This is a genomic window from Eleftheria terrae (genome assembly GCF_030419005.1).
GTDB classification, from domain to species: Bacteria; Pseudomonadota; Gammaproteobacteria; order Burkholderiales; family Burkholderiaceae_C; genus Caldimonas; species Caldimonas terrae.
Genome location: NZ_CP106951.1, coordinates 3,236,368 through 3,461,074, shown reverse-complemented (window position 1 = coordinate 3,461,074; position 224,707 = coordinate 3,236,368). Strand labels below are relative to the sequence as shown.

198 protein-coding genes and 2 riboswitches (2 of these 200 running past the window's edge) are annotated in these 224,707 nt (G+C 69.2%); of the genes, 107 read left to right on the top strand and 91 right to left on the bottom strand.

Going from position 1 to position 224,707, the window contains the following annotated elements:
* The 7 genes from N7L95_RS15285 to N7L95_RS15255 all read left to right on the top strand — a co-directional run.
* Nucleotides 1-450, top strand: the 3' portion of a protein-coding gene (locus N7L95_RS15285; RefSeq protein WP_301256106.1) for a MaoC family dehydratase. Its footprint begins 33 nt before the window's first position; the window shows 450 of its 483 coding nt (coding positions 34-483); its start codon lies off the left edge, out of view; the stop codon is at nucleotides 448-450.
* Nucleotides 447-1,376, top strand: coding sequence for a helix-turn-helix domain-containing protein (locus N7L95_RS15280; RefSeq protein ID WP_301256105.1), 930 nt, complete (start codon nucleotides 447-449; stop codon nucleotides 1,374-1,376). Before N7L95_RS15285 ends, N7L95_RS15280 begins: the two co-directional genes overlap by 4 nt.
* 30 nt (nucleotides 1,377-1,406) lie before the next feature.
* The gene (locus N7L95_RS15275) at nucleotides 1,407-2,210 is read left to right on the top strand and encodes an HDOD domain-containing protein (protein ID WP_301256104.1); all 804 of its coding nucleotides are present in this window, start codon (nucleotides 1,407-1,409) and stop codon (nucleotides 2,208-2,210) included.
* A 129-nt stretch (nucleotides 2,211-2,339) separates the two neighbouring features.
* On the top strand, nucleotides 2,340-3,311 hold the full coding sequence (locus N7L95_RS15270; RefSeq protein WP_301260162.1) for a Bug family tripartite tricarboxylate transporter substrate binding protein: 972 nt from the start codon (nucleotides 2,340-2,342) through the stop codon (nucleotides 3,309-3,311).
* Nucleotides 3,312-3,566: 255 nt separating this feature from the next.
* On the top strand, nucleotides 3,567-5,234 hold the full coding sequence (locus tag N7L95_RS15265; protein ID WP_301256103.1) for an allophanate hydrolase-related protein: 1,668 nt from the start codon (nucleotides 3,567-3,569) through the stop codon (nucleotides 5,232-5,234).
* A gap of 164 nt (nucleotides 5,235-5,398) precedes the next feature.
* A complete protein-coding gene (locus N7L95_RS15260) occupies nucleotides 5,399-6,802 on the top strand; it encodes a YbaY family lipoprotein (protein ID WP_301256102.1) in 1,404 nt (467 codons plus the stop codon).
* 58 nt (nucleotides 6,803-6,860) lie between these two features.
* Entirely contained in the window at nucleotides 6,861-7,517 is a 657-nt protein-coding gene (locus N7L95_RS15255; protein ID WP_301256101.1) for a GNAT family N-acetyltransferase, read from the top strand.
* Between the two features lie 7 nt (nucleotides 7,518-7,524).
* Here N7L95_RS15255 and N7L95_RS15250 read toward each other — a convergent pair whose 3' ends face one another.
* Nucleotides 7,525-8,637, bottom strand: coding sequence for an alkene reductase (locus N7L95_RS15250; protein WP_301256100.1), 1,113 nt, complete (start codon nucleotides 8,635-8,637; stop codon nucleotides 7,525-7,527).
* A 257-nt stretch (nucleotides 8,638-8,894) separates the two neighbouring features.
* On the opposite strand from N7L95_RS15250, the gene N7L95_RS15245 reads away from it, so the two are divergent.
* Together N7L95_RS15245 and N7L95_RS15240 are read left to right on the top strand one after the other, a co-directional pair.
* Nucleotides 8,895-12,167: a PAS domain-containing hybrid sensor histidine kinase/response regulator gene (locus N7L95_RS15245; RefSeq protein WP_301256099.1), complete on the top strand. Its 3,273-nt coding sequence runs from the start codon at nucleotides 8,895-8,897 to the stop codon at nucleotides 12,165-12,167.
* Between the two features lie 183 nt (nucleotides 12,168-12,350).
* A complete protein-coding gene (locus N7L95_RS15240; protein WP_301256098.1) occupies nucleotides 12,351-13,208 on the top strand; it encodes a DUF817 domain-containing protein in 858 nt (285 codons plus the stop codon).
* 80 nt (nucleotides 13,209-13,288) lie between these two features.
* Here the strand turns inward: N7L95_RS15240 and N7L95_RS15235 are convergent, their stop codons facing one another.
* From N7L95_RS15235 to N7L95_RS15225, 3 genes are all read right to left on the bottom strand, one after another.
* On the bottom strand, nucleotides 13,289-14,557 hold the full coding sequence (locus N7L95_RS15235; protein ID WP_301256097.1) for a solute carrier family 23 protein: 1,269 nt from the start codon (nucleotides 14,555-14,557) through the stop codon (nucleotides 13,289-13,291).
* 894 nt (nucleotides 14,558-15,451) lie between these two features.
* Nucleotides 15,452-15,649, bottom strand: a complete 198-nt coding sequence (locus N7L95_RS15230; protein ID WP_301256096.1) for a hypothetical protein — start codon at nucleotides 15,647-15,649, stop codon at nucleotides 15,452-15,454.
* Nucleotides 15,646-15,912 carry a hypothetical protein gene (locus N7L95_RS15225; RefSeq protein ID WP_301256095.1) on the bottom strand — a complete coding sequence of 89 codons (267 nt, stop codon included), beginning with the start codon at nucleotides 15,910-15,912 and terminating at the stop codon, nucleotides 15,646-15,648. Before N7L95_RS15225 ends, N7L95_RS15230 begins: the two co-directional genes overlap by 4 nt.
* 298 nt (nucleotides 15,913-16,210) lie before the next feature.
* Between N7L95_RS15225 and N7L95_RS15220 the strand changes: the two genes are divergently transcribed.
* Complete coding sequence (locus N7L95_RS15220; RefSeq protein ID WP_301256094.1) at nucleotides 16,211-16,714, top strand: DUF456 domain-containing protein; 504 nt, start codon at nucleotides 16,211-16,213, stop codon at nucleotides 16,712-16,714.
* Nucleotides 16,715-16,733: 19 nt separating this feature from the next.
* Here the strand turns inward: N7L95_RS15220 and N7L95_RS15215 are convergent, their stop codons facing one another.
* The 6 genes from N7L95_RS15215 to N7L95_RS15190 all read right to left on the bottom strand — a co-directional run bounded on the left by N7L95_RS15215 (nucleotide 16,734) and on the right by N7L95_RS15190 (nucleotide 22,302).
* Nucleotides 16,734-17,642, bottom strand: a complete 909-nt coding sequence (locus N7L95_RS15215) for an alpha/beta fold hydrolase (RefSeq protein WP_301256093.1) — start codon at nucleotides 17,640-17,642, stop codon at nucleotides 16,734-16,736.
* Nucleotides 17,643-17,664: 22 nt separating this feature from the next.
* Nucleotides 17,665-17,787 (bottom strand): hypothetical protein, encoded by a 123-nt coding sequence (locus N7L95_RS15210; RefSeq protein WP_301256092.1) that lies wholly within the window; start codon nucleotides 17,785-17,787, stop codon nucleotides 17,665-17,667.
* A 91-nt stretch (nucleotides 17,788-17,878) separates the two neighbouring features.
* Entirely contained in the window at nucleotides 17,879-18,502 is a 624-nt protein-coding gene (locus N7L95_RS15205) for a TetR/AcrR family transcriptional regulator (RefSeq protein ID WP_301256091.1), read from the bottom strand.
* A gap of 49 nt (nucleotides 18,503-18,551) precedes the next feature.
* Nucleotides 18,552-20,294 (bottom strand): ABC transporter ATP-binding protein, encoded by a 1,743-nt coding sequence (locus N7L95_RS15200; RefSeq protein ID WP_301256090.1) that lies wholly within the window; start codon nucleotides 20,292-20,294, stop codon nucleotides 18,552-18,554.
* Nucleotides 20,291-21,367: an ABC transporter permease gene (locus N7L95_RS15195; RefSeq protein WP_301256089.1), complete on the bottom strand. Its 1,077-nt coding sequence runs from the start codon at nucleotides 21,365-21,367 to the stop codon at nucleotides 20,291-20,293. The genes N7L95_RS15200 and N7L95_RS15195 overlap by 4 nt, the downstream gene beginning before the upstream one ends.
* The gene (locus tag N7L95_RS15190) at nucleotides 21,364-22,302 is read right to left on the bottom strand and encodes an ABC transporter permease (protein ID WP_301256088.1); all 939 of its coding nucleotides are present in this window, start codon (nucleotides 22,300-22,302) and stop codon (nucleotides 21,364-21,366) included. Before N7L95_RS15190 ends, N7L95_RS15195 begins: the two co-directional genes overlap by 4 nt.
* A 192-nt stretch (nucleotides 22,303-22,494) precedes the next feature.
* Here N7L95_RS15190 and N7L95_RS15185 point away from each other — a divergent pair, with 192 nt between their 5' ends.
* From N7L95_RS15185 to N7L95_RS15165, 5 genes are all read left to right on the top strand, one after another.
* Nucleotides 22,495-24,354, top strand: coding sequence for an ABC transporter substrate-binding protein (locus N7L95_RS15185; protein WP_301256087.1), 1,860 nt, complete (start codon nucleotides 22,495-22,497; stop codon nucleotides 24,352-24,354).
* 81 nt (nucleotides 24,355-24,435) lie between these two features.
* Entirely contained in the window at nucleotides 24,436-24,945 is a 510-nt protein-coding gene (locus N7L95_RS15180; RefSeq protein ID WP_301256086.1) for a flavin reductase family protein, read from the top strand.
* Nucleotides 24,946-25,119: 174 nt separating this feature from the next.
* Nucleotides 25,120-25,316, top strand: a riboswitch (FMN riboswitch).
* Nucleotides 25,317-25,418: 102 nt separating this feature from the next.
* Nucleotides 25,419-26,099 (top strand): 3,4-dihydroxy-2-butanone-4-phosphate synthase, encoded by a 681-nt coding sequence (gene ribB / locus N7L95_RS15175; protein ID WP_301256085.1) that lies wholly within the window; start codon nucleotides 25,419-25,421, stop codon nucleotides 26,097-26,099.
* Nucleotides 26,100-26,156: 57 nt separating this feature from the next.
* A complete protein-coding gene (gene trxC, locus N7L95_RS15170; protein WP_301256084.1) occupies nucleotides 26,157-26,576 on the top strand; it encodes a thioredoxin TrxC in 420 nt (139 codons plus the stop codon).
* Nucleotides 26,577-26,625: 49 nt separating this feature from the next.
* Nucleotides 26,626-27,525, top strand: a complete 900-nt coding sequence (locus N7L95_RS15165) for a DMT family transporter (RefSeq protein WP_301256083.1) — start codon at nucleotides 26,626-26,628, stop codon at nucleotides 27,523-27,525.
* Nucleotides 27,526-27,540: 15 nt separating this feature from the next.
* On the opposite strand, the gene N7L95_RS15160 is transcribed toward N7L95_RS15165, so the two are convergent.
* Nucleotides 27,541-28,491, bottom strand: coding sequence for an acyltransferase family protein (locus N7L95_RS15160; protein ID WP_301256082.1), 951 nt, complete (start codon nucleotides 28,489-28,491; stop codon nucleotides 27,541-27,543).
* 138 nt (nucleotides 28,492-28,629) lie between these two features.
* Between N7L95_RS15160 and N7L95_RS15155 the strand changes: the two genes are divergently transcribed.
* Together N7L95_RS15155 and N7L95_RS15150 are read left to right on the top strand one after the other, a co-directional pair.
* Entirely contained in the window at nucleotides 28,630-30,297 is a 1,668-nt protein-coding gene (locus tag N7L95_RS15155; protein ID WP_301256081.1) for an MFS transporter, read from the top strand.
* A 21-nt stretch (nucleotides 30,298-30,318) separates the two neighbouring features.
* Entirely contained in the window at nucleotides 30,319-31,239 is a 921-nt protein-coding gene (locus N7L95_RS15150; protein ID WP_301256080.1) for a M48 family metallopeptidase, read from the top strand.
* Between the two features lie 199 nt (nucleotides 31,240-31,438).
* On the opposite strand, the gene N7L95_RS15145 is transcribed toward N7L95_RS15150, so the two are convergent.
* Nucleotides 31,439-32,077 carry an MBL fold metallo-hydrolase gene (locus N7L95_RS15145; RefSeq protein ID WP_301256079.1) on the bottom strand — a complete coding sequence of 213 codons (639 nt, stop codon included), beginning with the start codon at nucleotides 32,075-32,077 and terminating at the stop codon, nucleotides 31,439-31,441.
* A gap of 95 nt (nucleotides 32,078-32,172) precedes the next feature.
* Complete coding sequence (locus tag N7L95_RS15140) at nucleotides 32,173-32,643, bottom strand: SWIB/MDM2 domain-containing protein (RefSeq protein ID WP_301260161.1); 471 nt, start codon at nucleotides 32,641-32,643, stop codon at nucleotides 32,173-32,175.
* A 365-nt stretch (nucleotides 32,644-33,008) separates the two neighbouring features.
* Here N7L95_RS15140 and N7L95_RS15135 point away from each other — a divergent pair, with 365 nt between their 5' ends.
* The gene (locus N7L95_RS15135; RefSeq protein ID WP_301256078.1) at nucleotides 33,009-33,587 is read left to right on the top strand and encodes a DJ-1/PfpI family protein; all 579 of its coding nucleotides are present in this window, start codon (nucleotides 33,009-33,011) and stop codon (nucleotides 33,585-33,587) included.
* A 130-nt stretch (nucleotides 33,588-33,717) separates the two neighbouring features.
* Entirely contained in the window at nucleotides 33,718-34,092 is a 375-nt protein-coding gene (locus N7L95_RS15130) for a ribbon-helix-helix domain-containing protein (RefSeq protein ID WP_301256077.1), read from the top strand.
* A gap of 69 nt (nucleotides 34,093-34,161) precedes the next feature.
* On the opposite strand, the gene N7L95_RS15125 is transcribed toward N7L95_RS15130, so the two are convergent.
* Together N7L95_RS15125 and N7L95_RS15120 are read right to left on the bottom strand one after the other, a co-directional pair.
* On the bottom strand, nucleotides 34,162-34,848 hold the full coding sequence (locus N7L95_RS15125) for a Fe2+-dependent dioxygenase (RefSeq protein ID WP_301256076.1): 687 nt from the start codon (nucleotides 34,846-34,848) through the stop codon (nucleotides 34,162-34,164).
* Nucleotides 34,849-34,932: 84 nt separating this feature from the next.
* Nucleotides 34,933-37,188 carry a TonB-dependent receptor gene (locus tag N7L95_RS15120; protein ID WP_301256075.1) on the bottom strand — a complete coding sequence of 752 codons (2,256 nt, stop codon included), beginning with the start codon at nucleotides 37,186-37,188 and terminating at the stop codon, nucleotides 34,933-34,935.
* Between the two features lie 286 nt (nucleotides 37,189-37,474).
* Between N7L95_RS15120 and N7L95_RS15115 the strand changes: the two genes are divergently transcribed.
* Both N7L95_RS15115 and N7L95_RS15110 read left to right on the top strand, forming a co-directional pair.
* Nucleotides 37,475-38,650, top strand: coding sequence for a GGDEF domain-containing protein (locus N7L95_RS15115; RefSeq protein WP_301256074.1), 1,176 nt, complete (start codon nucleotides 37,475-37,477; stop codon nucleotides 38,648-38,650).
* Nucleotides 38,647-39,771: a GGDEF domain-containing protein gene (locus N7L95_RS15110; RefSeq protein WP_301256073.1), complete on the top strand. Its 1,125-nt coding sequence runs from the start codon at nucleotides 38,647-38,649 to the stop codon at nucleotides 39,769-39,771. Before N7L95_RS15115 ends, N7L95_RS15110 begins: the two co-directional genes overlap by 4 nt.
* Nucleotides 39,772-39,810: 39 nt before the next feature.
* Here N7L95_RS15110 and N7L95_RS15105 read toward each other — a convergent pair whose 3' ends face one another.
* Genes N7L95_RS15105 through N7L95_RS15095 form a run of 3 tightly spaced genes read right to left on the bottom strand, consistent with a single transcriptional unit; the run spans nucleotide 39,811 to nucleotide 43,389 of the window.
* The gene (locus N7L95_RS15105) at nucleotides 39,811-41,355 is read right to left on the bottom strand and encodes an ATP-binding protein (protein WP_301256072.1); all 1,545 of its coding nucleotides are present in this window, start codon (nucleotides 41,353-41,355) and stop codon (nucleotides 39,811-39,813) included.
* Nucleotides 41,345-42,061, bottom strand: a complete 717-nt coding sequence (locus N7L95_RS15100; RefSeq protein ID WP_301256071.1) for a response regulator — start codon at nucleotides 42,059-42,061, stop codon at nucleotides 41,345-41,347. The genes N7L95_RS15105 and N7L95_RS15100 overlap by 11 nt, the downstream gene beginning before the upstream one ends.
* Nucleotides 42,058-43,389 (bottom strand): ABC transporter substrate-binding protein, encoded by a 1,332-nt coding sequence (locus N7L95_RS15095; RefSeq protein WP_301256070.1) that lies wholly within the window; start codon nucleotides 43,387-43,389, stop codon nucleotides 42,058-42,060. The genes N7L95_RS15100 and N7L95_RS15095 overlap by 4 nt, the downstream gene beginning before the upstream one ends.
* Nucleotides 43,390-43,720: 331 nt before the next feature.
* On the opposite strand from N7L95_RS15095, the gene N7L95_RS15090 reads away from it, so the two are divergent.
* The 4 genes from N7L95_RS15090 (at nucleotide 43,721) to N7L95_RS15075 (ending at nucleotide 48,155) form a co-directional block, all read left to right on the top strand.
* Entirely contained in the window at nucleotides 43,721-44,980 is a 1,260-nt protein-coding gene (locus N7L95_RS15090) for an ABC transporter substrate-binding protein (protein WP_301256069.1), read from the top strand.
* Nucleotides 44,981-45,264: 284 nt separating this feature from the next.
* Complete coding sequence (locus N7L95_RS15085) at nucleotides 45,265-46,179, top strand: carbohydrate ABC transporter permease (RefSeq protein ID WP_301256068.1); 915 nt, start codon at nucleotides 45,265-45,267, stop codon at nucleotides 46,177-46,179.
* A gap of 13 nt (nucleotides 46,180-46,192) precedes the next feature.
* Nucleotides 46,193-47,032 carry a carbohydrate ABC transporter permease gene (locus tag N7L95_RS15080; protein WP_301256067.1) on the top strand — a complete coding sequence of 280 codons (840 nt, stop codon included), beginning with the start codon at nucleotides 46,193-46,195 and terminating at the stop codon, nucleotides 47,030-47,032.
* 16 nt (nucleotides 47,033-47,048) lie between these two features.
* Nucleotides 47,049-48,155, top strand: a complete 1,107-nt coding sequence (locus tag N7L95_RS15075) for an ABC transporter ATP-binding protein (RefSeq protein WP_301256066.1) — start codon at nucleotides 47,049-47,051, stop codon at nucleotides 48,153-48,155.
* A 36-nt stretch (nucleotides 48,156-48,191) separates the two neighbouring features.
* Here the strand turns inward: N7L95_RS15075 and N7L95_RS15070 are convergent, their stop codons facing one another.
* The gene (locus N7L95_RS15070) at nucleotides 48,192-49,151 is read right to left on the bottom strand and encodes a TerC family protein (protein WP_301256065.1); all 960 of its coding nucleotides are present in this window, start codon (nucleotides 49,149-49,151) and stop codon (nucleotides 48,192-48,194) included.
* A gap of 275 nt (nucleotides 49,152-49,426) precedes the next feature.
* On the opposite strand from N7L95_RS15070, the gene N7L95_RS15065 reads away from it, so the two are divergent.
* On the top strand, nucleotides 49,427-49,813 hold the full coding sequence (locus tag N7L95_RS15065) for a hypothetical protein (RefSeq protein ID WP_301256064.1): 387 nt from the start codon (nucleotides 49,427-49,429) through the stop codon (nucleotides 49,811-49,813).
* A 113-nt stretch (nucleotides 49,814-49,926) separates the two neighbouring features.
* Nucleotides 49,927-50,286, top strand: a complete 360-nt coding sequence (locus N7L95_RS15060) for a phage holin family protein (protein ID WP_301256063.1) — start codon at nucleotides 49,927-49,929, stop codon at nucleotides 50,284-50,286.
* Nucleotides 50,287-50,317: 31 nt separating this feature from the next.
* Here N7L95_RS15060 and N7L95_RS15055 read toward each other — a convergent pair whose 3' ends face one another.
* Nucleotides 50,318-51,886 carry a M48 family metallopeptidase gene (locus N7L95_RS15055; RefSeq protein ID WP_301256062.1) on the bottom strand — a complete coding sequence of 523 codons (1,569 nt, stop codon included), beginning with the start codon at nucleotides 51,884-51,886 and terminating at the stop codon, nucleotides 50,318-50,320.
* A gap of 90 nt (nucleotides 51,887-51,976) precedes the next feature.
* Between N7L95_RS15055 and moaC the strand changes: the two genes are divergently transcribed.
* Nucleotides 51,977-52,510 carry a cyclic pyranopterin monophosphate synthase MoaC gene (gene moaC / locus N7L95_RS15050; RefSeq protein WP_301256061.1) on the top strand — a complete coding sequence of 178 codons (534 nt, stop codon included), beginning with the start codon at nucleotides 51,977-51,979 and terminating at the stop codon, nucleotides 52,508-52,510.
* Here moaC and N7L95_RS15045 read toward each other — a convergent pair.
* The 16 genes from N7L95_RS15045 to recA all read right to left on the bottom strand — a co-directional run bounded on the left by N7L95_RS15045 (nucleotide 52,491) and on the right by recA (nucleotide 72,178).
* Entirely contained in the window at nucleotides 52,491-54,254 is a 1,764-nt protein-coding gene (locus N7L95_RS15045; protein WP_301256060.1) for a PglL family O-oligosaccharyltransferase, read from the bottom strand. The two genes, moaC and N7L95_RS15045, sit on opposite strands and share 20 nt — an antisense overlap.
* Before the next feature lie 58 nt (nucleotides 54,255-54,312).
* Nucleotides 54,313-55,812, bottom strand: coding sequence for a spermidine synthase (locus N7L95_RS15040; protein WP_301256059.1), 1,500 nt, complete (start codon nucleotides 55,810-55,812; stop codon nucleotides 54,313-54,315).
* Nucleotides 55,813-55,817: 5 nt separating this feature from the next.
* A complete protein-coding gene (locus N7L95_RS15035) occupies nucleotides 55,818-56,435 on the bottom strand; it encodes a spermidine synthase family protein (RefSeq protein ID WP_301256057.1) in 618 nt (205 codons plus the stop codon).
* On the bottom strand, nucleotides 56,390-58,132 hold the full coding sequence (locus N7L95_RS15030; protein WP_301256056.1) for a phosphoethanolamine transferase: 1,743 nt from the start codon (nucleotides 58,130-58,132) through the stop codon (nucleotides 56,390-56,392). The genes N7L95_RS15035 and N7L95_RS15030 overlap by 46 nt, the downstream gene beginning before the upstream one ends.
* A gap of 132 nt (nucleotides 58,133-58,264) precedes the next feature.
* Nucleotides 58,265-58,792: a pilin gene (locus tag N7L95_RS15025; protein WP_301256055.1), complete on the bottom strand. Its 528-nt coding sequence runs from the start codon at nucleotides 58,790-58,792 to the stop codon at nucleotides 58,265-58,267.
* A 180-nt stretch (nucleotides 58,793-58,972) separates the two neighbouring features.
* Complete coding sequence (locus N7L95_RS15020; RefSeq protein WP_301256054.1) at nucleotides 58,973-59,734, bottom strand: MBL fold metallo-hydrolase; 762 nt, start codon at nucleotides 59,732-59,734, stop codon at nucleotides 58,973-58,975.
* Nucleotides 59,735-59,769: 35 nt separating this feature from the next.
* Nucleotides 59,770-62,019 carry a CHASE2 domain-containing protein gene (locus N7L95_RS15015; RefSeq protein WP_301256053.1) on the bottom strand — a complete coding sequence of 750 codons (2,250 nt, stop codon included), beginning with the start codon at nucleotides 62,017-62,019 and terminating at the stop codon, nucleotides 59,770-59,772.
* A gap of 121 nt (nucleotides 62,020-62,140) precedes the next feature.
* Entirely contained in the window at nucleotides 62,141-62,818 is a 678-nt protein-coding gene (locus N7L95_RS15010; protein WP_301256052.1) for an FHA domain-containing protein, read from the bottom strand.
* Nucleotides 62,819-62,863: 45 nt separating this feature from the next.
* A complete protein-coding gene (locus N7L95_RS15005; protein WP_301260160.1) occupies nucleotides 62,864-63,646 on the bottom strand; it encodes a Stp1/IreP family PP2C-type Ser/Thr phosphatase in 783 nt (260 codons plus the stop codon).
* Between the two features lie 24 nt (nucleotides 63,647-63,670).
* Nucleotides 63,671-66,409: a CHASE2 domain-containing serine/threonine-protein kinase gene (locus N7L95_RS15000; RefSeq protein ID WP_301256051.1), complete on the bottom strand. Its 2,739-nt coding sequence runs from the start codon at nucleotides 66,407-66,409 to the stop codon at nucleotides 63,671-63,673.
* A gap of 168 nt (nucleotides 66,410-66,577) precedes the next feature.
* A complete protein-coding gene (locus tag N7L95_RS14995; protein ID WP_301256050.1) occupies nucleotides 66,578-67,300 on the bottom strand; it encodes a TerC family protein in 723 nt (240 codons plus the stop codon).
* A gap of 187 nt (nucleotides 67,301-67,487) precedes the next feature.
* Entirely contained in the window at nucleotides 67,488-68,381 is an 894-nt protein-coding gene (gene sucD / locus N7L95_RS14990) for a succinate--CoA ligase subunit alpha (protein ID WP_301256049.1), read from the bottom strand.
* Between the two features lie 18 nt (nucleotides 68,382-68,399).
* Entirely contained in the window at nucleotides 68,400-69,560 is a 1,161-nt protein-coding gene (gene sucC / locus N7L95_RS14985; RefSeq protein ID WP_301256048.1) for an ADP-forming succinate--CoA ligase subunit beta, read from the bottom strand.
* Between the two features lie 11 nt (nucleotides 69,561-69,571).
* A complete protein-coding gene (locus N7L95_RS14980; protein WP_301256047.1) occupies nucleotides 69,572-70,177 on the bottom strand; it encodes a DUF2889 domain-containing protein in 606 nt (201 codons plus the stop codon).
* A 401-nt stretch (nucleotides 70,178-70,578) separates the two neighbouring features.
* Nucleotides 70,579-71,028, bottom strand: coding sequence for a recombination regulator RecX (recX, locus tag N7L95_RS14975; RefSeq protein WP_301256046.1), 450 nt, complete (start codon nucleotides 71,026-71,028; stop codon nucleotides 70,579-70,581).
* A gap of 22 nt (nucleotides 71,029-71,050) precedes the next feature.
* Nucleotides 71,051-72,178 carry a recombinase RecA gene (gene recA, locus N7L95_RS14970; protein ID WP_301256045.1) on the bottom strand — a complete coding sequence of 376 codons (1,128 nt, stop codon included), beginning with the start codon at nucleotides 72,176-72,178 and terminating at the stop codon, nucleotides 71,051-71,053.
* A gap of 138 nt (nucleotides 72,179-72,316) precedes the next feature.
* On the opposite strand from recA, the gene N7L95_RS14965 reads away from it, so the two are divergent.
* The 4 genes from N7L95_RS14965 to N7L95_RS14950 all read left to right on the top strand — a co-directional run bounded on the left by N7L95_RS14965 (nucleotide 72,317) and on the right by N7L95_RS14950 (nucleotide 76,744).
* The gene (locus N7L95_RS14965; RefSeq protein ID WP_301256044.1) at nucleotides 72,317-72,988 is read left to right on the top strand and encodes a response regulator; all 672 of its coding nucleotides are present in this window, start codon (nucleotides 72,317-72,319) and stop codon (nucleotides 72,986-72,988) included.
* An 81-nt stretch (nucleotides 72,989-73,069) separates the two neighbouring features.
* Nucleotides 73,070-74,536: a sensor histidine kinase gene (locus N7L95_RS14960; RefSeq protein ID WP_301260159.1), complete on the top strand. Its 1,467-nt coding sequence runs from the start codon at nucleotides 73,070-73,072 to the stop codon at nucleotides 74,534-74,536.
* Between the two features lie 287 nt (nucleotides 74,537-74,823).
* On the top strand, nucleotides 74,824-75,780 hold the full coding sequence (locus N7L95_RS14955; protein ID WP_301256043.1) for an esterase/lipase family protein: 957 nt from the start codon (nucleotides 74,824-74,826) through the stop codon (nucleotides 75,778-75,780).
* Nucleotides 75,781-75,790: 10 nt separating this feature from the next.
* Complete coding sequence (locus tag N7L95_RS14950; protein WP_301256042.1) at nucleotides 75,791-76,744, top strand: lipase secretion chaperone; 954 nt, start codon at nucleotides 75,791-75,793, stop codon at nucleotides 76,742-76,744.
* 79 nt (nucleotides 76,745-76,823) lie between these two features.
* Here N7L95_RS14950 and N7L95_RS14945 read toward each other — a convergent pair whose 3' ends face one another.
* Both N7L95_RS14945 and N7L95_RS14940 read right to left on the bottom strand, forming a co-directional pair.
* Nucleotides 76,824-77,795, bottom strand: coding sequence for a TRAP transporter substrate-binding protein (locus N7L95_RS14945; protein WP_301256041.1), 972 nt, complete (start codon nucleotides 77,793-77,795; stop codon nucleotides 76,824-76,826).
* A 475-nt stretch (nucleotides 77,796-78,270) separates the two neighbouring features.
* On the bottom strand, nucleotides 78,271-78,684 hold the full coding sequence (locus N7L95_RS14940) for a hypothetical protein (RefSeq protein WP_301256040.1): 414 nt from the start codon (nucleotides 78,682-78,684) through the stop codon (nucleotides 78,271-78,273).
* Nucleotides 78,685-78,995: 311 nt separating this feature from the next.
* Between N7L95_RS14940 and N7L95_RS14935 the strand changes: the two genes are divergently transcribed.
* The gene (locus tag N7L95_RS14935) at nucleotides 78,996-79,706 is read left to right on the top strand and encodes an autoinducer binding domain-containing protein (RefSeq protein WP_301256039.1); all 711 of its coding nucleotides are present in this window, start codon (nucleotides 78,996-78,998) and stop codon (nucleotides 79,704-79,706) included.
* A 55-nt stretch (nucleotides 79,707-79,761) separates the two neighbouring features.
* Here the strand turns inward: N7L95_RS14935 and N7L95_RS14930 are convergent, their stop codons facing one another.
* Nucleotides 79,762-80,109, bottom strand: coding sequence for a DUF4902 domain-containing protein (locus N7L95_RS14930; RefSeq protein WP_301256038.1), 348 nt, complete (start codon nucleotides 80,107-80,109; stop codon nucleotides 79,762-79,764).
* 537 nt (nucleotides 80,110-80,646) lie between these two features.
* Between N7L95_RS14930 and N7L95_RS14925 the strand changes: the two genes are divergently transcribed.
* The 3 genes from N7L95_RS14925 (at nucleotide 80,647) to N7L95_RS14915 (ending at nucleotide 84,369) form a co-directional block, all read left to right on the top strand.
* Nucleotides 80,647-81,327, top strand: a complete 681-nt coding sequence (locus N7L95_RS14925; protein WP_301256037.1) for an acyl-homoserine-lactone synthase — start codon at nucleotides 80,647-80,649, stop codon at nucleotides 81,325-81,327.
* Between the two features lie 119 nt (nucleotides 81,328-81,446).
* Nucleotides 81,447-82,577, top strand: a complete 1,131-nt coding sequence (locus N7L95_RS14920) for a cytochrome P450 family protein (RefSeq protein WP_301256036.1) — start codon at nucleotides 81,447-81,449, stop codon at nucleotides 82,575-82,577.
* A 391-nt stretch (nucleotides 82,578-82,968) separates the two neighbouring features.
* Entirely contained in the window at nucleotides 82,969-84,369 is a 1,401-nt protein-coding gene (locus N7L95_RS14915) for an MATE family efflux transporter (RefSeq protein ID WP_301256035.1), read from the top strand.
* A 9-nt stretch (nucleotides 84,370-84,378) separates the two neighbouring features.
* Here the strand turns inward: N7L95_RS14915 and rodA are convergent, their stop codons facing one another.
* From rodA to N7L95_RS14890, 5 genes are all read right to left on the bottom strand, one after another.
* The gene (gene rodA / locus N7L95_RS14910) at nucleotides 84,379-85,536 is read right to left on the bottom strand and encodes a rod shape-determining protein RodA (RefSeq protein ID WP_301256034.1); all 1,158 of its coding nucleotides are present in this window, start codon (nucleotides 85,534-85,536) and stop codon (nucleotides 84,379-84,381) included.
* A complete protein-coding gene (gene mrdA, locus N7L95_RS14905) occupies nucleotides 85,533-87,839 on the bottom strand; it encodes a penicillin-binding protein 2 (RefSeq protein ID WP_301256033.1) in 2,307 nt (768 codons plus the stop codon). The genes rodA and mrdA overlap by 4 nt, the downstream gene beginning before the upstream one ends.
* Nucleotides 87,840-87,872: 33 nt before the next feature.
* Complete coding sequence (mreD, locus tag N7L95_RS14900) at nucleotides 87,873-88,388, bottom strand: rod shape-determining protein MreD (RefSeq protein WP_301256032.1); 516 nt, start codon at nucleotides 88,386-88,388, stop codon at nucleotides 87,873-87,875.
* Nucleotides 88,385-89,317 (bottom strand): rod shape-determining protein MreC, encoded by a 933-nt coding sequence (gene mreC / locus N7L95_RS14895; protein ID WP_301256031.1) that lies wholly within the window; start codon nucleotides 89,315-89,317, stop codon nucleotides 88,385-88,387. The genes mreD and mreC overlap by 4 nt, the downstream gene beginning before the upstream one ends.
* Before the next feature lie 171 nt (nucleotides 89,318-89,488).
* Nucleotides 89,489-90,532, bottom strand: coding sequence for a rod shape-determining protein (locus N7L95_RS14890; protein ID WP_251777342.1), 1,044 nt, complete (start codon nucleotides 90,530-90,532; stop codon nucleotides 89,489-89,491).
* Nucleotides 90,533-90,805: 273 nt separating this feature from the next.
* On the opposite strand from N7L95_RS14890, the gene gatC reads away from it, so the two are divergent.
* The 3 genes from gatC to gatB are packed head-to-tail and all read left to right on the top strand — an operon-like array spanning nucleotide 90,806 to nucleotide 94,060.
* The gene (gene gatC, locus N7L95_RS14885; RefSeq protein ID WP_301256030.1) at nucleotides 90,806-91,105 is read left to right on the top strand and encodes an Asp-tRNA(Asn)/Glu-tRNA(Gln) amidotransferase subunit GatC; all 300 of its coding nucleotides are present in this window, start codon (nucleotides 90,806-90,808) and stop codon (nucleotides 91,103-91,105) included.
* Between the two features lie 11 nt (nucleotides 91,106-91,116).
* Nucleotides 91,117-92,598, top strand: a complete 1,482-nt coding sequence (gene gatA, locus N7L95_RS14880) for an Asp-tRNA(Asn)/Glu-tRNA(Gln) amidotransferase subunit GatA (RefSeq protein WP_301256029.1) — start codon at nucleotides 91,117-91,119, stop codon at nucleotides 92,596-92,598.
* A 1-nt stretch (nucleotide 92,599) separates the two neighbouring features.
* On the top strand, nucleotides 92,600-94,060 hold the full coding sequence (gatB, locus tag N7L95_RS14875; RefSeq protein ID WP_301256028.1) for an Asp-tRNA(Asn)/Glu-tRNA(Gln) amidotransferase subunit GatB: 1,461 nt from the start codon (nucleotides 92,600-92,602) through the stop codon (nucleotides 94,058-94,060).
* Between the two features lie 111 nt (nucleotides 94,061-94,171).
* Here gatB and N7L95_RS14870 read toward each other — a convergent pair whose 3' ends face one another.
* Together N7L95_RS14870 and pyrE are read right to left on the bottom strand one after the other, a co-directional pair.
* Nucleotides 94,172-94,876: a DUF4124 domain-containing protein gene (locus N7L95_RS14870; RefSeq protein WP_301256027.1), complete on the bottom strand. Its 705-nt coding sequence runs from the start codon at nucleotides 94,874-94,876 to the stop codon at nucleotides 94,172-94,174.
* A gap of 139 nt (nucleotides 94,877-95,015) precedes the next feature.
* Complete coding sequence (pyrE, locus tag N7L95_RS14865; RefSeq protein WP_301256026.1) at nucleotides 95,016-95,684, bottom strand: orotate phosphoribosyltransferase; 669 nt, start codon at nucleotides 95,682-95,684, stop codon at nucleotides 95,016-95,018.
* 376 nt (nucleotides 95,685-96,060) lie between these two features.
* Here pyrE and N7L95_RS14860 point away from each other — a divergent pair, with 376 nt between their 5' ends.
* The 26 genes from N7L95_RS14860 to N7L95_RS14735 all read left to right on the top strand — a co-directional run bounded on the left by N7L95_RS14860 (nucleotide 96,061) and on the right by N7L95_RS14735 (nucleotide 125,573).
* The gene (locus N7L95_RS14860) at nucleotides 96,061-96,867 is read left to right on the top strand and encodes an ABC transporter permease (protein ID WP_301256025.1); all 807 of its coding nucleotides are present in this window, start codon (nucleotides 96,061-96,063) and stop codon (nucleotides 96,865-96,867) included.
* Between the two features lie 7 nt (nucleotides 96,868-96,874).
* A complete protein-coding gene (locus N7L95_RS14855) occupies nucleotides 96,875-97,570 on the top strand; it encodes an ABC transporter ATP-binding protein (protein WP_301256024.1) in 696 nt (231 codons plus the stop codon).
* Nucleotides 97,567-98,670, top strand: coding sequence for a KpsE/RkpR family capsule polysaccharide export protein (locus N7L95_RS14850; RefSeq protein WP_301256023.1), 1,104 nt, complete (start codon nucleotides 97,567-97,569; stop codon nucleotides 98,668-98,670). The genes N7L95_RS14855 and N7L95_RS14850 overlap by 4 nt, the downstream gene beginning before the upstream one ends.
* Before the next feature lie 74 nt (nucleotides 98,671-98,744).
* Nucleotides 98,745-100,499: a polysaccharide biosynthesis/export family protein gene (locus N7L95_RS14845; protein ID WP_301256022.1), complete on the top strand. Its 1,755-nt coding sequence runs from the start codon at nucleotides 98,745-98,747 to the stop codon at nucleotides 100,497-100,499.
* Between the two features lie 18 nt (nucleotides 100,500-100,517).
* On the top strand, nucleotides 100,518-101,819 hold the full coding sequence (locus N7L95_RS14840) for a nucleotide sugar dehydrogenase (RefSeq protein ID WP_301256021.1): 1,302 nt from the start codon (nucleotides 100,518-100,520) through the stop codon (nucleotides 101,817-101,819).
* A gap of 10 nt (nucleotides 101,820-101,829) precedes the next feature.
* Nucleotides 101,830-102,891: a Gfo/Idh/MocA family protein gene (locus N7L95_RS14835; protein ID WP_301256020.1), complete on the top strand. Its 1,062-nt coding sequence runs from the start codon at nucleotides 101,830-101,832 to the stop codon at nucleotides 102,889-102,891.
* 3 nt (nucleotides 102,892-102,894) lie between these two features.
* Complete coding sequence (locus N7L95_RS14830) at nucleotides 102,895-103,485, top strand: acyltransferase (protein ID WP_301256019.1); 591 nt, start codon at nucleotides 102,895-102,897, stop codon at nucleotides 103,483-103,485.
* A gap of 31 nt (nucleotides 103,486-103,516) precedes the next feature.
* Nucleotides 103,517-104,608 (top strand): DegT/DnrJ/EryC1/StrS family aminotransferase, encoded by a 1,092-nt coding sequence (locus N7L95_RS14825; protein ID WP_301260158.1) that lies wholly within the window; start codon nucleotides 103,517-103,519, stop codon nucleotides 104,606-104,608.
* Between the two features lie 7 nt (nucleotides 104,609-104,615).
* A complete protein-coding gene (wecB, locus tag N7L95_RS14820; protein WP_301256018.1) occupies nucleotides 104,616-105,710 on the top strand; it encodes a non-hydrolyzing UDP-N-acetylglucosamine 2-epimerase in 1,095 nt (364 codons plus the stop codon).
* A 55-nt stretch (nucleotides 105,711-105,765) separates the two neighbouring features.
* Nucleotides 105,766-107,109: a hypothetical protein gene (locus N7L95_RS14815; RefSeq protein ID WP_301256017.1), complete on the top strand. Its 1,344-nt coding sequence runs from the start codon at nucleotides 105,766-105,768 to the stop codon at nucleotides 107,107-107,109.
* A gap of 129 nt (nucleotides 107,110-107,238) precedes the next feature.
* The gene (locus tag N7L95_RS14810) at nucleotides 107,239-108,501 is read left to right on the top strand and encodes a D-glucuronyl C5-epimerase family protein (RefSeq protein WP_301256016.1); all 1,263 of its coding nucleotides are present in this window, start codon (nucleotides 107,239-107,241) and stop codon (nucleotides 108,499-108,501) included.
* Between the two features lie 54 nt (nucleotides 108,502-108,555).
* Nucleotides 108,556-110,172 carry a glycosyltransferase gene (locus N7L95_RS14805; protein ID WP_301256015.1) on the top strand — a complete coding sequence of 539 codons (1,617 nt, stop codon included), beginning with the start codon at nucleotides 108,556-108,558 and terminating at the stop codon, nucleotides 110,170-110,172.
* A complete protein-coding gene (locus N7L95_RS14800) occupies nucleotides 110,163-110,792 on the top strand; it encodes a pentapeptide repeat-containing protein (RefSeq protein WP_301256014.1) in 630 nt (209 codons plus the stop codon). Before N7L95_RS14805 ends, N7L95_RS14800 begins: the two co-directional genes overlap by 10 nt.
* A gap of 51 nt (nucleotides 110,793-110,843) precedes the next feature.
* Nucleotides 110,844-111,956: a hypothetical protein gene (locus N7L95_RS14795; RefSeq protein WP_301256013.1), complete on the top strand. Its 1,113-nt coding sequence runs from the start codon at nucleotides 110,844-110,846 to the stop codon at nucleotides 111,954-111,956.
* Nucleotides 111,953-113,710 carry a methyltransferase domain-containing protein gene (locus N7L95_RS14790; protein ID WP_301256012.1) on the top strand — a complete coding sequence of 586 codons (1,758 nt, stop codon included), beginning with the start codon at nucleotides 111,953-111,955 and terminating at the stop codon, nucleotides 113,708-113,710. Before N7L95_RS14795 ends, N7L95_RS14790 begins: the two co-directional genes overlap by 4 nt.
* A 5-nt stretch (nucleotides 113,711-113,715) precedes the next feature.
* A complete protein-coding gene (locus N7L95_RS14785; protein ID WP_301256011.1) occupies nucleotides 113,716-114,900 on the top strand; it encodes a glycosyltransferase in 1,185 nt (394 codons plus the stop codon).
* Nucleotides 114,901-114,932: 32 nt separating this feature from the next.
* The gene (locus tag N7L95_RS14780) at nucleotides 114,933-116,939 is read left to right on the top strand and encodes a capsule polysaccharide biogenesis protein (protein ID WP_301260157.1); all 2,007 of its coding nucleotides are present in this window, start codon (nucleotides 114,933-114,935) and stop codon (nucleotides 116,937-116,939) included.
* A 144-nt stretch (nucleotides 116,940-117,083) separates the two neighbouring features.
* Nucleotides 117,084-118,157 (top strand): dTDP-glucose 4,6-dehydratase, encoded by a 1,074-nt coding sequence (gene rfbB / locus N7L95_RS14775; protein WP_301256010.1) that lies wholly within the window; start codon nucleotides 117,084-117,086, stop codon nucleotides 118,155-118,157.
* A gap of 143 nt (nucleotides 118,158-118,300) precedes the next feature.
* Nucleotides 118,301-119,296, top strand: a complete 996-nt coding sequence (gene rfbD / locus N7L95_RS14770) for a dTDP-4-dehydrorhamnose reductase (RefSeq protein ID WP_301256009.1) — start codon at nucleotides 118,301-118,303, stop codon at nucleotides 119,294-119,296.
* A 61-nt stretch (nucleotides 119,297-119,357) separates the two neighbouring features.
* A complete protein-coding gene (gene rfbA / locus N7L95_RS14765) occupies nucleotides 119,358-120,239 on the top strand; it encodes a glucose-1-phosphate thymidylyltransferase RfbA (RefSeq protein WP_301256008.1) in 882 nt (293 codons plus the stop codon).
* Nucleotides 120,239-120,790: a dTDP-4-dehydrorhamnose 3,5-epimerase gene (rfbC, locus tag N7L95_RS14760; protein WP_301256007.1), complete on the top strand. Its 552-nt coding sequence runs from the start codon at nucleotides 120,239-120,241 to the stop codon at nucleotides 120,788-120,790. The genes rfbA and rfbC overlap by 1 nt, the downstream gene beginning before the upstream one ends.
* Nucleotides 120,791-121,034: 244 nt before the next feature.
* Nucleotides 121,035-122,459, top strand: coding sequence for a capsule polysaccharide biogenesis protein (locus N7L95_RS14755; protein ID WP_301256006.1), 1,425 nt, complete (start codon nucleotides 121,035-121,037; stop codon nucleotides 122,457-122,459).
* A 9-nt stretch (nucleotides 122,460-122,468) separates the two neighbouring features.
* On the top strand, nucleotides 122,469-123,251 hold the full coding sequence (locus N7L95_RS14750) for an exodeoxyribonuclease III (protein ID WP_301256005.1): 783 nt from the start codon (nucleotides 122,469-122,471) through the stop codon (nucleotides 123,249-123,251).
* A 126-nt stretch (nucleotides 123,252-123,377) separates the two neighbouring features.
* Nucleotides 123,378-124,037, top strand: a complete 660-nt coding sequence (locus tag N7L95_RS14745) for a hypothetical protein (RefSeq protein WP_301256004.1) — start codon at nucleotides 123,378-123,380, stop codon at nucleotides 124,035-124,037.
* A gap of 653 nt (nucleotides 124,038-124,690) precedes the next feature.
* On the top strand, nucleotides 124,691-125,251 hold the full coding sequence (locus N7L95_RS14740) for a hypothetical protein (protein ID WP_301256003.1): 561 nt from the start codon (nucleotides 124,691-124,693) through the stop codon (nucleotides 125,249-125,251).
* A gap of 121 nt (nucleotides 125,252-125,372) precedes the next feature.
* On the top strand, nucleotides 125,373-125,573 hold the full coding sequence (locus N7L95_RS14735; RefSeq protein WP_301256002.1) for a CsbD family protein: 201 nt from the start codon (nucleotides 125,373-125,375) through the stop codon (nucleotides 125,571-125,573).
* On the opposite strand, the gene N7L95_RS14730 is transcribed toward N7L95_RS14735, so the two are convergent.
* The 9 genes from N7L95_RS14730 to N7L95_RS14690 all read right to left on the bottom strand — a co-directional run bounded on the left by N7L95_RS14730 (nucleotide 125,545) and on the right by N7L95_RS14690 (nucleotide 138,497).
* Nucleotides 125,545-127,155 (bottom strand): sigma-54 interaction domain-containing protein, encoded by a 1,611-nt coding sequence (locus N7L95_RS14730; RefSeq protein ID WP_301256001.1) that lies wholly within the window; start codon nucleotides 127,153-127,155, stop codon nucleotides 125,545-125,547. The genes N7L95_RS14735 and N7L95_RS14730 overlap by 29 nt on opposite strands.
* A 29-nt stretch (nucleotides 127,156-127,184) precedes the next feature.
* Nucleotides 127,185-128,159 (bottom strand): branched-chain amino acid ABC transporter permease, encoded by a 975-nt coding sequence (locus N7L95_RS14725; RefSeq protein WP_301256000.1) that lies wholly within the window; start codon nucleotides 128,157-128,159, stop codon nucleotides 127,185-127,187.
* Between the two features lie 11 nt (nucleotides 128,160-128,170).
* Nucleotides 128,171-129,055, bottom strand: a complete 885-nt coding sequence (locus tag N7L95_RS14720) for a branched-chain amino acid ABC transporter permease (RefSeq protein ID WP_301255999.1) — start codon at nucleotides 129,053-129,055, stop codon at nucleotides 128,171-128,173.
* Between the two features lie 80 nt (nucleotides 129,056-129,135).
* Entirely contained in the window at nucleotides 129,136-130,338 is a 1,203-nt protein-coding gene (locus tag N7L95_RS14715; protein ID WP_301255998.1) for an ABC transporter substrate-binding protein, read from the bottom strand.
* Between the two features lie 63 nt (nucleotides 130,339-130,401).
* Entirely contained in the window at nucleotides 130,402-131,148 is a 747-nt protein-coding gene (locus tag N7L95_RS14710) for an ABC transporter ATP-binding protein (RefSeq protein WP_301255997.1), read from the bottom strand.
* Nucleotides 131,148-131,930, bottom strand: coding sequence for an ABC transporter ATP-binding protein (locus N7L95_RS14705; protein ID WP_301255996.1), 783 nt, complete (start codon nucleotides 131,928-131,930; stop codon nucleotides 131,148-131,150). Before N7L95_RS14705 ends, N7L95_RS14710 begins: the two co-directional genes overlap by 1 nt.
* Before the next feature lie 1,167 nt (nucleotides 131,931-133,097).
* Complete coding sequence (locus N7L95_RS14700; RefSeq protein WP_301255995.1) at nucleotides 133,098-133,721, bottom strand: 2-hydroxychromene-2-carboxylate isomerase; 624 nt, start codon at nucleotides 133,719-133,721, stop codon at nucleotides 133,098-133,100.
* Nucleotides 133,722-134,167: 446 nt separating this feature from the next.
* Nucleotides 134,168-137,176 (bottom strand): excinuclease ABC subunit UvrA, encoded by a 3,009-nt coding sequence (gene uvrA, locus N7L95_RS14695; RefSeq protein WP_301255994.1) that lies wholly within the window; start codon nucleotides 137,174-137,176, stop codon nucleotides 134,168-134,170.
* A 109-nt stretch (nucleotides 137,177-137,285) separates the two neighbouring features.
* Entirely contained in the window at nucleotides 137,286-138,497 is a 1,212-nt protein-coding gene (locus N7L95_RS14690; protein ID WP_301255993.1) for a DUF3466 family protein, read from the bottom strand.
* Between the two features lie 167 nt (nucleotides 138,498-138,664).
* On the opposite strand from N7L95_RS14690, the gene N7L95_RS14685 reads away from it, so the two are divergent.
* Nucleotides 138,665-139,081 carry a hypothetical protein gene (locus N7L95_RS14685; protein WP_301255992.1) on the top strand — a complete coding sequence of 139 codons (417 nt, stop codon included), beginning with the start codon at nucleotides 138,665-138,667 and terminating at the stop codon, nucleotides 139,079-139,081.
* Between the two features lie 134 nt (nucleotides 139,082-139,215).
* Here N7L95_RS14685 and N7L95_RS14680 read toward each other — a convergent pair whose 3' ends face one another.
* Nucleotides 139,216-139,563 (bottom strand): hypothetical protein, encoded by a 348-nt coding sequence (locus N7L95_RS14680; protein WP_301255991.1) that lies wholly within the window; start codon nucleotides 139,561-139,563, stop codon nucleotides 139,216-139,218.
* A 284-nt stretch (nucleotides 139,564-139,847) separates the two neighbouring features.
* Between N7L95_RS14680 and N7L95_RS14675 the strand changes: the two genes are divergently transcribed.
* The 7 genes from N7L95_RS14675 (at nucleotide 139,848) to N7L95_RS14645 (ending at nucleotide 147,215) form a co-directional block, all read left to right on the top strand.
* Nucleotides 139,848-141,155: an ABC transporter substrate-binding protein gene (locus tag N7L95_RS14675; protein WP_301255990.1), complete on the top strand. Its 1,308-nt coding sequence runs from the start codon at nucleotides 139,848-139,850 to the stop codon at nucleotides 141,153-141,155.
* A 134-nt stretch (nucleotides 141,156-141,289) separates the two neighbouring features.
* The gene (locus N7L95_RS14670; RefSeq protein WP_301260156.1) at nucleotides 141,290-142,090 is read left to right on the top strand and encodes a carbohydrate ABC transporter permease; all 801 of its coding nucleotides are present in this window, start codon (nucleotides 141,290-141,292) and stop codon (nucleotides 142,088-142,090) included.
* 4 nt (nucleotides 142,091-142,094) lie between these two features.
* Nucleotides 142,095-142,919, top strand: coding sequence for a carbohydrate ABC transporter permease (locus tag N7L95_RS14665; protein WP_301255989.1), 825 nt, complete (start codon nucleotides 142,095-142,097; stop codon nucleotides 142,917-142,919).
* Between the two features lie 22 nt (nucleotides 142,920-142,941).
* On the top strand, nucleotides 142,942-143,988 hold the full coding sequence (locus N7L95_RS14660) for an ABC transporter ATP-binding protein (RefSeq protein ID WP_301255988.1): 1,047 nt from the start codon (nucleotides 142,942-142,944) through the stop codon (nucleotides 143,986-143,988).
* A gap of 48 nt (nucleotides 143,989-144,036) precedes the next feature.
* The gene (gene dalD / locus N7L95_RS14655) at nucleotides 144,037-145,440 is read left to right on the top strand and encodes a D-arabinitol 4-dehydrogenase (RefSeq protein ID WP_301255987.1); all 1,404 of its coding nucleotides are present in this window, start codon (nucleotides 144,037-144,039) and stop codon (nucleotides 145,438-145,440) included.
* The gene (locus N7L95_RS14650) at nucleotides 145,433-146,230 is read left to right on the top strand and encodes an L-iditol 2-dehydrogenase (protein WP_301255986.1); all 798 of its coding nucleotides are present in this window, start codon (nucleotides 145,433-145,435) and stop codon (nucleotides 146,228-146,230) included. The genes dalD and N7L95_RS14650 overlap by 8 nt, the downstream gene beginning before the upstream one ends.
* Nucleotides 146,231-146,288: 58 nt before the next feature.
* Nucleotides 146,289-147,215, top strand: a complete 927-nt coding sequence (locus N7L95_RS14645; RefSeq protein ID WP_301255985.1) for an AraC family transcriptional regulator — start codon at nucleotides 146,289-146,291, stop codon at nucleotides 147,213-147,215.
* A gap of 11 nt (nucleotides 147,216-147,226) precedes the next feature.
* Here the strand turns inward: N7L95_RS14645 and recQ are convergent, their stop codons facing one another.
* Complete coding sequence (recQ, locus tag N7L95_RS14640) at nucleotides 147,227-149,128, bottom strand: DNA helicase RecQ (protein WP_301255984.1); 1,902 nt, start codon at nucleotides 149,126-149,128, stop codon at nucleotides 147,227-147,229.
* A 399-nt stretch (nucleotides 149,129-149,527) separates the two neighbouring features.
* On the opposite strand from recQ, the gene N7L95_RS14635 reads away from it, so the two are divergent.
* On the top strand, nucleotides 149,528-150,748 hold the full coding sequence (locus tag N7L95_RS14635) for an MFS transporter (RefSeq protein WP_301255983.1): 1,221 nt from the start codon (nucleotides 149,528-149,530) through the stop codon (nucleotides 150,746-150,748).
* A gap of 209 nt (nucleotides 150,749-150,957) precedes the next feature.
* Entirely contained in the window at nucleotides 150,958-151,482 is a 525-nt protein-coding gene (ssb, locus tag N7L95_RS14630) for a single-stranded DNA-binding protein (RefSeq protein ID WP_301255982.1), read from the top strand.
* 67 nt (nucleotides 151,483-151,549) lie between these two features.
* Here the strand turns inward: ssb and N7L95_RS14625 are convergent, their stop codons facing one another.
* Together N7L95_RS14625 and N7L95_RS14620 are read right to left on the bottom strand one after the other, a co-directional pair.
* On the bottom strand, nucleotides 151,550-153,616 hold the full coding sequence (locus tag N7L95_RS14625) for a UvrD-helicase domain-containing protein (protein WP_301255981.1): 2,067 nt from the start codon (nucleotides 153,614-153,616) through the stop codon (nucleotides 151,550-151,552).
* Between the two features lie 2 nt (nucleotides 153,617-153,618).
* Nucleotides 153,619-155,445, bottom strand: a complete 1,827-nt coding sequence (locus tag N7L95_RS14620; RefSeq protein WP_301255980.1) for a DEAD/DEAH box helicase — start codon at nucleotides 155,443-155,445, stop codon at nucleotides 153,619-153,621.
* 171 nt (nucleotides 155,446-155,616) lie between these two features.
* On the opposite strand from N7L95_RS14620, the gene N7L95_RS14615 reads away from it, so the two are divergent.
* The gene (locus N7L95_RS14615; protein WP_301255979.1) at nucleotides 155,617-156,612 is read left to right on the top strand and encodes a glucokinase; all 996 of its coding nucleotides are present in this window, start codon (nucleotides 155,617-155,619) and stop codon (nucleotides 156,610-156,612) included.
* 90 nt (nucleotides 156,613-156,702) lie between these two features.
* Nucleotides 156,703-157,446, top strand: a complete 744-nt coding sequence (locus N7L95_RS14610; protein WP_301255978.1) for a TerC family protein — start codon at nucleotides 156,703-156,705, stop codon at nucleotides 157,444-157,446.
* A 23-nt stretch (nucleotides 157,447-157,469) separates the two neighbouring features.
* Here the strand turns inward: N7L95_RS14610 and mnmA are convergent, their stop codons facing one another.
* Together mnmA and N7L95_RS14600 are read right to left on the bottom strand one after the other, a co-directional pair.
* Nucleotides 157,470-158,573 (bottom strand): tRNA 2-thiouridine(34) synthase MnmA, encoded by a 1,104-nt coding sequence (gene mnmA / locus N7L95_RS14605; protein WP_301255977.1) that lies wholly within the window; start codon nucleotides 158,571-158,573, stop codon nucleotides 157,470-157,472.
* On the bottom strand, nucleotides 158,570-159,064 hold the full coding sequence (locus tag N7L95_RS14600) for an NUDIX hydrolase (protein ID WP_301255976.1): 495 nt from the start codon (nucleotides 159,062-159,064) through the stop codon (nucleotides 158,570-158,572). The genes mnmA and N7L95_RS14600 overlap by 4 nt, the downstream gene beginning before the upstream one ends.
* A gap of 201 nt (nucleotides 159,065-159,265) precedes the next feature.
* Here N7L95_RS14600 and N7L95_RS14595 point away from each other — a divergent pair, with 201 nt between their 5' ends.
* From N7L95_RS14595 to N7L95_RS14580, 4 genes are all read left to right on the top strand, one after another.
* Nucleotides 159,266-160,381 carry a Re/Si-specific NAD(P)(+) transhydrogenase subunit alpha gene (locus N7L95_RS14595; protein WP_301255975.1) on the top strand — a complete coding sequence of 372 codons (1,116 nt, stop codon included), beginning with the start codon at nucleotides 159,266-159,268 and terminating at the stop codon, nucleotides 160,379-160,381.
* Nucleotides 160,378-160,740, top strand: a complete 363-nt coding sequence (panD, locus tag N7L95_RS14590) for an aspartate 1-decarboxylase (RefSeq protein WP_301255974.1) — start codon at nucleotides 160,378-160,380, stop codon at nucleotides 160,738-160,740. Before N7L95_RS14595 ends, panD begins: the two co-directional genes overlap by 4 nt.
* Nucleotides 160,741-160,819: 79 nt before the next feature.
* Nucleotides 160,820-161,134, top strand: coding sequence for an NAD(P) transhydrogenase subunit alpha part 2 (locus tag N7L95_RS14585; protein WP_301255973.1), 315 nt, complete (start codon nucleotides 160,820-160,822; stop codon nucleotides 161,132-161,134).
* A complete protein-coding gene (locus N7L95_RS14580; RefSeq protein ID WP_301255972.1) occupies nucleotides 161,131-162,570 on the top strand; it encodes an NAD(P)(+) transhydrogenase (Re/Si-specific) subunit beta in 1,440 nt (479 codons plus the stop codon). The genes N7L95_RS14585 and N7L95_RS14580 overlap by 4 nt, the downstream gene beginning before the upstream one ends.
* Nucleotides 162,571-162,754: 184 nt before the next feature.
* Here N7L95_RS14580 and N7L95_RS14575 read toward each other — a convergent pair whose 3' ends face one another.
* Both N7L95_RS14575 and N7L95_RS14570 read right to left on the bottom strand, forming a co-directional pair.
* Entirely contained in the window at nucleotides 162,755-163,570 is an 816-nt protein-coding gene (locus N7L95_RS14575; protein ID WP_301255971.1) for a hypothetical protein, read from the bottom strand.
* A 377-nt stretch (nucleotides 163,571-163,947) separates the two neighbouring features.
* Complete coding sequence (locus N7L95_RS14570; RefSeq protein ID WP_301255970.1) at nucleotides 163,948-164,409, bottom strand: hypothetical protein; 462 nt, start codon at nucleotides 164,407-164,409, stop codon at nucleotides 163,948-163,950.
* 466 nt (nucleotides 164,410-164,875) lie between these two features.
* Between N7L95_RS14570 and N7L95_RS14565 the strand changes: the two genes are divergently transcribed.
* A complete protein-coding gene (locus tag N7L95_RS14565; protein WP_301255969.1) occupies nucleotides 164,876-166,546 on the top strand; it encodes a long-chain-fatty-acid--CoA ligase in 1,671 nt (556 codons plus the stop codon).
* Between the two features lie 80 nt (nucleotides 166,547-166,626).
* Nucleotides 166,627-167,376: a 5'-methylthioadenosine/adenosylhomocysteine nucleosidase gene (locus N7L95_RS14560; RefSeq protein WP_301255968.1), complete on the top strand. Its 750-nt coding sequence runs from the start codon at nucleotides 166,627-166,629 to the stop codon at nucleotides 167,374-167,376.
* 19 nt (nucleotides 167,377-167,395) lie between these two features.
* Here N7L95_RS14560 and N7L95_RS14555 read toward each other — a convergent pair whose 3' ends face one another.
* The 7 genes from N7L95_RS14555 to argS form a co-directional block, all read right to left on the bottom strand.
* A complete protein-coding gene (locus tag N7L95_RS14555; protein ID WP_301255967.1) occupies nucleotides 167,396-168,637 on the bottom strand; it encodes a THUMP domain-containing class I SAM-dependent RNA methyltransferase in 1,242 nt (413 codons plus the stop codon).
* Entirely contained in the window at nucleotides 168,634-170,154 is a 1,521-nt protein-coding gene (locus N7L95_RS14550) for an RNA polymerase factor sigma-54 (RefSeq protein ID WP_301255966.1), read from the bottom strand. The genes N7L95_RS14555 and N7L95_RS14550 overlap by 4 nt, the downstream gene beginning before the upstream one ends.
* Complete coding sequence (gene lptB / locus N7L95_RS14545; RefSeq protein ID WP_301255965.1) at nucleotides 170,154-170,927, bottom strand: LPS export ABC transporter ATP-binding protein; 774 nt, start codon at nucleotides 170,925-170,927, stop codon at nucleotides 170,154-170,156. The genes N7L95_RS14550 and lptB overlap by 1 nt, the downstream gene beginning before the upstream one ends.
* Nucleotides 170,924-171,568: a lipopolysaccharide transport periplasmic protein LptA gene (gene lptA, locus N7L95_RS14540; RefSeq protein WP_301255964.1), complete on the bottom strand. Its 645-nt coding sequence runs from the start codon at nucleotides 171,566-171,568 to the stop codon at nucleotides 170,924-170,926. Before lptA ends, lptB begins: the two co-directional genes overlap by 4 nt.
* Before the next feature lie 154 nt (nucleotides 171,569-171,722).
* Nucleotides 171,723-172,391, bottom strand: coding sequence for a thiol:disulfide interchange protein DsbA/DsbL (locus N7L95_RS14535; protein ID WP_301255963.1), 669 nt, complete (start codon nucleotides 172,389-172,391; stop codon nucleotides 171,723-171,725).
* Nucleotides 172,392-172,477: 86 nt separating this feature from the next.
* Nucleotides 172,478-173,149 (bottom strand): SPOR domain-containing protein, encoded by a 672-nt coding sequence (locus N7L95_RS14530; RefSeq protein WP_301255962.1) that lies wholly within the window; start codon nucleotides 173,147-173,149, stop codon nucleotides 172,478-172,480.
* Nucleotides 173,150-173,189: 40 nt separating this feature from the next.
* The gene (gene argS, locus N7L95_RS14525) at nucleotides 173,190-174,875 is read right to left on the bottom strand and encodes an arginine--tRNA ligase (RefSeq protein WP_301255961.1); all 1,686 of its coding nucleotides are present in this window, start codon (nucleotides 174,873-174,875) and stop codon (nucleotides 173,190-173,192) included.
* 99 nt (nucleotides 174,876-174,974) lie between these two features.
* On the opposite strand from argS, the gene N7L95_RS14520 reads away from it, so the two are divergent.
* Nucleotides 174,975-176,315: a serine/threonine-protein kinase gene (locus N7L95_RS14520; protein WP_301255960.1), complete on the top strand. Its 1,341-nt coding sequence runs from the start codon at nucleotides 174,975-174,977 to the stop codon at nucleotides 176,313-176,315.
* Nucleotides 176,316-176,409: 94 nt separating this feature from the next.
* The gene (locus N7L95_RS14515; protein WP_301255959.1) at nucleotides 176,410-177,882 is read left to right on the top strand and encodes a putative bifunctional diguanylate cyclase/phosphodiesterase; all 1,473 of its coding nucleotides are present in this window, start codon (nucleotides 176,410-176,412) and stop codon (nucleotides 177,880-177,882) included.
* A gap of 12 nt (nucleotides 177,883-177,894) precedes the next feature.
* On the opposite strand, the gene N7L95_RS14510 is transcribed toward N7L95_RS14515, so the two are convergent.
* The 3 genes from N7L95_RS14510 to N7L95_RS14500 are packed head-to-tail and all read right to left on the bottom strand — an operon-like array spanning nucleotide 177,895 to nucleotide 179,919.
* Nucleotides 177,895-178,482: a DUF3617 domain-containing protein gene (locus tag N7L95_RS14510; protein ID WP_301255958.1), complete on the bottom strand. Its 588-nt coding sequence runs from the start codon at nucleotides 178,480-178,482 to the stop codon at nucleotides 177,895-177,897.
* A gap of 15 nt (nucleotides 178,483-178,497) precedes the next feature.
* Nucleotides 178,498-178,953 (bottom strand): DUF2214 family protein, encoded by a 456-nt coding sequence (locus N7L95_RS14505; protein WP_301255957.1) that lies wholly within the window; start codon nucleotides 178,951-178,953, stop codon nucleotides 178,498-178,500.
* A 27-nt stretch (nucleotides 178,954-178,980) separates the two neighbouring features.
* Nucleotides 178,981-179,919 carry a LysR family transcriptional regulator gene (locus N7L95_RS14500; RefSeq protein WP_301255956.1) on the bottom strand — a complete coding sequence of 313 codons (939 nt, stop codon included), beginning with the start codon at nucleotides 179,917-179,919 and terminating at the stop codon, nucleotides 178,981-178,983.
* A gap of 218 nt (nucleotides 179,920-180,137) precedes the next feature.
* On the opposite strand from N7L95_RS14500, the gene N7L95_RS14495 reads away from it, so the two are divergent.
* From N7L95_RS14495 to N7L95_RS14475, 5 genes are all read left to right on the top strand, one after another.
* Nucleotides 180,138-180,860, top strand: a complete 723-nt coding sequence (locus N7L95_RS14495; RefSeq protein WP_301255955.1) for a haloacid dehalogenase type II — start codon at nucleotides 180,138-180,140, stop codon at nucleotides 180,858-180,860.
* 77 nt (nucleotides 180,861-180,937) lie between these two features.
* Nucleotides 180,938-182,518 carry a malate synthase A gene (gene aceB / locus N7L95_RS14490; protein ID WP_301255954.1) on the top strand — a complete coding sequence of 527 codons (1,581 nt, stop codon included), beginning with the start codon at nucleotides 180,938-180,940 and terminating at the stop codon, nucleotides 182,516-182,518.
* 115 nt (nucleotides 182,519-182,633) lie between these two features.
* The gene (locus tag N7L95_RS14485) at nucleotides 182,634-183,785 is read left to right on the top strand and encodes an iron-containing alcohol dehydrogenase (protein ID WP_301255953.1); all 1,152 of its coding nucleotides are present in this window, start codon (nucleotides 182,634-182,636) and stop codon (nucleotides 183,783-183,785) included.
* A gap of 111 nt (nucleotides 183,786-183,896) precedes the next feature.
* Nucleotides 183,897-184,670, top strand: a complete 774-nt coding sequence (locus tag N7L95_RS14480) for a class II glutamine amidotransferase (protein ID WP_301255952.1) — start codon at nucleotides 183,897-183,899, stop codon at nucleotides 184,668-184,670.
* Between the two features lie 119 nt (nucleotides 184,671-184,789).
* On the top strand, nucleotides 184,790-186,145 hold the full coding sequence (locus tag N7L95_RS14475) for an HD-GYP domain-containing protein (protein WP_301255951.1): 1,356 nt from the start codon (nucleotides 184,790-184,792) through the stop codon (nucleotides 186,143-186,145).
* Nucleotides 186,146-186,206: 61 nt separating this feature from the next.
* Here the strand turns inward: N7L95_RS14475 and N7L95_RS14470 are convergent, their stop codons facing one another.
* Together N7L95_RS14470 and N7L95_RS14465 are read right to left on the bottom strand one after the other, a co-directional pair.
* Entirely contained in the window at nucleotides 186,207-188,123 is a 1,917-nt protein-coding gene (locus N7L95_RS14470) for a sensor histidine kinase (protein WP_301255950.1), read from the bottom strand.
* Nucleotides 188,089-188,742, bottom strand: coding sequence for a response regulator transcription factor (locus N7L95_RS14465; RefSeq protein ID WP_301255949.1), 654 nt, complete (start codon nucleotides 188,740-188,742; stop codon nucleotides 188,089-188,091). The genes N7L95_RS14470 and N7L95_RS14465 overlap by 35 nt, the downstream gene beginning before the upstream one ends.
* A 222-nt stretch (nucleotides 188,743-188,964) precedes the next feature.
* Here N7L95_RS14465 and N7L95_RS14460 point away from each other — a divergent pair, with 222 nt between their 5' ends.
* The gene (locus N7L95_RS14460) at nucleotides 188,965-189,465 is read left to right on the top strand and encodes a (2Fe-2S)-binding protein (protein WP_301255948.1); all 501 of its coding nucleotides are present in this window, start codon (nucleotides 188,965-188,967) and stop codon (nucleotides 189,463-189,465) included.
* A complete protein-coding gene (locus tag N7L95_RS14455; RefSeq protein WP_301255947.1) occupies nucleotides 189,462-191,759 on the top strand; it encodes a xanthine dehydrogenase family protein molybdopterin-binding subunit in 2,298 nt (765 codons plus the stop codon). Before N7L95_RS14460 ends, N7L95_RS14455 begins: the two co-directional genes overlap by 4 nt.
* A gap of 32 nt (nucleotides 191,760-191,791) precedes the next feature.
* Here the strand turns inward: N7L95_RS14455 and pyrF are convergent, their stop codons facing one another.
* Nucleotides 191,792-192,637, bottom strand: coding sequence for an orotidine-5'-phosphate decarboxylase (gene pyrF / locus N7L95_RS14450; RefSeq protein WP_301255946.1), 846 nt, complete (start codon nucleotides 192,635-192,637; stop codon nucleotides 191,792-191,794).
* Nucleotides 192,638-192,717: 80 nt separating this feature from the next.
* On the opposite strand from pyrF, the gene N7L95_RS14445 reads away from it, so the two are divergent.
* Entirely contained in the window at nucleotides 192,718-193,209 is a 492-nt protein-coding gene (locus N7L95_RS14445; RefSeq protein ID WP_301255945.1) for a FadR/GntR family transcriptional regulator, read from the top strand.
* 39 nt (nucleotides 193,210-193,248) lie between these two features.
* Here the strand turns inward: N7L95_RS14445 and purB are convergent, their stop codons facing one another.
* The 3 genes from purB to N7L95_RS14430 form a co-directional block, all read right to left on the bottom strand.
* The gene (purB, locus tag N7L95_RS14440) at nucleotides 193,249-194,622 is read right to left on the bottom strand and encodes an adenylosuccinate lyase (protein WP_301255944.1); all 1,374 of its coding nucleotides are present in this window, start codon (nucleotides 194,620-194,622) and stop codon (nucleotides 193,249-193,251) included.
* 84 nt (nucleotides 194,623-194,706) lie between these two features.
* Nucleotides 194,707-195,741: a M48 family metallopeptidase gene (locus N7L95_RS14435; protein ID WP_301255943.1), complete on the bottom strand. Its 1,035-nt coding sequence runs from the start codon at nucleotides 195,739-195,741 to the stop codon at nucleotides 194,707-194,709.
* A gap of 9 nt (nucleotides 195,742-195,750) precedes the next feature.
* On the bottom strand, nucleotides 195,751-197,067 hold the full coding sequence (locus N7L95_RS14430) for a YjgN family protein (protein WP_301255942.1): 1,317 nt from the start codon (nucleotides 197,065-197,067) through the stop codon (nucleotides 195,751-195,753).
* Nucleotides 197,068-197,224: 157 nt separating this feature from the next.
* Between N7L95_RS14430 and N7L95_RS14425 the strand changes: the two genes are divergently transcribed.
* Nucleotides 197,225-197,848, top strand: a complete 624-nt coding sequence (locus N7L95_RS14425; RefSeq protein ID WP_301255941.1) for a glutathione S-transferase N-terminal domain-containing protein — start codon at nucleotides 197,225-197,227, stop codon at nucleotides 197,846-197,848.
* 157 nt (nucleotides 197,849-198,005) lie between these two features.
* On the opposite strand, the gene N7L95_RS14420 is transcribed toward N7L95_RS14425, so the two are convergent.
* Nucleotides 198,006-199,901, bottom strand: coding sequence for a sensor histidine kinase (locus N7L95_RS14420; protein ID WP_301255940.1), 1,896 nt, complete (start codon nucleotides 199,899-199,901; stop codon nucleotides 198,006-198,008).
* A 1-nt stretch (nucleotide 199,902) separates the two neighbouring features.
* Complete coding sequence (locus N7L95_RS14415; RefSeq protein ID WP_301255939.1) at nucleotides 199,903-200,529, bottom strand: response regulator; 627 nt, start codon at nucleotides 200,527-200,529, stop codon at nucleotides 199,903-199,905.
* Nucleotides 200,530-200,723: 194 nt separating this feature from the next.
* Here N7L95_RS14415 and N7L95_RS14410 point away from each other — a divergent pair, with 194 nt between their 5' ends.
* The 3 genes from N7L95_RS14410 to metW all read left to right on the top strand — a co-directional run bounded on the left by N7L95_RS14410 (nucleotide 200,724) and on the right by metW (nucleotide 203,407).
* Nucleotides 200,724-201,470 (top strand): YecA/YgfB family protein, encoded by a 747-nt coding sequence (locus tag N7L95_RS14410; protein WP_301255938.1) that lies wholly within the window; start codon nucleotides 200,724-200,726, stop codon nucleotides 201,468-201,470.
* Between the two features lie 63 nt (nucleotides 201,471-201,533).
* Nucleotides 201,534-201,609, top strand: a riboswitch (SAM riboswitch).
* 45 nt (nucleotides 201,610-201,654) lie between these two features.
* Complete coding sequence (gene metX / locus N7L95_RS14405) at nucleotides 201,655-202,788, top strand: homoserine O-succinyltransferase MetX (protein WP_301255937.1); 1,134 nt, start codon at nucleotides 201,655-201,657, stop codon at nucleotides 202,786-202,788.
* Nucleotides 202,789-202,822: 34 nt separating this feature from the next.
* A complete protein-coding gene (gene metW / locus N7L95_RS14400; RefSeq protein ID WP_301255936.1) occupies nucleotides 202,823-203,407 on the top strand; it encodes a methionine biosynthesis protein MetW in 585 nt (194 codons plus the stop codon).
* A gap of 10 nt (nucleotides 203,408-203,417) precedes the next feature.
* On the opposite strand, the gene N7L95_RS14395 is transcribed toward metW, so the two are convergent.
* The gene (locus N7L95_RS14395) at nucleotides 203,418-204,023 is read right to left on the bottom strand and encodes a hypothetical protein (RefSeq protein WP_301255935.1); all 606 of its coding nucleotides are present in this window, start codon (nucleotides 204,021-204,023) and stop codon (nucleotides 203,418-203,420) included.
* 298 nt (nucleotides 204,024-204,321) lie between these two features.
* Nucleotides 204,322-205,941, bottom strand: coding sequence for an RNA repair transcriptional activator RtcR (gene rtcR, locus N7L95_RS14390; protein WP_301255934.1), 1,620 nt, complete (start codon nucleotides 205,939-205,941; stop codon nucleotides 204,322-204,324).
* 221 nt (nucleotides 205,942-206,162) lie between these two features.
* Between rtcR and N7L95_RS14385 the strand changes: the two genes are divergently transcribed.
* The 6 genes from N7L95_RS14385 (at nucleotide 206,163) to N7L95_RS14360 (ending at nucleotide 212,507) form a co-directional block, all read left to right on the top strand.
* Nucleotides 206,163-207,383, top strand: a complete 1,221-nt coding sequence (locus N7L95_RS14385; protein ID WP_301255933.1) for an RtcB family protein — start codon at nucleotides 206,163-206,165, stop codon at nucleotides 207,381-207,383.
* 58 nt (nucleotides 207,384-207,441) lie between these two features.
* On the top strand, nucleotides 207,442-207,858 hold the full coding sequence (locus tag N7L95_RS14380; protein WP_301255932.1) for a zinc-ribbon domain containing protein: 417 nt from the start codon (nucleotides 207,442-207,444) through the stop codon (nucleotides 207,856-207,858).
* Nucleotides 207,855-208,910 (top strand): RNA 3'-terminal phosphate cyclase, encoded by a 1,056-nt coding sequence (rtcA, locus tag N7L95_RS14375; protein ID WP_301255931.1) that lies wholly within the window; start codon nucleotides 207,855-207,857, stop codon nucleotides 208,908-208,910. The genes N7L95_RS14380 and rtcA overlap by 4 nt, the downstream gene beginning before the upstream one ends.
* 359 nt (nucleotides 208,911-209,269) lie before the next feature.
* Nucleotides 209,270-210,064 (top strand): 2-oxo-tetronate isomerase, encoded by a 795-nt coding sequence (gene otnI / locus N7L95_RS14370; RefSeq protein WP_301255930.1) that lies wholly within the window; start codon nucleotides 209,270-209,272, stop codon nucleotides 210,062-210,064.
* A gap of 43 nt (nucleotides 210,065-210,107) precedes the next feature.
* Nucleotides 210,108-210,965 (top strand): alpha/beta hydrolase, encoded by an 858-nt coding sequence (locus N7L95_RS14365; RefSeq protein WP_301255929.1) that lies wholly within the window; start codon nucleotides 210,108-210,110, stop codon nucleotides 210,963-210,965.
* 81 nt (nucleotides 210,966-211,046) lie between these two features.
* Complete coding sequence (locus tag N7L95_RS14360) at nucleotides 211,047-212,507, top strand: M20 family metallopeptidase (RefSeq protein WP_301255928.1); 1,461 nt, start codon at nucleotides 211,047-211,049, stop codon at nucleotides 212,505-212,507.
* A 19-nt stretch (nucleotides 212,508-212,526) separates the two neighbouring features.
* Here N7L95_RS14360 and pdxY read toward each other — a convergent pair whose 3' ends face one another.
* The 4 genes from pdxY to N7L95_RS14340 all read right to left on the bottom strand — a co-directional run bounded on the left by pdxY (nucleotide 212,527) and on the right by N7L95_RS14340 (nucleotide 215,861).
* On the bottom strand, nucleotides 212,527-213,423 hold the full coding sequence (pdxY, locus tag N7L95_RS14355) for a pyridoxal kinase PdxY (RefSeq protein ID WP_301255927.1): 897 nt from the start codon (nucleotides 213,421-213,423) through the stop codon (nucleotides 212,527-212,529).
* A gap of 49 nt (nucleotides 213,424-213,472) precedes the next feature.
* A complete protein-coding gene (locus N7L95_RS14350) occupies nucleotides 213,473-214,126 on the bottom strand; it encodes an amino acid ABC transporter permease (protein ID WP_301255926.1) in 654 nt (217 codons plus the stop codon).
* 128 nt (nucleotides 214,127-214,254) lie between these two features.
* Nucleotides 214,255-215,049: a transporter substrate-binding domain-containing protein gene (locus tag N7L95_RS14345; RefSeq protein WP_301255925.1), complete on the bottom strand. Its 795-nt coding sequence runs from the start codon at nucleotides 215,047-215,049 to the stop codon at nucleotides 214,255-214,257.
* A gap of 80 nt (nucleotides 215,050-215,129) precedes the next feature.
* Nucleotides 215,130-215,861 carry a 16S rRNA (uracil(1498)-N(3))-methyltransferase gene (locus N7L95_RS14340; RefSeq protein WP_301255924.1) on the bottom strand — a complete coding sequence of 244 codons (732 nt, stop codon included), beginning with the start codon at nucleotides 215,859-215,861 and terminating at the stop codon, nucleotides 215,130-215,132.
* Between the two features lie 109 nt (nucleotides 215,862-215,970).
* Between N7L95_RS14340 and N7L95_RS14335 the strand changes: the two genes are divergently transcribed.
* A complete protein-coding gene (locus N7L95_RS14335) occupies nucleotides 215,971-217,101 on the top strand; it encodes a DNA alkylation repair protein (protein ID WP_301255923.1) in 1,131 nt (376 codons plus the stop codon).
* A 7-nt stretch (nucleotides 217,102-217,108) separates the two neighbouring features.
* Here N7L95_RS14335 and malZ read toward each other — a convergent pair whose 3' ends face one another.
* Nucleotides 217,109-218,899: a maltodextrin glucosidase gene (gene malZ, locus N7L95_RS14330; RefSeq protein ID WP_301255922.1), complete on the bottom strand. Its 1,791-nt coding sequence runs from the start codon at nucleotides 218,897-218,899 to the stop codon at nucleotides 217,109-217,111.
* Nucleotides 218,900-219,023: 124 nt separating this feature from the next.
* Nucleotides 219,024-219,596 (bottom strand): TetR/AcrR family transcriptional regulator, encoded by a 573-nt coding sequence (locus N7L95_RS14325; RefSeq protein ID WP_301255921.1) that lies wholly within the window; start codon nucleotides 219,594-219,596, stop codon nucleotides 219,024-219,026.
* A 221-nt stretch (nucleotides 219,597-219,817) separates the two neighbouring features.
* Between N7L95_RS14325 and N7L95_RS14320 the strand changes: the two genes are divergently transcribed.
* Nucleotides 219,818-221,263, top strand: coding sequence for an AGE family epimerase/isomerase (locus N7L95_RS14320; protein ID WP_301255920.1), 1,446 nt, complete (start codon nucleotides 219,818-219,820; stop codon nucleotides 221,261-221,263).
* 46 nt (nucleotides 221,264-221,309) lie between these two features.
* Here N7L95_RS14320 and N7L95_RS14315 read toward each other — a convergent pair whose 3' ends face one another.
* The gene (locus N7L95_RS14315) at nucleotides 221,310-221,624 is read right to left on the bottom strand and encodes a DUF4148 domain-containing protein (protein ID WP_301255919.1); all 315 of its coding nucleotides are present in this window, start codon (nucleotides 221,622-221,624) and stop codon (nucleotides 221,310-221,312) included.
* Nucleotides 221,625-221,813: 189 nt separating this feature from the next.
* Between N7L95_RS14315 and N7L95_RS14310 the strand changes: the two genes are divergently transcribed.
* Nucleotides 221,814-222,818 carry a LysR family transcriptional regulator gene (locus N7L95_RS14310; RefSeq protein WP_301255918.1) on the top strand — a complete coding sequence of 335 codons (1,005 nt, stop codon included), beginning with the start codon at nucleotides 221,814-221,816 and terminating at the stop codon, nucleotides 222,816-222,818.
* 28 nt (nucleotides 222,819-222,846) lie between these two features.
* On the opposite strand, the gene N7L95_RS14305 is transcribed toward N7L95_RS14310, so the two are convergent.
* Nucleotides 222,847-223,896: an aminoglycoside phosphotransferase family protein gene (locus N7L95_RS14305; protein ID WP_301255917.1), complete on the bottom strand. Its 1,050-nt coding sequence runs from the start codon at nucleotides 223,894-223,896 to the stop codon at nucleotides 222,847-222,849.
* 279 nt (nucleotides 223,897-224,175) lie between these two features.
* Here N7L95_RS14305 and N7L95_RS14300 point away from each other — a divergent pair, with 279 nt between their 5' ends.
* Nucleotides 224,176-224,707: the start of an LPS-assembly protein LptD gene (locus tag N7L95_RS14300; RefSeq protein WP_301255916.1), read on the top strand. It continues 1,694 nt past the right edge of the window; the window shows 532 of its 2,226 coding nt (coding positions 1-532); it begins with the start codon at nucleotides 224,176-224,178; its stop codon lies beyond the right edge, outside the window.

Below are 224,707 nucleotides of genomic sequence, written 5' to 3'. Positions count from 1 at the left end.
TTCGCCGCCGGCTCCGTTCGCGAGTTCGGTGGCATCACGGTGAACAAGGACGACGTGATCCGCTTCGCCCGGGAGTTCGATCCCCAGCCTTTCCACCTCGACGAAGCCGCCGCGCGGGAGTCGCTGTTCGGCGGCCTGGCCGCCAGCGGCTGGCACACCTGCGCCATGGTGATGCGCATGATGTGCGACGCCTATTTGCTCGATTCCGCGAGCCTGGGCTCGCCCGGGCTGGACAAGCTGCAGTGGCTCAAGCCGGTGTTTCCCGGCGACGTGCTGCGGGTGCGCATGACCGTCCTGGAAGCCCGCCCGATGAACAGCAAGCCGCATGTCGGCCTGGTGCGCAGCCAGTGGGAGGCCATTGCCAAGCGCAGCGACGGCCGCGAGGAGGTGGTGCTGCAGATGGAAGGCTGGGGCATGTTCCGCCGCCGCGAGACGGACGGCGCCACGTGAGCGAGGCGGTGATCTCCGAGGCGCCGGTGGCGGCGGCCAGCGGTGCGGCGGCCCTGCTCGGCCCGCGCCTGAAGGCCTTGCGTCAGGCGCGCCGGCAGAGCCAGCAGGCGCTGGCCACGCGGGTCGGCGTGACGGCACGCCAGCTCAGCCTGTTCGAGTGTGGTCGCGCGCTGCCCGGCGCGCCGCTGCTGCGTGCCTTGCTGGAGGCGCTGGATGTGGCGCTGGCCCAGCGCAACGAGTTGCTGGTGTTGGCCGGCCACCCGGCCCACTACCCGGCCACGCCGCTGGAAGGCCACAACATGCAGATGCTGCGGGAGTCGCTGCTGCACCTGTTGACGGCCCACGAGCCGCGCCCGGCCATGGTGCTCGACGGCGCCTGGAACCTGATGCTGGCCAATCGTGGCATGACGGCCCTGTTGCGCCGCCTGACCGGCAGCGACGCGCTGCTTGAGCACTACGAGTCTGGCGGCGAGCTGAACCTGCTGGACGTGATGCTGGCCGCCGATGGCCTGCAGCAGCGCCTGATCAACCGCGACGAGGTGCTGGCCGGCCTGCACCAGCGCCTCAGCCGGGAGCTGCCGCAGGAGCCCGGGCTGCTGCCGCGCCTGCAAGCCCTGGAAGCCCTGCAGGCCCGCCTGCGCAAGCGCAAGCGCCGCCCGGTGGAGGCGGAGGCCGAAGCCGCGCCTGCACCGCTGCCGGCCGAGGTGCTGCCGGACGCCGGCGGCCTGCTGCCGCTGCCCGGCGCACCGGTGTTCGTCACCCGCTTCAAGCCGGCCGACAGCCGCGAGCGCCTGAGCTTCTTCGCGTCCAGCGCCCGCTTCGTGGCGCCGCAGGACATCACCGCCGCATCCCTGCAGATCGAGCAGTGGTTCCCGGCGGACGAGCGCACGCGCGCCATCGTGGCCGGCTGGCTGGACGGGCGCTAACATCGCTGCACCATCCCCCGCTGCCCCGCCATGCCCGTCGATCCGACCCTGCGTTCGCTCAACATCGATCTTCCCGCCCAGCCCCAGGTGCTGGTGCAGCTGTCGCTGCTGCTGGCCGACGAGGAGGTCGACTTCAAGGCCGTCGGCAGCCTGATCGAGGGCGACATGGCGCTGGCGGCGGCGGTGCTCAAGGCGCTCAACTCACCCATCTACGGGCTGCGCCAGCCGGTGCGCACGGTGCAGCAGGCAGTGCAGTTCCTGGGCACCAGCGAGGTGGCGGCCATCACCTACGAGATGGGCTTGCGCTCGGTCTTCCCCAGCTCGCCGGAGCTCGATGCGCTGTGGTTCCGCGCCAACCGCCGCGGCATGCTGATGGCCCTGATGGCACGCCGGCTGGGCATGCAGACCTTCGCAGCGCATTCGGCCGGCCTGTTCGAGGAATGCGGCAAGGCGGTGATGTTCAAGCATGCGCCCGACCGCTATGCCGCCATGATGAAAAACGCCCCCAGCGACGACCTGCTGGTGCTGCAGGAGATGCAGGCCTTCGGCGTCAGCCACGATGCCCTCGGTGCCGCGCTGTGCGAAACCTGGACGCTGGCGCCGGCCGCGGTCACCTGTGTGCGCTACCACGTGGTGGTGCAGTCCGGCGGCAGCTGGCCCGACAAACCGGGGGCGCGGCCGCTGTGTGCGCTGTCCGCCGTGGCGCACTACCTGCTGCGTGCGCCGGAGGCGGTGGACGCGGCGGTGCGGGCCGCCGCGGTGCTGGGCGAGCTGGACGAAGCCCGCTTCCTGGAAGCCGCATACGACGCGCATGCCGTGCTGCGTGCTGCCTGACGGAACAAACCCCCCGCCGCTGACGCGCGGGTGACAGGTCGTCAGGTGAAATCCGGGTGCCGCCGGCGGAGGGCGGCTGCCATCCTGAATGCCGGCTTCCACCACCGGACCCGAGGGTTCCACTCCATGATGCAACGTCGACAGATGCTGAAGGCGCTGGGCGCCAGTGCCGTCACCCTCGGGGTGCCGGGCGCGGCGCGCGCCCAGTCCTTCCCGAGCCAGCCGATCAAGCTGCTGATCGCCTTCCCGGCCGGCGGGCCGACCGACATCACGATGCGGGTGCTGGCCGAGAACGCAGGCAAGCTCCTGGGCCAGACCGTGGTGGTCGAAAACCGGCCCGGCGCCGGCGGCACGCTGCCGGCCACCGCGCTGCAGAACGCGCAACCCGACGGCTACACGCTGGGCCAGATCCCGCTCGGTGTGTTCCGCCTGCCCTACACCACCCGGATCACCTGGGACCCGGTGAAGGACATCACCTACCTGCTCTGCATCACTGGCTATTCCTTCGGCATCGTGGTGCCGAGCGGCTCGCCGCTGCAGTCCTGGACGCATTTCGTCGCCTGGGCCAAGGCCAACCCGGGCCGCCTGACCTACGGCTCCACCGGCCAGCTGACCAGCCCCCACCTGACGATGGAGGACATCGCGCGGCGCGCCGGCATCCAGCTCACCCACGTGCCCTACCGCGGCAGCTCGCACCTGATGCAGGCCATCCTCGGCGGGGAGATCATGGCGGCGGCGGATTCCACCGGCTTTGCCCCCCATGTCGCGGCCGGCAAGCTGAAGGTCCTCAATACCTGGGGCGCCCAGCGCCTGCCGACCTTCCCCGAGGTGCCCACGCTCAGGGAGCTGGGCATGGACATCGTGCAGACCTCGCCCTACGGCCTGGGCGCGCCACGTGGCATGGACCCCAAGTTGGTAAAGCTGCTGCACGACGCCTTCAAGAAGGCCATGGAGATGCCCAACCACAAGGAGGCCCTGGCCAAGTTCGACCAGGAGCTGATCTACATGGGCCCGGCCCAGTACGCCAAGTTTGCGGCCGACACCTTCCGCAAGGAAAAGGCGCTGATCGAGTCGCTGGGCCTCGCCAAGCCGGCCAGCTGAGGCGCGGCCCCGGCGCCAGGGCGCCACGGCACGAGCGGGGAAACGGGCCGGCGGGGCGCTTGATGGCCTGCCACTGGCCCGGTGCTTGCATGGCGAGCCGGATGCCGGCACCGCCGCGCCAGTACCGTGCCGGGCTGCGGCAGGCGCTGGGCGACCGCCTGGCACCCGCCTGCCGGCCTGTTGCGTCGGGGTGGGTGCGTTGGCCTGTGCGGGCATGCCCTGCCGCCCTTGTGTCCTCATGCCCCGGGAGCCCGCATGATCGCCCTGCCCCGCACCATCGATGAATGGCTGGCCGCCTACCGCAGCGGTGCGCTCCACCCCCGGGACGCGCTGCCAAGGCTGTGCCACCAGGCCGGCCAGGACGACCCGGGCTGGGCCGAGCGCTGCGATCCCCGGCACCTCGCTGCACAGCTGCAGGCGCTGCAGGCACGCGACGCCGCCGCCCTGCCGCTCTACGGCGTGCCGTTCGCGGTGCAGGACGGCGTCGAGGCACAGGCCGTCGCGGCCTCCGCCGTTGACCGGCCGGGCGCCAGCGTGGTGCGCCGCCTGGTCGACGCCGGGGCGGTGTTGCTGGGGCGCATTCGCCGTGGCACCGAAGATGGGCTACCCGACTGCCCGGACTGCGCGCCTGCCGCTGTCATCGAGGGCGCCAGCTGCGCCCTCGCCGTGGCACGCGGGCAGGTGGCGTTCGCGGTTGGCGCCGGGGCGCGCGGTGGCAGCGCCGTGGCCGCCGGCTTCTGCAACGTGGTCGGTTGCCAGCCCTCCGCGCCGCGGGGGGCGCTGCATGGCGCGCAGGACGGGGCTGCACAGGCAGGCATCGACCTCCATGGCCCATGCGTCTTCGCCCTCAGCGTGCGCGACACAGCGCGGGTGCTGCGGGTGATCGAGGCGCCGGCGGATGATCCGTGGCCCTTGCCATTGCGCGACACAGCGTGCGGCCTGCCGTCGCCACTGCGCGTGGGCGTGCCGAGCCCAGGCCAGGCCGGGCGCTGCGACGGTGCCTATGCCGCTGCCTTCGAGCGTGCCCTTGTCGACCTGCGCGACCTGGGCGCCGAAGTCGGCCTGCTCGACGTCCGGCAGCGCGAGGCGGCCCGGCACGGCGACGCCCCGCCAGGCACCGGTGCAGCCGCCGCCGCACCGACTCGCCGCCGCGGCCGCACGGCCACCGTGGCTGCCCTTGCGTTGCCGCCGGGTCGCGACCCGCTGTGGCCATCCTTCGACCTGGTGATGCTGCCCTGCACCGCCCACCTGCCCGCGTGGCCTGAGGGGCCCGACGCGGTGTGGCAGGAGCGCCCGGACGCGCTCGCCGGCCGCCCGATGCTCACCGTGCCTGCCGGCTTCGTGGCAGGGGGCCGGCCCTTCGGCGTGTGCTTCGTCGGCCCGGCCGGTAGCGACCTGGCGTTGGCCCAGCTGGGGTCGCGCTGGCAGGCGGCCCTGGGGCTGCCCCTGGGCGCCGGCCTCGGGCGGATCGAGCTGGACGCCCTGTGCCTGCCGCCAGCGCCGTGGCCCGAGCCGGTGCTGACCCTGGCCGTGGTGGGGCCCTACGGCAGCGGCATGCCGCTGCACCACCGCCTGGCCGAGCGGCGCTGCCGCCCGCTGCACATCGCACGCACGGCACCCTGCTACCGGCTCTATGCGCTGCACGGCGGCCAGCCGGCACATGCCGGCCTGGCCCGCGCGGCCGCAGGTGCCCCGATCGAGGTGGAGCTGTACGAGATGCCGCAGTCCGAAGTCGGCGCCTTCCTGGCCAGCATCGAGGCGCCACTCGGCCTCGGGCCGGTCGAGCTGGAAGATGGCCGTGCCGTGCAAGGCCTGCTGGTCGACCCCCCGGCTGCCGGCACGGCGGAGGACATCACCGCCTGGGGCGGCTGGCCGGCTTTCCTGCGACAGCGCCGCGTGCCCTCCAGGCGGCGAGTGGCTTGATGGCGAGACGCCCGGCGGGACCGCGTCATTCCGTCCGACTGGCGGCGCCGCCGGACGGCCGCGGCTTGCAGCGGCGCCGGTTTTGCACGAAAGTGCCCGCCGGTTCAATGTCCACCCCCGCTTGCCGGAACCCCGCACCGATGCCAGACCGGAGATCCCTCGTCGTGCGATGCCTCGTCGTGCTGCTGCCGACCCTCCTGGCGGCCGGCAGCAGCCTGGGCGCCACCATGGCCGATCACCTGCCGCCGTCATGGCGCATGGCCTATCGCTGCGACGACGGTGCCCGCCTGACCGTCAGCTTCGACCATGCCGGCCCCGACGCCCGGGCCTGGCTGGGCGAAGCCGGCCACAGCCGCGCGCTGCCGGCGTTGGCGCCGGGCGCTGGTCTGCGGTATGGCGACGGCCAGACCACCTTCACGGCCCAGGGCGCGGAGGCCCGGCTCGAAGACGGTGGCGCCGCGCCGCGCACCTGCCGTGGCGAAGGCGTGCCGCAGCGCCTGCTGATCGACCGCGACACCGGCCTGCGCCTGGCCCTGCCGGCCAGCTGGTTGCCGCAGCGCTATGCGGTGCAGGTGGTGCGGGGCCCCGAAGCCGCCCTGCTGCAGCGCGATGCCGAGGTCCTGCATGCGCTCGAATACCAGCCGCAGGACCCGCACCTGCCGCCCCGGCCCCTGCTGCTGCTGGCGGTGTTGCCGAAGGCGGCCTGGCAGGACCCCGGCCGCGGCCGGGCGCCGGGAAGGTGGCGTGTGCTCGCGATGCGCGACTCGCGGGTGTACCTGGCCGGCCTGCCGCAGGCGCGGCCCTACCCCGCCGGCTCGGCCGATGCCCAGACCTTCGAAGTGATGCGGGCCGGCCTGGCCGAGCCGGCAGCACGGCTGCAGCAGCTGTTCTCGCTGCTGGGCGATCCGGAAGGCGGTCTGTCGCTGCGCCTGCCGGTGGTGGTGAAGCCGGGGGTGGGCGCCCCGCTGCGCGCCGGCGACCGCCTGAGCCTGCAGCTGCTCGACCTGTCGACATCCGAAGCCGCGGCCCGACCCCTTGCACGCCAGGAGCAGGAGCTGGCGCGCGCGGGCGCCGCGCGCCTGGCCCTGAGCGTCGAGGCCGACCGCCTGCAAGCCGGGCAACACTACCTGCTGCAGGCCCGTGTGTGGCGCGGTCGCCGACTGGTGCACGCGGCCCAGGCCCCGCTGACCGCCGCGGCGCTGCAGGACGGCCGGCCGCTGGCCCTGCCGCTGCGGCCGGTGGAGGGCGAGGCGGCGCCGGCCGAGGCCGGGCTGGCCTGCCACGGCGAGTCGCCACACTGGTCGCTGCACCTCACCGACCTGGCGGGCGAGGCCCGCTGGCCCGGCCGCGCGCCGCGCCAACTGTGGGGCGTGTGGCGGCATGCCAGCCCGGGGCAGCCGCCGGCCTCGGTGTGGCGCGCGGCCGCCGGCCCGGGCACAGCGGCGGTGGTGGCCGTGCTCACCCCGGTGAGCTGCGAACTGCCGGCCGACGATGTGGCCGGGCCGGGCACCCATCGGGCGCTGGTCTCGCTGCCCGGCGGCCAGGTGCTGGAGGGTTGCTGCCGGTGAAGCCGCTGGTCTTGCCGTTGCTGCGCTTGCGTTCGTTCCCGCTGCCTGCCGCCGCCCGATGAGCCCTGCCCAACTGCGCCCCTACCGTCCCGAGGACCTGGACGCGCTCTACGACATCTGCCTGCGCACCGGCCACCATGGTGGCGACGCCACCGGCCTCTATCGCGATCGCCGGCTGCTGGGCCATGTGTACGCGGCACCGTATGCCGCCCTGGAGCCGGCGCTCGCCTTCGTGGCCGAAGACCGGGAAGGGGTGTGTGGCTACATCCTCGGCACCGCCGACACCGAGGACTTCCATCGCCGCTGCGAAACCGCCTGGTGGCCGCCGCTGCGCCGCCAGTACCCGCTGCCCGACCCGGCCGACGAGAGCGACACCGCCCACCTGCTGCGCCGGCTGCATGCCGGCGCCCCGGTGGAGCTGCCCTTTCTCGGCAGCCATCCGGCCCACTTGCACATCGACCTGCTGCCGCGCGCCCAGGGCCTGGGCCTGGGGCGCGGGTTGATGCAGTGTTTCGTCGCGGCACTGCGTGAGCGCGGGGTGCCCGGGGTGCACCTTGGCGTGTCGGCCCTCAACCCGCGGGCCATCGCTTTCTACGAGCGCTGCGGCTTCGCCACACTGCAGCAGCGGGTGTGGGGCCGCTGGATGGGGCTGGCCCTCGGTGCCGGCGCGGCCCCACCGGACGCGGGCCCGCTGGCCGGCCCGCCCGCGCGGTGACGCGGCGTCAGGCGCCGGTCGCTTCCTCCAGCGCCGGGTAGTCGGTGTAGCCTTCGGCGCCACCGCCGTACAGCGTCTTGCTGTCCAGCACATTGAGCGGGGCGTCCTCGCGCAGCCGGCGCCCCAGGTCGGGGTTGCTGATGAAGGGCCGGCCGATGGCGACCAGGTCGGCCTGGCCGCTGGCCACCGCCTCCAGCGCCATGCGGCGGTCGTAGCCGTTGTTGACCATCCATGGGCCGCCGAAGCGTTGCCGCATCTGCGCATAGTCGAAGCTCGCGCCCTGCTCGCTCAGGTCGCGCGGGCCGCCGGTGTGGCCTTCCACCACATGCAGGTAGGCCAGGCCGAGCGGTGCCAGCCGTTCGGCCACGTGATTGAACAGCGCCTGCGGCTGGCTGTCGCGGGCGTCATTCGACGGCGTCACCGGGGACAGGCGCAGCCCGGTGCGGCTTTGGCCGATTTCCTGGGTGACCGCCTCCATCACTTCCAGCAGCAGCCGCGCGCGGTGCTCGACCGGGCCGCCATAGGCGTCGTCGCGGTGGTTGCTGCCGTCGCGCAGGAACTGGTCCAGCAGGTAGCCGTTGGCGCCATGCACCTCCACGCCGTCGAAGCCCGCCTCCATCGCCAGCCGGGCGGCACGCCGGTAGTCGTCCACGATGCCCGGCAGCTCCTCGAGGGCCAGGGCGCGCGGCTGCGACACCGGCTCGAAGCCGTTGCGGGTGAAGGTCTTGCCTTCGGCGCGGATGGCCGACGGCGCCACCGGTGCTTGCCCCTCGGGCAGCAGCGACACGTGGGAGATGCGCCCCACATGCCACAGCTGCACCACCACCTTGCCGCCTTCGGCGTGCACGGCGTCGGTGACGCGGCGCCAGCCGGCCACCTGCTCGGGGCTGTGGATGCCCGGGGTGTCCAGATAGCCCTGGCCCATCGGCGAGATCTGGGTGGCCTCGGTGATGATGAGGCCGGCGCCGGTGGCGGGGTTGGCGCGCTGCCGGTAGTACTCGACCATCAAGGGGGTGGGCGTCTGGCCGGCACCGGCACGGTTGCGCGTCAGCGGTGCCATCACCAGGCGGTTGGCGAGCTGGATGTCGCCGAGGCGGATGGGGTCGAACAAGGTGGGCATGGCAAAGAGTCCTGGGACGTGGAACGGGAAACAACGCAGCCGCCGGGCCGCTCGCCCCGGCCAGCTGCTCGGAGGGAATCGATGCTAGGCAGGACGGGCGCGGCCTGCCTTGCCGGCGCGCAACGTCCTGACACCCGATCAGGCCGCAGTTGCGCCCGCTGCACGGTTGACGCCAGTGTGCTATTGCACACGAACGATCGTTCGCAGCTAGGGAAGACGCGGGGCCGGCCGGCGACCTGCCTTCCTAGAATCGCCGCTTGTCCTGCAGCAGGAAGGCCGGCTCGGCCTTCCTTCATCCCGTGAGCAGCCAGCGCCGGTTCGAATCGCTACCGTCCACCGCGGTCGATGCGGAGGTGGCCCGTTACTTCTTCGCCACCGGCTGCCTGCTCTGCGTGTTCGCCACCACGGTGGTCGCGCTCTTCTACGAGGGGATGGGGCCGGTGCAACGGCAGGCGACGGTGATCGCCGGCCTGGGCGGCTCGGTGGTGTTTGCGCTGGCCGGCGTGCTGGCGCGCGGGCGGCTGCTGCCATGGTGCATGGCGGCGGCGCTGCTGGCCGCCATGGGCGTGCTGATGGCGGCCGCCATCACCACCGGCCAGGGCGTGCACACGCCCTCGCTCGGGATGATGGGCCTGTTTGTGGTCCTGGCCGGGCTGCTGCTGGGCCTGCGGGTGGCCACCGGCCTGGCCGGGGTGGGCCTGGTGGCCATCCTGGTGCTCGCGCAGCTCGAACGCAGCGGCGTGCTGCCGGGCCTGGCCTCGAGCGTCGCCCATTCATGGCGCAACCGGGTCATCACCCAGAGCGTGGTGCTGTGCTGCGGGCTGGGCTTCGCCTGGGCGCTGCAGGCCGTGGCGCGCCGCACGCTGCGCCAGGCCACCGAGCAGCAGGGCCGCTTCCGCGCGTTGCTCGGCCTGGCCGCCGACGGCTACTGGGAACAGGACGAGCAGTGCCGCTTCACGTTCCTGTCGGACGCCTTCGCGCGGCTGGGCGGCCTGTCGCCTCACGGTTTCCTGGGGCGGCGTTGCTGGGAGGTGGCCGGCCTGGCGGTCGACGACGCGGCCGTGTGGGTGGACCACCAGGCCGACCTGGCGGCCCGCCGGCCGTTCCGCGAGCTGGTCATCAGCGCCCGCGCGCCGGGCGGCCGCGTGCTGTGGCTGTCGCTCAGCGGCGAGCCGGTGTTCGAGGAGCGTGGTGTCTTCCGCGGGTATTGGGGCGTGCTGCAGGACATCACGGCCCAGCGCGAGGCGGCCCGCGCACTTGCCGCCAGCGAAAGCCGCTACCGCAACCTGTTTGCCCGTTCGCCGCTGGCCCTGCTGATCCACCGCCAGGGCCGCATCGTGACGGTCAACGATGCCGCGGCCCGCCTGTTTGGCTTCGCCAGCCCGGCGGAGATGGCGGACCTGGCCCTGTTCTCGCTTTATCACCCGGACTCGCTGGAGCTCGCCCGCGAGCGCCTGGCGCTGCTCGACAGCCTGCCGCCCGGCGAGAGCCTGCCGCTGGCCGACCTGGTGGTCATGCGGCGCGACGGCCGGCCGGTGGACGTGGCCGCCACCGCGTCTCGGGTGGACGGGCCGGACGGCCCGGCGGTGGAGTCGATCTTCCTGGACAACACCAGCCGCCGCGAAGCCGAGACGGCCTTGCTGCGCTCGGAGGCAATGCTGTCGCGGCTGTTCTCCTCCAGCCCCGACGTCATCACGGTGACCGACCCGGCGACTGGCCGCTATGTCATGGTGAACCCCGGCTTCACCCGCGTCACCGGCTACACCGCCGAGGAGGCGGTGGGCCACACGGTGCTCGAGCTCGGGCTGCTGAGCAGCCAGCGCCAGCGCGAGCGCTTCCTGGCCGAGATTCGCGAGAAAGGCTCGGTGCAGGACATGCTGATGGCCTATGCCGCCAAGGACGGCCATACCGTCTGGGTGCTGCTGTCCGGCGCGATGTTCGAGGTGGAGGGCGCGCGCTACCTGCTGGTGCTGGCGCGCGACGTCACCGAGCGGGAGCGCTCCCGTGCCGAGTACAAGGCCATCCTGGACAACGCGTCGGTGGGCATTGCGCTGGCCCAGCACGGCCGCTTCCTGCAGGCCAACCGGCGCTTCGAGGCGATGCTCGGCTGGCCGCAGGGCAGCCTGCCGGGGCGCCGGGTGCGCGAGATCTGGCCGTCCGATGACGAGTTCGAGCGCGTGGCCAGCCTGACGCGGGAAGTGCTCGCGCGTGGCGAGCAGGCCGACTTCGAATGGCAGATGTACCGCCGCGACGGCTCGCGTTTCTGGGCCCGCAGCCGGGCCCGGCTGGTGGAGGACGCCGACGGCGGTCGCGGGCCGACCATCTGGATCGTCGAGGACATCACCGAGCAGCGCCGCGTCGCCAGCGACCTGGCCGCGGCCAAGGAGCAAGCTGAGGCGGCCAGCCAGGCCAAGAGCGCCTTCCTGGCCAACATGAGCCACGAGATCCGCACGCCCCTGCACGGCGTGCTGGGGCTGGCCCAGCTGGCCCTGGCGCCCGGCGTGGACAGCGCGCGGCGCGAGGACTACCTGCGCCGCATCGTCGACAGCGCACAGACGCTGGCGGCCATCATCACCGACATCCTCGACCTGTCGAAGATCGAGGCCGGCCGTGTGCACCTGGAGCAGGTGGCCTTCGACCTGCCGGCGCTGTTGCGCACCTTGCACAGCTCCTACGTCGAGCTGGCCCACGAGCGCGGGCTGGAGCTGGAGCTGCGGCTGGCGGACGGGCTGCCGCACTGTGTCACCGGCGACCCGGTGCGGGTGCAGCAGATCCTGGGCAACTTCGTCGGCAACGCGGTGAAGTTCACCGAGCAGGGCCGGGTCAAGATCGATGCCCGGCCGCTGCCGGCAGGCGGCGTGCGGCTGTCGGTGCTCGACAGTGGGCCGGGCATCGACCCGCAGACGCAGGAGCGGCTGTTCCAGCCCTTCACGCAGGCGGACGAATCGATCTCGCGCCGCTTTGGCGGAACCGGGCTCGGCTTGTCCATCTGCCGCCAGCTCGCACAGCTGATGGGCGGGCGGGTGGGGGTGGACAGCCGGCCCGGCGAAGGCAGCCGTTTCTGGGTGGAGCTGCCCCTGGCTGCCGCGGACGACCGCCAGCTGCAGGCCGAAGCCCCGCCGCCCCTGCCCGGCAGCCTGGCCGGCAGCCGCGTGCTGGTGGTCGAGGACAACCCGGTCAACATGCTCATTGCGGTTGCCATGCTGGAGCAGTGGGGGGTGCAGGTGACGCAGGCCGCCCATGGCCAGGAGGCCCTGGACTGCGTGGCTGCCGAGGGTGGGCGCTTCGATGCGGTGCTGATGGACGTGCACATGCCCGGCATGAGCGGCTTCGAGGCGACGCAGGCGCTGCGCCAGCATCACGATGCCCAGGCCCTGCCCATCATCGCGCTGACCGCGGCGGCGCTCGTCAGCGAGCAGGAACGCACGCGGGCGGTCGGCATGAACGATTTCGTTGCCAAGCCGATCGACCAGCGCCGGCTCCATGCGACGCTGCAGCGCTGGATCCGCGGCGAAGGGGGGACAGGCTGACCGGCTGGGGCCCAGGGCCACGGCCAGCCGCAGCGGGCCAGGGCCGGCGCCTATGCCCGCACCCTGTACAGCGCAGCGGCCGGCCGGGTGCGGGTTCCCGCAGGATCAGGCTGCCACCGCCTGCCCCCTAGATCGCGGGAGGCCGCCCTTGGCGGCCGGCGAAGGCGGCGATACTCGCGCGCCATGCCGCTCCATTCCGTGTTGTTGCGCCTTGACCGGGCGCTGGAAGACCGTTCGCCCCGCCCTGCACTGCAAGGCCCGCAGCGCCTGCTGCGCGAGCTGCTCTGGTTCGGCATCAAGGAGGCGCGGGCCTGCATCTTCGCGGGCGCCTTCTTCCTGGCCGTGTTCGCGGTGCCGCGTGGTGGCTGGCTGGGCCTGCCGCGCTACGACCTGCTGCTGGCCATCGCACTGCTGTTGCAAGCCTGGTTGCTGTGGCGGCGCATCGAGACACCGGACGAGGCGCGCACCATCCTGGTCTTCCACCTGGCCGGCTTTGCGCTGGAGGTGTTCAAGGTGTCGGGCGGCATCGGGTCCTGGAGCTACCCCGACGCCGGCCATACCAAGCTGTGGGGCGTGCCGCTGTTCTCCGGCTTCATGTATGCCGCAGTGGGCAGCTACATCATGCAGGCCTGGCGGGTGCTGCACCTGCGCATCGAACGCCATCCGCCGTACTGGATGACCACCGTGCTGGCGCTGGCGCTGTATGCCAACCTGTTCACCCACCACTACATCGGCGACTTCCGCTGGTACCTCGCGGCGGTCGCAGTGGGCCTGTACGCGCGCTGTACCGTCGTCTTCACGCCGCTGGACCGCGAGCGCCGCATGCCCTTGCTGCTCGGCTTCCTGCTGGTGGGCTTTTTCATCTGGCTGGCCGAGAACCTGGGCACCTTCTTCGGCCTGTGGCGCTATCCGCACCAGGTCGGCGCCTGGGCCACGGTGCACTGGGGCAAGTGGACCGCCTGGGCAATGCTGACGCTGATGTGCTTCACCATCGTCGGCTCGCTCAAGCATGTGAAGGCGCGCATCCAGTTCGCTCCCTGAGTCGCCCCCCGCGCGCCCTGTGCTGCCTGCGGCGCCGCCCGGCCGGCGGCCGCCGGCGGTGCCGGGCGGGGCCAGCGCCTTCAGCGCCGGCGCAGCAGCGCGTAGAGCAGGATGGCGCCGAAGGTGGCGGTGCCGATGCCGCCCAGCTTGAACTGGCCGAGCTGCAGCGTGAAGTCGCCGGTGCCGAGGATGAGCGTCACGGCGGCCACGATGAGGTTGGTGTTGTCCGAGAAATCGACCCGGTTGTCGACCCAGATCTTGGCCCCCGCCACCGTGATGAGGCCGAACACCACGATGGAGACACCGCCCATCACCGCCAGCGGCACGCTCTGGATCAAGGCACCGAACTTCGGGCTGAAGCCCAGCACGACGGCGATCAGCGCCGCCACGACAAAGATGGCCGTCGAGTAGATCTTGGTGGCCGCCATCACGCCGATGTTCTCGGCATACGTGGTCACGCCGGTGCCGCCCGATGCGCCGGACACCATGGTCGCCAGGCCGTCGCCGATGAAGGCGCGGCCCATGTAGCGGTCCAGGTCCTGCCCGGTCATCGCGCTCACCGCCTTCAGGTGGCCCAGGTTCTCGGCCACCAGGATGATGGCCACCGGTGCGATCAGCAGGGCCGCGTTGGCGCTGAATTCGGGCGCCGCGAAGCGTGGCAGGCCGAACCAGGGCGCGGCCGCGATGCGCGACAGGTCGATCGGCTGGCCGAGCCCGAGGCCGTTGGTCAGCACCGCATAGATGGCGGTCGCCGCCACCAGCCCGACCAGGATCAGCAGGCGCTGCAGCATGCCGCGCGTGAAGACCGCCACGGCACCGACGCACAGGAAGGTGACCGCTTGCATCCAGGTGTCGAAGGCCGTGGGCGCCATGTTCTTCACCGGGACCGAGGCCAGGTTCAGGCCGATGACCGCGACCACCGCGCCGGTCACGACCGGCGGCATGAAGCGTTCGATCCAGCGGGTGCCGGTGGCGCTCACCAGCAGACCGATCAGGGTGTACAGCGCGCCGCAGGCGATGATGCCGCCCAGCGCGACGCCCAGATGCGGGTTGGGACCGCCGCCGGCATGGCCGGTCGCGGTCAGCACCACGCCGATGAAGGCAAAGCTGGAGCCCAGGTAGCTCGGCACCCGCCCGCCGACCACTGCGAAGAAGATGAGCGTGCCGATGCCGCTCATCAGGATGGCCACGTTGGGGTCGAACCCCATCAGCAGCGGTGCCAGCACGGTGGCGCCGAACATGGCGATGACGTGTTGCACGCCCATCGCAAAGGTCTGGGGCCAGGGCAGGCGTTCGTCGGGCGCGACGATCCCCTCGGTTTTTTCGCGCCAGCGCGGGAACAGGCTCATGGAAGCTCCTCGTTGTAGGTCTCGCCGCCTGACGGCGGCGGCGGGAGTGTAGAGCCGCACAGCAAGTTCGGCACCCAGGACGCGCACCAGGGCCGCAGGCCCGCAGCGGGGGGCATCGACGGCGAGGCGCCTCTTAGGCCGTGGGCCCGCTCCGCCGCAACGATGGCAGCCGAGGCGATGCGTGCGTCGCCTTTCGCGGAAGGCGCGCTGCTGGGAGGACGCGCTGGCACAGGCAGGCAGGGCGTGGGCCCCGCGCGGTGGCGGCCCGGTGCCAGGTGCCGCCGCGGAGCGGTGAACGGCCGGGATGGCCAGGAGGCGAGCCCTCGGCCTGCTTCGTCGTCGCCCTCTCGTGTCGCAGCATGCGCCAATGTGGACAAGGGCTCCGGGAGGGAAAAGCACCTGCTCGCGCAGCCGCAGCAAGAAGCCGGGATCGCGAAACATCGAGGTGAGTACAGCGATGTTTCAGGTCTTGATAGATCAGGGGGAACGCTGAGCAGCACCCAGGGCCGGTACTGCCTCATCCGTCGGCACGGCGGCGCCGGCGCCAACGCCCTGCCGCGCCATCCGCGGGCGGCATCTGCCACCGCATCCACGGCAGCCTCACCGGCCGTGCAATTCCCACGCAGGATCGCGTGCCGCGCGATGACACGGCTTCGCCAGGCAGCCCGGCGAGGCCGGCAGGTCAACAGGAACGGTGAAACAACAGGAAGGGTGAAGGCGGCGACCGGCCGCTCACAGCTCGACAAGGGGAAATGCGGCCGGGGCTCTCTCGCTCTCTCTCTCACCCCGGCCGCCACCCTCTTCTCCCTCGACGTCCCAGATGTTGAAGTCTCCGGGTTACAAGGTCGGTCTGCGCGGTCGCCGGTGGCGGCGGCCGCTGCATGTCTGGTGCGCTCAGCGCATCTTGAAGGCCAGCGTGCGCTGCGCCGGCTCGCTGCGCGACTGCAGCACTTGGTACTGGCGCAAGCCGGCGGACTGTCCCGGCGTGGCCGTGGCCGGGCCCGCCGAAGCGGTGCCGGTGGCCTCGCGCCGGGCCACGGCATGCTGGGCCAGCACGGTAGAGGCAATCGCGGAAGCAGCAACGGGTCTCATGGCTTGAACCACTGGCTGGGTGCGAAGTCGGTGCACAGGAAGGCCGGAGCCGAGCTTGGCTTGCGGCACAGGCGGGCCAGCGAGGGCCACGGGCTGCGCCGCCCCGATTCCTCGTTGCACGGCGTGAGCCGGATCAGCGAAGACCAGCCACCCCGGCCCCGCGTCGGCTGCGGCGCAGCGGCCGGCGCTTGGGCGCGGCTGCGGCGAGCCATCTCGCCAGCGAGCGAGAGCGAGCCGAAACGCTTTTTAGAGGATTGGGACATGGTGTGAGGCCGCTGCTGAGGCCGTGTGCCGTGACGATGCCGTGGAGAGCGCATCTTCCGTGCCACCCTGTTGAGAGTAACCGTCGTGTGCGCATCTTCTTGTTTTTATTGAGGTGGCACTTACAAGGTGCCGAATTTCGTTACACCACTGGCGCGATTCGTCAGGCGAACAAAGTCGGGCCGTCGTCTTCTGTCAAGTGCCACTGGCCAGGTCTGCCGTTTGTCGCGCGCTCCGGTGCGCCGGCTTGGAAGGCGGCCGGCGGCCCCCATCTCTGGTGGCTGGAGCAAGGAGAGCGGCATGAGCGAACTCGGGGAACTGGCCGGGCCGGCGGTGTGGTGGACCTTCAGCCTGCTGCTGATGGGCGTGGGTGTGCTGGGTACCGTGCTGCCGGTGCTGCCCGGCACGGTGCTGGTGCTGGCCGGCATCGTGATGGGCGCGTGGATCGACGGCTTCGAGCGCGTCTCGGGCCTGACCGTCGGCCTCATTGCGGTGCTGGCCCTGCTGGCCATGCTGACCGATTTTGTCGCCGGGCTGCTGGGCGCGCGCAAGGCCGGTGCCAGTTCCCAGGCGCTGCTGGGCGCGGCGCTCGGCACGGTGGCCGGTATCTTCACCGGTTTTATCGGCCTGCTGTTCATGCCGCTGCTGGGCGCGGTGGTGGGTGAGTACCTGGCCCGCCGCGACGGCAGGCGCGCCGCCCATGTCGGGCTGGCCACCTGGCTCGGCCTGCTGGTGGGCACCGTCATCAAGTTGGTGCTCACCTTCATGATGATCGGCATTTTCGCGGTGGCCTGGTGGTTCTGAGCACCGGGCCGCGGCTGCTTCAGCCGGCCACGAAGCGCACCACCTGCTCCACCACCTCGGGCGCCTTGAGCAGCCGCCGGTGGCCCAGGCCCTCGGTCACCAGCAGCCGGGCGCCAGGCAGCAGGCGGTGCAGCGCCTCGCTGTCGTGCACCGGCACCACCTGATCCTCGCGGTCGTGCACCAGCAGGCTGGGCAGGTGTTGCAGCCGCGGAGCCGCGGCCGGCGCCGACAGGCGCTCGAACACCACCGCCTCGCGTGCTTCGATGTGCCTGACCATGGCCAGCCGGGTGGCCTCGTGCAGCCCGAAGGCCGACGCGTAGTGGCGCGTCACCTGCACCAGGTCGGTGGGTGCGGCAATGCTCACCAGCGAGCGGGCGGCCAGCCCGCGGGCGACGGCCTGCATCGCCGCCGCGCCGCCCAGCGAATGCCCCACCACCGCCTGTAGGGGGCCCAGGCGGGCGCCCAGGTAGTCGAGCGCCCGGGTGAACTGGGCCAGCGAGCTGCGCCAGCCGGCGCTGCGGCCGTGCGCCGGCTGGTCCACCGCAATGGGCGCCAGCCCGCAGGCCCGCAGGCCTTCGGCCAGCGCACTCATCTGCAGGCCCCAGCCGCCCCAGCCGTGGGTGAGCAACACCGGGGTCGCGTCGCGCGCAGCGGGCCAGCGGTACAGCGTCAGCGACGCCGCCTCGAACGGCAGGCGTTCCACCTGCACGCCGGGCGGTGGCCGCAAGTGGCGGCTGGCCAGCTTGGTGGGCAGTGGCGTGCAGAAGGCCCGCGCTGCCACGCCGGCGGCACGAACGGCGCCCAGGGCTTGTGCGGCCTGCAGGCCCAGCCGCAGCAGCGGCAGGCCCGGGTGGGGGCCGAAGCCGCGGCCAGAGTCCGAAGAGGCGGCGCCGTGCGCGGCGGCCAGGGCAGGAGTGGTGGGGTCCATCGATGTCCTTTCGAGGCAGGGTTCAGGCCAGGGCGAAGTCGTCGTTGCAAGCCGGCACCCGCTGCCACAGCGCCGCCAGCCCGCAGGCCAGGCGGCCGGCCAGCGCCAGCACGGTCAACAGCAGCAAGGCAGCGAGGGCGGTCATTGCGTTCTCCTAGTTCGCACGGTCGTGCGAAATTGGTGGCGGGTGGACATGGAAGCGGGCTCCCTGAAGGGGGTGGCAATGGGGCGGTCGTTCAGTCCGCCGGCGTGGTGTCCGGCATGCGATAGGTGCTGATCAGGCGTTCATAGGAGGCCCAGGCCCGGTCCGCCGCACGCGGGTCGCGCAGGAAACGCGCCTCGCGCATCAGCGCGACGAACAGCCCGTCCATCTCGAACACCAGCTGGTCGACGTCGATGTCGGGCCGCAAGTGCCCGGCGTCCACCGCCTGGACCGCACAGCGCCTGAGCGTGCTGCGCCAGCGGGTGACGCCATCGAGCAGCAGGTCGCGCAGCGGTCCTTCGCGGTCGTCGAACTCGAAGGCGCCGGCGCAGTAGATGCAGCCGGTGCGCATCTCGACCTCGCGGGCGCGCTGCAGCCACAGCCGCATGATGGCGTTCAGCCGAGGCAGGCCGCGCGGCTCTCGCATGGCCGGCACGAAGACGTCCTGCAGGAAGCGGCGGTCGTACTCCTCGATGACCGCGCTCTGCAGCGCCTCGCGCGAGCCGACCCGCGAGAACACGCCGCTCTTGGACATGCCCAGCCGCTTGGCCACTTCGCCGATGGTCAGGCTCTCCAGCCCTTCGGCGGCGGCCATCAGCAGGGCGGTGTCGAGGATGGCGGCGCGGGTGAGTTCGCTGCGCCCGGTCTTGGCTTCCATGGGAGTAAATTTAGCACGACCGTGCGAACTTGCAAGCCCGGCCTTGGCCTCACATCACCAGGGCCGCACCGGGGGGCGTCGTGCCGGGCAGGCCGCGCGGCACCGCGGCCAGCAGCCGGCGGGTGTAGTCTTCGTGCGGCGCGGCGAGCAAGGTTTCCACCCCGGCCTGCTCGACCACCTGGCCATCCTTCATCACCAGCACCTCGTCGGCCATGAAGCGCACCACCGCCAGGTCGTGGCTGATGAAGAGGTAGGCCAGGCCGAGCTCGTCCTGCAGGTCCTTGAGCAGGTTGAGCACCTGGGCCTGCACCGAGACGTCGAGTGCCGACACCGCCTCGTCGAGCACGAGCACCTGCGGTTGCAGCGTCAGGCAGCGTGCGATCGCGATGCGCTGGCGCTGGCCGCCGGAGAACTCGTGCGGGTATTTGTCGAAGGCCGAGGCCTCCAGCCCCACCCTGGCGAGCAGGGCGCGGGCACGCGCCTCGCGGTCGGCCGCATCGGCGCCGATGCGGTGGATCTGCAGCGGCTCCATCAAGGTCTGGCCCACGGTGAAGCGCGGGTTGAGCGAAGCGTACGGGTTCTGGAACACGATCTGCAGCCGCCGCCGCATGGCTTGCCAGCGTGACTCGTCCAGCTGCAACAACTCCTGCGGGCCGTCGGCGCCATGCCAGACGGCGCGGCCGGCGACCGGGCCGCTGCCGGGCGCATGCAGCCGCAACAGGGCCTGCGCCAGCGTGCTCTTGCCTGAGCCCGACTCGCCGACGATGCCCAGCGTGTGGCCGCGCCGGAGCTGGAAGCCCACCCCCTGCACCGCCTTGAACTCGCGCCGCCCGAACACGCCCTGGCGCAGCCAGAAGCTCTTGGCGAGCGACTCCACCTCCAGCACCACCGGTGCCGCCGGGTCCTTGGCAGGGCCGGCTGCCCGCTGCTGCACCGCGCCGGCCGGGCCCGCGGCCATCAGTTCCTCCACCATCGGCAGCCGTGCCGGGGGGGCCTGCAGGCTGGGCCGGCAGGCGAGCAGCGCGCGGGTGTAGGCATCCTGCGGTTGCTCGAAGATCTGCCGCACCGGACCCTGCTCGCGCACCGTGCCATGGCGCATCACCACCACCTGGTCGGCAATCTCTCCCACCACGCCCAGGTCGTGGCTGATGAACAGCATGCTCATGCGGTGGCTGTCCTTCAGGCGGGCCAGCAGCTCCAGGATCTGGCGCTGCACCGTCACATCGAGCGCGGTGGTCGGCTCGTCGGCAATCAGCAGCTGCGGCTCGCAGGCCAGCGCCATCGCGATCATCACCCGCTGCTGCTGGCCGCCCGACAACTGGTGCGGATAGGCCGACAGCCGCCGCCGCGGCTCCGGCAGGCCCACTTCATCGAGCAGGTGGGCGGCCTTTTCCCAGGCCAGGCGGCGCGACAGCCCCAGGTGCCGCCGCAGCGGCTCCACGATCTGCTCGCCCACGCTGAAGACCGGGTTCAGCGAGGTCATCGGCTCCTGGAACACGCAGGCGATCTGGCGGCCGCGCAGCGTCTGCAGCTCCCGCAGGTCGGCCTGCAGCAGGTCGCGCCCCTGGAACAACACCCGTCCGCTGCGCTCGGCGTTGTCGGGCAGCAGGTTGAGCACCGACATCGCGGTGACGCTCTTGCCGGAGCCCGATTCGCCGACCAGCGCCACGGTGGTGTTCTCCGGGATCTGCAGCGAGATGCCCTTGACCGCCTCGACCCGCTGCATGCGCCCGTGCTGGCGTCCGGTGCGGAAGCTCACCCGCAAGTTGTCGATGTGCAGCAACACCGTCATTCCAGTCCTCGCAGCTTCGGGTCCAGCGCATCGCGCAGCGCATCGGTCATCAGTGAGAAGGCGGTGACGAAGACCGCCATGAACACGGTGGTGGCCGCCAGCTGCCACCAGTAGCCCAGGATCAGTTCGCTCTGCGACTCGCCGAGCAGCGTGCCCCAGGACACCTGGTCCACCGGCACCCCCAGCCCCAGGTAGGACAGGATCACCTCCGCCTTGATGAAGCCCACCACCAGGATGGACAGCTGCACCAGGATCACATGGCTGACGTTGGGCAGGATGTGGCGGAACATGCGCGACAGCCGGCTCGCGCCGATGGCCTGCGCCGCCCGCACATAGTCGCGCACCGCATGCTTGATGAACTCGGCGCGCACCTGGCGGTAGACACCGGTCCAGCCGGTGAGGCCGAGGATCAGCACCACCGTCGCCAGCCCGCGGCCGAACACCGCCGCGAAGGCGAAGATCAGCAGGATGCCCGGGATGGAGGTGAAGACGTTGTAGATCCATTCCAGCAGGTCGCCGGTGCGCCCGCCGAAGAACCCCGCCAGCGCGCCCAGCACGGTGCCGATGGCGGTGGCCACCAGCGCGGCCAGCACCCCCACCAGGATGGACACCTGCGCTCCCTTGACGGCCTTGCTCAGCACGTCGCGGCCCAGCTTGTCGCCGCCCAGCGGCAGGGTGTCCTGCCGGTCGGGCTCCACCGTCTCCAGGCGGGCGGCACGCTCGGCCCACTCGGCATATCGGGGCGCCAGCGGGTCCACCGCGGAGAGGTCGGCCATCGGCCCGGCCGGCGGCGCCACTGCCACCTGCTTCTGCGGCGCGGCCGCGGTGCCCAGGAAAGACGGCGGGGCATAGGGCACGCCCACCTCGCGCTGCCAGTCGCCCGCCACCAGGCCCAGGCCGGACAAGGCGATCAAGGCCAGGAACAGCAGCACCACGGCCAGTGCCGCCAGTCCCACCCGGTCCTGGCGGAAGCGCTGCCAGGCCAGCCACCAGACGCCGCGCGGGCGCGAGTCGCGGGGCGGGGCGGCCGATGGCACCGCGGCCGGCGGAAGGTGGTTCGGGGCGGCGCTCATTTCAGCACCACCCGCGGGTCGGCCCAGCGGTACAGCAGGTCGGTCAGCAGATTGATCACCATCGTGAGCATCGCCAGGTAGAGCGTCACCGCCTGGATCACCGGGTAGTCGCTGCGGTTGACGGCAAGCAGCACCTCCCGGCCCAGGCCGGGGATGGAGAAGAACACCTCGATCAGGAAGGAGCCCACGAACACGCCCGGCAGGCCGGCGCCGATGTTGGTGAGGATGGGGATCATCGCGTTGCGCAGCACATGGCGCAGCAGCACGGCGCGCTCGCTGAGGCCCTTGGCGCGGGCGGTGCGCACATAGTCCTGCCCGATCTCGTCGAGGAAGAAGCTGCGGTAGAGCCGCGTCTGCGGCGCCAGCGACACCGTCACGGCCAGCAGCACCGGCAGCGGGGCGTAGGTGAGCAGGTTGGTCCAGAGCGAATCGGTCCAGCCCTGCACCGGGAACCAGCCGAGCTTGAAGGCGAACAGCCACTGCCCCACGATCACGTAGACCAGGAAGGAGATGGACAGCGCCACCGTGGTCATGACCATGATGGCGCGGTCGGTCAGGCTGCCTCGCACCGCCGCCACCGCCAGTGCCAGCGGCACCGCCAGCACCACCTCCAGCACCAGGATGGGCAGCATCACGGTCAGCGTGGCCGGCAGCCGGCTGGCGAACAAGGCGCCCACCGCCTCGTTGGTCGCCCAGCTGCGGCCCCAGTCGAAGCTCAGCACCTGGCGCACGAAGATCCACAGCTGCTCGAGCACCGGGCGGTCCAGCCCCAGCTCCTGGCGGATCGCGGCGATCTGCTCCGGCCGCGCCGACAGCCCGGCCAGGATCTCCGCCGGGTCGCCGCCGAAGGTCTTGAACAGGAAGAACACCAGCAGGATCACCCCGGCCAGGGTGGGGATCATCTGCCACAGGCGTCGAACCACATACGCCGTCATACCGCTCCTTCTGCTGCTCCTCGTACTGCGCCCGACCGGGGGGCCCCGCGAGTCTAGGGCCGCCAGGCCGGGTGCCACCCCCCGGTTTGCCCGCAGGCCTTCCCGCCGGGCGAGCAAGGGCCATGCCCCACCGCGCGCGCAGCCAGACTAGACTTTGCGCCAAGGGTACACAACATGTTCGCGGAGCCATGAATGTCTGAACCAGCCGGTGGCAAGACCAGTCGATCTTTGCGTGCCTGGGCGCTGACGCTGGCCCTGGCCGTGGCAGGCGGCACCGGGCTGCTGCCGACCTCCGCCCAGGCGGCCCCGCCCGGCGACGCGGCAGCCCCGCCCAAGGTGCTGCGATACGTGTTCCCGGTGGCCGAGACCGGTTTCGATCCGGCGCAGATCTCCGACATCTACTCCCGGGTGGTGGCAGCCAACATCTTCGAGGCACCGCTGACCTACGACTACCTGGCCCGCCCGGCCCGGGTGAAGCCCAACACCGCGGTGGCGCTGCCGGAGGTGTCGCCCGACTTCCGCAGCTTCACCATCCGGCTGCGCCCGGGCATCTACTTCGCCGACGACCCGGCCTTCAAGGGCCGGCGCCGCGAGCTGACCGCGGCCGACTACGTCTACGCCATCAAGCGCATGTACGACCCACGCTGGAAGAGTCCGGCCCTGTACGTGCTCGAAGGCGCCAAGCTGGTCGGCATGAACGAGCTGCGGGAGCAGGTGGTGAAGGCCAAGAAGCCCTTTCCCTACGACACCGAGGTCGAGGGGCTCAAGGTGCTGGACCGCTACACCTTCCGCATCAAGCTGGTCGACCCCGCACCGCGCTTCCACTACACGATGACCGACCCGTCCGTCTTCGGCGCAGTGGCCCGCGAGGTGGTGGAGGCCTATGGCGACGACATCATGGCCCACCCGGTGGGCACCGGGCCGTTCCGGCTCGTCGAGTGGCGGCGGTCTTCCCGCATGGTGCTGGAGCGCAACCCCCACTTCCGCGAGGAGCTGTACGACGCCGAGCCGGCGCCGGACGATGCGGTGGGCCAGCGCATCCTGGCCCAGCTCAAGGGACGGCGCCTGCCGATGATCGACCGGGTCGACGTCTCGGTGATCGCCGAGGCCCAGCCGCGCTGGCTGGCCTTCCTCAATGCCGAGGTCGATTTCACGCCGGTGCCGCTGGAGTTCGCCGAGATCGCCGCCCCCAACGGCGTGCTGGCCGAGAACCTGGCCAAGCGCGGCATCCAGATGGACCGCCAGCTGGTCTCGGACATCACCCTGGCCTACTTCGCGATGGAGAACCCGGTGGTCGGCGGCTACACCGCCGAGAAGGTGGCCCTGCGCCGGGCGATTGCGCTGGCGGTGAACATCGATGAGGAGATCCGCATCGCACGGCGCAACCAGGCGGTGGCCGCGCAGTCCATCATCCCGCCGCTCACCTACGGCTACGACCCGGACTTCCGCAGCGAGAACAGCGAGTTCAGCCGCGCCAAGGCGCGCGCCCTGCTCGACATGTACGGCTATGTCGACAAGAACGGCGACGGCTGGCGCGAGCAGCCCGACGGCTCGCCGCTGGTGCTCGAGTACGCCACCGGCGGCGACACGCTGGCGCGCCAGTTCAACGAGCTGTGGAAGAAGAACATGGACGCCATCGGCATCCGCATCGTCTTCAAGATCGCGCAATGGCCCGAGCAGCTGAAGATGTCGCGCGCCGGCAAGCTGATGATGTGGGGGGTCGGCTTCAGTGCCACCATTCCGGACGGCGACGATTTCCTGGCCACCGGCTACGGCCCGAACAAGGGCGCCGGCAACCATGCCCGCTTCGACCTGCCGGCCTTCAACCGGCTCTACGAGCGGCAGCAGGTGCTGCCCGACGGGCCCGAGCGGCTGGCACTGATGGAGGAGGCCAAGAAGCTGCTGATCGCCTACATGCCCTACAAGGTGCTGACCCACCGCATCGCCACGGACGTCAGCCACCCCTGGGTCATCGGCTACCGGCGGCATCCCTTCATGCGGGAGTTCTGGCGCTACGTCGATATCGACATGGCGCGCCGCGCAAAGCCCTGAGGCGGCGCTGCCAAGGGCCTGCGGCCGGCAGGCTCGCCGGGCTTCAAGAATAATGCGGGGTGTCGCCCCACTCCTTGTGCCGTGAATTCCCCTCGTCAGGCCGCTGCGCCCACCTTCTCGTCCTTGCAGTTCCGGCAGGCCCTCGGCATGTTCGCCACCGGGGTCACCGTGGTCACGGCCCGCGACGCCGACGGCAGCCTGATCGGGCTGACCGCCAATTCCTTCAATTCGGTCTCGCTGGACCCGCCGCTGGTGCTGTGGAGCCTGTCGCGCCGTGCCGGCTCCCTGCCGGTGTTCGCGGCCGGCACGCACTACGCGATCAACATCCTGGCGGCCGACCAGATGCAGCTGGCCGGGCAGTTCGCCGCGAAGAACGTCGACCGCTGGGCCGGCGTGGCCTTCCATCCGGGGGTGGCCGGCGCACCGGTGCTGGACGGCGCGGTGGCGGTGTTCGAATGCTTCAACCGCAGCCAGTACGAGGAAGGCGACCATGTCATCTTCGTCGGCGAGGTCGAGCACTGCAGCCAGCGGCCCGAGGCCACGCCGCTGATCTTCCACGGCGGGCGCTACTTCACCGAGCTGCCCTTGTAAGGCGCCGCGCCGGGCTGAGGCGGCCCGCCCTGCTGCCATGCCATGCCGGGCCGGGGGCACACGCGGTCCTCGCTGCCGCTTTCGCCTGGCCGCAGGGCCGGCCGACGCGGTCGCCCGCTTGCGGCGGCTGTCGTTTGCGCGACGCGCCCGGCGGCGCAAAGCCGCCTATGATGTGCCGGTCTTCAGGGCGGGGTGGAAGTCCCCACCGGCGGTAAGAGCCCGGCCAGATCTGGTCGGCTCGAGCCCGCGAGCGCCCGGAGCCGCAAGGCCCCGGGGTCAGCAGATCCGGTAGTGCCGGCCAAGGCCCCGTCAGGGTCCGGCCGGCGCGAAGCCGGGGCCGACGGTCACAGTCCGGATGAAAGAAGACCAACGGTGGCGCCTGCCGGGCTGCCGCACGCTTGCCGCGTGCGTGCCCCGGCGGGGCGCTGCCGTGCCCTGGAACGCCCATTGTTTTTGCCTGACCGGAGCGTTTCATGAACACCCCCTTGCCGACCCTGGCGGCCGACACGGCCGCCCCTGCCTTCCCTTCCTCCACCGTGGCGTCCCTGCCCGCCGCCTGGCGGGCCGCCCTCGATGCCCTGCGCCGCGGCGACGCGGTGCTGGTGCTCGACGACGAGGACCGCGAGAACGAGGCCGACCTGATCGCCGCCGCCAGCACCATGCAGGAAGCCACCATGGCCCGCATGATCCGCGACGGCAGCGGCATCGTCTGCCTTTGCCTCGACCCGGACACGGTGGACCGGCTGGGCCTGCCGCCGATGAGCCTGCACAACGAAAGCCGCTTCGGCACGGCCTTTACCGTGTCCATCGAGGCACGCGAAGGCATCGGCACCGGCGTCAGCGCGCGCGACCGGCTCACCACCATCGCCGCGGCCCTCGGCCGGGCGCCCGGCGGAGTGGCCAGCCCGGGCCATGTGTTTCCGCTGCGCGCGGCGCGCGGTGGCCTGGCCGAGCGGCGCGGCCATACCGAAGCCTCGGTGGAGCTGGCACAGGCTGCCGGCCTCGCGCCGGCCGGGGTGCTGTGCGAGCTGATGAATCCGGACGGCAGCATGGCGCGCGGCGAGCAGGTGCAGCGCTATGCCGAGGCGCACGGGCTGGTGGTGCTGACGCTGGACGACATCCTGCAGATGCGGGCCCTGCTGCGCGAGGCTTGAAGCCGGCCGGCATCGCCTCCATCTGCAGGCGATGCCCCATTCCCGCAGGACCGCGCCATGTTGATCGCCTGTCCCCATTGCCACACCCTGAACCGGGTGCCCGACCAGCGCCTGGCCGAGGACCCGTCCTGCGGGCGCTGCAAGCAGGGCTTGCTGGCCGGCGTGCCGGTCGCGGTGAGCGATGCCAGCTTCGATGCGGTCGTGCAGCGCACCGAATTGCCAGTGGTGGTCGATGTGTGGGCGCCCTGGTGCGGCCCCTGCCGGGCCATGGCGCCGCAGTTCGAGCAGGCGGCCCGGCAACTGAAGGGCCGTGCCCTGCTGCTCAAGCTCGACAGCGACGAAAACCCCCGCATCGCTGGTCGCCTGGGCATCCGCAGCATTCCGACGCTGCTGTTGTTTCACCAGGGCCGCGAACTCAAGCGCAGCAGCGGCACGATGCCCGCGGGCGAGCTGGTGCGCTGGGTGGGCGCTGGCTGAGCCACGGCGGCGCCGGCAGGAAAACCCCTGCGCGGGCAGAATCGCCCGCATGTCCGAACGCCTGAACCACCTTGACGGCCGTGCCGTCGTCCTGCTGCTCGTGTGCTGCCTGCTGTGGGGGCTGCAGCAGATCGTTGCCAAGGCCACGCTGCCGTTGATGCCGCCGATCTCGCAGGCGGCCCTGCGTTCTGGCGTGGCCGCCTTGCTGGTCTGGGCCTGGGCGCGCCGCCGCGGCACGCCGCTGTTCAAGGCCGACGGCACCCTGCCCGGCGGGCTGCTGGCCGGCCTCTTGTTCGCGACCGAGTTCGTCTGCATCTACATCGGGCTGGGCCACACCGACGCCTCTCGGCTGGTGGTGCTGGTCTACCTGGCGCCTTTCGTGGTGGCCGCCGGCATGCCCTTCATCACCCGTGCCGAGAAGCTCGCGCCGATGCAGGTGGCCGGCCTGCTGCTCGGGTTCGTCGCGGTGGTGCTCGCCTTCAGCGACAGCCTGGGCGGCCCGCCGCGCGGTGACCAGCGCTGGCTGGGCGACATGCTGTCGGTGCTGGCTGCCATGCTGTGGGGCGCCACCACCCTCACCATCCGCGCCACTCGGCTGGCGGTGGCGCCGCCCGAGAAGACCTTGTTCTACCAGCTGGCCGTGTCGGCCGTGGCCTTGACGGTGCTGGCCTGGGCACGCGGCGAAGCGTGGCCGGCGAGCTGGCCGGCCACCTTGCTCGGCTCTCTGTTCTTCCAGACCGTGGTGGTCGCCTTCGTCAGCTACCTGGCCTGGTTCTGGCTGGTGCGGCACTACCCGGCCACGCGGCTGTCGTCCTTCACCTTCCTGACGCCGCTGTTCGGGCTGCTGTTCGGCTGGTTGTTGCTGGGCGAGGCGGTCACGCCGCAGCTGCTGCTGGCGCTCGGTGGCGTGGCCACCGGCATCTGGCTGGTCAACCGGCAGCCGCGATGAAGCGCCGCCGCCGGCTCAGATGAACACGCGCCAGCGCTGGTTGAGCCGGATCACGAGCGGCGCGACGAGCAGGCAGCAGGCCAGCGAGGCCAGCACCACCATCGTCGGCGAGTCCAGCCCGGCGCGCGGCAGGTTCTTCAGGAACAGCGGGTGCACGAAGAAGATCACCGCCGACAGCTCGGTCAGCCGCGCCGAGGAACTGTGCGTGCGCGCCTGGACGGCCAGCAGGAACATCGCCGTGCAGGCCAGCGGCAGGCCCACCAGCAGGTCGATGCTTTGCGTCGGCGCGAGCCCCAGCTGCTGGTTCACCAGGTATTCCGCCACCACGCCGGCCAGCCCCAGGGCGAGTGCCAGCACCAGCGTACCGCGCGACACCCGCTGCTCCAGCTGGGTGCGGGCGAGCAGGAAGCCAATGGCGAACATGGGGAAGCCGAAGAAGGCGAAGTTGCGGTGCACCGAGTCCTTCTGCAGCAGGGCATCCAGCCGGGTGCCTTCGAAGAGGTGGTAGTTGCCGGCATATTGCACGCACAGCCCGGCCAGGTAGGCCAGCGCGATGGCGGCCAGCAGCCACGGCGTGGACCAGCGCCGCAGCAGGTAGACCACCCCGCCAGCGAGCAGCGTGGCCGGCAGGTACCAGAGGTGCCAGTAGCCAACCACCATCGTGCTCAGGAGGCCCAGCGGCCCCTTGGCCTGCTGCCAGATGTAGTAGCTGTAGACCAGCGACCAGGTCAGGTAGAAGATGGCGATGCGGGAACCCCAGGTGGCCCAGCTGCCGCGCCGCTCCAGCATCTGGAAGAAGTAGTACCCGTTGATGATGAAGAACACCGGCACGGCGAGCCGGAACAGGTAGTTCTCGAGGAAGTGGCTGGTGCCGGGAGCGACGTCCAGCAGCACATGTCCGTGCAGGCCGACGATGGTGGCAGCCAGCACGACCTTCAGCGCATCGAGTGTGGCGTTGCGGGTCATGTCCGGGGTGTTGGGGCAAAAGGCGCCGGAGTCTCGCATGTCCGACAGGGTGCAGGCGTAGCGGTTTGTGAATGCTGCCGCAGCACCCGGGCCGGGCGGGGCCTGCTGCGGCGCTGCCCGGCCTCCCTAGAATGCCGCATGACCCAGCCCGCCCCCGATCCCGCGCAGACCGCTCGTACTGTCGATGCCGCCGCCGAGGCACGGCCGCCCGTTCCCTTCCATCGTCGCAAGCTCTTCTGGGTGGCGCTGCTGTACTTCTCCGAAGGGCTGCCGCTGGGCATCTTCTACGACATCTTCCCGGTCTACTTCCGCCAGCAGGGCGTGGAGCTCGGGCAGATCGGGTTGCTGAGCCTGCTGGGCCTGGCCTGGACCGTGAAGTTCCTGTGGGCGCCCGCCATCGACTGGACGCGCCGGCACCGCTGGTGGATTGCCGCCGCCAACCTGGGCATGGCCCTGGTGATGTGGCTCTTCGCCGGTGCCCTCGGCTTCGGCCCCTGGGTCTGGGTGGCGATCGGCATCTTCACGATGCTGTCGGCGACCAACGACATCGCCACCGACGGCTACACCATCGAGCTGCTCGACAAGCGCGAATACGGGCTGGCCAACGGCCTGCGCATCGGCTTCTACCGGGTCGGCATGCTGGCTGCGGGCGTGGTGCTGATGGTCTCCGGCTGGTCCGGCTGGAGCGGGGCCTTCCTGCTCGGCGGCGCGGTGTTCGTGCTCAATGCGCTCGCGGTGCTGGCCGCGCCGCGAGAGGCGGTGCGTGAGCGCCCGCCCGCCGGCGGCGCCGCCCGCGAGCTCGCCATGCTGCGCGAGCAGCCCCTGTGGTTGCTGGCACTGGCGCTCGTGGTGCTGGGCCTGCTGTGGCCGGCGCTGCTGGTGCTGGTGGAAAAAATGGTGCTGATGTCGGGCGGCGCACGGCCCGAGTTCTCGGGCTGGATGAAGGCCTTCGCGCCGGTCTGCCTGATGTTCGCAGGCGCCGGCCTGCTCGTGCATGCGGCCCAGGGGCCGCGCGCGGCAGCCATGCGCCAAGGTCCGGTGTTCGGCGCCTGGGTGGAGCTGCTGGCGCGGCCCGGCATGCTGGCGATGCTGCTGTTCATCCTGTTGTTCAAGCTGGGCGATGCGGCGATGGGCTTCATGGTGAAGCCGTTCTGGGTCGACGCCGGCTTCTCCAACCAGCAGATCGGCCTCGTCAGCGTGATGTTCGGGCTGGCGCTGTCCATCGCCGGCGGCCTGCTCGGCGGCTGGTATGTCGACCGCGCCGGCATCTTCAAGGGGCTGTGGGTGCTGGGCCTGTGGCAGGCGGTGTCCAACCTCGCCTATGCGCTGGCCGCCTGGCAGGTGGACCGCATGGCAGCCCAGGGGCTCGGGCCGAGTGCCAGCATGTCGGGCCAGTTCTCGGCCTGGTGGCAGGCGGCCAGCGCGGCGGGCGCGGGCGAGTGGCTGTCGCAGGGGCAGGCCTTGCTGGGGTTGGCGGGGCGCTCGCTGGCGGCCGTCAACGGGGTCGACCTGTCGGTGTACGGCGCCAGCGCACTCGAGAGCTTCACCGGCGGGCTGGGCACGGGCGCCTTCCTGGCCTTCCTGATGGCGCTGACGCACCGCGCACGCGCCACCACCGAATATGCGATCCTCTCGTCGATCTTCGCCTTCTCGCGTGCGGTGGCAGGCTGGGCGGGCGGGGTCGGCGCCCAGGAGATGGGCTTCGCGGCCTATTTCTTCCTGACCTTCTGGCTGTCCTTTCCGGCTTACCTGTTGTTGCCGCAGGTCAGGCGCATGTTGGAACAACAAGACCGTAGGGAGATCTGAACTGCCATGAAATTCCAAGCGATGCACCCCCACCCTTGCGCCCTGTGTGCCGGCCTCGCGGGGCTGCAGGAGCCGCAGGCCGCCGCGCCCGCCGGCGGCCCGTCCCGGCCGGCGCGGCGCCTGTTCACCGGTGCGCTGCTCGCGGCCGGCGCCGGCATGGTGCTGCCGGCCTTCGCACGTGACGGCATCGATGTTGGCAAGCAGTCGTCGTTCTCGAAGCTGGTGCCGGCCGAGCAGGTCGAGGCGGCCGCCACCCAGCAGTACGCCGAGATGCTGCAGCAGGCCCGCGCGCAGAACGCGCTGGGGGCCGACAACCATCCCCAGGTGCTGCGGCTGCGTGACATTGCCCAGCGGCTGATCCCGTTCTCCTACGAATGGAACCCGCGCGCGCGGGACTGGCGCTGGGAGGTCAACCTGATCGGCTCCAAGCAGCTCAACGCCTTCTGCATGCCGGGTGGCAAGATCGCCTTCTACAGCGGCATCCTTCAGCAGCTCAAGCTCGATGACGATGAAGTCGCCCAGATCATGGGCCATGAAATTGCGCATGCATTGCGCGAGCATGCGCGCGAGCGCATGGGCAAGACGGCAGCGACCCGCATCGGTGCCGGCGTGCTGAGCAGCCTGCTGGGCCTCGGCAACACCGGCGATGCCTTGCTCAACATGGGGGGGCAGCTGCTGACCCTGAAGTTCAGCCGCGAGGACGAGTCCGAGAGCGACCTGGTCGGCATGGACATCGCGGCACGTGCCGGCTACAACCCGCATGCCGGCGTCTCGCTGTGGCGCAAGATGCTCGCCGCGAGCAAGGGCGCACCGCCCCAGTTCCTCTCGACCCACCCGGCCGGCGAGACCCGCATCCGCGACATCGAGCGCAACCTGCCGCGGGTGATGCCGCTCTACGAGCGCGCCCCCAAGCCGCCCCGGCGCTTCGAGCCCGCGGCCTGACGACCGGGGGCCGGCCACCGCCCGGTGAACCCGAGGCGGGCGGTGGCCACCAGCGAGCGCGGGGAGGCGAGACGGCACTGTGGCCGCGACGCGTGCATGGCCAGCGGCTGCCTGGCCTTCTGTCATGCCGCCTGCTGCGCCTTGTTCTTTGCGCGCGGGGGGCCCTCTCGGGCACTGCCGCCGTCGGCTCGCTGCGAGCTCAGGTGCCCCCGACGAAGGGATTCGACCGGCGTTCCTCGCCGAAGCTGCTCTCCGGCCCGTGGCCGGGGATGAAGACGACGTCGTCGCCCATGGGCCACAGGCGCTGGGTGATCGAATCGATGAGCGTCTGGTGGTGGCCGCCGGGGAAGTCGGTGCGGCCGATGCTGCCGGCGAACAGCACGTCGCCCACGAACGCGCGCCGCGCCGTGTCGCAGAAGAAGACCACGTGGCCCGGGGTGTGGCCCGGACAGTGGCGCACCTGCAGCCGGCAATGACCGATCTCGACGCTGTCACCGTCGGCCAGCCAGCGTGACGGCGTGAAGGCCTCGCTCGGCGGAAAGCCGAACATCGCGCCTTGCTGGGGCAGCGCGTCGATCCAGAACTGGTCGTCCGGATGCGGGCCGATGACGGACAAGCCCTGCTCACGTGCCAGCTGGGCCGTGCCTCCGGCATGGTCGATGTGAGCGTGCGTCAGCCAGATCTGCTGCAGCTGCACGCCCAGCTGCTCCACCGCCTGCAGCAGCCGCGGCAGGTCGCCCCCGGGGTCAATGACGGCTGCATGCCGTGTCTCGTCGCACCAGACGATGGAGCAGTTCTGCTGGAAGGGGGTGACCGGGACGGTGTGGTAGCGGAGCATGGGCAGCGGCGGTGGTTCGGTGGCAATGCCGGAGCACGGCGGCAAGAAAAAAGCCCGGCGGGTCGCGCCGGGCTTTCGAGAGAGGGTCGTCGGACTTACTTCAACTGAGCGCTGATCAGCTTGGTCATCTCGAACATCGACACCTGGTCCTTCTTGAAGAGTTCCTTCAACTTGGCGTCGGCGTTGATCATCCGCTTGTTCTCTGCGTCCTGCAGCTTGTTCTTCTTGATGTAGTCCCAGACCTTCTTGGTCACTTCGGTACGCGGCAAGGGCTTGTCACCGATCACTGCAGCCAGCACCGGGCTCGGCGTCATCGCCTTCATGAAGGCGGCGTTCGGCGTGCGCTTGGTCTTGGGCTTGGCGGTCTTGGCTGCGGCCTTCTTCGCAGGGGCGGCCTTCTTGGCTGCGACCTTCTTGGCCGGAGCTGCCTTCTTCGCCGGTGCCGCCTTCTTCGCCGGTGCCGCCTTCTTTGCAGCGACCGCAGCCTTCTTCGCCGGAGCGACTTTCTTGGCCGGGGCCTTTTTCGCTGCCGCCTTTTTGGCGGGAGCTTTCTTCGCAGTTGCCATGTCGAATTTCTCCATCAAATGAACGGTTGATGTGCCGGGCCGGGGCAAGGGCCGCATGAGCCCTCGTTCTCTCTCAACACCCGCGTCGCGAATGGTACTGCGAGAGTGCTGCATTGAGAAGCAGGTTTCCCAGGGAAATCAAGCGTTTGGCCCAGTGTGGATGCGGTTTTGTCGCGGCCCGGCATCAGTCTTTGCCTCGAGGCACGCGACAGAGGCACCAAGAGCACTCTCCAGAGGGCGCGAGGGCCTCGCAGTAGCGGGCTACTACCCATCGCGCAGAGGGCATCTCGACAATGCAGGCAGGCCTGCCGTCGAGGCGGTGACGGCCTATCCTCAGATGCGTTCCTTCCACTCAGGAGACTCTCATGGCGAAGAAGATCCTCATGCTCGTCGGCGACTTCGGCGAGGACTACGAGACGATGGTGCCCTTCCAGGCCCTCTCGATGGTGGGCCACACGGTGCATGCGGTGTGTCCCGACAAGCGTGCCGGCGAGTGGGTGATGACGGCCATCCATGACTTCGACGGCTATCAGACCTACTCGGAAAAGCCCGGCCATCGATTCACGCTCAATGCCAGCTTCGACGAAGTGCGCCCGGAAGACTACGACGCGCTGGTGGTGCCCGGAGGCCGCGCACCCGAATACCTGCGCATGAACGAGAAGGTCATCGCCTGTGTGCGGCACTTTGCCGGGGCGGGCAAGCCGATCGCGGCGGTCTGCCATGGCGCCCAGCTGCTGGCTGCTGCCGGTGTGATCCGGGGCAAGAAGGTCTCTGCCTACCCTGCTTGCGCGGCCGAGGTCGAGCTGGCCGGTGGCAGCTATGCCGCCATCCCGGTGGACCAGGCGGTCACCGACGGCATGCTGGTCACGGCGCCTGCCTGGCCTGCGCATGCGGCCTGGCTCGCCCAGTTCCTCACGCTGCTGGGCACCCGCATCGAGCTCTGAGCCGGTTCGAGCGCCGGCAGCGGAGGCCCGGCCGGCGCCCGTCCTGTGCCCCCGCTTCCCAGCATGCAGCGCAGCGGCTATGGTGTGGGGCCCGCGCGCAGCCGCGCGCGCGTGACCCGGAGAGCAGGCGATGTGCGAGATCTTCCTCAGTGCCCCACCGCAGTCCTATGCCTGCAAGACGCGCTCGGTGCGCCTGCACGGCGGGGTCACCAGCATCCGGCTGGAGAACCTGTACTGGGAGGTGCTGGCCGAGATCGGCCAGCGCGACGGCATGAGCCTGGGCCAGCTGCTCGAGCGGCTCTATGACGAGCTGGTGGCCGCGCGCGGCGAGGTCGGCAACTTCGCCTCCTTCCTGCGCGTCAGCGCGCTGCGCTACATGGCCCTGCAGGCTCAGCAGCGCATCCCCACCGACCTGGCGGTGCCGATCCGGTCGCTCGATGCGCGTCGCGTTCTGGAGCACCTGCCGCCCAGCTGGGCGCACCGTGGGGCCGCGGTGCCCGGCTAGTCCTGGCCAGGGAGGCAGCCCGCCATGGCGCCCCGGCGCCGGTACGAGGGGGGCCGGCCGCGGCGGCGCTCAGACGTCGGACCACATCCTCAGCAGGTTGTGGTACGTGCCGGTCAGCCGCACCACGGCCGGCGTGTCGCCGTGCTCCTCGCGCAGCTTCAGCAGGCTCATGTCGAGGTCGAACAGCAGGCGGCGCTGCTCATCGCTGCGCACCATGCTCTGCACCCAGAAGAAGCTGGCCAGGCGCGCACCGCGGGTCACCGGCTCGACCCGGTGCACGCTGGACGACGGGTAGATCACCATGTCGCCCGCCGGCAGCTTGACGGATTGCGTGCCGAAGGTGTCCTCGATGATCAGCTCGCCGCCGTCGTAGTCCTCCGGGTCGGACAGGAACAGCGTGCAGGACACGTCGGTGCGCATCCGCTCGCCGCTGCCGTCGTGCAGGAAGCGCACCGCGTTGTCGATGTGGTTGCCGAAGGCGTTGGCCTCGCCGGCATAGCGGTTGAACAGCGGCGGGAACACATGCCGCGGCAGCGCCGCGGTGAAGAACAGCTTGCTGCGCTTGAGGCCCTGCAGCACCTGGCCCTGCAGCTGTCGGGTGACCGGGTGGTCCTGCGGCAGCTGGCGGTTGTTCTTGACCTGGGCCGACTGGCTGCCGGCGGTGACGCGACCGTCGTCCCAGGGGGCCTGTGCGAGCACCTCGCGCAGCTGGCGCACTTCGTCGCGGGTCAGGACCTCGGGGAGGTTCAGCAACATGATGGGTCTCTCCGGAAGAAAAAACGGGGTGGCCTCGGCCACCCCGCAGCAAGATGCGCGCCCCGCCAAGGCGGGGCAGGCGGGTCAGAACTTCGCGGCCAGCGTGAGCTGGGCGGCGCGGGTCTGGCCGGGGACGGTGTGGCCGCGGTAGATGCCGTCGGCGTAGATCTTGTCGGTCAGGTTGAGCAGGTTGAGCTTCACGGTGTAGGGGCCACCGCTGTATTCGACCATGGCGTCGGCCTTCACATAGCCCGGCGCCCGGTTGACGATGCCCTGGGCGTTGGGCGCTTCACCGGAAGCCGGCACGCGGTCGCTCATGCCGTCGGCGCCAATGCCCACGCGCCATTTCGGCGTCAGGCGGTAGGTGGCCCAGACGTTGCCGGTCCAGCGCGGCGTGAGGCCGCTGTCCTTGCCCACCGCACGGGCGTTGTTCTGGCCCGCCTTGTCGATGTTGCCGCGCATGTAGGCCACGCCACCGAAGATCTCCAGCTCGGGCAGCGGCCGGCCGGCGGCTTCGAACTCGATGCCGTCGGTGTGGCGCTTGGCGTTCAGCAGGAAGTTGTTGGGGCCTGCCTCGGCCGCGTCGGTGTTGCGCTCGTTGTACTTCTCGGTGCGGAAGACGGCGGTGCGCAGCGACAGGTTGCCGTCATACAGGTCCCACTTCGCGCCGACCTCGAAGTTGCGGCTCTTCTCGGGCGGCGTGTTCACGGTGCGGGCGTCGTACTGGTACAGGTCGCCCGAGGCGTTGAACGAGGTGCCGTAGGAGACGTAGTAGGACGAGCTCAGGTCCGGCTGGTAGAGCGCGCCGAAGCGGTGGCTCCACATCTTGTCGGTGCGCGACAGCGGGCCGCCGTTGCTGCGCTCGTAGTCGCCCGAGAAGTGGTCGTAGCGCAGGCCGACGATCAGCTTCCACTGCGGGGCGATTTGCACCATGTCCTGCACATACAGGCCCAGCGTGTCGGAGGTGAAGCGGTTGCTCGGCGCGCGGGTGCGGGTGTCAGCCGCCGCGGCGGACGGACCGGGCCGGCCCCAGGTGGTGTTGCCCTTGGGGTTGATCGCCCGGCCGGCGCCATCGAGCGGGAAGGTGTAGCTGTAGGTGGACGAATCCTCGCGGGTGTACTCCCCGCCGGCCAGCAGCTCGTGCTTCACGCCGAACCAGTCGGCCTTGCCGGTGTAGTCGGTCTGCAGGAAGCGGTGGCGGTCCTTGCCGCCCCGGGTCTGGTTGCCACGGGTGATCACCGTGCTGTCGGTGATGGCGTCTTCGGACGACAGCGTGCCGGCGAAGCGGGCGGTGCTGGCCCACAGGTCACGCTTGTAGCGGCCGTCGCGGTAGGTGGTGCGGATCTCGCCGCCGTCGGCGAAGCGGTGCAGCCAGCTGGCGAAGCCGTAGTTCGCCGAGTCCTTCTGGTAGTCGGACTCGAAGCCGTACCAGCGCTCGGCGGCCCGCTCCACCGGCCGGCCGTTGACCCAGGCGATACCGAAGTCGGGCACGTCGTCGTAGCTCAGGTGGTAGAAGCCCACCGAGAACTCGTCGGCGGTGCCGATGCCCCAGCGGTAGGTCGGTGCGATGCCCTGGCGGTCGGTCTCGGGGCCGTTGCGGAAGCTCTTCGCGTCGGTCTTCATTACGTTGACGCGCAGCGCGGCATCCTCGCCGGTCTTCAGGTTGAAGTCACCGGTCAGGCGGTAGTAGTCGTCGGTGCCGGCGGTGAACTCCACCGAATGCTCGTTCAGCAGGAAGGGCTGCTTGCTGACCTGGTTGATGATGCCGCCGGTCGAGCCACGGCCGTAGAGCATGGAGGCCGAACCGCGCAGCACCTCGATGCGGTCCTGGTTGAAGGTGTCGCGGTTGTATTGCGCGATGTCGCGCATGCCGTCCTGGAAGATGTCGCCGCGCGCCGAGAAGCCGCGGATGCGGATCAGGTCGCCGATCGTGCCGCCCTCGCCCGCCTCGAAGGCGATGCCGGTCACGGTGTGCATGGCCGACTTCAGCGTGTCGTAGTTCTTGTCATCCATCAGCTTCTCGTTGACCACCGTCACCGATTGCGGGATGTCGCGCAGCTGCTGCTTGCCCTTGCCAGCCGTGGTCGTGGTGGCCTGGTAGGCCTCCTTGCCCGGGCTGCGCGGGGTGCTGCCCTTGACCCGCACCTCCGGCAGGTTGCGCTCGCCTGCGGTGGCCGCCGGTTCGGCCGACTGCGCCAGCGCCAGGCCGGCAAAGCCGAAGCCGGCCGCCAGCGCGCCCAGCGGAGCCAGCACGGCAGCGGTGGATGATTTGCGGGCGGGGGCCGTGGTCGCGGCAGCTTGGGGCCGCGCGGGGCGCGACGAGGTTTTGCGACGGGTCATGTCTGCGAACTCCGAGTGAAAAACAAGAACGTCAACCGGGCCCCCGGTGCTGGCAAAAAAAAGCGCGCGAAGCCGTCGCTCGCGCGCCCGGAGCTTCCTGAGAGTGGGCGGTCAATGTGCTAATGATAAACATTCTCATTTTGAGTTGACACAAAAAGTGCTTGACTTTGTCCGCCTGCATGCGGTGGTTGCGGCAGGTTTGCAACACTCAAGCCGGCCGCGGCATGGCCGATAAGGACAAAGTCCCCTTCTTGTCCGCAGTCCGGCGGCAAGCCGTTCCGCCACCATGAGCCGTTCCTTCCCGGTCCCTCCCGCCAGCCGCGCACGCCGTGCCGGCCGCGCCATCGACGCGATGGGGCGGTGGCGCCGGGCGTTGCAGGCGCTGGCCGCCCAGGTGTGCTTCCTGCCGCACCTGGCCTGCCTGCTGGTGCTGGCGGTCGATGCCGCCACCGGCCGGCTCGATGTCCTGGCCGCGGTGGGCTTGGGGCTCTACCTGGCGGTGACGCCGCCGGCCTTCCACTTCGCGATGTCGGAGTCCCGCGTGCTGACAGCCAGCCGGGCCCAGTGGGTGATGGCCCAGTCGCTGGTGACGGTGTTCAACATCGCCCTCACTTACCTTGTCGCCGGCCCGGGCTACGGCCTGACGGTGACGGTGGCGTGCTTCGCGCTGACGCTGGCACTGTTTCGCCTCGGGCCGCGGCGCGCCGCCTGGCTGTGCCTGTGGACCGCCCTGCTGTTGGGCGCGGCCATGGCCGCCAAGTCGCTGCTAGATCCAGTGCGCCACCCCTGGCGTTCGGAGGCGGTCTACTTCGTGCTGCTGGTCGGCGCGGCACTGACGGTGCGCGCACTCGTCGGGCGGCTGGCCGCCCTGCGCCACCGCCTCGCCAGGCAGCGCCATGAACTGGACCAGGCCCTGCAGCGCATCGGGCAGCTGGCGGCCACCGATCCGCTGACCGGCCTGTACAACCGCCGGCGCATGACCGAATGGCTGCAGCGCAGCGCCGCCGACGTGCGCCGCTGGAAGGCACCCCACAGCGTGGCGCTGCTGGACCTCGACCATTTCAAGCAGATCAACGACCAGCATGGCCACGCGGCCGGCGACGCAGTGCTGCGCAGCGTCGCCCGCGAAATCCAGGCCTGCCTGGGCGATTCCGACGTGGCTGCGCGCTGGGGTGGCGAGGAATTCCTGCTGCTGTTTCCCGGCCGCTCGCCCGAGCAGGCGGCCCGCCTCCTCGATGCCTTGCGCCTGCGGCTGCGCGCCGCCGAGGTCTGCCCGGCCTGCCCGCCACTGCGGGCCGGCTTCTCCGCCGGCGTGGCGGCATTGCATGACGGCGAGGGCTGGGAGGCGGCGGTCGCACGCGCGGACGCCGCGATGTACCGCGCCAAGCAACAAGGCCGCGGCCGCAACGTGCTCGATGCCGCCGCGGCCGCTCACGTGCCGGCCGAGGTGGCGGTGGCATGAACCAGCCGGCGGGTGCGGTCCCCTCGCCGCCCAGCGTGGCGGACCGGCTGCTGCTGGGCCGGGATGCACGGCAGCGCATCCGGGTGCGGCATTCGCTGATGTCGTCGCAGATGTACCTGCTGTGCTCGGCGCTGATGCTCTATACCGCCTGGCTCGGCCAGGTGCCATGGGCCAATGCCCTCGGCATGTCGGCCTGGATGCTGGGCAGCGGCGCCTTGTTCTACCTGCTGCTGCGCAGCGGCATGAGCCGCCGCTGGCGCGACCCTTCGCTGACCCTGCCGCAGATCCTCGCCGCCATTGCCTGCGTGGCGGGCTGCTATGCGAACGCGCCGGTCCACCATGGCGGGGCGCTCGCCATGCTGGTGATGGTGCTGGCCTTCGGCGTGTTCAACCTGAGCCGCCGCCAGGCACGCTGGGCCACGGCCTGGGCACTGCTGGCGCTGGGCGCCGCGGCCGCCTGGCGGCAGGCGGGCGATCCGCTGCACTATCCCGGCGCCCTGCAGCTGTTGAACCTGGCGGTGGTGGCGCTGCTGGCGCCGGTGCTGACGCGGGAGGCGGCCGCGCTGGCGGCGCTGCGTGTCGAGCTGCGGGCCCAGAACGACCAGCTGAATGAAGCCTTGCGCCACATCGAGGCGATGGCCGAGCGCGACGAACTGACCGGCCTGCCGAACCGCCGTGCCGCGGCCGACATGCTGGCCCGCGAGGCCGCCCGACCCGCGGGCGGGCGCCGGCTGTGCGTGGCCATGCTGGACCTGGACCACTTCAAGCACATCAACGACACCCACGGCCATGCGGCGGGCGACGAGGTGCTGCGCGCCTTTGCGGCCCTGGCGCTGGCCACGCTGCGCGAATGCGACCTGCTGGCCCGCTGGGGCGGCGAGGAATTCCTGCTGGCCATGCCGGGCACCGAGCTGCCGCAGGCCCGGCTGGCGATCGAGCGGCTGCGCCAGGCCTTGCAGCAGCAGCCCTGGCTGCCGGGCGTGCTGGAGGGGCCCGTCACCTTCTCGGCCGGCATCGCCGAGGTGCTGCATGCGGCCGACCTGGAAGCCGCCATCGCCCGCGCCGACGGCGCGCTTTACGCCGCCAAGCAGGCGGGCCGCGACCGCAGCGAATGTGCCTGAGCGCCGGCTTGCCCGCAGCGCCGCTGCCGAGCGCTGGCGCTAGCCCAGCGGCAGCAGCACCGTGGCCATCAGCCCGCCTTCCGGGTGGTTGGCCAGCCTCAGCTGCCCGCCATGGGCATGCACCACATTGCGGGCGATGCCCAGCCCCAGGCCCATGCCCTCGCGGCGGGTGCGGCGCCCGTGCTCCAGTCGCACGTAGGGCTGGCCGAGCTTGTCCAGCGCGGCCTCCGGCACGCCGGGACCGTGGTCGCGGATGGTCAGCACCACCCGCTCGGCTTCGCTGTCGACGCGGATGTCGGCGCGCTCGCCGTACTGCAGCGCGTTGTCCAGCAGGTTGGTGAGGGCCCGCTTGAGGGCCAGCGGCTTGACCCGCACCGACAGCGCCGGCGCCTGCAGGCTCACCTCGCGGCCGGCCATGCGGGCGTCGCGCACCAGGCGCTCCAGCATGTGGTCGAGCCGCACCTCCACCTGGTTCTCGTGGATGTCGGTGTCCTTCACGCTCTGCAGGGCGCCCTTGACCATCATGTCGAGGTCGTCCAGGTCCTCGTGGAACTCAGCCTGCAGGCTGTCGTCGTCGAGCAGCTCGGTGCGCAGCTTGAGCCGGGTGATGGGTGTGCGCAGGTCGTGCGAGATGGTGGCGAACAGGCGCTCGCGGTCCATCAGGTAGCGCTGGATGCGCTCCTGCATGTCGTTGAAGGCGCGGATGGTGCGCTGCACCTCCCGGGTGCCGGCCACCGGCAGCGGGTCGGCGCTGATGCCGTTGCCGAAGGCGGTCGCCGCCCGGCCCAGCCGCGCCAGCGGCCGCGTCAGCGTGCGCACCACCGCCACCGACAGCAGCAGCACCGCCCCCAGCGTGATCACCTGCGGCAGCAGCCGGTCCACTGCGTAGGGGTTGGCGTTCTCCAGGAAATACGGGTCGGGCATGGCCGAGGCCAGGTAGAGCCAGCTGCCCGACTCGATCTCGGCCTGGATCACGACGATGGGCGCCGGCCGCGCCGGTGACAGCAGCGTGGTGTCGATCCAGCCTTCCGGCAGGTCCTGCAGCTCCACTCCGTCGGGCGAGACATGCAGGCTGTGCGGCCAGGCGAGGGCCACCTTCAGGCTGCCGTCCACCGGCGCCTGCTGCTTCAGCGTCTGCGCCACCGTCTGGGCCACCAGCTGGGCCAGGGCCTCGCCTTGCACCGGCTCGACCTTGACCGGCTCCCGGTTCACGAAGACGAAGAACCGCGTGCCGCCCATCGTGCGCAGCTGCTCGATCAGCAGCGGCCGGAAGTTCACCGGCAGGTCGCGGAAGGAGCGGATCGCGCCGGCCGCGCCAATGGCCACGTGGTGGGCCGCCTGCTCCGCCTCGGCCTGCGCCCGCGAGCGCAGCTGCTGGGCCCACAGCAGGTTGGTGGCGAGCTGGGCCAGCAGCACCCCCGCCACCATCACCAGCGTGAAGCGGCCCTGCAGCGTGTTGCCGAACAGCTCGCCGAGCTGCCGCCAGGCAAAGCCACGGTGCCAGGCCGGGCGCGCCTCGGCGGCGTGCTCGGCCGACGGATCGGTGGCCAGCCCGGCCCGGGCGCGGGCCGCCTCACGGCTCATGGCTGGCCTCGACGGTGGTGCTCAGCACATAGCCGGTGCCGCGCACGGTCTTGATCAGGCTGGGCTGCTTGCCGTCGTCGTTGAGGCGCTGGCGCAGGCGGCTGACCTGCACGTCCAGCGCGCGGTCCAGCGGCCCCAGGTCGCGCCCGCGGGTGGCCTCGGCCAGGCGGTTGCGGTCGAGCACCTCGCCGGGATGCTCCACAAAGAGCTTGAGCAGCTGGTAGTCCATGCCGGTCAGGTCGGAGCTGCTGCCGTCGGGAGCGATCAGCACCCGCTCCAGCGCGTCGAGCACAAATCCGTGGAAGCGCCAGTAGCGCGGCGGGCTGCCCCGCTCCAGGCCGGCGCGCCGGTGGATGGCCTTGATGCGGGCCAGCAGCTCGCGCGGGCTGAAGGGCTTGCCGATGTAGTCGTCGGCACCCAGCTCCAGGCCCACCACCCGGTCGGTTTCCTCGGCGCTGGCGGTCAGCATGATCACCGGCACCTCCGAGCGGCGGCGCACCTGCTGGCACAGCGCGAAGCCGTCGGTGTCGGGCAGCATGACGTCCAGCACGCACAGGCTCAGCTCGTCGCGGAAGCGGTCGAACTCCGACAGGAAGCTGCAGCCGTCGTGCGCCAGGCGGACCTGGTACTGGTTCTTCTCCAGATAGGTCTTGAGCAGGGTGCGGATCTTCTGGTCGTCGTCGACGACAAGGATGGTGCGTTTCATGGGGTGCCGGTAACAGGGGGCTTGTGCAGGGCGCGCACCAGCGTGGCCAGCCGGCGCTGCGTGGCTTCGGTGCCCTGGCGCTGGTCGACGGCATAGCGGTGCACGGTGGCCATCAGCGCGTCCTTCAGCGCTTCGTCGGCGGCCATGCGGTGGGCCAGGCTGGGCAGGCGGGGCGCGTCGGCGCGCGAGAAGGTGAGCCAGGAGTCGCGGGCGCAGCTGTCGAGTGCCTGCGGGTCGATGTCGCGGCGCACCGGCACCGAGCCCTTGATGCGGTTGTAGCCCTGCTGCACCGGGGCGCTGAAGAGCTGCGCCGCCATCCGCTCCTGCACCGACTGGCGCGAGTAGTCGCCGGTCAGCATGGCCAGCGTGTCGATGCTGTAGAGGTGGCTGCCGGCGGTGCCGGGCACCGGCAGGCAGTCGAAGCTCTCGCCCAGCTGGGAGCCCAGGGCCATCAGCTCGCCCTTGGCCCAGTCGCCCATGATGAGCATGCCGGCGCGGTCGGCGGCCACTTCGCGGGCGGCTTCGGTCCAGGGGCGCTCGCCACTGCTGCCGAGGCTGCGCCACCAGCGCAGGCGCTCCAGCGCGCGGCCCACGGCGAGCCGGCCGTAGGCGTCGGGGTCGCGCTCGACGATCAGGCGCTGGTAGAGGGCGGGGCCGCCTTCGGCCAGCAGCAGCGCCTCGAAGACGGTGGCCACCTGCCAGGGCTCGTCGCTCCAGGCCACCGGCAGGTAGCCGGCCTGGCGCAACGCCTGGGCGGCCCGCTCGGCGGCGGCCCAGTCCTGCGGGGGCGCCAGCTTCAGGCGATCGAACAGCCGCCGGTTGTACAGCAGCACGTTGATGCGGTGCACGCCCAGCGGCGCCGCCACCACATGGCCACGGTGCGTCACATGGGCCTGCACCGCCGGGAACAGGGTGCGCGCCCACTCGCCCTGCCGCGCCACGCCGTCGAGCTCCAGCACCAGCCCCAGGTCGGCCCAGTCGCGCAGCACCGCGCCGATGAGTTGCGAGACGGCGGGCGGGCGGCCGCTGAGCAGGCGACCTTTCATGACCTTGGCGGCCGCCATGCCCGCGCCGCCGGCGATGGCGGTGTCGCGCCACTGGATGCCGACCTCGGCCAGCCGGGCGTCGAGGTGGTCGGCCGCGCGGCGCTCGCTCACCGAGGTCCACCAGTGCAGCACGTCCAGCGCTTGCGGCGGTGCTGGCTCGGTGCCCGCGGCCGGCGTGGCGGCCGACGCCGCAGCCAGCAGCGCCGAGGCCGCCATGCAGGCGGCGGCCAGCAGCCCGCGGCGGCGGCGGTGGAAGGCGGAAGGCGGGGCCGTCGAAACCATGGGCGAAGTCTGTGAAAGAAGTGTCCGGCGTTGGTGATTTATCGTAAGCCGCCCCTCGCCTTCGCGCCCTTGGGTTTTGCACCCTTGGCACCAGCGGCTTGCGAGGCAAGACGGCCGGTGGGCCCGCGTTGCGCATGGGCCGCCAACGTAAAGTTGCGTAACGCGGGCGGGCGGGCGGGTGCCCGCCGTGCCAGTCGCTGCAAGGCCTGGCGGGCAAATGGCGGCTGCCGGCATGGCTCGTTTGTGTCACACGAGCCCCCTCGATAAGGTGCGGGACGCGCTGGCCCTCGGGCACAGCGAGGCAACAGACCTACATCGAAGGAGACTCCCCATGAAAGCCCTGCCCTGCGTGGCCCGTCCCGTGCTGCTGGCCAGCGCCCTCGTCCTCGGCTGTGCCGCGCAGGCCGGCACCCTGACCATCGAGAGCTGGCGGGTCGACGACAAGTCGCTGTGGGAAGACGAGATCATTCCCGCCTTCCAGCGCAAGCACCCCGGCATCACGGTGAAGTTCGCGCCCACCGCGCCGACCGAGTACGACTCCAGCCTCACCGCCCGGGTGACGGCCGGCACCGCGGGTGACCTGATCGCCTGCCGCGCCTTCGACGTGTCGCTCAACCTGTACAAGAAGGGCCAGCTCGAGAAGCTCGACGGCAAGCCCGGCATGGAGCACTTCCCCGATTCGGCCAAGGTGGCCTGGCAGACCGACGACGGCCGCGACACCTATTGCATGCCGATGGCCTCCGTCATCCACGGCTTCTTCTACAACAAGAAGATCTTCAACGAGCTCAAGCTCAAGCCGCCGGCCACCGAGCAGGAATTCCTGAAGACGCTGGAGGCGATCAAGGCCGCTGGCAAGTACACCCCGCTTGCGCTGGGCACCGCCGACCAGTGGGAGGCGCACCAGATCGTCTACACCGGCATCGGCCCCAACCACTGGAAGGGCGAGGAAGGCCGCAAGGCCCTGCTGGAGGGCAAGAAGAAGCTGACCGATCCCGAGTTCGTCGGCGTCTGGGACAGCATGGCCAAGTGGACGCCCTACCTGGGCAAGGGCGCGTCCTCGCAGACCTATGCCGATTCGCAGAACCTCTTCGCCCTGGGTCGTGCGGCGATCTTCCCGGCCGGCTCCTGGGACATTGCCTACTTCCGCCAGCAGGGCGGGCTGGACTTCGCGGCCTTCCCGCCGCCGGTGACTGCGCCCGGCGCGCGGTGCCACATCTCGGACCACACCGACATCGGGATGGGCGTGAACAGCAAGTCCAAGAACAAGGAAGACGCCTACAAGTTCCTGGCCTGGCTCGGCTCGCAGGAATTTGCCGACCTCTACACCAACCGGGTGACCGGCTTCTTCTCGCTGTCCAACCACCTGATCGCGGTCAAGGACCCGGTGGCCAAGCAGATGATGGACTGGCGCAAGAGCTGCAGCTCCACCATCCGGCTCAATGCCCAGGTGATGAACCGCGGCGAGCCCAACATGGAAACCGAGTTCTGGAATGTCGACAGCCAGGTGCTCAACGGCAAGATGAGCCCGAAGCAGGCCGCCGAGCGCATGCAGGCCGGCTTCGCGCGGTGGTACGGGCCGCAGAAGAAGTGAGCCCGGCAGGGCGAGGCGGCCAAGGCAGCGTCCGGCAAGGACGGCCCCGGCCAGGGGCCGGGAAGCGGCCGGTCGCAGACCCGCAGCACCGGGGCAGCGCGGCGTGCATCTGCACGACCGGCCCGCTGCTGCCGCGCCTCCTCCCCTAATTGGCTGCACGGGCCCGGAGCCTGTGCGCCCGGGCGGTCCCTCGTCCCTCGCCTGCCGTGCCTGCCCTCCTCCTCGACCGGCGCCCTGTGGCTGACCGAGCCACGCCGGCACACCCGCTTTTGCGACCGAACGCCATGAACAGAGTCTCTCCCTGGCAGGTGGCGGCCTTCCTGCTGCCTGCCCTGCTGATCTACACCGTGTTCAGCGCCCTGCCACTGATCGACACGCTGCGCCTGGGCTTCTATGTCACCGACGACAGCGGCGCGCGGCATTTCGCGGGCCTCGCCAACTTCCATACCTTGCTGACCGACCCGCAATGGTCGGCCGGCTTCTGGAACGCGATGGCCAACAACCTGAAGTTCTTCCTCATCCACATGGCGGCGCAGAACCCGATCGGCCTGCTGCTGGCCGCGCTGCTCTCGCTGCGCGGCGTCAAGGGGGCGGCGGCCTACCGCACGGTGCTGTTCCTGCCGACCCTGCTGTCGGTGGTCATCATCGGCTTCGTCTGGCAGCTCATCCTGTCGCCGCTGTGGGGCGTGGCCGAGAACCTGCTGGGCTGGTTCGGCCTGCAGGACTGGTTCCAGCCCTGGCTGGGCGAGGAGGGCTCGGCGCTGACCACGCTGTCGCTGGTGTCGGTGTGGCAGTTCGTCGGCATCCCGATGATGCTGATCTACGCCGCGCTGATCGCCATTCCCGAGGAGATCGTGGAGGCCGCGGTGGTCGATGGCGCCAGCCCCTGGCGGGTGTTCTGGTCCATCCGGCTGCCGCTGATCCTGCCGACGCTGGGGCTAGTGACCATCCTCACCTTCGTCGCGAACTTCAATGCCTTCGACCTGGTTTACGCGGTCAAGGGTGCGGTGGCCGGGCCCAACTACAGCACCGACATCCTTGGCACCTTTTTCTACCGCACCTTCTTCGGCTACCAGTCGCAGGTGGGCAGCCCCACGATGGGCGCGGCCGTCGCCACGCTGATGTTCCTGGTCATCCTGGCCGGGGTGGGCCTGTACTTCTACGTCGTGCAGCGCCGGCTGCAGCGCTACACCTTCTGAGGCGGACACCACGATGCGCTCCCTCGCTCCCCCGGCCCTGCGCTCGGCCACCATCCACACCGTGCTCGGCGGCTACACGCTGCTGGCGCTGTTCCCCATCGTGCTGGTGCTCATCAATGCCTTCAAGAGCCGCCCGGCCATCTTCGACAACCCGCTGGCCCTGCCGACCGCCGAGACCTGGTCGCTGGTGGGCTTCGAGCGGGTGCTGTCGAAGTCGGCGGTGCCGATGTTCTTCGGCAACAGCCTGATCGTCACGGTGGCCTCGCTGGTGCTGATCCTGCTGTTCGGCGCCATGGCTGCCTGGGCCCTCACCGAGTACCGCTTCCGCGCACGCCGCTGGCTCACGCTGTACCTGGCCTTCGGCATCATGGTGCCGATCCGCCTGGGCACGGTCAGCATCCTGCAGCTGATGGTGCAGCTCGACCTGGTTAACACGCTCACCGCGCTGGTGCTGGTCTACACCGCGCAGGGGCTGCCGCTGGCGGTCTTCATCCTGAGCGAGTTCATCGCGCAGATCCCCCAGGACCTGAAGGACGCCGCCCGGTGCGACGGCATCGGCGAGTTCCGGATCTTCTTCCAGGTGGTGCTGCCGCTGGTGCGGCCTGCGGTGGCGACGGTCGGGGTCTTCACGATGGTGCCGATCTGGAACGACCTGTGGTTCCCGCTCATCCTGGCCCCCGGCGACAGCACCCAGACCATCACGCTGGGCGTGCAGCAGTTCATCGGTCAGTACGCCACCGACTGGAACGCGGTGCTGGCGGCGCTGACGCTGGCCATCATCCCGGTGCTGGTCATCTACGCCCTGTTCTCGCGCCAGCTGATCCGCGGCATCACCGCCGGCGCCGTCAAATAGCAAGGAGGAGCAAGCCATGGCCCAAGTCACGCTCAGCGGCATCACCAAGCGCTACGGCGGGCACGACACCCCCACGGTGCTGGAGGGGGTGGACCTGACGATCGAGAAAGGCGAGTTCGTCGTGCTGGTCGGCCCCTCGGGCTGCGGCAAGTCGACCCTGCTGCGCATGCTCAGCGGGCTGGAAGACATCACCGAAGGCGAGCTCTGCATCGCCGGCCGGCGCGTCAACGAGTTGCCCCCGGCGCAGCGCGGCATTGCGATGGTGTTCCAGTCGTATGCGCTCTATCCGCACATGACGGTCTACCGCAACATGGCCTTCGGCCTGTCGCGCCGGGTGCCCGAGCGGGCCGAGATGGACCGCCGCATCCGCGACGCCGCCAAGGTGCTGCACATCGACCACCTGCTGCACCGCCTGCCACGCGACCTGTCGGGTGGCCAGCGCCAGCGGGTGGCCATCGGCCGGGCCATCGTGCGCCAGCCGGAGCTGTTCCTGTTCGACGAGCCGCTGTCCAACCTCGACGCCGCGTTGCGCGTGGCAACCCGGGTGGAGATCGCGCGGCTGCACCGCGAGCTGGGCGTGAGCATCGTCTACGTCACCCACGACCAGGTCGAGGCGATGACGCTGGGCGACAAGATCGTGGTGCTGCATGAAGGGCGCATCCAGCAGTCGGGCACGCCGCTGCAGCTCTACCACCATCCGGCCAACCGCTTCGTGGCGCGCTTCATCGGCACCCCGGCGATGAACCTGCTGCCGGCCCGCGTGATGCATGCAAACGAGCGTGAGGTGCACTGGGTGTGCCCGCGTGGCCCGCAGGGCGAGGCCGCGGTGGACGGCAGCGCCCTGGCGGTGGGCGAGGACATCGAGATCGGCGTGCGGCCCGAGCACCTCGCCCTGGCGGCCAAGGACGGCCCGGGCCTGCGCTGGCGTGGCACGGTGGAACTGGTGGAGTACCTCGGCGACTGCTACCTCGCGCATGTGCGCCTGATGTGCGAGGACACCGTGGTGGTGGCCAAGCTCACCGGCGCGGCGCCCGCCCTGCAGCAGGAAGCGACCCTGTGCGCGCCGAGCAGCGCCGTGCACCTCTTTCGCGCCGACGGCAGCGCCTGCCGGCGGATCAGCTGAGGCGCACGAGGGCGCCTCAGCCGTGCGGCGCCGTGCTCAGCGGCTCTGCGGCAGCCGCGGCGCCGTCTTCAGGCTCCAGACCATGGTCACCGCCAGGATCGCCACCACCACGCCGAGCGACACCAGCACCGGGATCTTGTAGATGTCGATCAGCAGCATCTTCACGCCGATGAAGGACAGGATCACCGCCAGGCCGTAGCTGAGCAGGTGGAACTTCGCCGCCATCGCCGCCAGCAGGAAGTACATCGCCCGCAGGCCGAGGATGGCGAAGATGTTGGAGGTCAGCACGATGAAGGGATCGGTCGTGATTGCAAAGATCGCCGGGATCGAGTCCACCGCGAAGATCACGTCGATCACACCCACCAGCAGCACCACCAGCAGGAGCGGCGTGGCCAGCCGGCGGCCCTGCTCGACCGTGAAGAACTTCTCGCCGTCGAAGCCCTGGGAGACCGGCACCAGGCGGCGCAGCAGCTTCAGCGCCGGGTTGCTCTCCAGGTCGGGCTCCTGCCCCGAAGCCCACCACATCTTGATGCCGGTGATCAGCAGGAAGGCGCCGAAGACATACAGCAGCCAGTGGAACTCGCTGATCAGCCAACTGCCCAGCAGGATCATCACCGTGCGCAGCACGATCGCGCCAATGATGCCCATCATCAGCACCCGCTTCTGGAAGGCGGGCGGCACGCCGAAGTAGGTGAAGATCATCAGGAACACGAAGATGTTGTCCACCGCCAGCGACTTCTCGATGAGGTAGCCGGTGAGGAACTCCATCGCGCGGGTGTTGGCCATCGCGCTGCCGTGCTCCTGCTGCACGGCCCACCAGAACAGGCCGTTGAAGGCCAGGCTCAGGGCCACCCAGATCAGGGACCAGTGCAAGGCCTCCTTGACCGTGACTTCATGCGCGCCTTGCTTCCTGAGCACGACGAAGTCGACGAACAGGGCGGCCAGCACGGAGACGACAAAAAAAGCCCACAACCAGTTGGGCGCAATGGTGTCCATCGGGAACTCCGAAGATGGGTTGAACGATTGCGCCGAAAGGTCTTGCGGGGAAGCGGCGTCCTGCGGGACGGGCTTTTGCGGGACCCGGGCCCTCCAAGGCTGGAGAGACCGTATTGACGGGTGGCCGCCACGGCGGGGAACCGTGTGCTACTCCCCTTTCGACAGCCCGGATTCTCGCGGCTGTCATGAACACTTGGCAAGTCAGGGGGCATTCGGTGCTGCGCGCTCTTCGCACGGCAGACTGTCTCCCCTGGCCAGCTCAAGAAGGGGCAGACATGAAAACGATCGTCGTGTTGGTGGACGACGCGGCTCACGCACAGAGGCACCTGGCGACCCGGCTCGGTGAAGTGCGGGCCGCCCGCTGCCTGCTGGTGGCTTGCGCACCGCGGCTGACCCACCGGGCCTCGAAGTGGATGTCGCACGGGTCTCGCGAGCATTGGCGCAGCAAGTGGGCCGGCCGGCTGTTCGCGCAAATCCAGCCCTGGCTCGCCGAGCAGGGCGTGGAGGCCGAGCCGCAGGTGGCCAAGGGTCCGCTGCAGGAGCTGATGGACACGCTGCAGCCCGATCACCTCATCGATGTGCGCCGACCCAAGCTGGACGAGTCGCGCGGGCCGCTCGGCCCGCCGCGTCCGCAGGTGCACGCCACCGGCTTGAACACCTAGGCCGCACGACCGGTCTTTCGACGCAGCACCCACGCCCGCGAACCGCCGCCGCCCGTCTGCGAGGGCGGCCGGTGCGCCGGGCGCTGCAGAGGGGCGATGCTATCCTGCAGGCCATGAAAATCCTGGCACGTTGGTTCCTGCTGGCCGCCGCCTTGCTGCTGGTGACCCAGATCTACCCGGGCGTTGAAGTGCGCAGCTTTGGCTCGGCCTTGCTGGCGGCCTTGGTGCTGGGCCTGCTGAATGCGGTGGTGAGGCCGGTGCTGACGCTGCTCACCTTGCCCATCACGCTGGTGACGCTCGGGCTGTTCCTGTTCGTCATCAATGCGTTGATGTTCTACTTTGCCGCCAAGCTGCTTGACGGCATGAACGTCGCCGGCTTCGGCGCGGCCCTGATCGGCTCCATCCTGTACACCGTGCTCGGCATCGTGATCGAGGCCGCCATCGAGCACCTCTTCGACCGCAAGGGGCGCTGAGGCTGCGCCCCGCGCGGGGCCGCTGTTCGGGTCAGCTGCCCGCTTCTTCCCGGATGCGCTGGCGCCACTGCCCTTCGAGCTGGCGCAGCCGTGCATCGATCACCGAGGCTTCGATGAAGTCGCCGCTCTGCCCCGGTTCGCGGGCCAGCTTCTGTGCGGCCTTCAGCCGGTCGATGGCACCCTGCACGTCGCCCACCGAGTAGCGGGCCTCGGCCTGCGCCTGCACCGCCCGCAAGGGCTTGCCGTTGCGCTCCCACGCCAGCGCGAGCAGGTCCCAGGCCTGGGTGTCGCCGCTGTGCGTGGCGACCCAGGTCTGCAGTTCGTCGGCGGCGCGTCGCGTAGCGGCCGCACTGGCACCCGGCGCCAGGCCGGCACGGGCGGCGAGCAGTTCGCTGGCGCGCGAGCCGTCACCGCGCCAGGGCGCGAGCGCCGCTTCGGCCCGCGCACCGTCGCCGCGGGCCAGCCACAGTTCGGTGCGCAGGTAGGCGAGGCTGCGTACCGCACGGCCGTCGCCCTTCACCAGCGGCTCGGCACGCGCCAGCGCCGCTTCGGCGGTGGGCCAGTCGCGCAGCAGCAGGGCGGCCTGGGCCCGGGTGGCTTCAGCCAGCAGGCGCTCGGCTGGCCGCGCCTCGGCAGCGGCGTCGGAGCTGCGCAGCCATTGCCGCAGGACGTCGGGGCGCGAGTCCATCTGCACCCGGGCGCGGGCTTGCATCAGCGCATGCTCGAGCAACCCGCGCGAGGGCCCGCCGGCGGCCGCATTGCCGCGCGCGCGGGCCTCGCCAATGCGCTCGCTGGTCAGCGGGTGGGTGCGCAGATAGGGGTAGGCGCCACTGTCGTTGAGGCGCGAGCTCTGTTGCAGGCGCTCGAACATCGCCGCCATGCCGGCCGGCGAGAAGCCGCCCTGCTCCAGCACGCCGAAGCCGATGCGGTCGGCCTCACGCTCCATGTCGCGTGAGAAGTTGAGCTGGCCCTGCAAGGCGACCGCCTGGCCGCCGGTGACCAGCGCATTGGCCGCTTCCGGGCTGCGGCTGGCCGCCAGCATGCCGACGATCATGGAGGCCAGCGCCACCAGCGACTGCTGCTTGCTCTTGGCCAGGCTGCGGGCGATGTGGCGTTGCGTCACGTGGGACAGCTCGTGCGCCAGCACCGAGGCCAGCTCGTCGCGGGTGCCGGTGGTGGCGATCAGCCCCAGATGCACGCCGACATAGCCGCCCGGCAGCGCGAAGGCGTTCACGGTCTTGTCGCGCACGAGGAAGGACTGCCAGGCAAAACGGTCGTCGAGCTCCGAGGACAACTCGCCGCGGGCGCGCGCGGCGCTCAACAGCGGCTGCCACAGCGACTGCAGGTAGTCGCCCAGCAGTGCATCGTCGAAGTAGAGCGGGTCGGGCCGGATCTCGCTCATGATGCGGTCGCCCAGCTGGCGCTCGGCCGCCACGCTGAACTCGCCGGACACGCTGTCGCCGAGTGCCGGGAGGTTGTTCTGCGCCCGGGCGACGGGCGTGAGGGGCGGCACCGCGGCGCCGAGCAGGGCCAGGCTGAGCGCAAGCGGCAGCCAGCGGCGCTGGCCGGGGCGGCGGAGGGCGAAGGACGGTGTGGACAAGGGGTCTTCCTGTTGGACCGAAGCTCCTTGGAGCCGGTACGGCGCCGGGCGTTCAATCGGGCTGGCCGTGCCCGCTATGATGCCAAAGCCATGAACGACACCGCTTCACCGGCCGCCAGCGGCCTCACTCACTTCGATGCCCACGGCCAGGCCCACATGGTGGACGTGGCCGCCAAGGACGTCACGCACCGCGTTGCGCTCGCGCACGGCTACATCGAGATGGAGCCGGCCACCCTGCAGCTGATCGCGACCGGCAGCGCGAAGAAGGGCGACGTGCTCGGCATCGCGCGCATCGCCGCCATCCAGGCCGCCAAGCGCACCGCCGACCTGATCCCGCTGTGCCATCCGCTGCCGCTCACGCGGGTGGCGGTGCACTTCGAGCTGGAGGCCGCCGCGTCGCGGGTGGAATGCCGTGCGCAGGTGGAGACGCTGGGCCGCACCGGCGTGGAGATGGAGGCGCTCACCGCCGTGCAGGTGGGCCTGCTCACCATCTACGACATGTGCAAGGCCGTGGACCGGGGCATGACGATCACCGGCGTGCGCGTGCTCGAGAAGCACGGCGGCAAGTCCGGCAGCTACCTGGCCGACACGCCGGCCGCGGACCCTACTTCCCCAGGTCCTTGAGCCCCAGGCGGGACGGCCGCGTCTCGCACTGGAAGGGCGGCGCCTCGCCGGCCGCTGGGGGCGTGTCGCAAGGCGCGAAAAACACCTGGCCCAGCGGATGCCGGAACTCGCGCAGGCGCTGCGCGACATAGATCGCCTTCTCGGTTTCGCCCCGCTCGTGCAGGGCTCGCGCATAGGCGATCATCAGCCGGGCATCGATCAACTGGTGCAGGGGGCGCTGGAAGGTGCCCAGCATGCTGCCCGGCCGATCGGTCGTGGTCACCGCGGCATAGTCGGCATGGTGGCCGAACAACACGCTGCGCTGGCCGTCGCGGATGCGTTCCGACAGCGGCTGCTGCCCGGCCTCGCCATGCGGCGAGAAGATCTGCACGATGCGCTGGTAGTCCCATACCGCATACAGCGCGGTGGCCACCGTCAGCAGGGCCACCGTCTCGACGGCAGTGCGCAGCCCGCGCGGCAGCCCGGACGCCGGCCGGCTCTCGGCCGGCCTGCCCAGGCCCAGGTACAGCCCGAAGGCGAGCGCGGTGGGCAGCAGGAAGTAGGGATACCAGAGCGGGTACTCGAGCAGGCTGTGCAGCGCCACCATCACCAGCAGGGCCAGCAGCACCCGGGAGGCCAGTGCTGCGTGGTCATCGGCCTGCCGCCACCCATGGCGGGCCCGCCAGGTGGCCCAGCACACGCCGCCGACGATGGCCATGGCGGCTGGCAGCCCGAGTTCAACGGCCAGCTGCAGCAGCACGTTGTGGGTGTGGTCGAAGAAGGCGATCGGCCGGTCCGGGAAGGGCGTCAGCGTCCAGGCGTAGTTGAAGTTGTTCCAGCCGACGCCGGTCCAGGGATGTTGGGCGATGAGGTCCAGCGTGTTCTTCCAGATCGCAAAGCGCGAGCTGCTGATGTCGCTGTTGGAGGCCAGCCGCGCCTCGGCGAAGTAGCGTACGCCGGCCATCTCGCTCCAGACATGCACCGCGGCGGTCCAGGCCAGCGCGGCGGGCACCGTGGCCAGCAGCATCACCCGCAGGCGGCGTGGCAGGCGGCGGTCCAGCAGCGCCCAGGCGGCCAGCAGCACCAGCATCAGCAAGCCGGTGCGCGAGCTGCTCAGCACGATGCCCAGCACCAGCAGCGCCTGCAGCGTGAGCAAGGCCGGCAGCTCCCAGCCCCGGCGGTGGCCCAGCCACACCAAGCTGCACAGGCCGAGCGCCAGCAAGGTCGAGAGGTGGTTGGGCTGCCGCAGGTTGCCGACCGCCCGGCCGGCGGTGGCCGAGGTGGCCACCAGCCAGGTGGGCAGGCCCTGCACGTCCGCGTACTGCAGGGCGCCGATCAACAGGCCCACGAGGCCCGCGGCCAGCCAGGCGCCGGCGATGCCGTCCAGGGCTTCGGCGTAGCGCTGGCTGCGGCCCCAGTGGTCAGCCATCACGGCGAGCGAGAACGCCACGCTCACCACACCCAGCGCCGCCAGGTTGCGGCCTCCGTGCAGCACCGATGCCACCAGGGCACCGATGAGCAACAGCGCACCGAGCACCGGCACCCGCAGGCCGGCGGACGAAGGGAAAGGGCGGGAGGGAACGCCGTGGTCGGCCTGCGAGGCAGGCAGGCGCACGGCCATCCAGTAGAGCAACACGCCGGCAGCCAGCACGCAGGCCGCCGTGTTGTAGAACACCGTGACCGGTGGCCGGGAGACCGCGATGCAGGTGGGCAGCGCGATGAACAGCCACCAGGGCCAGGACGTCTTGAGGCGAGAGGCTTGCACGGCGCGAATTGTGCACGAGGCGGCGGCGCGCTCGCCTCATGCTGGCCCGGAGGCGAGGCTAGAGGCCGCGGCCGTAGCGGTACTCGGTGATCATGTTCTGGTCGGTGATGACTTCAGGCTGCCGCTCGGCGGACTGGCGGTAGGTTTGCAGCGTGAGGAAGGGCTTGCCGAGGCGCTCGTGGATCATGGCCTGCGTCTCGGCGCTGCCGTCGAACAGGCGGTGGCCATCGCGCTGCATCGCGGCAATGCGGTTTTCGGCGGCGGCTTTCTCGGCGCGGAAGTCATGCTCCGCTGCATAGACGAAGTTGGACCAGCGATAGGCATGCGGGAACACGGCGCCGGCGGTGGCCCAGGCATCGACCGAGCCGGTCGTGTTGAAGGCGAAGACGCCACCGGGGGCCAGGTGGGCGCGCGCCAGGGCCATGAACTCCTGCGACAGCAGGTTGGTGATGTAGCCGCGCCAGTGGAAGCTGGTGTTCATCACGATGAGGTCGTACTTCTCGGCCGGATGCCGGCGCAGCCAGCGGCGGCCGTCGTCGATGACGATGTGGACCTTCGGGTCCTGCAGGATGGGTCGCACCTCGGGGTACTGGCTGATGAGCTGCAGGTAGCCGGGGTTGATCTCCACCGCATCCAGCCGCTCCAGGCTGGGGATGCCGGCCAGCACCCGGGTCCAGGCGCCGGTGCTGAGGCCGATCACCAGCACGCGCTTGGGAGCGGGATGCAGCCCGGCCACCAGGTAGACGCGGTCGATCATGTTGCTGTTGATCGCCAGGTCGGTGTTGGTGCGGCCGTCATAGACATTGCCGCCATACACGACGTCGCCCTTCGTGCCACCGTCGACCGAATGGACGATGCCATGGCGCGTTTCCACCACATGGCGAATGCGGGCCGGGTCGACGTCGGCGGCATGCACCACCAGGCGAGGGTCCCTGGGATCGGTGTGCCAAGCCATGGTGGCGGCCACCGCCAGCAGGGCGAGTGACCCGGCCATGCGCCGGCCGGCGAGCGCGAGCGAGGCGAGCAGCAGCCCGCCGATGCCGACCAGCTGGAAGGCCGCGGTGAGCGAGACATGGTCCAGCAGCACGAAGCCAGTCAAGACCGGCCCAAGCGTGGAGCCGAGGATGTTGCAGAGGTAGACCCGCGAGATCGAACGCCCCATGGCCCCGCCGCCGGCCTGCGAGCCGACATGGTGGGCGATGGGGAAGACGGCGCCCTTGAGTGCGGCCGAGGCCAGCACCAGCACCGTCAGCAGCGGCTTGGCAAAGCCGCTGTCCGCCACTCCGGCGAGCAGCTGCGGCAGTGCCAGGTCGAGCGCCGCCGACGCGGCGAGCACGATGCCGGCCCACGCCAGAGGGCGGCCGGTGGCGCAGGCACGCTTGCCGGCGGTGGCGCCCACCGCGATGCCGAGCAGGAAGAGTCCGAGCACGAAGGCGAAGGCCTGCGGCGCGCCGTGGAAGAGGAAGTCCGCAAAACGCACCCACAGGATTTCCTGGCTCAGGCTCAGGAAACCCACGCCGAAGGACAGCGCGAGGGCCTGCTTCTTGTTCATGCTCATGGCAGTCAGGCCTTGCGCTGCAGGCGGAGGGCGGCCAGCAGGGCCACGCCGAGGTTGATGCTGGCCGCCAGGTAGATGGCGCCGTTGAGCGGCAGGTAGGCAAACAGCACGAAGGCCAGCGCGAACACGCCCACGCCGGCGCCCAGGGTATTGGCCGCGTAGAGGTGGCCGGTGGCACGGCCGACGCTGCTCCAACCGCGGGCGACGTGGGCGATCAGGATGGGCAGCGTCGCGCCCATCAGCGAGGCCGGCACCAGCACGACCAGGAAGTTGGCCGCCGCCACCACTGGCAGCGAGGCGCCGACGAACTGGTCGCCGGCCGCATGGATGACCCGTGGGCTGACCAAACCGAACAGCCCGATGCCCGCTTCGGCGCCAGCGAACAGCGCCAGGGTGCGTCCGGGCCAGCGATCAGCCAGCCAGCCGCCGGCCAGGGCACCGCAGCCCAGGCCGAGCATGAAGGCCGAGACGACGATGGTGACCGATTCGAGGTCGACGCCGAAGGCGGCGAACAGCAGCCGCTGCCAGGCCACCTGGTAGAGCAGCCCGGCGCTGCCGGACGCAAAAAACAGCGCCGTCAGGAACCGGACGGGCGTTTTTTCGGGCGCTTGAGCATCTTGCATACGGGTTCGATCTCGGCTTCGTCGAAATTCACCTGGGCCTGCGTCCATCGGGGCTGGAACTTCCATTCGGCGGAGAACAGGCTGCGGCTGCGGTTTTCACCCGGGTAGGTGATGGCCGCGGCGTCGAGCAGGGAGTGGAAGATGTCGGAGGTGGACGTGGGGGCAGCGGCGTGGGCGCGGATCTGGGCAGCCTTCTCAGGGAAGGCTTGAGTGTAGGCTGGGGTGTTCCACCAGAGAGCGGCGACGCGGTGGTCGTAGACGGAGTGGTGGCCGTGGCCGGATCTCGGGCAATCGCCATCGAACAGGTTTTCACCGTGGTCCGCAACGTAAAGTACCCCACCCCGGACATGGCGGCGCTCGACTTGACTAATCACTTCAGCCAGCAAGTGATCGGTGTAGAGGATACTGTTGTCGTAGCTGTTATTTAATTCCCGCTTAAGGCCTCCGTTTCGCATACTGACGTTTTGCATACCCTTCGTCGAGGGCTTGAAGTGGTCGAACTCGCCCGGATAACGGTCTCCGTAGTTGAAGTGGCTGCCCAAGGTATGTAGAACGATAAGGACCTTGGACTCGTTGCGGTTCAGTGTCTCAGATAGTGGCACGAGCAGTGCTCCATCGTAAACGCCTGCATGCCCATAGCTCGTCGGATTGAGATACCTCACTTCGTCTGCTTCTGAGGCATGCAATGCAATAGAGCTGTCGTGCTTGCCGAGAGGGCTTTGGGTCGAGAACCAATAGGTTTTAAAGCCTGCCTCTTTGAAGGCCGAAACGAGCGATCGTTCTACAAATCGATCATTGGTACTCGCCGCTGGCTTTCGGCTGACGATGATCGGAACCGACATGCGCGTGTAAGCCCAGGGACTGACAATGTCCTGGAAGCTCACAATGTCCGCAAGACCACGAAGTCGCGGGTTGGTTGGGCGCTCATAACCGTTGAGTTGCCAACGGTCTGGTCGGCTCGTTTCGCCGATGACAAGAATGTAGATTTGGCGAGCCTCTGCTTGGGAGGCGTCTTGGCGGGCTCCGAAGCGAAAACTAGCTGTTGCTTGCAGCGCGTCTTCAAGAATTCTCTTCTGCTGCAGGTAGTTGGCCCATCGAACCGGTACGCCTAGCGGGTAAGACGGTTCGTAGCGGTCAAATCCATGGAAATTGTCCTTCTCTTGCCAAAGAGCGGTTGAGGTCAACGACGCAAAGTCGGCTGCTTCGACCTGCGGAGTAAGCACCGGGGTCCCTATTAGTGTTCCAATGCTGCTGGCGAGGAGCCAGTAGCGCGTTCTGCCGGTCCAGGCAGTGGCGGATCTGTAGAACGACCTTATCGTCCATGCCGCAACGAGGCAGACGGTCAAGGCAATAGCAAGGAGCATTACCGTCATGCCACCGAGATACGCGCTTGCTTCTGCTAGGTCAGTCTCAGCGACGACGCCAAATATGTGAGCATCGGTCGGTTGTCCATACTCGAAAACGTAGTGTGCCTCCAGCGGTGCAAGTAGGGCCCACGGGGTAAGCAGCATGAGCCCTATCCATATCCGCGAAGACAGGGAGAGCAGAAGCGCCAGCAAGGCGATCGCAGGAAGGAGTCCTTGTCTCAGCCCCTCGACGGTGTCTATGCGGCCGAGTGCCAAAACGATATTTGGAGCAAGGATAACAATAAGGAGGATGACCGCCCCTCCAATCGCCCAAGGCCGAGGATATTGCATGACGAAAGACTTGAGGCTAGATGCCCGCAATCAGATTCTTCCGAGGAGGATAGGTCTCAGTGCTTCGCAGATGCGAAAAGAGGGCCTCGAGAGGCCCTCTTTCAACTCATTGCGTAAATGCTATAAATGCGCTTACTGCGAACCGGAAGCGGAAGCTGCGGTATTGCGGCAGTTGGCGGGGACATATTTAGCATTGTCGGCCTTATCAACGGCACACGACCAAGTGATCGCACCTTCCGGAACCTTGTTATCCTCGCCGCCGAGCGGGTTGCCGTTCGCCGAGGGCGTCAAGGTCAGCTTGACGCTCTTCGCCACGTCGTTATAGACGATCTCGATCTCACCGGTGGTAGGGTCGATGCCCAGATCCTTGACGATGGCGGTGCCATCCTTCTTGGTAACGTTCGGGCTGCCCTTACCCTCGCCCAGCGGCGTCCAGCCGTTCGCCAGATCTTCCATGCCGTTCGACGCATTCTCAGCCACCACGGTCTTCGCTGCCGAAGCCAGCACCAGGCCTTCCGAGACCTTGGAGCGAACCACGTAGTCCTGGTACGCCGGGATGGCCACTGCAGCCAGGATACCAATGATCGCCACGACGATCATCAGTTCGATCAGGGTGAAACCGCGTTGAGCTGCGCGCTTCATCGACTTCATCTGCTTCATGATTACTCCTTCAGGTGTTTGGGGAAGCGCTTTTCTCAATGCAGTTGGTGTGCCAGGGGGTTACAGCCCCTGCAACGTGATTTCTTGCACGTTTGGCGCCCGGCCTGGTCTCACAGCAGGGACGGGACTGGTCATCCGGGGCATGACGATGACAAATATCGTCACATTGAGCCGCCCATTTCAGACCTCGAAGCACTGGCCCGCTTCCAGGTACGCCACTTGATGGCCAGACGGAATGGCCCGGGTCTGCTCCGAGATGCAGTGCATCTCGCCCGGCTTGGTGTGCGTGATGAAGACCGGCACCTCCGGTCGCAGGCTGCCGAGCTCCGCCGCCAACAGGGTCGGCGACAGGTGCTTGCTGACGCGGGCCAGTTCCTGTTCGCTGTCGCTGAAGGCGGTCTCGATCACCAGCATCGCGATGCGGCGCTCGGCGAGCAGTGGCCACAGTGCCGGGTTGGGCCCGGTGTCGCCGGTGTAGACCCACCAGCCCGTGGCACCTTCGGCGGCATAGCCGCAGGCCGGCACCGTGTGCTCGGCCGGCAGCACCTCCAGCCGCTTGCCGGCGATGTCGAGTTGCTGGCCGACGGCCACCGCCTCGAAGCGCAACGCCGGCCGCTCGGGTGATGGCAGCCGGGTGAAATCGGGCCAGATCACGCCGTTCAGCACATGTTTGCGCAGTGCCTCTATCGTTTGCGGCAAGGCATACACAGTGATGGGCGCCTGCCGCCGCTTCATCACCGCATCCGCCAGCAGCGGAATCGACACGATGTGGTCGAGGTGCGAATGGCTGACCACGATGTGGTCGATGCGGGCCAGCTCGTCCAGCGTGAGGTCGCCGACGCCGGTGCCGGCGTCGACGAGCAAATCATCGTCGAGCAGGAAGGAGGTGGTCCGGCAGCCTGCTGCGATCGCTCCCGAGCAACCCAATACCCGGACTTTCATCCGCAGGGACTTTCCTAAGAGAGAGAACTGTTGGTCTATTTGGCGTCGATGGTGAAGGCACCATCCCAGCCGGCCGCGGGCGGATGCTTGCGCAAGTGCGCCACGCGGTAGGCAAACAGACTGTACAGCTGCTTGACAGGATTCAAGCGTTGCAAATTCAACAGTTGGACGTCGGCCTGGTCCCAATCCTGCGCGCGGTAGGCTTTCAGTGCCAAATGCCACGTCACCAGTTCGCTGGCCAGCGCCGGATCCTCGCTGGCCTCCGCCGGCAGCGGCGCATACAGGGTCAGCGGCCGCTCGCGGCCCTTGACGCGAACACGGTCGATTTCCTGCCATTTCAGATGGTTGGCAGCATCGCGCGTGCCTTCGCCGGCCAGCACTGGCAGCCCATAGCTGCGCGCCAACGATTCAATGCGTGCGGCCAGCGTCACGTTCTCGCCCAGCACCGTGTAGCTGCGCTGCAGCTCCGAGCCCATGTCGCCGACCCACATCATGCCGGTGTTCAGGCCGATGCCCATCGTGATCTCGGGCAAGCCCCGGGCGCGCAGCGACTCGTTCAGCGGACCGAGCGCCTGCACCATCGCTTGCGCCGCCGCCACCGCCTGCTCGGCATGCCGTGGCGAGTGCACCGGTGCTCCCCAGAACGCCAGGAGTGCGTCGCCGACGTATTTGTCCAGCGTGCCGCCGTGCTGCTGCAGCACCGCCGTCATGCAGGAAAAGAAGCGGCTGACCCATTCCCGCACCTGTTCCGCCGTCATCGAGGCCGACAGCTGGGTGAAATGGCGCAGGTCGCAGACCATCACCGTCAATGGCAGGCTGGCGGCCTCCATCGCCTGGTGCTGCGGATCTCGTGCCATCTCGTCCACCAGCCGCGGCGGCACCTGGCTGCCAAAAAGGCGTTGCAGCGCCCGCCGGGGCCGGCCCTCGAAGCCATGGCTCCAGCCCATCTGCAGCACGAAGAGCAACGCCGCGAGGCACAGCAGCGAGGCCAGCGGCATCACCAGGTGCTGGCTCAGGTAGAGCCAGGAGTCGAGCGCCACGAGCAGGGCCACGACGGCCGCCACCGCCAGGGTGGCCGGCCCGGGTGGCAGGCGGCTGAGCAGCCAGGTCACCACCCCGCCCACCAGCAGCAGCATGAGCACTTCATAGCCGAGCGCGTAGTCGGGCCGCACCAGCAGCGCGCCGTCCAGCAGGCCCGACAGCAAGTTGGCGTGCGCTTCCACACCGGGATAGGCCGTTCCCACCGGCGTCACCCGCAGGTCGTACATGCCGGGGGCGGTGGTGCCCACCAGCACGATCTTGTCCTTCAGCTGCCCCGCCGGCAGCCGGCCCTGCAGCAGTTCGGAGGCCGAGACGTAGCGGAAGGACCCGCCCTGCGGGCCGCCCCGGCCACGGTAAGGCACCAATGCCGCCACGCGGGCGTCGACCGGAATCTCCACCAGCCGGCCCGGCTGGCGCAGCTGCAGGCTTTCAAGGCCCTGGTAGTTGCGCGGCAGCCAGCTTTCCTGTGGCAGCCCCGGCAGCACCTGGGGCTGCCCCAGCAGGTGCCGGAACATGGCCAGTGCCAGGGATTCGTAGTAGCGGCCTTCATGCTCCGCCACCAGCGGCACCGAACGGACCACGCCGTCGCCGTCGTGCACCGAGTTGAAGAAGCCGGCGATCGGCGCCGCCTCGGCCAGCCGGGGCAGGTTGGCGCCATAGCCATCCCATTGGGTGAAGCGCACCGGCCGGCCACCCAGCGCGCTGCGCTCCATCACCGGCGCCGGCAGCTGCCCGTGCTTGCGGCCGTTGCGGTCGCCGGTGAAGTAGTAACCGAGCACCACCGGCCTGCCGCGCAGCGCGTCGGCAAAGCGGGCGTCGTAGTCCAGCGAGCTGCGCAGCCGTTGCAGCGTTGCCTGGAACTGCGGCTGGTCCTTCAGCTCGCCAGCGGCCAGGCCTTCCAGCTGCGGCAGGCCCGAACTCAGGTCGGGTTCGGCGAAGACAATGTCAAAGCCCAGCAGCCGCACCTGCTGGCGCTCGGTGAGCTCGTTCGCGAGCTCGGCCAGGCGCAGGCGGTTCCAGGGCCAGCGGCCGATGTCGGCCAGGCTTTTCTCGTCGATGTCGACGATCACGATGCGATCGTCCAGCGTCCCCGGCATCGTCGTGCGCAGCCGGGTGTCGTAGATGAAGTCGTCGAGTTGCCGCAGCAGGGGCAGCGACAGGACACCGCTGGCGTGCAGCAGCATCAGCAGCAGGGCCAGTGCCGCGATGGCAAGGCGGGGCCAGGGTAGGGTGGGAGGCGGCACGGCGTACTCGGCTCAGGGGGCGAGCCAGGCGGCAGGCCGCCGCAGGCCGGCACGGAAGCGGGGCGGCGGCAACGGGCGCATCGCCGGCCGGGCTGCGCGGGCGGTCAGCGGGGAAGGTTCATCAGGACTGCACGAACTGCATCTGCGTGCCGGCCAGCTCGATGACGTCGCCGTTCTTCAAGTGCAGCGGCTCATTGCCCACCGGGCTGCCGTTGACGGTGGGCTTCATGGCCCCTTCGACGTGGGCGAACACGTAGCCGCCCGGGCGCTTGGTGATCGAAGCCACCTGCACGCCCGGCTTGCCGACGGTGGTGACGACCTTGGTCAGGCTCACCTCGCGGCCGGCCGCCGCGCCGTTGAGCACCTTGATCGAAGCGGCCGGCACCGGCGACGGCCCGAGGCCGCCGAAATTGGTGGCCGGCCCCATCGGCGAGGCGCTGGCCGGCGCGCCCATCGGCGTGCCCGGCGCGCTGCCCGGCTTCATCACCATGGTCTTCTCGTAGTCGGCGACCTCGTCCGTGATGAACTTGATCTTGTACTTGCCGATCTCGACCGTGTCGTTGTGGGTGAGCAGCTGCTTCTTGATGGCCTTGCCGTTGATGTAGGTGCCGTTGGTGCTGTTCAGGTCTTCGATGAAGACGTCCTGCCCCACCATCTGCAGCACGGCGTGCTCGCCGCTCACCGCCAGGTTGTCGATGACGATGTCGTTGTAGGGACGTCGCCCGAGGGTGGTCTTGTCCTTGGTGAGCTGAACTTCCTTGATCACCACCCCGTCGAGCGATACAACCAGTTTCCCCATGCTAGACCTCTTTGGATATGTCTTGTGACGCTGCTCGACTTGGCATCAGCGTCTGAACGGCCACCATGAGCGGCCGGTCGTTGCGGTCCCCTGGGCACGCACGAGCACTACGGCGATATTATCCCGTCCGCCTGCGGCGTTGGCGGACGCCACAAGGCCCGCCCCCGCTTCCCGCAAGTCGTTGGTGCTTTGCAACACGGCGGCGATCTGGTCGTCGCTGATCATGTCGGACAGTCCGTCCGAGCACAAAAGAATGACATCCCCGGACAGCAAGTCGTGCAGGTGGGTTTCCAGCAGCACGCTGTCCTCCACGCCGACCGCCCGGGTCACCAGGTTCTTGTTCGACGAATAGGCCGCCTGCTCGGGCGTGATGAGCCCGGCATCGATCTGCTCCTGCAGCAGCGAATGGTCCTTGGTGATTTGCGTGAGCCGCCCATTGCGGAAGCGGTAGCCGCGCGAATCGCCGATATGGCCCATCAGCAGCCGGTTCTCGCGGCAGACCGCCAGCACCAGCGTGGTGCCCATGCCGGAATATTGCGGATTGGAATTGGCGGCGTTGAAGATTGCCCGGTTGGCATTCTCGACGCAGATGTCCATCGCGCGACGCACATCGGTGTCGCTCGCGTTGCCGGCAGCCTCGGTGAGCCAGCGGCCCAGCTCGGACTTGATGAAGGCGGTGGCCATGCCGCTGGCGATTTCGCCTGCGTTGTAGCCGCCCATGCCGTCGGCCAGCACGGCCAGGCCGGCTTCTTCGTCGACTGCTACCGAGTCTTCGTTGTTGTCGCGGGCGCGACCCGGGTCGGTCAGACTGAAGAACTCGAAAGACATCGCGGCATAACTCAAGGCCGGCACCTATTGTTGGGATTTCGACGCTGGGGGGCTCGCCGGGTGGGCCGGATTGTGCCGCGGATCGGCGCCCGGGACGTGAGCGAGGCCCCCCCGGTCCTGGGGGTTCAGGCGCACGGTCGGATCTTCGCCCGGCGCATGCCAGGCGGGACGCGGCGCGGCCTGGGCCTGCGCGATGGCGTCGGCCACCGCAGTGGCCGGCAGCACATGGGTCGCCCCATCGTCTGCCGGGCCGGCTGTCACCGGCACCGGGCCCAGCGTGGCGGCCACCTTCAGCAGGTCGGCCGCCAGTTGCTGGCCGTCGGCATATCGCACTTCGGGCCGTTTCTCCATCGCGAGCGCCACGATATTGGCGAGCGCCTCCGACAACCCGGGCCGCACGCTGCGGATATCCGGCGTCGGCTCGTTGGCGATCTTATACATCAGCTCCGCCATCGACTCGCCGCGGAACGGCAATTGCCCGGTCAGTAACTGAAACAGGGTGACGCCGAGCGAATACAGGTCGCTGCGGCCGTCGATCTTCTTGCCGGCCATCTGCTCCGGCGACATGAAGGACGGCGTGCCCAGCACCATGCCCGTCTTCGTGCGCGAGGCATCGGTGACCCGGGCGATGCCGAAGTCGGTCACCTTCACTGCGTCGCTGGCCGGGTCGTACATGATGTTGGCCGGCTTGATGTCGCGGTGCACCACGCCCTGGCTGTGCGCATAGGACAGCGCCTGGGCCACCCTCGCGACGATGGACAGCACCTGCTGCACCGGCAGCAGGGCGTTGGGCTGGCAGCTGGCGACCAGGTCGCGGCCGCGCAGGAACTCCATCGCGATGTAGGCCAGGTCGTGTTCCTCGCCGGCGTCGAAGATCGTGACGATGTTGGGGTGTTGCAGCCGCCCGGCCGTCTCGGCCTCGCGGAAGAAGCGCTGGCGAGCGTCGTCCAGCTCGGCACCTTCGAATTCCTGGCTCAGCGCCAAGGTCTTGATGGCCACCATGCGGCCGATCTTCGGGTCCTTGCCGAGGTAGACCACCCCCATCGCGCCCTTGCCCAGCTCTTTCTCGATGCGGTAGCGGCCGAGCATCGGCTTCTCGACCTGGCCGTCGGCCAGCAGCACGGTGGCGCCGGTGGAGGTGCCTGCGCCGAGCAGGACCGACTCGGACAGGTTGCGGGCGCGCACCAGCTTGATCTCCAGGTCCTTGTACTTGCGGTCGTAGCTGGCCATGTGCTCGTAGACCGCCTGAGCCTTGTTGAACTGGCGCTTGCGCTCGAAGTCCAGTGCGAGGCTGTAGAGGTTGTCCATCACCGGTGGCGCCAGCGGCACGCGGCGGAACTTGTCGAAGGCCATGTCGAGCTGGCCCTGGCCCTGCAAGGCCAGGCCCAGCATGCGGTTGGTCTCGGCGCCTTCTTCATCGGACTTCAGCTTGCCCGCCTCCGTCACCAGGAAGCGCTTGGTCGTGAGCAGCAGGTGGCCGATCAGCAGCAGTGTGGCGGGCAACACCAGCTTCAGCCACACGGCCGAGCCGCTGAGCAACAACACCTCGGCCGCCAGCAGCGCCACCAGCAGCGCCACCGTGGCGGCTGCTGCAACGCCAGCGGACAGGCGCGGCAGCGCCGCCACGAGGTACAGGGCCACCAGCAGCACCGCGCCGAGGGACACCGCATGCGCCCAGCCCGGCAAGGTCACGAAGTGCTCGGACAGGATGCTCGAGGTGATGTGCGCCATCGTCTCCACCGGCATCGTGGCGGCCGACACCGGGGTGGACAGCTGGGTGCCGACCCCGGCCGCGGTGGCCCCGATCAGCACGATCTTGCCGGCGTACTTCGAAGCGGGGATCTTGTCCGCCAGCACGTCGTAGAAGGAGTCGACCCGGAAGGCCGGCTGCCCGCCCCGGTTGGCATAGAAATGCGGCCGCATCAGGGCCGCGCCGTCGGTGATGATGCGCAGGCGTCCGAGCTCGACCGTGTCACCGTTGGTGCGGATGTCCTTCGCGCCGAGGTTGAGGCTGTGGGCTGCCGCAAGCAGCGGCAGCGAAGGCACGGCCCGGCCGTGGTAGTCGATCAGCAGCGCGTCGCGGCGCACCGTGCCGTCGGCGTCCTGCACCTGGCGCAGGTGGCCGGTGCCGGCCGCCTTGCCGCCCAACATGTCCAGCGGCTGCTGGGTGGCGTCGGCGGTCAGCAGCGAGGCGCCAGCCGCTTCGATGGTGCTGGCGAGCGCAAACGGGGGCAACGGCCGGTCGGGTCGGCCCAGCGGGATGCCCAGATGCAGATCGGAAGCCAGCAGCACATTGCCGGCCTTGCCGAGGCTGGCGGCCAGCCGGGTGTCGGTGTCCAGCGCCTGCTCGGCCTGCTGGATGAGGCGGTTGGCGGCGGAGTTGCCGGCGCTGGCCGGGTCGTTGCCCAGCAGCTCCTTGAGTTGGCGGATGTAGCCGAGGCCGCGGTCCTGCTGGGGTTCGAAGAAGAAGGCGGTGTGGACGATCGTCTTGGCGCCAGCGGCGGCAAGCTTGTCGATCAGCTGGGCGTGGACGTCGCGCGACCAGGGCCAGCGGCCGATGTTGGCGACGCTCTGGTCGTCGATGGCGATCACCGCGATGCGGTCGGAGGGCTGCCGGGCGGCGCTTTCCATGCCGAAGTCATAGTAGCGGCGCTCTATCCCTTCGATCAGGTCGGTGCCGGCATGCAGGACCAGGACGCCGAGCACCACGCAGACGCCGACGAACCAGTCGGCCCGCCAGACGCTCCCCTTCCTCTTGCTCATTGCTTTCTCGTGCCTTCGCGCTGCCGCCCTTGGAGTGTGCTGGCACGTTAGCAGAGCCCCCATGCCAACACAAGAAGGGCCTCAGATGACTGAGGCCCTGGCTCTGGGTGCAAGTCTAGCGGGAAGCGGTCTGCCCGGCGTCCCCTGTCGGGGGGACGCCGAAGACGCTCAAACGGCCGCGTCCGACGGGGCGGGCCGGCGCGACGCCATCCATTTCCCGATGGCCAGCACGAACAGCGCGCCGACGATGCCGCAGGCGTACTTGACGGTCGAGCTGTCTTGCGGGACCTGCGGCAAGTAGGTGGCCACCGCCGGATCGGTGAGGGCCATGGTGCCGGCGATCCAGCCGAGCAGCATGGCACCCAGCGTGATGATCACCGGGAAGCGGTCCATCAGCTTGATGACCAGCTGGCTGCCCCAGACGATGATCGGGATGCTGACCAGCAGGCCGAAGATCACCAGCGGCATCTTGTGGCCACCGCCGGCCGATTCGGCCGCGCCGGCAATGGCGATCACGTTGTCGAGGCTCATCACGAAGTCGGCCACGATGACGGTCTTCACCGCTGCCCACAGCTTGTCGCTCGCCTGGATGTTGCCGTGCTCGTCGTCGTCCTCGGGCGCCAGCAGCTTGGTGCCGATCCACAGCAGCAGCAGGGCGCCGACGATCTTCAGGAAGGAGACCTTCAGCAGCGTCAGGGCGAACAGGATCAGGATCACCCGCAGGCCGATCGCGCCGGCCGTGCCCCAGAGGATGCCGAGGCGGCGTTGCGCATCCGGGAGCTTGCGGCAGGCGAGCGCGATGACCACCGCGTTGTCGCCGCCGAGCAGGATGTCGATCATGATGATCTGGCCCACGGCGAGCCAGAAGTCGGTCGTCATGAATTGCTCCATGTCGGGTCCTTCAGATGTGAGAAAACCAGGGCGTTGCCACCCGCGGGAAATGAGTGCGCCAGTTTAGGCGGCGGCCAGGCACCGCCCTTGCGAGGAACTACTTAGGGCTGACAGCGTATCGACAGCCGCGGGCAGCACCAAAGACAGAAGGCCGCAAGCGCGGCCTTCTTCAAGAGGAGGACTCAGCTCAGAGCACGCTCTTGAGCAGCTTGCCCATCTCGGACGGGTTGCGGGTGACCTTGAAGCCGCACTCTTCCATGATGGCAAGCTTGGCGTCCGCCGTGTCGGCGCCGCCGGAGATCAGCGCGCCGGCATGGCCCATGCGCTTGCCGGCCGGTGCCGTGACACCGGCGATGAAGCCGACCACCGGCTTCTTCATGTGGTCCTTGCACCAGCGGGCCGCCTCGGCTTCGTCGGGGCCGCCGATCTCGCCGATCATGATGACCGCATCGGTTTCCGGATCGTCGTTGAACATGCGCATCACGTCGATGTGCTTGAGGCCGTTGATCGGGTCGCCGCCGATGCCGACCGCCGAGCTCTGGCCCAGGCCCAGCTCGGTCAGCTGTGCCACGGCTTCGTAGGTCAGCGTGCCGGAACGCGATACCACGCCGATGCGGCCCTTGCGGTGGATGTGGCCGGGCATGATGCCGATCTTGATCTCGTCCGGCGTGATCAGGCCGGGGCAGTTCGGGCCCAGCAGCAGCGTCTGCTTGCCGCCGGCCGCGACCTTGGCCTTCATCTTGTTGCGCACTTCCAGCATGTCGCGCACGGGGATGCCTTCGGTGATGCAGATCGCCAGGTCCAGGTCGGCTTCCACCGCTTCCCAGATCGCGGCGGCGGCGCCCGCCGGCGGCACGTAGATCACCGACACGGTAGCGCCGGTGGCCTTGGCGGCTTCGGTCACGTTCGCGTAGATGGGGATGCCTTCGAAGTCCTCGCCGGCCTTCTTCGGGTTCACGCCAGCCACGAAGCAGTTCTGGCCGTTCGCGTAGTCGCGGCACATGCGGGTGTGGAACTGCCCGGTCTTGCCCGTGATGCCCTGGGTGATGACCTTGGTGTCCTTGTTGATCAGGATGCTCATATCGATTCCTTCGGGCGATTACTTCACTTCGGCCACGACTTTTTGCGCGGCTTCGGCCATGGTGTCGGCGCTGATGATGGGCAGGCCCGACTCGGCCAGCATCTTCTTGCCCAGGTCTTCGTTGGTGCCCTTCATGCGCACCACCAGCGGCACCTTCAGGCCCACCGCGCGGCTGGCGGTGATGACGCCATCGGCGATCACGTCGCAACGCATGATGCCGCCGAAGATGTTGACCAGGATGGCCTTCACGTTCGGGTTCTTCAGCATGATCTTGAAGGCCTCGGTGACCTTCTCGGCGGTGGCGCCGCCGCCGACATCCAGGAAGTTGGCCGGCTCACCGCCGAACAGCTTGATGGTGTCCATGGTGGCCATGGCCAGGCCCGCGCCATTGACCAGGCAGCCGATGTTGCCGTCGAGCTGGATGTACGCCAGGTCGAACTTGGAGGCTTCGATCTCGGCCGGGTCTTCCTCGTCGAGGTCGCGGTAGGCGACGATCTCGGGATGGCGGAACAGGGCGTTGGCGTCGAAGTTGAACTTGGCGTCCAGGGCCTTGATGTTGCCGTTGCCTTCCAGGATCAGCGGGTTGATCTCGGCCAGGCTGGCGTCGGTGGCCATGTAGCACTCATACAGCTTCTTGAACACGTCCACCGCCTGGGCGGTGGAGGCGTCCGGCACGCCGATGCCCTTGGCCAGCTCGGTGGCCTGCGCGTCGGTCAGGCCAACGGCCGGGTCGACGAAGACCTTGATGATCTTCTCGGGCGTGGCGTGGGCCACTTCCTCGATGTCCATGCCGCCTTCGCTGGAGGCCATCATCGCCACGCGCTGCGTGCCGCGGTCGGTCACGGCGGCAACGTAGTATTCCTTCTTGATGTCGGCGCCTTCCTCGATCATCAGGCGGCGCACCTTCTGGCCCTCGGGGCCGGTCTGGTGGGTCTTGAGCTGCATGCCGAGGATTTGCTCGGACAGGCTCTTCACCTCATCCAGCGAACGGGCCAGCTTGACGCCGCCGCCCTTGCCGCGGCCGCCCGCATGGATCTGGGCCTTGACGACCCACACCGGGCCACCCAGCTTCTGGGCCGCTTCGATGGCTTCCTGCACGGTGAAGGCGGGGTAGCCGCGCGGCACCGGCACACCGAAATTGCGCAAGATCTCCTTGCCTTGGTACTCATGGATCTTCATGGCGTGTCTCTCTAGGACGGTTCTACGGATGAGGGTTGCAGGAGACCGGCGCGGCCTTCATGAGGCCGGTACCAGCGCGGATAAAAGGTGCGCACCGCTTCGCCGTCCGAGCGCAGCGCATGGCAGCGGTCGAGCTGGAAGGGGGGCTGGGTGTCCGAGGGGCTGGCGGCGTTTTCCTGGATGTCGAGCACTTCGCCGGCGAAGGCCTGGATCACTGCGGTTGGCAGGATGGTGGCCATTTCATTGAGGTGGGTGCAGCCCTGTACACCGCCCAGGCGCTGCTTGACTGCCTGCCGAAAGTTGTCGAACAGGTTCAAGCCCACCAGTCGCGAATAGCGGTCGCCGTAGTCGTCGCAGTGGCCCGGATAGGGCATGCCGGTGGTGGAGGCGCCGGCCTCGACGATGTTGAGCCGGGTATCGATCACCAGGCGCAGCACCATGTCGTGCAGCGGCTCACCGGCCGCACGGATGCCGCCGGCCACCGCGGTGTCGCGGGTCTTGACGTCGAGCAGGCGGGCGTCGATCTCCCACAAGCCATCGTCGCGCGCATAGACGGCAAGGTCGATGCTGCGGCGGTGTTTGAGTTGGCGTTGGGGAGCAGCCGGTGGAAGAGCCATGGCAGCCGGGTTTCAGGCGAGTTTCGGCGAGCCCGTCACTTTAGCATGGTGCGTTGCACCAAACCTTGCACGTGGCTGTCAAGCGGTCGCCCCCCAGTTTAGTGCCTGCCGCGCCAGCGTGTCGGGCGTCGCCGGCGTCGCCATGGGTTTGTCCAGATGACAAGTGCCTGCAACACATCTGAACCGAAGCGGGCCGACGCTCACCTTTCGCCGCTTGGCTCTCGGCGACGTGTGGGAGGCAGGAAGGTTCAGAGGCAGGGCGGCGGCTGACGGAGGGCTGCTAGAAGAATGGCAGCGCCGGTCCGGGCGCCAGCCACCGCTGCCTGCCCGCCGTCCGGTACCGGAGTGGGCGTGCAGGGAAGCGGTGTGTCAGCGTGTAGCCCGCGCGCCGCCGCGCCGCGTCATTCGTCGTCGCTGCCACGAACCACCCGCCGAATCACCTCGGCGGAGAAGCCGCGGCTGGCCAGGAAGCGCATCTGCCGGGCCCGCTCCGCCGGTTCGGTGGCCGGCTCGCCAAAACGGCGGTCCCAGACGGCGCGTGCCCGCTCGTATTCGGAGCTGCGGCTGCGTTCCAGCGCGTCGGAGATCAGCTCGGCATCCAGCCCGTGGCCCTGCAGTTCCTGGCGGATGCGGGCGGTGCCGAAGCGGGCCGACTTGCGATGCAGCACCGATTCGACAAAACGGGCCTGCGAGAGCAGGCCCTTGCTTTCCAGTTCGTCGAGCACCGCCTGCACCTGGCCCGGGGTCTCCTCGTGCGGCGCGAGCTTGCGTTCCAGCTCGCGTCGCGAGTGCTCGCGGGTGGCCAGGTGCTTGAGGGCACGCCCCTTCAACGAGAGTTTCTCGAAACCCATCGGCGGCCCCGGCGGCGGGATGTCACTCGTCGCGAGGCGCGGCCTTGGCCTTGCCGGCCGGCTTGTCCGCCGGTTTTTCTGCTGACTTCTCCGCACGATCGGTGTCGGGCTTGGCGCCCGGCGCGGCGGCCAGCAGCGGGATGTTGAGGGCCGCCCGCACCTTGTTCTCGATCTCGAAGGCGACGTCGGGGTTCTCGCGCAGGAATTCGCGCGCGTTGTCCTTGCCCTGGCCGATCTTTTCGCCGTTGTAGGCGTACCAGGCGCCCGACTTCTCGACGATGCGGGCGTTCACGCCCATGTCGATGATCTCGCCCTCGCGGCTGATGCCTTCGCCGTAGAGGATGTCGAAATCAGCTGTCTTGAACGGAGGCGAGACCTTGTTCTTGACAACCTTGACCTTGGTCTCGTTGCCGATCACCTCTTCGCCCTTCTTGATCGAGCCGACGCGACGGATGTCCAGGCGCACCGAGGCGTAGAACTTCAGCGCATTGCCGCCGGTGGTCGTTTCGGGCGAGCCGAACATCACGCCGATCTTCATGCGGATCTGGTTGATGAAGATGACCATGCAGTTGGTCTTCTTGATCGTGGCGGTCAGCTTGCGCAAGGCCTGGCTCATCAGGCGGGCCTGCAGGCCCGGCAGGCTGTCGCCCATCTCGCCTTCGAGTTCCGCCTTGGGCGTGAGGGCGGCCACCGAGTCGATGATGATCAGGTCGACCGAGCCGGAGCGCACCAGTGCATCAACGATTTCGAGCGCCTGCTCGCCGGTGTCGGGCTGGGAGATCAGCAGGTCCTGGAGGTTGACGCCGAGCTTCTGGGCATACTGCACGTCCAGCGCATGCTCCGCATCGATGAAGGCACAGACGCCGCCCTGCTTCTGCATCTCGGCCACGACCTGCAGCGTCAGCGTCGTCTTGCCGGACGATTCCGGGCCGTAGATCTCGACCACCCGGCCGCGCGGCAGGCCGCCCACGCCAAGCGCGATGTCCAGGCCCAGCGAGCCGGTGGAGACGACCTGGATGTCGTCGATCGCCTCGCCTTCGCCGAGGCGCATGATGGAGCCCTTGCCGAACTGCTTTTCAATCTGGGCCAGGGCGGCCTGCAGGGCTTTCGCCTTCTCGGTGTTGAGGGCAGATTTGGTAGGTGCGTCCATTCGGTTCTCCGTTGATCGCGGCATTATCGCAAAAGCTGGATGTTTGTACAGTAGTCCGTGCTCGTATTTACGCAAGGGACTTCACGGCCCGCCCCCCTACAATCGCCGCCGCCACCCCAGCCCTAGCAGGAGAGACAGATGCGAATACTGATCGCCGAGGACGATCAAGTGCTGGCCGACGGACTGCTGCGCTCGCTGCGCAACTCGGGCTATGCGGTCGACCAGGTCAGCGCCGGCAACGAGGCCGACGCCGCGCTGTCGTCCCACGAATTCGACCTGGTGATACTTGACCTGGGCCTGCCCAAGCTGCACGGCCTGGAGGTGCTCAAGCGCCTGCGCGCCCGTGGCACCGCCACGCCGGTGCTGATTCTCACCGCGGCCGACAGCATAGAGGAGCGCGTCAAGGGGCTCGATCTCGGCGCCGACGACTACATGGCCAAACCCTTCTCTCTGCAGGAGTTGGAGGCCCGCGTGCGCGCGCTGACGCGGCGCGGGCTCGGGGCTGCGTCCAGCGTCATCCGCCATGGACCCCTCACCTTCGACCAGACCGGCCGGGTGGCCTACATCAACGATCAGATGATCGAGCTGTCGGCCCGCGAGCTGAGCCTGCTGGAGGTGCTGCTGCAGCGTGCCGGCCGGTTGGTCAGCAAGGACCAGTTGGTCGAGCGCCTGTGCGAGTGGGGCGAGGAAGTCAGCAACAACGCCATCGAGGTGTACATCCATCGGTTGCGCAAGAAGATCGAGCAGGGGCCGGTGCGCATCGCCACCGTGCGGGGGCTCGGGTACTGCCTTGAGAAAATCCCCGGCTGACGCACCGGCGGCCGACCACGGAGCGCCGCCGCAGTGGTGACGCGCGAACAACGCTCGCTGTTCGGCGAGATTCTTGACTGGATGCTGGCGCCGCTGCTGCTGCTGTGGCCGATGAGTGTCGCCCTCACCTGGCTGGTGGCCGAGAACATTGCCAACCGGCCGTTCGACCGGGCGCTTGGTGAAGTGGCTCGCACACTGGCGCAGCAGGTGTCGGTGGCGCAGGTCAAGGGCGGGCTGCAGTTGCCCGAGACCATCGCCGAGTTCCTGCGTGCCGACAATGCCGACACCATCTACTTCCAGGTGCTCGGCGTGAGCGGCGAGTTCGTCAGCGGCGATCGCCAGTTGCCGATGCCCTCGCGCGAGCAGTCGGGGCGGCCCGGTGAGCTGCAGTTCCGCAACGAGGAGATCCACAACGAGCCGATCCGCATCGCCTACCTGTCGGTGACGCTGCCGGCCGCCCCCACGGCGGGAACCGCGCTGGTGCAGGTGGCGGAGACGCTCAACAAGCGGTCGCAGCTGGCCACGGAGATCATCAAGGGCGTCATCCTGCCGCAGTTCGTGATCCTGCCGGTGGCGGTGCTGCTTGTCTGGCTGGCGTTGGCCCGCGGCATCGCGCCGCTGGCTGAGTTGCAGCAGCGCATCCGGCGCCGCCAGAGTGATGACCTGAGCCCGATCGACGAACGCGAGGCCCCGGAGGAAGTGGCGCCGCTGGTGCGCTCCATCAACGACCTGCTGGCCCGCCTCGACCAGTCCATCAAGGCGCAGAAGCATTTCCTGGCCGATGCGGCGCACCAGCTGAAGACGCCGCTGGCCGGCCTGCGCATGCAGGCCGAGCTGGCGCAGCGTGAAATCGATGCGGGCCAGCGCGACCCGGCCGAGCTGAAGAAGTCGCTGCGGCAGATCGCCCGCTCCAGCCACCGCGCCGCCCACCTCGTCAACCAGCTGCTGGCGCTGGCGCGGGCCGAGAACCAGGGGCAGGTGCTGCACCGGCACGAGGTGCCGCTGGCCCGGCTGGCGGCCGACGCGGTGCGCGACTTCGTGCCGCGTGCGCTCGACAAGCGCATCGACCTGGGCTACGAGGGCCCCGAGAGCCCGCCCCTGTTCAGTCCCGGCAGCGCGCGGGTGCTGGGCAATCCGCTGCTGGTGAAGGAGCTGATCCGCAACCTGGTGGACAACGCCATCCTCTACACGCCGGAGGGCGGCACGGTGACCGTGCGGGTGGTGAACGATCCCTTCGGCCAAGTCAGCGTGGTGCAGGTCGAGGACTCCGGGCCCGGCATTCCGGAGAGCGAGCGGGAGCTGGTCTTCCAGCCGTTCTACCGGGCGCTTGGCACCGGGGTGGACGGCAGCGGCCTGGGCCTTGCCATCGTGCGCGAGATTGCCCACCAGCACGAGGCGGAGGTGAACATCGAGGACGCTCGTGAAGGCCCGGGCGGCGCCGACCCGGCCACCGCGCTCGGGCGCGGCACCCGCGTGACGGTGCGCTTTCCGATGTCGCCGCCGCGCGACGAACCGGCCCCGCCCCCTGCCGGCGACGGCCCTCCCTGAGCGGGTGCAGCCCGAATTGCAACAGCGGCCTCCGGGTCGTGCTTGCGCCCGCCCTCGCCCCTGAAGCGAGGGGCGGCGTGATCGCCGCCGCAGCCTTCCTCGGACGCGATCAGCGCCAATCACTTTGCTGCACCGCAGCTGTGGGAAAACCCCGGAACCGCCCCAGCGCAACTCGACTTTCAATCTGCCGACCACGGCCGGACGGCCTGTGTCGAGGGTGTCGAGGGGTTCGGCCCGAGGCGCACCGGCCCGCCGAAGGCACTGCGATCTCGTGAGAGGAGATTCAAGTGACTCCACGCTTGTTGGCTCGATATGCCCTTGCCACCGCCGGCCTCTGTGCCGTTGCGTCCAGCCCGCTCGCCGCGGCGGCCGACGGCCGCGCGGATGACACCAGCTACGCCCGGACCCGTTATCCCATCGTGCTGGTGGCGGGCCTGCTCGGCTTCGAGAAGCTCGGTCCGATCGACTACTTCTACGGGGTGCCGCAGGCCCTGCGTGCCGGCGGGGCCACGGTGTACGGTCCTGCGGTGTCGGCAGCCAATGCCTCCGAAGTGCGCGGCGAGCAGCTCTTGCGGGAGCTACGTGCGCTGCAGCAGGCGCATGGCCATGCCCGCTTCAACCTGGTGGGCCACAGCCATGGCGGACAGACCGTGCGCTATGTCGCTGCCGTGGCGCCGGAACTGGTGGCGTCCGTCACCACCATCACGACCCCGCACCTGGGCAGCAAGACCGCCGACGGTATCGAGCACCTGACCAGCTGGACCGGCACGACCGGCCTGTTCGCGGCCATCGCGGATGCACTCGCCCGCTTCATCAGCACCCTCTCCGGCCGCCCCGACCTGCCGCAGAACTCGCTGGCTGCTCTGCAATCATTGAACAGCCGCGGCGCGGCGGACTTCAACCGGCGCTTCCCGCAAGGCGCGCCCGTCGAGCACTGCGGCCACGGTCCGCAGGAGGTGCTGGGGGTGCGCTACTACTCGGCCGGGGGCACGTCCGTGCGCACGCATGACGACGACGCCTCCGACAGCCTGCTGGCGCTCACCAGCACCTTTTTCGGCGCGGAGCGCAACGATGGCCTGGTGAGCCAGTGCTCCTCGCACTGGGGCACCGTACTGCGCAGCGACTATCCCTGGAACCACCTGGACGCGATCAACCACACCTTCGGCCTGAAGGGTTGGCTGGCGCCCGACCCGGTGCAGTTCTACCGCAACCACGCCAACCGCCTGCGCCAGGCAGGACTGTGAAAGGAGCAGGATGTTGAAGACCTCGGCGGGTGCAAGCCGCACCACGACTTGGTGGATCGGCGCCACCGGCGCGGCGGCGCTGGCGGCCCTGGTGGGCTGGATGCTGCAGGCGCCAGGGGAAGCGCCGTCCGCGACCGTGGCCGCGCCTGCACCGCCGTCCGGCGAGGGCCGAGGCTTCAGCGTGTTGGCCGCCGGCGCACCGCCGGCGCCTGCCGCAGAGCCAGCCACCGGCCGCTCGGTGCGCGAGGTCGAGCGGGTCCTGCTCGAGCAGGGCTCGCTGCGAGGTACCGAGCCGGACGGCGGCTGGCCGCTCGACGAAGCCGGGCGCTTGCAGCCGTCCATCGCCTTGCGCCGCCGCTTCGACTACTACCTGAGCGGCGTCGGTGAGGCGACGCTGCCCGAACTGAGCACGCTGCTCGCCACGCACGCCCGGCGCGATCTCGCCCCGGAACCCGCCGCCGAGGTGCTGGCGCTGTGGGACCGCTACCTGGCCCTGCAGCAATACCGCTTCCAGCACTCGGTGCGCATGGATGACCGTGCGACCTGGCCGGTCGCGCTGGCAGAGCGGCAGCAGGTGCGCCGGCAGATGCTGGGAGTCGCCTGGGCCGCGGCCTTCTATGCCGATGAGGAGGCGGAGCTGGCGCGGCACATCGCCCAGCCCACCGCCGAGCCGCCCGCCCCTTCGGCGCTGCTGCCAGATCCGGGCCGCGTCGATGCGGCCACCCTGCACCGGCAGCGCATCGAGCAGTTCGGGGAAGCCGCGGCGCAGCGGCTTCGAGAGGAAGACGCCCAGTGGGCGGCCTGGGAGCGCCGCCTTCTGCAAGCCCATGCAGAAATCGGCCGCCTGCAGCGGGCACCGGAGCTCTCGGAGCTGCAGCGCAACGAGGCCATCGCCGGCTACCTGGCCGCGCACTTCGATGAACGCGAGCGCCTGCGGGTGCGTGCCTTGATGCGCCTGCCCTGAACGCCTGGCCTCGCGGCGGCACCCTTGCCGCCGCAAGCCCGCCGCCGGTGGGTGGGGCGGGCTTGCGCCTTCGGGACACTCAGGGCTTCTTGTAGGCGTCCACCACCGCCTGGCCCTCTGGGCCGGCCTTCTGCAGCCATTCCTTCAGGATCGGCTCGCCGACCATCTTGCGCATGTCGGTCTTCAACTGCGGCGAGGGCTCAACGATCTCCATACCGTTCTTCTTCAGCAGGCCAACGTACTCCCGATCCTTGGCCTCGGAGGTCTTCCAGCCACGCTCCTCTGCAGCGGCAGCGGCCTTGCGGACCGCCTGCTGCGTGGCCTCGTCCAGGCTTTCGAAGGCCTTGCGATTGACGATGACCGCGTTCTTGGGCAACCAGGCCTGCGTGTTGTAGTAGTACTTGATGTGCTCGTAGGTCTTGCTGTCGTAGCCGGTCGCGCCCGACGTCATGAAGGATTCGACCGCGCCGGTGGCCATGGCCTGTGGCAGGTCCGCTGCCTGCACGGTGACGGGTTGCGCACCGATGAGCTCCGCCATGCGGGTGGTGGCCGGGCTGTATGCCCGCCATTTGCTGCCCTTCAGGTCGGCGAGGCTGCTGATCGGCTTCTTCACGAACAGGCCCTGAGGCGGCCACGGCACGGCATACAGCAGCATGATGCCCTGCTCGCCGAGCTTCTTCTCCAGCGCCGGCTTTTGCGCCTGGTAGAGCTTGCGCGCCTCCGGATAACTATCGGCCAGGAAGGGCAGTCCATCGACGCCATAGCCCTGCCATTCATTCTGGTAGTTCACCAGCAGGATCTCGCCGACCTGCGCCTGGTTGCCCTGCACGGCCCGCTTGATGTCGGGCGCCTTGAAGAGCGCCGCATTGGCGTGCACCGTGACTCGCAGCTTGCCGCCGGCGGCCTGCTCCACATCCTTGGCGAACTGCGTCAGGTTCTCGGTGTGGAAGTTGGACGTGGGGTAGGCAGAGGCGATATCCCACTTGGTTTGCGCCTGTGCGGTAGCGGCGATTCCGCCGAGCACGATGGCGGCCAGAGACAACTTGGACATGAACGATCTCCTGCTAGGTACAACATGGCCTCCTGCTGCAGCAGAAAGGGGCCGGCTTCCGGCAATGCCGGGCGGGACCGTGCGGGCGACAGCGGACGTCGCGATGTGCAGGGTCGGCGCGACGGGTCATCGTGATGTCGAGACCTCTGCGACCGTGCCACTGCATGCGCTCGCTGCAGCCGTGTTTCCCGGCGTGCCAGGCCCTACGTATACCGCGCTCCGGCGCCGGAAAGCTCATTCATGGACCGAAAACCGAGAAATTGCCCCGCCCAGCCGGCACGGCTGTAGAGCCCCAGGCCGCGTGCTCGACGCAGCTCGTTTTGCCCCGCGGACCGATGACGGGCGCAGTGCGGAAATCATCGGGTGTCCGACGGGCTGCGGGTGCGGTCCGGCATACAACCGGCACAAGCCGCCGGCGTCTCGCTCCGGACATGGCGTTGCGGCTGCGGCGGGCCGCTGTTGCCGTCGGAGCGCGTCAGCGCCGTTCGAAGCTGTCCAGCACCTGCCGCAGCCGCGCTGGGTCGGCGGCCGCGAGTCGGCCGAGCGCGGCGTGCGCGGCGTCGGCCAGCGCGTCCCGTTGGCTGGCCTTCACCGTGTCGATCTCCTGCTTCAAGGCGAGAAGTTCTGCATGTTTTTTCTGAGCCTGTCCGTTCGTCCAGCTTGCCTGCTCGGCCAGTGCCAGGACCACGTCGGTCAGCAGCCCTAGCTGCCGTCCGTAGGACGCGTGCTCGAAGATCTCTTTCTCCAGGGCGCCCACCCCTGCGCGTGGCGGGATCGCGTTGAAGAACCAGTCCGTGCTGGGTGCGATGTCCTGCACCACATCGCCGCTGAAAGGCCAGTGAACGCTGGTGGGTCCCCACATCCAGAACCAGGGCAGCCAAGGCAGCATGAATCACCTCCATGTGCGGACATCGGCCGCTGCCGCGCCCTGCGGCAGGCGGGAGCACGAGCCATTGCGCCATATACCACTAAACGGGTGCTAATGCACAGCGGTGATTGCATATTCCCAAGGGCCTCTAACTCCCCTTTGCTACGCTTGCATACATGTTGGTCTGGGGCGCACCGCGAATAATGCGGGCGGGGAGTTTCGTGCGAACAGCGCGCAGTTGGCTGTATATGCACTTAGCTTGAAAGATCGACGGGGGAGCGTGTTCTCCCTGCACACCCGGGCGGGTGTGGATGCAGCGCATAGGAGGATCCATGAAGGCCTGGCAGGAGGAAGACATCCACTCCTTGCTGACGATCGGCACCGAAGGCGAACTCTTCGCCCGGCTCACGTCGGCGGTACGCGATCTCGGCTTTGATTTCTGTGCCTACGGCATGCGCATGCCGTTGCCACTGTCCAACCCACGAATCGTCATGTTCAACAACTACCCGGGAGCATGGCAGGAGCGTTACCAGGAGCGCGGCTATGTGCAGGTGGACCCGACGGTCCACCACGGCCTGCGTTCATCGGCCCCGCTGATCTGGTCGGACAGCGTGTTCTCGACCAGCCGGGAGTTGTGGGAGGAGGCACGTTCATTCGGCCTGAGGGTCGGCTGGGCCATGGCGTACCGCGATCCGAGCGGCGTCCGCAGCCTGATGACCTTTGCCCGAACCACTGGCGACATCACACCCACCGAGTTGAAGTCGAACTTGTCCAAGATGTACTGGCTGGCGCAGATCGGCCATCAGGGCATGAGCGACCGGGTGTCCGCCCGGCTCATGCCTGAATTCGAGGTCCGGCTGAGCGAACGCGAGACCGAGGTGTTGCGCTGGACGGCCGATGGCAAGACCTCCAACGAGGTGGCTGACATCCTGAACATTTCCGAGCGCACGGTGAACTTCCACATCAGCAATGCGATGGGCAAGCTCGGTGCGAGCAACAAGACGGCGGCGGCGATCCGGGCTGCCGTGCTTGGCTTCCTCTGACCGCCGGTGTGCGCTGCGTGGGATGCAGGGAGGGGCGGCCGTGACAGTACCTCGTTCACCGACGCCTTTGCATCTGCAGCGCCGCGGCGACGGCCGCTTGCCAGTCGAGTGTTTTCAGCAGGGCATTGAGCCGGTCGATGGTCAGGGCGGAGCCAAGGTCGAAGCCTTGTTCGTCAACCAGCATCAGGTTGCTGCGCACGCCCGGCGCTGCCACTTCGGGCCAGCCGGAGCGGTGGTCGAGCCGCCAGTCCCAGCCGAGGGACAGCAGCGGCTCATCGCAACTGACCCATTCGGTATAGCCGCTGATGCCGGCCGCTGCGCCGCCGCACAGTGGCAGCGCGCCATCGAGACATTCAGGGTCGAGGCCGGAGAACAGATGTCTGAAGTTCGTTTGCTGGATCACGGGCCACGCGCGGCGCAGGTAGCCGTCGTCGGGCCGTCCCGGCCCTGCAAGGTGGAGCGCTGGCAGGCTGGTTCGGCCGCTGGCAGCCGGGCTGTTCGGCCGCTGTTGTCGCTCAGGGGGAGTGGCGCAGGCCTCCGGCCAGCAGGTGGCCGGCTGGCTCTCGTCGGTCCAGAGGGGCGGTATTGCCTCCGGAGGCGGGGAGGCACCGCTGCACGAAGTCCGATGCCGCCCGGAACCGAACCGGCGGCCCGTACGGAATGTCCTCGTCATGAAAGCTCGGCTGAAAGGTGGGGAGGGGCGGGTGCGGCGCTTTCGCGCCCGTTCGCTTCGCTTCGCTTCTGTTCTGTTCCTGGACAGGCAGCCTGGATCGTAGGGGGGCTGCTTTTCAGTGAGTAGTGTCTAAGTTGTCAGGATCGACGAAGTTCAATGACGAATGAGCGTTAAGAGCCGATAGACGGTCTTTTCGTTCTGATAGTCCTAGCAGTTGCCCCAGGGAGGGGCGTGAACTGAAATCTGCGGCTCCTGAAAAGGAAGCCGATGGTGGAGGAGCCTGTGGAGATCATTTGCGGAACCGGCGCCAGTCTGCCGCGCAGCACGCTTGGCGAGCTGGCGGCCTACCGATACCGGGTATTTGTCGAGACCCTCGGCTGGAGCCTCCCGGCGAAGAACCGGGCCGAGCTGGACGAGTTCGACGGGCCGGACACGGCGTATGTCATCGCCCGGAACGAACGGTCGCAGATCCAGGGATGCGCCCGGCTGCTGCCGACGACCGGGGCCTACCTGCTGGCCAAGGTCTTTCCGCAGCTGCTGCGTGAGCCGCCTCCCGCGGGCGAGGAGATCTGGGAGCTGTCGCGCTTCGCGGCGATGGATTGCAGCTCACCTCAACGGCTGTCGCAGGTGACGGAGATCAACTTGGCGGAGCAACTGCTCGCGGCGGCTTTCGAATTCGCCATGCGGCAGGGCGTGAAGCGCTTCATCACGGTGTCGCCGCTCGGCATCGAGCGCCTGTTGCGTCGGCTCGGCGTGCACGCGCACCGCGCAGGACCGCCGGTGCTGTTCGAGGGACGGCCCTTGTTCGCCTGCTGGATCGAGGTGGACCGGGAGTCGCTTCACCTCTTGCGTCATGGCGTCGCTCCGCGGGTGCCCCCGGCGGCAGGTGTTCCGCGGCCGGGCGTGCCCTTGCCGGCGCCTTCGGTCCACCGATCGCTGTTCACCTGACGGCCACCGATCCCATCTCGCCCTGGTCCTGCCTCGCTACATCGTCCTGACTGCTCGCTCGCCAGCGTCGACAAGAAGTGCCAGTACCCGCCTCTCTGTCATCCGCCGCGCTGCCGCATGTGCCAGCGCCCGCCGCGTCGCTGCCACGGCATCCCCGCTGGCGCGAGCGCTGCAGCCTGCAGTTCGATGCCACGCTCAAGCTGTGGGTGGCGACCGGCGGTGCGCTGGTGGATGAGGTGCTGGGCCATCCGGCTTGCCGGCCCTCGGCCGCGTCGCGCCTGCTCGCAGCGCTGTGCGCCCTGCCCCGGGACGGCGGGACGATCCAGCCGGCCTGGCCGCGCGGGACGCAGCGTCTGCACGGACTGGACCAGGCCGTGATCGCCTTGTTCGAGGGCATCCTGCCAAGCCAGGTGCGCGAACTCGCCCGCACTTGCGCGGTGTGCGAGCGCCCGCGCAGGGAGGCGGTGCACGAGCCCGCCTCCCTCTGGTGCTACGGCGTGATGGTGCCGGCGCGAGCGCTGGGCCTGCTGTTCGGCGTGCCCGCCTGCGACCTCGACCGCTTCAGTGGCTGGGCCTGCAGCCGGCTCCCCTGGCAGCCGGGCCGTGCGGCGCCTCACCCCCGCCAGGCCGGCCGGCGCGCTGCCGAGGATATGGTGCGCTACCTCGGCAGCCTGGGGGCGGCACCCCGAAGCGGCCCCCAGGCCCTGGACCTGTTGACCCGGCTCAAGGCCCTGGCACTGCGTCGTCCCGACTTGCCCCACCGCCCGGCGATCACGCAGCTCGCCCTGCTGTATTGCGAACTGCATGCCGCGACGGCGGCGCTGATCGGCAGCACCCTCACGGCGCTGCGGCGGCATGCCGAGTTGTTGCAGCTGACCCAGTCCGAGCCGGCCCTGGTGCCGATGGCGGTGCGCGAGGTTTTGCGCGCCGAGCCGCCGCTTGCCAGTGCCTACCGCCTGGTGGTGGAGGATGCGGTACTGGCCGGGGAACCGGTGAAGGCCGGCGACACCGTACTGCTGCGCCTCGGGCAGCCGCATCGCCAGCACGAGGCCGCGAGCGGGGCCTTCGACAACATCCGCCTGGATCGCAAGCGCGCCAAGGTCCTCGCCTTCGGTGCGGAACCCTTCGCCTCCGCCGGACAAATGATTGCCGAAACCATCGCTGCAGAAGCGGTGCACCGGCTGCTTGTCCACGGTGCCGAGGGATGGCCGGTGGAACGGCCGGCCGGTGCGCGGCATGGGCGGATCTGAAGCGAGGGTGACGACGCACGCCACGGTGCCGATTGCCCTCTACGGCAAGATTGACATCTGTGGCCGGAGCGCAACTGGGAGCTGCCGAAACGGTCCCTAAGATTAGGGAGAACTCCCCAACCGGAGCTCGCCAGGACTGTCTCACGAGTTGACGGTGAGCGGCCGATCCTGCTCATTTTGATGCAGTTTTTCCGACTGCTCCGCCCATCTCGCGGCGATTTCGTGCGCGCAACAAACTAACTGCCGGCTTTCTCGGTCCGGTGAGGAACAAGCGGGTTACGTCGCGACAATGCGCACGCTTTGGTGTTCCCTGCGCTTGCCCCGGCGCGCCCTGCCACCGTAGGGGGATCCCCCTTGGCGCCCGGCCCGCTGCCTGCTCCTGCCTGCCTTGATGACCTCTCCTTCCGCCGCGACGGCCTTGCCGCGCCCTGCTTTGCTCACACTCACCTGGCCGCTGTTCGCGGAGCTCCTGCTGGGCATGGCAGTGGGCCTGACCGGCTTGTGGCTGGCCTCGCGGATCTCCGACGCGGCCTCGGGCGCGTTCGCGCTGGTGAACCACCTGCACGCGGCCTTCTTCATCCTGTTCCGGGTGGTCAGCATGGGCGTCAGCGTGGTGATCACCCAGAGCCTGGGGGCGGGACGTCGAGCGGCGGCTGACGAAACCGCGCGCGCCTCACTGGCGGCCACTTCCTGGATGGCCGGGGCCACTGCCACGGTGGTGGCGTTGTCGGCGCCGTCGCTGCTGAGGTGGATGAACGCACCGGCTGCCGTGTTACCGCTGGCCGTGCCGTTCCTGACGACCGCCGCCGCGGCGCTGGCCCTGGACGCGTACAACGCGACGATGGCCTCCGTCATGCGGGCGCACCTGCATGCACGCGACACGCTCATCAACATGCTGGCCATGCACAGCCTGCACCTGCTGCTGTGCCTGCCGCTCATGTCAGGCTGGGGACCGTTGCCGGCGCTGGGCCTGGTGGGTTACGCAATCGCCATGACGCTCAGCCGCGCCTTCGGCCTCGCCTTTCATCTGTGGCTGTGGCGGGTGCGGCTGCAGTTGGTGCCACTGCGGCGCGACTGGTGGGCGGTGCAATGGCAGCGACTGCGGCCGGTGCTGCACATCGGCCTGCCAGGCGCCGCGGAAAACGTCGCCTACCGGCTGGCGCTGATGGTCAGCATCGCGATCGTCGCCCGCATGGGCACGGCGCAGCTGGCCACGCACAGCTACACGATGCAGGTGATGTATTTCATCCTGCTGTTCGGGCTGGCGGTGGGCTTCGCCAGCGAGATCCTGGTGGGCCACCTGGTGGGTGCAGGGCAACTGCACGAGGCCCATCGGCTGGTGCGCAAGAGCCTGCGGATGGGGCTGATGGTGTCCACCGGCATCGCCCTGCTGGCCGCGCTTGCCGCGCCCTGGTATCTGCGGCTCTTCACGAACGATCCGGACATCATCGCCACCGCCCGGCAGCTGTTGTGGATCACGGTGCTGCTGGAGCCGGGGCGCACCTTCAACCTGGTGGTCATCAACGCGCTGCGGGCCACCGGTGACGCGCGCTTCCCGGTGGCCGCCGGCGCCGCCTCGATGGCCCTGGTGCTGGCAGGTGGCGCCTGGTTGCTGGGCGTGCACTTCGGGCTGGGCCTGGCGGGCGTGTGGATCGCCTATGCCGCGGATGAATGGGTGCGCGGCCTCACGATGGCGGCGCGCTGGCAGCTGCGCGGCTGGGTACCGCATGCGCGCGCCACCCATCGGCGGCTGCGGCAAGCGCGGCTGCTGCAGCCGGCCAGCGCCGGCTGAGCTGGCGGTTCAGGACACCATCATGCGGCGGCTCTTGGCGATGGACATCAGGATGCCGATGCCCATGCCGAGGGTCACGAGGGCGGTGCCGCCATAGCTGATGAAGGGCAGTGGCACCCCGACCACTGGGAGCACCCCGCTGACCATGCCCATGTTGACGAAGGCATAGGTGAAGAAGATCAGGGTCACCGCGCCGCCCAGAAGGCGGGCAAACAAGGTGGGCGCATCGCTGGCGATCATCAGCCCGCGAAAGATCAGGAACAGGAAGCCGAGCAGCAGCGCCACATTGCCGACCAGGCCGAACTCTTCGGAGTAGGCCGCGAAGATGAAGTCGGTGGTGCGTTCGGGGATGAACTCCAGATGGGTCTGGGTGCCCTTCATGAAACCCTTGCCGTGAACGCCGCCGGAGCCGATGGCGATCATGCCCTGCAAGGTGTGGAAGCCCTTGCCAAGCGGGTCCTTGGTCGGATCGAGCAGTGTGCAGACGCGGCCCTTCTGGTAGCCGTGCAGCACCGGCCACTCGACCCCGGGTGCGCAGATCTTGTCCTCCGACAGCACCAGGGCCGTGATGGCGATCGCCGCACCGCTGATGGCCGGGATGATGAGCTTCCAGGACAAGCCGGCGAAGAAGATGACATAGAGGCCGCCGGACAGCACCAGCAAGGAGGTGCCGAGGTCGGGCTGCTTCATGATCAGGCCCACCGGCACGGCGAGGATCGTCGCGGCCACCAGGAAGTCCGGCACCCGCAGCTGCCCTTCGCGCCGCTGGAACCACCAGGCGAGCATCAAGGGCAGCGCGATCTTGAGCAGCTCACTCGGCTGAATGACGGTGACGCCGATGTTCAGCCAGCGCGTGGCGCCCTTGCGGGTGATGCCCATGAACTCCACACCCAGCAGCAGCAGCACGCCGACGACATAGAGCGGCACGGCAATCGCCATCAGGCGCTGAGGCGAGATTTGCGCGACCACGAAGACCACCGCCAGCGCGATGAGCATGTTGCGGCCCTGGTCGACAAAGCGGGTGCCATGGTCGAAGCCGGCGGAATACATGATGAGCAGGCCCGCGCCGCACAGCAGCAGCACCGCCAGTGCGAGCCAGCCGTCGAAGCCGAGGAACATCGGCTTGATGACGGCCCACGGCGAAGGTTTCTTGAACGCGACGTTCATCGTTCCTCCACGACAGGCGGGGAAGCAGGAGGGGCCTCCGGGGCACGTGCCGGCATGCCGGAGGCTGCCGCGGAGGCCGGCGTGGCGGGCGCGGGCGGCCGGCTCGGTGCCGGAGACGAGGCTGCAGCCGGCGGCTGCAACCGAGCGCCTGCGCCCGCCGGGCCTGCCCGTGCAGCCGCGGACGCGGCACGCGCTGGCGGCACGGCGCTGGCGGCAGCCGCCGGGCCCGCGGCGCGTGGACGCGGGGCGGCCGGTGCGCTGGCCGGCGCGGTGGCGATGAGGGGCACATCCGCACCGCTCGGCACGACGGCCGCGGAAGCCGGTGCAGCGGCGCTCGCGCCGGTGGACGGCAGGGCGGCGACCGGTGCAGGCAGCGGCACCTGGGCCGCCACGCGCGGCGTGCCGACCGGCGACGACGATTCGCCGCGCCGCGTGGCGGCCATGTCTTCTTCGCTCGGATATGCACCGGTCAGCCAGTAGTCGAGCACCCGGCGCGCAATGGGCGCGGCGGCCTGGGCGCCGAAGCCGGCGTTCTCGACGATCACCGCCAGCGCGATCTTGGGATCATCCACCGGCGCGAAGGCGGTGTAGAGCGAATGGTCACGCAGGTATTCGGCCACCCGCGAGGCGTTGTAGCGCTCGTTCTGGCGCACGCCCACCGCCTGGGCGGTGCCCGTCTTGCCGCCGCTCTGGTAGGCCGCGCCATGGAAGACGCGGGTCGAGGTGCCCTCCTGCGTCACGCCGTACATGGCGCGGCGCACCACGTCGACGTGCTCGGGCTTGAGCGGCAGCGGCTCGATCGGCTCGGCACCCACCACCCGGCGTTCCCGCGTCACGACGTCGCGGATCTCGCGCACCAGGTGCGGCCGGTGGCGCTGGCCGCCGGACACCAGGGTGGCCAGGGCGTGCGAGAGCTGCAGCATGGTGAAGCTGTTGTAGCCCTGGCCGATGCCCAGCGAGATCGTTTCGCCGGCATACCACTTCTGCTGTTCGGGTCGCTTGTAGGCACGGCGCTTCCACTCGGTGGAGGGCAGCACGCCGCGCACTTCGCCCTCGATGTCGATGCCGGTGATCTGGCCGAAGCCGAAGGGCGCCAGCTGCTCGTGCATCAGGTCGACCCCCATCTCGTTGGCCAGCGAGTAGTAGTAGACGTTGCTCGACTTCACGATGGAGCGGTGCATGTCGACCATGCCGAGCCCGCCGTCGCCATGGCTGCGGAAACGGTGGTTGCCGAACATGAAGGTCCCGCTGTCGTGAATGGCTTCATAGGGGCCGCGCTTGCCGCTGTTGAGCGCGGCGATGGCCATGAAGGGCTTGAAGGTGGAGCCCGGCGGGTAGGTACCGCGCAGCGCCCGGTTCAGCAGCGGCTTGTCGATGGATTCGTTGAGCGCTTTCCAGTTCTCGACGTCGATGCCCTCGACGAAGAGATTGGGGTCGAAGCTCGGCTTGCTGACGAAGGCCAGCAACTCGCCGGTCTTGGGGTCGATGGCCACCAGCGCGCCGCGGCGGCTGCCGAACAGTTGCTCCACCAGCGCTTGCAGCTTGATGTCGATCGACAGCACCACGGTGTTGCCCGGCGTCGCCGGGCTGGAACGCAGTCGCCGCACCGCGCGGCCGCCGGCGCTGGTCTCGACTTCCTCGAAGCCGGTGATGCCGTGCAACTCGCGCTCGTAGCTCTGCTCGATGCCCAGCTTGCCGATGTAGTCGGTGCCCCGGTAGTTGGCGGCGTCTTCGGAATCGTCGATCTTGGCCTTTTCCGCCTGGTTGATGCGGCCGATGTAGCCGATGACGTGAGCGCCGACTTCGCCAAGGGGGTAGTTGCGGAAAAGGCGGGCCTTGATGTCGACGCCCGGGAAGCGGTAGCGCTGCACGGCGAAGCGGGCCACTTCCTCGTCGCTCAGCCGGGTGCGCAGCGGCAGCGACTCGAAGCTCTTGGACTCGTCCATCAGCCGCTTGAAGCGCCGGCGGTCGGCCTGCGAGACGCTGATGACGCCGGACAGCTCGTCGATGGTGGCGTCCAGGTCCTCGATCTTCGAAGGTGTCAGCTCGAGGGTGTAGGCCGAGTAATTGTTGGCCAGCACCACGCCATTGCGGTCGAGGATGAGGCCGCGGTTGGGCACGATGGGCACCACCGAGATGCGGTTGTTCTCGGCACGCGTCGAGAGTTCGTCGTAGCGCAGCACCTGCAGATAGGCCAAGCGCGCGAAGATCAGGCCAAAGCACACCAGCACCATGGCCCCGGCGAACAACAGCCTCGCGCGAAAGCGCGACAGCTCCAGCTCGACGTTCTTGAGTTCGGTCACGACGGGGGCGGCCTTTCAGCCATCAGCTGCAGACTAGAGGGGCCGGTTCTGGTCCGGATCGGGCGGGCGGCGCTGGGGGGCCAGCAACAGCCAGGTGGCCAGCGGCCACAGCAGGGCTTCGAATGCCGGCGCCAGCAGCAGTTCCCAGCCGGGAAACACGCCGCCTGCCAACAAGCGAATAAGTACCGACACCGCATGTGCCGCGAAGAACAGCGGCACGATCTGCACGGCCTGCGAGAGCACCGGGAACCATAGCAGCCGGCGGTGGATGGTGATGGCGAAGAAGCTCAGCAGCGTGTAGGCCAAGGCATGCTGGCCAAGCAGCGCCGCATCGTGCACGTCCATCATCACGCCGAAGGTGAAGGCGGTGCCCACACCCACCCGGCGCGGCTGGTGCACGTTCCAGAACACCAGCGTTAGCGCCAGCAGATCGGGCATCGCGGTGGTCTTGCCCAGCGGAATCAGGTTCACCAGGCAGGCAAACAGCAAGGAAAACCAGATGAAGCCCGGGTTCACGGGCAGCAAGAGCTGGTCGCCGCGCGGCATCATCGGCGTTCTCCCGCTTTCTTGGGGTGGGGCGTGGCGGCTGCCGCCGGTGCCGGCTCGGGCTGCGGGCGCGACGGCTGCTGGTCGCCCACGGGCTGCAGCACCAGCACATGGCGGGCGCTCGCTGGCGAGCTGACCGGCGCCAGCGCGATCTTGGCGAAGGCCGAGTCGGCACGCCGGTCGACCTTGACCACTTTCGCCACCGCGAGGCCGGGCGGGAACACGCCGTCCACGCCCGAGGTGCTCAGTACGTCACCCTCCTGCACATCCGCATTGGTGGCCATGAAGCGCAGCTCCATGGCGTCGTTGGCAGCGTCGCCATACGCGACGCCACGGGCCATGGTGCGGGTGTTGAGGGTGGGGATCACGGCATCCTTGTCGGTCAGCAGCGTGACTTCCGAGGTCAGCGGGTAGACCCGCGTGACCTGACCCAGCACGCCGGTTTCGTCGATGACCGGCGAACCGCGTGCCACGCCGTGGGTGCTGCCAATGTCGATCACCACCTTGCGGCTGAAGGGATCGGGCGCGTCGTAGAGCACCTCGGCCGCCCGCGTGCGCGCCGGCACGGCCGGTCGCAGGCCCAGGAGGGAGCGCAGGCGAGCGTTCTCCTGCTCCAGCAGCTCCACCCGCGCCACGCGCTGGGCCTGCTCGGAGAGCTGGCGCTGGGCCGCTTCTTCCTTGGCGAGCGCCTCGTTCAGGCCGCGCAGGTAGTCGCCCCCGTTGCGCATGAAGGTTACCGGCACGAGCAGGGAGCGCTGCACCGGGTGCAGCACGGTGGCCACCACCGCACGCAGCGGCTGGGTGATGTTGAGCCGCGTGTCGGCCACCATCAGGAAAAACGCAAGTGCTGAGAAGAACATCAGCCGCGTCAGCGCCGACGGCCCCTGCTTGAAGAAGGGCGGCGGCGTGCGGTCAATGGTGCCGAGTGGCATGGCAGGTCACCGGGCAGGGCGGCCGTCAGGGCCACCAGTCGAGTGAAGCTCGGGCGCGCGCGTCTCGGCACGCCCGGCCGCTGCGGCGGCCGGCCGCCGCCCTGGGGTGCGGACTGGCGTGCGCACCGGCAAGGCCGCCTCGACGTCAAGCATACGGCGTGTGGTGTCGGATCACTCCGACGTGAAGATCGCGCCCAGCCGCTCCATGCGCTCCAGCGCCATGCCGCAGCCGCGCACCACGCAGGTCAGCGGGTCTTCGGCCACCAGCACCGGCAGGCCGGTTTCCTCGGCCAGCAGGCGGTCGAGGTCGCGCAGCAGCGCGCCGCCGCCGGTGAGCATCATGCCGCGCTCGGCGATGTCCGCGCCCAGCTCGGGCGGCGTCTGCTCCAGGGCGTTCTTCACGCTGGAGACGATCTGGTTCAGCGGGTCGGTCAGGGCTTCGAGGATCTCGTTGCTGGAGATGGTGAAGCTGCGCGGCACGCCCTCGGAGAGGTTGCGGCCCTTGACTTCCATCTCCTTGACCTCGGAGCCAGGGAAGGCCGAGCCGATTTCCTTCTTGATGGCTTCGGCCGTCGGCTCACCGATCAACATGCCGTAGTTGCGGCGGATGTAGTTGATGATGGCTTCGTCGAACTTGTCACCGCCGACGCGCACGCTGCCCTTGTAGACCATGCCGCCCAGCGAGATCACACCCACCTCGGTGGTGCCGCCGCCGATGTCCACCACCATGGAACCCGACGCTTCGGAGACCGGCAGGCCGGCGCCGATGGCGGCCGCCATGGGCTCCTCGATCAGGTAGACCTCGGAGGCACCGGCGCCAAGGGCGGATTCGCGGATGGCGCGCCGCTCGACCTGGGTCGAACCGCAGGGCACGCAGATGATGATCCGCGGACTCGGCTTGAGCACCGAGCGCGGGTGGACCATCTTGATGAACTGCTTGAGCATCTGCTCGGTCACGGTGAAGTCGGCGATGACGCCGTCCTTCATCGGGCGGATGGCTTCGATGTTGCCGGGCACCTTGCCGAGCATGGCCTTGGCCTCGGCGCCGACCGCCTGGATGGTCTTCTTGCCGTTGGGGCCGCCTTCGTGGCGGATGGCAACCACCGACGGCTCGTCCAGCACGATGCCCTTGCCGCGCACGTAGATCAGCGTGTTGGCGGTGCCCAGGTCAATGGCGAGGTCCGTCGAGAAGTAGCGACGAATGGATTCGAACATGTTCTTTCGCGAGGTCCGCCCCGGCTGTGAGCAACTGGCATTGGGCCGGGGGGACGAAGGATTTTTCGGGTTATCTCCGGGACCGCCAAAGGCCGCGTCGTTCGCCGCCTTTTGCGCGCTCTTCAGCACGAAACCGGCTCTGTTCGTGCGCAGCGGGTGCACGGGGCGACCCCTGCAGCGTAGCGATCAGGCCGGCTGTGGATAACGCGCGATAATACCCGATCCCACCCGCGCCCATCCTCGCGGGAACCACGCAAAACCGAACTAATTTACATGGCCCTGACTTCAGACGTCGTCAGCAAGATCGCCAACCTCGCCCGGCTGGAGCTGAGCCGCGACGAAGAGGCGGCGATGCTGCAGCAGCTCAACGATTTTTTCTCCATCGTCGAACAGATGAGGGCGGTCGACACCACCGGGGTGGAGCCGCTCTACACCCCGCTGTCGGCGGTGCAGGACGTGGCTTTGCGGCTGCGCGAGGACACCGTCACCGAAGCCGATCGGCGCGAGCTGAACCAGCGCAGCGCCCCGGCGGTGGAAGACGGCCTCTTCCTGGTTCCCCAGGTCATCGAGTGAGGGCGGCGACGATGGAACTGCACCGTATGACGGTGGCCGAACTCGGCCGCCAGCTGGACGCCAAGGCGGTTTCCAGCACCGAATTGACGAAGCATCTGCTTGCACGGGTTGCCGAGCAGGAACAGTTGGGGGCTTTTCTCTGCACCGACGCCGACGTGGCCCTGCGCCAGGCCGAGGCGGCCGATGCCCGGCGGGCCCGCGGTGAAACCGGCCCGCTGCTGGGCGTGCCGCTGGCGCACAAGGACATCTTCGTCACCACCGACTTCCCGAGCACCGCCGCCTCGCGCATGCTGGAAGGCTACCGCAGCCCCTTCAATGCCACCGTGGTGGACAAGCTGGCCGCGGCCGGCGGCGTGACGCTGGGCAAGCTCAACTGCGATGAATTCGCGATGGGCGGCAGCAACGAGAACTCGGCCTACGGCGTGGCGCGCAATCCGTGGGACCGCAGCCGCATCACCGGCGGCTCTTCCGGCGGCTCCGCGGCCGCGGTGGCGGCGGGCCTTGTGCCGGCGGCCACCGGCACCGACACCGGCGGCTCGGTGCGCCAGCCGGCCGCGCTGTGCAACGTCACCGGCATCAAGCCGACCTACGGCCGCTGCTCGCGCTACGGCATGATCGCCTTCGCCTCCAGCCTGGACCAGGCCGGCCCGCTGGCGCGCAGCGCCGAGGACTGCGCGCTGCTGCTGCAGGCCATGAGCGGCTTCGACGAGCGTGACGCCACCTCGGCCGACCGGCCGGTGGAGGACTACGCCGCCCTCCTGCGCGCGCCGCGCCACGGCGCCGATGCGGCGCAACCCCTGAAAGGCCTGCGCATCGGCCTGCCGAAGGAGTTCTTCGGCGAGGGCGTGGCCGCCGACGTGGCCCAGGCCCTGCGCACTGCGCTGGCCGAATACGAGAAGCTGGGCGCGACCCTGGTGGACGTGTCGCTGCCGCGCACCGAGCTGGCCATTCCGGTGTACTACATCATCGCGCCGGCCGAGGCCAGCTCGAACCTCAGCCGCTTCGACGGCGTGCGCTACGGGCACCGGGCCAAGGACTACAAGGGCCTGCTGGAGATGTACAAGAAGTCGCGCGCCGAGGGCTTCGGCCCGGAGGTCAAGCGCCGCATCATGATCGGCACCTACGTGCTGAGCCACGGCTACTACGACGCCTACTACCTGCAGGCGCAGAAGCTGCGCCGCATGATTGCCGACGACTTCCAGGCGGCCTTCGCGCAGTGCGACCTGATCGCTGGCCCGGTCTCGCCGACCGTGGCCTGGCCCATCGGCGGCAAGAGCGACCCGGTGGCCAATTACCTGGCCGACATCTTCACGCTGCCCGGCAGCCTGGCCGGCCTGCCCGGCATGAGCGTGCCGGCCGGCTTCGGCGAAGGCGGCATGCCGGTGGGGCTGCAACTGATCGGCAACTACTGGCAGGAAGGCGAGCTGCTGCACGCCGCACATGCCTTCCAGCAGGCGACCGACTGGCACCTCCGCAGCCCGGAGGGCATCTGACATGAGCACAAGCACGAACAGCAAGCTGGTGCGCGGCTACGAGGTGGTGATCGGCCTCGAGACCCACGCCCAGCTGTCCACCCAGTCCAAGATCTTCTCGGGTGCCAGCACCGCTTTCGGCGCCGCACCCAACACGCAGGCCAGCGCGGTCGACCTGGCGCTGCCCGGCACCCTGCCGGTGATGAACAAGGCGGCGGTGGAGCGGGCGATCCGCTTCGGGCTCGCGGTGGGCGCCACGGTGGCGCCGCGCTCGATCTTCGCGCGCAAGAACTACTTCTACCCGGACCTGCCCAAGGGCTACCAGATCAGCCAGTACGAGATCCCGGTGGTGCAGGGCGGCCAGGTGCAGTTCTACGTCGGCGACCAGGCGCACACCGTGCGGCTGACTCGGGCCCACCTCGAGGAGGACGCCGGGAAGTCGCTGCACGAGGACTACCACGGCCAGACCGGCATCGACCTGAACCGGGCCGGCACCCCGCTGCTGGAGATCGTCTCGGAGCCGGAGATGGGCAGCAGCCAGGAGGCCACCGAGTACGCCCGGGCGCTGCACGCGCTGGTGGTGTGGCTGGGCATTTGCGACGGCAACATGCAGGAAGGCTCTTTCCGCTGCGATGCCAACGTCTCGGTGCGCAAGCCCGGCGCGCCGCTGGGCACGCGGCGCGAGATCAAGAACCTGAACAGCTTCCGCTTCCTGCAGCAGGCGATCGATGCCGAAATCCAGTGGCAGATCGACCAGATCGAGGACGGCCACGAGATCGTGCAGGCCACCGTGCTGTTCGACCCCGACAGCGGCGAGACGCGCGCAATGCGCACCAAGGAAGATGCGCACGACTACCGCTATTTCCCGGACCCGGATCTGCCGCCGCTGGTGATCGCCCCCGACTGGGTGGAGCGGGTCAAGGCCGAGATGCCGGAGCTGCCGCGAGTGATGGCCGAGCGTTTCCAGCGCGACTACGGGCTGCCGGCCTATGACGCGACGATGATGACGCAGAGCAAGGCCTTCGGTGCTTACTTCGAGGCCGCGGCGCGCGCCTGCGGCGCGCCCAAGCTGGTGGCCAACTGGCTGATGGGCGAAGTCTCGCGGCGGCTCAATGCCGAAGGCCGGGAGCTGGCCGACAGCCCGGTGCAGGCGCGGACGCTGGCGCAGCTGATCGGCCGCATTGCCGACCGCACCATCTCGAACAACGGCGCCCGCCAGGTGTTCGACGCCTTGTGGAGCGGCGAGGGCAGCGATGTCGACGCGCTCATCGAGGCCAAGGGATTGAAGCAGGTGTCGGACACCGGTGCGCTGGATGCGATGCTGGACGATGTGCTGGCGGCCAACACCAAGTCGGTGGAGGAATTCCGCGCCGGCAAGGAAAAGGCCTTCAACGCGCTGGTGGGCCAGGCAATGAAGGCCACCAAGGGCAAGGCCGACCCGGCCGTGGTCAACGAGCTGCTGAGGAAGAAGCTCGGCGCCTGAGGCGGGTGGCCGTCTCCGCACGGCCCTCGCTTGCATGCACCGGCAGGCCGGCGTGCCGGCCGGCTGGGTGCTGGCGCTGGCTCCACGGCGAGGTAGGGCCAGCGCCGGGGGTCAGCGCGAGCGGCCGCCGGTGGTGGCCTTGCCGTCGTCTGCCGGCGACGGCGGCAGCGTGCCCGGCGCTGCACCGGCCCACAGGCGGCGCAGCCGCTCCAACTCCTGGTCGAAGATGAAGTTGATGCGCTGCAGTTCGGACTGCTGGTTCTGGATCAGCGTCTTGTGTGCGTCCACCGCCACGTCGACAAATTCCATGGACTGTTTCAGCTTGCCGGGCAGCGGCTTGCCTTTGTAGAACTCCGATTCCGCCAGCAGCGGCTTGCGCTCCTTTTCCAGCTCGGCGATCCGACGCTCGGAGTTTTTGATGGACTGGCGCACATCGTCCAGCGCCGCCTCGCGGGCCGCGCGGTGCTCGGCTTCGGTGGGGTAGCGCGACAGCAGCAGGCGGTCGCGCCGTACCGCGTCCTGCAGGGCCATGCGTTCCTGGGCACGCCGGCGTTCCTTGGCTTCCAGGTCGGCGCGCTCGTCGGCGGTGAGGCTGGGCGGCAGCACACTGCGGGTGGAGCCGTCCTTGTTCATCACGCGCTGCTCGCGGTCCAGGCATTCGATGATGGGCCGGTCGGAGGTCAGCTTGCGGCCCTTGGCGTCGGTGCAGGTGTAGATGCCCTGGGCTGCTGCGGGCAGGCACAGCAGGGCCAGCGCGGCGGCGCCCAGCCAGCCGGCGGCCCGGCACGGAGCCGGGCGGGAGGCGACGCGGCTCATTGGCACTGCGGCAAGGTAGCCGCCGGCACTCGCGGCCGCACGGGGCCCCGGGGGTTCAGCATTCCTGGCAGGAAGCCAGACTCGATCGGCATGACTCAGGTACTCCGCGGCAGCTGGGCGACCGTTGCACAAGGCGTTCCTACACCCCGTAGCGGTCGCGATAGGCAGCCACACTTGCGAAATGCGTGCCCAGCTGCGGATCTGCGTTCGACTGCAGATACTGGAGCAAGTCCGTGAGGGTGGCAATCGCGCAAACACGCAAACCCAGCTGTTGCTCGACCTGCTGGACTGCCGAATATGGGGCATCGTTGCCGTTTTCCGTCGCCTTTTCCTGTCGGTCGAGCGCGATGGCGACGCCGCAGGGCGTGGCGCCTGCGGCCTGGATCATGGTGATGGATTCGCGCACCGAGGTGCCGGCGGAGATCACGTCGTCGATGATCAGCACCTTTCCTGCCACCGGGGCACCGACCAGCGTGCCGCCTTCGCCGTGGTCCTTGGCTTCCTTGCGGTTGTAGGCGTAAGGCACGTTCTTGCCGAGGCGGGCCAGCTCGATGGAGACGGCGGCTGCCAGGGTGATGCCCTTGTAGGCCGGGCCAAACAGCATGTCGAACTGCAGGCCGGCGTCGAGCAGGCGACGGGCGTAGAACTCCGCCAGGCGGCCGAGCTTCGCGCCGTCGTTGAACAGGCCGGCGTTGAAGAAATAGGGCGACAGCCGCCCTGCCTTGGTCTTGAACTCGCCGAAGCGGAGCACGCCGGACTCGACAGAGAACTGGACGAAGGATTGGGCGAGGGGCGAGGTAGTGGGCATGACTTCAGCTACGGACAGTCAGCGCAGGCCCGCGACTGTCATGGTTTGATACGAATTGAATTAGACGGCTGAAGCATTCTAGAGGGACCGTCTGCGGGCACTGTTCGTGAAAAAAGGCCGGAAACGGCGTTGGCGACAGGGGCTTCCAGACAGCAATGGCAAAGATGTCAGTTGATGGGATATCGTCCCATCTGATGCCGAGCGGCTCCAGTGAGGCGTTGCTTTCCGGCCGCTCCACGACTCCGCCTGGTCGGCGCTTGCGCCGTGGTGTCATGGAGGCGCGTGGCCCCTGTTGGCAGCACAAGAGCATGCCGGCTCATGGAGGCGCTCGACCGACCCAGGCGAGCGTGCCCGCATCTTGGCCAAAGGGGGCAGCATGACCGAGCCGCAGGAGAGCCGGCTGTCCAGACGCACTCCGCTGCAAGTACAGCGGGCTGTTCTGTTTGCCTTGTTCGTCCGGGAGTCCAAGGGCCGTTTTGGCGGTCGTTGGCTGGGCATCTTCTGGGTTCTTGCGGAGCCCCTGGCCCACTTGGTTTTCCTGATGCTGGTCTTCGGCGCAGTGCGTCGACACATGTTGCCGGGCATCGATTTCCCGGTCTTCCTGCTGGTCGGGATCGTTCCGTTCTTCACCTTCCGCAACCTCGCTTTACAACTCATGAGCGCGGTGGACGCGAATCGAGGACTGTTCGGCTACCGGCAGGTCAAACCGCTCGACACCCTGGTCTCGCGCGCCATGCTTGAAGTGGCGATCTATAGCGTCGTGTCCTTGAGCATGCTGTTCGTGCTGGGCTGGTTTGGCTTCCAGTGGATGCCCGCCGAGCCCTTGCAACTGCTGGCGGTGCTCGCCTCGGTGACGCTGCTGGGATTTGGAGTGGGCTTGCTGTTTGCTGTGGCGACGGACGAGCTTCCGAACATGAGAGCCTTCATCCGGATCCTGTTCATGCCCTTGTATTTGCTTTCAGCTGTGATGTTTCCAGTCAGTGCCCTGCCGCCGGAGCTGCTGTCCTGGGTGCTGTGGAATCCGGTGTTGCATGCGGTCGAACTTTCTCGCGGGTACTTCTTGCCGCAATACCACGTCATGCCGCAGGTGAGCGCGACTTACCTCGCCATGTGCTCCCTGGTGGCGGTATGTGCCGGCCTGGCCCTGTACCGGGTACGGCGGCACCAACTGCTGGCGAGCTGAAGCACCGATGATCGAGTTGAGGGATCTCACCAAGTCGTACCCCACGCCGCACGGCAGGAGATATGTCTTCCGCAACCTCAACTTCACCTTCCCAGGCGGCACCAGCGTCGGTTTGATCGGCCCCAACGGTGCCGGCAAGTCGACCTTGATGCGACTGCTCGGTGGCATTGACGCCCCTGATTCAGGGGACGTGCACACCGACGAGAGCATCTCCTGGCCGGTGGGCCTCGGCGGCGCGTTTCAGGGCTCATTGACGGGTCGGGACAACGCCAAATTTGTCTGCCGCATCTACGGTGCGACCGGCGAAGCGATGCGTGAGAAGCTGCGCTTCGTCCAGAGCTTCGCCGAGATCGGCGAGTACTTCGACCTGCCGGTGAAGTCCTATTCATCCGGCATGCGCTCGAGGCTCGCCTTCGGGCTCAGCATGGCCTTCGACTTCGACTACTACCTGATTGACGAAGTGATGGCTGTCGGTGATGCTCAGTTCAAGAAAAAGAGCCAGGACGTCTTCCGGACAAAACTGCAGCAAGGGAAGCTCATCCTGGTGTCTCACAACATGAAGGACATTGAGCAGTACTGCGATGTCGTCGTGCTGGTGAATCGTGGTGCCACCACGCTGTACCGGGACGTCAAGGAAGGCATTGCCGCCTACCAGGAAGGGCTGTCCTCACCGGCTGGGCCGCGCACGGGAGCGACCGCATGACCTCGGTGCGTGCCCTGACGCCGCGGCGCCTGAAGATCGCACTGATCCTCGTGCCGATGGTGCTGGCGCTCGTGTACTACCTCTTCCTGGCGGCTGACCGGTACGTCAGCGAGTCGATCGTCACGGTCCGGCGGGCCAACCAGGATGCCGTCAACATACCGGGGGCGGCCCTGCTGCTGGCAGGCGTCAACCCGCCGGCCCGCGAAGACACGCTGTATCTGCGCGAGTACATCCATTCGCTGGCGCTGCTGAAGCGTCTGGACGAGCGCTTCAAGCTGCGCAAGCACTTCGAAGCCGAGCGGATGGATCCCTTCTATCGCTTGTACCCCGGCGCCAGCCAGGAGTGGTTTCTGGCGTACTACCGCGCCCGGGTGGAGGTGCTGTTCGACGACGTCTCTTCGCTGTTGACCGTGCGCGTACAGGGCTTCGAACCGCAACTTGCAGAAGCGTTGAACCGGGCCATCCTGGAAGAGAGCGAGAAGTTCGTCAACGCCTTCTCGCAACGCATGGCGCGTGAGCAGATGGCTTTCGCCGAAGAGGAGTTGAAGCGTGCCGAGCAGCGGCTGCAGGGAGCCAAGAGCCAAGTGCTGGCCTTCCAGGCCAAGAACCGGCAGCTCGATCCGATGGCGCAGGCGCAGGCCAGTGGCGCCCTGGTGGCCGAATTGCAGGCCGGCCTGGCGCGTCAGGAAGCGGAACTGCGGAACCTGCGCAGCTTCCTGAATGAAGACTCGTTCCAGGTGCAGGCGGTGCGTCACCAGGTGGAAGCGTTGCGCAAGCAGCTCGACGAGGAGCGGCTGCGCGCCACCGCGAGCAGCGACGACGCTCGACTCACCGACCAGGCTGCTCGTTTCCGGGATCTCACGTTGCAGGCGGGCTTCGCGGAGGACGCCTACAAGCTGGCCTTGTCGGCGGTGGAGAACGCCCGCATCGACGCGACACGCAAGCTCAAGAGCCTGGTGGTGATCGAGCCACCGGCACGGCCCGAGATTGCCGCGTATCCGAGGCGTGCCTACAACCTGGTGACGCTGTTCATCGTGTGCTGCCTGATCTACGGCGTGAGCCGGCTTGTCGTCGCCACCATCCAGGACCACCAGGATTGACTGCCATGAGCTGCTGCCAACCCGTCCGCTTGAACCCATGGGGCCCAGGTCGGCCGCTGCGCGCAGCACTGGCCGTGGCGCTGGTTGTCCTGTGCTGCCGCTCTCCGGCCAGCGCCCAGGCAGTGGCTGACCCCTTGCAGACCGGGCCGCGCGGCGTGACGCAGATGCCCCCGCTGCAGCGCGGGACGGCGGCCAGCGGCATGCCGGCAAGCGGCTCGGCTTTCGGCACGCAGGCGCCGCCTCTCACCGTGAACGAGCCTGTCACGGTGGCGCCAGTGCCGGCGAACGCGGCCTCGGCACCCGCCTTGATGAGCGCCCCGCTGCCGCCCAATCCGCTGACCTCGGCGCAGCCGGTGATGTTCGGCTCCCAGATCTTCACCGGCCGGTTCGGCGCGGTACCCTTCTCCGGCTTCAACCCCAACTACCAGATTGCGGTGGGCGACCGGGTCAGCGTCCGCATGTGGGGCGCCTTCATCTTCGACGCGACCCAGCCAGTGGACGCACAAGGCAATCTGTTCATCCCGAACGTCGGCCCCATCCGGGTCCTGGGCGTCCGCAATGGCGACCTGAACCGGCAGGTGGAAGCGCAGGTCAAGAAGGTCTTCAAGTCCACGGTGGGCGTCTATGCATCACTCGCCGCTGCGCAGCCGGTGAAGGTCTATGTCACGGGCTTCGTGCGCGCGCCGGGCCTCTACGGCGGGCTGTCGTCCGACTCGGTGCTGTATTACCTCGACCAGGCCGGCGGGATCGACCCGGACCGGGGCAGCTATCTCGAAGTGGACGTGCTGCGCGCCGGGAAACTGCGGGCGAAGTTCAACCTCTACCGATTCCTGCTGGACGGGCAGATCGAACACCTGCAACTGCAGGACGGCGATACGGTGGTGGCCTATCCCCGCAAGCACACCGCCCTCGTCAGCGGTGAAGTGCTCAACCCCTATATCTTCGAATTCGACAACGGCCGCATCAAGGGCAGCGAGCTGCTCGCCATGGCCCGGCCACGGCCCAGCTCGACGCACCTGAGCATCGTCCGCAAGGTGGGTACCGAGCGCCGCAGCGAATATCACCCCTTGAGTGCTGCTGCAGACGTGGTGATCGAGGACGGCGACGAGGTCACCGTCACCTCGGACAAGTACCCGGGGACCATCCTGGTTCGCATCGAAGGCGCCCACCTGGGAGAGCGAACGCTGGTGCTGCCCTACGGTGCCCGGTTGAGCGACGCCCTGGCGCGGCTCAAGCCGGCTCCGCAGGCGAGGCCGGAAGCGGCCCAGCTGTTCCGGAAATCGGTCGCTTCCCGCCAGAAAGAATTGCTCGAGAGTTCCTTGCGCAGCCTGGAGACCTATGCCCTCACGGCCCGCAGTGCCACCAGCGAGGAGGCGGCCTTGCGGACCCGCGAGGCCGAGCTGATCCTGCAGTTCATCCAGCGAGCCAGGACGGTGCAGCCGCGCGGCCAGGTGGTGCTCGCGCAGGCGCCCGATGCTGCGTCCACCTTGCTGGAAGACGGTGACGTCATTCGCATTCCGGAGCAAAGCAACCTGGTGCTGGTCAGTGGCGAAGTGCTGTTTCCCAATGCGCTGGTGCACGAGCCGAAGCTCACTGCCGAGGACTATGTGCGGCGGGCAGGCGGCTTCAACCAGGCGAAGGGCAATGCCAAGCTGATCGTGCTGCGTCAGGACGGCAGCATCTCCGACAGCAGGGACGCTGCCGTGCTGCCCGGCGACGAGATCATGGTGCTCCCGAAGATCGAGACCAAGAACGTCGAGATCACGCGAGGCATCACGCAGATCGTGTACCAAATCGCCGTTGCGGCGAAGGTGTTGTTTGGTCTTTAACTGCAGGATGGGCACCTCATGAAAAGGCAACTCGAAGCGCGCATCAAGGATCGCTCCGCTCGCATTGGCATCGTCGGGCTCGGCTACGTGGGCCTGCCCCTGATGCTGCGTTTCGCCGAAGTGGGGTTTCGCGTTCTGGGATTCGACATCGACACGCACAAGGTGGATGTCCTCAAGAACGGGGGGTCGTACATCGAGCACATCCCTCCGGAGCGCATCGGCATGGCGTTGGAACGCGGCTTCGAGCCCACCACCGATTTCAGCCGCGCCGGTGAGGCGGACGTGCTCATCCTCTGCGTGCCGACGCCGCTCAACCGGTTCAGGGAGCCCGACCTGTCCTTCGTGATCAACACGGTGGAGTGCCTGGTGCCCCATTTGCGCAAGGGACAGCTGCTGTCGCTGGAGTCGACCACGTATCCGGGAACCACCGACGAGGAACTGCTGCCACGTGTGCAGTCGCGCGGCTTCAAGGTGGGGGACGACTTCTTCCTGGTGTTCTCCCCGGAACGCGAGGATCCGGGCAATCCCCACTTCACCACCAAGACGATCCCCAAGGTCTGTGGCGGCCACACCTCGGCCTGCCTCGAGGTGGGCGTGCTGCTGTACAGCCAGGTGATCGACAAGGTGGTCGCCGTATCGAGCACGCGCGCCGCCGAGATGACCAAGCTGCTGGAGAACATCCACCGAGCCGTCAACATCGGGCTGGTCAACGAGATGAAGATCGTTGCCGACAAGATGGGCATCGACATCCATGAGGTGATACGGGCGGCGGCCACCAAGCCATTCGGGTTCGTGCCGTACTACCCTGGGCCCGGGCTCGGTGGCCACTGCATTCCGATCGATCCCTTCTACCTCACCTGGAAGGCGCGCGAATATGGAGTGCACACCCGCTTCATCGAGTTGGCCGGTGAAGTGAATTCCTCGATGCCGGACTATGTGGTGAGCAAGCTGGCTGCGGGGCTCAATGTGCAGCACAAGGCGGTCAATGGCAGCAAGGTGCTGGTGCTTGGCATTGCATACAAGAAGAATGTCGATGACATGCGCGAGTCACCGTCCGTCCTGCTGATGGAGAAGCTGCGCAGCCTGGGGGCTGACGTGCATTACAGCGACCCCCATGTGCCGGTCTTTCCCAAGCTGAGGGAACACTGCTTCGACCTCAGCAGCACGCCCCTGACGGACGACACGCTCGCCTCTTTCGACTGCGTCGTGCTGGCGACCGACCACGATGATTTCGACTACCCGATGATCCTGCGCAGTGCCAAGCTCATCGTAGACACCCGCGGCAAGTTTCCGCACGCCGCTCATGTGGTGAACGCCTGAGGGGACCAGCATGCTGCACTACCCCCCTCCTATCGAAGGCCGGAGGATTCGTTTCGCACTTGTCGGGTGCGGCCGTATCGCAGCCAACCACTTTGGTGCCCTGCAGCAGCATGCCGGTCAGGCGGAGCTGGTCGACGTGTGCGACATCGACAGGTCTGCACTCGACGCGGCCACCCGCCTTACCGGCGCCAGGGGCCACACGTCCCTCACCGGCCTGTTGCAGGCGACCGATGCCGACGTCGTGGTGCTCACCACGCCGAGCGGTCTGCATGCGCGACAGGCGATCGAGGTGGCGCACAGTGGCCGCAGCGTCATGACCGAAAAGCCGATGGCAACTCGCTGGCAGGACGGCATCCGGATGGTGGAGGCCTGTGACACGGCGGGCGTGCGGCTGTTCGTGGTGAAGCAGAACCGGCGCAATCCGACCTTGCAGTTGCTGAAACGGGCGGTGGAGAAGCGTCGTTTCGGTCGCATTTACCTGGTCACCATCAATGTCTTCTGGACCCGGCCGCAGGCGTACTACGACAGTGCCGCCTGGCGCGGTACCTGGGAGTTCGACGGCGGTGCGTTCATGAACCAGGCCAGCCACTACGTCGACCTGCTGGAGTGGCTGATCGGCCCGGTGGAGAGCGTGCAGGCCTATGCCGCAACGCTGGAGCGGAACATCGAGGTGGAGGACACCGGCGTGATCGGCGTGCGTTGGCGCTCGGGTGCGCTGGGCTCCATGAACGTGACGATGCTGACCTATCCCCAGAACCTGGAAGGCTCCATCACGATCCTCGGCGAAAAGGGCAGCGTGCGGGTCGGTGGCCTGGCGGTCAACGAGATCCAGCATTGGGAGTTCTCCGAACCCGATCTCGACGATGAACGGGTCAGGTCGGCAAGCTATGAAACCACCTCCGTCTACGGCTTCGGGCATCCGCTGTACTACGAGAACGTGCTACAGGTGATGCGGGGCGAGGCGCAACCGGAAACCGATGGCCGGGAGGGCCTGCGCTCCCTCGAGTTGCTGACGGCGGCCTACCTGTCGGCCCGCGATGGTCGCCGGGTGCCGCTGCCGCTGGAGCTGTAGACCATGGCGGCGCCTCCTAGCACCATCCACCCGTCGGCGATCGTTGACGAGGGCGCGCGCATCGGTCCCGGCAGCAGGGTGTGGCACTTCACACACGTCTGTGCGCAAGCCCGCATCGGAGAGGGTTGCTCCCTGGGGCAGAACGTCTTCGTCGGCAACGACGTCGTGATCGGCAACAACGTGAAGATTCAGAACAACGTGTCCGTCTATGACGCGGTCACGCTGGAGGACGATGTCTTCTGTGGGCCAAGCATGGTGTTCACCAACGTCTACAACCCGCGCGCGGCGGTCATGCGAAAGAACGAGTACCGCCGTACATTGATCAAGCGTGGCGCAACGCTGGGTGCCAACTGCACCGTGGTGTGCGGCGTGACAGTGGGGGAGTACGCGTTCATTGGGGCCGGTGCGGTGGTCAACCGGGACGTGTTGCCCTACGCGCTGATGTTGGGCGTGCCGGCGCGCCATGCGGGCTGGATGAGCCGGCATGGTGAGAAGCTGGATCTGCCGCTGAGCGGCGAAGGCGAGGCCATCTGCCCGCATACCGGTGAGCGGTATGCGCTGCGGGACGGTCGGTGCATGCGGATGGGCGTTTGATGCGCGCCGGTTTCGTGGAGGGCACATCGTGATCGACTTCATTGACCTGAAAACACAGTATGCAGTGCTCAAGGACGAGATCGACCGCCGGATACGCGGCGTCCTCGAGCACGGCCAGTACATCATGGGTCCCGAGGTGGCAGAGCTCGAAGACGTGCTTGCCCGCTTCGCCGGTGCACGTCATTGCGTGACCGTGGCCTCGGGCACCGAGGCCCTGCTGATCGCCCTGATGGCGCTCGACGTGAAGCCGGGCGACGAGATCATCACCAGCCCGTTCACCTTCATCGCCACCGCCGAGGTGATGCTGCTGCTCGGCGCCAAGCCCGTCTTCGTCGACATCGAGCCCGATACATGCAACATGGACGTGCGCCAGGTGGAGGCGGCCATCACGCCGCGTACTCGTGCCCTGATGCCGGTATCGCTGTACGGCCAGCCCTGCGATATGGACGAACTCGACGCCATCGCCCGGCGCCATGGCCTGGTGGTGATCGAGGACGCTGCCCAAAGCTTTGGGGCGGAGTACAAGGGACGCAAGAGCGGGCATCTGTCAGCCATCGGCTGCACGAGCTTCTTTCCGAGCAAGCCGCTTGGCTGCTATGGCGACGGAGGTGCGCTCTTCACTGACGATGATGCGATCGCACAGGCGGCGCGTGAGATTCGCGTGCACGGCCAGTCGAGCCGGTACCACCATACGCGTCTTGGCGTCGGTGGCCGCATGGACACGCTGCAATGTGCCGTGGTGCTGGCGAAGTTCGGGCGCTTCGAGTGGGAAGTGGCGCGGCGGCTGGCGATCGGCGAGCGCTATAACCGCTTGCTGGACCAGGCGGGCATCCCCCGGGTCACGGTCCGGCCGGATCGCACCAGTGTGTTCGCCCAGTACACCGTGCTGGTGAACGACCGCGCCCGGGTGCAGGAGGGGCTGAAGGCCGCTGGCGTGCCCACGGCGGTGCACTACCCGGTACCGATCCCGCTCCAGCCTGCCTATCGCCTGGTCGGCGCGGAGCAGCAGTTTCCGCATGCAGTGCAAGCGGCGCAGCGGGTGATCAGCCTGCCGATGCACGCCGACCTGAGCGATTCGGCGCAGGACGCGATCGTTGAAGCCCTGGTCCATCAACTGAGCTGAGGACGCCATGAAGATCCTGACGGTGGTGGGCGCCCGCCCGCAGTTCATCAAGGCGGCCGCGGTGTCGCGGGCGATTGCGCATCACAACGAGGGGCGGCCCCGGCGGGCGATCGAGGAGGTCATCGTCCATACCGGGCAGCACTTCGATCACAACATGTCGCAGACCTTCTTCGATGAGCTGTCGATACCGGCGCCGAAGCACCACCTGAGCATCCATGGAGGCGGGCACGGCCAGATGACCGGCCGCATGCTGGAGCAACTGGAAGCGGTATTGCTCGAAGAGCAGCCCGAGTGGGTGTTGGTCTATGGGGACACCAATTCGACGCTGGCCGGCGCGCTGGCTGCCGTGAAGCTGCATATTCCGGTGGCACACGTCGAGGCTGGCCTGCGATCGTTCAACATGCGGATGCCCGAGGAGGTGAACCGGATCGTGGCAGACCGGATCTCGTCCCTGCTGTTGTGCCCCACTGCACAGGCAGTTGCCAACCTGCGCCGCGAAGGGATGGCCGAAGGCGTATTCCACGTCGGTGATGTCATGTACGACGCGGCGATGTTCTACGGCGACAGGGCCGCCGCCGATGCCGCGGTGCTGAATCGCCTGCAGCTGAAGGCGGGCGAATACGTGCTGGCGACTTGCCATCGCGCGGAGAACACGGACGATCCGTTGAGGCTGTGCGGCATTGCGGATGCACTGAACGAGCTGTCGAAGCTGATGCCGGTCGTGCTGCCTTTGCACCCTCGGACCAGGAAGACGCTCCAGTCCCAGCAGATTGCACTGCTGCCAGGCGTGCGCGTGTGCGACCCGGTTTCCTTCCTCGAGATGGTCTGCCTTGAAAGAGCTGCCCGGCTCATCGTCACCGACTCAGGTGGCGTGCAGAAGGAGGCGTACTTTTATGGCGTTCCCTGCGTGACGATGCGGGACGAAACCGAATGGGTCGAGACCGTTCATGCCGGCTGGAACCGCCTTGCCGGGGCCCGGTGCGACGCCATCCTTGAGGCTGTCACCGCGTTCACGAACGGCGTGCTGCCGCCCCGCCCGCCGCTGTATGGCGACGGGAATGCGGGTGCGTCGATCGTCACCAGGCTGGCCGCCCAGGCCTGAAGAAGGCGCCCCGCGCCGCAGCCCCGAAGTCGAGGCCCAACTGCAAGGACAGCACATGCACGCAATACTGACCGCTGACGAACGTACCGTGGACCAAGCCAGGCTGCGACTGCAGGAGATGACGCACACCGCTTTGAAGTGGGACGCGATCTTCAGCAAACGGGTCCGGCAATCGGTCTTTTCTTATGAGAAGGAGCAGGTCTATGACCTGTACTTTCCCCTGCAGCGCGCGGCATACGACACGGTCTACTTGCATGCCTCGGTTCCTCTCTATCGGTCGAGTACCTCCTTCGACCTGCTCGCACGCGCAATGAACGCCGTGGCCGACGGCGGGCGGCTCTTCGTCGAGCAAGAACTTTTGTGTGAGCTGGAGAGCGAAGGACGCTTGGACCGGGCGGGACTCGACATGGCCCTCGGCCCCCCCGACGAAACGCATGACCACTTTCTCGTCTATCGAGCGAAGAAAAGGCGGGTGCCGGAAGACAAGTCCATCCTGGGCTGGTATTACAACCAAAGGGGAAATATCGTCGAGGCGAACGTCACTGGCGGGTTGATGGTGGGCAAGTCGGCCGAAATGGCATCAGCGGTCATGCGACGCCTGCTGTACCCCGGGGCGCCACTTGATCTCGCGCCGAAGCGTCTGCCGCGCAAGATCATTTCCGACATCGTGGCACAGGTCCGGGCTTCGCCGGTGGCACCACAGCCGGTCGACATTGCGGCGGAGAAGCTGGAAGGGATTTCCTATGCCTGGAACTGGGAGGTCCATGGCGCCAAGTTCAAGCAGTACCAGGAATCGTGGGAGAACTACCTCATTCCAGGCACGCTCTACAAGGCGGCGGGCATTGGCGCACTGCTGAAGCGCAGCTATCCGGATCGGAAGGACCTCTCATTCCTGGAGCATGGCGGCAATGCCGGGCTGCTCACCGCGCAGCTGCTGCTTGATCTGCCCGAGATGCTGTCGCTGGCAGTGTGTTGCGAAATCGATGTGGTGCCGCTGATCAACGCCAACCATCTCTTCAATCACTACGAAGATCGCCTCCTGGACAAGATGTATGTCTGGAACGCGGCCTGCGACGGGTTTTCCTATGACCGCCAGTTCTCGGTCATTGCCTTTGTCCACATGTTGCTCTACGCCCGGCGGGACCTGTTGCCCCAGACGCTCTCCGCAGCCTGGGAAGCGCTTGAACCCGGCGGCATGCTGCTGGTGCTGGAAAACACGCACCCGCCCACGCTGCTGAATGGCACGGATGGGGACATCATGTTCCATGTTGAGGAACTGGAGGCCTACCTCGACGCATTCGGGGCGGTGCAACGGGCATTTCCTTCCAGCGGCGCACCGGCGACGGCAGAAGACGGCAAGCGGCACCCCCTGATCCGGTATGTGCGCAAGCCGGCATAGCCGGTTCCGGCATGTGCGGCTCGAACAAGCAGGCTTGAATCGATGTCAATCAACCTAGGCCTTCTCTCGGAACCTCGGCAGCAGCTGTACAGGTATTACGGGCTCTGCTTCTCTCCAGAGGGCGTGCCGATGAAGCGGGTGGACGCGGACAGGACTGTCTTTCATCCCATTCTCGCGGCATATCTCATCAAGGACTTTGTCGACGCGGCCGGTAAGGCCAGGATGCCAGAAGCGATCGAGTCTGCCAGGGATGTGGCCGACAAGGCTCTGGCGCTGGCGAGTCCGTATAGCCATGGCAGCCTGGTGTACTGGTATGAACCTGGCAGCGGACTGTCCGAAATGCCGAGAAGATTCTATTCAGGCCTGACGCAAGCATGGTTCGTGCGGGCCCTGTCGGCGCTGCAGACGGTCGCTGACGGGTATTCCGAGCAGGCAGCCTCGTTTTTCAATAGCCTCGCTGTACCTCTGCAGGACGGCGGGCCGCTGCTCGAGCACGACTTTGGATGGGTTGTGGAGGAGTATCCGTATGACCCACCGCTTTACACGCTGAACGGCTGGCTGACGATGCTGCGTCTTCTTCTTGAGGGCGGCGAATCACTGGAACGGCTCCCCGGCTTCGAACCGTTCGTCATCAATAACCTGCGGGCGGTGAAGCGGCTGCTGCCCTTGTACGACGCGGGTTTCATCAAGAACTCGCGTTACCAGCTGACGGGATTCACCCGCGTCCGGCTGGTTCTCTCGAAGGCTGTCGGCGCGACGGTCAAAAGCTTCACCATGACGATTCCGTCGCAAACGCCCCGCCAAGGGGAACTCAACGCCAAGGCCGGCGGCCGTTGGGGAAACTATCTCGAGAGGAGCGAGGGGAGGATCCTGCAGTTCAATGTACTGCAGAGCCTGATTTCCTTTCCGGTCGAGAACCTGTTCAGTTGCGAATTGGACCTGCATGGTGCGTGCACGATCACCGTCTTTGTGGGGGACGGAGACTACGACCCGTTGTCGACCGGGATGCCGACAAAACGATGGAGACAGGTCGCGGAGTTGAATGTCGCCCCGGGGCGGCATGAAATCGCCGTTCCGCTTCCATGGGACGACAGAAACCTTTTTGCCTACCCGACGAACTTCAAGAAATCACTCAAGGGGCAGGGAAACAAGACCTACAACTCCTACCATTTCGTTCACATCATGGACCTTGCTTCGCTATATCACTGTACCGGCGAGGAGATGTTCAAGGAGTATGCCTTGCGCTGGAGTGAATATGTCGCGGGATGGCCGGAGCTGCCTTTCCTTCCCGCCGAGAAGTTCTCACACGCTCATTTCGACGGAGACAAGTTCTTCGAACGAGTGGAATCCTATTTGACACAGCCGGTCCGCAAGCTGCGCACCCTGTCCTGAAAGCGAATCTCAACAGTGCCTCTGCCAGGCGGGGGCGATAAGGGCTTCACCGACATGAAGGTTTGCAAGGTAGTGTTCAACTCGGTGTCCCACGACGCCAGGGTGCTGAAGGAGGCGCAGGCCATCCGTGACCTGGGACATGACGTGGTGATCCTCGGCATCCAGGACGCCAACAACCGTCGACCGATTGATGTCCTGGAGAACGGAGTCGCCATCCGCCGCGTGGCCTGGAACAGTGCCGTCATGCGACCTGTGCCATGGGCGTACGCGGGCATGGCACTCCTGCTGGTGGCGGCTGCAGCCCTGCTCTACTGGGGTATCGTGGAACTCGCGGCGCGTTGGCCGCAGCTCACCGCTGCGGTGCTGTCCTGGCTGACATGGCACCGGTCTCTCATGATCGTGCTGACCTTGAGCGCCGGGTTGGCATTGGCGGGATTGGGTCGCTCTTATGTGCGGCGGCGACGCTCCTTCAAGAGCATCAGCAAACGTGAAAACGACGAAGCACTGAAGTACCAGGCCGAACTCGAGAAGTACCACCGTAGCCGTGCGGCACCGGTGGTTCCACCGGACGCCGTGCCGAGCCCCGCAGCCGAGCTGGCACGGGAGCGCCGCCCCCCAGCCGCAAGGCGGCGCCATGCCAACTGGTGGCACCGCGTCCAGCCACGACCCTTGATGTCCGGCCTGCAGCGCGCGTTGACCGCTGCCTCGCTGCGCCGGTGGAAGACGATCTGGGCACGCGAATCGCGCATTCGCCGTGTGCTTGAATCGGAAAGACCCGATGTCATCCATGCACACGATGTCACCGCCTTGGCGGTGTGCGCGGAATACAAGCGACGGCACGGCTGCAGGCTGGTGTTCGACGCCCACGAGGTGTATGACCACCTGGCACAGTCGGAGGACGAGCTGGCCGAGATCAATGGCAAGGTGATGCGCAAACACCAGGACGATGCAGACACCTTCGTGACGATCAACGAGAGCATCGCCAACTACTACCGCACCAATTACCCCGGTTTCCCGCGGGCGATCGTGGTCAAGAACGCCGCTCCCCGCGCCCCGCTGTTCGACTATGACGGTCGCTTGCACGAAGTGGCGCGGCTCGACCGCTCCAGGCGCATCCTGATCTACCAGGGCGGCTACGCACCAAAGCGCGGCTTGTTGCCTCTGCTGTTGTCCAGCGAGTACCTGACGGAAGACTGGACGCTGGTTTTCATGGGCTGGGGCCGCCTGGAAACGGAACTGCGGCGCGCTGCCGATGCCCTATGCACCCGTGCTCCGGAGCTGGAGCAACGCATCCGCTTCGTCCCCAAGGTGCCGCAGCGGGAACTGCCGCTGTGGACCGCGGGCGCTACCTTGGGTGCCATCCCGTACGAAAACGTCGGGTTGAACCACTGGTTCTGCACGCCGAACAAGCTGTGGGAGTATCCGAACGCCGGGGTCCCCATCATCGCCAGCCCCTTTCCGGAATTGCGCCGCATCATTGAGCCGAACGAGATCGGTTGGTTCCTGCCGGACCCCTTGTCACCGAAGGCCATCGGCGCGGCTGTCAACGCCTTGACGCCGGAGATGCTGCTCGCGGCGCGGGCAAGGTGCCTGGAGTTCATCGCGTCCGATAACTGGGATCTCTACAGCAAACGCCTGCAAGCGGCGTACGGGAGCCTTCAATGCGCATGATCACTCGCCTGGCGAAAGCGCAGTTGCTGAGCCAGTCACTGGACGCGGCCCTGACGGTCGAGACCTTGCCTGACGGCGAGTGGTCGGCCATACAGATGTTCGAGACGGTGCGCATCGTCACGGCCCACTACGAGGCGGGGCGTGTCACCCGAGCGTGGGCGTGCCAGGTGCTGGCCGACCAGGTTCAACGTGTCTGCGAGGCACTGGCACAGGGCCGCATCGGCGTTGCGGAATGCAACCGGCACGTGCTCACCCTGATCCAGCACCTGGAGCTGCTGCGTCGTTTCCGCCGAGGGCTGTTCCCGAGCCAGGTACCGCTGGTGTTTTCTGGCTTGCAGCTGGGCAGCCAGTTCCTTCCGGGCATCAAGCTGGCCGGCATCTCGTTCCATTCCTGCGATTTCTCGGGGGCTTCGCTGGCTGGCAGCCAACTGCGAGACGGCAGCTTCACCGCCTGCAATTTCGACGATGCCGACATGGCACGCGCTGCCTTCGCCCGCATGGAGTTCCGGGGTTGCTCCTTTCGTCGCGCTGCTTTGAATGATGCGGACTTTCGGACCTGCCGACTGCTGGGCTGCAATCTCGACGAGGCCTCGGTGGACGGCGCCAAGGGCCTGGGTTGAGCCGAAAGGCGGTCCGCAGCGCGGCCAGAGCCGGAGAGACGGGAGACTGCCATGATCAATGATCTGAGGACGCTGCTGTCGGGTCTGTTGGAGCAGTTCGAGGCGTCGGAAGGTCGCAGCCCCGATGCCTACTGGGAGGCGGCCCTGTTCCAGCCGATGGCTGCCGGCAAGTACCTCAGTGCGGTGACGACGCTGGTGCGTACCGGGCTGCTGAAGGCGGAGGTGGCGGGCCGCCGACTGCGATGGAGCCTGCCGACCCTACGGCAGGCGGCCGTGCCATCCCCGGGCGGAGAAGGCTGCAGCTGGGGACTGGGCTTTAGCTGGCGGGAACTGCCCGCCACGGAGCCGTTTCTCATCACTTCGGCGCTGGTGACCCGGGGCTTGTGCGACGCGGCCGCTGCGCTGCCGCAGGAGCGCGAGGTCGTGGATCTCGCTGAGCAGGCCTTGCGTGGCCTGGACAGCTGGTGCACCCGGTGGCTGGCACACGATGCGCAGACCGGTGATGCGATTCCCGCCTACTCGCCTGGCATCCGCCGTGCGATCTACAACGCCGCAGCGGTCGCCTGGTCGGTGTTGCTGGACCATCGTCCCGAGCGGCAGCGGGAAGCTGCCGAGGGCTTGAGCCGCCTCTGGGCGTGCCGCATGCCGGGAGCGGGCTGGTGTTACGAGGCAGGCAACGGTGTCGTCGACCTGCTTCACCAGGCCTATCTTTTTGGCGCCATGCGGTCGGTGGTGTCGGCCGACGACATCGAGCCGCACATGCTGTCCACCTTTTCGCAGTTCTCGGCGTCGACGACGTGGCTGGACGTGGTGCATGTGGTGGAGCACCAGCCACTCGGACAGATCGGCCATCGCTGGGCCCGCCATGCCGGCGCTCACTGGCTCGTGCTGGATGCACGCCCGGCGCGCCTGTGGTCGCTGGGCGAATTGCTGCGGGTGCTGTCCGAGGCGGCCACGGCGGGCCAGTCCGCCCATTGGTTGACGCGTGCCGGCGGGGTGGCCGCGGACGTGCTGCGACGTGCGGGAGCGCCGGGCGAGCGTGAGATGGTTTTTGGCCGGCACACCATGCACCTCGCGCATGGGCTGGCCGCCTACATCGCGGCCAAGCGCGCGTCGCATCAGGCCGTCGATGCAGCGGTCCCCGGGGCAGGAGCGGGCGCATGAGGCGGCTACCGGGCTGCCCGCTGTCTGCCTGGGCCGACGGCCGGGCCACGCTTGGCGAGCGGCCAGACCTCAGTCTGCGCGGGGAAGCCGGCTGGGCGCGCTTCGGCATCCGGGACCCGGTGCCGTTGATCGACGCGGACGGCCAAGCCGTGGCGGATGGTGATGGGCGCCTGACCTTGTTCTTCAATGCGCGAAGCGCGCCGGTGGAGCACGGCGGCGTCACTTGCGTGGGTGTCGCCCATGGGCGGCCTGCCGAAGGCTGGAGGGTCGATCCCGAGCCGGTCTTCCAGGACGGACCCTATGCTGCGCTCGGCAGTGCGCTGCAACTCGCGCCCGACCACTACCGGCTCTACTACAGCCCGGACACCTTGCAGGGGTTCCGGATGGCTTCGTCCGTCGATGCTCGTTCGTGGCACCTCGGCCATGCCGGAGCGCTGATCCTGAAGCCGAAGGATTTCGGCATTCGCCGCATGGGACTGCCGTTCGTGCGCCGTATCGAGGGGCGGTGGGTGATGTTGTTCGAAGGCGTGGACAACGGCGCCTTCCACCTCTACATGGCCCAGTCCGGTGACGGTGTGCACTGGGAGCCGAGCCATGGAGGCCGGCCCATCTACCAGCCAGCGGCTGGCGCCTGGGACGCCTACGGGCAGGCCAATCCCAGCCTGTACCAGCATCTGCAGGCGGACGGCAGGGCGGTGTTCTCCATCCTCTACAACGGATGCTCGAGCCTGTATGCCTGGGATGTGGGCTTGCTGAGCGCAGAGGGCATCGACGGCCCCTGGCAGGGCCGTCCGGCGCCCCTGCTGAGACGCGGGCCGCCGGGAACCTGGAACGGATGCCGGGTGGAGGGCGCGCGCTTGATCGAGCGTGCTGGGGAGGTGGCGGGCCTGACCTACTTCGGACTGCCGACGCAGGACTCCTATGCCGGGGGGCAGATTGCCTTTGCCTGCCTTGAAACGACAGAAGTCCTGCCGGCCTTCGCCCGGGACGCGGCGCAGTCCAACGCCCAGGCCGAGCGCCGGTACAACGCGGGGCTGGCCCGCCGGTATTTCGATGTCTGGGACCACTACCCGATACAGAGGTACACGACCGAATTCGAATCGGACGCCATGCGCCGCTCCATCCCGCCGGCATCCCGGGTGGTGGTGCTCGGCAGTGGTGGGGGCCGCGAACTGCCCGCGCTCATCGAGCAGGGCTGCGACATCACCGCGGTCGATATTTCGCCCGACATGCTGGAGGCCGGCCGGCAGCGCTATCCCGGGCTGCCCATCCAGTGGGTCGAGGCCGATCTCCACGACCTGCCCGATTCGCTCACGGGCTTTCACGCGGCCGTCTGCCTCGGTGCGGTGTTCAATTACCTGCGAGAGCCGGAGGTGTTTCTTGCGGCAGCGCGCGACTGCCTGACAGAGCAGGGCGTGCTGCTTCTGTCGGCCATCAACGCCCGGCATCCGAGCGAGCCGGCGGCCGATGCCCGGCTGTCGGATGGCCGGTGGCGGCGGCTGTACACCGTCGACGCGCTCCGCGCCCTGGTGGAGGCGGCTGGCTTTCTTGTCGAGCGGGTCGATGGCCTGCGCTTCCTGGTCGACCTGCTGCCATCGGAATGGAACCGGGGCGAGTCGGCGTCGACGCCGCAGGGACAAATCCTGAGCCGTCTGCTGCAGGACGAGCGTCGCCTCTCCGAGCACCTCGTCGCTGATCGCGCGAAGTTCATCCTGCTGCTGGCCCGACGCGGCACGCCGCCGGGCAGGGAATGAACTGTATGCATGCCGTCAATTCCCTTCCCTGCGATTCCTGGCGTGACGCACCCCGGCCCGGGCGCCGCCTGCTGGCGACGATGCTGGTCGACGACGACATCGAAGGAGACAAACGCGTGCAGCAGGCGGCCACGGAGCTCGGCCAGGCACTGCGCGTCGTGGACATCCGGGACAGCGTGGCGCCCGGGCTCTGGCTGCGATGGCGTGTCTTGGCGCAGGTGACGCGGTTGATCCTGCAGGGCTTGCGCGAGCCGCGGCGGCGCCGTGAACTGCTGGCTCCGGATCTTGACGCGGCTCGCCTGTCGCGCTTCCCGCTGAGCGGACTGCTGGCCTGCATGCGCTGGCTGACTCACGCGGTGGGAACAGCGCAGAAGCTGCGGGCAATGAATCCCGAGGGTGAGCCGTGGCACATCCACGCCCACGACTTGTATTGCGCCGTGGCGGCCGTTCTTGGGCCGATGCCCCCCGGCAGTCGCCTGGTCTATGACGCGCATGAGCTGGAGATTCATCGGAACCGCAAGGTCGGCTGGGTGCGGGTGCTCATCGAGCATGCGCTGGAGCAACGCGTCCTCCAGCACACGGACGAGCTGCGTGTGGTCAACCACCGCATCGCCGACACGATGGGCCGCTGGTATCGACTCCCGCAGGTGAGCTCGGTGCACTACAACGATCACTACCCGCACCACCCCGTCAGCGTGCCGCCCCCTGGGGAGCGGCCGACGCTGGTCTACATCGGCAAAGGGGTGCACGGCAGGTTGCTGGAGCGACTGGACCGTCCGGCCGATCTTCTGGGCTTCGATGTCTCGGTCTACCTGCTGGGCAGCGCGCTGCCCTCCTCGATCTCCGGGAAGTACTGGCAGCATGGGCCGCTGCATTACGAGGCAGATCTGCTGGCCCGGGTGGCCTCGCGCCGCTGCCTGATGTGGTGCTGCGCGGAGTCGCTGTCGTTGAGCTACCGGCTGGCAACGCCGAACAAGTTCTTCCAGGCGCTGGCGGTTGGCATGCCGGTGCTGGCGGCCCAAGGGACCTATCTGGCCGATATCGTGAGCGAACACGGCATCGGCGCTGTCTTCGAAGGCGGCAACCTCGGGGACATCGCCGCGCGAACCCGGACTGCCGAGTTCGAAGGATGGGTGGCCCGGGTCGTGCACTTCCGTGAGCGCTTGCGGCGCGGCGAGGTGCGGATTTGAGGCGGGGTGCGCAGGTGCCACCCCGGTTGCAGGTGTCCGGCCTCGACATTGGCTTGTGGAGCCAGCCGCACCTGCAGCGTCTCCTTGGGCATGCCATCACGGTGAGACCCGGCAGTGGCCATCCCGGCGAGGTGGTCCACATCGGCTGGGGCATGCGCCGCAGCGGCGTACGGGCTGCTGCACGGGCTGCCGCTGCCGGGCAGGCCTGCTGGCGGCTGGAGGACGGCTTTCTTCGCTCACTCGGGCTGGGGCGTCGCGCGCTGGCGTGGTCGGTACTGGTGGATGACATCGGCATCTACTATCGAGCCGACCACCCTTCCCGCCTGGAAGCGCTGGTGTCGACGCCGGCCTCACCGGAGCAGGCTGGCCGTGCCGCTGCCCTGGCGGCCGGCTGGTGCCGGCTGCGGCTGTCCAAGTACAACCATGCGCGGGAGGCCGCACCGCCGGTGCCGGACCCGTATGTGCTGGTGGTCGATCAGACCTTCGGCGACGCTTCGGTGCGCTATGGAATGGCCGATGAAAGCAGCTTCCACCGGATGCTCGAGGCGGCGCTGGACGAGCACCCCGATGTGCCTGTGTTGCTCAAGGTGCATCCGGACGTCATCTCCGGGCGCAAGCGCGGACACTTCGACCGCGGCCTCACTCGTGGCGCAGCAACCCGGGTGGTGCTGCTTGCGGACGACGTCCACCCTCCTTCGCTGATCGAGCCGGCGTTGGCCATCTACACCGTGACCTCGCAAATGGGTTTCGAGGGGCTGCTATGGGGCAAGCCGGTGCGCACGTTCGGGATGCCGTTCTATGCCGGCTGGGGCCTGACGAACGACGACCTGCCTGCGCCACAGCGGCGGCGCCTGGGGCACCGCGTGGTGCTGCATGACCTGGTCCATGCGGCGCTGGTTGGCTACCCTCGCTACCTCGATCCGGAGAGGCTCGAGCCTTGCGCCCCGGAACGGTTGATGGAGTGGATGGGGCTGCAGCGGCGCATGCGCGAGCGCTTTCCCCGACAGGTGTACGGCCTCGGCTTTTCCCGCTGGAAGAAGCCCATCGTGCGTGCCTTCATGGCTGGCAGCGAGGTGCGCTTCGTCGCGGAGGGCAAGGCCGTGCCTGCGGACGCCGCGGTGGCGGTGTGGGGTTGCCGGCCCACCGAGGTGGATGACGGGTTGCGCCCGCCGGCTGCACCTCACCATGCGGGCTCGATGGTGGTCCGCCTGGAAGACGGCTTCCTCCGGTCCGTTGGCCTGGGGGCCGACCTGGTGCGCCCGCTATCGTGGGTGATGGACCGTCAGGGCCTCTACTACGACGCAACGCGCCCCTCCGACCTGGAGAGCCTGCTCCAGACCACTGTCTTCGACCTCCCACTGCTGCAGCGGGCGCAGGCGCTGCGCCAGCGCATCGTGACGGCCGGCCTGAGCAAGTACAACGTCGGCGCTGGCGGCTGGACCCGCCCCCCGGTGGCCCGGCCGGTGGTGCTGGTGCCCGGGCAAGTCGAGGCCGATGCCTCGTTGCGCTTTGGCGCGCCGGGGATCCGCACCAACCTGGAGCTGCTGCGGGCTGCCCGCGACGCCGCTCCCGATGCCTACCTGGTCTACAAACCGCATCCGGACGTGGTCGCCCGCTTGCGGCGTGCCGGGGTCGGCGAGGCCGAGGTCCGGCGCTACTGCGACGAAGTGGTGATTGATGCACCGATCCACGTGGTGCTCGATGCCGTGGATGAGTTGCACGTGCTCACTTCGCTGGCGGGGTTCGAAGGACTGATGCGAGGCAAGCGGGTGACCTGCCACGGCTGTCCCTTCTATGCCGGCTGGGGGCTCACCCAGGACCGGGTCGCGCTGCCCCGCCGTAGCCGCCGGCTGAGCCTGGACGAACTGGTCGCGGCGGTGCTCATCCTGTACCCTACCTATGTCAGCCGCACCACCGAGGCCTTCACCACGCCGGAACGGGCGCTCGACGAACTACTGGCCTGGAAGGCTCGGGGCCAGGGCCCGGTACCGGTCTGGCGCCGGTTGTTGCGCTGGGCGCTGAGTCGGCGGCCCGCATGAGGCAGCGATGCGGCCCGGCGCCGCGGCAGTCTGGAATCCCCGCTGGACGTCTCGTCCTGTGGTGGGACAATTGTTCGACGGCACGCGGCCGCAGCGCCGAGCCCACCCCCTCCCCGCCCCCCGCCCGGCAAAGGTAACGCTCGCATGATCCTCATCACCGGCGGCGCCGGCTTCATCGGCAGCAACTTCATCCTCGACTGGCTGGCCCAATCCGACGAGCCGGTGCTCAACCTCGACGCCCTCACCTACGCCGGCAACCTGCGCAACCTCGCTTCCCTGCAAGGCGACCCGCGCCACCGCTTCGTCCACGGCGACATCGCCGACCGCGCGCTGGTCGACCGGCTGCTGGCCGAGCACCGGCCACGCGCCATCGTCCATTTCGCCGCCGAAAGCCACGTCGACCGCTCCATCCTCGGCCCCGCCGCCTTCGTGCGGACCAACGTCGAAGGCACCTTCACCCTGCTGGAGGCCGCCCGCGCCTACTGGGCCTCCCTGCCCGGAGCCGACGAGCGCGCCGCCTTCCGCTTCCACCACGTCTCCACCGACGAGGTGTACGGCTCGCTCGGGCCCACCGACGCGCCGTTCGCCGAAACCCATCCCTACGAACCCAACAGCCCCTACTCGGCCAGCAAGGCCGCCAGCGACCACCTGGTGCGCGCCTGGCACCACACCTACGGCCTGCCGGTGGTCACCACCAACTGCTCCAACAACTACGGGCCCTTCCACTTTCCGGAGAAGCTGATCCCGTTGATGATCGTCAACGCGCTGGCCGGCCAGCCGCTGCCCGTTTACGGCGACGGGCTGAACGTGCGCGACTGGCTCTACGTCAAGGACCATTGCGCTGCGGTGCGCACCGTGCTCGCCCACGGCCGCCCCGGCGAGACCTACAACATCGGCGGCTGGAACGAGAAGACCAACCTCGAGATCGTGCACACCATCTGCGACTTGCTCGATGAACTGCGGCCCGATGCCACCGGCCCGCGGCGTCGCCTCGTCAGCTTCGTCAAGGACCGCCCCGGCCACGACCGCCGCTACGCCATCGACGCCCGCAAGATCGAACGCGAACTGGGCTGGCGGCCGGCCGAGACCTTCGAGTCCGGCATCCGCAAGACCGTGCAGTGGTATCTCGACCATCCGGACTGGGTCGCCGAGGTGCAAAACGGCAGCTATCGCGACTGGCTGGCCACCCAGTACGCCGGCAGCGGGGCCGCGCCATGAAGCCCGCCGCCGGCACACCGGCAGCGACTGCCTCGGCGCCATCCCGCCTGCCGGCCCCGCCGGGGGCCACACCACCACAACAGGCACCGGCGGCAGCTGCGGCGCCGATAGCGGCCGCCGCCGCAGCCAACCCCCCAGCGCCCATGACATCGGCCGGCTCGCCCCCGCGGCCCGACGCTGGCGCCGCGCCCGCCGCCCATCGCCCCGCCTGGGCCGAGCCGCCCCTCGTGCTGCTCTTGGGCCGCAATGGCCAGGTCGGCTGGGAACTGCAGCGCGCCCTGGCGCCGCTCGGCCGGCTGGTGGCGCTGGACCGCGCGGGCGATCCGGCACGCGGCCTCTGCGGCGACTTGTCGCAACCCGAGGCGCTGGCGGCCACCGTGCGCCAGCTGCGGCCCGCGGTCATCGTCAATGCCGCAGCCCACACCGCCGTCGATCGGGCCGAAGCCGAACCCGAGCTGGCCGAGCTGCTCAACGCCACCGCCTGCGGCGTGCTTGCACGCGAGGCGGCCGTGATGGGTGCCTGCCTGGTGCACTACAGCACCGACTACGTCTTCGACGGCAGCGGCCAGCAGCCCCACCGCGAAGACGACGCCACCGGCCCGCTCAACGTCTACGGCCGCAGCAAGCTCGAAGGCGAGCGGCAGATCCGCGCCAGTGGTTGCCGCCACCTCATCCTGCGCACCAGCTGGGTGTACGCGGCGCGCGGCGGCAACTTCGCTCGCACCATGCTGCGGCTGGCCGCCGAGCGCGATCGCCTGTCGGTGGTGGATGACCAGTTTGGCGCGCCCACCGGTGCCGAGCTGATCGCCGACGTCACCGCCCATGCCCTGCGCCGGCTCGCCCGGCTGCCCGAGCTGGCCGGCACCTACCACCTGGCGGCCGACGGCTGCACCAGCTGGCACGGCTATGCCTGCCATGTGATCGAATGGGCCCGTGCCCACGGGCTGGCCTTGAAGGTGCCGCCCGAGGCCATTGCCGCGGTGCCGAGTTCGGCCTTTCCCACGCCGGCACGCCGGCCGCACAACTCGCGGCTGTGCACCGACAAGCTGCAAGCCGCCTTCGGCCTGCACCTGCCGCCGTGGCAGGCGGGCGTGGACCGCATGCTGGCCGAGGTGCTCGCCGGCATCCCATCGCCCTGACCCGGCCGGCCCCCATGCAAGCAGGCAAGCACCAAGACCGCAGCAAGACCACGGAGGCGCCATGACGCGCAAAGGCATCATCCTGGCCGGAGGCTCCGGCACCCGGCTGCATCCGGTGACGGTGGCCGTGAGCAAGCAGCTCATGCCCGTCTACGACAAGCCGATGATCTACTACCCGCTCAGCGTGCTGCTGCTGGCGGGCATCCGGGACATCCTGGTCATCTCCACCCCGCAGGACACGCCGCGCTTCCAGCAGCTGCTGGGCGACGGCAGCGCCTGGGGCCTGTCGCTCAGCTACGCGGTGCAGCCCAGCCCGGACGGCCTGGCGCAGGCCTTCCTGATCGGCGACCACTTCCTCGGCGGCGCACCCAGCGCCCTGGTGCTGGGCGACAACATCTTCTACGGCCACGACCTCACCGCCCGCCTGGCTGCGGCCGGCCGCCAGCCGCACGGCGCCACCGTCTTCGCCTACCCGGTGAACGACCCACAGCGCTACGGCGTGGTGGAGTTCGACCCCTCCGGCCGCGCCATCAGCATCGAGGAAAAGCCGGCGGTGCCCAAGAGCCGCTATGCCGTCACCGGCCTGTACTTCTACGACAGCCAGGTGGTGCCGATGGCCCGCAGCCTGCGCCCGAGCGCCCGCGGCGAGCTGGAGATCACCGACCTGAACCGCCTGTACCTCGACAATGGGCAGCTCGACGTCCAGCTGATGGGCCGCGGCGACGCCTGGCTGGACACCGGCACCCACGAATCGCTGCTGGCAGCCAGCCAGTTCATCCACACGCTGGAAACGCGGCAGGGCTTGAAGATCTGCTGCCCCGAGGAAATCGCCTGGCGCCAGGGCTGGATCAGTGCCGAGCAGCTCGAACGCCTGGCCGCGCCGCTGGCCAAGAGCGGCTATGGGCAATATCTGCAGCAAGTATTGAAGGAGCGCGTGTTCTGATGAATGTCATCACCACCGAACTTCCCAGCGTGCTGGTGCTGGAGCCGCGCGTCTTTGGCGACGAGCGCGGCTTCTTCATGGAAAGCTTCAACCAGCAGCGCTTCGACGAGGCCACTGGCACGGCTTACCGATTTGTGCAGGACAACCATTCCCGTTCCGCCCGCGGCGTGTTGCGCGGCCTGCATTACCAGCTGCCGCCCCATGCCCAGGGCAAGCTGGTGCGCGTGACGCAGGGCGCGGTGTTCGACGTCGCGGTGGACCTGCGCCGCGGCAGCGCCGGCTTCGGCCGCTGGGTGGGCGTCGAGCTCAGCGGCGAGAACCACCGCCAGCTCTGGATCCCCCCCGGCTGCGCGCACGGTTTCCTGGTGCTCAGCGAGAGCGCCGACTTCCTCTACAAGACCACCGGCTACTACGCCCCGCAGGCCGAGCGCTGCCTGCTCTGGAACGATGCCGACCTGGGCATCGACTGGCCCGACATCGGCCGCCCGCCGCTGCTGTCCGCCAAGGATGCGCAGGGCCGGGCTTTTGCGCAGGCAGACACCTTCGAATGACCCAAGGGCCGCGCTGCGGCCCTGAGGGCCCGGGTTTCCCCGGGGGCGCAGCCCTGTCCGTCAGGCCAGGGAATTGCAGATAGCGTGATGTCCGGCACGCAAGTGCGTCGCGCCATCAAAATGGGCGAGCATCCCTTGTCGGCAGAATCGGTGTCAGCGTTTCGCCCGCGGCGTCCAGCGGGTGCTCCGGAACCGGCGGGGCGCCTGCCAGTGCCGTGATGAGGTCCGCCAATCTGCGTAGTACATGCCGCACCCCGCCTCGTTCACCTCCCTGCTGGCGCATCACCGCACCTTGTTGTTGCAGGGCCCGATGGGGCCCTTCTTCTCGCGGCTGGCGGCCTACCTGGAGGCGCACGGGCAGAGCGTCTACAAGGTCAACTTCAACGGCGGCGACCGGTGGTTCTACCGCCGCCGGCGCGCGCAGGACTATGTCGGCCGCCCCGAAGACTGGCCGGCCTGGCTGCGCCACCTGCTGATCCTCAAGCGCATCGACGCCATCGTGCTGTTCGGCCAGGGCCGGCCCATCCATGTGGCCGCGCGCCAGGTGGCCGAAGAGCTCAAGCTCAAGGTCTATGTGTTCGAGGAAGGCTATCTGCGGCCTGACTACGTCACGCTGGAGGCCGGCGGCGTCAACGGCTATTCGCGCGTGCCGCGCGACCCGGCCTTCTACCGTGCCCTGCCGCCGCGGCGCACCTCGCCTCCCAAGCCCACGGGGCAGCACTTCACCGGCATGGCGCTGCAGGCCATCACTTACTTCCTGGCCGCGGCGCTGTGGAAGCCGCGTTTTCCGCACCAGGTCTATCACCGCTCGCTCAATCCCTTCACCGAGGGGCTGTGCTGGCTGCGTGGCGGCGTCCGCAAGCTGCTGCACGGCTGGCAACAGCGTCACCTGCTGGATCAACTGAGCGCACCCGGCCGCTCGGGGCAGTGGTTCCTGCTGCCGCTGCAGGTGCACAACGACAGCCAGATCCTGCACCACTCGCCCTATCGCAGCATCGAGGCGGTCATCGAGGACGTGATCGCGTCCTTCGCTCGGCATGCCGATCCGCAGCACTGGCTGGTCATCAAGCACCACCCGATGGACCGCGGGCACACCGACTACGGCGACTTCATCCGGCACACCGCGCTGGCCTTCAACGTCGCCGAGCGGGTGCTGTACGTGCACGACCTGCACCTGCCCACCCTGCTCAAGCACGCGCGAGGCGTGGTCACCGTCAACAGCACCACCGGCCTGCAGGCCCTGTTCCACCGCACCCCGGTCGCGGCGCTGGGGGAGTGCTTCTATGCCATCGAGGGCCTGGTGCGCCGGCCGCCGCTGGCGGCCTTCTGGCGCGACCCGGGGCGGGTCGATGCGGAGCTGTTCCAGCGCCTGCGCCACTACCTCGTGCGCCACACGCAGCTGAATGCGAGCTTCTATGCCGACACCCCCGCCCTGCGGGTGCCCTCGCTGAAGCTGGTGCGCCGCCGCGGCCCGCGCGACGAGGGGCCGGCGACGATGATCAGCCAGCCCGCCCCGCTCGCCGCGCTGCCCGAGCCCTTGCAGGCGGTGCCGGCGCGGCCGGTGCAGGAGGAGACGGCCACGCCCCAGGCCAATGACGGCGCCGCTGAAACGCCGGCTGCGCCCGGCACGCCGGGCTGGTCGCGCACGCAACCGTTCCGGCTCCAGTAAGCTCGGGGCATGCTACGTGTCATCTCCGCCAACCTGAACGGTATCCGCTCCGCCTCCACCAAGGGCTTCTTCGGCTGGCTTGCCCAGCAGCAGGCAGACGTCGTCTGCGTGCAGGAACTGAAGGCCCAGGACGGCGACCTCAACGACGCCATGCGCCAGCCCGAAGGGCTGCGTGGCTGGTTCCACTGCGCCGAGAAGAAGGGCTACAGCGGCGTCGGCCTGTATGCCCGGCGCGAGCCCGACCGGGTGGTCGAAGGCATCGGCCACGCCGGCTTCGACGCTGAGGGCCGCTACCTGCGGGCGGATTGGGGACCGCTCTCGGTGGTTTCGCTGTACCTGCCCTCCGGCTCCTCGTCCGATGAGCGGCAGCAGGCCAAGTTCCAGTTCATGGAGGCCTTCTTCCCGGTGCTGCAGGCGCTGCGGGCCGAGGGGCGCGAGATCCTGATCTGCGGTGACTGGAACATCGCCCACCAGAACATCGACCTGAAGAACTGGAAGGGCAACCAGAAGAACTCCGGCTTCCTGCCCGAGGAGCGCGCCTGGCTCACGCGGGTGTTCGACGAGGTGGGCTGGGTCGACGTCTACCGCCGGCTGCATCCCGAAGCCGGCGAAGAGGGCTACACCTGGTGGAGCAACCGCGGCCAGGCCTGGGCCAAGAACGTCGGCTGGCGCATCGACTACCAGATTGCCACGCCGGGCCTGGCAGCCACCGCCAAGCGCGCGGCCATCTTCAAGGACCAGCGCTTCTCCGACCACGCCCCGCTGACGGTCGACTACGACTTCGCCACCTGAACGCCACCCGCGGCCAGCCGGGTCGGGCCGGGGCAACATCCCCCGCAGTAATGACAGGGAATGCGCCCCATCCGCGGTGGCGTCGGTGATCATCGAAGCTCCACCCCTCACGAGGAGACAGCTTCGATGAAACCCGCAGTACTTCGTTGCGCCGCCCTGCTCGCCTGTGGCGGCCTGGCCGCCGTCTCGCATGCCGGCGAGGTCTATACCGGCATCGGCCTGCCCGGGCTGATGGTGGGGTATGCCCAGCCGCTCAACGACCGCGTCACCGTGCGTGCCGACTTTGCCACCCTGGGCAGCCGCAGCAAGGACGGCCGTGAAGAGGGCATCGAATACGACGGCAAGATCAAGTTCAGCCGGGTCGGCCTGTTCGCCGACTGGTTTCCTTTCCAGAACGGCTTTCGCTTCACCGGCGGCGTGACCTTCAACCGCATGCGGGCCGACCTCGAAGGCCGGCCCGAGGGCGGCACCATCACCATCGGCGACACCACCTACGTTGCCAGCCCGGACGACCGCTTCGACGTGCGCATCAAGTTCCCCAGCACCACGCCCTACCTCGGCATCGGCTGGGGGCACATGCCGCGCGCCGCCGGCGGCTGGGGCTTCGCCTTCGACCTCGGCGCCTCCATCGGCAAGGCCAAGGTGCGCGGCCGGGCCAGCGGCCCGCTGCTGTCGCAGACCGTGAGCCAGGAAGACATCGACCGCGAACTGGAGGAACTGCGCGACGGCGTCGGCAAGCTCAAGGCCATGCCGCAGTTGAGCGTGGGAGCGAACTACCGGTTCTGAGCCGGTCGGGTTCGGGGGCAGCCGTGCCGGTCTGCACGGTGCCCGCCATGTCGCGGCGCTGGAGCGGCGGCGTCGCCTGCCAGCGCGGACACCTTGGCGGGCGGCCAATGGCGGGGGCCGGTAGGTGCCCGCCCGGCAGCTCACCGGGGAGCGCATCGCGACGTTCTCTGGAAGCGCTCCTGCTGCCAGCCACATCGCCGCAGGACCCGCCCCGGGGCGGGCGCTTTCGCGCCCGCGGCTACGCTACGTGCCTGCCGTACCTACGGTGCCTACGGTGCCTACGGTGCCTACGGTGCCTACGGTGCCTACGGTGCCTACGGTACCTACGGTACCTACGGTACCTACGGTACCTACGGTACCTACGGTGCCGTGCTGCCGTGCTGCCGTGCTGCCGTGCTGCCGTGCTGCCGTGCTGCCGTGCTGCCGTGCCGGCTCCGCCCGGACGGCCGCGCCGCGCCAGCGTGATCCCCGTGACCGATTCTCGGCCGGCCGCGTCGCTGTAGGACTGCGCCGACATCGCATGCCGTTTCGTCCTATGCGCTGCAGTTCTTTCGTCTGTCACGTCTTCATGCGGTGGCCGCCTAAGCTTATGCGTGTCGATGCACTGCAGCATCGGCTGAGATGAACCCATTGGACGCAGGAGGAAAGAGAATATGAACCGTGCACAACAACCCGCCCGCATCGCTCACGCTGTTGCAGCCCTGCTGGGTGCTCTTGCGCTGAGCACCGCCGCGCACGCCACCGGCGACAAGACGGTCTATGACCAGGCCCGCGCCACCGCCAAGGCCACCTATGACACCGCGCGCAAGCAATGCGATGCGCAGTCCGGCAATGCCAAGGACATCTGCGTGGCTGAGGCGAAGGCCGCCCGCACCAAGGCCGAAGCCGAGGCGGAAGCCAGCTACAAGGGCACGGTGAAGGCGCGCCAGGAAGCCGCAGAGGACATGGCCGAAGCGCAGTACGAAGTCGCCAAGGAACGCTGCGACGACCAGACCGGCAATGCCAAGGACGTGTGCAAGAAGGAAGCCAAGGCCACCATGGAAAAGGCCAAGGTCGATGCCAAGGCCCAGCGTGAGGTGAACGACACCCGCAAGGAAGCCATGGAAGACAAGCGCGACGCGCAGTACGACGCCGATGCCGAGAAGTGCGACACCCTGAGCGGCAACGCCAAGGATGCGTGCGTGGATCGTGCCAAGCGCATGAACAAGCAGTGATCGTCGCGATCGGCCGGCCCTTGCGGGCCGGCTGGCGCGAGGAGGCAGGCCGGAGGGCCCGGTCCAGTGCACCCGGTGCCGGCCTGCCGCATCAATTCAACCGCAACGCAAGGAGCGCGAGATGAACTGGGATCGAATCGAAGGCAATTGGCATCAGCTCAAAGGCAAGGCCATCGAGCAGTGGGGCAAGCTCACTGACGACGACTTCGACCGCCTGGATGGCCAGCGCGAGCAACTGGTCGGTCGCATCCAGGAGGCCTACGGCCTGTCGCGCGATGAAGCCGACCGGCAGGTCAGGGAGTGGTCGGATCGCCTGAACTGAGGCCCTCGTCCGGCGCCTCCTCTTCCGCTGGCGCGGAGGTGGTTGCCGCCGGTGCACCGCCGGCCGGCGGTGTCGAGGACAGCAAGCGCCAGCGGCCAAGCTGATAGGCAGCCATCTTGCGATAAAGCGTGGCCCGACCCATGCCAAGCCGCTTGGCGGCCGCGGCCACGCTGCGGCTCTCCGACAGCGCCTGCTCGATCAGCTGGCGCTCATAGTGACTCATTGCCACCGCATACCCCTGGGCCGCCGGGCAGCCGGCGCCCGTGGGCGGGCCGATCACCGGTGCCGGCGGCGGCTGCCACAGGGTGGCGGCGTCGGCCGCGTCCGCGGCATGCAGCGCCAGGTGCACGGTGGCGGCGGACAGCACCGCGGAATCGGACAGCACCATGCTGCGCTCCAGCACGTTGCGCAGCTCGCGGATATTGCCGGGCCACCGGTGCCGCGCCAGCAGGGCCAGCGCGTCGCTGTCCAGGGTGCAGATGCGGCCGCCCTGCTGCTCCGCCAGGCTGTCGAGGATGGCTTCGCACAGCGCCTCCAGGTCCTCGATCCGCTCGCGCAGGGGCGGCACCGCGATGGACAGGACGTCGAGGCGGTAGTAGAGGTCGGCCCGGAAGGCGCCGCTGGCCACCAGCTCGCCCAGCGGCCGCGACGTGGCCGCGATGATGCGCACATCCGCACTCACCACCTCGTTGGAGCCGAGCGGCTCGAATTCCTTCTCTTGCAGCACCCGCAGCAGCTTCGACTGCAGAGGCAAGGGCATGTCGCCGACCTCGTCCAGGAAGAGCGTGCCGCCGCGTGCCACCTGCAGCTTGCCCTGGCGCTCGCGCCGGTCGGCGCCGGTGTAGGCGCCGGGTGCCACACCGAACAGCTCGGCCTCCAGCAGGGCGTCGGGGATGGCGGCCATGCTGAGCGAGACGAAGGGACGATGCGCCCGCGGCGACGCGGCGTGAATGGCGTGCGCCAGCAACTCCTTGCCGGTGCCCGTCTCGCCGAGCAGCAGCACCGGTGAATGGGTCGAGGCGGCACGCCGCGCGGTGCGCTTGAGCTCGAGCGCGGCGGGCGACATGCCGACGAAGTTCGAGAAGCTGTACTTCGCCTGCCGGGGCGCGGGGCGCGCCTTGCGGGCCGCTGCAAGCTCTTCCTGCAGGCTGAGGAAGCGCGAGACCAGCGGCGACAGCGACGTCCATTCGTCGAACAGCGCAAAGCCGACTGCCCCCACCACACTGCCGTCTTCGCCTTTCAGCGGCAGGCGCGTCACCACCAAGGGATGGCCCGGGGCGTCGAGGATGTCGAGCAGGATGGGCTGGCCACTGGCCACCACCTCGCGCATGCGGCTGTGCGGAATCACCTCCTCGCAGGGCCGCCCGAGCGCCTCGGTGGGGTGCGCCAGCCCGAAGCGGCGCGCATGGCGCTCGCTGATCCAGGCGATGCGCGCCTCGCGGTCCACCACCAGGGTGCCTTCGCTGGCGCGCTCGAAGGCACGGAACAAGGTTTGTACCGACGAGGCCCGCAACGCCGGCAAGTCGTTCAGTCGAGCGACGCCGGCGGCCGCCGCCCAGATGTCAGAATCGTCCGCATTCATCTGCCTGTCTCCCGACCAGGGCTGCCGACTCACGCCCTCCGGGCCGGCAGCCGGTGAACGATTTCGCCCATGATGCCGCGCCTGAAGGCGAGCACACAGACGATGAAGATGACGCCGGTGACCGTGCCCACCGACTCACCCAGGGCGTGAAAAGCCTCCAGGCCGCTCAGGCGGGCCAGTGCCTCGCCGAGCTCGCCCAGCTTGTTCTCCAGCACCACCACGACCAGTGCCCCGACCAGCGGGCCGCTCAGGGTGCCCAGCCCGCCCACCAGCGTCATGAGGATGACCAGGCCCGACATCGACCAGTGCACGTCCGTCAGGGTCTCGAAGCCCATCACCAGGACCTTCAGCGAACCGGCCAGCCCGGCCAGCGCGGCCGAGAGCACGAACGCAAGCAGCCGGAAGCGCCGGGTGTCGTAGCCGAGCGAAAGCGCGCGTGGTTCGTTCTCGCGCACCGCACGCAACACCTGGCCGAACGGTGAGCGCACGATGCGCTCGATCAGCAGGAAGGCCGCCGTCACGATCAGCAGCACCACTGGGTAGAGGACGCGGTCGTCGCTCAGATCGAGCAGGCCCAGCAGGTGCCCGCGCGGTACGCCCTGCAGGCCGTCCTCGCCGCCCGTGAGCGGCGACTGCAGGCAGAAGAAGTACACCATCTGCGCCAGCGCGAGCGTGATCATCGAGAAGTAGATGCCTTCGCGGCGGATGGCGAGCGCCCCCATCACCGCGCCGAGCAGGGCCGCCGAGGCGGTACCGGCCAGCAGGCCCAGCTCCGGGGTCCAGCCCCAGGCCTTCAGTGCATGGGCACAGACATAGCCTGCCCCGCCGAAGAACGCCGCATGGCCGAATGACAGCAGGCCGGTGAAGCCGAGCAGCAGGTTGAACGCGCAGGCGAACAGTCCGAAGCACAGCAGCTTGAGCACGAACACCGGGTAGGCGCCCAGCCAGGGTGCGGCCAGCAGGCCGCCCAGCAGCAGGGCATAGAGGATCTTGCGGGAAGGCATCCGTTCCTCCTTCAGCGCAGCCGCCCGAACAGGCCCGCAGGGCGCACGAGCAGCACGATGACCATGATGAAAAAGACCACCGTTGCGGAGGCCTCCGGATAGAACACGCGCGTCAGCCCCTCGATGACACCCAGGGCCAGGCCGGTGACGATGGAGCCCAGGATGGAGCCCATGCCGCCGATCACCACCACCGCGAACACGACGATGATCAGGTTCTGCCCCATCAGTGGCGAGACCTGCATCACCGGCGCCGCCAGCACCCCGGCGAAGGCCGCCAGCGCGACGCCGCCGCCGTAGGTGAGCGTGACCATCAGCGGCAGGTTCACGCCAAAGGCCTCCACCAGCCGCGGGTTCTCGGTGCCGGCGCGCAGCAGCGCGCCCAGGCGCGTCCGCTCGATCAGGTACCAGGTGGCGATGCAGGCCGTGAGCGAGGCCAGCACGACCCACGCGCGGTAGACCGGCAACACCATGAAGCCGAGGTCCAGCGCACCGGTCAGTGCCTCCGGCGCCTCGTAGGGCAGGCCCGAGACGCCGTAGCGGGCGCGGAACACGCCTTCCAGCACCATCGCGATGCCCAGCGTCAGCAGCAGGCCGTACAGCGGGTCGAGCCGGTAGGTCCATTGCAGCAGGAGCCGCTCGATCAGCATGCCGCCCAGGCCCACCGCGAGCGGGGCCAGCACCAGCATGCTCCAGTAGCCGAGGCCCAGGCTGTCCAGGCCCACCCAGGCCAGCACTGCGCCCAGCATGAACAGCGCGCCGTGGGCGAAGTTGATGACGTTGAGCAGGCCGAAGATCACGGCCAGGCCCAGGCTGAGCACCGCGTAGAACGAGCCGTTCACCAAACCCAGCAGCAGCTGGCTCAGCAGGGCGGGCAGGGGGACACCGAAGATTTCCATGACAGCAAGGCACGGGGGTGGAGGCCGGCCGCCGGCCCATGTGCGTCGGGGACGCGCGATGCCGGGGCCGGGGAAGGGGCTCAGCGCTTGAGCAAGGCGCACTTTGATTCCGCAGGCGTGGCAAAGACCTGCTCGCCCGGCATCGTGGCGACCACCTTCAGCAGATCCCAGGGGCCCTTCGATTCAGCCGGGGCCTTGGCCTGCAGCAGGTACATGTCGTGCACGAAGCGGCCGTCGGCCCGGATGCGGCCCTTGGCGTAGAAGTCGTCGATGGGCGTCTTCTTCAGCTCGGCCATCACCTTGTCGGGATCGTCGGTGCCGGCCGCCTTCACCGCGTTGAGGTAGGCGGTCACGGCCGAGTAGTCACCGGCCTGGGGGCTGCTCGGCATCTTCTTCGTGCGGGCCTGGAAGCGCTGCGCGAACTGCCGCGTCTTGTCGTTGAGGTCCCAGTACCAGCTGTCGGTCAGCAGCAGGCCCTGCGCGGTGGGCAGGCCCAGGCTGTGCACGTCGGTCAGGAAGACCAGCAGGCCGACCATCTTCATGTTCTTGGCAATGCCGAACTCACGCGCCGACTTCACGGCGCTGATGAAGTCGCCGCCCGCATTGGCGAAACCCAGCACCTGGGCCTTGGAGGCCTGCGCCTGCAGCAGGAAGGAAGAGAAGTCGGAGGCGTTCAGCGGGTGCCTGACCGAGCCCGCCACGCTGCCGCCCCGGGCCTTCACCACCGCGCCGGTGTCGACCTCCAGCGAATGGCCGAAGGCATAGTCGGCCGTCAGGAAGAACCAGGACTTGCCGCCCTGTGCCAGGATGGCCGAGGCGGTGCCCTTGGACAGCGCGATGGTGTCGTAGGCATAGTGCACCGTGTAGGGCGTGCACTCCTCGTTGGTGAGCCGGGAGGAGCCGGCGCCCACGTTGATGTAGACCCGCTTCTTGCCGGCGGCCACCCCGCTGACGGCCAGCGCGGTGCCGGAGTTGGTGCCGCCCAGCACGAGGTCGGTGCCCTGGTCGTACCACTCGCGCGCCTTGGCCGCGGCGATGTCCGCCTTGTTCTGGTGATCGGCCGAGACGAACTCGATCGGCTTGCCCAGCACCTTGCCGCCGAAGTCCTCGATGGCCATGCGCACCGCTTCCGCGCCGTGCTTGCCGTCGAAGTCGGCATACAGGCTCGACATGTCGGTGATGAAGCCGATCTTGACGGTGTCCCCGCTGACCTGGGCGCCGGCATGGGGCAGCCCCAGTGCCAGCAGGACTGCCGCCGCCACGGTGGCCTTGCTGTAGTTCATCAACACTCTCCTGTGTGGCGGCCACGGCCGCCGGTTCTGCGCTTCATCCCGCGACCGCGGGCCTCATACGCCCAGCAGCTCGTGCAGCATGGGCAACTTGTCTTGCAGCCGCTCGGCGCTGAAGGCCTCGACGATGCGGCCGTGCTCCATCACGCACAGCCGGTCGGCCAGCGGCGCGGCGAAGCGGAAGTTCTGTTCCACCATCACGATCGTGTAGCCGCGCGCTTTCAGGGTGCGGATGGTCTGCGCCAGGGTCTGCACGATGACCGGTGCCAGGCCTTCGGAGATCTCGTCGAGCAGCAGCAGGTCGGCGCCGGTGCGCAGGATGCGGGCCAGCGCCAGCATCTGTTGCTCGCCGCCGGACAGCCGGGTGCCCTGGCTCCGACGACGCTCGCGCAGGTTGGGGAACAGGTGGTAGATCTCGTCGACCGTCATGCCGGGGCCCTTGCCGGGCAAGGGCGGCGGCAGCATCAGGTTTTCCTCGCAAGAAAGGCTGGCGAAGATGCCGCGCTCCTCGGGGCAATAGGCCACGCCGTGGCGCGCAATGCGGTGGGTGCGCAGGTCGACCGTTTCAACGCCGTGCACCCGTACCGAGCCGCGGCGGTGTCCGGTGAGGCCCATCACCGCGCGCAGCGTGGTGGTGCGGCCGGCGCCGTTGCGGCCCAGCAGCGTGACCACTTCGCCCGGCTGCACCAGCAGGTCCACCCCATGCAGGATGTGGGACTCGCCGTACCAGGCGTGCAGGCCCCGGATCTCCAGTGCCGGCGTGCTGGCGATGGCGGGCGGTGGCGACAGTTCGCTGGCAGCCATCAGTGGGCTCCTGCCAGCGCGGCGTCGGCACTGCCCATGTAGGCCTCGATCACCGCCGGGTTGCGCGACACCTCGGCATACGGGCCTTCAGCCAGGATGGTGCCGCGCTGCAGCACCGTGATGGTGTCGGCGATGGACGCCACCACGTTCATGTTGTGCTCCACCATCAGCACCGTGCGCCCGGCGCTGACCTTGCGGATGAGCCGGGTCACGCGCTCGACGTCCTCGTGGCCCATGCCCTGGGTCGGCTCGTCGAGCAGCATCAGCGTTGGCTCCATGGCCAGGGTGGTGGCGATCTCCAGCGCGCGCTTGCGGCCATAGGGCAGCTGCACCGCGCTGAGGCCGGCGTACTCGCCGAGGCCGACTTCCTCGAGCAGCTGCATCGCGCGGTCATCGAGCTGGGTCAGGGTGGCCTCGCTCCTCCAGAAGTGCATCGCGGTGCCGAGCCGGCGTTGCAGGGCCACCCGCACGTTCTCGAGCACGCTGAGGTGGGCGAACACCGCCGAGATCTGGAACGAGCGCACCATGCCGCGCCGCGCCACCTGGGCCGGCCCCTCGCGGGTGATGTCGCGCCCGTCGAAGACGATGCTGCCGGCGCTCGGCTCGACGAACTTGGTGAGCAGGTTGAAGCAGGTCGTCTTGCCCGCGCCATTGGGGCCAATGAGGGCATGGATGGTGCCGCGGCGCACCTCCAGATCGACCCGGTCCACCGCGGTGAAGCCCTTGAACTGCTTGCTCAAGCCGCGGGCCACCAATACCGCGGGCGCTGCACCGGCCGTCATCGGGCGAGGCCGGCGGCCGGCTTGCGGTCGCGCTGCACAGGCAGGAGGGCGAAGCAAGCGCCGCGGGCCCGGCCGTCGCCAGTGCGGGACTGGCCGCGGACGGGGCGGCGCGATGCCGTGGGGCGAGAGACTGAGCAGGCAGCAGCGGCCATCAGGCCGGCCGCAAAGGCACCTGGTTCGATCACGACACGGGTCTCCTGAGGTGTGTTGTCCCGCCGGCCCAAGCCGGCCGGCATTGGGCCCTTAAGCGCAAGCTGCATGCCACACACCGCCGGCACGTCCAAGCGCTTGTCTCGCAAGGAAAAGTGCGGCGGACAGGGGTTAACCCGCTCTGTCTCAAATTCTGGAAAGTGTCTGGCGGACGAGCAGGGTTGGTCCGGGGGATGTATTGATCCCGGACATAACGATGGCCGCTTGGGAGACGACCGATCGGCTGAGGCACACCGCCTTCCAGCCGGCTGCTGCGAACGGCGCGAACGTGCGCACGGCTGACAGTGGCGAGCCCCGGCGCCACTGCGAACCATGCATCACTGCCGTCCTGTCCAGCCGCGTTCCACCGTCCCGCCCTCGGCAAGCCAGCCTCCCTGCCGCGCGGGCCGACGCAAGGCATGCACGGCCTGGCGCAACAGGCGGCTTGAGATGTCGCGCGGGCGGGTGCTGGGTGCCGTGCTCGCGGCCCGACCGGCGCCTGTGCGGTGCGGCAGTGCTGCGGCGGAGCAGCAGCGACTTCTTCCTGTCTTCAGGCAGCGATGCACCGGCCCCGGTGCTGGCGCCTTCCATGAGCGGGCAGGTGCTCGCCATGGCGGCCGTGCTGGCTGGATGCGCCCTGGCAGTGCTGGGCCGCAGGCGGTGGCGGCTGTTGGCGCTGCTGCTGACGGGATGGGCGCTCGCGCTGGCGAGCCACCGGGGGGGGTGGACAGCCGCCACCACACACTGCGTGAGGTGGGGGGCTGCTTCCCCTGCAGTCGCTGCCGCTGGATGCCGGGGCCGGCGTGGCAGGCCTGCGCTGCAGGCGCTATCCGGGTCTCAGGGCGGGTCTCAGCGTGTCAGCGTCGGCCTCGGCCTCGGCCTCGGGCGACGTGTCGCTGTGGCTGGTCGAGGGCTTCGGCCCGCTGGCGCTGCAGGGCAGCCGAGCGCCCGATCCGGTGTGCTGATGCGGCGGACGGCTCAGCGCGCCGCGGCTGCCGCCTGGCGCAGGCGGCGCTCCACGAAGTCGAGCCGGTCCTGGCCCCAGAACAGCTCGCCCTCGACCACATAGCTCGGTGCACCGAACACGCCGGCGCGGATGGCTTGCTCGGTATTGGCTTCATAGCGCTCGTGGGCGGCCTGGCTGTGCGAGTCGTCGAGGCGCTGCTGGGCCGGCAGCCCGTGCCGCTCCAGCAGCATCAGCAGCACGGCCTCGTCGGCGATGTTCAGCTCCTCGGCCCACACCGCGCGCTGCACTGCGCCGGCGATCGTCATGGCGGCTTCGCTGCCGTCCTTCATCTCGACGGCGGCGATCAGGCGGGCCGCTTCGTCGCTGTTGACCGGGAAGTAGCGCGGCTCCACGTTCATCGGCAGGCCGAGGTAATCACTCCAGCGGCGCAGCTCGATCAGCCGGTAGGCCTGCCGCTGCGGCGCCCGCTTGGACAGCGGGAGTCCGCCCGACACCGGGAACACACGACCACCCAGATCCACCGGCAGCACCCGCACTTGCGCGCCGGTCTCGCGCACCAGGTCCCACAGGCGCTGGTGCCCCAGGTAGGCATATGGGGACTGCGGCGCGAAGTAGTAGTCGACGGTCAGGCTCACGGGCTTCCTCCTTGGTTGCGGCGCAGTCTAGCGTGCGCAAAAAATCGCCGGTGGCGTCCCGGCGTGCCCCTTCGCGGCGCAGGGGAGTGGGCGGCATGGCCGGCCTTTTCGCGCGAGCTGTGCCATGCAGGTGGCGGCGGGTCCGGGGCAGCGCGACGACACGGCCGAGCCGTCGGCGAGACCGGTGGAGTGCAGGCAGGGGAGGGGGCCGAGGCGCTTCATCGAGCGGCTGGAAAAGAGAAGGCTCGCCAGCACCACTGAAGCCGCCGGCGAGCCATAAAGGCGTCCTCGCATAGGTGAGGGAGGGGGTGAGGGGAGCGAGGACGCGGCGGCAGTTTAAAGGCCTGTGGGCACCTCGCGGCAGGTGTTTCAAAGCGAGACACTTCCTTCGCCGAAGCCGCTGGCGATGCGGTAAAGCGGCCGGCGGGACCGGCCGGCCGCTTTCGTCACAACAGCGGCTTGAGGTAGCGGCCGGTGTAGCTGTCAGGGTGGGCGGCGATCGCTTCCGGCGTGCCGAGGGCCACCACCGTGCCGCCGCCGGCGCCGCCTTCGGGGCCCATGTCGATGACCCAGTCGGCCGTCTTGATGACGTCCAGGTTGTGCTCGATCACGACGATGGTGTTGCCGTGGTCGCGCAGCTGGTGGAGCACCTGCAGCAGCAGCTGGATGTCGGCGAAGTGCAGGCCGGTGGTGGGCTCGTCGAGGATGTAGAGCGTGCGGCCGGTGTCGCGCTTGCTCAGCTCCAGCGCGAGCTTGACCCGCTGCGCCTCGCCGCCGGACAGCGTGGTGGCGCTCTGCCCCAGGCTGATGTAGCCCAGGCCGACGTCCAGCAGCGTCTGCAGCTTGCGCGCGATGGTCGGCACGGCGCTGAAGAAGTCGCGGCCTTCCTCCACCGTCATGTCGAGCACCTCGCTGATGTTGCGGCCCTTGTAGAGCACCTCCAGCGTCTCGCGGTTGTAGCGCTTGCCGTGGCAGACGTCGCAGGGCACGTAGACGTCGGGCAGGAAGTGCATCTCGACCTTCAGCACGCCATCACCCTGGCAAGCTTCACAGCGCCCGCCGGCCACGTTGAAGCTGAAGCGCCCGGCGCCATAGCCGCGCTCGCGGGCGGTGGGCACCTCGGCGAACAGCTCGCGGATCGGCGTGAACAGCCCGGTGTAGGTGGCCGGGTTGGAGCGCGGCGTGCGGCCGATGGGCGACTGGTCGACGTTGATGATCTTGTCGAAGGCGTCCAGGCCTTCGATGTCGTCATGCGGCGCCGGCTCGGCATGGCTCTGGTAGAGCTTGCGGGCCATCGCCGTATAGAGGGTGTCGTTGACCAGGGTGGACTTGCCGGAGCCGGAGACGCCGGTCACGCAGGTGAGCAGCCCGACGGGGATGTCCACCGTGACGCCCTTGAGGTTGTTGCCGCGGGCATTGACGATGCGCAGGCGGCGGGCCGCGTCGCCCTCGTCCGGCGCATGCCGCTTCTTGGGCACGCCGATGCGCAGCCGCCGGGCCAGGTACTGGCCGGTCAGCGAGTCCTCGCAGGCCGCCACCTCGTCGGGCGTGCCCTGCACCAGCACGCGCCCGCCGTGTACACCGGCGCCGGGGCCCATGTCCACCACATGGTCGGCCGCACGGATCATGTCTTCGTCGTGCTCCACGACCAGCACCGAGTTGCCCAGGTCGCGCAGGTGGCGCAGCGTGCCGATCAGGCGATCGTTGTCGCGCTGGTGCAGGCCGATGCTGGGCTCGTCGAGCACGTACATCACGCCGGTCAGGCCCGAGCCGATCTGCGAGGCCAGCCGGATGCGCTGCGCTTCGCCGCCAGAGAGCGTGTCGGCACTGCGGTCGAGGCTGAGGTAGTCCAGGCCGACGTTGTTCAGGAAGCTCAGCCGCGCGCGGATCTCGCGCACCACCTTGTCGGCGATCTCGGCCTTGGCGCCCTTGAGGGTCAGCTGCTCGAAGGTCTGCAGCGCCTCGCGCAGGGTGGCATGCGAGATCTCGTAGATCGGGCGGGCCGCACCGCTGCCGGCATCCACCAGCTTGACGTTGCGCGCCTCGCGGCGCAGCCGGGTGCCGTGGCAGTCGGGGCAGGGCTTGGCGTTCTGGTAGCGCACCAGCTCCTCGCGCACGGCCACCGAGTCGGTCTCGCGCATGCGGCGCTCGAAGTTGGGGATCACGCCTTCGAACGGGTGCGAGCGCTTCACCGTGCGCTTGCGCCCGCCGGTGCCCTCGGCCTGGTAGACGAACTCGATCTCTTCCTCGCCGGAGCCGCGCAGCAGCACCTGCTGGGCCTGGGGTGGCAGTTCCTCCCAGGGCAGGTCGATGTCGAAGCCGTAGTGCCGCGCCACGCTTTCCAGCATCGAGAAGGTGTAGCCGTTGCGGCGGTCCCAGCCCTTGATGGCGCCGCTGGCCAGGCTCAGCGACGGGAAGGCCACCACCCGCTCCGGGTCGAACACCGTCACCTCGCCCAGGCCGTCGCAGGACGGGCAGGCGCCCACCGGCGAGTTGAAGGAAAACAGCCGCGGCTCCAGCTCGGCCAGCGAGTAGCTGCACACCGGGCAGGCGAACTTGCTGGAGAACAGGTGCTCGCGGCCGCTGTCCATCTCCAGTGCCAGGGCGCGCCCGTCGGCAATGCGCAGGGCGGCCTCGAAGCTTTCGGCCAGCCGCTGCTTCACGTCGGCGCGCACCTTCAGGCGGTCGACCACGATGTCGATGTCGTGCTTCTCGGTCTTCTTGAGCTTGGGCACCTCGGTGGCTTCGTAGATGGTGCCGTCGATGCGGAAGCGCACATAGCCCTGCGCCTGCATGTCCTGGAACAGCTCGGCATGCTCGCCCTTGCGGTCGCGCATCACCGGCGCCAGCACCATCAGCTTGGTGTCCTCGGGCAGCGCCACGGCGGCGTCCACCATCTGGCTCACGCTCTGCGCTTCCAGGGGCAGCTGGTGTTCCGGGCAGAACGGCGTGCCGGCGCGCGCGTACAGCAGCCGCAGGTAGTCGTGGATCTCGGTGACGGTGCCGACGGTGGAGCGCGGGTTGTGGCTGGTCGCCTTCTGCTCGATGGAGATGGCCGGCGACAGGCCCTCGATCACGTCGACGTCCGGCTTGTCCATCAGCTGCAGGAACTGCCGCGCATAGGCCGACAGGCTCTCGACATAGCGGCGCTGGCCCTCGGCATACAGCGTGTCGAAGGCCAGCGAGGACTTGCCGGAGCCGGACAGGCCGGTGATCACCACCAGCTGGTGGCGCGGCAGGTCGAGGTCGATGTTCTTGAGGTTGTGGGTGCGTGCGCCCCGCACCCGGATCAGCGGGCCTTCCGGCGCCCGGGCCGCCGGGCGGGCCGGCTCCGGTGGGGCGGCCGTGGCCGCGGCCGGACTGCCGGGGGGGCGGCTGGCCGTGGCGGCGGCCGTCGAAGCGGGCTCGGCAGCGGAGGGCGAGGCGGGTTTGCGCTTGGAAGGACGCTCGGGCATGACTCTGGCCGTGAACGGAAAACCCACCATCATAGTGGGCGACCCTGTCGGCTGCTGTCAGGGGCGGTGGCCCGGCGCTGTCCCGCGCGGCGCCGGGCCCTGCCTGGACTCAGGCCGTCGCGAGCGCCGGGGCGCGGCGGCGGCGCCAGCCGGCCATCGCCAGCAGGCCGCCGGCGCTCAGCAGCACCGACGCCGGCTCGGGCACCGGCGTCAGCAGTGCGAACGTGGCCTGGCCCCCGGCGTCGATGCCTTGCACCAGGATCTGACCCTTGTCGTTGATGTCGATCGCCTGCGAGAAGCGCCACCCGGCGGCGCTCGGGTCGAGCAGCGAGTTGACGGCCAGGGCCTTGCCATCGAGCCACAGCACGGCCCGGCCGCCGTCGTGCCCGACGATCCAGCCTTGGTTGTTGACGTCGGTCGCCTGGCTGCCGCTGTCGGCATCGCTGCCGTCGATGCTGTCGAGGAAGGTCATCTTGCCGTCGATCCATGCGGCCGGCTGCCAGCCGGAGGCGGACTGGATGTCCCCGGCGGTCCACTTCTCCGCCGCGCCGACGATCAGGCCGGCATTGTTGATGGCCGCAGCATCGGTGAAGTGCCAGTCGGCCCGGTCGCTGAGCAGCTGCCGCGCCTGGCCGTTCTCCCAATACATGGCCTGGCCGCGCGAGAACCAGCGGGAGCCGTGGTATTCGGCCATCGGCACCTCCACCGTCCCGACCACCTGGTCATGGTCGTTGATGTCGCGGGCCATCGCCGACGGGCCCTCGACGTAGAACCGGGGGTCGCCGGTGGCATGGCTCCACAGCGTGAGGGCCTTGCCGTCCTTCCACATGAGCGCTTCATCCGCCCGGCCAGGCGACGCATGGTTCGAGCCGACCGCCGTGCCGTGCTCGTTGATGGCGGTGGCGCTGCCGCCGTCGCGGCCCCGCAAGTGGGGCAGGCTGCCAATGGCGGCGCTCGGCGAGCTCCAGTGGACCGCGCCCTGCATGTCGCTGTGCTGGTCGGTGAAGCCGCTGCCCACGATGGCGCCGCTGTTGTTGAGGGCCGATGCACGGGCGCCGACGCGGTGCAGCTCGCTGTGCGGCAGGCGGTTGGCCAGCGCCTGCACCCGGCCGCCCTGCCACAGGTAGCTGCGTGCGAACTCGCCGTCGGCCGGCTGGACGTGGCCCACCACCTGCCCGAGGTCGTTCAGGCCGGTGGCGGTGAAGGCGCCGCTGGGCGCCTGCAGCGCCTCCACCCGGAAGCGCGGCAGATCGGCCGCGCTTGCCACATGCGCGGCCAGGCCGGCCGCGGCCAACAGGAACAGGGTGCGCTTCGGCGCCATAGGAAATCCTCCGTCGATTCTTGTGCGGAGCGGAGCATATTCGTGCACAGCGAAGCGATGTTCTTCAGCTTGAAACAATCGGCGCCGTTTGTCGGGGGTGAGCTTTGCGGGTCCGGTGGAATGCCGCACTGCCTTGCCGGCATGCAGAGGCCGGCTTAGCATGTCGCATGCTCATGCTGCTGCCCTCGATCATTGGCCGCTTCCTGCTGCCGCTTGCCCTGCTGGCCTTGCCGCTGGCGGGTTGCGGCGGCGGGGTCTATGTCGGCATCGGCGACGGCATCGGCGGCGACGATCCCGAGGTGGAACTGGCGGTCACGCCCGATCCGGTGGCCTCGGGCGGCCGGCTTACCCTGGTGGCGGCAGCCAGCGACGACAGCGGGGACGTGGACGAGGTGGAGTTCTTCCGCCTGGTGGACGGCCGCCGCGAGTCGCTCGGCCGGCTCGACCGCCCGCCCTTCCGCCTCGACGACGTGCGGGCGCCAGTGGTCAGTGCCAGCACCCGGGTGGATTACGTGGCCTGGGCCTGGGACCATGCCGGCCACCGCGGTGAAAGCGCGGTGGTGGGCGTGACGGTCACGCCTTGAGCGGCCTGGCAGCGAGGCGGTGATCCTCGCCTCGCCGGTGCTTGCCGCTGCCCCCGTCGCCCGCACCTGTCACCGGGCCCCGGTCGCCCACGCCGTTCGCCGGCCGGCGCCCTCCCATGGCGGGGCGCCGCACTTCAGCCCAGCGGGTTGAGCTCCGTCAGCAGGATCTGCTTTTCCCGGTGCGCCACCGAGCGCCAGCGGTGGGCGGTGCCCGGCACCTCCACCAGCACTTCCTCGGCCCCATCGGACAGGTCGGCGATGATGCCCAGCAGGCTGTTGGTGCCGGCGGCGAACAGGCGCCGCACCCGCGTCTGCGCATCGCAGCCGTGCTCGCGCAGCTGGGCTTCGGCCCATTGCTCGTCATCATTGAAAGACGCCTGCCGCACCAGCGACGGCTCGATGCGACCGGTGCGGTCGTCGAAGACGCTGAACAGGGTATGGCCGTCCGGAAAACGGACGGCGGCCAGGTGGGAAGAACTCATCGTGGGGTGCTGCAGACGCCCGGATTCCGGGCCACCGGACTGTGACACACCCTGCCGGCACCGGTTCCACCCTCCGATGGGGGAAGGGCCGGCACTAATTCTCGAATCGCCGGAAACTGCATCTGTTGCAAAAAATTGGGGAAAACACCAGATAACCGATGCTTAAAAGTATCGGAACAGGGATTCGACGGTATCGGTTCTGCTTCTGCAGGCGGTTAACTTAGCGATACCTGAAGTGCCGTCGCGCTTCGGGGTGCTCAGCACAACAACCGCAGGAGACGCACATGAAGCTGAAGCCTTGCCTCGCACTCGTTCTCGGCCTGGGAGTGGCCGGCTCGACGCTGGCTGCCACCGAACTGGTCGTGGCCACCGTGAACAACGGGCACATGATCGAGATGCAGAAGCTGACCAAGCACTTTGAGCAGGCGCATCCCGACATCAAGGTGAAGTGGGTCACGCTGGAGGAGGGGGTGCTGCGCCAGCGGGTGACCACCGACATCGCCACCAAGGGCGGGCAGTTCGACGTGATGACGATCGGCATGTACGAGACGCCGATCTGGGGCAAGAAGGGCTGGCTGAAGGAGCTGCGCCCGGACGCCGGCTACGACGTCGACGACCTGCTGCCCGCCATCCGTTCCGGCCTGTCGTCCGACGGCAAGCTGTTCGCCGCGCCCTTCTACGGCGAAAGCTCGATGACGCTCTACCGCACCGACCTGGTGAAGAAGGCCGGCCTGAGCATGCCCGATCGGCCCACCTGGGAGCAGGTGCGCGACATCGCCGCCAAGGTGCACGACCCGAAGGCCGGCGTCTATGGCATCTGCCTGCGCGGCAAGCCCGGCTGGGGCGACAACATGGCCTTCCTGTCCACCATGGTGAACACCTTCGGCGGCCAGTGGTTCGACCTGCAATGGAAGCCGCAGCTCAACAGCAAGCCGTGGAAGGACGCGGTGGGCTTCTATGTCGACCTGCTGAAGAAGTACGGCCCGCCCGGCGCGTCGGCCAACAGCTTCAACGAGAACCTGGCGCTGTTCAACGAGGGCAAGTGCGGGATGTGGGTGGATGCGAGCATCGCCGCGTCCTTCGTCTCCGACCCCAAGCAGAGCAAGGTGGCCGACAAGGTCGGCTTCGCGCAGGCGCCCACCGCCGTCACGCCCAAGGGTGCCAACTGGCTGTGGGCCTGGGCGCTGGCCATCCCGGCCAGCTCGCAGAAGGCCGACGCGGCGCAGAAGTTCATCCACTGGGCCACCTCCAAGGACTATGTGAAGCTGGTCGGCAAGGAGGTGGGCTGGGGGAACGTGCCCACCGGCACCCGCAAGTCCACCTATGCGACGCCCGAGTTCCAGCAGGCCGCCAAGTTTGCCGATGCCGAGTTGAAGGCCATCAGCACCGCCAACCCGAATGACAGCACCTTGCCCAAGTCGCCCTACGTGGGCGTGCAGTTCGCGGCCATTCCCGAGTTCCAGTCCATCGGCGTGGCAGTGGGCCAGCAGATGAGCGCCGCCCTGTCCGGCCGCGTCACCGTGGACCAGGCCCTGGCCGCCTCGCAGACTGCGGCCGAGCGCGAGATGCGCCGCGGGGGGTACTACAAGTGAGCACGCTGACCGCCGCCCCCGCGGTGGCGGCGCGTGCCGGCGAGGGCGGCCGCCCGGCGTCCTCGCGGCACCTGCCGCGCCGCCTGCTGCCCCGGCTGCTGCTGGCCCCCGCCGTCACCACCCTGCTGCTGTGGATGATCGTGCCGCTGGTGATGACGCTGTACTTCTCCACCGTGCGCTACAACCTCATGCAGCCGGGAGAGCATGCCTTCGTCGGCCTGGAGAACTTCGAGTTCTTCGTCACCGACCCCGGCTTCGGCCCGGCGGTGCTCAACACCCTGCTGCTGCTCGGCTCGGTGATCGTCGCCACCGTGGTGCTGGGCATCGGGCTGGCCCTGCTGGTGCACGAGCCCTTCCCCGGCCGCGGGCTGGTGCGGGTGCTGCTGATCTCGCCCTTCTTCGTGATGCCCACGGTCAATGCGCTGCTGTGGAAGCACATGATGATGAACCCGATCTACGGCGTGCTGGCCGAGGTCTGGCGCTTCTTCGGTGCCGCGCCGGTGGACTGGCTCACCGAGCACCCGTTGTTCTCGGTCATCGTGATGATCAGCTGGCAGTGGCTGCCGTTCGCCTGCCTGATCTTCATCACCTCGCTGCAGTCGCTCGACCGCGAGCAGATGGAGGCCGCCCGCATGGACGGCGCCAACGCGCTGCAGCGCCTGTGGTACCTGGTGCTGCCGCACCTGGCCCGGCCGGTGGCGGTGGTGGTGATGATCGAGATGATCTTCCTGATGAGCGTGTTCGCCGAGATCTACACCACCACCGGTGGCGGACCGGGTCATGCGAGCACCAACGTGGCCTTCCTGATCTACACGCAGGCCCTGCTCAGCTTCGACGTGGGCGTGGCGTCGGCCGGCGCGCTGTTCGCCGTGCTGCTGGCCAACATCGCGGCGGTCTTCCTGATCCGCCTGGTCGGCAAGAACCTCGACAGGTGAGACGATGAGACGAACCTTTCCCACCGTGCTGGTGGCGCGCACGCTCGCCTCCTGGGGCGCCGCACTGCTGGTGTTCTTCCCGCTGTTCTGGCTGGGGCTGACCGCGTTCAAGACCGAGCTGCAGGCGATCGCGGTGCCGCCGCAGCTGCTGTTCGAGCCCACGCTGGACAACTTCGGCGAGGTGCAGGCGCGCAGCGACTACCTGCTGCATGCCAAGAACTCGCTGGTGACGAGCGTCGCCTCCACCTTGCTGGGCCTGCTGATCGCGGCACCGGCAGCGTACTCGATGGCCTTCTTCCGCACCCAGCGCACCCGCGACCTGCTGATGTGGATGCTGTCGACCAAGATGATGCCGGCGGTTGGCGCGCTGGTGCCCATCTATGTGCTGGCCCAGACCAGCGGGCTGCTGGACACCTTGAGCGGCCTGACGATCGTGTTCACGCTGTCGAACCTGCCCATCCTGGTGTGGATGCTCTACAGCTGCTTCAAGGACATCCCGCCCGACATCCTGGAGGCGGCCCGCATGGACGGCGCCACGCTGTGGAGCGAGTTCCGCCACGTGGTGCTGCCGCTGAGCGTCGGTGGCTTCGCCTCGGCCGGGCTGCTGTGCCTGGTGCTGTCGTGGAACGAGGCCTTCTGGTCGCTCAACCTCAGCGCGGCCAACGCCGGCACGCTGGCGGCGCTGATCGCCTCCTACTCCAGCCCCGAGGGCCTGTTCTGGGCCAAGCTGTCGGCCGCCTCGCTGCTGGCCGTGGCGCCCATCGTCGTGTTCGGCTGGTTCTGCCAGAAGCAACTGGTGCAGGGCCTGACCTTCGGCGCCGTCAAGTAAGCCATTCCGGAGTGCCATTCCCATGAATTCCTTCCTGCAACTGAGCGGCGTCGAGAAGTACTTCGGCTCGCTGCGTGCCATCAAGGGCATCGACCTGCAGATCCGCCAGGGCGAGTTCGTCGTCTTCGTCGGCCCCTCGGGCTGCGGCAAGTCCACGCTGCTGCGCCTGATCGCCGGGCTGGAGGAGATCGACGGCGGCCGCCTGCACCTGGACGGCCGCGACATCACCGACCTGCCGGCCGCCAAGCGCGACCTGGCCATGGTGTTCCAGTCGTATGCGCTCTACCCGCACATGACGGTGTTCGAGAACATGTCGTTCGCGCTCAAGCTGGCCGGCGAGCCGGCGGCCGCGATCCGCACCAAGGTCGAGCGCGCCGCGGCCATCCTGAACCTCGGGCCCTACCTGCAGCGCACGCCGCGCGAGCTGTCGGGCGGGCAGCGCCAGCGGGTGGCGATCGGCCGGGCCATCGTCCGCTCGCCCAAGGTCTTCCTGTTCGACGAGCCGCTGTCCAACCTGGACGCCGCGCTGCGCGGGCAGACCCGCGTCGAGATCGCCAAGCTGCACCGCGAGCTGGGCGCCACCACCATCTACGTGACCCATGACCAGGTGGAGGCCATGACCCTGGCCGACCGCGTGGTGGTGTTGCGCGACGGCGCCATCGAGCAGGTGGGCTCGCCGCTGGAGCTGTACGACCGGCCGGCCAACCAGTTCGTGGCCCAGTTCATCGGCATGCCGCAGATGAACGTGCTGCCGGCCGACGCACTGCCCTCGCTGGTGGCGGCCGACGGCAGCCGCCCCCCGCAGGACGGCTTCGTTGGTGTGCGGCCCGAGGCGGTCACGGTGCGCCCACAGGGCGAGGCGCCGATCGCGGCGCAAGTGGAGCTGGTCGAGGCCCTCGGCGCCGACACCCTGATCCATGCCGCCGCCGGCCGCCTGCAGCTGGTGGCCCGGCAGAGCCAGCGCACCACGCTGCGGCCGGGCGACCCGGTGGGCTTGGCGATCGATCCCGCTGCGCTTCATTTCTTCGACCGCCAGGGCCGCGTGCTGTCCGCCGCGGCGGCCGGCTGAGCCGGCGTTGCGGCCTGTCCATCTTCGATCCAGAACACCATGTGCCCAATGTCTCCTTCCCAGCCCGGCAGCGTGATGCTGCACCTCGGGCTGGGCTCTTTCCACCGCGCCCACCAGGCCGTCTACCTGCAGCAGCTGAGGGACGCAGGCGATCGCCGCTGGGAGCTCCAGGGCGGCAACCTGCGGCCCGACCAGCCGGAGCTGATCGAGACGCTGCGCCGCCAGGGGGGCGCCTACACGCTGGAAACCGTCAGCCCCGACGGGCTGCGTCGCTATGAGCGGATCAGGTCCATCCGCCGCGTGCTGCCCTGGGAGCCGACGCTGTCGGGGCTGGTGAGGGCGGGGGCCGATGCCCGCACCCGCATCGTCTCCATCACGGTGACCGAGGCCGGCTACTACCTGGACGACCGCCAGCGCCTGGACACCCGCCACCCCGACCTGGCCGCCGACCTGGAAGGCCGCAGCTGCGGCACCGTCTATGGCGCGCTGGCGCGGCTGCTGGAGGCGCGCCGGCAGCGCGGCAGCGGCCCGCTGACCCTGCTCAACTGCGACAACCTGCGCCACAACGGCGAGCGGCTGCGCGCCGGCCTGCTCGACTTCCTGGCCCAGAGCGACCAGCCGGCCCTGCTCGAGTGGGTGCAGTCGCACACCCGCTGCCCCAATGCGATGGTGGACCGCATCACGCCGCGCCCCTCGCCCGCGGTGCGCGAGCGGGTGCTGGCGGCCACCGGCGAGGACGATCCGGCCGCGCTGATGGCCGAGAGCTTCATCCAGTGGGTCATCGAGGACGACTTTCCCGCCGGGCGGCCCGACTGGGAGACGGTGGGCGTGCAGATGGTCGACTCGGTGCTGCCGTACGAGGAAGCCAAGATCCGCATCCTCAACGCCAGCCACAGCTGCATTGCCTGGGCCGGCACCCTGCTGGGCCTGCGCTACATCCACGAGGGCACCCAGGACGAGCGCATCCGCCGCTATGCACACGAGTACGTCACGGAAGATGTGATGCCCTGCCTGCACCGCCCTGGCCGGCCCAGCCCGGTCGACCTGGCGGCGTACCGCGACACGGTGCTGCAGCGCTTCGGCAACCCCGCCATCGAGGACACCAACCAGCGGGTGGCGATGGACGGCTTCTCGAAGATCCCCGGCTTCATCGCGCCCACGCTGCGCGAGCGGCTGGCCGAAGGTGCGCCGGCACGGGCGGTGGCACGGCTGCCGGCGCTGTTCCTCGCCTTCCTGCAGCGCTGGCACCGCGGCCAGCTGCCCTACGAGTACCAGGACCAGGCGATGGACCCGGCGCTCGCCCATGCCATCTGCGGCAGCCACGACCCGGTCGCGGCGCTGTGTGCCGACGCCGGCCTGTGGGGAGAGTTGGCAGGTGACGCCAGCTTGACCCGGGCGGTGGCGACGGCCTATGAAGAGATCCAGCACCTCACAGGAGTGACCCTTGACTGATCCCCGTTCGCAGCGCCTGGCCCAACGCCATGCCCTGCTCACTGGCGCCGCCGGTGGCATCGGCCTGGCCGTGGCCGAGGCCTATCTCGAGCACGGTGCACGCTGCAGCGTGGCCGACCTCGCCGCGCAGCCCACTGAAGCCCTGCTGGCGCTGTCCGAGCGCCACCCGGGCCGGCTGCACTATGTGCAGGCCGACCTGTCTCGGATCGAAGACATCGCCCACATGGTGAGCAGTGCGCGCGAGTGCTTCGGCGATATCGAGGTGCTGTTCAACAATGCCGCCGTGTTCGACCTCGCCCCGCTGCTGGAGTCGGACGAGCGGATGTACCAGCGGCTGTTCGACGTCAACGTCAAGGGCATGTTCTTCACGATGCAGGCCGTGCTGCGGCAGATGGTGGCGGCCGGGGTGCGTGGCAGCGTGGTCAACCTTGCGTCGCAGGCGGGTCGGCGAGGCGAGGCGCTGGTGTCTCACTACTGCGCCTCCAAGGCGGCGGTGATCAGCTACACCCAGTCGGCCGCGCTGGCCATGGCACCGCACGGCATTCGCGTCAACGCGATCGCGCCGGGGGTGGTGGACACGCCGATGTGGGGCCAGGTGGATGCCTTGTTCGCCCGCTACGAGGGCCTGCAGCCCGGCGAGAAGAAGGCGGCGGTCGGCCGCGCGGTGCCGCTGGGCCGCATGGGCCGGCCCGAGGACATGGCGGGGGCGGCGGTCTTCCTGGCGAGCGAGGAGGCTGCGTACATCACCGCACAGACGCTCAACGTGGATGGCGGTAATGTGATGAGTTGAATTGAGCCGCGGGTGCGGGCCCGGCCCGCGCCCGCCAGCGAGCAAAGAGGAGCGTCTCATGGGCCACACACGACCGCGCGGACCGGAGCTTGAGCACGACTTCGTCCGCTCCCCCAAGCTGGGCTACGAGCCCCACGGCAGCTATGGCTGCGTCCGCTATCTGGAGCACGGCTTCCCGAATCCCCTGGTGCGCTGGCACTACCACGAGGAATACGAGCTGCACCTGATCGTGCGCACCCGGGGCAAGGTGTTCGTGGGCGACTACATCGGCCACTTCGAGCCTGGCCACCTGGTGCTGACCGGCCCGCGCCTGCCGCACAACTGGATTTCCACCGACACCCCACCCGAAGGGGTGGAGCTGCGCGACGTGGTGTTGCAGTTCCCGGACGGGCCGCTGCGCCAGGCGGCCGAAGGCATCCCCGAGCTGCGCGAGGTGCTGCCGCTGCTGGAGCGGGCGCGCTACGGCATCGAGTTTTTCGGCATCAGCGATCGCATCATGTCGCAGTACGAGCGCATCAAGCACAGCAGCGGGCTGCGCCGCTTCAGCGAGTTCACCGACCTGCTGGGGGTGCTGGCGCAATGCAGCGACTACCGGCTGCTGTCGACCGTGCAGCTGCAGAGCTTCGACGACGATGCGGCGCTGGCGCGCATCAGCGGCATCGTCGACTACATCACCGAGCACAGTGCCACGCAGTTCTCCATGGCCGAGCTGTGCCGCCGCGTCGGCATGACCGAAAGCCGCTTCTCGCGCTACTTCCGCAAGGCCACCGGCAACACCTTCACCGACTTCGTCAACCGCCTGCGCATCAATCGCGCCTGCCAGCTGCTGATGGAGTCGGACCGCTACATCACCAACATCTGCTACGACGTCGGCTTCAACAACGTGGCCAACTTCAACCGCCGCTTCCTGCAGATCAAGGGCATGACACCCAAGGAATTCCGCCGCCAGGCGGAGGCCCGCTTCGGCTCCGACGAGGCGGCCTGAGCCGGCAGGCTTCAGGCGGAGGACAGCACCCGCAGGATCTCGGCGCCATAGGCTTCCAGCTTCTTGGCGCCGACGCCGCTGATGCCGCCCAGGTCGGCCAGCGTGCCTGGCGCCACGCGGGCCATCTCGGCCAGCGTCGCGTCATGGAACACGACATAGGCTGGCAGGTTGTGCTCGCGCGCCACCTCGGCCCGCCAGGTCTTGAGGGCCTGGTAGCGTTGCTGCGCGGCGGCGTCGAGGTTGGCCGGCGCTGCCTTGGCGCCACTGCCCTTGGCACCGGCCTTGGCTGCCTTGCCGCGCTTGGCCTCCGCGGCCACCCGCAGGCGCAGGGTCACTTCGCCCCGCAGGACGCTGCGGGCGCTCTCGGTCAGCGCCAGGGTGTTGAACTCGCCTTCGGCCACCACATGGCCCAGCGCCACCAGCTGACGCAGCACCGAGCGCCATTGCTGCTCGGACAGGTCGGCGCCGATGCCGAAGGTGCTCAGGCTGTCGTGCCGGTACTGCGTCACCTTGTCGGTGCGCTTGCCCCGCAGCACGTCGATCAGGTGGCCCGCGCCGAACGAGCGCGCACCGAAGCCACCGGCATGTTGCTGGAAGCGGTAGATGCAGGACAGCGCCTTGCGGGCCGCCTCGGTGGCGTCCCAGGTGGCGGGGGGCTGCAGGCAGTTGTCGCAATTGCCGCAGGGCTGGCTGGCCTCGCCGAAGTAGTCGAGCAGGCGCACGCGGCGGCATTCGTGCGTCTCGGCCAGCGCCAGCAGCGCATCGAGCTTGCCGCGTTGCACGCGCTTGAAGTCGTCGTTGGCGGGGCTTTCGTCAATCATGCGGCGCTGGTTGACGACGTCGGCCAGGCCGTAGGCCATCCAGGCTTCGGCGGGCCCGCCGTCACGGCCGGCCCGGCCGGTTTCCTGGTAGTAGCTCTCGATGTTCTTGGGCAGGTCGAGGTGGGCGACGAAGCGCACGTCCGGCTTGTCGATGCCCATGCCGAAGGCGATGGTGGCGACCATCACGATGCCGTCCTCGCGCAGGAAACGGTCCTGGTGCTTCTGGCGCACCGCGGCGTCCAGCCCGGCGTGGTAGGGCAGGGCCGTCAGGCCTTCGTCGCACAGCCACTGGGCGGTTTCCTCGACCTTCTTGCGCGACTGGCAGTACACCACGCCGGCCTCGCCCTCGTGCTCGTCGCGCACGAAGCGCAGCAGCTGGGCTCGCGGGTTGTCCTTCTCGACGATGAGGTAGCGGATGTTGGGCCGGTCGAAGCTGCTGATGAAGACCCGGGCGTCCTGCAGCTGCAGCCGCTCGATGATGTCGGCCCGGGTGTGCTCGTCGGCGGTGGCGGTGAGCGCGATGCGGGGCACGTCGGCATAGCGCTCGTGCAGCACGCTCAGCGCGAGGTACTCGCTGCGGAAGTCGTGGCCCCATTGCGAGACGCAGTGGGCCTCGTCGATGGCGAACAGGCTGAGCAGGCCGCGCTGGTGCAGGGAGTCGAGCTGGGCCAGGAAGCGCGGGGTGGTGATGCGCTCGGGCGCCGCGTACAGCAGGGTGAGGCGGCCACTCATCATCTCTCGTTCGACGTGCTGGGCTTCATCAAGCGAGAGGGTGGAGTTGAGGAAGGCGGCGTGCACGCCCACTTCTTCGAGCGCGCCGACCTGGTCGTGCATCAGCGCGATCAGCGGCGAGACCACGATGCTCACGCCTTGCCCACGCCGGTGCCGCGCGATGGCCGGCACCTGGTAGCACAACGACTTGCCGCCGCCGGTGGGCATCAGCACCAGTGCGTCGCCGCCGCCCGTGACATGGGTGACGATGTCCTGCTGGCGGCCGCGGAAGCTGTCATAGCCGAACACCTCGGCAAGGATGCGCAGCGGCTCGGCGGAGGACGTCTGGGAACGAAGGGAGGTGGGGGCGGAGAGGGACATGGCAGCGATCGGCGCGGCGTGCGCGACCCGCATCCTAACGCCAGCGGCCGCAGGCCCGTCCGCCAGCGGGTGAAGCCTGCAGGGCTTGGCAGGGCGTTGGGCGGCTGGCGGCCAGCAGGGCGGCAGGAGTCCGTGCCGCGCCGTCGCTGTGCCGGGTGGCTGGATCGGATGGGTGGCCGGCCGTTCACCGCTGGCCGCTCGCAGCCGGTAGCCGGTAGCCGGTAGCCGGTAGCCGGTAGCCGGTAGCTGGTAGCCGGTAGCCGGTAGCCGGTAGCCGGTAGCCGGTAGCCGGTAGCCGGTAGCCGGTAGCCGGTAGCCGGTAGCCGGTAGCCGGTAGCCGGTAGCCGGTGCAGCGGTACCGTTGCTCGGCGACAATAGCGGTTTGCCCTGAAGCTGCGAATGAGCTCTTCGCCGTCCTCCCTGCGCATGACCCCTGCCGAACGCCGAGCCAGCGGCTGGCTGGCGGCGCTGTTTGCGCTGCGCATGCTGGGCCTGTTCCTGATTCTGCCGGTGTTCTCGGTGCATGCCCGCGGCCTGGCCGGCAGCCAGCAGATGGGCCTGGTGGGCCTGGCCATCGGCATCTACGGCCTGACGCAGGCGGTGTTGCAGATTCCTTACGGCTGGGCGTCGGACCGCTGGGGCCGCCGGCCGGTCATCCTGGCCGGCCTGGGGGTGTTCGCTGCCGGCTCCTTCATTGCCGCGGCGTCCGACACGCTGGCGGGCATCACCGTGGGCCGGGCCTTGCAGGGGGCGGGTGCCATTTCGGCCGCCGTCACCGCCTTCATTGCCGACAGCACCCGTGACGAGGTGCGCACCAAGGCCATGGCCATGGTGGGCGGCTCCATCAGCCTGGCGTTTGCGGTGTCACTGGCCTTCGCCCCGTGGCTGTACAGCGTGATCGGCATGGCGGGCTTGTTCTCGATGACCGGCGGGCTGGCCCTGGCGGGCGGCTGGGTGGTCTGGCGCCTGGTGCCCGAGGTGCCGCAACTGCCGGCCGCGCCCATCGGGACGGCGTGGCGCACCGTGCTGGGTCATCCTGAACTCAGGCGGCTCAACCTCGGCGTGTTCCTGCTGCACACCGTGCAGATGGCGATGTTCGTCGTGGTGCCGATCGCCTTGGTCGAGCATGCCGGCCTGCCGGTGCGGCAGCATGGCTGGCTCTACCTGGGGGTGGTGGTGCTGGCGATTGCCGGCATGGTGCCGCCCATGGTGTGGAGCGAGCGGCGCCAGCAGCTACGGGCCGTGTTCCTTGGCGCGGTGGCCTTGCTGGCGCTGACCCAGGTGGCGCTGGCCTGGGGCTGGACCCGCCCGGTGCCGCTGATTGCGCTGCTGGTGTGCTTTTTCATCAGCTTCAACCTGCTGGAGGCGAACATGCCGTCGCTGGTATCGCGGGTGGCGCCGCCGGCGGCCAAGGGGCTGGCGCTGGGGGTGTTCAACACCTGCCAGTCGCTGGGCCTGTTTGCGGGCGGGTTGCTGGGCGGGCGGTTGCTGGGCAGCTGGGGCCATTCGGCGGTGTTCCAGGTCTGCGCGGTGCTGGCCGGGCTGTGGCTGGTGCTGGCATGGCCGATGCGCCCGCCGGCGCGGCAGCGGGTGAAGGCCGAGGCCGAAGTATCGGGCTGAGCGTGCCGGGCCTGGCGCCAGCGATGCTGGCCACAGGCGGCACCGGCCGTCGTGGCAGGGCTGGCTCCGGCACGGGTTCGTGAAGTAATTCGGCTTCCTGATGGACGGTGGGCCGGGCCGGTGCCGGCGCGCCGCGGGCGGGGAGCAGTGCCCGGGTCATCGGGGATAATGGCCGATCCGCCTGAAATGAACCCTCAAGGAGCCGAGCCATGGCCTCTGTCAACAAAGTCATCCTGATCGGCAATTGCGGCCGTGACCCTGAAGTCCGCTACACCCCCACCGGCACGGCCATCTGCAACGTTTCCGTCGCCACCTCCAGCCGTCGCAAGGACCGTTCCTCCGGCGAGAGCATCGAGGAAACGCAATGGCACCGCGTCACCTTCTACGAGCGCCTGGCCGAGATCGCCGGTGAATATCTCAAAAAGGGCCGCCCCGTCTACATCGAAGGCCGCCTGAAATACGGCAAGTACACCGACAAGGACGGCATCGAGCGCAACACCGTCGACATCATTGCCGAGCAGATGCAACTGCTGGGCGGCCGCGAAGGCATGGGTGGTGGCGACGAGATGGGCGGTGGTGGCGGTGGCGGCTACAGCCGCAGCCGCGACAGCGACGACATGGGCGGCGGCCGTCCCGAACGCGCCGCACCCGCGCCCCGCCCGGCGCCTCCCCGCCAGCAGGCGCCGAAGGCGTCGACGGGGTTTGATGACATGGATGACGATATTCCGTTCTGACGCGGGCACCTTCTTGCCCCGCGTGTGCGAGGGCCGCTGCCGTGTGGCCGGTGGTCCTCGTGTCTGACTAGCGTCCGGCGCCCGGCGCTGCAGCTCCGTTCTGCAGGGGGGGCGCGTCGCGCTCCCTCTCGAACAACCCCTCCACCTCCTGCGGCAACCGCCGCGACGTCACCACCACCAGCTGCTGCCCGGCGCGCGTCATCGCCATGTACAGCTTGCGTGCGTTCTCTTCTCGTCGCTCCGCCAGGGCCTCATCGCTCTCGCCGGGCAGGCGGGCGTCGAAGAACAGGTCGTCCACGCCCACCAGGAACACCACCGCCCCTTCCAGCCCGGTGGCACTGTCGATGTAGGCCATGCGCAGGTAGTCGCGCCCATAGCCCTCAGGCGGCGTCTTCTTGTGCTCGGACTTGTTGAACCACCAGACCCGGCGGGGGCCGAAGCGCTGCTCCAGCGTGTCGTACAGCGCGGCCTTGGGCAGCTTGTCGCCGTAGATCACCAGGAAGGCGCCCAGCGGCAGCGGGCCACCGGCGCCGACGCCCGCCAGCTCCGCGGCCAGCCGTTGCACCGCGTCCTGGGGCGAGGCGCTGTAGAGCAGGGTGGGGCGGGTGCCCGGTTCCATGCCGGTGAAGTCGGGCTCCAGGTAGTCCTCCCCGTCGGCGCGGCCGCAGCTGGCCAGCACCTGTCCGGCGGCCTCCAGGATGGCGCGGGTGGTGCGGTAGGAGCGGCGCAGCTTCTTCGTGCGGCCGGCCACGTCCAGGCCCACGCTTTTCCAGCTCAGCCGGCTCTTCATGAAGCCCTGGTTGGGGTCGGCACACAGGAACAGGCGGCCCTGTGGCTGCAGCGACAGCGTGGCCAGCTGGAACCACGACGGCGCGAAGAACTGCGCCTCGTCGATCAGGATGTGCTCGTAGCGGCGCAGCCGCGCATGCCGGTCCACGGCATGGCACAGGCCGTGCGGCAGCGCGCTCCACATCCGCAGGTCCATCTTCAGCAGGGCCGCGGTCACTGCCTCGTACAGGGCCCACACCTGGCTGCGCTCCCGTGGCCGCAGGGCAAACCCACGGCCCGCGCGGCTGGCGGCCAGGTAGCCGGGCTCGTCACGGATCAGCGCGCCGTTGATGAAATCGAGCTCTTCGATCAGCTGCTGCTCCGACTGCCGCAGCTCGGGCCATTGCTGGCGGCATGCCGCCACCAGGCCGGGCAGCAGCCGCGGATCGGTCGGCATGCGGAGCTGGCTGCCGAACACCGCCCGCCATTGCCGGCCCGCCCAGGCGAAGAAGGTGGCGATCTCCAGGTTGGCCGGCAGGCTGCCGCGTGCCTGGTGCAGGCGGGCCTTCAGGTCGGCCACGATCGGCGTGTTGTGGATCAGCACCAGCACCTGCTGCTTCGGGAACAGCTCGGCCAGCATCAACGCCCGGTGCAGGATGATCAAGGTCTTGCCGCTGCCCGCCACGCCGTTGACCAGCCGCACCGCGAAGTCCTGCGCGGTGTCGTCCTGCTCGCGCGGCAGCCGCAGGTCGAGCTTGGCCGCCCACTCCTGCTGCGGATCGAGAAACAGCCGGCCGAGCGTCGCGCTGTTGTCGCGCCGGAAGACGCGCCGGGTGGTACAGGCCGCCGGGATCTCGGCTTCCGGAAAGGCCAGGGCCATCAATGCCTGCTCGGCCTCGGGCGCCAGCGCGGCCAGCAAGCCGGTGATCAGCTTGCCACCCAGCGCCATGAACTGCTCGGCGCACACCAGGCGAACGCCATAGCGTCCCAGGTAGGCCTTGCTCAGCTGCCGCACCTGCTCGGCGCTGCAGTTCCACATCAGCACGAGCGCCGGCAAGGCGGCCTCCGACAATCCACACGCGGGCCCCAGCCCGTGCAGCAAGGCCAGGTGCTGCTCGAAGCGCTCGGCCAGGGGCGGCGGCACCAGCTGGTCCGGGTCGATCTCCTCGAAGGCCGCTTCCTGCACCGACACCGCCAGCCAGCCGCGGCCCGGGTGCTGCACGAAGAAGTCGACCGCCTGCAACTCGGCCTGCCGGGGCCGGATGGCGCGCCGCACCACATGCTCGTCGTCCAGCGCATTCAGCACCCGCTTCAGCCGCACGTTGCGGCCCGACATGCGCACCCATTCGGGAATGAAGGTGGCCATGCCTACACCGCCACCCGGTGCAGGTGGCGCAGCAGGTCCCGGTATTCCTCCACCGCCTGCTGCAGGTGCGGTGCCTCTGCCGCCAGTGGCACGCCGGGTTCCGGCCCGATCACGATGAGCTTGCTGATGGGCCGGGTGATGGAGACGTTCAGCCGCTCCCGCTGGAAGAAGAAGGGCGCGACCATGCCGAGGAAACGCTCATCGCCGCTGCCGAGCGACAGGATCACCAGCTCCCGCTCCTGCCCCTGCATGCGCTCCACCGTGTCGGCCACCACCTGGCGCGCCGCCTCCTGCCCGAAATGCTGCGCCAGCAGCTTGCGGATCACCTGGCCCTGGGCGCGGTAGGGCGTCACGATGCCGATGTCCTGCAGCGGCAGGCCGCCCTCGCTGGCCGCGGCGCACAGCTGCACCACCAGTTCGGCATCGCGGTGGCTGCGGGTGCGGCCCGAGGGGTCGAGCGTCGGGATGAAGACCCCGCAATGCGCCGGCTCGAAGACCGCCGCCAGCGCTTGCGGCACCCGACCCAGGCGCAGCCGCCGATCGCGGTTGTCGCCCGCCGCCACCAGCTGGCCGCCGTAGTAGACGCGGCTGGGCCACTCGGTGAGCCAGCGGTTCATGCGATAGGTGTCGGTCAGCATCACGGTGTGGTCGGCCTGCCGCGCGGTCAGGGCTGCGAACACCGACAGCGCGTCCTTGGCCAGCACCGAGCGCGACAACAGCACCGGCGGCAGCTGCTGCTGGTCGCCGATGAAGAGGTAGCGCCGGGCCTTGCGCATCGCCATCAGCGCCAGCGGCACCGTCACCTGGCTGGCCTCGTCGAAGATCACGGTGTCGTACTCGTAGTGCTGCATCCGGGCAGAGCAGGTGGCGAAAGGCGTCGCCCCGACGACATAGCCGTCGCCCGGCCGCTCCTGCCAGGCCGCCAGGTCCAGGTGGCCGGCAATCGCCTCGTTCAGCCCCTTGCGCTGCGTGTCGCGGCCAATCTTCACGGTGGGCACGCCCCGCGCATGGATGCCGTTGAGCGCGTTGTTGATGGCGGTGTGGGTGTGGGAGGTGAGCAGCACCCGCTCGCCGCGCGCCGCCAGCAGCCGGGCGATCAGCGCCAGCACCCGCGTCTTGCCGGTGCCGGGCGGCCCCTGGATGCACGCCACCTGCTCCGCGCCCACCGCCAGCCCCACCGCCTCGGCCTGCCGGGGATTGAAACCCTCGGCCAGCGCGATCGCCTCGGCCTCGCGGCTGTCGCGCTCGTCGAAGCTGATCTGCAGCTCGCCGGTCAGCAGGGGCAGCACCACCTCGCGCCCGATGCCCGAAGCGGCGATGTCTTCGAGCGTCTGCCGGTAATAGGCCGTCAGGTCGATGGCATCCGGGTCGGCATGGCAGGGGCCGCCCGGGTAAGCGTCGAGCACCGCCGGCACCCCGCGGCCGTACAGCAGCCAGCGGCCGTCATCCTCGAGCTCCAGTGTCAGGTTGCGCCCCAGCGTGTCGTGCAGCGGACTGCCGCGGTGCAGCACCAGCTGGTCGCCTTCGCGGAAGCGCGACTCGCCCTCGTCCAGCCAGGCCCACAGGCGGCAGGGATCCTCGGCGCGTTCAAGCTGCACAAAGCCCTGGCTCCAGCCGGCCTGCCGCTTCTCGTCGAGCGGCTTGCTCCAGGTGTCGAGCAGTTGCCGGCGGCCGGCGTCCTGCTCCGCGAGGATGAACTCGAGGAGCTGGGCAAGAAGGCGATCGTGCGAGTACGACATGGCGGCGAGGCCGTGGACAACGGGACAGCTGGCAGACACCGCATTCTCGGGCGTGAGCCGGCCCTTGCCTGTGCCATGGCGTTTCTTCATGACGACGGCAAGCCGTTCAGCTGTGCAGCGCGGGGTGCGCGGCCGCTCGGGCACGAAGGCTGCCTGTTCGCCATGCCGGCCGGCGGTGTGCCGCCATGGTGGCGCCGCGCGCCCGGCAGGTGTCGCCGTGCCGCTGGCCGGCGGCCGCAGCAGCCGAGGTGCAAAGACGAGATGAACGGGCCTTGCTATCCCCAACTGGTGGGCGACATCGGCGGCACCAACGCGCGCTTCGCCTGGATCGAGCTGCCGGGCGCCGCGCCGGCCGAGGTGCGCAGCTACCCGGCGGCCGAGCATGCCAGCCTGCTGGACGCCATGCGCCACTACCTGCGCGAGCTCGGCAAGCCGGTGCCGCGCTGGTGTGCCATCGGCATTGCCAACCCGGTGACTGGCGACCAGGTGAAGATGACCAACCACGACTGGTCCTTCTCGATCGCCGGCCTGCGGCGCGATCTGGGCTTGGAGCGCTTCCTGGTGCTCAATGACTTCACCGCGCTGGCCCTGGCCCTGCCGGGGCTTGGCCCGCAGGATTTGCGGCAAGTCGGCGACGGCACCCCGGTGCCCCAGGCGCCGCTGGGCCTGATCGGGCCCGGCACCGGCTTGGGGGTGTCCGGCCTGCTGCCCGCCGCGCCCGGCCATGCGCCGCTGCCGCTCACCGGCGAAGGCGGCCACGTCACGCTGGCTCCGGCCGACGAGCACGAGGCGCGGGTGATCGAGGAACTGCGCCGGCGCTTCGGGCATGCCTCCGCCGAGCGCGCGGTGTCAGGCCCCGGGCTGGTCAACCTCTACCAGGCCGTCTGCACGCTGCAGGGGGTGGAGGCGCGCCCACTGGATGCGGCCGGCATCAGCGAGGCCGCCGTGCAGGGCAGCGACGCCCAGTGCGTCGAGGCGCTCGAGCTGATGTGTGCCTTCCTCGGCAATGTGGCCGGCAACCTCGCCCTGACGGTGGGCGCGCGCGGCGGCGTCTATATCGGCGGCGGCATCGTGCCGCGGCTGGGCGACTGGTTCCACCGCTCCAAGTTCCGCGCGCGCTTCGAAGACAAGGGCCGCTTCCGCAGCTACCTGCAGCCGGTGCCTACGTATGTGGTGCACGCACGCCAGCCGGCCCTCACCGGGGCGGCCTATGCGCTGCAGGTGCTGCCGCAGGAGTCCGATCCCGGCGACGCCTGAGCCGGGCCGGCACACGCCAGCAGACATGCTGGCCTGCGACTTGCCTTGCTCCATGCATCGGCCCGCGGGGCCGCACAGGAGCCTGATTCGATGGATTTATTGCTCGACCCCCAGAACTGGGTGGCGCTGGCCACGTTGGCCGCGCTGGAGATCGTGCTGGGCATCGACAACGTCATCTTCATCTCGATCCTGGCCAGTCGCCTGCCGCCCGAGCGGCGCGACCGGGCGCGCAAGATCGGTCTGGCGGCCGCGATGCTGTCGCGGCTGGCGCTGCTGTTCTCGCTGGCCTGGGTGATCGGCCTGACGCAGCCGCTGTTCACCGCCCTCGGCCAGGAGGTGTCCGGCCGCGACCTGGTGCTGCTGCTGGGCGGGCTGTTCCTGATGGCCAAGTCAACCCACGAGATCCACGGCACGCTGGAGGGCGAGGGCGCGCCCGCCGACCGGCCGGCACCCCGGCCACCCTCCTTTGCCGGCGTGATCGTGCAGATCATGCTGCTGGACGTGGTGTTCTCGCTCGACTCCGTCATCACCGCCGTCGGCATGGTGGAGGAGGTGGCCATCATGGCGGCCGCCGTGGTGCTGGCCACCGTGGTGATGGTGTCGTTCTCGGGCCCGGTGGGCCGCTTCGTCGGCCGGCATCCGACGGTGAAGATGCTCGCCTTGAGCTTCCTCATCCTGATCGGCGTCGCCCTGGTTGCCGAGGGCCTGGGCCTGCACATCCCCAAGGGCTACATCTACTTCGCGATGGCCTTCTCGGTGGGGGTGGAGATGCTGAACCTCTCGCTGTTCCGCCGCCGGGCGCGGGCGACGCCCGGCGCCCACGCTCGCAGCTGAGCGCGCCCGGCCCGGTGCGCCGGCTAGGCAGAGGCGGCGATCACGCCGCCGCCCAGGCAGACCTCGCCGTCGTACACCACCGCCGACTGTCCTGGCGTCACCGCCCACTGCGCCTCGTCGAAGCGCAATGAAAAGCCCTCGCCACCCGCCTCGACCGGCGCGAGCCGGCAGCCGGCGTCGGCCTGCCGATAGCGGGTCTTGGCGGCCCGGTCGCCCGGCTCGGGAGCCCGGCCGGCCACCCAGCTGCTGTCCCCGGCGGCCAGGGTGTGCGAAAGCAACCAGGGATGGTCATGGCCCTGCACCACCCACAGCGTGTTGGCCGCGATGTCCTTGCGCGCCACGAACCACGGCTCGTGCTCCCCGCCGCCGCGCGGTGCGCCCTTTTCCTTCAGCCCGCCGATGCCGATGCCCTTGCGCTGGCCCAGCGTGTAGAAGCTCAGGCCCACATGCTCGCCGATGACACGGCCGCGGTCGTCCTTGATCGGCCCGGGCTGGTTGGCCAGGTAGCGGTTCAGGAATTCGCGGAAGGGCCGCTCGCCGATGAAGCAGATGCCGGTCGAGTCCTTCTTCTTCGCATTCGGCAGGCCAATCTCCGCGGCGATGCGGCGCACCTCGGTCTTGTGCAGCTCGCCCACCGGGAACAGCGTGCGCGACAGCTGCGCCTGGTTCAGCCGGTGCAGGAAGTAGCTCTGGTCCTTGGAAGGATCGAGCCCCTTGAGCAGCTGGAAGCCGTCGTCCGTCTCGCGCACCCGCGCATAGTGGCCGGTGGCGATCTTCTCGGCGCCCAGGCGCATTGCATGGTCCAGGAAGGCCTTGAACTTGATCTCGGCATTGCACAGGATGTCGGGGTTGGGCGTGCGGCCGGCCTGGTACTCGCGCAGGAACTCGGCGAACACCCGGTCCTTGTACTCGGCGGCGAAGTTCACATGTTCGATGTCGATGCCCAGCACATCGGCCACCGAGGCGGCGTCCAGCCAGTCCTGGCGCGACGAGCAGTACTCGCTGTCATCGTCGTCTTCCCAGTTCTTCATGAAGATGCCGACCACCTCGTGCCCCTGCTGCTTCAGCAGCCAGGCGGACACGGCGGAATCGACCCCGCCACTCAGGCCCACCACCACCCGTGTCATGACGTCTTGATCTCCGGGCAGTAGACGGTCGGGTCGGTGGTCAGCATGTCCAGCGGATAGCGGCGGCCGGCCAGGTGATCCTCGATGCAGCGCAGCACCAGCGGGCTGCGCAGGCGGTCGGCCGAGGCGCGGATTTCCTGCGGCGTCATCCACAGGGTGCGCACGATGCCGTCGTCGAGCACCCAGCCCGGCGCGGGCTCGCTGGCGGTGCCGGCGAACGCAAAGCGCACGAAGGTGATGTCCTCGTGGGTGGCCGGGCGGCGAAAGCGCGACAGGTACACGCCCAGCAGGTGAGTGGGCGTGAACACGCAGCCGGTTTCCTCCAGCGCTTCGCGCACCGCTCCCTGCTCGGGCGACTCGCCCGGGTCGAGGTGGCCTGCGGGATTGTTCAGTTTCAGGCCTTCGGAGGTGTGTTCCTCCACCAGCAGAAAACTTCCGTCACGTTCTATCACCGCGGCAACGGTGACACTCGGCTTCCAGCGTTCTTCCATGGCCGGCAGTTTATCGCTGCAGCGCAACAGAGGATCGGCGGACTGGCTTTCCACCTTGTTACGTCGGTCCCTGTCGCTTCTGCGATAGCTGTCAATGCGCTGAAAGTTGAAACTGAGTTACCTGGCATGCGCCGTAAGGTTGTGTAAGCTGCGCGGCGGTTCACACGAACACATTCCAGAACCCATCCCCAGGAGGGCTCCATGCTGATAGGCGTACCGCTCGAAACCGTGCCGGGCGAAACCCGCGTTGCGGTGACCCCCGAGACGGCCAAGAAACTCAAGGCCCAGGGCCACACGGTCCGGGTGCAGGCCGGCGCCGGCGTGGCGGCTTCCGCGCCCGACGAGGCCTACCTGGCGGTGGGCGCCGAAATCACCGACCAGCCCGGCGCCTGGAATACCGAACTGGTGCTGAAGGTGCGAGCACCCCAGACAGGCGAGCTGTCGCTGGCGCGGGCCGGCTCGGTGCTGGTCGGCATGCTCAACCCCTTCGACGCCGAGGGGCTGCAGCGCCTGGCCGCCGCCGGCCTGACCAGCTTTGCGCTGGAGGCCGCGCCGCGCACCACGCGGGCGCAGAGCATGGACGTGCTCAGCTCGCAGGCCAACATCGCCGGCTACAAGGCCGTGATGATCGCGGCCGATCGCTACCAGCGCTTCTTCCCGATGCTGATGACCGCGGCCGGCACCGTGAAGGCGGCCCGGGTGGTGATCCTCGGTGTCGGCGTGGCCGGTTTGCAGGCCATCGCCACCGCCAAGCGGCTCGGCGCAGTGATCGAAGCGTCCGACGTGCGGCCTTCGGTGAAGGAGCAGGTCGAGTCGCTCGGCGCCAAGTTCATCGACGTGCCCTACGAGACGGCCGAGGAGAAGGAAGCGGCCGAAGGCGTCGGTGGCTACGCCCGCCCCATGCCGCAGAGCTGGCTGGACCGCCAGAAGGCGGAGGTGGCCAAGCGCGTTGCGCTGGCCGACGTGGTGATCACCACCGCGCTCATTCCCGGCCGCCCGGCGCCGGTGCTGGTGACCGAGGAGATGGTCCGCAGCATGAAGCCGGGCTCGGTCATCGTCGACCTGGCCGCGCCGCAAGGTGGCAACTGCCCGCTCACCGAGCCGGGCAAGACCGTCACCAAGCATGGCGTGACCCTGGTCGGCGAGACCAACCTCGCGGCACTGGTGGCGGCCGATGCGTCCGCCCTCTATGCCCGCAACGTGCTCGACTTCCTGAAGCTGATCATCGGCAAGGAAGGCGGGCTTCACATCGACCTCGAAGACGACATCGTGGCCGCTTGCCGCATGACGCACAACGGCCAGGTAACCCGAAAATGAACCGAAACATGCTGCGCGCGAAGCTGCACCGCGCCACCGTCACCGAAGCAGACCTGCACTACGAGGGCTCCTGCGGCATCGACGAGAACCTGCTGGACGCCGCCGACATGCGCGAGTTTGAGCAGATCGAGCTCTACAACATCAACAACGGCGAGCGCTTCTCGACCTACATCATCAAGGCGCCACGCGGCTCGGGCGCCATCTCGCTGAACGGGGCGGCGGCCCGCAAGGCACATGTCGGCGACCTGCTGATCATCTGCACCTATGCGCCGATGAGCGAGGACCACGCCCGCGACCACAAGCCCAAGGTGGTGCTGCTCGACGAGCAGAACCGCATCAAGGAAGTCCGCAAGTTCTGAGTTTCGCCACGCATCGAGGCCGGCGCGCCCCGCGCGCGCCAGCCGGGGTCCCTTTCACAACCTTGCAGGAGAGACCGGCATGGATGTCAGTCCGCTCATCACCAACCTGATCATCTTCGTGCTCGCCATCTATGTGGGCTACCACGTGGTGTGGACCGTCACCCCCGCGCTGCACACGCCCCTGATGGCGGTGACCAACGCGATCTCGGCCATCGTTATCGTCGGTGCGATGCTGGCGGCGGCGTTGACCGAGACCACCCTCGGCAAGGGCATGGGCACGCTGGCGGTGGCGCTGGCCGCGGTCAACGTCTTCGGCGGCTTCCTGGTGACGCGCCGCATGCTCGAGATGTTCCGCAAGAAGGACAAGAAGCCCACCGCGGCAGGGAGCCAATGACGATGGGACTCAGCCTCAATGTCGTGACGCTGCTCTACCTGGTGGCGTCGGTCTGCTTCATCCAGGCCCTCAAGGGCCTGTCGCATCCCACCACCTCGATCCGCGGCAACCTATTCGGCATGGCCGGCATGACGATCGCGATCGTCACCACCGCAGCGCTCATCATCAAGTACGCCGGCGACCGGCCCTCCACCGGGCTGGCCTGGGTGCTGGGCGGCCTGGTGGTGGGCGGCGGTGTCGGCGCGCTGATGGCCAAGCGCGTCGAGATGACCAAGATGCCCGAACTGGTCGCCTTCATGCACAGCATGATCGGCCTGGCGGCGGTGTTCATCGCGATTGCGGCAGTGGCCGAGCCGTGGGCCTTCCAGATCGTCGAGAAGGGCCGCCCCATCCCGGCCGGCAACCGGCTGGAGCTGTTCCTCGGCGCGGCCATCGGTGCCATCACCTTCAGCGGCTCGGTGATCGCCTTCGGCAAGCTCAGCGGCAAGTACAAGTTCCGCCTGTTCCAGGGCGCGCCGGTGTCGTTTCCCGGCCAGCACCTGCTGAACCTGGTGCTGGCGCTGGGCACCCTGGGCCTGGGCGGCCTGTTCACCGCCAGCGGCGACTGGAGCGCGTTCTTCGCGATGCTCGCACTGAGCTTCGTGCTGGGCGTGCTGATCATCATCCCGATCGGCGGCGCCGACATGCCGGTGGTGGTCTCGATGCTCAACAGCTATTCGGGCTGGGCGGCGGCGGGCATCGGCTTCTCGCTGAACAACAGCATGCTGATCATCGCCGGCTCGCTGGTGGGCTCCTCGGGCGCCATCCTGAGCTACATCATGTGCAAGGCGATGAACCGCTCCTTCTTCAACGTCATCCTGGGCGGCTTCGGCGGCGATGCGGCCGCGGCCACCGGTGGCGCTCAGCAGCAGCGCAGCGTCAAGAGCGGCAGCGCCGACGACGCTGCCTTCATCCTCGGCAATGCCGAGACGGTGGTCATCGTGCCGGGCTACGGCCTGGCGGTGGCACGGGCCCAGCATGCGGTGAAGGAGCTGGCCGAGAAGCTGACGCACCGTGGCGTGACGGTGAAGTACGCCATCCATCCGGTGGCTGGCCGCATGCCGGGCCACATGAACGTGCTGCTGGCCGAGGCCGAGGTGCCCTACGACCAGGTGTTCGAGATGGAGGACATCAACGGCGAGTTCGGCCAGGCCGATGTGGCCATCATCCTGGGCGCCAACGACGTGGTGAACCCGGCCGCCCAGGTCAAGGGCAGCCCGATCTACGGCATGCCCATCCTGGAGGCCTACAAGGCCAAGACCGTCATCGTCAACAAACGCTCCATGGCGGCCGGCTATGCCGGCCTCGACAACGAGCTGTTCTACATGGACAAGACGATGATGGTGTTCGGCGACGCGAAGAAGGTCGTCGAAGACATGGTGAAAGCGGTCGAATAGGGACGGGCGTGCGGGCTGTGTGCCGGCCGGCCGTGGTCGCCCGGCCTGGCGCCGCGACCCGGCGCACCGTCCCCGGCGCACCGTCCCGGCGCACCGTCCCGGCGCGCTGCGGCCCGACCAGGGCCGCAGCGCCTCGCAGGCAGCCGCCACCCGCCCTCGGGCGTCGCCCGCCGGCCCCCACGCACTAGCTACCCGCTCCGGGTTCTGCGGCCTGCAGGCCGGCAGGCGCCACAGTCACCACCGGCACCCGCGGGCGCACCAGCGAGCGGCGCAGTCGGCCCCACCAGCCGAGCGGCTGGCCGCGCTGGTAGAACGCCGCCTGCTGCCGCACTTCCGGCGTGCCCAGTGGACTGCGGCGGCCCTCGCCAGCCAGGTGCAGCAGGCCCACACCGGGCGGCAGGTGCAGCAGCGCCAGGCGATCGAATTCTTCCTCATGCGCGGCCCGCAGCCCGGCTTCGAGCCAGACCCCAACGCTGGTGACGATGCCGGGCGCGACGATGAAGCACAGCCAGCAGGCCTGCACGTCGGGATGGCGTTCGCAGTAGTCGTACAGCGAGCGTGCGAACAGGTCCACCCGCGGCAGGCCCCGGCTCACCTGCACTTGCGGCGTGCCGGACGTCAGCAGCAAGGCGGTGCGCAGGTTGCACAGCGCGGTGTAGGGCAAGATGGCGATGTGCTCGCCGTCGCTGAGCACCGCGTCGAACTTCTGCTGCTGGGTCCAGGACAGCAGGACCGCGCCGCTGCACGCGATCACCGCGGTGTCGTCAAAACCCGGGTCGCCCAGGTGGGCGCCTTCCTCGACATAGGCCGTCAGGCCGAGGCGGGTGCCGCCGTCGTACGGCATGAAACTGAGCCGGGTGCGAGCCCGGCCATTGACCGGTTCGCCGTAGCGGCCGGCCACCCACAGCGGGTGGGCGGCGAAGTTGCGGGCGAAGCGCAGTTCTTCGTCGTGCGTCCGGTCGTCTTGTGCTGCGGCCTCCAGCAGTGGATGCGATGGCATGTCTTCCTCCCCGGGAAGCGGCGGATTGTGCTGGTATTCGACTTCGCGCGCGATCTTCCAGCCCGAGCGGCTTGGGGGCAATCCCCAGAACGGCGGGGCGGCGTCCGATCGGTGGAGGGGCGTTGCGTACGCGGCGGCCGCAGGGCGGCGCGCGCCGGCGCCTTCGCCGGCGACGGCTGGCGCACCTCGCGCTGGGTGGAGGCCGGCACGAAGGACAGGGGGAGGGGACCCAGAGCCTGCGGAGCTTCCCGGGACCTTCGCGTTCCATGTCCTCACCGTGGCCATGCAGGCCGGCACCGCACGAAAAAAAAGGCAGCCGAAGCTGCCTTGAAGAAGATGCAATGAGAGCGCAATGAATGGCGTTTCGGTCCGCGGCCTCAGCGCGTCGGTGCCGGTGCCGTGCCGGGCTCGATGGTGCCCTGGGGACTGGTGGCCGGCGTGGTCGCGTCGACCGGCGCCGACAGGTCGCTGCCCTGCGGTGTCGTGGCGGTGTCGGGCTGCGGCTGGCTGCCGTAGGTGGAGCCGGTCGGTTGCTCGGCCGGCGTGCCGTAGGTCGAGGTGCTCGGCTGGTCCGTGGTGGTGCCATACGTCGAGCTGTTGTTCAGGTTGCTGCTGCTGCTGCTGGCTGCCAGGTCTTCCGGCCGCGCGGTGCTGCCGTCTGCGGCGAAGGTGCCACGCGCCATGGGCGAGTTCGGCTCCACCGAGCCGCTGCTGGAGCCCGGTCCGGTGGACGAGATGGTCTCGCCGTTCGGCCCGGTCACGGTTTGTGCGGTGGCGACGCCGGCGGCGGTGCCCATCAGAACGGCCAGGCTGGTGGCGAGCAGTGCGTGCTTGTTCATGTTCACTCCTTGATCTGTCCATAGCAGAGCCACGGGGGCCCGAATGTGGCTTTCCTGGCTGCGCCTCGCGGGGCGGGCGGAGCCGGCAAGTCACGCTGAAAGCCCATGCTGCCCGCGGCCGGACGATGCAGGGTTTTCCTGCTGCGACATCTGCAACGGTGCTCGTGTAGGTAAAGGCTGACGCTTGTCGGAAGCCCTGCCGGGGCTCTCCGGACAGGCCGCCCGCGGCACCGGGGCGAGCGGCCGACGGTGTAGGCGCCTCGGCGTCGCGGCCCGAAGTTCAGTTCACAAAAACTCACAGTTGGCCGTCCTTCTGGCCGCCAACGCGCGACCCGATGGGCGCTTCAGCGCGGGCCGGCGGTGGGATATTCGCGGGTTTCCTCGGGTTTGTTGTCCTTTATCGAAACACCTGATGCGCGTCTTGTCAGCCATCAGTCAGAATCTCGCGTCTAAGCGGAGTAACTGAATGAACAAGGTTTGGCTGGAGCACTACCCTGAAGGTGTTCCGCACGAGATCGATCCCGACCAGTACAGCTCGCTGGTCGGCCTGCTGGAGGAGAGCTTCCAGAAATACCGCGACCGTGCCGCCTACAAGTTCCTGGGCAGGACGGTGAGCTTCGGAGAGGTGGACGACCTGTCGCGGGCCTTTGCGGCCTACCTGCAAGCCTCTGGCCTGGTGAAGGGCGACCGGGTCGCCATCATGATGCCCAACATGCCGCAGTACCCGATCGCGGTGGCCGGCATCCTGCGCGCCGGCATGGTGGTGGTCAATGTCAACCCGCTGTACACGCCGCGGGAACTGGAGCACCAGCTGAGGGACTCCGGCGCGAAGGCCATCGTCATCATCGAGAACTTCGCCAAGACGCTGCAGGAATGCCAGGGCCAGACGCCGACCCGCCAGGTGGTGCTGGCCGCCATGGGCGACCTGCTCGGCTTCCCCAAGGGCATGATCGTCAACTACGTGGTGCGCAAGGTGAAGAAGCTGGTGCCGGCCTTCCAGCTGCCCGGCGCGGTGCGCTTCAATGACGCCATTGCCGCCGGCCGCAAGACGCCGTTCAGGAAGCCCGAGATCGGCCGCGAGGACATCGCGGTGCTGCAGTACACGGGCGGCACCACCGGGGTGAGCAAGGGGGCGGTGCTGCTGCACCGCAACGTCATCGCCAACGTGCTGCAGTCCGAAGCCTGGAACGGCCCGGCCATGCGCAAGGTGCCGCCTGGCGAGCAGACCGTGACGATCTGCGCGCTGCCGCTTTATCACATCTTCGCCTTCACGGTGAACATGATGCTCAGCATGCGCATCGGCGGCTGCAACGTGCTGATCCCCAACCCGCGCGACCTGGCGTCGGTGCTGAAGGACCTGTCGCGGCAGAAGTTCCACAGCTTCCCCGCGGTCAATACCTTGTTCAGTGCGCTGGCCCATCACGCTGACTTCGACAAGGTGGACTGGAGCGGCCTCACGCTCAGCGTGGGCGGCGGCATGGCGGTGCAGCAGGCCACCGCGAAGCTGTGGCTGGAGAAGACCGGCTGCCCGATCTGCGAAGGCTACGGCCTGAGCGAGACCTCGCCGACCGCCAGCTGCAACCCGACCGACAGCAGCGCCTACACCGGCACCATCGGCCTGCCCCTGCCGTCCACCGAGTTCCGCCTGCTGGACGACGCCGGCCGAGAAGTGCCGCCGGGCGAGCCGGGCGAGATCTGCATCCGTGGCCCGCAGGTCATGGCCGGCTACTGGCAGCGGCCGGACGAGACTGCCAAGGTGATGACGCCCGACGGCTTCTTCCGCACCGGCGACATCGGCACGGTGGATGAGCGCGGCTACTTCCGCATCGTGGACCGCAAGAAGGACATGATCCTGGTGTCGGGCTTCAACGTCTACCCGAACGAGGTCGAGGACGTCGTGACCCGCATGGAAGGCGTGCTCGAATGTGCCGCCGTCGGCGTGCCCGACGAACGCTCCGGCGAGGCGGTGAAGCTGGTCGTCGTGAGCAAGCAGCCGGGGCTGAGCGAGGCCGACGTGCGGGCCTTCTGCGAGCAGAACCTCACCGGCTACAAGCGCCCGCGCATCATCGAGTTCCGCAAGGAGCTCCCGAAGTCGCCAGTAGGCAAGATCCTGCGGCGAGAATTGCGCACGCGCTGAGGCCCCGTGCCGCTGCGCTGACACCCCAGCCGGTGCCCAGCACCGGCCTGTCCATGGGCCGAGCCAAGGATGCCCCTGCCATGCCCCGCATTGCCATCATGGCCGCCATGCACGAGGAATTGAGCGCCTTGCTGGCGTTGATGCCCGACGAGCAGCGCCGGCCGCTGGGAGGACGCGAGTTCTGGCTCGGCCACCTGCACGGCCGGGACGTGGTGGTGGTGCTCTCGCGCATCGGCAAGGTGGCGGCGGCCACCACGGCCACCCTGCTCGCCACGCATTTCGATGTGGAGCGGCTGCTGTTCACCGGTGTGGCTGGCGGCCTGGGCGCCGGGGTGAAGGTCGGTGACGTGGTGCTGGCCGAGCACCTGCTGCAGCATGACATGGACGCCTCACCGCTGTTTCCTCGCCACGAGGTGCCGCTTTACGGCCGCAGCCGCTTCGAGGCTGACGCTGCCATGAACGACGGCCTGGCACGCGCCAGCCAGCGGGTGCTGGCCGAGGCGCCGGCCCGGCTGGGCGCCGACGCGGTGGCGGCGTTCGGCCTGCAGGGCCGCGCCTTGCACCGCGGACTGGTGATCAGTGGCGACCGCTTCGTCAGCGGCACCGCCGAGAGCGAGGCGCTGCGCGCAGCGCTGCCGCAGGCCCTGGCGGTGGAGATGGAAGGCGCCGCGGTGGCCCAGGTCTGCCACGACTTCGGCTTGCCGTTTGCCGTGCTGCGGACCATCTCGGACCGCGCCGACGACACCGCCCACGTCGATTTTCCGGCCTTCATCCGCGAAGTGGCCAGCCGCTACAGCGCGGCCATCGTCGCCGACTACCTGGGCGGCTGAGGCCGCCGCCGCAGCGCGCTCAATCGCCGTCGGGCGGCTCCGCCCGGTCTTCGCGCACGCGGCCGGCGACCATGTCGAAGCGGAACAGCCGGCATTCGATCGGGCCGTTCCACAGCGGCACGCGCCGGGTTTCCTTCAGCCGCATGCGCGACGGCAACTTCATGTCGGGGCTCAACATCCAGGCCGTCCAGCCGGTGAAGTGGCGCTTCCAGTGCGCGGCAAGGCGGGGGAAGAAGTCATCCGGCGCATCGGTCTCGGCGCGGCTGCGGCCGACGCTGCCGCGCGCGTCGATGCGCTCGCCGTAAGGCGGGTTGACCATCAGCGTGCGTGCCAGGCCGTCGGGCAGGCGCGGCGCCGGCCGCTCCAGGGCGTCGCCGCCGTGGAACTCGATGGCGTGCGCGACGCCGGCGCGCTGGGCATTGCGGCGCGCGAAGTCGACCATGCGGAACGCCACGTCGCTCGCGAAGACCGGCACCGCCGGCGCATGCACGCGCTGCTGGGCCTGCTGCTTCAGCGCCTGCCACTGGGCCCGCGCCTGCGGCCCCGAGAAGGGCGGCAACCCCTCGAAGGCAAAGCGGCGCCTGGACCCGGCAGCGATGCCGCAGGCGATCTGGGCCGCCTCGATCGCGATGGTGCCCGAGCCACAACACGGGTCGAGCAGCGCGCCGCCCTGCTCGGGCCGGCCCTTCCAGCCGGCGGCAGCCAGCATCGCGGCGCCGAGCGTCTCCTTCAGCGGGGCCTCGCCCTTGTCCTCGCGCCAGCCGCGCTTGAAGAGGGGCTCGCCGGACGTGTCCGCATAGAGGGTGGCATGCGTCTCGGTCAGGTGCAGCATCACCCGCAGCTGCGGCCGCTGGGTGTCGACGCTGGGGCGGTCGCCGCTTTCCTCGCGCATCACGTCGCACAGCGCATCCTTGATGCGCAGCGCGGCGAAGTTCAGGCTGCGCAGCGGCGAGCGCTGGGCGGTCACGTCGATCTTGAAGGTCTGCTGCGGCGTCAGCCAGGCCTGCCACGGCACCTGGCGGGCCAGTGCGTAGAGGTCGTCTTCCAGCCGGTAGGGGCCGTGCGCGACACGCACCAGCACCCGCTGCGCCAGCCGGCTCTCCAGGTTGAGCGCCATCACCGCCGCGGCGTCGCCGCGCAGCGCGATGCCGCCGCGCTCCAGCGTGCCGGAGGTCTCGGGACCGAGGATGGCCATGGCCTCCTCGGCCAGCAGCTCCTCCACGCCACCGGCGCAGGGCAGGAACAGGTCAAAGGGTTTCACAGGCTCTTGCGCAGGTTGGCCGGGGCGATCTTGAGCGCCTCACGGTATTTGGCGACGGTGCGGCGGGCCACCTGGATGCCCTGCTCCTCCAGCATCTGGCTGAGCTGGCTGTCCGACAGCGGCTTGCGCGCGTCCTCGGCGGCCACCAGTTGCTTGATCAGCGCCCGCACCGCGGTGCTGGAGGCATTGCCGCCGGCGTCGGTGTTGAGCGAGGAACCGAAGAAGTACTTCAGCTCGAAGGTGCCGAAGGGCGTGGCCATGTACTTGGCGGTGGTCACGCGCGAGATGGTGGACTCGTGCAGGCCCAGCTCGTCGGCAATCTCGCGCAGCACCAGCGGCTTCATCGCGATCTCGCCATGGGTGAAGAAGTTCTTCTGCCGCTCGACGATGGCCTGCGAGACGCGCTGGATGGTCTCGAAGCGCTGCTGGATGTTCTTCATGAACCAGCGTGCCTCTTGCAGCCGGGCACTCAGGCCCTGGCTGTCGCCGGAGCGGTGCTGCTTGATGGCCTGCGCGTAGAGGTCGTTGATGCGCAGCTTGGGCATCACGTCCGGGTTGAGCACCACCTTCCAGTTGCGGCCGGACTTCTGCACGATCACGTCGGGCACGACGATGTTGGCCTCGGCCCGCACGAAGGGGCGGCCCGGCTTGGGCTCCAGCGCCACGATCAGCGACTGGGCCTGCTTGATCAGCTCCTCGTCGGCGCCGGTGGCGGCCATCAGCTTCTTGATGTCGCGGCGGGCCAGCGCGTCCAGGCTGCCCTTGCAGATCATCAGCGCGATGATCTGCGCCTCGCTGCGTGGCAGCGCCCGCAGCTGCAGGCTCAGGCATTCGCACAGGTTGCGCGCGCCGACGCCGGTCGGCTCCATGTGCTGCAGCCAGCGCAGCGCGCATTGCAGGCGGTCGAGCAGTTCCTCGCGGGCCTCGGGGTCGTCCTCGGGCACCAGCTCGGCGACGATGGCGTCCAGCGAGTCGGCCAGGTAGCCGTCCTCGTCGAGCGACTCGATCAGCACCATCACCGCCGCCGCATCGGTCGGGTCCAGCCGCATGCCCAGCAGCTGCTGGCGCAGGTGGTCCTGCAGGCTGATGCCGGGCGAGGCGCGGTCGATCGGGTCGACGTCGTCCTCGTCGGCAGCGCCGTTGCGGTTGCTGGGCGTCTCGCGGATGCCGTCGAAGTCGTCCCGCTCGGTGCCGTTCTCCCAGTCGTCGCGTTCGGTGGCGCCGAACTCCACCGAGTCGACGCTGGCCGCGGCGTCGGGGGCGTCGCCACCCTCGTTGTGCTCGGCGTCGGCGGTCTGGCTCTGCTCACGCGTCACCGGACGCTCGGGCAGGCTGCTGGCCTGGGCGGATTCGCCGGCGTAGTCGTCGTCGGGCTCCAGGAAGGGGTTCTGCTCCAGCATCTGCTCGACCTCCTGGTGGAGCTCGAGCGTCGACAGCTGAAGCAGCCGGATGGACTGCTGCAGCTGGGGGGTCAGCGCCAGGTGCTGGGAGAGGCGAACTTGCAGCGACGGTTTCATCACATGCGGAAGTGTTCGCCGAGGTAGACCTTGCGCACGTCGGGGTTCTCGACGATCTCGCCCGGCGTGCCCTGCGCGAGCACCGCGCCCTCGCTGATGATGTAGGCGTGGTCGCAGATGCCCAGCGTCTCACGCACGTTGTGGTCGGTGATCAGCACGCCGATGCCGCGTGCCTTCAGGAAGTTGATGATGCGCTGGATCTCGATCACCGCGATCGGGTCGACGCCGGCGAACGGCTCGTCGAGCAGGATGAAGCGCGGCCGGCTGGCCAGCGCACGGGCGATCTCGACACGGCGGCGCTCGCCGCCGGAGAGCGCTGGCGCCGGCGTGTGGCGCAGCTTCTCGATGCTGAGGTCGTGCAGCAGCGAGTTCAGGTACTGCTCGATCTGGGCCTTCTGCAGCGGACGGCCCTTCTTGTCGTGCTGCAGCTCCAGCACCGCGCGGATGTTCTCCTCGACCGTGAGCTTGCGGAAGATCGAGGCTTCCTGCGGCAGGTAGCTGAGTCCCAGGCGCGAGCGCTCGTGGATGGGGCGGCGCTCGACGTTGCGGCCGTCGAGCTTGATCTCGCCGCCGTCAGCCCGCACCAGGCCCACGATCATGTAGAAGCTGGTGGTCTTGCCGGCGCCGTTGGGCCCGAGCAGGCCCACCACTTCGCCGCTCTCGACCGCCAGGTGCACGTCCTTGACGACCTTGCGGGCGCCGTAGGTCTTCTGCAGGCCTTGCGCTTCCAGCCGGCTCTTGCGCGATTCGCGCGGGGTGGCGGTGGCGTTCACGGCCGGTCCTTCGTGCCCGCCGCCGGCGTGCCCTCGGTGGCGCCGCTGGCGCCTGGCGCCGGGCGCGGCGACAGCACGCCACGCACGCGGCCGCCCGGCGCGCCGCCGGCCGCGCCGTCGACCGTGAAGACCTCGGCCGCGTTGTTGTAGGTGATGACCTGGCCGGCCACTTCGTCGGCCAGCGCCTCGCCCCGATAGCGCCGGATCACGGCGTTGCCGCTCAGGCGCAGCGTGTCGCTCTTGCTGTCGTAGGCAATGCGCTCGGCCTCGCCCTCGATGTACTCGTCGACGGCCTCGCGCTTCTGCCGGAAGAAGGCCGGGCGACCGGTGCCGACGCCGGTGGCGGACTGGTGGCCGTCGGGCGTCTGGTGCACCTCGACCCGGGCCGCGCGCATGATCATGGTGCCCTTGGTGATCACCACATTGCCGGTCAGCACATTGGTCTGCTTGGCATCGTCATAGCGCAGGTTGTCGGCGGTGAAGTTGAGCGGCTTGGCGCGGTCGGCGCGCTCGGCACGCACGCCGGGAGCGGCGGCGCACAGCCCCAGCGCCAGCAGCACGGGCAGGGCCCAGGCGGCACGGCGCCGGGCCGTCCCGGACGAGAAGGAAAGCGCAGTGGAAGGCACGGACTTGGGGCTCATGAAGGCATGAAACTTGCAGTTCAGCTGATTCTAGCCCACTGCCGGCCGCATGCTGCGGTGCAGCCCACAGCTTTTGCACACAAGCCGGCCATTTGCGGAAGAACGGCCGGCCGCGCGGCAGGGCACGGCCCGCTCCGCAGGCCGTGGTGAAGGCTCACTTGCCGCGCGACTGCGCGATCAGGTAGTCGGCCACCTGGAGCGAGCGCTCCAGCGAGCCGGCATGGCTGCCACTGGTGAGGTAGCGGCCGCCGATGCCGAGGGCGGGCACCCCCTCGATCTCGAAGGCCTGGGCCAGCTGCTTGGCCTGGCGGGCCTTGGTCTGCACACCGAAGGAGTTGTAGGCCTCCAGGAACTTGGCGCGGTCGACATTGTTGGCCGCCATGAAGTCGGCAATCGCGTTGGCCTCGTTCAGCGGCTTGTGGTCGTTGTGGATCGCGTTGAAGACGCGCTGGTGCATCTGCTCGACCAGCCCCATCGATTCCAGTGCGTAGTAGATGCGCTGGTGCACCACGAACTCATCGCGGAAGGCCACCGGCACCCGGCGAAAGCGCACGCCCTGCGGCAGCTTCTTGACCCAGGCCTGCAGCAGCGGCTCGAAGCGGAAGCAGTGCGGGCAGCCGTACCAGAAGAACTCGACCACCTCCACGCCGGCACCCGGCTCGGCCTGCGGCTGCCGCAGCTGCACGTAGTCCTTGCCGGCCTGGAAGGACTGGGCCTGGGCCAGCCCGGCGACGCCGGTGGTCGCCACGCCGGCCAGCCAGGGGGCGACGGCAGAGCCGCCCGCCCAGGCGGCCAGGCGGCCAGTGAAATCACGACGCTTCATCCAAGGATCCTTTCTTGTTCATGGCGAATGCCCGGGTCGGAGTCGGCACGGGCCGCAAAGTTCATCGGCGGCGCCAGCCGGTGGCTTCAGCGCTGCACCCGCACCAGGGCGGAGTCGATGCCGCTGCCGGCCAGCTTTTCCTTCGCTGCATCCGCCTCGGGCTGCGAGTCGAAGGGGCCCAGGCGCACGCGGTAGACGGTGCGGCCGGTCTGCTCGCGCTCGGTGATGCGGGCGGTCAGGCCCATCATGGCCAGCTTGGCACGCTGCTGCTCGGCCTCTTCCTGGCGCGCATAGGCGCCGGCCTGCACGAAGTAGGCGGCGTTGTCGGCCGCCGGCTTGTCGGCGGGCGCACCGCCGTCGGGCGCCTGGCCGGCCAGGATGGCTGCCGGGTCGCGCGAGGACGCGGCGGCCGCCGAGGCTGCCGGCCGCGGCGCATCGACCGTGCGCGAGGCGGTCTGCGGGGTGTTGCGCAGGCCCGGCGGCAGGGCCGCCGAAGCAGCCGGCGTCGCGGCTTCGGAAGCCGCCGGCGTGCTGGCCTGCGGCCGGGCCGGCGTGCGGCCCTGCAGCGGGGTGTTGGGGTCCCAGTTCCGGTTGCGCTCGGCTTCCGCCGCGTCCTGCTCGGCGGTGCGCGAGGGCACCTTGTTGACGAAGGGCACCGGCACCTTGGTGACGTACAAGGCCACGCCGAGCGCCAGTGCCAGGCCGACCAGCAGGCCGACGATCATGCCGAGGATGAAGCCGCCGCGTTGCTTTTTCATGTGTTGTGGCTTTCGTTGAGGTCCGGGCACCCGACGGTGCTCACATTTTTTCAGGGGCACCCACGCCCAGCACGGCCAGCCCGTTGCGCAGCACCTGCATCGTGGCGGTCAGCAGGGCCAGGCGGGCGCGGGTGAGCGCCGCATCCTCCACCAGGAAGCGCTGCGCCGCGTAGTAGGCGTGGTAGGCACCGGCCAGGTCACGCAGGTAGAAGGCCACGTCGTGCGGCGCCAGGTCGTTGGCAGCGCGCGCGAGCATCTCCGGGTACTCGGCCAGCTTCAGCATCAGGGCGGTCTCGCTGGGGGCCACCAGGTGCGACAGGTCGGCCTGCTGCAACGCTGCGAGGTCGCCCTGGTACTCCGCGACGAACTTCTCCCGCACCGAACAGATGCGCGCATGCGCGTACTGCACGTAGTACACCGGGTTCTCGTCGTTCTGCTTCAGGGCGAGGTCGACGTCGAAGACGAACTCGGTGTCGGCCTTGCGGCTGATCAGGAAGAAGCGAACCGCGTCGCGGCTGGTCCATTCGATGAGGTCGCGCAGGGTCACGTAGGAGCCGGCACGCTTGGAGATCTTGACCTCCTCGCCGCCCTTCATCACGGTGACCATCTTGTGCAGCACGTAGTCGGGGTAGCCCTGCGGGATGCCGGCGCCGGCCGCCTGCAGGCCGGCACGCACCCGTGCGATGGTGCCGTGGTGGTCGCTGCCCTGCACGTTGATGACCTTGGTGAAGCCGCGCTCCCACTTGTTGATGTGGTAGGCCACGTCCGGCACGAAATAGGTGTACGTGCCGTCGGACTTGCGCATCACGCGGTCCTTGTCGTCGCCGTAGTCGGTGCTGCGCAGCCACAGCGCGCCGTCCTGCTCGAAGGTCTTGCCGGCGGCGATCAGCTTCTGCACGGTCTGCTCGACCCGGCCGCTGCCATACAGGCTGGATTCGAGGAAGTAGTTGTCGAACTTGACGCCGAAGGCCTGCAGGTCGAGGTCCTGCTCATGGCGCAGGTAGGCCACCGCGAACTGCCGGATGCCGTCCAGGTCGGTGGCATCGCCCGAGGCGGTGAACTCGCGGTCGTCGGCCTTCACGGTCTGGCGGGCCAGGAAATCGGCCGCGATGTCGGCGATGTACTCACCGTTGTAGGCCGCCTCCGGCCAGCCGGCGTCGCCCGGCTTCAGGCCCTGCAGGCGCAGCTGGGTGGAGTGCGCCAGGGTGCCGATCTGCACGCCGGCGTCGTTGTAGTAGAACTCGCGCGTGACGTCCCAGCCCTGCGTCTCGAACAGGTGGCAAAGGGCGTCACCCAGCGCCGCCTGGCGGCCGTGGCCCACATGCAAGGGGCCGGTGGGGTTGGCCGAGACGAACTCCACCATCACGCGCTGGCCATTGGCCGGCTGCCGGCCGAAGGCTTCGCCCGCCTGCAGGATCTCGGCCACCACCTGTTGCTTGGCGGCCGGCTTCAGCCGCAGGTTGATGAAGCCGGGACCGGCGATCTCCATGCTGTCCACCCAGCGCTCGAAGGCGGGGCGCTGCTTCAGGCCGTCGATCAGCTGCTGGGCCAGTTCGCGCGGGTTTTTCTTCAGCGGCTTGGCCAGCTGCATGGCCGAGGTGCAGGCCAGGTCGCCGTGGGCGGCCTGCTTGGGCAGTTCGAAGGCCGCCACGGGCGTCTGCCCGGGGGCAAGCGCCGCCAGCTCGGCGGCCAGGGCTTCAAGGAGTTCGTGTTTGGCGCGGATCATCCGGCGATTCTACTTTTCGGTTCGGCCTGGCTTGCCCGCTTGCGGCCCGGCGGCAGCAATGAAATGATGGGCGCTGCCAACGACGCCGCAGCGGTTTGAATGACAGACGCCCCCGAGACCTCCCCGTCCCTGCCCGAACAGATCGGCGAATACCGCGTGGTGCGCAAGCTGGGGGAAGGCGCGACGAGCGAGGTCTTCCTCTGCCGCGACGAGTTCCACGACCGCGACGTGGCCGTCAAGCGGGTGCGCGAGGCTGCCCTGCGTGACCCGGTGGACGGCCGCTACTACTCGCGGTTCTTCGCCGCCGAGGCGGCGCTGGTCGGGCGGCTGCACCACCCGCACGTGGTGCAGATCTACGACGCGGTGGAAACCCCCGGCGAGCAGTACCTGGTGATGGAGCATGTGCCGGGCAGCACGCTGCGCCCGTACTGCCGGGTCGACCAGCTGCTGCCGCTGGAGCTGATCGTCGAGATCGGCTTCAAGTGCGCGATGGCGCTCGGCTACGTGTTCCGCCAGGGGCTCATCCACCGCGACGTCAAGCCGGCCAACATCCTCACGGTCTCCACCGCCGGGCATGTCACCGACGTCAAGGTGAGCGACTTCGGCAGCGTGCTCAACCTCGGCGCCGACACCACCCAGGTGCACCGGGTCGGCTCGCTGACCTACATGTCGCCCGAGCAGCTGGACGGCGGCGCGCTCAACGCGCAGTCCGACATGTATGCGCTGGGTGCGGTGCTCTACCACCTGGTGACCGGCCACGCGCCGGTGGAGGCCGCATCGCAGGCGGCCATGATCCAGGGCATCCTGAACGGGCCGGTGGTGCCGCCCAGCGAGCGGCGCCATGCGGTCGAGCCGGCGGTGGACGACGTCATCCTGCGCGCGCTGAACAAGCGGCCGGAGGACCGCTATGCGGAGTGGGAGGACTTCGCCAACGCGCTGGCCGGCCTGGTCACGAACCGCCAGGTGCCGCGCGGCAACCTGCAGGCGGTGCTCGACTCCGAACGCTTCAGCCTGCTGCGCCAGCTCGACTTTTTCTCCGACTTCGACGATGTCGAGCTCTGGGAGGTGGTGCACCAGGCCCGCTGGCAGCGCTTCGCCACCGGCCACCGGCTGATGCGCCGCGGCGAGAAGGGCCGCGACTTCCACATCATCGCCCAGGGCGCGGTCGAGGTGCAGCGCGACGGCCAGCGGGTAGAGGTGCTGAAGGCCGGCATGCTGGTGGGCGAGATGGCCTACCTGGCGCCCAGCCGGGAGCTGCGCCTGCGCACTGCCGACGTGGTGGTGATTGATCCGATCACCACCATTTCCTTCACTCCTGAAACACTCGGGCAGATCAGCCTGGCCTGCCGCGGGCGCTTCAACGAGGCCTTCATCGCAGTGCTGGTGCGGCGCCTGCATGCGGCGCATGAGGCGCTTTCCCATCCCCAGCGCATCCTGTGATGGCGGGGCAGGCTCCAGACTTGCTTGAGAGCGCATCATGTGCCGTGGACCGACGGCACGTTCGCCCGCCTTCCTCGACAATGGCTGCAGCCCGATGAGCACGCCCTCCCATCGTCCCCCGGACCCCGGCTCCCTCCCGCGCGAGGAGGCGGCGCGCACGCATGAGCTACAGGACCTGCAGGCGCGGCTGCGCGAATGCGGCGAGGCGCTGGCGCTGGCCCAGGCGCAGCTGCGGCAGGAGACGGAAGCGCGCCGTGTCGCGGAAGGCCAGCTGCGCCACCTGGCCGAGCACGACGCCCTCACCGGCCTGCCCAACCGCCGCGTGCTGGAGCTGTGCCTGCAACAGGCCACCGTGCAGGCGCGCGAGCAAGGCCGGCTGGCGGGCGTGATGTTCCTCGACCTCGACCGCTTCAAGAACATCAACGACACGCTGGGCCACCTGATGGGCGACCGGCTGCTGCAGCGGGTGGCCGAGCGGGTGAGGCGCAGCCTGCGCAGCGGCGACACGGTGGCGCGGGTCGGTGGCGACGAGTTCGCGGTGCTGCTGCCGGGCCTGGACGGCCCGGCCGAGGCGGCACGCATGGCGGGCCAGCTGATCGGCGAGGTGTCGCTCCCCTACGAGATCGACGGGCTGGAGCTGCGGTTGACGCCCTCGGTGGGGATTGCGATGTTCCCGGGGCATGCCGAGTCGGCGCAAGGCCTGCTCGACGAGGCGCGTGCCGCGATGTACCAGGCCAAGGCGCAGGGGCGCGGCGGCTACCGCTTCTTCAGTGGCCACGACGACCTGCTGTCCTCGCAGCGGCTGCTGCTGGAGAGTGACCTGCACCGGGCGATCGAGCGCGGCGAATTCGAGTTGCATTTCCAGCCGCGCTACGAGCTGGGCAGCGGCCTGCTGTGCGCCTGCGAAGCCCTGCTGCGCTGGCAGCATCCGAGCCGGGGCTCGGTCAGCCCGGTCGAGTTCATCCCGCTGGCGGAGGAAACCGGCCTGGTGGTGGCCATCGACGAATGGGTGCTGGGCGAATGCTGCCGCCAGATCGAGCGCTGGACCGCCAAGGGGCTGGAGATCTGCCCGATCTCGCTGAATGTCTCGGCGCGCCAGTTCCGCAGCCTGAACCTGCTGGGCGTGCTGGACCGGGTGCTGGGCGAGACCGGCGTGGACCCCCGGCTGCTGGAGGTCGAGATCACCGAGACGACCCTGATGCACAACACCGAGCAGGCGGTGGCCACGCTGGGCCAGCTGCATGGCCTGGGCATCAAGATTTCGGTGGACGACTTCGGCACCGGCTATTCCAGCCTGGCCTACCTCAAGCGCTTTCCGGTCGACCTGCTGAAGATCGACCGCTCCTTCGTGCACGACCTGGTCAGCGACCCCGACGACGCGGTGATCGTGAGCGCCATCATCGGCCTGGCCCGCAGCCTGCAGTTGCGGGTGGTGGCCGAAGGCGTCGAGACGCGCGAGCAGGTCGACTTCCTGCGCCGGCGTGGTTGTGACGAGGCGCAGGGCTTCCTGTTCAGCCGCCCCCTGCCGCCGGCGCAGCTGGAGCCGCTGTTCAACCGGCGCTACTGAGGCTGCGGCCTCTCAGCCGCCCAGCGGCTTGATGCCCTGGCAATCGCTGCCGAGCCAGCGGCCGGTCTGCTCCATCTTCATGCTCATCGGCTGGCCCTGGATGGTGCCTTCCATGGTCATCGAGGTGCGGTACCCCTCGGGCGTGATGTTCCAGCCGCGGCCCTCGCCCTTGAGCGAGCCCTGCGGGCCGCTGCAACTGAAGCTGAAGCGGGCCTCGCTGGAGGAGGTGGGCGACAGGCTGTGCTCGCATTTCATCGACGGGTCGGGTGCCTGGGCAAAGGCATCGCGCTCGGCCATCTGGGGCGACAGGCAGTAGCGCATCGCGCCGGGCTTGGAGCCCAGGCCCAGGCCGCGCTCGCGCATGCCCTGCTCCAGTTGCTGGCGTTGCGCCGGTGTCATCTTGGCGTGGGCCGCGTCCATCTCTCGCTTGGACGGCATGGCCTGGCCCGCCACTTGGCCGCTGTGCTGGGTCTGCTGCACTTCCCAGAGGCCGGGCTTGCGCTTGCTGAGGGTCTGCGCCTGGCCGGCGCCAGCGGCGAGCATGGCCGCGGCGGCCAGCACCGGCAGCAGGCGGATGGGTCGGTGAAGGATGGGGGGCATGGGCTCTCCTCGTTCTCAACGGGTCCAGACGCCGCGGGCCAGCAGGGTCGCCGCCAGCGGCACCAGCAGGAGCAGGTGGGCCTGGATCATGATCCAGCGCCGTGCCTTGCGCACCTCGGCCTCGGGCGGCAGCGCGCCACTGGCGTCCAGCGCCTTGCGCCAGCGGATGAACAGCAGGGTCGGCCGGATCGACATCGCGCCGATCACGACGAACAAGGTCAGCTTCAGGTGCAGCAACGGCTGGCTCCAGTACCAGCCGGTGCCCTTGTAGCCCCAGACGGTGCGCGCCACGCCCGTCAGCAGCACCGCGAAGGCGGCGGCCAGGTAGATCTGGTCGAGCCGGCCGAGCCGGCGCACGACGGCGGCATTCATCCATTCGGTGCGGCACAGTGCCGCCTCGCTGGTCAGGAACACCACCAGCGTCAGGATGGCGGCAATGTGGGCGTAGGCGAGGAAGGCTTCAAGAACCATGGTTTTCCTTTCTCGGGGACAGGTCGCTCATGCGACGAGGACTTCACCGGGGGCCGGCGGCGGCCGCTGCCAGTATCCCGGGTCGCCGTAGCTGTGCTTGAGGAAGTCGATCCACAGGCGCACCCGCAGCGGGAGGTGCTTGCGCTGCGGAAACACCGCATAGATGCCGTTCGGCGGCGCCGCATAAGCTTCGAGCACCTGCACCAGCCGGCCGGCGGCGAGCTCGGACTCGACCTCCCAGGTGGAGCGCCAGGCGATGCCCAGGCCGCTCAGGCACCAGTCGTGCAGCACCTGGCCGTCCGAGCAATCGAGCTTCCCGGGCGGCCGCAGGTGGGTCAGCTGGCCGTCCACCATGAAGGCCCAGCCACGGGTCTGGCTGGCGTCCGAGCTGAGCGTCAGGCAGTCGTGCTGGTTCAGCTCGCCAGGGTGCTGCGGGGCGCCCCGGCGCTTCAGGTAGGACGGCGTGGCCACGCACAGCCGCCGGTTGTCGGCCAGCCGCAGGCTGACCAGGCTGGAGTCGGGCAGGTCACCGACCCGCACCGCGCAATCGAAGCCCTCGTTCACGATGTCCACCACCCGGTCGCTGAGGTTGAGCGACAGCGACACCTCCGGGTGCAGCGACAGGAAACGCGGCACGAGCGGCGCCACATGGCGGCGCCCGAAACCGGCCGGCGCGGTGATGCGCAGGTGGCCGCTGGCCTTCACGCCGCCTTCGGAGACGCTGGCCTCCGCATTGGCGAGGTCGGTCAGCAGGCGCTGGCAGTCTTCGAGGAAGGCGCTGCCCTCGTGCGTCAGGCTGATGCGGCGGGTGGTGCGCACCAGCAGTTTGACGCCCAGTCGTTCCTCCAGCGCATCGATGCGGCGGCCGATCACCGCCGGCGCCACCCCCTCGGCCTTGGCGGCCGCCGTCAGGCTGCCCTTGGTGGCCACAGCGACAAACGATTCGATCTGCTTGAGTCGGTCCATGCCTGTCCGTGCGTAATGCACAACCGGCGCCAGACTATCCGCCGAAAAGTAAAAAATCAACCGAGGATCCGCCCCTTGTCGATCGCCAGGGTCAGTAATACAGCCGCTCCTCTCTCTGGAAGCGGCATGGGGGTGGTGGCGATTGCATCGTTTTCAGTCAAAGATAAAACGCAAAGTGCACTTGTAATCACTTCACAAGTTCCGAATAAAGTGACGGCATGAAGCTGCCCGTGCTCCATGCGGTCTTGTTCGATGCCTATGGCACGCTGTTCGACGTGTACAGCGTCGGGCTGCTGGCCGAGCAGCTCTACCCGGGCCAGGGCGAGGCGCTGGCCACCGCATGGCGTGACAAGCAGATCGAGTACACCCGCCTGGTCAGCATGGCCGACCCCGGCGGGCGCCGCTACCGGCCCTTCTGGGAGCTGACGCGCGACGCGTTGCGCTACAGCAGCCGGCGGCTCGGCCTGTCGCTCACCGCCGAGCGGGAAGAGCGGCTGATGAACCAGTACCGCCACCTCAGCGCCTATCCCGAGAACCGGGAGGTGCTGCAGGCACTGAAGGCGCGCGGCGTGCCCACCGGCATCCTGAGCAACGGCGACCCCGCCATGCTGGAGATCGCGGTGCGCAGCGCCGGCCTGCAGGGCCTGCTGGAGGCGGTGGTCAGCGTCGAGCCGCTGCGCTGCTTCAAGCCCGATCCGCGCGTCTATGCGCTCGGCCTGCAGACCTTGCAGCGCCAGCGCCCGGAGCTGACGGCCCGCCAGGTGCTCTTCGTGTCCGGCAACGGCTGGGACGCGGTGGGCGCCACCTGGTTCGGCTTCACCACCTTCTGGCTCAACCGCCTCGGCCTGCCGGCCGAGGAGCTGGGCGTGCGCCCGACGCGTGAGGGCCGCAACCTCCACGAGGTGCTGGCGCTGCTGGGTGGCGAGGGGGCGCGGGCATGACGCCCGGCCGGCCCGCTTGCCGCCTGGCCCCGGCAGACCATTCATCGTTTCCCGACCTATCGTTCTAGGAGCTGACCATGTCCCTTCCCCTGCCCCAAGGCATGCAGATCACCGGTGCCATCGAGCCCGGTTTCGAGCGCATCCTGACCCTGCCGGCCCTCGAACTGGTCGCCAAGCTGCATCGCAGCTTCGAGGCGCGCCGCCAGCAACTGCTGAAGGCCCGGGTCGAGCGCGCCCAGCGCCTGGACGCCGGCGAACGCCCCGACTTCCTGCCCGAGACGCAAGCCATCCGCGACGGCGACTGGACCATCGCACCCATCCCCAAGGCGCTGGAGTGCCGCCGCGTGGAGATCACCGGCCCGGTCGAGCGCAAGATGGTCATCAACGCCTTCAACTCGGGGGCGGACAGCTACATGACCGACTTCGAGGACTCCAACAGTCCCAGCTGGAGCAACCAGATCCAGGGCCAGATCAACCTCTACGAAGCGATCCGCCGCACCATCCGCCTCGAGCAGGGCGGCAAGACCTACCAGCTCAACGACAAGATCGCCACGCTGCAAGTGCGCCCGCGCGGCTGGCACCTGGACGAGAAGCACGTGACGGTGGACGGCCAGCGCGTCAGCGGCGGCATCTTCGACTTCGCGCTCTTCCTCTTCCACAACGCACGCGAGCAGCTGGCCCGCGGCGCCGGCCCCTACTTCTACCTGCCGAAGATGGAGAGCCACCTGGAAGCGCGGCTGTGGAACGACATCTTCGTCGCCGCTCAGAACGAGCTGGGCCTGTCGCAAGGCACCATCAAGGCCACCGTGCTGATCGAGACGGTGCTGGCCGCCTTCGAGATGGACGAGATCCTCTACGAGCTGCGCGAGCACAGCGCGGGCCTCAACGCCGGCCGCTGGGACTACATCTTCAGCTGCATCAAGAAGTTCAAGGTGGACAAGAACTTCTGCCTGGCCGACCGCGCCAAGGTGACGATGACCAGCCCCTTCATGCGCGCCTACGCGCTGCTGCTGCTCAAGACCTGCCACAAGCGCAATGCGCCGGCCATCGGCGGCATGAGCGCGCTGATCCCGATCAAGAACGATCCCGAGAAGAACGCGGTGGCGATGCAGGGCATCATCAACGACAAGAAGCGCGATGCCACCGACGGCTACGACGGCGGCTGGGTGGCTCACCCGGGCCTGGTGGAGCCGGCGATGAAGGAATTCCTCGCGGTGCTGGGCGAGCGGCCCAACCAGATCGGCAAGCAGCGCCCGGACGTGCAGGTGAGTGCTGCCGAGCTGCTCGACTTCAAGCCCGAGGCGCCCATCACCGAGGCCGGCCTGCGCATGAACATCAATGTCGGCATCCACTACCTGGGCGCCTGGCTGGCCGGCAACGGCTGCGTGCCCATCCACAACCTGATGGAAGACGCGGCCACCGCCGAGATCAGCCGCTCCCAGGTGTGGCAGTGGATCCGCTCGCCCAAGGGCGTGCTGGACGATGGCCGCAAGGTCACGGCCGAGATGGTGAAGGGCTTCGTGGCCGAGGAGCTGGAGAAGGTGAAGGCCACTGGCGTGCCGGGCAAGTTCGACCGTGCGGCCGAGATTTTCGCGGTAATGAGCACCCAGGACGAGTTCGCCGAGTTCCTGACCCTGCCGCTGTACGAAGAGATCTGAGCCGGCGGGCCGTCGCCCGCGTGGCGGGCGGCGGTGTCACCTGCGCGAAAGCGCGGGCGGGCGGCCTGCGCTACGGTGGCGGCTCCTTTCAGCGACCCTGTCGCGCGGAGTCCGCATGGCCGTCCTCAACTACCTCACCACCACCTACTTCGACCATGGCGCCCTGGCCGGCATCGGCCGGGCGCTGGCGCGTGCCGGCATGCGCCGGCCGCTGGTGGTCAGCGGCCCGTCGCTGGCCCGTGGCCCCATCCTGGCTGCGCTCAAGGCCGTCTGGCCGGCCGAGCTGCCATGGGTGCTGTTCAGCGAGGTGCCAGCCAACCCGACCGAAGACGCCGTGATGGACGCACTGCGGCTCTACCAGGCGGAGGACTGCGACGGTGTGGTCTGCCTCGGCGGCGGCTCGCCGATGGACCTCGGCAAGGCGGTCGCGCTGCTGGCCCGCCTGCCGCCGCCGCTCACCCAGTACGCGATGACCGAGCCGCAGGGGCGGGCGCGCATCCGCGAGGTGGCGCCCATCGTCGCCATTCCCACCACCGCCGGCACCGGCTCGGAGGTGAGCGTGGCCACTGTCATCATCTGCCGCGATGGCCGCAAGCACAGCTTCGTCAGCGAGCTGCTGGTGCCGCGGGTGGCGATCTGCGACCCCGACCTCACGCTGGGCCTGCCGCCCGGCCTGACCGCCGCCACCGGCATGGACGCGGTCACCCACTGCATCGAGGCGGTGCTGTCGCCGGTGGTCAACCCGCCGGCCGAGGCGGTCGGCCTCGACGGCCTGGAGCGGGCCATCGGCCAGGGCCACCTGCTGCGTGCGGTGGCCGACGGCCAGGACCGCGAAGCCCGCTGGCACATGATGATGGCCTCCACCGAAGGTGCGATGGCCTTCGTCAAGGGCCTCGGCGCGGTGCATGCGATGAGCCATGCGGTGGCCCGGCTGGACGGGCTCAGCCCGCACCACGGCACGCTGAACGCGGTGATCCTGCCGGCGGTGCTGCGCTTCAACGAAGGCCATGTGGGCGCCAAGTACGACCGCCTGCGCCGAGCCATGGGCCTGGCGCCGGGGGCCGACCTGGCCGCCTTCTTCGAGGCGCTGAACCGCCAGCTGGGGCTGCCCGGCTCGCTCACCGCCATGGGCGTGGGCCCGCAGCACCTGGACGAACTGGTGGCGCACAGCGTGATCGACGGCAACACCTCCACCGCGCCGCGCCGGCCTTCGGCGGACGACTACCGTGGGCTGTTTGCCGCCCTGCTGGACGGAGCCAGCGCATGAAGGGCTGAGAAGCGCGACGGTGGAAAAGCCGGGGCCTGCCGGCGGGTGGTGCGGGCGGGTGCTGCGCTTCGTCTAGGATGGGCTGACCTGTGACTTCCCCGACGGTGCCCCATGTGCCAGCTCCTCGGCATGAACTGCAATACACCGACCGACATCGTGTTCAGCTTCACGGGTTTTGCCACGCGCTCACAGGAGCATGCCGACGGCTTCGGCATTGCCTTCTTCGAAGGCACCGGCGTGCGGCTGTTCGTGGACCACCAGCGGGCCCTGGCTTCGCCGGTGGCCGAGCTGGTGCGCGGCTATCCGATCAAGAGCACCAACGTCATCGCCCACATCCGCAAGGCCACGCAGGGCCGGGTGGCGCTGGAGAACTGCCATCCCTTCGTGCGCGAGCTGTGGGGCCGCTACTGGGTGTTCGCCCACAACGGCGACCTCAAGGGCTTTGCGCCGCGGCTGCATGCCGCTTTCCGCCCGGTGGGCGATACCGACAGCGAACAGGCCTTCTGCTGGCTCCTGCAGGAGCTGGCCAAGAACCATGCGATGGTGCCGACGCCCGAGCAACTGACCGAGACGCTGCAGGAGCTGGTGCCGCAGATCGCCGCCCACGGCACCTTCAACTTCATGCTCAGCAACGGCCATGCGCTGTGGGCCCATTGCTCGACACGGCTGCACTACCTGGTGCGCCAGCACCCCTTTCCGGTGGCCCGCCTGCAGGACGAGGACGTCACGGTCAATTTCGCCGAGGTGACGACACCGCGGGACCGGGTCGCCGTGATCGTCACCGAGCCCCTGACCGACAACGAAGCCTGGGTCGCGTTCGAGCCGGGTGAGCTGAAGGCCTTCGTCGACGGGGCGCCGTTGGCCACCGCAAGCCACCCGGCCTAGCGCAGGCTGCCCCCTGCAGCACCGGCCCGCCCCGGCACCGCGCACGGCACGGCGGCATGCGCCTTGCCGGGGCAACGCTGTGGCCGTGCCCGGGCCGCAGGCCGTGGCGCGGCCGGGCCTTGCCTCACCGCACGTCAGCGCCCGTCGGCCGCGGGCTGCGCGGGTGCGCACCAGCCAGCGAGGGGTACACCCTGCCAACGTCCGCCGCGGTCAACGAGCACTACCTTGACCATGTGGTGGCCTTGTCGGAATCGAGCGATATCGAGGCCAGCGAGGACATCGTCTCCAGCAACGGCACCAAGCTGCTCGGCAAGGGCGCCCGCATCGACGCCCGGGTGCGTGAGCGCCAGCTGGCGCACAAGCTGAAGCAGCCGCTGGAAAGCCAGCTGCGTGTGGTCGGCGGCGTTGCCACCCGCGACATCGACGGCATCGCCGGGCGGCTGCTCGAGCGCCATCCGCTGCTGTTGCGTTTCTGCGGCAGTGCGGCGGCGCGGCAGCTGGGCGTGGCCATGCGCCACCTGCGCCTGTCGCCCCAGGTGGAGTCGCTGCTGACCGTCTACGCTGCGCAGTCGCCCGCGAAGCTCGACCATGCGGTGGGGGTGGCCCTGCTCGGCGCGACCTTGTGGATGGACCTGCCGGCGGCCGGCATCGGGCTCGACGCCCTGCTGATCGCGGGCCTGAGGCACGACGTCGGCGAGCTCTACCTCGACCCGGCGCTGCTGAGCCCGCGGGCCGGGCTGTCGGCGGAGCAATGGAAGCACATCGCCACCCATCCCATCGTCGGCGCCCATGTGCTCAGGGAACTGCCGGGCGCCGGGCCGAAGGTGGCACAGGCGGTGCTGTACCACCATCAAAAACTGGACGGCTTCGGCTATCCGCAAGGCGTGCAGGGCGAGGCGTTTCCGCTGGCCGGGCAGCTGGTGGCGGCCTCCGAGATGCTGATGGGCCTGGTGGGCGGCGACGGCGCCCATGCCGACCGCGCCGCGGTGGCGGTGAAGCTGGTGCCCGGCGAGTTCGCGCCGGCCCTGCGCGACCGCGTCACGGCGGCCGCCCGCGAGTCGCGCGCCGAGGGGGCCGGCGCGCCGGCACCGAGGGCCGACCTGGCCCAGCTGATCCTGCGCCTGCAGACGGTTGCCGGGGCGCTGGAGGACTTCCGCCGGGCGCGCGAGCGGCTGTTGCCCGAGCTGCCGCACTCCGGCCCCGGCATGCGGAAGCTGGCCGAAGCGCGCCATGGAGCGCAGCCAGCGCATCAGCGCGGCCTTCACCAGCGCCGGGCTCGACGCCACGCCGGCCGAGCACCTGCCCGAGCTGCTGGAGGCGATGGACGAGGCCGCCCAGGACGAGATCACGGCGGTGCTGGGCGAGATCGAATGGCGGCTGCGCGAGACCCAGCGCGCGGTCGTCGCCCGGGCCGAGCAGTTCTCGGCCACCGACGGGCAGGCGGTGCGCACCTTCGTCGACATCGCAGGCAGTGACCTGTCGGCCGCCCCGCCATGAGGCGGCCGCGTGATGCCGCGGTGGCGCAGCCCGCCGGGCTCAGTCGCGCAGCACCGGCAGCCGCAGCGTCACGCGGGTGCAGCCGGGCTGCGAGCTGAAGTCGACGTCGCCCCCCAGCCCCTGGGCCCGCTTGCGCAGGTTGCGCAGGCCGCGACCGCCTTCGCGGCCGGTGATCATGGTGGCCACGTCGAAGCCGTTGCCGTCATCGGTCACCACCACCTCGACATGCTCGCCAGCCTTGCACAGCGCAATGCGCACGGTGCGGGCCCGGGCATGCTTGAGGATGTTGGTCAGGGCCTCCTGCACGATGCGCAGCACCTGCAGTGCGGCGGTCGGGTCCAGCCAGGGCAGCGGCGGCAGGTCGTCGACCTGCCATTCCAGCTGCAGCCCGGCTGCCTCCAGCCGCTTGCCGAGGCGGTAGCGCAGGGTGGCCAGCAGCGTCACCAGGTCGTGGCCGATGGGCTCCAGCGAATCGATCACCAGCCGCAGGTCGTCGACGCATTCGCGCAGCACCTGGGCCACCGACGGCAAATCCAGCTTGCCCTGCTCCACCAGCACCAGCGAGGACATGAGGGCCGAGCCCATGCCGTCGTGCATGTCGCGCATCAGGCGCTGGCGCTCCAGCAGCAGGGCCTGCTCGCGCTCCACCGCGCGCAGCCGGCGGTGGTTGTCCTCCAGCTCCGCGGTGCGCTCGGCCAGGCGCTGTTCCAGCGAGGCGTTGATCTGCTCCACCTCGGCGATGGCACCGCTGTAGCGGCGCAGCACCGCATACAGGAAGGCGCCGAACACCAGCAGCGTGGCGTAGGGCAGCAGGTAGGCGCTCTCCGGCGTGATGTGCTGGCTCAGCAGCAGGATGTCGTGCACGCCCAGCGCAATGCAGATCCACAGTGCCGCCGTCAACACCCTCAGCTCGTGGCTGCCGTGGCGCACTGCCACCCAGGTGATGAAGGCCGTCACGAAGATCGAGACCGCCGCGTTCAGGGTGTGCTGCAACACCAGGGCATCGCCCGGTACCAGCGGCAGCGTCAGCAGCCCGGTCAGCACCGTGACGCCGGTCAGCAGCGCCTCCACGCCGCGATAGCGGCGGTGGTGGAAGCGGAAGGCAAACAGGTAGGTCAGCACCATCACCCAGCCCATCGAGGCATGGGTGGCCCACCAGAACCAGTCGTGCAGCACGCCGGGTGGCGGCAGGTCGATGTGGTAGTGCAGGTTGCGCAGCCACCAGGCGGCCGAGGCCAGCGCAAACAGCAGGTAGGCCGATTCGCTGCGCCGGCGCCACCAGAAGCCGAAGGAGAACACGCCGAGCACCAGGATGGTCAGCGTGGTCACCTGCGGGCCGGTGATGTGCAGCAACAGGCGGCGGTCGGCCATGGCGCGGATCTCGTCGGCCGGGCCCACCCAGAGGGTCGACAGCGCGTGCGTCATGCCGGCACGCACCGGCACGCCGACGACCACGTCCACCACCACGTCGATGCCCGGGCTGGTGAAGACCGCGTCGTGGGGAATGGGCACGAACAGCGGGCGGTTCCACTGCGAGGTCCACTGGCGTCGGTTGGCCAGCAGCAGCCGGCCGTTGACATGCACTTCCACCGGCCCGCCCAGCACCCGGGCGCCATAGACGGCCAGCGGCGGCGAGGCGCCGCTGGGCGGCAGCACATAGCGCAGGTGGTACCAGTGCATGGCCCAGGGCTGGTCCTGCAGGCCGGGCGTGACCGGCCCGCGTGGCGTCGCCAGCGGCAGGGCCACCTGGCTCCAGCCGGGCTCGGAGAGGTCGGGCCGCAGCACGCCGGGCTCGGGCAGGCTGGGGCCGATGGGCACCACCTGGCGCTCGGCCGACGTGAAATGCTGCACCGCCACCTCGCCGCCCGGCACGGCGGCCCAGGCGGGAAGGAGCACACTCAGCAGCAGGCCGGCCAGCAGACTAGTCGCGCAACAGGCCCAGCTTGCGAGCTTCATACACCGCTTCGGACTTCGAATTCACCTGCAGCTTGCGGTAGCTGCGCTTCACATAGGTCATCACCGTGTGCTTGGAGACGCTCATCATTTGGGCAATCTCTTCATAGGTGAAGCCTTTGGTGGCCAGGGTCAGCACCGCCAGCTCGCGCTCGGACAGCACCGGCGCGCCCTCGGCCGGCGGTGCCTGGCTGGCCGCCGGCGCCAGCCGCGTCAGCAGCTGCCGCGCGATCACCGGGCTGATGGGGCTGCCGCCGGCATGCAGGGTGCGGATCTGCTCCGCAATGTCCTCCGGCAGGGTGTCCTTCAGCAGGTAGCCGGTGGCACCGGCCTCCAGCGAGCCGACCACGTGGTGCTCGTCGCCGAACACCGTCACCACCATCACGTCGCATTCCGGCAGCTGCGCCGCGCAGTAGCGGATCAGCTCGATGCCGCCGATGTCCGGCAGCCCCAGGTCGACCAGCAGCACGTCCGGGCGGGTGGTTTTCAGCAAGGCCAGGCCGGCGCTGCCGTCGGCGGCCGCCCCGGCCAGCTTCAGGTCGGGGGCCGACTCGATCGCCTGCGCGAAGGCCTGACGGAACTTGGGATCGTCCTCGACGACCGCCACGGAGAGTTGCCACATGCCCGGCAGTGTAGGCGCAGGCCGGGCGCCGCCGGTCCCTTGTTGAAGGGACAATGCCGGCCGCCGCGGCGCGCCCCGCGGACAAGCAAGCACTGACTGGCGAAAATGTCCAGGCCCGGCCGTGGCGGATGGCGCACGCGTGGCGCCGGCATCACACCGCAGCCGCCGGCCTGAGGCGACAATCGATCGCCACCCTTGGCGGACCTGGGGAGAGACTCTGGAATGGAACTCGACATCAACGGCCGGCGACATGAACTGCGGGACGACACGGTCGACCCCGCGATGCCCCTGCTGTGGGTGTTGCGCGACGTGCTGCAGATGACCGGCACCAAGTTCGGCTGCGGCGTCGCCGCCTGCGGCGCCTGCACGGTGCGGCTCGACGGCGAGGCGGTGCGCAGCTGCATGACGCCGCTGTCCGCGGTGGCCGGGCGGCAGGTCCAGACCATCGAAGGGCTGGCCCAGGACGGCCGCCTGCATGCCCTGCAGCGGGCCTGGATCGAGCACCAGGTGCCGCAATGCGGCTACTGCCAGTCCGGCATGCTGATGGCCGCCGCGGCGCTGCTGCAGCAGCAGCCCGACCCGAGCGACGCACAGATCGACGCGGCCATCACCAACCTCTGCCGCTGTGGCACCTACCCCCGGGTGCGCCAGGCGATCCACGCGGCCGCACGCGAGCTGAACGGCACGCACCGGCGGCCCGGCCTGGCCGCGAGGTCCGAATGAAGCGGCGCAGCTTCCTGCTCAGTGCCACCGCGGCCGGTGGCGCGCTGGTGGTCGGCTGGGGCCTGCTGCCGCCGCGCAGCCGTGCCGGCGACCGCCACACGCTGCCGGTGGAGCAGGGCCAGGTGGGACTCAACGGCTGGATCAAGGTGGCGCGTGACGGCCAGGTCATCCTCGCCATGCACCGCAGCGAGATGGGGCAGGGCGTGCACACCGCGCTGCCGATGCTGGTGGCCGAGGAGCTCGACATCTCGCTGGGCAAGGTGCGGCTCGAACAGGCCGGCTTCGATTCGATCTACGGCAATGTGGCGATGTTCGTCGAGAGCCTGCCGTTCCATCCCTCCGACAAGGGCGAGGACGGGCACCGCAGCGGCCTGGTCGTGACCGGCGAGTGGCTGGTCGCCAAGCTGGCGCGCGAGCTGGGCGTGAGCGCCACCGGCGGCTCCACCAGCGTGGCCGATGCCTGGGACGTGCTGCGCCTGGCGGCCGCCACCGCGCGGGCCCAGCTGCTGGGGGCGGCCTCGCTGCTGTGGCGGGTGCCAGTGGCGGAGCTGCGGGTGGTCGACGGCGTGGTCAGCCATGCCTCCGGCGACAGCGCGCACTTCGGCCAGCTGGTGGCGCCCGCCGCCGCCCTGTCGGTGTCCGAGGTGAGGCTGAAGCCGCCCAAGACCTGGAAGCTGATCGGCCGGCGGGCGCCTCGCCTCGATGTGCCGGCCAAGGTGGACGGCAGCGCGGTGTTCGGCATCGACGTGCGCCTGCCGGACCTGCTGTACGCGGCGGTGCGCATGTGCCCGATGCTGGGCGGAGCGTATGGTTTCGTCGATGTGGATGCCGCCTTGCGCCGGCCCGGCATCGAGCGGGTGGTGCGGCTGGGGCCGCTGGCCGGCTCGACGGCCGGCGTCGCGGTGGTGGGCCGGAGCTACTGGCATGCCCAGCAGGCGGCGCTGGCCATGCGCATCGACTGGCAGGCGCCGCCACACGATCCGCAACGCGGCCGGCTCGACAGCCGCCAGATCGAGCGCGAGCTGGAAGCCGAGGCCCGCCGTGCACTGCGCGAGCGCGCCGGGTTTGCTTTCTACGAACTCGGCGATCCGGCGCAGGCCGACGCCGGTGCCGCCCGCCATGTCGAGCAGGTGTACCGGGCCCCCTACCTGGCGCATGCCACGATGGAGCCGATCAACTGCACGGCGCAGGTGCGCGGCGGCAAGGTGGAGGTGTGGGTCTCCACCCAGGTGCCCACGCTGGCCCGCGACGTGGCAGCCCGGGTGGCAGGCGTCGATGCCGACGCGGTGACCGTGCATGTGCGGCTGCTGGGCGGTGGCTTCGGCCGCCGGCTCGACGTCGACTACGTGGCGCAGGCGGTGCGGGTGGCGATGGAGCTGGGGGGCCGCCCGGTGCAGCTGGTGTGGTCGCGCGAGGAGGACCTGCGGCACGACTTCTACCGCCCGGCGGCGGTGGCCGTGATGCGCGCCGCACTCGATGCGGGCGGCCTGCCGCTGTCGCTGCAGATCGCCAGCGCCGGCGACGCCATCACGCCGCGCTGGATCGAACGTGGCCTGCCGGCGCTGGCCGGCCCGCTCGACGCGCCGGACAAGACCACCGCCGAGGGGCTGTTCGACCTGCCCTACGGCGTGCCACACCAGCGCATGGCCCATGCGGCCACGCACAGTGGTGTGCCGGTGGGCTACTGGCGCTCGGTCGGCCATTCGCACAATGCCTTCTTCAGCGAGGCCTTCATCGACGAGCTGGCGCATGCCGCAGGGCAGGACCCGGTGGCCTTCCGCCTGGCGCTGCTGGCGCAGCGGCCGCGCCACCAGGCGGTGCTGCGGCTGGCCGCCGAGAAGGCCGGCTGGAGCCAGCCCGCGGCGCCCGGGCGCGGCCGCGGCGTGGCGCTGCACGAGAGCTTCGGCTCCATCGTCGCGCAGGTGGTCGAGGCGTCGCTGGAGCAGGGGCGCATCCGCGTGCACCGCGTCATCTGCGCGATGGACTGCGGCACTGTGGTCAACCCGAACATCGTCGCGCAGCAGATGGAAAGCGCCGTGATCTTCGGCCTAAGCGCCGCGCTGTACGGCCGCATCGACATCGAGCAGGGCGCGGTGAAGCAACAGAACTTCCCCGACTACCGGCTGCTGGGCCTGGCCGAGACGCCGGTGATCGAGACCCACCTGGTGCGCAGCAGCCGTGCGCCCTCGGGCGTGGGCGAGCCCGGCACGCCGCCGGTGGCGCCGGCGCTGGCGGGCGCGCTGTTCGCCCTCACCGGTGAGCGGCGGCGCAGCCTGCCCTTGCAGCCGGCCTAGCGCGGCGGCGCTGCGCTCAGGCGGCGCTGCGCTCAGGCGGCGCTGCGCGCGGCGTTCAGCTCGTCGCGGGCCTGCAGCGCGGCTTGCCGGGCGGCCTGCGCAAAGTCCTCGCCACTGCTGGCGTAGAGGATGGCGCGGGAGGAATTGACCACCACCAGGCCGGTGATGCGGCCGTCCTGCTCGCGGTAGCCGGCCTTCACGGTGGCCCGGGCGTCGCCGCCCTGCGCGCCGACGCCCGGAATCAGCAGCGGCAGCGTCGGTGCCAGCTCACGCACGCGGGCGATTTCTGCGGGGAAGGTGGCGCCCACCACCAGGCCCAGCTGCCCGTTGGTGTTCCAGTCGCCCTGCGCCAGCCGTGCCAGGTGCTCGAAGAGCCGCGGCTGGCCCTCGGCATCGGCCAGGCGCTGGTTCTGCAGGTCCGAGCCGCCCGGGTTCGAGGTGCGGCACAGCAGGATGGCGCCCTTGTCCGCATAGCGAAGATAGGGTTCGACCGAATCGAAGCCCATGAAGGGCGACAGGGTGACCGCGTCCGCACCGTAGCGCACGTAAGCCTCGCGGGCGTACTGCTCGGCGGTGGAGCCGATGTCGCCGCGCTTGGCGTCGAGGATCACCGGCACCTGCGGCGCCACCGCGCGGATGTGCGCCACCAGCCGCTCCAGCTGCGCCTCGGCACTGTGCGCGGCGAAGTAGGCGATCTGCGGCTTGAAGGCGATGGCCAGGTCGTGGGTGGCATCGACGATGGCGGCGCAGAATTCGAAGATGCGGCTGGCATCGCCCTTCCAGGCGCCCGGCAGGCGGGCCGGATCGGGGTCGAGGCCCACGCACAGCAGGGAGTGGTTGGCGCGCTCGGCACGCAGCAGCTGGTCGATGAAGTTCATGCCGGCATTTTAGGGAGGAGCCGCGGGCTGCCGTCCTATGATGGCGCCTCCTTGCTGATTCCTCTCCCGGGGTGTGTCCCATGTCCGCATCGCCTGCCGTCCGCCATTTGCCGGTCGACTTGCCGGAGCCCGCGCAAGCGCCAGGTCGCGCCGCGCTGCGCGAGCACCTCGAGGTGCGCGCCATGCTGGAGGTGGAGTCGGCCCGCCTGGCGGCCGAGCGCCGCACGCCGGAAGACCTGCAGGCCCTGCGGGCCGCGCTGTCGCTGCGGGGGGCACAGGTGAACAAGCGCCGCCGCAGCGTGTTCGTGGAGCACGACCTTGCCTTCCACCGAGCGGTGGTCGACGCGGCCCACAACCCGGCCCTGACCAAGCTGTACGCCTTCTTCGAGCGCGCGGTGCGCTCCACGGTGCGCGCCACGCTGGAGGTCGAAGGCCTGCCGGAGCCCGACTACGAGGCCCACCTGCGGGTCTTCGACGCCATCGAGCGGCGCCAGCCGCAGGCCGCGGTCGAGGCGGCCCGGGCGCTGCTGCAGCCGGTGCTGGATGCGCTGGACGCGCCCGGGCCGGCCTGAGGCAGACCGGCCTCGGCCGCGTGCCCAGGCCGGTGGTGCTCAGCGGCCGATGCGGCGCGCCAGCTCGGCCGCCTGGCCGGTGTAGTTGCCGGGGGTCAGGGCCAGGAGGCGCTGCTTTTCCTCGGCCGGTACTTCGAGCGTCTCGATGAAGGCCTGGATCGCCTCGCGCGTGATGGCCTTGCCCCGCGTCAGCTCCTTCAGGCGCTCATAGGGGTTGGGCAGGGCATAGCGCCGCATCACGGTCTGGATCGGCTCGGCGAGCACTTCCCAGGCGGCGTCCAGGTCGGCCGCCAGCGCCTCGCGGTTGACCTCCAGCTTGTCCAGCCCGCGCAGCAGCGAGTCGTAGCCCAGCAGTGCATAGCCCAGCGCCACGCCCATGTTGCGCAGCACGGTGGAGTCGGTCAGGTCGCGCTGCCAGCGCGAGATCGGCAGCTTCTGGCTCAGGTGGGTCAGCACCGCGCTGGCCAGGCCGAAGTTGCCCTCGGCGTTCTCGAAGTCGATCGGGTTGACCTTGTGCGGCATCGTCGAGGAGCCGATCTCGCCCGCCTTGGTGCGCTGCTTGAAGTAGCCCAGGCTGATGTAGCCCCAGACGTCGCGCGACCAGTCCACCAGGATGGTGTTGGCGCGGGTCACCGCGTCGAACAGCTCGGCCATGTAGTCGTGCGGCTCGATCTGGATGGTGTAGGCGTTGAAGGTCAGGCCCAGCTGCCCTTCGACGACACGGCGGGAGAAGGCCTCCCAGTCGCAGTCCGGGTAGGCGGCCAGGTGGGCGTTGTAGTTGCCCACCGCGCCGTTCATCTTGGCCAGCAGCCGGACGCCGGCGATGCGCTCGCGCGCGGTGGCCAGGCGGGCCACGACGTTGGCGATCTCCTTGCCGACGGTGGTCGGGCTGGCGGTCTGGCCGTGCGTGCGGCTGAGCATCGGCAGGTCGGCCAGCTCGTGCGCCATGGCGGTCATCTTGGCGACGATCTTGTCGAGCGTCGGCAGCAGGACCTCTTCGCGCGCGGCCTTCAGCATCAGCGCATGCGAGGTGTTGTTGATGTCCTCGCTGGTGCAGGCGAAGTGGACGAACTCACCGGCCTGCTGCAGCTCGCTGTCGCCCTCGAACTGCGACTTGATCCAGTACTCGACCGCCTTGACGTCGTGGTTGGTGGTCTTCTCGATGTCCTTGATGGCCTGCGCGTCGGCAGCGGCAAAGCGCTGCACCAGCGCCCGCAGGCGGGTGCGGGCCGGTTCGGACAGCGGCTTGAACTCGGCGAAGCCGGCATCGGACAGGGCAATGAACCACTCGACCTCGACCTGCACCCGGCGGTGCATCAGGCCGAATTCACTGAGCAGCGGGCGCAGTGCGGCGACCTTGGAAGCGTAGCGCCCATCGAGCGGCGACAAAGCGGTGAGGGGGGAGTGGTCCATGGTGAGTCTCGGCAGGCCGGGGGCCCGGTGCGGCAAAGGCAGAAGGAGCGCCATTTTAGGCGCCCGGCCACGGCGCGCGCCGCTTCAGCGCCGGGCGGCCGCGGCGTTGCGGAAGGCCTGCACCCGCTCGGAGTCGGCCGGATGGCTGCTGATCGAGATGCCCAGGGGCGACTCGTTGCGCTGGCCGTTCTCGGCGAGCTTGTCGAAAAAGCGCACCATTGCCAACGGCGAGATGCCGGCGGCCTGCAGGATGCGGATGGACGCCTGGTCGGCCTCCCGCTCCGCGTCGCGCGAGTAGCCGGCCTGGCCCAGCAGCACCGGCGCCGTCGCCAGCCAGCCGCTGAAGTCGCCGAAGGCCACGCTCGCCGCCACGCCCAGCAGCGTGGTTTGCACCAGCGCGCGCAGGCCGTGGCGGTGCTCGACATGGCCCAGCTCATGGGCGAGCACGCCCACGATCACCTCGGCATCCCCGCCCACCATCTGCACCAGCTCGTCGGTCACCACCATGGTGCCGCCGGGCAGCGCCAGCGCGTTGGGCCCGATCCGGCTCTTGTGGAAATGCAGCTGCCAGGCCGGCGCCTTGCCGCCCGGGTAGGCTTTCTGCACCGCTTGCTGGAAGGCCTGGCGCAAGCGCTGTTGCTGCTCGGCCGGCAGTTCGCTGGGGGCCAGCCAGCTCTCGCGCATCGAGTCGTAGGCGGCCAGGCCGAGCGACTGCTCGGCATGCGGCGGCACCAGTTGCACCGCCCCGCGCGCGATCCACGGCAGGCCCCACTGGTACAGCACCGCACCGAGCAGCAGCAGCCCTGCCAGGCAGGCCAGCGCCCAGGCCCAGCTGCGCTGCGCACGCGAGACCAGCGGCTCGCGGCGTCCACCGGCTTGCGCCCAGGCGTCCCAGGCATCGGGATCGGCCCCGTAGAGCGCGGCGCCGTCGGGCAGGTGGGCGACGCGCTTGGCACGGCGGCTGCGCTCCGGCCAGCGCACCTCGTGCACCGGCACCGAACGCGCCACGCCGGCGCCGTGCAGGTAGAGCGTGTGGTCGGTCAGCCGGGCGGTGACGCGCTGGGCGCGGCCGGAGCGGCCGTCGTAGTAATCGAGCGCAATGGCGCAGACGCTGCTCATCGGATGCCGTCAGAGGCCGAGCTCGAAGCCCATCAGCTCGTCGCCCATGTCGGCGGCGGCGTCGCCGGCATGCGGGCGCAGGGCCTGATAGAGGTCGTCCAGCTCGATGCGTGACACCAGCGTCACCGCCTCCAGCCGCATGCGCTGGCTGGCCACGGCCGCGAAGGGCCAGTACAGCCCCAGGGTGAGGGCCACCAGCAGGTAGTTCTTCAGCTGCAGCCAGAGGTAGGGCCGCAGGCGCAGCTCGCTGCGAAAGCGCAGGTAGCGGTTGCCGGTCTTGGTCCACAGCAGGTTCTGCATGCGCGACTGGAAGTAGGGCAGCACCACGGTGTAGAAGAACAGCCCGCTGCCGAAGTACACCAGGACGAACACCACGCCCACCGTCGCCGCCGAGACGCGGTTGCCACCCAGCAGTTGCCAGGCCACGAAGGTCAATGCGCCGGCCGCCAGCAGGGGGGCCATCAGCAGCGCGTAGGTGCGGAGAAACACGCCGTAGACCGCGCCGGGCCCCAGGCGCAGCTCGGTCTGCAGCTGGGCCAGGCGGTAATGGTCGTGCTGGTATTTTTTGAGCCGCCAGTAGACATACGGCCCGGCCACCAACAGCAAACCGAACAGGGTCAGGGCGGCGATGCCGAAGGCGCCTGGCGAGAGATCGAAGCCCAGCAGGCGGCCGGCTTCATCGTCGTACTGGCCGATCACGGCCAGTCCCAGCAGGCCGACCAGCAGCGGCGCCGCCAGCGCCTGGTAGGCCTGCCGCGCGGTGCCGGGAAAGGCAAAACGCAGGCCGCGCCAGCTGGTATTGGCCAGGCGGAACTGCAGCGACGCGCTGAGCAGGGCCGGCATCAGCACGGCCACGATGGTCGCTGCCGCCAGGGCCGCCAGGCCCGACATCTCCATCGCCTGGCTGTAGACCGCCCACAGCACCGCCACCAGGAAGCCGCCGCGCAGCATCTTGCGCGGGTCGCCGTGGAAGTCCAGGCTCTGGCCGGCCACTTCGGTGTGACCGTAGAAATACTGCAGCTTGCGAACCTTCGCCCAGGGGTAATAGATGCCGAGAGTCAGCAAAGTGAGCAGCAGGTTCACGATCCAGAGCCGGAAGTACTCGGCGCCCGAGCCGGTGAATTCGACCGGGATGTGGTGCGCCTGCCGGGGATGCAACAACCGGGAAAACACGCTGTTGCGCGGCGGGTCGGCGTCGATCGAGCTGACCATGCCGGTGATGCCGCCGCTGTCGACCACGCCGCCGCTCCAGGCGCGCGGCAGCGCACGCGCCGACGAGCCGGCAGGAAGTGTCCCGGGGGCGTAGACCGAGGATGTTGTGTTCATTGTGCGACGGCCGTGCAGAAGCGGGCTCTCCGAGGGCCTGCTTTTTGCAGGCACTGTAGCACCGCCTTTCGCTGCCCAGGGGAATGTGTCGCGGCGCCGACACCCCCCATTGCGGGGACTCACCCTAGAATCGGCGACACACCATCGCAGTCACATCATGAAATTGATCGGATCGCTGACCAGCCCCTACGTGCGCAAGGTGCGCATCGTGATGGCGGAGAAGAAGCTCGACTACAAGCTGGAACTCGAGGATGTGTGGGCCGCCGGCACCGCCATCAGCGAGTCGAACCCCCTCGGAAAAGTGCCCTGCCTGGTGATGGAAGGCGGCGAGGCGGTGTTCGATTCGCGGGTCATCGTGGAGTACCTCGACACGCTGTCCCCGGTCGGCCGCATGATTCCGGCCACCGGCCGCGAACGGGTCGAGGTGCGCACCTGGGAGGCGCTGGCCGATGGCCTGCTCGACGCCAGCATCCTGGCTCGCCTGGAGCAGACCTGGCCCGGCCGCACCGACCTGCAGCGCTGCCCGGCCTGGGTGGACCGCCAGATGCAGAAGGTGCATGCCAGCACCAAGGCCATGAGCCAGGGGCTGGGTGACCGCAACTGGTGCGCTGGCATCCATTTCACGCTGGCCGACGTGGCGGTTGGCTGCGCCCTCGGGTATCTCGACTTCCGCTTCCCGCAGATCGACTGGCGGCACGACTATCCCAACCTGGGTCGCCTCTACGACAAGCTCTCGCTGCGCCAGAGTTTCATCGACACGGTGCCGCCGCAGCCCAACTGAGCGGGCCACGCAGGCCGATGACCACGCCGCCTGCGGGCGGCGTTTTTCATGCCCACCCCACGGCCGCTGCTGAGCGGTTTCGGGCCGGCCACGCCCGCGGGCCGCCCGTGTCGGTGGCCCGCGCCAGGGTGCGGGTGGCCAATGGGCCGCGGCTGGCTCAGGCGCCGCCCGGTGTGCTCGGCGCCGCGCGTGGCGGCAATTTCAAGCACACCGACCAGCCTTCCGGATGCGGGCCCATCTCCAGCTCGGCGCCCAGGCCGTCGGCGCGCTTGCGCATGTTGCTGAGCCCGCGCTTGCCGCTCGGCATGCCGGCCGGCGCGCAAGCGTTCGGCGTGGAGCGCTGCAGCCGCCCGTTGTCCAGCACGCTCAAGGCCAGCCGGCCTTGCTGCTCGCGCAGCGTCAGGTGCACCACGCTCGCCTGGGCATGCTTGATGATGTTGGTGAAGGCCTCGCGCACGATGCGCAGCACCTGCAGCGTCTCGCCGGGGGCCAGCTCGGTGTTCATGGCCGCGTCGTCCACCGTCCAGACCAGCCGGATGCCGGCGGCCCGCAGCGAGGGTTCGATGCGAAAGCGCATTTCGGCCAGCGCTTCGCCCAGCGTGCGGCGCTCCGCCTCCAGCGAATCGAGCGACAGGCGCAGCTCGGTCAGGCAGTCGTCCAGCGCCAGGCGCAGCTCCTGCAGCGCCGGTGCCGTGGCGTTGGCATCGGCTTGCGGCTGGCTCAGCTGGTGGGCCAGCGCGATCGCGCCCACCAGGCGGCCGCCCAGGCCGTCGTGCATCTCGCGCAGGATGCGGTCGCGCTCGGCACTGGCGGCCTGCTGGCGCTCGATCTCGCGGCGGGTGTCGAACAGCTGCTCCAGCTCGCGCTGCTTGTTGTCCAGCGTGTCCTGCAGGTTGCGGTTCAGGTCGCGCAGCCGCAGCAGTGTGCTGGCGTAGTCCTCCACCAGGCGCCAGCCCATCACGAACAGCAGCAGCACGATGGCGTAGCGGGCCCAGGTGTAGGCGTCGTAGTCGTGCAGCAGGCGAAACGCCACCCAGTCGCGCGCGCCGAAGGCGACGCCGGCCAGCGCGCTCAGGCACAGCAGCGCGCCGGTGCGCGAGCGCTCCTGCACCGAGTAGTGCGCCAGGTAGATCGCCATGCCGGTGGTCACCAGCAGCGTCAGCAGGAGCTGCAGGGTGCGCAGCAGTGGCAGGTTGACCAGCGCGTTGATGCAGCACAACAGCACCGAGCAGGCCATGTAGAAGCCGAGCAGCCGGCGGCCGACGCGGTGGTCGCGCTGCACCATGGCCAGCAGGAACATCGCGATCGTCGCGACGAACAGGCTGTACGACAGCTCGAAGGCCAGCTGCAGGGGCCAGGCCCATTCGCCCGGATGGTGCAGGCTCAAGGCGCCAATGCGCCAGGCCCACACCAGGTTGGCGGCGGCGAACCAGCCATACATCGACTGGCGGGTACGCCAGGCCACCAGCAGGCCGAGCACGCCCAGGGTGCTGCTGGCGCTCATCAGCAGCCAGCTGCCGCGCACCTGCACGTTCATCGCATGCTCATAGAGCGGCTCCAGCTCGCGGTCGTGGCCGACCCAGACGCTCGACAGGCCGGCCTCGCGGCGCGGCTGGCCGATGACGTCGATCACCAGGCGGTTGCCGCTGGGCCGGACCAGGGCCTTGGGCAGGCCGACGAACTGCGGCTCCTGCCCGTAGTTGGACAAGGGCCGGCGGTCGTCGCCCACGTCCAGCACCGACTGGCCGTTGAGGTAGACGCGAAAGACATTGCCGACCCGCCGCATGAACAGCGCCGGCCGCTCCACCTGCAGTGCCGCGTCCGGCACGTCGAGCCGGTAGCTGACCCGGCCGTCGCGCTCCGGCGCGGTGTGCTCCCAGGCGTCGGGCAGCTGCACCTCGCGTTCGACGGTGGCTGGCTGGCCATGCTCGGTGAGCCAGGCGCGCTGCACGCGCACGGCACCCGCCGCCTCGGCCGGTGCGCTCCAGGCGGTGCATCCGGCGAGCAGGCACAACAGCGGCGCCAGCAGTCGCAGCAGCGCCAGGGCGGCCATCTCAGCCAGGGAGGGTGGCCGCCGCCGGGCGGTGGAGCTGGCGCAGCTTGGCGTAGATGCCGCGCACCTGCCGGCCGACGCCCTGCGCAGTCATCGCCAGGCGCTCGGCGACTTCTTCGCTGACATAGCCCTGCGCGACCAGCTTGAGCACCGCCTGCTCGGAAGGCGACAGCTCGCTGCCGCGCTCGGCCTGGTCCTCGGCCACCGCCGCGAAGCGCTTGAGCAGGTGCCGGGCAATGGCCGGCGCGATCGGCGATTCGCCCTGCGAGGCGCCGTGGATGGCCTGGATCAGTTCCAGGTCGGGGCAGCCCTTCAGGAAATAGCCATCGGCACCGGCCTCGATCGCGTGGATCACCCGGTTCTCGTCGCCGAACACCGAATACACCAGCATGTGCGGCTGCCAGGTCGATGCCGGGCCGCCCAGTTCGCGGATCAGCTCCGTGCCGTCGCCGTCGGGCAAACCGAGGTCGGACAGCAGCACCTGCGGCCGGCATTGCGGCAGTTCGCTGCGGGCCTGCGCCAGCCGGTCGGCATGGCCCAGGCAGCGCATGCCCTCCGCGCGGCCCAGCGCGTCGAGCACATGGCGGGCGAGCAGGGGATCGTCTTCGACGAGGTAGACGGTCAGCACGGGAGTGGCAGGTAGAAGGGTTGTGGGGTGAAAGTCATCCTAAAGGACCGGGTCATGGGACGCATCCCCACGGATGGGGGCGTGGCCATTCTTGCCATGCAGCGGCGATCGTGCCCGCCGGCCTCTCCACCACCACCCTCGCTGCGGGGTCGCGCGCGGCTGCGACAATCCAGGATTGCACGCTGGATGCCGAGATGAAAAACGCCACCCCCGCCCTGACTGACGACGACCTTGACCAACTCGACGCACTGCTGACCGAGATCAGCGCCCGCAGCGAGACGGTGCCCGACCTGGAACAACTCGACGGCTTCCTGGCCGCCCTGGCCTGCGGCCCCCGGCAGCTGCCGCTGGCCGAGGCGCTTGCCGCGCTGGGCGAGCCACTGCCGTTTGCCGACGACGCCCAGGCGGCGCAGGTGATGTCACTCATCGAGCGGCGCTGGCAGGCGGTGCTGCAGTCCATCGACGCGCCGGTGCAGCGCCTCGACGACGACCGCGCGCTGCAGCCCTTGCTGACCGACTGGGACGCGGTGATCGAGCACACGCCCGAGGAGGAGCGGGCCGCCTTCGGTGACGTGCCGGCGCTGGGCGCCGTCTGGGCCAGCGGCTTCCTGCAGGCGGTCGATGCGTTCGAGGACGACTGGCTGCTGCCGGTGGACGACCCGGGCAACGAATTCGTCGACGGCTGCCTGCAGACCTTCGAGGTGCTGGCCAGCGACGAGGACGAGCTGGCGCCCGAGCAGCGCGAGATGAGCCGTGACGAGCGGCTGGCCGATGCGCTGTGGTCGGTCTACGACCTGCGTGACTTCTGGCGCGAGCGGGCCTCGCGGCGGCCGGTGAAGCAGGTGCGCAAGCAGGCCGAGCCCGGCCGCAACGATCCCTGCCCGTGCGGCAGCGGCAAGAAGTACAAGAAATGCCACGGCGACGGCACGCCCACCGCCTGAGCTGCCGCCCCGCTGCTGCCCCCTCCTGCGGCGCTGCCCCACACGGCGCGGCGTCCCGCTATACTGGCCGCCGGCGCTGATTTGTTCCGGCTTGCGGGCGCCTTATAAATGCAGCTAAAGGGGGCGGTCGAAAAACCCGGTCTCACCTCTAGCGTGATGCCGGGTTTTTTGTTGTCTAAGGCTCATGGGATCGCTCGGTCACGTCACTCCCGCGTCGATGTCCTTCGACGCCCCCCTGCCGCTGCGCAGCGGCGCCCAGTTGTCCAACTACACCCTGGTCTACGAGACCTACGGCCGCCTCAACGCGGACAAGAGCAACGCGGTGCTGGTGTGCCATGCGCTCAATGCCTCGCACCATGTGGCGGGCACCTACGAAGGCCAGCCGCGCAGCGAAGGCTGGTGGGACAACCTGGTCGGCCCCGGCAAGCCGCTGGACACCGACCGGTTCTTCGTCATCGGCATCAACAACCCCGGCTCCTGCTTCGGCTCGACCGGCCCCACCCATCCAAACCCGGCCACCGACCGCCCCTGGGGCGCCGACTTTCCGGTGGTGACGGTGGAGGACTGGGTGCAGGCGCAGGCCCGGCTGCTGCAGGCGCTGGGCATCACGCAGCTGGCGGCGGTGCTGGGCGGCAGCCTCGGCGGCATGCAGGCGCTGAGCTGGGCGCTGCAGTTTCCGCAGCGGCTGCGGCACTGCGTGGCCATCGCGACCGCGCCCAACCTGTCGGCGCAGAACATCGCCTTCAACGAAGTGGCCCGGCGCGCCATCGTCACCGACCCCGACTTCCACGGTGGGCATTACTACGCCCACGGCGTGGTGCCCAAGCGGGGCCTGCGGGTGGCGCGCATGATCGGCCACATCACCTACCTCAGCGACGACGTGATGGAGGCCAAGTTCGGCCGCGAGCTGCGGGCCGCCGAGCTGGGCTACAGCACGCAGGAGATCGAGTTCCAGATCGAGAGCTACCTGCGGCACCAGGGTGACAAGTTCAGCGAGTACTTCGACGCCAACACCTACTTGCTGATCACCCGGGCGCTCGACTATTTCGATCCCGCCCGCGAGCACGGCGGCGACCTGGCGCGCGCGATGGCGGCGGCCACCGCCAAGTTCCTGCTGGTCAGCTTCACGACCGACTGGCGTTTCTCGCCGGCCCGCTCGCGCGAGATCGTCAAGGCGCTGCTCGACAACCGGCGCGACGTCAGCTACGCCGAGATCGACGCGCCGCACGGCCACGATGCCTTCCTGCTGGACGACCCGCGCTACCACGGGGTGCTGAAGGCGTATTTCGACCGCATCGGCCAGGAGGTGGGCGTATGAAGGCAAGGACGCTGCCGCGCACGGGAGGACGGCCATGAGCGAGCGCAAGGACCTGGAACTGATCGCGAGCCTGGTGCCGCCCGGCTCGCGGGTGCTCGACCTGGGCTGCGGTCGCGGCGAGCTGCTGGCCCACCTGCGCGAACACCGGCAGTGCACCGGCTACGGCATCGAGATCGACGATGCCAAGGTGCTGGCCTGCACCCAGCGCGGCGTCAACGTCATCCAGCTCAACCTGGAGGAAGGCCTGGCCATCTTCGAGGACCAGAGCTTCGACGTGGTGCTGCAGCTCGACACCCTGCAGCACCTGCGCAATACCGAGTCGATGCTGCGCGAGACGGCTCGGGTCGGCCGCATCGGCATCGTGAGCTTTCCGAATTTCGCCCACTGGCCGAACCGCTTGCGCGTGCTGTCGGGCCGCATGCCGGTGACCCGGGCACTGCCTTACGAGTGGTACAACACGCCGAACATCCGGGTCGGCACGTATGCCGACTTCGAGGTGCTGGCGCGCAAGAACGGGCTGCAGGTGCTGGACGGCTTCGGCATTCGCCAGGGCCGGCCGGTGCGCTTTCGCCCCAACCTGTTGTCCAGCGTGGCGGTGTTCAAGTTCGCGCGGGGTTGACGCGAAACGGTCAGAACCGGGCCCGCCAATAGGCACCGATGCCGTGGCGGCGCAGCCGCAGCGACAGGCTGGAGTGCTCGTCGAATTTCAGCCGCAGGCCGCCACGCGCGAGGGCCCAGCGCGCCGCCGGCGAGGGCGACCATTCGAGGTTGACGCCGTCGCGCCAACCCTGCGGCTCCGCCTGGCCGGGCAGTGCCCGGGCCGACAAGGGGCCCTGCCATCCAAAGCCAGGCGCGAGCTGCCAGTGCCCGCCGCGCAGCATGCCGGGCAGCAGGGAGCCGCTGCCACCCAGCACCGTCAGCCGGGGGCTGGCCAGCGGCCCGTGGATCGGCGCGGCAGCGACCGCCTCGGGTGGGCCGGGCACGGACTCGAGCGCGGCGGCGGCCACCTCGGCCGGTGCGGCTGCCGGGTCGTCAGACGGCATGCCGGGCTGGGCCAGCGCCAAGGTTTCGCCATCGAGCGTGGCAGCCGGCGCAGGTGCCGATAGCGCCGCAGCGGCGGGCGCCACGCTGGCCTCGCCGGCCAGTGCGGCGCCGCTCGCCAGCGCGCCGGCGCACAACAGGCCGCACCAGCGCCGCCAGCCCGGGTGGCGCCGGGCGGGCAGGCAGGGGGACATGGACCGCTCGTCCTGGCAAGCGGTCGTCAAAGAAGGCAGTCGGTGCGGCATGACAGACCTCCACTCAAGGGGCGGCCGCGCTGCGGATGTGGCGGCCGGGCGCTGTGAGCGTCGCCGCCGGCGGGTGCGGCGTCTGTCGGCGCCGCCGCATCGGCGTGTAGGACTGGAGGAAATGCACGGCTTGTGCCCGGCAGGCAGAACGGCCCGCTCAAGCGGCCGAGGCCGGCCCCAGCGCCGCGGCCGGGCCGGCTGGGTGCGGTCGCGGCCGCCCCGGGCGGCGCCGTTCTGCACTCGGCACTCAGCCTGACGGGCCGCCTTTGATCTGCTCCCAGCTGAGGCCATGGCGAGCCAGGTACTTGCGCAGCCGGTCGGCATCGTTCACCACGCTGCGCTGCTCCCGCGAGACATTGAACAAGCTGCGGCCGGCTTCCGAGAGCGTCGCGGCACCGCGGCACACCGTGACCACGGACGCCAGCTGCAGGCGGTCGAACAGGTCCAGGCGCTGCAGCGTGGCGGGATCCAGCAGGCCGTCGAGTCCGGCAGCGCCCTCGCTCCCGTTAGGCCGGTCCGCCGCCCGTTGCCACAGCCAGCGCAGGCGGGTGATCTCGGCATCGACCAGCGCCTCGGCGATGCGACCGCCCTCGGCCAGCGTCGCCATGCGGGTCACCGAGGCGGCCAGGTCGCGGAAATTCCCCCGCCACACCGCGTCCGGCGAGGTCGCGAAACGCAGGAAGCGTGTCTTCGCTTCGGCATTGAAGCGCACCTGCCGGCCCAGCTCGAGGGCCGCCTGCGCGAGCATGAATTCCAGGTTGGGCTCGATGTCCTCGCTGCGTTGCGCCAGCCCGGGCAGCTCGTAGCTCCACAGGTTGATGCGGGCGAACAGGTCGTCGCGAAAGGCGCCGGCCGCCACCGCTTCGCGCAGGTCGCGGTTGGTGCCTGCCACCAGCTGGAAATCACTCGCCACCTCGCGGTCGGCGCCGACCGGGTAGAAGCGCTTTTCCTCCACGGCCTTGAGCAGCATCGCCTGCTCGTCCAGGCCCAGCTCACCGATCTCGTCGAGGAACAGCACGCCCTGGTCGGCGCTGCGCAGCAGGCCGGCACGGTCGCTGGCGGCGCCGGTGAAGGCGCCGCGCTTGTGGCCGAACAGCGCCGAGGCCGCGCCATCGCCCTGCAGCGTCGCGCAGTTCACCTCCACGAAAGGGCCCTGCACCTGGTGGCGGGCCTTCTTCAGCTCATAGATGCGGCGTGCCAGCAGTGACTTGCCGGCACCGGTGGGGCCGGTGAAGAGAATGGGAGCGCGCGAGCGCATCGCCACCTGTTCGACCTCCTCGATCAGTGTGTTGAAGCGCGCATTGCGGGTGGCGATGCCGGACTTCAGGAAGCTCACCGCCTCGCGTTGCTCCCGCTCGAAGCGCTGGGCCAGCGCGTCATAGCGCGACAGGTCGAGGTCGATCAGCGTGTAGCTGCCGGGGTCGCCTTCGCGCTGCCGCTTGGGCGGCGCGCTCTGCAGCAGCACGCCGGGGATGAAGCGCGACTCCACCAGCAGGAAGAGGCAGATCTGGGCCACATGGGTGCCGGTGGTGATATGGGCCCAGTACTCCTCCTGGTCGGGCCGGAAGGTGTAGCTGCGAGCCCAGTCGTAGAGCGCGCCATACACCTCACCGAAGTCCCAGGGGTCGGCCAGTTCGAGCTCCGCCGGCCGCACCCGGGTGTCGGGGGACACCTGGGCAATGTCGGCGCTCACCGTCTGCATCAGCTCGGCATGCCGCGGGGTGTAGAGCAGCTCGATGCGGTCGACGACGAAGTCGGGATGCTGCACCAGCGAGACCGTGGGCCGCCACTTCTCCCAACGGCCGGAACCCATGCCGCCGTCGAGCTGCGAGCCGAGGAAGCCGATGACGACCTTTCTCTTCTTCATGAGACAGTTTGCTAGTGAACTAGCTCCGATTCTAGTGAAGCGAGCAGGTGGGTTTCCGTCGGATGCTGCCTGCCGTGCAAAAAAGTGCTGGAGCATCAACGTCTTACCGATCAATGCAGACAGTGGCAACGAGTTGGCACGGCCCGTGCAAATGAAATGGCACAGGCCGCGGGCCGATGTCGCAAGGCGCGGCACGGGCGGCCGGATGCAAGGAGAAGCTCATGACGGAACAGAACTACAACATCGAAGACGTGGCCGGTGGCGTGCCGGTGAAGATGTGGACGCGCGGCGTGCCGGTGGAGGACGAGGCGAAGCGCCAGCTCGCCAATGCCGCCCGCCTGCCGGTGGTGTTCAAGCACATCGCGGCCATGCCGGACGTGCACCTGGGCATCGGCGCGACCGTCGGCTCGGTGATCCCCACGCTGAAGGCCATCATCCCCGCGGCGGTCGGCGTGGACATCGGCTGCGGGATGATCGCGGCCAAGACCACGCTGTCGGCCTCGGACCTGCCGGACAACCTGGGTCCGCTGCGCTCGGCCATCGAGCGTGCGGTGCCGCACGGCCGCTCACCCGGTGCGCGCGACCCCGGCGCCTGGCACAAGGTGCCGGGCGCGGTGGACACGGCCTGGGCGCAGTTGGAGCCGGAGTTCACCGAGCTGTGCCGCGACTACCCGAAGCTGGAGAAGACCAACCACCGCAACCACCTCGGCACGCTGGGCACCGGCAACCACTTCATCGAGGTCTGCCTGGACGAGGAAGGCTTCGTCTGGTTCATGCTGCACTCCGGCTCGCGTGGCGTGGGCAACGCCATCGGCACGATGTTCATCGAGCTGGCCAAGCAGGACGCCATGCGTCACCAGGCCAACCTGCCGGACCGCGACCTGGCGTACTTCGAGGAAGGCTCCCGCTACTTCGGGGACTACGTGCGTGCGGTGAGCTGGGCCCAGAAGTTCGCACAGCTCAACCGCGAGGTGATGATGCGCCGCGTGATCGAGGCCGCGAAGACCGTGATCCGCAAGAACTTCCAGAGCCACATCGAGGCGGTGAACTGCCACCACAACTACGTGCAGAAGGAGCGCCACTTCAACGAGGACGTCTACGTCACCCGCAAGGGCGCCGTGAGCGCGAAGAAGGGCGAGCTGGGCATCATCCCCGGCAGCATGGGCGCGCGCAGCTACATCGTGCGCGGCAAGGGCAACCCGGAGAGCTTCGAGAGCTGCTCGCACGGCGCTGGCCGCACGATGAGCCGCGGCGAGGCCAAGCGCCGCTACACCCTGGCCGACCATCGTGCCGCCACCGAAGGTGTGGAGTGCCGCAAGGACAAGGACGTGATCGACGAGATTCCGATGGCCTACAAGGACATCGACGCGGTCATGGAAGCCCAGCGCGACCTGGTGGAGGTGGTGCACACGCTGAAGCAGGTGGTGTGCGTGAAGGGCTAGCGGCCGCCCCGGGCCGGAGGTGGCCCTTCGCCGGGAGAGGGACAAGAAGATGAAAAAGATGAAAAGCGGAAAACAGCGCCGCGTCGAAATCCTCGCGCGCCGCAGGCAGCGCGCCCGCACCGCCAGGTGCTGGCCGGGCCAGGACACCCGGACCGGCAGCTTGCCGGCCGGTGCGGTGGCCGCGACGCCGTCGCAGCTGCGCCACAACTGCCTCTGCAGCCCGCTGCCGGACTTCTATGTGGATCGCCCCTTTCGGTGCCGCGATTGCGGCATCGCCTGTGTCTGGCGTGCCGAGCGCCAGAAGTGGTGGTATGAGGTGGCCAAGGGGTCGATCTGGAGCACCGCGGTACGCTGCGCCGCCTGTCGCGAGCGCCAGCGCGAACGGCGCGCCCAGGCGCGTGCGGCGCATCTGGCGGGGCTGGCCCGCCAGGCCGCCCTGGCCGCACTGAACAACAAGGAAAAGAACAAGCCATGAACACGCATCTGCAATCCGCTGTCACGCTCGACGGCTCCGAAGGCGAAGGCGGCGGGCAGGTCCTGCGCACCTCGCTGGCGCTGTCCATGCTCACCGGCCGGCCGCTGCACATCAATCACATCCGCGCCCGCCGGGCCAAGCCCGGCCTGATGCGCCAGCACCTGGTCTGCGTCCAGGCTGCCGCGGAGATCAGCGCTGCCGAGGTGGACGGGGCCGAGCTCGGCTCGCAGACGCTCGCTTTCCGGCCCGGCCCGGTGCGCGCCGGCGACTATCGTTTCGCCATTTCCAGCGCCGGCAGTTGCACGCTGGTGCTGCAGACTGTCCTGCCCCCGCTGCTGATGGCAGGTGCGCCGAGCCGCATCGAGCTGAGCGGCGGCACCCACAATCCGATGGCGCCGCCTTTCCACTTCCTCGAGCGCGCCTGGTTGCCGCTGTTGCGGCGCATGGGCGGCGAAGTGTCCCTGGAGCTCAAGCGCCATGGCTTCTATCCCGCCGGGGGCGGGGTCGTCTGTGCCAGCGTGCAGGGCGGCAGCCGGCTGCAGCCGCTGGAGCTGACCACGCGCGGGCCGCTGCGCGAGGCCTATGCCGAGAGCCTGGTGGCCGGCATGCCGCGCGGTGTCGGGCAGCGGGAGCTGCAGGTCCTGCAGCAAGCGCTCGGCTGGAGCGCCGGGCAGCTGCGCTTGCCGGGCATGCGCCAGAACGAAGGACCGGGCAATGTCCTGATGGCCACCCTCGTGCATGAACACACCACCGAGGTGTTCACGCAGTTCGGCGAGCGGGGCTTGCCGGCCGAGCAGGTCGGCGCCCGTCTGCTCGCCGAGCTGCGCGACTACCAGGCCAGCACCGCAGCCGTTGGCCCGCACTTGTGCGACCAGCTGGCGTTGCTGATGGCGCTCGCCGGGGGCGGCCGCTATACCGCCAGTGAAATGACCGAGCACTCCCGTACAAATTGCCGCGTGATACAGCAGTTCTTGCCAGTGCGATTCGACATCGAGGCCCGTGACGGCGTCTGGTGGGTGACCGTGCAGGAGGGAGCGGGCAGCGCGGCCTGAACGGCGCGGGCGGCGCTGCAAGCGCACAAGCCGTGCTGAAGAGGCATTTTGGGGATGGGGAAGCCGGAAACACCCCTCGGCAGTAAAGCTTGCCGGCGTTTCCGCAAGAAGCGCCCCCCGGCGGCATGCGCCAGGGGGGCCACAGACAAAAGGCGCCCCGAACCCGGACCGCCCAAGCTAGGTGAGGGAGGGTCGGAGAGGGAGGAGCGGGCCGGTATACGTCCGGGGCGCCATAAACCACTGAGGACATAGCAGCAATCGCCGTGCCAACTTTTCGCCAGCCCTCCGCTGGGCTTCGCTGGGCCGACTGAGGTAGGCTGCCCGCCACCCTGTTTCACCCGTGTCCCGGGTTGCCGCCGATGCCTCGCTTTGCCGCCAACCTCTCGATGCTCTACCCGGAGCATGCCTTCCTGGACCGCTTTGCCGCCGCGGCACAAGACGGCTTCGAGGCGGTCGAGTGCCTGTTTCCCTACGCCCATCCGGCGGCCGAGGTCGCTTCGCGGCTGGCCGCCAACGGGCTGCAGCAGGTCCTGATCAATGCGCCGCCGGGCGACTGGGAGCAGGGCGAGCGCGGCCTCGCCTGCCTGCCAGGGCGGCAGGACGACTTCCGGCGCAGCATCGAGGCGGCGCTCGACTATGCGGCGGCCCTGTCCTGCCCCCGTGTGCACGTGATGGCGGGACGCATGCCGCCAGGCGCCGACCGCGCCGCGTTGCAGGACCTGTATGTGGCCAATCTCACCTGGGCGGCCGGGCAGGCCGCGAGCGCGGGCTGCGGTTTGAACATCGAGCCGATCAACCTGCGCGACATGCCAGGCTATTTCCTCAACCGGCAGGACCATGCGCACGAGATCGTGGCGCTGGTGGGCGCCCAGGCGCTGTCGGTCCAGATGGACCTGTACCACTGCCAGATCGTGGAAGGCGACATTTCGACCCAGCTCCGGCGCTGGCTGCCGGGCGGCCGGGTGGCCCACCTGCAGATCGCCGGCGTGCCGGACCGGCATGAGCCCGACATCGGCGAACTGCACTACCCCTGGCTGTTCGAGCTGATCGACGCGCTTGGCTATGCCGGCTGGATCGGCTGCGAATACCGGCCGCGTGCCGGCAGCGAACCGGGCGGCACCCGTCGCGGCCTGGGCTGGCGGCCTCGGGGCTGACCCGGTGGTGCGCGCCGTCCGGCCTCCTTACACTGCGCCGACCATGAGCGCCGTCCCCTCGTCCTCCGCCGCCAGCACCTTGTCCGAGCTCACCGTGGCCGACGGCACCCGCCTCGCGCTGCGCAGCTGGCCCGCGCCGCCGGGACGGCCGCGCGGCACGGTGCTGCTGGTGCACGGCCTGGGCGAGCACAGCGGGCGCTACGAGCAGGTCGGGCAGCACCTGCGGGCGGCCGGCTTCTCGGTGGAGAGCTACGACCATCGGGGCCATGGCCGGTCGCAGGGGCCACGCGGCGGCCTGGCGCGCCCGGACGACCTGCTGCAGGACCTGGCCGCGGTGATCGACCGGCTGCGGGCCCGCCACGACGGCCCGCTGCTGCTGCTCGGCCACAGCATGGGAGGGCTGGTGGCGGCACGCTTCGTGGCCGATGCGCTGCGCCCGGTGGACGGCCTGGTGCTGTCCTCGCCGGCGCTCGATGCCGGACTGAGCGCCTTCAACCGGGCCCTGCTCGCCGCGGCCCATGCGGTCGCGCGCAACGTCGCACTGGGCAACGGGCTGGACGCGCAGTACATCTCGCACGACCCGGCCGTGGTGCGCGCCTACCGCGACGACCCGCTGGTGCACGACCGGGTGACGGCCCGGCTGGTGCGCTTCCTGGTCGATGCCGGCGTCTACACGCGCGAGCGGGCCGCGCAATGGCAGGTGCCGACGCTGCTGATGTGGGCCGGCAGCGACCGGCTGGTGAGCCCGGCCGGCAGCGCGGCCTTTGCCGAGCGCGCCAGTGCGGCGGTGGTCGAGTCGCACTGCTTCGGCCACATGTACCACGAGCTGTACAACGAGCCCGATCGCGCTGCGGTGTTCGCCGTGCTGGATGCCTGGCTCGACCGCCACTGCCCCCGCTGACCGCGCATCCATGCCGCCCACACGCGGCATCGGCCGGGCCTACACTGGCCGCTACACCTCATCCATCGCCAGGAGCCTTGCATGAATGCCCCGGACCGCTTTGCCTCCGCGCCGCCGCTCGATGTGGCGGCGCTGCAGACCCATGTTGACGAAACCTGGGACCGCGAGATCGTTCCCGCCCTGACCGACTACATCCGCGTGCCGGCCAAGTCGCCCGGCTTCGATCCCGACTGGGCCCGCAACGGCTACATCGATGCCGTGGTGCGCAGCGCCGCCGCCTGGGCCGAGGGCAAGCGCCTGGCGGGCTTCAAGCTCGAAGTGGTGCGCCTGCCGGGCCGCACGCCGGTGATCTTCTTCGACGTGCCGGCCACCCGCTCCGGCAGCGGCAAGACGGTGCTGATGTATGGCCACCTCGACAAGCAGCCCGAGTTCAGCGGCTGGCGCAGTGACCTCGGGCCGTGGACGCCGAAGTATGAGGACGGCAAGCTCTACGGCCGCGGCGGGGCGGACGATGGCTATGCCATCTACGCCTCCATCACCGCACTGCAGGCGCTGGACCGCCAGGGCGTGGGCCGCCCGCGGGTGGTGGGCGTGATCGAAACCTGCGAGGAAAGCGGCTCCTACGACCTGCCGGCCTACCTCGACGTGCTGAAGGACCGCCTGGGCGACGTGGGCCTGGTGGTCTGCCTCGACTCCGGCGCCGGCAACTACGACCAGCTGTGGCTCACCACCTCGCTGCGCGGCATGGCCAGCGGCGTGCTCAAGGTCGAGGTGCTGACCGAGGGCGTGCACTCGGGCGATGCCAGCGGCCTGGTGCCGTCCAGCTTCCGCATCCTGCGCCAGCTGCTCGACCGGCTGGAGGATGCCAAGAGCGGCCGCCTGCTGCCGGCCAGCTTCCATTGCGAGATCCCGGCCGATCGGGTGGAGCAAGCCCGTGCAGCGGCACAGATCCTCGGCGACGAGGTCTGGAAGCGCTACCCCTGGGCCTGCGGTGCCGACGGCCAGTTCGTGCTGCCCAGCACCACCGACCCGGCCGAGGCCCTGCTGCGGCGCACCTGGCACCCCACCCTCAGCGTGACGGGCGCGGAAGGCTTCCCCGGCCTGAAGGACGCCGGCAATGTGCTGCGGCCGTATTCGGCCTTCAAGCTGTCGCTGCGGCTGCCGCCGCCGGTGGACGGCGCCGAGGCCACGCAGGAGCTCAAGCGCCTGCTGGAGCTGGACCCGCCCTACCAGGCCAAGGTGACCTTCGAGGCCGACCACGGTGCCACCGGCTGGAACGCGCCGACGCTGGCGCCGTGGCTGCACCAGGCGCTGGACGCCGCCTCGCGCACACACTACGGCGCGCCGGTGGGCTTCATCGGGCAGGGCGGCACGATCCCGCTGATGAGCATGCTGCAGGCCGGCTTCCCGCAGGCGCAGATGATGGTGTGCGGCGTGCTGGGCCCGAAGAGCAATGCCCACGGGCCCAACGAATTCCTGCACGTGCCCTATGCCAAGCGGCTGACTGCCGCGGTGGCGCAGGTGGTCGCGGCGCTGCCCTGAGGCCTGCGGGGGCGGCTTGCTACAGCAGCCGGCTGGTGCCGCCCAGCGCGGCGCTGCCGACCGACACGTCGAGCGCGGCAAAGCGCTGTTCGGGCGCCACCAGCTGGGCCTGCTCGGCAATCAGCGGCAGGTCGCGCGAGCCGGCCGGCGTGCGCAGCACCAGCGCGTAGAGCGCCGAGACCGCATGCGACAGCGCCTCAGGCAACGCGTCGCCGCACAGCAGCCGGCCCAGCAGCAGGGCCGAGAAGACATCGCCCATGCCGTTGGGCAGCGGCGCCAGCGGCACGAACGGCGTGCTGACGGTCCAGGCCTCGTCGCGGGTGACCGCCAGGGTCTCCAGCGTGTCGGGCGGCACGTCGGGCGTGCGCAGCGAGGTGATGACCACCGTGCGCGGGCCCATCGAGCGGGCCGCCGTCACGGCGTCGTCGCGCGAGATCACCGGGCGGCCCAGCAAGTGCTCGAACTCGAACTGGTTGGGCGTGATCAGGTCGGCCTGCGGCAGGGCCCGGCCGCGGTGGAATTCCGGGATGCCGGGCCGCACGAACAGCCCGCGGCCGACATCGCCCATCACCGGGTCGCAGCAGTACAACAGGTGGCCGCGGGCGGCCTTGATCTCGGCCACCGCCTGCAGGATGGCCTCGCCGATGGCGGCGTCGCCCAGGTAGCCGGAGAGCACCGCGTCACACTGCGCGAGCACACCGCGGGCGCGCAAGCCGTCCAGCACCTCCAGCACATGGGCGGCACTGAACACCTGGCCCTTGAACTCGCCGTAGCCGGTGTGGTTGGAAAACTGCACCGTGTGGATGGGCAGCGGCGTCAGCCCCAGGCGCTGCAGCGGGAACACGGCGGCGGCATTGCCGACATGGCCGTAGGCCACGTGCGACTGGATCGAGAGGACATAGCGGGGTGGGTTCATGCCCCCATTTTGCGGCGCTTTGCCGCGGCCTGCCTGGCCCGGCCGGCTCTCAGTGAGGGAAGGCGAGCCGCTTCTCCAGCAGCCGCTGCACGCGCTCGAAGCACAGGCTCAGTACCCAGTAGACGCCCGCCGCCGCCAGGTAGAGCGGGAAGGGCTGGAAGGTGGTGGAGATCAGCTCCTTGGTGGCCAGCATCAGCTCGGTCACCGCGATCACCGACACCAGCGAGGTGTCCTTGATCAGGCTGATCAGGCTGTTGCTGAGGCTCGGCACCGCGGTGCGCAGCGCCTGCGGCGCGACGATGTGGCGCAGCACCTGCAGGTGGCTGAGGCCCAGGCTGGTGCCGGCCATCCACTGCCCGCTGCTCACCCCCAGCACGGCACCGCGCAGGCTCTCCGACAGGTAGGCTGCCACGTTCAGCGTGAGCGCCAGCACGCCGGCCGCCAGCGGCGAGAACTCGATGCCGATGCTCGGCAGGCCGTAGTAGATGATGAAGACCTGCACCAGCAGCGGCGTGCCCCGCATCGCGCTGACATAGACCGCCGCCGCCTGCTTCAGCAGCGGCACTTCCAGCACCCGCAGCAACGCCACCAGTGCGCCGAGCGCCAGGCCGAGCACCATCGACAGTACGGCGAAAACCAGGGTGTAGCCGGTGGCCCGCAGCATCACCGGTGCGGCCAGTTCGAACAGCGAGGCGAGATCCATCGTCGAGGGCTTTCGGAAACGACACCGCCCCTCGAAGCGGGGCGGAACAGGTCAGGCGCTGGAGCGGGGCCGGCGACCGCGCCGCCGGCGGGCCAGCCGCCGCACGGCGGGGCCGGCTCCCGCGGCGCTTATTGTGCGACTGGCGGCTTGCTGACGTCGCGGCCGAACCACTTGGTGGAGATCTTCGCGAAGCTGCCGTCGGCCTTCAGGTCTTCCAGCGCCTTGTCGATGGCCTGCTTGAAGGCCGGGCTGCCCTTGCGGAAGGGGATGGCGTTGCTCTCGACCTTGCCCAGCGGCGCGCCGGCCTTGACCGGCAGGCGCGTCTTCTGCGCGAGGTAGGGAATCAGCAGGCTGTCGTTGAGCGCCACGTCGATGCGGCCGGTGGCCAGGTCCTGCAGGTATTCCGGCGCGCCGGGATAGACCTTGACCTCCGCCCCCTCGATGGAGCGGGCCAGCTCGGCGTAGTTGCTGCCCTGACCGACGCCGATCTTCTTGCCCTTGAGGTCGGCCACGCCCTGGATGGAGCGGGTCTCGTTGGCGCGCACGATGAGCTGCGGGCTGGACACCACGTAGGGCTCGCTGAAGTCGAAGGTCTTGCGGCGAGCGTCGGTCGCGGCCACCTGGTTGACGATGACGTCGTACTTGCCGGCCTGCAGCCCGGCCAGGATGCCGCTCCACTCGGTGGTGGTGAACTGCGGCTTGACGCCCAGCTTGGCGGCGATGGCCTCGGCGATCTCCACGTCGAAGCCGGTGAGCCGGCCCTGCTCGTCGCGGTAGTTGAACGGCGGGTAGGTCCCTTCCAGCGCCACCCGCAGGCTGCCACGCTGCTTCACCTCGTCGAGCAGATCCGCTGCGGAGGCGGAGCCGGCCATCAGCCCCAGCGAAAGACCGGCCACCGCCAAGCATGCTTTGATCAGTTTCATATTCCTCCGGAGCATTAAGAAGGTGATTGATATGGAGTATCGAGTATAGCGAGCTGCAGCGAAGTCGTCAGGCGCAGTGCTCAGCCACGCAGCCCCAGGAAGGCGAGGGCGGCCAGCGGCGCGGTCTCGGAGCGCAAGGTGCGCGGGCCGAGGCTGACCGGCAGCAGGCCGGCATCGCGGGCGGCCTGCTCCTCGCCGGGCGCCAGGCCGCCTTCCGGGCCGCTCAGAAACAGCAGGGGGCCGTCCGGCACCGGCAAGGCCGCGAGCGGGCGGGCGTCCTGCAGGCTCAGCACCGCGCGCAGTCCGGCGGCTGGCGGCAGGCCAGCGCACCAGTCGCGCAGCGCGCGCACCGGGGCGATCACCGGCACCCGGGTGCGGCCGCTCTGTTCGCTGGCGGCAATGGCCACGCCCTGCCAGTGCGCCACCTTCTTGTCCGCCCGCTCGCCGGACAGGCGCAGCACCGAACGCTCGCACACCAGCGGCTGGATCTCCGCCGCGCCCAGCTCGGTGGCTTTCTCGACCAGCCAGTCCATCCGGTCGTTGGCCGGCATGCCGACGGCGAGCGTCACCGTGCACGGCAGTTCCCGGTCGCCGGGATGATGGGCGTCGACGCTCACCTCCACCTCGCTGCGGCCCATGCGCGCGACGCGGGCGCTCCATTCGCCGCCATCACCGTTGAACAGGGTCACCGCGTCACCCGGCTGCAGGCGCAGCACCTGCACATGGCGGGCGGGGCCGGGCGGCAGGGCCAGCGTGGCGCCGGCAAGCAGGGGCATGGGGGTGTAGAGGCGGGGCGAGGATCGAGTGGTCATGCCGCGCAGTGTGCACCAGCCGGCGCCGCTCGGCGCTCCTGACGGCGGCTGTCAGGGGCGCGGGCTAGGCTGTGGCCCTGCCGTGTCCGACTTCCGCCGCCGACGCCCCATGAGCCTGCCCACCGACACCCTGCCTGCCCTGAAAGACGGCTTCAGCGCCGACACCGTGCGGTGGATCGCCGCCGGCCTGCTCGCTGCGCATCCGCCCTTCGACCGGGCGGCCTTCGTGGCTGCCTGCCTCGACGGCTTTGACCGCCTGACCCTGATGGAGCGGGTGGCACGGGTGGCCCACGCCATGGTGGCCTGTCTGCCGAGCGACTACCGGCAGGCGCTGGACGTGCTGCTGCGTGCGATGGGGCCGGCACGCCAGGGGCCGCCGGTGGTCGAGGGCATGGCCGCCTTCCGCCATGCGCCGCACCTGCAGTTCGTGGCCGAGGCCGGGCTGGACGATGTCGCTGCCTCGCTCGACGCGCTGGAGCGCATGACCTGCCACTTCACGGGCGAGTTCGCCATCCGGCCCTTCCTCGAGCACGAGCCGCAGGCCACCTTCGAGCGTCTGCACCGCTGGTGCGGGCATCCCGAATGGCGGGTGCGGCGCCTGGCCAGCGAAGGCTCCCGGCCCCTGCTGCCCTGGGGCCGCCGGGTGGCGGCGCTGGTGGAGGACCCGTCCCGGGGGCTGGCCGTGATCGACCGGCTGGCCGGCGACGAGCAGGAGATCGTGCGCCGCTCGGCAGCCAACCACCTCAACGACATCAGCCGGCTCGACCCCGCGCTGGCCGTGGCAGCGGCCGGGCGCTGGCTGGCAAGTGCCGGCCCGCAGGCACGGCGCACCGTCGAGCGCGGCCTGCGCACCCTCGTCAAGCAGGGCCATCCACAGGCGCTCGCGCTGCTTGGCTATGCCTCGGAGCATGCCGTGACGCTGGCCGGACTGACCCTGGACCGCAAGCAGCTGCACATCGGCCAGACGCTGGCCCTGTGCTTCGAGCTGCGGCACCCGGGCCCGCAGCCGCTGGCGGCCTGCGTGGACTATGCGGTGCACTACCAGGCCGCGCGCGGCGCGCCACGCCGCAAGGTCTTCAAGGGCGAGGTGCGCGAGCTCAAGCCGGGCGTCGCCGAGTCCTTCGGGTGGCGGCGCGACTTCACGGTGCGCAGCACCCGCAAGCTCTACCCGGGCAGCCACCGCATCGAGGTGCTGGTCAACGGTCGCTGCCTCGGCAGTGCCGAGTTCGAACTGGTCTGAGGCTGCCTCACCCCGGCTGGGAGCACAGCACGGCGGCGCCACGCCGCGGCAGTTCCAGCCGCAGCTGCTGCCCCGCCGGCGCCACGGCGGTGGCGCCCTGGGCGGGCTGCCAGCGACACGGTGGCAGCGGCAGCGCGGTCAGGTCCAGCGTGACGCCACAGGCCTCGCCCCGGTTCACCGCCACCAGCGTCGCGGCCTCGGCGTCGTAGCGCACGTAGGCGTACACCTCGCCACTGCAGGCCAGGGTCAGCATCTCGCCCTGGCTCAGCTCGGGGCGGCTGCGGCGCAGCCGGACCAGCTCGCGGCTGTGCTCGAACAGCCGGTGGTTCCAGTGCGGGCGACGCCAGTCGAAGCAGCGCCGGCAGTCCGGGTCGGGCCCGCCCTGCAGGCCGATCTCGTCGCCGTAGTACAGGCAGGGCACCCCGGGATAGGTCATCAACAGCGTCAGCGCGAGTTGCATGGCTTCCACGTCACCGTCGAGCAGGGTCAGCAGGCGCGCAGTGTCATGGCTGCCCAGCAGGTTGAGCTGGGCCAGCTGCTGGGCAAAGGGCAGGGCGGTGCGCGCCCGCGTGAGCCAGCGCTCGAAGTCCGGCGTGGACAGCGCGATGGGGTGCCCGTTGCCGTCCAGTCCGGCCAGCCAGGCCCGCACCGGATGGGCAAAGCCGTAGTAGTTCATGGCGCCGTCTTCCTGGTCGCCCTGCAGCCAGCGGGTGGCCTCGAAGAAGTGCTCGCCCAGCAGGCAGGCGTCGGGCCTGTGCTGCTTCACCGCCCGGCGGATCTCGCGCATCAGGCGGTCGTTGTGGCGCGAGCCGGCGCCTTCGCCCAGCATGTGGATGGCATCCAGCCGCCAGCCATCGATGGCATAGGGCGGCTCCATCCAGCGCTGCAGCACCGAGCCGGGCGCCTCGTACATCGCGCGGCGCACGGCGGGCTGCGCATAGTCGAGCACCGGCAGGCTGTCGTAGCCTTTCCAGCCGCGCACCCTCCCGGCGTCGTCGAAGGCATACCAGGCACGGGTCTCGGCCGCCGGGTCGGTGTACCAGGGATGGTGGTTGCCGGTGTGGTTGATGACGGCGTCGAGCACCAGGCGCATGCCCCGCTCGCGCAGGGCCTCGCACAGGGCCTGCAGCGCCGCGTCCCCGCCCAGCGCGGGGTCGACCTGGTGGTAGTCGCTGGTGTCGTAGCGATGGTTGCTTGGCGAGCTGAAGACGGGGTTGAGGTAGAGGGCCGTCACGCCCAGTTCATGCTGCAGGTAGTCGAGCTGCTGGATCACGCCGGGCAGGTCGCCGCCATAGAAGGTGTCGGTCGGCCGGTGCAGCGGCACCGGTTCGTTCCAGTGCCGGATCAGCGCCTGGTCGCGCGCCTGGGGGTGCAGCTCGTCGCGCTGCAGCGGGCCCGGCTGGCCGCGGCAGAAGCGGTCCGGGAACACCTGGTAGAACACCTGGCGGGCCAGCCAGTCGGGCGGCTCGTCGCCGGGCAGCGCGCGAAAGTGCACCGCTTCGGGCGGCACGTGCCGGTGCGGCCCGTCGGCGGCCAGCCAGGCCTGGCCGCCATCGAACTGCAGCTTGAAGCTGTACAGCGTGGCGGGGTTGCCGCCGTCCCACGGCAGCTCGGCCTGGTAGCAGAGGTGGCCGTGCCGTTCGCCGGCCGGCGCCATCTCGATCAGTTCCTCCTCGTTGTCGGGCAGCAGGCGCAACCAGGCCCGCAGCGGCCGGGCCTCGCGCACCAGCAGCATGACGCTGAGGCCGTGTTCGGTCTTGCGCCGCCACGGCGCGATCTGGGGATGCAGCAGATGCATGGAGCACTCCTGGAGGGAAAGAGGCACGGCATGGCGCGACCTGGCCGTGCCAGCGGCAGGCGGCAGACGCCAATGGAAAGGACGTGGGCGGCAACGCCCAGGGGGCGCCGAAGGGGGGCGGTGATCAGCCGGCGGTGGCGCCGCTCAGCAGCTGGTCCGGCAGGCGCCGCACCACGGCGCGAAAGACGTTCAGGTCGTCCAGCGTGCGGGCCAGCACCATCGCGCCTTCGAGCTGGATGTAGGCATCCAGCGCCCGCGCTTCGGCCTGCTGCGCATCGATACCGCAGAGTTGCAGCAGCGTGGCCAGCGACTCGAGGCCGGCCCGCACCCGCTCGGCCACCGGCGCGCCGAACACCGCGCGTGCCGAGCCATAGGTGAAGACGTTCATCAAGGTGAGCTGCTGGGCGCGGTGATGCACCTGGTCGATCGCGTCGAAGATGCCGCGCACCTTCTCCTGGGCGCCGAGCTCGCTCGCCAGCAGGGCACCGATGTGCTCGGCCCCCCAGCGGCGCGAATGTTCCAGCACGGCGGCCGCCATCTGCTCCTTGCCGCCGGGGAAGTGGTGGTAGAGGCTGGCCTTGCCCAGGCCGGTGGCCTCCGAGATGACACGCAGCGTCGCGCCGTCGTAGCCGTATTCGTAGAACACCTCGACCAGCTTCTCGACCAGCGCGTCCCGGCTCAGTGTGGATCTCGTCAACAAGGGCTCCGTGATGATGGCGCTGCATATCGTAGAGGATCCTGCGGGTGGTCCTGGATTGACGGCTGGGAGAGGACATCTCTACTATACCGAACGATCGGTACAGTTGCAGTGCCGGAGTTGTTCCTCAACGTTGTTCTGCTTTCCAGCGATGCCTGGCCGATGCCGGCCTTTTCAGGAGACGAGTCGTGGCGCTGCGTGCTGTTCTGTGTTGCTTGTCGATGTTCCTTGCCGCAGGCGCGGCGCTGGCCGGGCCGGTGGACGGTGCCGATGCACTGCCCGACGGCGCGGTCTGGCTGCGGCATGCCGAGGACGACCTGCTGCGCTACTGGCGCGCGCCGGGCGCACAGGGGCAGCCGGTGGGCCGCTTCCCGACCTTTCGCTGCCTCGACGGCCGCCCCTATGACGCTCGCCAGCCGTGCGCCGAACTGGCCGGCGCACCGGGCTGGCTGCGCGAGGAGCTGGGCCGCGACTATGTGCGCATGCAGGCCCGCCAGGTCTTCGCCTATGCGATGGGATTCCACCTGAACGGGGACCCGGCCCTGCTGCGGCTGGCCGGGGCCGGGGTGGAAGACATCCGCGCCCGCGCCCTCGACCCGCACAGCGGCAGCGCGGCCACCTACTACGACGCGGGCGGCCGGCCCCAGCCTGCGGTGGGCGAGCGCACGGTGCAGGACCTCGCCTATGCCGGCCTCGCACTGGCGGCCTGGCACTACCTGACGGGCGACGCCGGGACCCTGGCCGACCTGGACCGGTTGCACCGGCACCTGATGCGTCACTATGACCCGCGGCAGGGCCAGATGCGCTGGACCCTGCAGGGCCCTGGCGCGCAACGCGGCGAGCTGGTGGCCCAGCTCGATCCGCTCAATGCCTACATGGTGCTGACCCTGCCGCGCCTGCAGGGAGAGCAGCGCGCGCGCTGGCAGGCCGACATGCGCCGCCTGCTGCGGGCCATCCGCACCCGCTATTGCGGTGTGCCGGCTCCGCGGTGTGTCGGTACCCTGGACGCTGGTGGCGCGCAGCCCGGGGCGCGCCACAACGACTTCGGCCACAGCGGCAAGGCTTTCTGGATGGTGATGCTGGCGGGCCGACAGCTCGGTGACGCGCAGGCGCAGCGCTGGGCGCGCCGCCAGGCGCGTGCGCTGCTGCGGCAGGCCTGGCTCGACGACAGCGGCTCATGGGCCTCGGCCTGGACCGCGGATGGTGTCGATGCGGGCAAGTCCTGGTGGATCCATGCGGAACTCGACCAGCTGGCGGCCACGCTCGCGCTCGACGAGCCTGGACCCGACCGCTACCTGGTTCGCAGCTGGCCGTACTGGCTGCGCCACTTCGTCGACCATGACGGCGGCGAAGTGCACGGCGGGCTCTCTGCCGAGGGCGCGCCGCCGCCGGTCAGCCTGAAGCAGCACCATTGGAAAAACGGCTACCACTCGCTGGAGCATGCCCTCATCAGCTACATCACCACGCAGGCGCTGCGCGGCGAGCCGGTGCAGCTCCACTTTGCGCCCGTGTCGGGCGCCGCTGGCGCCTCGGTGGCACAGCGGCCTTATCTCTTCGACGGCCAACCCGGCCTGCGCGAGAGCCGTGAGCGGGACGGCATCACCGTGGTGAAGGCGGGCTTCAGCTTGCCGGCGCGGCAAGTGCCACGGGGCGTGGCAAGCCCTTGAAGCAGTTCCGGCCGGGCGGCCGGAACGCGACCGGGGCAGGGGCCGGTCAGCCGCCGACGTTGATGGGAGCGGCGCTGCCCGGGCTGCGCAGCGCTTCGGCGGCTTCGCGCTTCACGGCATCGCGGCTGCGCGCGGTGGCGCTGGCACGGCTGCCGGGGAAAACGGTGGCTTCGCCGCTGGACACCGGCAGCGCGCCTTCAGCGCGGAGCTGGGCCAGCTCCGCCTTGACCTCGGCGCGGCTCTTGACCGAGGGCGCCTGGCGCGTCCAGGTCTCGTCATCGGCATTCGCTTCGCCGGCGAAGGCACCGGTGGCGGCAAAGGCGGTCACCAGGGCGGCGATCAGGCGTTGGCGGGTGTTCATGTTCATCTCCAGTGTGGTCGTTGGTCAGGGGTCGGGACGAGCGTGCTGCCGTCCGGCCCATCGCTGGGCCCCGAGCGCCTTGGGTGGGTGCTCATCGATGGGAGTGACTTTAGGTGTTAACCCGGGGTGGAAAAATCGGCGCCGCTACAATGAATACTTCCGGAATCCGCAACAAACGGAGGTGGTCAGATGGATCGTCTGCATTCCATGCGCGTGTTCTCCAAGGTCATCGACGAGGGCAGCTTCGCGGCCGCGGCACGTGCGCTGGACCTGTCGGCGGCAGTGGTCACCCGGCTGGTGGCTGACCTGGAAGCCCACCTCGGCGCGCGGCTGATCCAGCGCACCACCCGGCGCCTGGCGCTGACCGACATCGGTGAAACCTATCTGGAGCGGGTGCGGCAGATCCTCACCGAGGTCGAGGAGGCCGAAGCACTGGCCAGCGCGGCGGTGGCCGAGCCGAAGGGCCACCTGCGGGTACTGGTGCCGGGCGCGTTCGCCGTGCACCAGCTGGCCAAGCACCTGCCCAAGTTCCGCGACCAGTGCCCCAAGGTGACGGTGGACCTGACGGCCGGCGGCCCGGTGGAGGCGGCCGATGAAGCGTATGACGTGTCCATCCTGTTTGTCGGGCCGCGTCCATTGACCGGCGACTTCGTGGCCCGCAAGCTGGCCCGCACGGAAGTGGTGACCTGCGCGGCGCCGTCCTATCTCGACAAGCGCGGCCGGCCGGTGACGCCGGCCGACCTGGCGCACCACGAGTGCCTGGTGGCCAACCTGCCCAACGTGCCGCGCACCTGGCGCTTCGAGAACTGCCCCTTCGGCAAGGCGCTGCCGGGCGGCGTCGAGGTGGAGCCGCGGGCGGCCCTCAGCACTCACCATATCGACACGCTGTATGCCGCTGCGCTGGCGGGGCTGGGCATCGTCGGACTGCCGTCCTTCATGGTGGAGGACGCCCTGCTGGAGCATGCGCTGGAGCGGGTGCTGCCGGAGTGGCGCATCATGGACTACACCATCTATGCCGCCATGCCGAGCCGCAAGTACGTGCCGGCCCGCACGCGGGCCTTCATGGACTTCCTGGTCAACACCTTCGCTGCGGAAGATCGCGACCCATGGCTTGCGGCGGCCGGCTGCGAGACGGCGCACCGCGCGATGACGCCGGCCGAGGACCCGCAGCCGCTGGAGCAGGCGGCGGCCTGAGGGCGCCGCCGAGGGCCAGCCTCAGGCCTCAGAAGGTGTAGCCGGCCTCGCGCTGCTCGCCGGCCAGCCGCTCCAGCAGCTGGGCCAGCGGGGTCAGGACGTTGTAGCGCGCCGCCACGCGATGCGCGTAGCGCCAGACCAGGGGCAGGTCCTTCAGGTAGCCGTCCTTGCCGTCGCGGTGGTAGAGCCGGCAGAAGATGCCCAGCACCTTCAGGTGGCGCTGCAGCCCCATCCATTCGAAGTCGCGCCAGAACTCGCCGAAGTCGGCGCTCACCGGCAGGCCGGCCTTGCGTGCCTTCTGCCAGTAGCGCACGGCCCAGTCGATCTGCTGCTCCTCCTCCCACTCGACATAGGCGTCGCGCAGCAGCGAGGCCAGGTCGTAGGTGATGGGGCCCCAGACCGCGTCCTGGAAGTCGATCACCCCCGGGTTGCCGCTGTCGGGGCACACCATCAGGTTGCGCGAGTGGTAGTCGCGGTGCACCAGCACCGCCGGCTGGGCCAGCGCCGCATCCAGGATCAGCTCGAAGCTGCGCTGCAGCAGGCGCTGCTCGTCCTCGCTCAGGACATAGCCGATGTGGCGGCCGATGTACCACTCCGGAAACAGTTGCAGCTCCCGGGTCAGCAGTGCGCGGTCATAGGCCGGCAGCTGCTCGCGTGCAGCAATGCCCTGCATGCGCACCAGCGCCGACGTGGCGTCGCCGTAGAGCGAAGCCGCGTTGCCGACATTCAGCTCCGCCAGGTAGGTGGTGGTGCCGAGGTCGGACAACAGCATGAAGCCGTCGGCCTCGCTCCATTCGAGGATCTCGGGCGCATTCAGGCCGGCGTCGCGCAGCAGGCGGCCGACCTTCACGAACGGCCGGCAGTCCTCGTGGCTGGGCGGCGCATCCATGATGATGCGGGTGCCTGCCGCCGAATCGATGCGGAAATAGCGCCGGAAGCTGGCGTCGGCGCTGGCGCTGCGCAGCGAGCCGGGATCGACCTGGTAGGCCGCCAGGCGGTCCAGCCAGCGCTCGAAGGCGGCACGGCGTTGTTCGTCGGCCCAGGCAATCGCGGGGGAGGTCGCGGCGGAAAGAGTCATGGCGAGGAAGCGAAGAGGTTGGCCGCGCGGCGCTGGGCGCCTGGCGGCACCGGCCCGCGGCGCGCCGAAACACACCGGAGAAGCCCTGCAATGACGCCCGCTGGCGGCCGGTGCGGGGGCTCATGGAATAATCGATTCTACAAACCGCCCGGCCAGGGCACCGTTCAGGAGGGCGCCAGCGCGGTGATCCTTCACGTGCCGCGGCCTTCCACTGCCATCAGCCGCCCGACTGTTTTGCATCGCCAGCCGCCTGTCACGCCCGTCCTTCGCCTGCGGCCTGTGGCTGCCGCCTGCCTGCTCGCCGCCGCCTGCTGCGGCACCCAGGCCCAGCAGACACCCGCCGCCCCGCCGGACGAAGACCAGCAGCCCGTCACCGTCGAGGCCCGTGAGCTGACCGGCCGGCCCGACATCGACGCTGTCGCCGAAGGCGACGTCGTCCTCAAGCGCGGGCCCACCACCATCAACGCCGACCGCCTGGACTACGACATCCCGCAAGGCATCGCCAAGGCGCGCGGCAACGTGCGGGTGACGCGCGACGGCAATGTCTTCAGCGGCCCGGAGCTGCAGCTGCAGGTGGAGCGCTACGAAGGCTTCTTCATCAACCCGAGCTATTTCTTCGCGGTGACGCAGGCCGGCGGGCGCGCCGAGCGCATCGATTTTCTCGGCCAGAAGCGGGTGCTGGCCAGCGGCGCCACCTACTCCAGCTGCACCCCCGACGACCAGGGCGACTACGCCTGGATGCTGAAGGGCCGCCGCGTCACGCTGGACTTCGAGAACGAGGTGGGGACCGCCGAAGGCGGCGTGCTGACCT

Excerpts from the sequence above, each read along its gene's own strand:
- N7L95_RS15275 (WP_301256104.1), top strand. The coding sequence starts at position 1,407 with ATGCCCGTCGATCCGACCCTGCGTTCGCTCAACATCGATCTTCCCGCC.
- N7L95_RS15270 (WP_301260162.1), top strand. The coding sequence starts at position 2,340 with ATGCAACGTCGACAGATGCTGAAGGCGCTGGGCGCCAGTGCCGTCACC.
- N7L95_RS15265 (WP_301256103.1), top strand. The coding sequence starts at position 3,567 with ATGATCGCCCTGCCCCGCACCATCGATGAATGGCTGGCCGCCTACCGC.
- N7L95_RS15255 (WP_301256101.1), top strand. The coding sequence starts at position 6,861 with ATGAGCCCTGCCCAACTGCGCCCCTACCGTCCCGAGGACCTGGACGCG.
- N7L95_RS15250 (WP_301256100.1), bottom strand. The coding sequence starts at position 8,637 with ATGCCCACCTTGTTCGACCCCATCCGCCTCGGCGACATCCAGCTCGCC.
- N7L95_RS15240 (WP_301256098.1), top strand. The coding sequence starts at position 12,351 with ATGCCGCTCCATTCCGTGTTGTTGCGCCTTGACCGGGCGCTGGAAGAC.
- N7L95_RS15235 (WP_301256097.1), bottom strand. The coding sequence starts at position 14,557 with ATGAGCCTGTTCCCGCGCTGGCGCGAAAAAACCGAGGGGATCGTCGCG.
- N7L95_RS15230 (WP_301256096.1), bottom strand. The coding sequence starts at position 15,649 with ATGAGACCCGTTGCTGCTTCCGCGATTGCCTCTACCGTGCTGGCCCAG.
- N7L95_RS15225 (WP_301256095.1), bottom strand. The coding sequence starts at position 15,912 with ATGTCCCAATCCTCTAAAAAGCGTTTCGGCTCGCTCTCGCTCGCTGGC.
- N7L95_RS15220 (WP_301256094.1), top strand. The coding sequence starts at position 16,211 with ATGAGCGAACTCGGGGAACTGGCCGGGCCGGCGGTGTGGTGGACCTTC.
- N7L95_RS15215 (WP_301256093.1), bottom strand. The coding sequence starts at position 17,642 with ATGGACCCCACCACTCCTGCCCTGGCCGCCGCGCACGGCGCCGCCTCT.
- N7L95_RS15210 (WP_301256092.1), bottom strand. The coding sequence starts at position 17,787 with ATGACCGCCCTCGCTGCCTTGCTGCTGTTGACCGTGCTGGCGCTGGCC.
- N7L95_RS15205 (WP_301256091.1), bottom strand. The coding sequence starts at position 18,502 with ATGGAAGCCAAGACCGGGCGCAGCGAACTCACCCGCGCCGCCATCCTC.
- N7L95_RS15200 (WP_301256090.1), bottom strand. The coding sequence starts at position 20,294 with ATGACGGTGTTGCTGCACATCGACAACTTGCGGGTGAGCTTCCGCACC.
- N7L95_RS15195 (WP_301256089.1), bottom strand. The coding sequence starts at position 21,367 with ATGAGCGCCGCCCCGAACCACCTTCCGCCGGCCGCGGTGCCATCGGCC.
- N7L95_RS15190 (WP_301256088.1), bottom strand. The coding sequence starts at position 22,302 with ATGACGGCGTATGTGGTTCGACGCCTGTGGCAGATGATCCCCACCCTG.
- N7L95_RS15185 (WP_301256087.1), top strand. The coding sequence starts at position 22,495 with ATGTCTGAACCAGCCGGTGGCAAGACCAGTCGATCTTTGCGTGCCTGG.
- ribB (WP_301256085.1), top strand. The coding sequence starts at position 25,419 with ATGAACACCCCCTTGCCGACCCTGGCGGCCGACACGGCCGCCCCTGCC.
- trxC (WP_301256084.1), top strand. The coding sequence starts at position 26,157 with ATGTTGATCGCCTGTCCCCATTGCCACACCCTGAACCGGGTGCCCGAC.
- N7L95_RS15165 (WP_301256083.1), top strand. The coding sequence starts at position 26,626 with ATGTCCGAACGCCTGAACCACCTTGACGGCCGTGCCGTCGTCCTGCTG.
- N7L95_RS15160 (WP_301256082.1), bottom strand. The coding sequence starts at position 28,491 with ATGACCCGCAACGCCACACTCGATGCGCTGAAGGTCGTGCTGGCTGCC.
- N7L95_RS15155 (WP_301256081.1), top strand. The coding sequence starts at position 28,630 with ATGACCCAGCCCGCCCCCGATCCCGCGCAGACCGCTCGTACTGTCGAT.
- N7L95_RS15150 (WP_301256080.1), top strand. The coding sequence starts at position 30,319 with ATGCACCCCCACCCTTGCGCCCTGTGTGCCGGCCTCGCGGGGCTGCAG.
- N7L95_RS15145 (WP_301256079.1), bottom strand. The coding sequence starts at position 32,077 with ATGCTCCGCTACCACACCGTCCCGGTCACCCCCTTCCAGCAGAACTGC.
- N7L95_RS15140 (WP_301260161.1), bottom strand. The coding sequence starts at position 32,643 with ATGGCAACTGCGAAGAAAGCTCCCGCCAAAAAGGCGGCAGCGAAAAAG.
- N7L95_RS15135 (WP_301256078.1), top strand. The coding sequence starts at position 33,009 with ATGGCGAAGAAGATCCTCATGCTCGTCGGCGACTTCGGCGAGGACTAC.
- N7L95_RS15130 (WP_301256077.1), top strand. The coding sequence starts at position 33,718 with ATGTGCGAGATCTTCCTCAGTGCCCCACCGCAGTCCTATGCCTGCAAG.
- N7L95_RS15125 (WP_301256076.1), bottom strand. The coding sequence starts at position 34,848 with ATGTTGCTGAACCTCCCCGAGGTCCTGACCCGCGACGAAGTGCGCCAG.
- N7L95_RS15120 (WP_301256075.1), bottom strand. The coding sequence starts at position 37,188 with ATGACCCGTCGCAAAACCTCGTCGCGCCCCGCGCGGCCCCAAGCTGCC.
- N7L95_RS15115 (WP_301256074.1), top strand. The coding sequence starts at position 37,475 with ATGAGCCGTTCCTTCCCGGTCCCTCCCGCCAGCCGCGCACGCCGTGCC.
- N7L95_RS15110 (WP_301256073.1), top strand. The coding sequence starts at position 38,647 with ATGAACCAGCCGGCGGGTGCGGTCCCCTCGCCGCCCAGCGTGGCGGAC.
- N7L95_RS15105 (WP_301256072.1), bottom strand. The coding sequence starts at position 41,355 with ATGAGCCGTGAGGCGGCCCGCGCCCGGGCCGGGCTGGCCACCGATCCG.
- N7L95_RS15100 (WP_301256071.1), bottom strand. The coding sequence starts at position 42,061 with ATGAAACGCACCATCCTTGTCGTCGACGACGACCAGAAGATCCGCACC.
- N7L95_RS15095 (WP_301256070.1), bottom strand. The coding sequence starts at position 43,389 with ATGGTTTCGACGGCCCCGCCTTCCGCCTTCCACCGCCGCCGCCGCGGG.
- N7L95_RS15090 (WP_301256069.1), top strand. The coding sequence starts at position 43,721 with ATGAAAGCCCTGCCCTGCGTGGCCCGTCCCGTGCTGCTGGCCAGCGCC.
- N7L95_RS15085 (WP_301256068.1), top strand. The coding sequence starts at position 45,265 with ATGAACAGAGTCTCTCCCTGGCAGGTGGCGGCCTTCCTGCTGCCTGCC.
- N7L95_RS15080 (WP_301256067.1), top strand. The coding sequence starts at position 46,193 with ATGCGCTCCCTCGCTCCCCCGGCCCTGCGCTCGGCCACCATCCACACC.
- N7L95_RS15075 (WP_301256066.1), top strand. The coding sequence starts at position 47,049 with ATGGCCCAAGTCACGCTCAGCGGCATCACCAAGCGCTACGGCGGGCAC.
- N7L95_RS15070 (WP_301256065.1), bottom strand. The coding sequence starts at position 49,151 with ATGGACACCATTGCGCCCAACTGGTTGTGGGCTTTTTTTGTCGTCTCC.
- N7L95_RS15065 (WP_301256064.1), top strand. The coding sequence starts at position 49,427 with ATGAAAACGATCGTCGTGTTGGTGGACGACGCGGCTCACGCACAGAGG.
- N7L95_RS15060 (WP_301256063.1), top strand. The coding sequence starts at position 49,927 with ATGAAAATCCTGGCACGTTGGTTCCTGCTGGCCGCCGCCTTGCTGCTG.
- moaC (WP_301256061.1), top strand. The coding sequence starts at position 51,977 with ATGAACGACACCGCTTCACCGGCCGCCAGCGGCCTCACTCACTTCGAT.
- N7L95_RS15040 (WP_301256059.1), bottom strand. The coding sequence starts at position 55,812 with ATGAGCATGAACAAGAAGCAGGCCCTCGCGCTGTCCTTCGGCGTGGGT.
- N7L95_RS15035 (WP_301256057.1), bottom strand. The coding sequence starts at position 56,435 with ATGCAAGATGCTCAAGCGCCCGAAAAAACGCCCGTCCGGTTCCTGACG.
- N7L95_RS15030 (WP_301256056.1), bottom strand. The coding sequence starts at position 58,132 with ATGCAATATCCTCGGCCTTGGGCGATTGGAGGGGCGGTCATCCTCCTT.
- N7L95_RS15025 (WP_301256055.1), bottom strand. The coding sequence starts at position 58,792 with ATGAAGCAGATGAAGTCGATGAAGCGCGCAGCTCAACGCGGTTTCACC.
- N7L95_RS15020 (WP_301256054.1), bottom strand. The coding sequence starts at position 59,734 with ATGAAAGTCCGGGTATTGGGTTGCTCGGGAGCGATCGCAGCAGGCTGC.
- N7L95_RS15010 (WP_301256052.1), bottom strand. The coding sequence starts at position 62,818 with ATGGGGAAACTGGTTGTATCGCTCGACGGGGTGGTGATCAAGGAAGTT.
- N7L95_RS15005 (WP_301260160.1), bottom strand. The coding sequence starts at position 63,646 with ATGTCTTTCGAGTTCTTCAGTCTGACCGACCCGGGTCGCGCCCGCGAC.
- N7L95_RS15000 (WP_301256051.1), bottom strand. The coding sequence starts at position 66,409 with ATGAGCAAGAGGAAGGGGAGCGTCTGGCGGGCCGACTGGTTCGTCGGC.
- N7L95_RS14995 (WP_301256050.1), bottom strand. The coding sequence starts at position 67,300 with ATGGAGCAATTCATGACGACCGACTTCTGGCTCGCCGTGGGCCAGATC.
- sucD (WP_301256049.1), bottom strand. The coding sequence starts at position 68,381 with ATGAGCATCCTGATCAACAAGGACACCAAGGTCATCACCCAGGGCATC.
- sucC (WP_301256048.1), bottom strand. The coding sequence starts at position 69,560 with ATGAAGATCCATGAGTACCAAGGCAAGGAGATCTTGCGCAATTTCGGT.
- N7L95_RS14980 (WP_301256047.1), bottom strand. The coding sequence starts at position 70,177 with ATGGCTCTTCCACCGGCTGCTCCCCAACGCCAACTCAAACACCGCCGC.
- recX (WP_301256046.1), bottom strand. The coding sequence starts at position 71,028 with ATGGGTTTCGAGAAACTCTCGTTGAAGGGGCGTGCCCTCAAGCACCTG.
- recA (WP_301256045.1), bottom strand. The coding sequence starts at position 72,178 with ATGGACGCACCTACCAAATCTGCCCTCAACACCGAGAAGGCGAAAGCC.
- N7L95_RS14965 (WP_301256044.1), top strand. The coding sequence starts at position 72,317 with ATGCGAATACTGATCGCCGAGGACGATCAAGTGCTGGCCGACGGACTG.
- N7L95_RS14960 (WP_301260159.1), top strand. The coding sequence starts at position 73,070 with ATGCTGGCGCCGCTGCTGCTGCTGTGGCCGATGAGTGTCGCCCTCACC.
- N7L95_RS14950 (WP_301256042.1), top strand. The coding sequence starts at position 75,791 with ATGTTGAAGACCTCGGCGGGTGCAAGCCGCACCACGACTTGGTGGATC.
- N7L95_RS14945 (WP_301256041.1), bottom strand. The coding sequence starts at position 77,795 with ATGTCCAAGTTGTCTCTGGCCGCCATCGTGCTCGGCGGAATCGCCGCT.
- N7L95_RS14940 (WP_301256040.1), bottom strand. The coding sequence starts at position 78,684 with ATGCTGCCTTGGCTGCCCTGGTTCTGGATGTGGGGACCCACCAGCGTT.
- N7L95_RS14935 (WP_301256039.1), top strand. The coding sequence starts at position 78,996 with ATGAAGGCCTGGCAGGAGGAAGACATCCACTCCTTGCTGACGATCGGC.
- N7L95_RS14925 (WP_301256037.1), top strand. The coding sequence starts at position 80,647 with ATGGTGGAGGAGCCTGTGGAGATCATTTGCGGAACCGGCGCCAGTCTG.
- N7L95_RS14915 (WP_301256035.1), top strand. The coding sequence starts at position 82,969 with ATGACCTCTCCTTCCGCCGCGACGGCCTTGCCGCGCCCTGCTTTGCTC.
- rodA (WP_301256034.1), bottom strand. The coding sequence starts at position 85,536 with ATGAACGTCGCGTTCAAGAAACCTTCGCCGTGGGCCGTCATCAAGCCG.
- mreD (WP_301256032.1), bottom strand. The coding sequence starts at position 88,388 with ATGATGCCGCGCGGCGACCAGCTCTTGCTGCCCGTGAACCCGGGCTTC.
- mreC (WP_301256031.1), bottom strand. The coding sequence starts at position 89,317 with ATGCCACTCGGCACCATTGACCGCACGCCGCCGCCCTTCTTCAAGCAG.
- N7L95_RS14890 (WP_251777342.1), bottom strand. The coding sequence starts at position 90,532 with ATGTTCGAATCCATTCGTCGCTACTTCTCGACGGACCTCGCCATTGAC.
- gatC (WP_301256030.1), top strand. The coding sequence starts at position 90,806 with ATGGCCCTGACTTCAGACGTCGTCAGCAAGATCGCCAACCTCGCCCGG.
- gatA (WP_301256029.1), top strand. The coding sequence starts at position 91,117 with ATGGAACTGCACCGTATGACGGTGGCCGAACTCGGCCGCCAGCTGGAC.
- gatB (WP_301256028.1), top strand. The coding sequence starts at position 92,600 with ATGAGCACAAGCACGAACAGCAAGCTGGTGCGCGGCTACGAGGTGGTG.
- N7L95_RS14870 (WP_301256027.1), bottom strand. The coding sequence starts at position 94,876 with ATGAGCCGCGTCGCCTCCCGCCCGGCTCCGTGCCGGGCCGCCGGCTGG.
- pyrE (WP_301256026.1), bottom strand. The coding sequence starts at position 95,684 with ATGCCCACTACCTCGCCCCTCGCCCAATCCTTCGTCCAGTTCTCTGTC.
- N7L95_RS14860 (WP_301256025.1), top strand. The coding sequence starts at position 96,061 with ATGACCGAGCCGCAGGAGAGCCGGCTGTCCAGACGCACTCCGCTGCAA.
- N7L95_RS14855 (WP_301256024.1), top strand. The coding sequence starts at position 96,875 with ATGATCGAGTTGAGGGATCTCACCAAGTCGTACCCCACGCCGCACGGC.
- N7L95_RS14850 (WP_301256023.1), top strand. The coding sequence starts at position 97,567 with ATGACCTCGGTGCGTGCCCTGACGCCGCGGCGCCTGAAGATCGCACTG.
- N7L95_RS14840 (WP_301256021.1), top strand. The coding sequence starts at position 100,518 with ATGAAAAGGCAACTCGAAGCGCGCATCAAGGATCGCTCCGCTCGCATT.
- N7L95_RS14835 (WP_301256020.1), top strand. The coding sequence starts at position 101,830 with ATGCTGCACTACCCCCCTCCTATCGAAGGCCGGAGGATTCGTTTCGCA.
- N7L95_RS14830 (WP_301256019.1), top strand. The coding sequence starts at position 102,895 with ATGGCGGCGCCTCCTAGCACCATCCACCCGTCGGCGATCGTTGACGAG.
- wecB (WP_301256018.1), top strand. The coding sequence starts at position 104,616 with ATGAAGATCCTGACGGTGGTGGGCGCCCGCCCGCAGTTCATCAAGGCG.
- N7L95_RS14815 (WP_301256017.1), top strand. The coding sequence starts at position 105,766 with ATGCACGCAATACTGACCGCTGACGAACGTACCGTGGACCAAGCCAGG.
- N7L95_RS14810 (WP_301256016.1), top strand. The coding sequence starts at position 107,239 with ATGAAGCGGGTGGACGCGGACAGGACTGTCTTTCATCCCATTCTCGCG.
- N7L95_RS14805 (WP_301256015.1), top strand. The coding sequence starts at position 108,556 with ATGAAGGTTTGCAAGGTAGTGTTCAACTCGGTGTCCCACGACGCCAGG.
- N7L95_RS14800 (WP_301256014.1), top strand. The coding sequence starts at position 110,163 with ATGCGCATGATCACTCGCCTGGCGAAAGCGCAGTTGCTGAGCCAGTCA.
- N7L95_RS14795 (WP_301256013.1), top strand. The coding sequence starts at position 110,844 with ATGATCAATGATCTGAGGACGCTGCTGTCGGGTCTGTTGGAGCAGTTC.
- N7L95_RS14790 (WP_301256012.1), top strand. The coding sequence starts at position 111,953 with ATGAGGCGGCTACCGGGCTGCCCGCTGTCTGCCTGGGCCGACGGCCGG.
- N7L95_RS14785 (WP_301256011.1), top strand. The coding sequence starts at position 113,716 with ATGCATGCCGTCAATTCCCTTCCCTGCGATTCCTGGCGTGACGCACCC.
- rfbB (WP_301256010.1), top strand. The coding sequence starts at position 117,084 with ATGATCCTCATCACCGGCGGCGCCGGCTTCATCGGCAGCAACTTCATC.
- rfbD (WP_301256009.1), top strand. The coding sequence starts at position 118,301 with ATGACATCGGCCGGCTCGCCCCCGCGGCCCGACGCTGGCGCCGCGCCC.
- rfbA (WP_301256008.1), top strand. The coding sequence starts at position 119,358 with ATGACGCGCAAAGGCATCATCCTGGCCGGAGGCTCCGGCACCCGGCTG.
- rfbC (WP_301256007.1), top strand. The coding sequence starts at position 120,239 with ATGAATGTCATCACCACCGAACTTCCCAGCGTGCTGGTGCTGGAGCCG.
- N7L95_RS14755 (WP_301256006.1), top strand. The coding sequence starts at position 121,035 with ATGCCGCACCCCGCCTCGTTCACCTCCCTGCTGGCGCATCACCGCACC.
- N7L95_RS14750 (WP_301256005.1), top strand. The coding sequence starts at position 122,469 with ATGCTACGTGTCATCTCCGCCAACCTGAACGGTATCCGCTCCGCCTCC.
- N7L95_RS14745 (WP_301256004.1), top strand. The coding sequence starts at position 123,378 with ATGAAACCCGCAGTACTTCGTTGCGCCGCCCTGCTCGCCTGTGGCGGC.
- N7L95_RS14740 (WP_301256003.1), top strand. The coding sequence starts at position 124,691 with ATGAACCGTGCACAACAACCCGCCCGCATCGCTCACGCTGTTGCAGCC.
- N7L95_RS14735 (WP_301256002.1), top strand. The coding sequence starts at position 125,373 with ATGAACTGGGATCGAATCGAAGGCAATTGGCATCAGCTCAAAGGCAAG.
- N7L95_RS14730 (WP_301256001.1), bottom strand. The coding sequence starts at position 127,155 with ATGAATGCGGACGATTCTGACATCTGGGCGGCGGCCGCCGGCGTCGCT.
- N7L95_RS14725 (WP_301256000.1), bottom strand. The coding sequence starts at position 128,159 with ATGCCTTCCCGCAAGATCCTCTATGCCCTGCTGCTGGGCGGCCTGCTG.
- N7L95_RS14720 (WP_301255999.1), bottom strand. The coding sequence starts at position 129,055 with ATGGAAATCTTCGGTGTCCCCCTGCCCGCCCTGCTGAGCCAGCTGCTG.
- N7L95_RS14715 (WP_301255998.1), bottom strand. The coding sequence starts at position 130,338 with ATGAACTACAGCAAGGCCACCGTGGCGGCGGCAGTCCTGCTGGCACTG.
- N7L95_RS14710 (WP_301255997.1), bottom strand. The coding sequence starts at position 131,148 with ATGGCTGCCAGCGAACTGTCGCCACCGCCCGCCATCGCCAGCACGCCG.
- N7L95_RS14705 (WP_301255996.1), bottom strand. The coding sequence starts at position 131,930 with ATGACGGCCGGTGCAGCGCCCGCGGTATTGGTGGCCCGCGGCTTGAGC.
- uvrA (WP_301255994.1), bottom strand. The coding sequence starts at position 137,176 with ATGCCCGAGCGTCCTTCCAAGCGCAAACCCGCCTCGCCCTCCGCTGCC.
- N7L95_RS14690 (WP_301255993.1), bottom strand. The coding sequence starts at position 138,497 with ATGGCGCCGAAGCGCACCCTGTTCCTGTTGGCCGCGGCCGGCCTGGCC.
- N7L95_RS14685 (WP_301255992.1), top strand. The coding sequence starts at position 138,665 with ATGCTCATGCTGCTGCCCTCGATCATTGGCCGCTTCCTGCTGCCGCTT.
- N7L95_RS14680 (WP_301255991.1), bottom strand. The coding sequence starts at position 139,563 with ATGAGTTCTTCCCACCTGGCCGCCGTCCGTTTTCCGGACGGCCATACC.
- N7L95_RS14675 (WP_301255990.1), top strand. The coding sequence starts at position 139,848 with ATGAAGCTGAAGCCTTGCCTCGCACTCGTTCTCGGCCTGGGAGTGGCC.
- N7L95_RS14670 (WP_301260156.1), top strand. The coding sequence starts at position 141,290 with ATGATCGTGCCGCTGGTGATGACGCTGTACTTCTCCACCGTGCGCTAC.
- N7L95_RS14665 (WP_301255989.1), top strand. The coding sequence starts at position 142,095 with ATGAGACGAACCTTTCCCACCGTGCTGGTGGCGCGCACGCTCGCCTCC.
- N7L95_RS14660 (WP_301255988.1), top strand. The coding sequence starts at position 142,942 with ATGAATTCCTTCCTGCAACTGAGCGGCGTCGAGAAGTACTTCGGCTCG.
- dalD (WP_301255987.1), top strand. The coding sequence starts at position 144,037 with ATGTCTCCTTCCCAGCCCGGCAGCGTGATGCTGCACCTCGGGCTGGGC.
- N7L95_RS14645 (WP_301255985.1), top strand. The coding sequence starts at position 146,289 with ATGGGCCACACACGACCGCGCGGACCGGAGCTTGAGCACGACTTCGTC.
- recQ (WP_301255984.1), bottom strand. The coding sequence starts at position 149,128 with ATGTCCCTCTCCGCCCCCACCTCCCTTCGTTCCCAGACGTCCTCCGCC.
- N7L95_RS14635 (WP_301255983.1), top strand. The coding sequence starts at position 149,528 with ATGAGCTCTTCGCCGTCCTCCCTGCGCATGACCCCTGCCGAACGCCGA.
- ssb (WP_301255982.1), top strand. The coding sequence starts at position 150,958 with ATGGCCTCTGTCAACAAAGTCATCCTGATCGGCAATTGCGGCCGTGAC.
- N7L95_RS14625 (WP_301255981.1), bottom strand. The coding sequence starts at position 153,616 with ATGGCCACCTTCATTCCCGAATGGGTGCGCATGTCGGGCCGCAACGTG.
- N7L95_RS14620 (WP_301255980.1), bottom strand. The coding sequence starts at position 155,445 with ATGAAGAAACGCCATGGCACAGGCAAGGGCCGGCTCACGCCCGAGAAT.
- N7L95_RS14615 (WP_301255979.1), top strand. The coding sequence starts at position 155,617 with ATGAACGGGCCTTGCTATCCCCAACTGGTGGGCGACATCGGCGGCACC.
- N7L95_RS14610 (WP_301255978.1), top strand. The coding sequence starts at position 156,703 with ATGGATTTATTGCTCGACCCCCAGAACTGGGTGGCGCTGGCCACGTTG.
- mnmA (WP_301255977.1), bottom strand. The coding sequence starts at position 158,573 with ATGACACGGGTGGTGGTGGGCCTGAGTGGCGGGGTCGATTCCGCCGTG.
- N7L95_RS14600 (WP_301255976.1), bottom strand. The coding sequence starts at position 159,064 with ATGGAAGAACGCTGGAAGCCGAGTGTCACCGTTGCCGCGGTGATAGAA.
- N7L95_RS14595 (WP_301255975.1), top strand. The coding sequence starts at position 159,266 with ATGCTGATAGGCGTACCGCTCGAAACCGTGCCGGGCGAAACCCGCGTT.
- panD (WP_301255974.1), top strand. The coding sequence starts at position 160,378 with ATGAACCGAAACATGCTGCGCGCGAAGCTGCACCGCGCCACCGTCACC.
- N7L95_RS14585 (WP_301255973.1), top strand. The coding sequence starts at position 160,820 with ATGGATGTCAGTCCGCTCATCACCAACCTGATCATCTTCGTGCTCGCC.
- N7L95_RS14580 (WP_301255972.1), top strand. The coding sequence starts at position 161,131 with ATGACGATGGGACTCAGCCTCAATGTCGTGACGCTGCTCTACCTGGTG.
- N7L95_RS14575 (WP_301255971.1), bottom strand. The coding sequence starts at position 163,570 with ATGCCATCGCATCCACTGCTGGAGGCCGCAGCACAAGACGACCGGACG.
- N7L95_RS14570 (WP_301255970.1), bottom strand. The coding sequence starts at position 164,409 with ATGAACAAGCACGCACTGCTCGCCACCAGCCTGGCCGTTCTGATGGGC.
- N7L95_RS14565 (WP_301255969.1), top strand. The coding sequence starts at position 164,876 with ATGAACAAGGTTTGGCTGGAGCACTACCCTGAAGGTGTTCCGCACGAG.
- N7L95_RS14560 (WP_301255968.1), top strand. The coding sequence starts at position 166,627 with ATGCCCCGCATTGCCATCATGGCCGCCATGCACGAGGAATTGAGCGCC.
- N7L95_RS14550 (WP_301255966.1), bottom strand. The coding sequence starts at position 170,154 with ATGAAACCGTCGCTGCAAGTTCGCCTCTCCCAGCACCTGGCGCTGACC.
- lptA (WP_301255964.1), bottom strand. The coding sequence starts at position 171,568 with ATGAGCCCCAAGTCCGTGCCTTCCACTGCGCTTTCCTTCTCGTCCGGG.
- N7L95_RS14535 (WP_301255963.1), bottom strand. The coding sequence starts at position 172,391 with ATGAAGCGTCGTGATTTCACTGGCCGCCTGGCCGCCTGGGCGGGCGGC.
- N7L95_RS14530 (WP_301255962.1), bottom strand. The coding sequence starts at position 173,149 with ATGAAAAAGCAACGCGGCGGCTTCATCCTCGGCATGATCGTCGGCCTG.
- argS (WP_301255961.1), bottom strand. The coding sequence starts at position 174,875 with ATGATCCGCGCCAAACACGAACTCCTTGAAGCCCTGGCCGCCGAGCTG.
- N7L95_RS14520 (WP_301255960.1), top strand. The coding sequence starts at position 174,975 with ATGACAGACGCCCCCGAGACCTCCCCGTCCCTGCCCGAACAGATCGGC.
- N7L95_RS14515 (WP_301255959.1), top strand. The coding sequence starts at position 176,410 with ATGAGCACGCCCTCCCATCGTCCCCCGGACCCCGGCTCCCTCCCGCGC.
- N7L95_RS14510 (WP_301255958.1), bottom strand. The coding sequence starts at position 178,482 with ATGCCCCCCATCCTTCACCGACCCATCCGCCTGCTGCCGGTGCTGGCC.
- N7L95_RS14505 (WP_301255957.1), bottom strand. The coding sequence starts at position 178,953 with ATGGTTCTTGAAGCCTTCCTCGCCTACGCCCACATTGCCGCCATCCTG.
- N7L95_RS14500 (WP_301255956.1), bottom strand. The coding sequence starts at position 179,919 with ATGGACCGACTCAAGCAGATCGAATCGTTTGTCGCTGTGGCCACCAAG.
- N7L95_RS14495 (WP_301255955.1), top strand. The coding sequence starts at position 180,138 with ATGAAGCTGCCCGTGCTCCATGCGGTCTTGTTCGATGCCTATGGCACG.
- aceB (WP_301255954.1), top strand. The coding sequence starts at position 180,938 with ATGTCCCTTCCCCTGCCCCAAGGCATGCAGATCACCGGTGCCATCGAG.
- N7L95_RS14485 (WP_301255953.1), top strand. The coding sequence starts at position 182,634 with ATGGCCGTCCTCAACTACCTCACCACCACCTACTTCGACCATGGCGCC.
- N7L95_RS14480 (WP_301255952.1), top strand. The coding sequence starts at position 183,897 with ATGTGCCAGCTCCTCGGCATGAACTGCAATACACCGACCGACATCGTG.
- N7L95_RS14470 (WP_301255950.1), bottom strand. The coding sequence starts at position 188,123 with ATGAAGCTCGCAAGCTGGGCCTGTTGCGCGACTAGTCTGCTGGCCGGC.
- N7L95_RS14465 (WP_301255949.1), bottom strand. The coding sequence starts at position 188,742 with ATGTGGCAACTCTCCGTGGCGGTCGTCGAGGACGATCCCAAGTTCCGT.
- N7L95_RS14460 (WP_301255948.1), top strand. The coding sequence starts at position 188,965 with ATGGAACTCGACATCAACGGCCGGCGACATGAACTGCGGGACGACACG.
- N7L95_RS14455 (WP_301255947.1), top strand. The coding sequence starts at position 189,462 with ATGAAGCGGCGCAGCTTCCTGCTCAGTGCCACCGCGGCCGGTGGCGCG.
- pyrF (WP_301255946.1), bottom strand. The coding sequence starts at position 192,637 with ATGAACTTCATCGACCAGCTGCTGCGTGCCGAGCGCGCCAACCACTCC.
- N7L95_RS14445 (WP_301255945.1), top strand. The coding sequence starts at position 192,718 with ATGTCCGCATCGCCTGCCGTCCGCCATTTGCCGGTCGACTTGCCGGAG.
- purB (WP_301255944.1), bottom strand. The coding sequence starts at position 194,622 with ATGGACCACTCCCCCCTCACCGCTTTGTCGCCGCTCGATGGGCGCTAC.
- N7L95_RS14435 (WP_301255943.1), bottom strand. The coding sequence starts at position 195,741 with ATGAGCAGCGTCTGCGCCATTGCGCTCGATTACTACGACGGCCGCTCC.
- N7L95_RS14430 (WP_301255942.1), bottom strand. The coding sequence starts at position 197,067 with ATGAACACAACATCCTCGGTCTACGCCCCCGGGACACTTCCTGCCGGC.
- N7L95_RS14425 (WP_301255941.1), top strand. The coding sequence starts at position 197,225 with ATGAAATTGATCGGATCGCTGACCAGCCCCTACGTGCGCAAGGTGCGC.
- N7L95_RS14420 (WP_301255940.1), bottom strand. The coding sequence starts at position 199,901 with ATGGCCGCCCTGGCGCTGCTGCGACTGCTGGCGCCGCTGTTGTGCCTG.
- N7L95_RS14410 (WP_301255938.1), top strand. The coding sequence starts at position 200,724 with ATGAAAAACGCCACCCCCGCCCTGACTGACGACGACCTTGACCAACTC.
- metX (WP_301255937.1), top strand. The coding sequence starts at position 201,655 with ATGGGATCGCTCGGTCACGTCACTCCCGCGTCGATGTCCTTCGACGCC.
- metW (WP_301255936.1), top strand. The coding sequence starts at position 202,823 with ATGAGCGAGCGCAAGGACCTGGAACTGATCGCGAGCCTGGTGCCGCCC.
- N7L95_RS14395 (WP_301255935.1), bottom strand. The coding sequence starts at position 204,023 with ATGTCCCCCTGCCTGCCCGCCCGGCGCCACCCGGGCTGGCGGCGCTGG.
- rtcR (WP_301255934.1), bottom strand. The coding sequence starts at position 205,941 with ATGAAGAAGAGAAAGGTCGTCATCGGCTTCCTCGGCTCGCAGCTCGAC.
- N7L95_RS14385 (WP_301255933.1), top strand. The coding sequence starts at position 206,163 with ATGACGGAACAGAACTACAACATCGAAGACGTGGCCGGTGGCGTGCCG.
- N7L95_RS14380 (WP_301255932.1), top strand. The coding sequence starts at position 207,442 with ATGAAAAGCGGAAAACAGCGCCGCGTCGAAATCCTCGCGCGCCGCAGG.
- rtcA (WP_301255931.1), top strand. The coding sequence starts at position 207,855 with ATGAACACGCATCTGCAATCCGCTGTCACGCTCGACGGCTCCGAAGGC.
- otnI (WP_301255930.1), top strand. The coding sequence starts at position 209,270 with ATGCCTCGCTTTGCCGCCAACCTCTCGATGCTCTACCCGGAGCATGCC.
- N7L95_RS14365 (WP_301255929.1), top strand. The coding sequence starts at position 210,108 with ATGAGCGCCGTCCCCTCGTCCTCCGCCGCCAGCACCTTGTCCGAGCTC.
- N7L95_RS14360 (WP_301255928.1), top strand. The coding sequence starts at position 211,047 with ATGAATGCCCCGGACCGCTTTGCCTCCGCGCCGCCGCTCGATGTGGCG.
- pdxY (WP_301255927.1), bottom strand. The coding sequence starts at position 213,423 with ATGAACCCACCCCGCTATGTCCTCTCGATCCAGTCGCACGTGGCCTAC.
- N7L95_RS14350 (WP_301255926.1), bottom strand. The coding sequence starts at position 214,126 with ATGGATCTCGCCTCGCTGTTCGAACTGGCCGCACCGGTGATGCTGCGG.
- N7L95_RS14345 (WP_301255925.1), bottom strand. The coding sequence starts at position 215,049 with ATGAAACTGATCAAAGCATGCTTGGCGGTGGCCGGTCTTTCGCTGGGG.
- N7L95_RS14340 (WP_301255924.1), bottom strand. The coding sequence starts at position 215,861 with ATGACCACTCGATCCTCGCCCCGCCTCTACACCCCCATGCCCCTGCTT.
- N7L95_RS14335 (WP_301255923.1), top strand. The coding sequence starts at position 215,971 with ATGAGCCTGCCCACCGACACCCTGCCTGCCCTGAAAGACGGCTTCAGC.
- malZ (WP_301255922.1), bottom strand. The coding sequence starts at position 218,899 with ATGCATCTGCTGCATCCCCAGATCGCGCCGTGGCGGCGCAAGACCGAA.
- N7L95_RS14320 (WP_301255920.1), top strand. The coding sequence starts at position 219,818 with ATGTTCCTTGCCGCAGGCGCGGCGCTGGCCGGGCCGGTGGACGGTGCC.
- N7L95_RS14315 (WP_301255919.1), bottom strand. The coding sequence starts at position 221,624 with ATGAACACCCGCCAACGCCTGATCGCCGCCCTGGTGACCGCCTTTGCC.
- N7L95_RS14310 (WP_301255918.1), top strand. The coding sequence starts at position 221,814 with ATGGATCGTCTGCATTCCATGCGCGTGTTCTCCAAGGTCATCGACGAG.
- N7L95_RS14305 (WP_301255917.1), bottom strand. The coding sequence starts at position 223,896 with ATGACTCTTTCCGCCGCGACCTCCCCCGCGATTGCCTGGGCCGACGAA.